This is a genomic window from Streptomyces sp. NPDC107500 (assembly GCF_055582785.1).
Map to the genome: position 1 here is coordinate 339,588 of NZ_JBVJPF010000004.1, position 221,294 is coordinate 560,881.

216 protein-coding genes, 1 pseudogene and 1 riboswitch are annotated in these 221,294 nt (G+C 73.3%); of the genes and pseudogenes, 97 read left to right on the plus strand and 120 right to left on the minus strand.

The window, feature by feature from the left end:
• Positions 1-56 precede the first annotated feature (56 nt).
• From ACZ67M_RS17985 to ACZ67M_RS18005, 5 genes are all read right to left on the minus strand, one after another.
• Positions 57-374 carry a hypothetical protein gene (locus ACZ67M_RS17985; RefSeq protein ID WP_361363388.1) on the minus strand — a complete coding sequence of 106 codons (318 nt, stop codon included), beginning with the start codon at positions 372-374 and terminating at the stop codon, positions 57-59.
• Positions 375-442: 68 nt separating this feature from the next.
• Positions 443-1,393 carry an ACP S-malonyltransferase gene (locus ACZ67M_RS17990; RefSeq protein WP_469851671.1) on the minus strand — a complete coding sequence of 317 codons (951 nt, stop codon included), beginning with the start codon at positions 1,391-1,393 and terminating at the stop codon, positions 443-445.
• Between the two features lie 47 nt (positions 1,394-1,440).
• A complete protein-coding gene (locus ACZ67M_RS17995) occupies positions 1,441-2,736 on the minus strand; it encodes a beta-ketoacyl-[acyl-carrier-protein] synthase family protein (RefSeq protein ID WP_392101511.1) in 1,296 nt (431 codons plus the stop codon).
• Positions 2,733-3,011 (minus strand): acyl carrier protein, encoded by a 279-nt coding sequence (locus ACZ67M_RS18000; protein ID WP_361363379.1) that lies wholly within the window; start codon positions 3,009-3,011, stop codon positions 2,733-2,735. The genes ACZ67M_RS17995 and ACZ67M_RS18000 overlap by 4 nt, the downstream gene beginning before the upstream one ends.
• A gap of 603 nt (positions 3,012-3,614) precedes the next feature.
• Positions 3,615-3,932 carry a hypothetical protein gene (locus tag ACZ67M_RS18005; RefSeq protein ID WP_469851673.1) on the minus strand — a complete coding sequence of 106 codons (318 nt, stop codon included), beginning with the start codon at positions 3,930-3,932 and terminating at the stop codon, positions 3,615-3,617.
• On the opposite strand from ACZ67M_RS18005, the gene ACZ67M_RS18010 reads away from it, so the two are divergent.
• Positions 3,925-4,278 carry a CAP domain-containing protein gene (locus tag ACZ67M_RS18010; RefSeq protein ID WP_451855781.1) on the plus strand — a complete coding sequence of 118 codons (354 nt, stop codon included), beginning with the start codon at positions 3,925-3,927 and terminating at the stop codon, positions 4,276-4,278. The genes ACZ67M_RS18005 and ACZ67M_RS18010 overlap by 8 nt on opposite strands.
• A gap of 6 nt (positions 4,279-4,284) precedes the next feature.
• Here the strand turns inward: ACZ67M_RS18010 and ACZ67M_RS18015 are convergent, their stop codons facing one another.
• The 5 genes from ACZ67M_RS18015 to ACZ67M_RS18035 form a co-directional block, all read right to left on the minus strand.
• Positions 4,285-5,604, minus strand: a complete 1,320-nt coding sequence (locus ACZ67M_RS18015) for a sensor histidine kinase (protein ID WP_469851675.1) — start codon at positions 5,602-5,604, stop codon at positions 4,285-4,287.
• Positions 5,601-6,290 carry a response regulator transcription factor gene (locus tag ACZ67M_RS18020; protein ID WP_361363371.1) on the minus strand — a complete coding sequence of 230 codons (690 nt, stop codon included), beginning with the start codon at positions 6,288-6,290 and terminating at the stop codon, positions 5,601-5,603. Before ACZ67M_RS18020 ends, ACZ67M_RS18015 begins: the two co-directional genes overlap by 4 nt.
• 53 nt (positions 6,291-6,343) lie before the next feature.
• Positions 6,344-6,874, minus strand: coding sequence for a hypothetical protein (locus tag ACZ67M_RS18025; RefSeq protein ID WP_469851677.1), 531 nt, complete (start codon positions 6,872-6,874; stop codon positions 6,344-6,346).
• A gap of 28 nt (positions 6,875-6,902) precedes the next feature.
• Positions 6,903-8,516, minus strand: coding sequence for a cellulase family glycosylhydrolase (locus ACZ67M_RS18030; RefSeq protein ID WP_469852051.1), 1,614 nt, complete (start codon positions 8,514-8,516; stop codon positions 6,903-6,905).
• A gap of 225 nt (positions 8,517-8,741) precedes the next feature.
• Positions 8,742-9,965: a saccharopine dehydrogenase family protein gene (locus tag ACZ67M_RS18035; protein WP_392238602.1), complete on the minus strand. Its 1,224-nt coding sequence runs from the start codon at positions 9,963-9,965 to the stop codon at positions 8,742-8,744.
• 144 nt (positions 9,966-10,109) lie between these two features.
• Here ACZ67M_RS18035 and ACZ67M_RS18040 point away from each other — a divergent pair, with 144 nt between their 5' ends.
• Complete coding sequence (locus ACZ67M_RS18040; RefSeq protein WP_361363359.1) at positions 10,110-10,808, plus strand: TetR/AcrR family transcriptional regulator; 699 nt, start codon at positions 10,110-10,112, stop codon at positions 10,806-10,808.
• A gap of 39 nt (positions 10,809-10,847) precedes the next feature.
• On the opposite strand, the gene ACZ67M_RS18045 is transcribed toward ACZ67M_RS18040, so the two are convergent.
• Positions 10,848-12,446, minus strand: coding sequence for a molybdopterin-dependent oxidoreductase (locus ACZ67M_RS18045; RefSeq protein WP_469851679.1), 1,599 nt, complete (start codon positions 12,444-12,446; stop codon positions 10,848-10,850).
• Positions 12,439-14,007 carry an alpha/beta fold hydrolase gene (locus ACZ67M_RS18050; RefSeq protein ID WP_469851681.1) on the minus strand — a complete coding sequence of 523 codons (1,569 nt, stop codon included), beginning with the start codon at positions 14,005-14,007 and terminating at the stop codon, positions 12,439-12,441. Before ACZ67M_RS18050 ends, ACZ67M_RS18045 begins: the two co-directional genes overlap by 8 nt.
• 121 nt (positions 14,008-14,128) lie before the next feature.
• Here ACZ67M_RS18050 and ACZ67M_RS18055 point away from each other — a divergent pair, with 121 nt between their 5' ends.
• Entirely contained in the window at positions 14,129-15,190 is a 1,062-nt protein-coding gene (locus ACZ67M_RS18055) for a helix-turn-helix domain-containing protein (RefSeq protein ID WP_469851682.1), read from the plus strand.
• Here the strand turns inward: ACZ67M_RS18055 and ACZ67M_RS18060 are convergent.
• From ACZ67M_RS18060 to ACZ67M_RS18075, 4 genes are all read right to left on the minus strand, one after another.
• On the minus strand, positions 15,109-15,375 hold the full coding sequence (locus ACZ67M_RS18060; RefSeq protein WP_361363345.1) for a hypothetical protein: 267 nt from the start codon (positions 15,373-15,375) through the stop codon (positions 15,109-15,111). The genes ACZ67M_RS18055 and ACZ67M_RS18060 overlap by 82 nt on opposite strands.
• 54 nt (positions 15,376-15,429) lie before the next feature.
• Positions 15,430-16,431: an aminoglycoside phosphotransferase family protein gene (locus ACZ67M_RS18065; protein WP_469851684.1), complete on the minus strand. Its 1,002-nt coding sequence runs from the start codon at positions 16,429-16,431 to the stop codon at positions 15,430-15,432.
• A gap of 95 nt (positions 16,432-16,526) precedes the next feature.
• Positions 16,527-18,743, minus strand: coding sequence for a catalase/peroxidase HPI (katG, locus tag ACZ67M_RS18070; RefSeq protein WP_361363343.1), 2,217 nt, complete (start codon positions 18,741-18,743; stop codon positions 16,527-16,529).
• Between the two features lie 29 nt (positions 18,744-18,772).
• On the minus strand, positions 18,773-19,228 hold the full coding sequence (locus ACZ67M_RS18075) for a Fur family transcriptional regulator (RefSeq protein WP_361363340.1): 456 nt from the start codon (positions 19,226-19,228) through the stop codon (positions 18,773-18,775).
• Positions 19,229-19,427: 199 nt separating this feature from the next.
• Between ACZ67M_RS18075 and ACZ67M_RS18080 the strand changes: the two genes are divergently transcribed.
• Together ACZ67M_RS18080 and ACZ67M_RS18085 are read left to right on the plus strand one after the other, a co-directional pair.
• Positions 19,428-20,528 carry a DUF475 domain-containing protein gene (locus ACZ67M_RS18080; RefSeq protein ID WP_392013183.1) on the plus strand — a complete coding sequence of 367 codons (1,101 nt, stop codon included), beginning with the start codon at positions 19,428-19,430 and terminating at the stop codon, positions 20,526-20,528.
• Positions 20,529-20,611: 83 nt separating this feature from the next.
• On the plus strand, positions 20,612-21,034 hold the full coding sequence (locus tag ACZ67M_RS18085; RefSeq protein WP_161326543.1) for a DUF350 domain-containing protein: 423 nt from the start codon (positions 20,612-20,614) through the stop codon (positions 21,032-21,034).
• A 13-nt stretch (positions 21,035-21,047) separates the two neighbouring features.
• Here ACZ67M_RS18085 and ACZ67M_RS18090 read toward each other — a convergent pair whose 3' ends face one another.
• Positions 21,048-22,481: a WGR domain-containing protein gene (locus ACZ67M_RS18090; RefSeq protein WP_385796047.1), complete on the minus strand. Its 1,434-nt coding sequence runs from the start codon at positions 22,479-22,481 to the stop codon at positions 21,048-21,050.
• A 293-nt stretch (positions 22,482-22,774) separates the two neighbouring features.
• Here ACZ67M_RS18090 and ACZ67M_RS18095 point away from each other — a divergent pair, with 293 nt between their 5' ends.
• Positions 22,775-23,983, plus strand: coding sequence for a S8 family peptidase (locus ACZ67M_RS18095; protein WP_469851687.1), 1,209 nt, complete (start codon positions 22,775-22,777; stop codon positions 23,981-23,983).
• A gap of 66 nt (positions 23,984-24,049) precedes the next feature.
• Here ACZ67M_RS18095 and ACZ67M_RS18100 read toward each other — a convergent pair whose 3' ends face one another.
• The 6 genes from ACZ67M_RS18100 to ACZ67M_RS18125 form a co-directional block, all read right to left on the minus strand.
• Positions 24,050-25,123, minus strand: coding sequence for a polyprenyl synthetase family protein (locus ACZ67M_RS18100; RefSeq protein ID WP_469851689.1), 1,074 nt, complete (start codon positions 25,121-25,123; stop codon positions 24,050-24,052).
• Between the two features lie 168 nt (positions 25,124-25,291).
• Entirely contained in the window at positions 25,292-25,414 is a 123-nt protein-coding gene (gene ykgO / locus ACZ67M_RS18105) for a type B 50S ribosomal protein L36 (RefSeq protein WP_114533933.1), read from the minus strand.
• 31 nt (positions 25,415-25,445) lie between these two features.
• Complete coding sequence (rpmG, locus tag ACZ67M_RS18110; protein WP_114533934.1) at positions 25,446-25,610, minus strand: 50S ribosomal protein L33; 165 nt, start codon at positions 25,608-25,610, stop codon at positions 25,446-25,448.
• Between the two features lie 123 nt (positions 25,611-25,733).
• Positions 25,734-27,062, minus strand: a complete 1,329-nt coding sequence (locus ACZ67M_RS18115) for a M20/M25/M40 family metallo-hydrolase (protein ID WP_469851691.1) — start codon at positions 27,060-27,062, stop codon at positions 25,734-25,736.
• Positions 27,059-28,474, minus strand: a complete 1,416-nt coding sequence (locus ACZ67M_RS18120) for a cytosine permease (protein ID WP_469851693.1) — start codon at positions 28,472-28,474, stop codon at positions 27,059-27,061. Before ACZ67M_RS18120 ends, ACZ67M_RS18115 begins: the two co-directional genes overlap by 4 nt.
• A 2-nt stretch (positions 28,475-28,476) precedes the next feature.
• Complete coding sequence (locus ACZ67M_RS18125; RefSeq protein ID WP_361367522.1) at positions 28,477-29,430, minus strand: DUF1177 domain-containing protein; 954 nt, start codon at positions 29,428-29,430, stop codon at positions 28,477-28,479.
• Positions 29,431-29,556: 126 nt separating this feature from the next.
• On the opposite strand from ACZ67M_RS18125, the gene ACZ67M_RS18130 reads away from it, so the two are divergent.
• Together ACZ67M_RS18130 and pepE are read left to right on the plus strand one after the other, a co-directional pair.
• Complete coding sequence (locus ACZ67M_RS18130; protein ID WP_469851694.1) at positions 29,557-30,390, plus strand: IclR family transcriptional regulator; 834 nt, start codon at positions 29,557-29,559, stop codon at positions 30,388-30,390.
• Positions 30,391-30,430: 40 nt separating this feature from the next.
• Positions 30,431-31,156, plus strand: a complete 726-nt coding sequence (gene pepE, locus ACZ67M_RS18135; RefSeq protein ID WP_385796064.1) for a dipeptidase PepE — start codon at positions 30,431-30,433, stop codon at positions 31,154-31,156.
• A 34-nt stretch (positions 31,157-31,190) separates the two neighbouring features.
• Here pepE and ACZ67M_RS18140 read toward each other — a convergent pair whose 3' ends face one another.
• The 6 genes from ACZ67M_RS18140 to ACZ67M_RS18165 are packed head-to-tail and all read right to left on the minus strand — an operon-like array spanning position 31,191 to position 37,248.
• A complete protein-coding gene (locus ACZ67M_RS18140; protein ID WP_361367530.1) occupies positions 31,191-32,066 on the minus strand; it encodes a phosphogluconate dehydrogenase C-terminal domain-containing protein in 876 nt (291 codons plus the stop codon).
• Entirely contained in the window at positions 32,066-32,866 is an 801-nt protein-coding gene (locus ACZ67M_RS18145) for a sugar phosphate isomerase/epimerase family protein (RefSeq protein WP_469851696.1), read from the minus strand. Before ACZ67M_RS18145 ends, ACZ67M_RS18140 begins: the two co-directional genes overlap by 1 nt.
• Entirely contained in the window at positions 32,866-33,645 is a 780-nt protein-coding gene (locus ACZ67M_RS18150) for a triose-phosphate isomerase (protein ID WP_361367536.1), read from the minus strand. Before ACZ67M_RS18150 ends, ACZ67M_RS18145 begins: the two co-directional genes overlap by 1 nt.
• Positions 33,645-34,127: a ribose-5-phosphate isomerase gene (locus ACZ67M_RS18155; RefSeq protein ID WP_361367539.1), complete on the minus strand. Its 483-nt coding sequence runs from the start codon at positions 34,125-34,127 to the stop codon at positions 33,645-33,647. Before ACZ67M_RS18155 ends, ACZ67M_RS18150 begins: the two co-directional genes overlap by 1 nt.
• Before the next feature lie 11 nt (positions 34,128-34,138).
• Entirely contained in the window at positions 34,139-35,884 is a 1,746-nt protein-coding gene (locus ACZ67M_RS18160) for a dihydroxyacetone kinase family protein (protein ID WP_469851698.1), read from the minus strand.
• The gene (locus ACZ67M_RS18165; RefSeq protein WP_469851700.1) at positions 35,881-37,248 is read right to left on the minus strand and encodes an MFS transporter; all 1,368 of its coding nucleotides are present in this window, start codon (positions 37,246-37,248) and stop codon (positions 35,881-35,883) included. The genes ACZ67M_RS18160 and ACZ67M_RS18165 overlap by 4 nt, the downstream gene beginning before the upstream one ends.
• 236 nt (positions 37,249-37,484) lie before the next feature.
• Between ACZ67M_RS18165 and ACZ67M_RS18170 the strand changes: the two genes are divergently transcribed.
• Both ACZ67M_RS18170 and ACZ67M_RS18175 read left to right on the plus strand, forming a co-directional pair.
• Entirely contained in the window at positions 37,485-38,246 is a 762-nt protein-coding gene (locus ACZ67M_RS18170) for a FadR/GntR family transcriptional regulator (protein WP_469851701.1), read from the plus strand.
• Positions 38,247-38,334: 88 nt separating this feature from the next.
• Entirely contained in the window at positions 38,335-39,561 is a 1,227-nt protein-coding gene (locus ACZ67M_RS18175) for a cytochrome P450 (protein WP_392101482.1), read from the plus strand.
• A 15-nt stretch (positions 39,562-39,576) separates the two neighbouring features.
• Here ACZ67M_RS18175 and ACZ67M_RS18180 read toward each other — a convergent pair whose 3' ends face one another.
• The 5 genes from ACZ67M_RS18180 to ACZ67M_RS18200 form a co-directional block, all read right to left on the minus strand.
• On the minus strand, positions 39,577-40,839 hold the full coding sequence (locus ACZ67M_RS18180) for a cytochrome P450 (RefSeq protein WP_361367554.1): 1,263 nt from the start codon (positions 40,837-40,839) through the stop codon (positions 39,577-39,579).
• Positions 40,836-41,474: a GTP-binding protein gene (locus ACZ67M_RS18185; protein WP_392013201.1), complete on the minus strand. Its 639-nt coding sequence runs from the start codon at positions 41,472-41,474 to the stop codon at positions 40,836-40,838. Before ACZ67M_RS18185 ends, ACZ67M_RS18180 begins: the two co-directional genes overlap by 4 nt.
• Complete coding sequence (locus ACZ67M_RS18190; RefSeq protein ID WP_469851704.1) at positions 41,455-41,814, minus strand: DUF742 domain-containing protein; 360 nt, start codon at positions 41,812-41,814, stop codon at positions 41,455-41,457. The genes ACZ67M_RS18185 and ACZ67M_RS18190 overlap by 20 nt, the downstream gene beginning before the upstream one ends.
• On the minus strand, positions 41,811-42,230 hold the full coding sequence (locus ACZ67M_RS18195) for a roadblock/LC7 domain-containing protein (protein WP_122619181.1): 420 nt from the start codon (positions 42,228-42,230) through the stop codon (positions 41,811-41,813). Before ACZ67M_RS18195 ends, ACZ67M_RS18190 begins: the two co-directional genes overlap by 4 nt.
• Positions 42,231-42,343: 113 nt before the next feature.
• Positions 42,344-44,074: an ATP-binding protein gene (locus ACZ67M_RS18200; RefSeq protein ID WP_469851705.1), complete on the minus strand. Its 1,731-nt coding sequence runs from the start codon at positions 44,072-44,074 to the stop codon at positions 42,344-42,346.
• A 340-nt stretch (positions 44,075-44,414) separates the two neighbouring features.
• Here ACZ67M_RS18200 and ACZ67M_RS18205 point away from each other — a divergent pair, with 340 nt between their 5' ends.
• Positions 44,415-45,248, plus strand: a complete 834-nt coding sequence (locus ACZ67M_RS18205) for a lysozyme (RefSeq protein WP_361367566.1) — start codon at positions 44,415-44,417, stop codon at positions 45,246-45,248.
• Positions 45,249-45,280: 32 nt separating this feature from the next.
• Here the strand turns inward: ACZ67M_RS18205 and ACZ67M_RS18210 are convergent, their stop codons facing one another.
• Positions 45,281-46,003 carry an FAD binding domain-containing protein gene (locus tag ACZ67M_RS18210; protein WP_469851707.1) on the minus strand — a complete coding sequence of 241 codons (723 nt, stop codon included), beginning with the start codon at positions 46,001-46,003 and terminating at the stop codon, positions 45,281-45,283.
• A gap of 164 nt (positions 46,004-46,167) precedes the next feature.
• On the minus strand, positions 46,168-46,893 hold the full coding sequence (locus ACZ67M_RS18215) for a class I SAM-dependent methyltransferase (RefSeq protein WP_469851708.1): 726 nt from the start codon (positions 46,891-46,893) through the stop codon (positions 46,168-46,170).
• 266 nt (positions 46,894-47,159) lie between these two features.
• Here ACZ67M_RS18215 and ACZ67M_RS18220 point away from each other — a divergent pair, with 266 nt between their 5' ends.
• From ACZ67M_RS18220 to ACZ67M_RS18230, 3 genes are all read left to right on the plus strand, one after another.
• Positions 47,160-47,375: a hypothetical protein gene (locus tag ACZ67M_RS18220; RefSeq protein WP_122619179.1), complete on the plus strand. Its 216-nt coding sequence runs from the start codon at positions 47,160-47,162 to the stop codon at positions 47,373-47,375.
• 88 nt (positions 47,376-47,463) lie between these two features.
• Entirely contained in the window at positions 47,464-48,069 is a 606-nt protein-coding gene (locus ACZ67M_RS18225; RefSeq protein WP_360893540.1) for a flavodoxin family protein, read from the plus strand.
• Between the two features lie 124 nt (positions 48,070-48,193).
• A complete protein-coding gene (locus tag ACZ67M_RS18230; RefSeq protein ID WP_361367575.1) occupies positions 48,194-48,757 on the plus strand; it encodes a Dps family protein in 564 nt (187 codons plus the stop codon).
• Positions 48,758-48,842: 85 nt separating this feature from the next.
• Here the strand turns inward: ACZ67M_RS18230 and ACZ67M_RS18235 are convergent, their stop codons facing one another.
• Positions 48,843-49,199, minus strand: a complete 357-nt coding sequence (locus tag ACZ67M_RS18235) for a PRC-barrel domain-containing protein (RefSeq protein ID WP_361367578.1) — start codon at positions 49,197-49,199, stop codon at positions 48,843-48,845.
• 203 nt (positions 49,200-49,402) lie between these two features.
• On the opposite strand from ACZ67M_RS18235, the gene ACZ67M_RS18240 reads away from it, so the two are divergent.
• Positions 49,403-50,245, plus strand: a complete 843-nt coding sequence (locus tag ACZ67M_RS18240; RefSeq protein WP_122619175.1) for an RNA polymerase sigma factor SigF — start codon at positions 49,403-49,405, stop codon at positions 50,243-50,245.
• Positions 50,246-50,286: 41 nt separating this feature from the next.
• On the opposite strand, the gene ku is transcribed toward ACZ67M_RS18240, so the two are convergent.
• Positions 50,287-51,285, minus strand: a complete 999-nt coding sequence (ku, locus tag ACZ67M_RS18245; protein ID WP_392101475.1) for a non-homologous end joining protein Ku — start codon at positions 51,283-51,285, stop codon at positions 50,287-50,289.
• A 265-nt stretch (positions 51,286-51,550) separates the two neighbouring features.
• Here ku and ACZ67M_RS18250 point away from each other — a divergent pair, with 265 nt between their 5' ends.
• Together ACZ67M_RS18250 and ACZ67M_RS18255 are read left to right on the plus strand one after the other, a co-directional pair.
• Positions 51,551-52,672, plus strand: coding sequence for a lipid II:glycine glycyltransferase FemX (locus ACZ67M_RS18250; RefSeq protein ID WP_392101474.1), 1,122 nt, complete (start codon positions 51,551-51,553; stop codon positions 52,670-52,672).
• Between the two features lie 24 nt (positions 52,673-52,696).
• Positions 52,697-53,392, plus strand: coding sequence for a type 1 glutamine amidotransferase (locus ACZ67M_RS18255; RefSeq protein WP_469851711.1), 696 nt, complete (start codon positions 52,697-52,699; stop codon positions 53,390-53,392).
• Between the two features lie 10 nt (positions 53,393-53,402).
• Here the strand turns inward: ACZ67M_RS18255 and ACZ67M_RS18260 are convergent, their stop codons facing one another.
• On the minus strand, positions 53,403-54,578 hold the full coding sequence (locus tag ACZ67M_RS18260; RefSeq protein WP_392101470.1) for a GDSL-type esterase/lipase family protein: 1,176 nt from the start codon (positions 54,576-54,578) through the stop codon (positions 53,403-53,405).
• Between the two features lie 160 nt (positions 54,579-54,738).
• Here ACZ67M_RS18260 and ACZ67M_RS18265 point away from each other — a divergent pair, with 160 nt between their 5' ends.
• The 7 genes from ACZ67M_RS18265 to ACZ67M_RS18295 all read left to right on the plus strand — a co-directional run bounded on the left by ACZ67M_RS18265 (position 54,739) and on the right by ACZ67M_RS18295 (position 61,345).
• Entirely contained in the window at positions 54,739-55,692 is a 954-nt protein-coding gene (locus ACZ67M_RS18265) for a hypothetical protein (protein WP_469851713.1), read from the plus strand.
• A 71-nt stretch (positions 55,693-55,763) separates the two neighbouring features.
• On the plus strand, positions 55,764-56,054 hold the full coding sequence (locus ACZ67M_RS18270; protein ID WP_392013220.1) for an SCO0607 family lipoprotein: 291 nt from the start codon (positions 55,764-55,766) through the stop codon (positions 56,052-56,054).
• Between the two features lie 187 nt (positions 56,055-56,241).
• Positions 56,242-57,021: a hypothetical protein gene (locus ACZ67M_RS18275; RefSeq protein ID WP_469851714.1), complete on the plus strand. Its 780-nt coding sequence runs from the start codon at positions 56,242-56,244 to the stop codon at positions 57,019-57,021.
• 63 nt (positions 57,022-57,084) lie between these two features.
• Positions 57,085-57,948, plus strand: coding sequence for a DMT family transporter (locus ACZ67M_RS18280; RefSeq protein ID WP_385796125.1), 864 nt, complete (start codon positions 57,085-57,087; stop codon positions 57,946-57,948).
• 78 nt (positions 57,949-58,026) lie between these two features.
• The gene (locus ACZ67M_RS18285) at positions 58,027-59,481 is read left to right on the plus strand and encodes a basic amino acid/polyamine antiporter (RefSeq protein WP_361367603.1); all 1,455 of its coding nucleotides are present in this window, start codon (positions 58,027-58,029) and stop codon (positions 59,479-59,481) included.
• Between the two features lie 20 nt (positions 59,482-59,501).
• Positions 59,502-60,764, plus strand: a complete 1,263-nt coding sequence (locus tag ACZ67M_RS18290) for an arginine deiminase (protein ID WP_469851715.1) — start codon at positions 59,502-59,504, stop codon at positions 60,762-60,764.
• A 134-nt stretch (positions 60,765-60,898) separates the two neighbouring features.
• The gene (locus ACZ67M_RS18295) at positions 60,899-61,345 is read left to right on the plus strand and encodes a hypothetical protein (RefSeq protein WP_385796132.1); all 447 of its coding nucleotides are present in this window, start codon (positions 60,899-60,901) and stop codon (positions 61,343-61,345) included.
• A gap of 12 nt (positions 61,346-61,357) precedes the next feature.
• Here ACZ67M_RS18295 and ACZ67M_RS18300 read toward each other — a convergent pair whose 3' ends face one another.
• Both ACZ67M_RS18300 and ACZ67M_RS18305 read right to left on the minus strand, forming a co-directional pair.
• A complete protein-coding gene (locus ACZ67M_RS18300) occupies positions 61,358-63,733 on the minus strand; it encodes a glycoside hydrolase family 65 protein (protein ID WP_469851716.1) in 2,376 nt (791 codons plus the stop codon).
• The gene (locus tag ACZ67M_RS18305) at positions 63,730-66,120 is read right to left on the minus strand and encodes a phosphoketolase family protein (RefSeq protein ID WP_469851718.1); all 2,391 of its coding nucleotides are present in this window, start codon (positions 66,118-66,120) and stop codon (positions 63,730-63,732) included. Before ACZ67M_RS18305 ends, ACZ67M_RS18300 begins: the two co-directional genes overlap by 4 nt.
• 318 nt (positions 66,121-66,438) lie before the next feature.
• Between ACZ67M_RS18305 and ACZ67M_RS18310 the strand changes: the two genes are divergently transcribed.
• The gene (locus ACZ67M_RS18310; protein ID WP_469851719.1) at positions 66,439-67,077 is read left to right on the plus strand and encodes a TetR/AcrR family transcriptional regulator; all 639 of its coding nucleotides are present in this window, start codon (positions 66,439-66,441) and stop codon (positions 67,075-67,077) included.
• Positions 67,078-67,166: 89 nt separating this feature from the next.
• A complete protein-coding gene (locus ACZ67M_RS18315; RefSeq protein ID WP_385796273.1) occupies positions 67,167-68,741 on the plus strand; it encodes an MDR family MFS transporter in 1,575 nt (524 codons plus the stop codon).
• 69 nt (positions 68,742-68,810) lie between these two features.
• Here the strand turns inward: ACZ67M_RS18315 and ACZ67M_RS18320 are convergent, their stop codons facing one another.
• From ACZ67M_RS18320 to ACZ67M_RS18350, 7 genes are all read right to left on the minus strand, one after another.
• A complete protein-coding gene (locus ACZ67M_RS18320; protein WP_469851720.1) occupies positions 68,811-69,815 on the minus strand; it encodes a twin-arginine translocation signal domain-containing protein in 1,005 nt (334 codons plus the stop codon).
• Positions 69,816-69,840: 25 nt separating this feature from the next.
• Positions 69,841-71,121, minus strand: coding sequence for a TRAP transporter large permease (locus ACZ67M_RS18325; RefSeq protein WP_392013228.1), 1,281 nt, complete (start codon positions 71,119-71,121; stop codon positions 69,841-69,843).
• Positions 71,122-71,124: 3 nt separating this feature from the next.
• Positions 71,125-71,739, minus strand: coding sequence for a hypothetical protein (locus tag ACZ67M_RS18330; RefSeq protein ID WP_385796147.1), 615 nt, complete (start codon positions 71,737-71,739; stop codon positions 71,125-71,127).
• Positions 71,736-73,865, minus strand: a complete 2,130-nt coding sequence (locus tag ACZ67M_RS18335) for a hydantoinase/oxoprolinase family protein (protein ID WP_469851721.1) — start codon at positions 73,863-73,865, stop codon at positions 71,736-71,738. The genes ACZ67M_RS18330 and ACZ67M_RS18335 overlap by 4 nt, the downstream gene beginning before the upstream one ends.
• Positions 73,866-73,966: 101 nt before the next feature.
• Complete coding sequence (locus tag ACZ67M_RS18340) at positions 73,967-75,565, minus strand: FAD-dependent oxidoreductase (RefSeq protein WP_469851723.1); 1,599 nt, start codon at positions 75,563-75,565, stop codon at positions 73,967-73,969.
• Positions 75,566-75,617: 52 nt separating this feature from the next.
• Entirely contained in the window at positions 75,618-76,727 is a 1,110-nt protein-coding gene (locus ACZ67M_RS18345; RefSeq protein WP_392013233.1) for a LacI family DNA-binding transcriptional regulator, read from the minus strand.
• A gap of 169 nt (positions 76,728-76,896) precedes the next feature.
• On the minus strand, positions 76,897-77,409 hold the full coding sequence (locus ACZ67M_RS18350) for a GNAT family N-acetyltransferase (protein WP_385796155.1): 513 nt from the start codon (positions 77,407-77,409) through the stop codon (positions 76,897-76,899).
• Positions 77,410-77,715: 306 nt separating this feature from the next.
• Here ACZ67M_RS18350 and ACZ67M_RS18355 point away from each other — a divergent pair, with 306 nt between their 5' ends.
• Both ACZ67M_RS18355 and ACZ67M_RS18360 read left to right on the plus strand, forming a co-directional pair.
• Positions 77,716-78,300 (plus strand): sigma-70 family RNA polymerase sigma factor, encoded by a 585-nt coding sequence (locus ACZ67M_RS18355; protein ID WP_114531742.1) that lies wholly within the window; start codon positions 77,716-77,718, stop codon positions 78,298-78,300.
• Positions 78,300-79,052 (plus strand): anti-sigma factor, encoded by a 753-nt coding sequence (locus ACZ67M_RS18360; RefSeq protein ID WP_469851726.1) that lies wholly within the window; start codon positions 78,300-78,302, stop codon positions 79,050-79,052. Before ACZ67M_RS18355 ends, ACZ67M_RS18360 begins: the two co-directional genes overlap by 1 nt.
• Positions 79,053-79,104: 52 nt before the next feature.
• On the opposite strand, the gene ACZ67M_RS18365 is transcribed toward ACZ67M_RS18360, so the two are convergent.
• The 5 genes from ACZ67M_RS18365 to ACZ67M_RS18385 are packed head-to-tail and all read right to left on the minus strand — an operon-like array spanning position 79,105 to position 84,518.
• Positions 79,105-79,920, minus strand: coding sequence for a DUF1295 domain-containing protein (locus ACZ67M_RS18365; RefSeq protein WP_469851727.1), 816 nt, complete (start codon positions 79,918-79,920; stop codon positions 79,105-79,107).
• Positions 79,917-81,218: a class I SAM-dependent methyltransferase gene (locus tag ACZ67M_RS18370; RefSeq protein ID WP_469851729.1), complete on the minus strand. Its 1,302-nt coding sequence runs from the start codon at positions 81,216-81,218 to the stop codon at positions 79,917-79,919. Before ACZ67M_RS18370 ends, ACZ67M_RS18365 begins: the two co-directional genes overlap by 4 nt.
• The gene (locus ACZ67M_RS18375; protein ID WP_469851731.1) at positions 81,215-82,501 is read right to left on the minus strand and encodes a class I SAM-dependent methyltransferase; all 1,287 of its coding nucleotides are present in this window, start codon (positions 82,499-82,501) and stop codon (positions 81,215-81,217) included. The genes ACZ67M_RS18370 and ACZ67M_RS18375 overlap by 4 nt, the downstream gene beginning before the upstream one ends.
• Positions 82,498-83,241, minus strand: coding sequence for a DUF1365 domain-containing protein (locus ACZ67M_RS18380; RefSeq protein ID WP_453438475.1), 744 nt, complete (start codon positions 83,239-83,241; stop codon positions 82,498-82,500). The genes ACZ67M_RS18375 and ACZ67M_RS18380 overlap by 4 nt, the downstream gene beginning before the upstream one ends.
• Positions 83,238-84,518: an NAD(P)/FAD-dependent oxidoreductase gene (locus ACZ67M_RS18385; protein WP_469851733.1), complete on the minus strand. Its 1,281-nt coding sequence runs from the start codon at positions 84,516-84,518 to the stop codon at positions 83,238-83,240. Before ACZ67M_RS18385 ends, ACZ67M_RS18380 begins: the two co-directional genes overlap by 4 nt.
• A 179-nt stretch (positions 84,519-84,697) precedes the next feature.
• Between ACZ67M_RS18385 and ACZ67M_RS18390 the strand changes: the two genes are divergently transcribed.
• A complete protein-coding gene (locus ACZ67M_RS18390; RefSeq protein WP_392101443.1) occupies positions 84,698-85,102 on the plus strand; it encodes an ATP-binding protein in 405 nt (134 codons plus the stop codon).
• 70 nt (positions 85,103-85,172) lie between these two features.
• On the plus strand, positions 85,173-85,856 hold the full coding sequence (locus ACZ67M_RS18395; protein WP_392013247.1) for an alpha/beta hydrolase: 684 nt from the start codon (positions 85,173-85,175) through the stop codon (positions 85,854-85,856).
• Positions 85,857-86,006: 150 nt separating this feature from the next.
• Here the strand turns inward: ACZ67M_RS18395 and ACZ67M_RS18400 are convergent, their stop codons facing one another.
• The 6 genes from ACZ67M_RS18400 to ACZ67M_RS18425 form a co-directional block, all read right to left on the minus strand.
• Positions 86,007-86,780: an ABC transporter ATP-binding protein gene (locus tag ACZ67M_RS18400; RefSeq protein ID WP_392238666.1), complete on the minus strand. Its 774-nt coding sequence runs from the start codon at positions 86,778-86,780 to the stop codon at positions 86,007-86,009.
• Positions 86,777-87,874, minus strand: coding sequence for a FecCD family ABC transporter permease (locus ACZ67M_RS18405; protein ID WP_392013251.1), 1,098 nt, complete (start codon positions 87,872-87,874; stop codon positions 86,777-86,779). Before ACZ67M_RS18405 ends, ACZ67M_RS18400 begins: the two co-directional genes overlap by 4 nt.
• Positions 87,871-88,959: an ABC transporter substrate-binding protein gene (locus tag ACZ67M_RS18410; protein WP_392013253.1), complete on the minus strand. Its 1,089-nt coding sequence runs from the start codon at positions 88,957-88,959 to the stop codon at positions 87,871-87,873. The genes ACZ67M_RS18405 and ACZ67M_RS18410 overlap by 4 nt, the downstream gene beginning before the upstream one ends.
• 63 nt (positions 88,960-89,022) lie before the next feature.
• Positions 89,023-89,208: riboswitch (cobalamin riboswitch) on the minus strand.
• 69 nt (positions 89,209-89,277) lie between these two features.
• Positions 89,278-89,937: a fasciclin domain-containing protein gene (locus ACZ67M_RS18415; RefSeq protein WP_122619147.1), complete on the minus strand. Its 660-nt coding sequence runs from the start codon at positions 89,935-89,937 to the stop codon at positions 89,278-89,280.
• 352 nt (positions 89,938-90,289) lie between these two features.
• Positions 90,290-91,222: a M56 family metallopeptidase gene (locus ACZ67M_RS18420; protein ID WP_392101438.1), complete on the minus strand. Its 933-nt coding sequence runs from the start codon at positions 91,220-91,222 to the stop codon at positions 90,290-90,292.
• 7 nt (positions 91,223-91,229) lie between these two features.
• A complete protein-coding gene (locus tag ACZ67M_RS18425) occupies positions 91,230-91,613 on the minus strand; it encodes a BlaI/MecI/CopY family transcriptional regulator (protein ID WP_392101437.1) in 384 nt (127 codons plus the stop codon).
• A gap of 117 nt (positions 91,614-91,730) precedes the next feature.
• Between ACZ67M_RS18425 and ACZ67M_RS18430 the strand changes: the two genes are divergently transcribed.
• On the plus strand, positions 91,731-92,306 hold the full coding sequence (locus tag ACZ67M_RS18430; protein WP_392013257.1) for a TerD family protein: 576 nt from the start codon (positions 91,731-91,733) through the stop codon (positions 92,304-92,306).
• A 16-nt stretch (positions 92,307-92,322) separates the two neighbouring features.
• Here ACZ67M_RS18430 and ACZ67M_RS18435 read toward each other — a convergent pair whose 3' ends face one another.
• The 3 genes from ACZ67M_RS18435 to ACZ67M_RS18445 all read right to left on the minus strand — a co-directional run bounded on the left by ACZ67M_RS18435 (position 92,323) and on the right by ACZ67M_RS18445 (position 97,197).
• A complete protein-coding gene (locus ACZ67M_RS18435; RefSeq protein ID WP_469851736.1) occupies positions 92,323-94,011 on the minus strand; it encodes a hypothetical protein in 1,689 nt (562 codons plus the stop codon).
• A 129-nt stretch (positions 94,012-94,140) separates the two neighbouring features.
• Positions 94,141-94,848: a lytic polysaccharide monooxygenase auxiliary activity family 9 protein gene (locus tag ACZ67M_RS18440; protein ID WP_469851738.1), complete on the minus strand. Its 708-nt coding sequence runs from the start codon at positions 94,846-94,848 to the stop codon at positions 94,141-94,143.
• Positions 94,849-95,037: 189 nt separating this feature from the next.
• Positions 95,038-97,197, minus strand: a complete 2,160-nt coding sequence (locus ACZ67M_RS18445; protein ID WP_469851739.1) for a DUF1996 domain-containing protein — start codon at positions 97,195-97,197, stop codon at positions 95,038-95,040.
• Between the two features lie 204 nt (positions 97,198-97,401).
• Here ACZ67M_RS18445 and ACZ67M_RS18450 point away from each other — a divergent pair, with 204 nt between their 5' ends.
• The 18 genes from ACZ67M_RS18450 (at position 97,402) to ACZ67M_RS18535 (ending at position 111,816) form a co-directional block, all read left to right on the plus strand.
• Positions 97,402-98,235, plus strand: a complete 834-nt coding sequence (locus tag ACZ67M_RS18450; protein ID WP_469851741.1) for a DUF899 family protein — start codon at positions 97,402-97,404, stop codon at positions 98,233-98,235.
• A 145-nt stretch (positions 98,236-98,380) separates the two neighbouring features.
• Positions 98,381-99,037 (plus strand): class I SAM-dependent methyltransferase, encoded by a 657-nt coding sequence (locus tag ACZ67M_RS18455; protein WP_392013265.1) that lies wholly within the window; start codon positions 98,381-98,383, stop codon positions 99,035-99,037.
• 95 nt (positions 99,038-99,132) lie between these two features.
• On the plus strand, positions 99,133-99,450 hold the full coding sequence (locus ACZ67M_RS18460) for a gas vesicle protein GvpO (RefSeq protein ID WP_469851743.1): 318 nt from the start codon (positions 99,133-99,135) through the stop codon (positions 99,448-99,450).
• A gap of 36 nt (positions 99,451-99,486) precedes the next feature.
• Positions 99,487-99,960, plus strand: coding sequence for a gas vesicle structural protein GvpA (locus ACZ67M_RS18465; RefSeq protein WP_361367260.1), 474 nt, complete (start codon positions 99,487-99,489; stop codon positions 99,958-99,960).
• Positions 99,957-100,721, plus strand: a complete 765-nt coding sequence (locus tag ACZ67M_RS18470) for a GvpL/GvpF family gas vesicle protein (RefSeq protein ID WP_469851745.1) — start codon at positions 99,957-99,959, stop codon at positions 100,719-100,721. Before ACZ67M_RS18465 ends, ACZ67M_RS18470 begins: the two co-directional genes overlap by 4 nt.
• 4 nt (positions 100,722-100,725) lie before the next feature.
• Positions 100,726-101,013 carry a gas vesicle protein GvpG gene (locus ACZ67M_RS18475; protein ID WP_361367255.1) on the plus strand — a complete coding sequence of 96 codons (288 nt, stop codon included), beginning with the start codon at positions 100,726-100,728 and terminating at the stop codon, positions 101,011-101,013.
• Positions 101,010-101,624, plus strand: a complete 615-nt coding sequence (locus ACZ67M_RS18480; protein WP_469851747.1) for a hypothetical protein — start codon at positions 101,010-101,012, stop codon at positions 101,622-101,624. The genes ACZ67M_RS18475 and ACZ67M_RS18480 overlap by 4 nt, the downstream gene beginning before the upstream one ends.
• Positions 101,621-102,541 carry an SRPBCC family protein gene (locus ACZ67M_RS18485; RefSeq protein ID WP_469851748.1) on the plus strand — a complete coding sequence of 307 codons (921 nt, stop codon included), beginning with the start codon at positions 101,621-101,623 and terminating at the stop codon, positions 102,539-102,541. Before ACZ67M_RS18480 ends, ACZ67M_RS18485 begins: the two co-directional genes overlap by 4 nt.
• Before the next feature lie 27 nt (positions 102,542-102,568).
• The gene (locus ACZ67M_RS18490; RefSeq protein ID WP_361367246.1) at positions 102,569-102,949 is read left to right on the plus strand and encodes a gas vesicle protein; all 381 of its coding nucleotides are present in this window, start codon (positions 102,569-102,571) and stop codon (positions 102,947-102,949) included.
• Positions 102,946-103,809 (plus strand): GvpL/GvpF family gas vesicle protein, encoded by an 864-nt coding sequence (locus tag ACZ67M_RS18495; RefSeq protein WP_469851751.1) that lies wholly within the window; start codon positions 102,946-102,948, stop codon positions 103,807-103,809. The genes ACZ67M_RS18490 and ACZ67M_RS18495 overlap by 4 nt, the downstream gene beginning before the upstream one ends.
• Positions 103,806-104,054 (plus strand): gas vesicle protein, encoded by a 249-nt coding sequence (locus ACZ67M_RS18500; protein ID WP_392013274.1) that lies wholly within the window; start codon positions 103,806-103,808, stop codon positions 104,052-104,054. Before ACZ67M_RS18495 ends, ACZ67M_RS18500 begins: the two co-directional genes overlap by 4 nt.
• Positions 104,051-104,344 carry a gas vesicle protein K gene (locus ACZ67M_RS18505; RefSeq protein WP_122619131.1) on the plus strand — a complete coding sequence of 98 codons (294 nt, stop codon included), beginning with the start codon at positions 104,051-104,053 and terminating at the stop codon, positions 104,342-104,344. Before ACZ67M_RS18500 ends, ACZ67M_RS18505 begins: the two co-directional genes overlap by 4 nt.
• Before the next feature lie 89 nt (positions 104,345-104,433).
• Positions 104,434-105,561 carry a substrate-binding domain-containing protein gene (locus ACZ67M_RS18510; RefSeq protein ID WP_385796206.1) on the plus strand — a complete coding sequence of 376 codons (1,128 nt, stop codon included), beginning with the start codon at positions 104,434-104,436 and terminating at the stop codon, positions 105,559-105,561.
• A gap of 126 nt (positions 105,562-105,687) precedes the next feature.
• Positions 105,688-107,019 carry an ABC transporter substrate-binding protein gene (locus ACZ67M_RS18515; RefSeq protein ID WP_469851753.1) on the plus strand — a complete coding sequence of 444 codons (1,332 nt, stop codon included), beginning with the start codon at positions 105,688-105,690 and terminating at the stop codon, positions 107,017-107,019.
• Positions 107,020-107,043: 24 nt separating this feature from the next.
• Positions 107,044-108,030, plus strand: coding sequence for a carbohydrate ABC transporter permease (locus ACZ67M_RS18520; protein ID WP_361367235.1), 987 nt, complete (start codon positions 107,044-107,046; stop codon positions 108,028-108,030).
• Positions 108,027-108,890 carry a carbohydrate ABC transporter permease gene (locus ACZ67M_RS18525; protein WP_361367232.1) on the plus strand — a complete coding sequence of 288 codons (864 nt, stop codon included), beginning with the start codon at positions 108,027-108,029 and terminating at the stop codon, positions 108,888-108,890. Before ACZ67M_RS18520 ends, ACZ67M_RS18525 begins: the two co-directional genes overlap by 4 nt.
• Positions 108,887-109,918, plus strand: coding sequence for a hydroxyacid dehydrogenase (locus tag ACZ67M_RS18530; protein WP_392013276.1), 1,032 nt, complete (start codon positions 108,887-108,889; stop codon positions 109,916-109,918). Before ACZ67M_RS18525 ends, ACZ67M_RS18530 begins: the two co-directional genes overlap by 4 nt.
• Positions 109,915-111,816: a DUF2264 domain-containing protein gene (locus tag ACZ67M_RS18535; RefSeq protein ID WP_469851755.1), complete on the plus strand. Its 1,902-nt coding sequence runs from the start codon at positions 109,915-109,917 to the stop codon at positions 111,814-111,816. The genes ACZ67M_RS18530 and ACZ67M_RS18535 overlap by 4 nt, the downstream gene beginning before the upstream one ends.
• On the opposite strand, the gene ACZ67M_RS18540 is transcribed toward ACZ67M_RS18535, so the two are convergent.
• Positions 111,813-112,712, minus strand: coding sequence for a diacylglycerol kinase family protein (locus ACZ67M_RS18540; protein ID WP_365641481.1), 900 nt, complete (start codon positions 112,710-112,712; stop codon positions 111,813-111,815). The two genes, ACZ67M_RS18535 and ACZ67M_RS18540, sit on opposite strands and share 4 nt — an antisense overlap.
• A gap of 72 nt (positions 112,713-112,784) precedes the next feature.
• Positions 112,785-114,383, minus strand: a complete 1,599-nt coding sequence (locus tag ACZ67M_RS18545) for an FAD-binding oxidoreductase (protein ID WP_469851757.1) — start codon at positions 114,381-114,383, stop codon at positions 112,785-112,787.
• A gap of 71 nt (positions 114,384-114,454) precedes the next feature.
• Here ACZ67M_RS18545 and ACZ67M_RS18550 point away from each other — a divergent pair, with 71 nt between their 5' ends.
• Positions 114,455-115,072, plus strand: coding sequence for a TetR/AcrR family transcriptional regulator (locus ACZ67M_RS18550; RefSeq protein ID WP_329473629.1), 618 nt, complete (start codon positions 114,455-114,457; stop codon positions 115,070-115,072).
• Positions 115,069-116,655, plus strand: a complete 1,587-nt coding sequence (locus ACZ67M_RS18555) for a glycerol-3-phosphate dehydrogenase/oxidase (protein WP_469851759.1) — start codon at positions 115,069-115,071, stop codon at positions 116,653-116,655. The genes ACZ67M_RS18550 and ACZ67M_RS18555 overlap by 4 nt, the downstream gene beginning before the upstream one ends.
• A 26-nt stretch (positions 116,656-116,681) precedes the next feature.
• Here ACZ67M_RS18555 and ACZ67M_RS18560 read toward each other — a convergent pair whose 3' ends face one another.
• Positions 116,682-116,960, minus strand: a complete 279-nt coding sequence (locus ACZ67M_RS18560; protein ID WP_392101897.1) for a hypothetical protein — start codon at positions 116,958-116,960, stop codon at positions 116,682-116,684.
• A 161-nt stretch (positions 116,961-117,121) separates the two neighbouring features.
• On the opposite strand from ACZ67M_RS18560, the gene ACZ67M_RS18565 reads away from it, so the two are divergent.
• Positions 117,122-117,487: an STAS domain-containing protein gene (locus ACZ67M_RS18565; protein ID WP_361367213.1), complete on the plus strand. Its 366-nt coding sequence runs from the start codon at positions 117,122-117,124 to the stop codon at positions 117,485-117,487.
• Positions 117,488-117,493: 6 nt separating this feature from the next.
• Here the strand turns inward: ACZ67M_RS18565 and ACZ67M_RS18570 are convergent, their stop codons facing one another.
• Positions 117,494-117,922 (minus strand): ATP-binding protein, encoded by a 429-nt coding sequence (locus ACZ67M_RS18570; RefSeq protein WP_163016160.1) that lies wholly within the window; start codon positions 117,920-117,922, stop codon positions 117,494-117,496.
• A 194-nt stretch (positions 117,923-118,116) separates the two neighbouring features.
• The gene (locus ACZ67M_RS18575; protein WP_361367210.1) at positions 118,117-119,469 is read right to left on the minus strand and encodes a glycoside hydrolase family 10 protein; all 1,353 of its coding nucleotides are present in this window, start codon (positions 119,467-119,469) and stop codon (positions 118,117-118,119) included.
• Positions 119,470-119,710: 241 nt separating this feature from the next.
• On the opposite strand from ACZ67M_RS18575, the gene ACZ67M_RS18580 reads away from it, so the two are divergent.
• The 3 genes from ACZ67M_RS18580 to ACZ67M_RS18590 all read left to right on the plus strand — a co-directional run bounded on the left by ACZ67M_RS18580 (position 119,711) and on the right by ACZ67M_RS18590 (position 126,076).
• Positions 119,711-122,266 (plus strand): SpoIIE family protein phosphatase, encoded by a 2,556-nt coding sequence (locus ACZ67M_RS18580; protein WP_469851762.1) that lies wholly within the window; start codon positions 119,711-119,713, stop codon positions 122,264-122,266.
• An 88-nt stretch (positions 122,267-122,354) separates the two neighbouring features.
• Complete coding sequence (locus ACZ67M_RS18585; protein ID WP_392238698.1) at positions 122,355-125,099, plus strand: SpoIIE family protein phosphatase; 2,745 nt, start codon at positions 122,355-122,357, stop codon at positions 125,097-125,099.
• 134 nt (positions 125,100-125,233) lie between these two features.
• The gene (locus tag ACZ67M_RS18590; protein ID WP_469851764.1) at positions 125,234-126,076 is read left to right on the plus strand and encodes a chitosanase; all 843 of its coding nucleotides are present in this window, start codon (positions 125,234-125,236) and stop codon (positions 126,074-126,076) included.
• A gap of 95 nt (positions 126,077-126,171) precedes the next feature.
• On the opposite strand, the gene ACZ67M_RS18595 is transcribed toward ACZ67M_RS18590, so the two are convergent.
• A complete protein-coding gene (locus ACZ67M_RS18595; protein ID WP_122619119.1) occupies positions 126,172-126,345 on the minus strand; it encodes a CsbD family protein in 174 nt (57 codons plus the stop codon).
• 154 nt (positions 126,346-126,499) lie between these two features.
• Here ACZ67M_RS18595 and ACZ67M_RS18600 point away from each other — a divergent pair, with 154 nt between their 5' ends.
• On the plus strand, positions 126,500-126,649 hold the full coding sequence (locus ACZ67M_RS18600) for a hypothetical protein (protein ID WP_361367199.1): 150 nt from the start codon (positions 126,500-126,502) through the stop codon (positions 126,647-126,649).
• 26 nt (positions 126,650-126,675) lie between these two features.
• Here the strand turns inward: ACZ67M_RS18600 and ACZ67M_RS18605 are convergent, their stop codons facing one another.
• Entirely contained in the window at positions 126,676-128,145 is a 1,470-nt protein-coding gene (locus tag ACZ67M_RS18605) for an MFS transporter (RefSeq protein WP_469851767.1), read from the minus strand.
• A gap of 219 nt (positions 128,146-128,364) precedes the next feature.
• Between ACZ67M_RS18605 and ACZ67M_RS18610 the strand changes: the two genes are divergently transcribed.
• Positions 128,365-129,729 carry an FAD-dependent oxidoreductase gene (locus tag ACZ67M_RS18610; protein ID WP_122619117.1) on the plus strand — a complete coding sequence of 455 codons (1,365 nt, stop codon included), beginning with the start codon at positions 128,365-128,367 and terminating at the stop codon, positions 129,727-129,729.
• A gap of 73 nt (positions 129,730-129,802) precedes the next feature.
• Here ACZ67M_RS18610 and ACZ67M_RS18615 read toward each other — a convergent pair whose 3' ends face one another.
• From ACZ67M_RS18615 to ACZ67M_RS18630, 4 genes are read right to left on the minus strand one after another with little or no spacing between them, the layout of a single operon-like run.
• Positions 129,803-130,177: a roadblock/LC7 domain-containing protein gene (locus ACZ67M_RS18615; RefSeq protein WP_161341383.1), complete on the minus strand. Its 375-nt coding sequence runs from the start codon at positions 130,175-130,177 to the stop codon at positions 129,803-129,805.
• Positions 130,178-130,217: 40 nt separating this feature from the next.
• Positions 130,218-130,745 carry a roadblock/LC7 domain-containing protein gene (locus ACZ67M_RS18620; RefSeq protein ID WP_469851769.1) on the minus strand — a complete coding sequence of 176 codons (528 nt, stop codon included), beginning with the start codon at positions 130,743-130,745 and terminating at the stop codon, positions 130,218-130,220.
• Positions 130,746-130,783: 38 nt separating this feature from the next.
• Positions 130,784-131,569 (minus strand): hypothetical protein, encoded by a 786-nt coding sequence (locus ACZ67M_RS18625; RefSeq protein WP_392101405.1) that lies wholly within the window; start codon positions 131,567-131,569, stop codon positions 130,784-130,786.
• Entirely contained in the window at positions 131,566-131,970 is a 405-nt protein-coding gene (locus ACZ67M_RS18630) for a hypothetical protein (protein ID WP_125495756.1), read from the minus strand. The genes ACZ67M_RS18625 and ACZ67M_RS18630 overlap by 4 nt, the downstream gene beginning before the upstream one ends.
• Positions 131,971-132,328: 358 nt before the next feature.
• On the opposite strand from ACZ67M_RS18630, the gene ACZ67M_RS18635 reads away from it, so the two are divergent.
• Positions 132,329-133,411 carry a YihY/virulence factor BrkB family protein gene (locus tag ACZ67M_RS18635; RefSeq protein WP_392013294.1) on the plus strand — a complete coding sequence of 361 codons (1,083 nt, stop codon included), beginning with the start codon at positions 132,329-132,331 and terminating at the stop codon, positions 133,409-133,411.
• Positions 133,412-133,425: 14 nt separating this feature from the next.
• Here ACZ67M_RS18635 and ACZ67M_RS18640 read toward each other — a convergent pair whose 3' ends face one another.
• Entirely contained in the window at positions 133,426-134,220 is a 795-nt protein-coding gene (locus tag ACZ67M_RS18640) for an SDR family NAD(P)-dependent oxidoreductase (RefSeq protein ID WP_361367184.1), read from the minus strand.
• 173 nt (positions 134,221-134,393) lie between these two features.
• On the opposite strand from ACZ67M_RS18640, the gene ACZ67M_RS18645 reads away from it, so the two are divergent.
• From ACZ67M_RS18645 to ACZ67M_RS18660, 4 genes are all read left to right on the plus strand, one after another.
• Positions 134,394-135,584: a hypothetical protein gene (locus tag ACZ67M_RS18645; protein WP_361367181.1), complete on the plus strand. Its 1,191-nt coding sequence runs from the start codon at positions 134,394-134,396 to the stop codon at positions 135,582-135,584.
• 84 nt (positions 135,585-135,668) lie between these two features.
• Positions 135,669-136,232: a 2Fe-2S iron-sulfur cluster-binding protein gene (locus ACZ67M_RS18650; RefSeq protein WP_392013300.1), complete on the plus strand. Its 564-nt coding sequence runs from the start codon at positions 135,669-135,671 to the stop codon at positions 136,230-136,232.
• Positions 136,229-137,221, plus strand: coding sequence for an FAD binding domain-containing protein (locus ACZ67M_RS18655; protein ID WP_469851771.1), 993 nt, complete (start codon positions 136,229-136,231; stop codon positions 137,219-137,221). The genes ACZ67M_RS18650 and ACZ67M_RS18655 overlap by 4 nt, the downstream gene beginning before the upstream one ends.
• 25 nt (positions 137,222-137,246) lie before the next feature.
• Complete coding sequence (locus ACZ67M_RS18660) at positions 137,247-139,376, plus strand: xanthine dehydrogenase family protein molybdopterin-binding subunit (RefSeq protein WP_469851773.1); 2,130 nt, start codon at positions 137,247-137,249, stop codon at positions 139,374-139,376.
• Between the two features lie 58 nt (positions 139,377-139,434).
• Here the strand turns inward: ACZ67M_RS18660 and ACZ67M_RS18665 are convergent, their stop codons facing one another.
• Complete coding sequence (locus ACZ67M_RS18665; RefSeq protein ID WP_467324543.1) at positions 139,435-140,883, minus strand: hypothetical protein; 1,449 nt, start codon at positions 140,881-140,883, stop codon at positions 139,435-139,437.
• Positions 140,884-141,089: 206 nt separating this feature from the next.
• On the opposite strand from ACZ67M_RS18665, the gene ACZ67M_RS18670 reads away from it, so the two are divergent.
• The 3 genes from ACZ67M_RS18670 (at position 141,090) to tgmB (ending at position 142,727) form a co-directional block, all read left to right on the plus strand.
• Complete coding sequence (locus ACZ67M_RS18670; RefSeq protein ID WP_361367167.1) at positions 141,090-141,413, plus strand: YkvA family protein; 324 nt, start codon at positions 141,090-141,092, stop codon at positions 141,411-141,413.
• A gap of 119 nt (positions 141,414-141,532) precedes the next feature.
• Complete coding sequence (tgmA, locus tag ACZ67M_RS18675) at positions 141,533-141,724, plus strand: putative ATP-grasp-modified RiPP (RefSeq protein ID WP_003978169.1); 192 nt, start codon at positions 141,533-141,535, stop codon at positions 141,722-141,724.
• A 16-nt stretch (positions 141,725-141,740) separates the two neighbouring features.
• A complete protein-coding gene (gene tgmB, locus ACZ67M_RS18680; RefSeq protein WP_469851775.1) occupies positions 141,741-142,727 on the plus strand; it encodes an ATP-grasp ribosomal peptide maturase in 987 nt (328 codons plus the stop codon).
• A gap of 30 nt (positions 142,728-142,757) precedes the next feature.
• Here tgmB and ACZ67M_RS18685 read toward each other — a convergent pair whose 3' ends face one another.
• Positions 142,758-142,991, minus strand: a complete 234-nt coding sequence (locus ACZ67M_RS18685; RefSeq protein WP_361367161.1) for a hypothetical protein — start codon at positions 142,989-142,991, stop codon at positions 142,758-142,760.
• Positions 142,992-143,099: 108 nt separating this feature from the next.
• Positions 143,100-143,597, minus strand: a complete 498-nt coding sequence (locus ACZ67M_RS18690) for a hypothetical protein (RefSeq protein ID WP_361367158.1) — start codon at positions 143,595-143,597, stop codon at positions 143,100-143,102.
• Positions 143,598-143,803: 206 nt separating this feature from the next.
• Between ACZ67M_RS18690 and ACZ67M_RS18695 the strand changes: the two genes are divergently transcribed.
• On the plus strand, positions 143,804-144,772 hold the full coding sequence (locus ACZ67M_RS18695; protein ID WP_385796246.1) for a GlxA family transcriptional regulator: 969 nt from the start codon (positions 143,804-143,806) through the stop codon (positions 144,770-144,772).
• A gap of 73 nt (positions 144,773-144,845) precedes the next feature.
• Here ACZ67M_RS18695 and ACZ67M_RS18700 read toward each other — a convergent pair whose 3' ends face one another.
• From ACZ67M_RS18700 to ACZ67M_RS18715, 4 genes are all read right to left on the minus strand, one after another.
• Positions 144,846-145,109 (minus strand): DUF5133 domain-containing protein, encoded by a 264-nt coding sequence (locus ACZ67M_RS18700; protein ID WP_392013306.1) that lies wholly within the window; start codon positions 145,107-145,109, stop codon positions 144,846-144,848.
• Positions 145,110-145,264: 155 nt separating this feature from the next.
• On the minus strand, positions 145,265-147,034 hold the full coding sequence (locus ACZ67M_RS18705; RefSeq protein ID WP_469851778.1) for an ABC transporter ATP-binding protein: 1,770 nt from the start codon (positions 147,032-147,034) through the stop codon (positions 145,265-145,267).
• Between the two features lie 181 nt (positions 147,035-147,215).
• Positions 147,216-147,758 carry a hypothetical protein gene (locus ACZ67M_RS18710; RefSeq protein ID WP_469851780.1) on the minus strand — a complete coding sequence of 181 codons (543 nt, stop codon included), beginning with the start codon at positions 147,756-147,758 and terminating at the stop codon, positions 147,216-147,218.
• A gap of 29 nt (positions 147,759-147,787) precedes the next feature.
• Positions 147,788-148,300, minus strand: coding sequence for an ATP-binding protein (locus ACZ67M_RS18715; protein WP_361367144.1), 513 nt, complete (start codon positions 148,298-148,300; stop codon positions 147,788-147,790).
• Positions 148,301-148,479: 179 nt separating this feature from the next.
• Between ACZ67M_RS18715 and ACZ67M_RS18720 the strand changes: the two genes are divergently transcribed.
• Positions 148,480-148,707, plus strand: coding sequence for a DUF397 domain-containing protein (locus ACZ67M_RS18720; protein WP_361367141.1), 228 nt, complete (start codon positions 148,480-148,482; stop codon positions 148,705-148,707).
• A gap of 117 nt (positions 148,708-148,824) precedes the next feature.
• On the plus strand, positions 148,825-149,745 hold the full coding sequence (locus ACZ67M_RS18725; protein ID WP_361367138.1) for a helix-turn-helix domain-containing protein: 921 nt from the start codon (positions 148,825-148,827) through the stop codon (positions 149,743-149,745).
• An 82-nt stretch (positions 149,746-149,827) separates the two neighbouring features.
• On the opposite strand, the gene ACZ67M_RS18730 is transcribed toward ACZ67M_RS18725, so the two are convergent.
• From ACZ67M_RS18730 to bdeA, 9 genes are all read right to left on the minus strand, one after another.
• The gene (locus tag ACZ67M_RS18730) at positions 149,828-150,646 is read right to left on the minus strand and encodes an SAM-dependent methyltransferase (protein WP_361367135.1); all 819 of its coding nucleotides are present in this window, start codon (positions 150,644-150,646) and stop codon (positions 149,828-149,830) included.
• Between the two features lie 146 nt (positions 150,647-150,792).
• A complete protein-coding gene (locus ACZ67M_RS18735; RefSeq protein ID WP_392101396.1) occupies positions 150,793-152,073 on the minus strand; it encodes an ABC transporter substrate-binding protein in 1,281 nt (426 codons plus the stop codon).
• Positions 152,070-153,215 carry a branched-chain amino acid ABC transporter permease gene (locus tag ACZ67M_RS18740; RefSeq protein ID WP_469851783.1) on the minus strand — a complete coding sequence of 382 codons (1,146 nt, stop codon included), beginning with the start codon at positions 153,213-153,215 and terminating at the stop codon, positions 152,070-152,072. Before ACZ67M_RS18740 ends, ACZ67M_RS18735 begins: the two co-directional genes overlap by 4 nt.
• Complete coding sequence (locus ACZ67M_RS18745; RefSeq protein WP_122615493.1) at positions 153,208-154,107, minus strand: branched-chain amino acid ABC transporter permease; 900 nt, start codon at positions 154,105-154,107, stop codon at positions 153,208-153,210. Before ACZ67M_RS18745 ends, ACZ67M_RS18740 begins: the two co-directional genes overlap by 8 nt.
• Positions 154,104-154,892, minus strand: coding sequence for an ABC transporter ATP-binding protein (locus ACZ67M_RS18750; RefSeq protein WP_469851785.1), 789 nt, complete (start codon positions 154,890-154,892; stop codon positions 154,104-154,106). Before ACZ67M_RS18750 ends, ACZ67M_RS18745 begins: the two co-directional genes overlap by 4 nt.
• Positions 154,889-155,671 carry an ABC transporter ATP-binding protein gene (locus ACZ67M_RS18755; protein ID WP_469851787.1) on the minus strand — a complete coding sequence of 261 codons (783 nt, stop codon included), beginning with the start codon at positions 155,669-155,671 and terminating at the stop codon, positions 154,889-154,891. Before ACZ67M_RS18755 ends, ACZ67M_RS18750 begins: the two co-directional genes overlap by 4 nt.
• A gap of 675 nt (positions 155,672-156,346) precedes the next feature.
• Entirely contained in the window at positions 156,347-157,609 is a 1,263-nt protein-coding gene (locus ACZ67M_RS18760; RefSeq protein ID WP_385796986.1) for a PucR family transcriptional regulator, read from the minus strand.
• Positions 157,610-157,727: 118 nt separating this feature from the next.
• The gene (locus tag ACZ67M_RS18765) at positions 157,728-160,463 is read right to left on the minus strand and encodes a LuxR C-terminal-related transcriptional regulator (RefSeq protein ID WP_469851789.1); all 2,736 of its coding nucleotides are present in this window, start codon (positions 160,461-160,463) and stop codon (positions 157,728-157,730) included.
• Positions 160,464-160,657: 194 nt separating this feature from the next.
• Positions 160,658-161,575 carry a bis(hydroxyethyl) terephthalate hydrolase gene (gene bdeA / locus ACZ67M_RS18770; RefSeq protein WP_469851791.1) on the minus strand — a complete coding sequence of 306 codons (918 nt, stop codon included), beginning with the start codon at positions 161,573-161,575 and terminating at the stop codon, positions 160,658-160,660.
• A gap of 380 nt (positions 161,576-161,955) precedes the next feature.
• Between bdeA and ACZ67M_RS18775 the strand changes: the two genes are divergently transcribed.
• Positions 161,956-162,843 carry a Gfo/Idh/MocA family protein gene (locus ACZ67M_RS18775; RefSeq protein ID WP_469851793.1) on the plus strand — a complete coding sequence of 296 codons (888 nt, stop codon included), beginning with the start codon at positions 161,956-161,958 and terminating at the stop codon, positions 162,841-162,843.
• Positions 162,844-162,944: 101 nt separating this feature from the next.
• Here the strand turns inward: ACZ67M_RS18775 and ACZ67M_RS18780 are convergent, their stop codons facing one another.
• Positions 162,945-163,844 (minus strand): GNAT family N-acetyltransferase, encoded by a 900-nt coding sequence (locus tag ACZ67M_RS18780; protein ID WP_392101386.1) that lies wholly within the window; start codon positions 163,842-163,844, stop codon positions 162,945-162,947.
• A gap of 317 nt (positions 163,845-164,161) precedes the next feature.
• On the opposite strand from ACZ67M_RS18780, the gene ACZ67M_RS18785 reads away from it, so the two are divergent.
• A complete protein-coding gene (locus ACZ67M_RS18785) occupies positions 164,162-165,376 on the plus strand; it encodes a glycoside hydrolase family 64 protein (RefSeq protein WP_467324655.1) in 1,215 nt (404 codons plus the stop codon).
• A 75-nt stretch (positions 165,377-165,451) separates the two neighbouring features.
• The gene (locus ACZ67M_RS18790) at positions 165,452-166,555 is read left to right on the plus strand and encodes a PP2C family protein-serine/threonine phosphatase (protein WP_469852053.1); all 1,104 of its coding nucleotides are present in this window, start codon (positions 165,452-165,454) and stop codon (positions 166,553-166,555) included.
• Here the strand turns inward: ACZ67M_RS18790 and ACZ67M_RS18795 are convergent.
• Complete coding sequence (locus ACZ67M_RS18795; protein ID WP_392013378.1) at positions 166,527-167,492, minus strand: MMPL family transporter; 966 nt, start codon at positions 167,490-167,492, stop codon at positions 166,527-166,529. The genes ACZ67M_RS18790 and ACZ67M_RS18795 overlap by 29 nt on opposite strands.
• Before the next feature lie 141 nt (positions 167,493-167,633).
• Positions 167,634-168,920: pseudogene (locus ACZ67M_RS18800) on the minus strand (MMPL family transporter); the annotation flags it as partial.
• A 78-nt stretch (positions 168,921-168,998) separates the two neighbouring features.
• On the opposite strand from ACZ67M_RS18800, the gene ACZ67M_RS18805 reads away from it, so the two are divergent.
• Positions 168,999-169,220 (plus strand): hypothetical protein, encoded by a 222-nt coding sequence (locus ACZ67M_RS18805; RefSeq protein ID WP_307016840.1) that lies wholly within the window; start codon positions 168,999-169,001, stop codon positions 169,218-169,220.
• 34 nt (positions 169,221-169,254) lie between these two features.
• Here ACZ67M_RS18805 and ACZ67M_RS18810 read toward each other — a convergent pair whose 3' ends face one another.
• The 4 genes from ACZ67M_RS18810 to ACZ67M_RS18825 form a co-directional block, all read right to left on the minus strand.
• Positions 169,255-169,764: a DUF5709 domain-containing protein gene (locus ACZ67M_RS18810; protein WP_361367101.1), complete on the minus strand. Its 510-nt coding sequence runs from the start codon at positions 169,762-169,764 to the stop codon at positions 169,255-169,257.
• A gap of 67 nt (positions 169,765-169,831) precedes the next feature.
• On the minus strand, positions 169,832-171,307 hold the full coding sequence (locus ACZ67M_RS18815; protein ID WP_469851795.1) for a hypothetical protein: 1,476 nt from the start codon (positions 171,305-171,307) through the stop codon (positions 169,832-169,834).
• A gap of 186 nt (positions 171,308-171,493) precedes the next feature.
• On the minus strand, positions 171,494-173,848 hold the full coding sequence (locus ACZ67M_RS18820; RefSeq protein ID WP_469851796.1) for a glycoside hydrolase family 65 protein: 2,355 nt from the start codon (positions 173,846-173,848) through the stop codon (positions 171,494-171,496).
• On the minus strand, positions 173,845-174,585 hold the full coding sequence (locus tag ACZ67M_RS18825) for a beta-phosphoglucomutase family hydrolase (RefSeq protein WP_392101382.1): 741 nt from the start codon (positions 174,583-174,585) through the stop codon (positions 173,845-173,847). The genes ACZ67M_RS18820 and ACZ67M_RS18825 overlap by 4 nt, the downstream gene beginning before the upstream one ends.
• Before the next feature lie 54 nt (positions 174,586-174,639).
• Here ACZ67M_RS18825 and ACZ67M_RS18830 point away from each other — a divergent pair, with 54 nt between their 5' ends.
• Positions 174,640-175,287: a nucleoside/nucleotide kinase family protein gene (locus ACZ67M_RS18830; RefSeq protein WP_469851798.1), complete on the plus strand. Its 648-nt coding sequence runs from the start codon at positions 174,640-174,642 to the stop codon at positions 175,285-175,287.
• Positions 175,288-175,339: 52 nt separating this feature from the next.
• Here the strand turns inward: ACZ67M_RS18830 and ACZ67M_RS18835 are convergent, their stop codons facing one another.
• The gene (locus tag ACZ67M_RS18835; protein WP_163015713.1) at positions 175,340-175,501 is read right to left on the minus strand and encodes a hypothetical protein; all 162 of its coding nucleotides are present in this window, start codon (positions 175,499-175,501) and stop codon (positions 175,340-175,342) included.
• Positions 175,502-175,693: 192 nt separating this feature from the next.
• On the opposite strand from ACZ67M_RS18835, the gene ACZ67M_RS18840 reads away from it, so the two are divergent.
• Together ACZ67M_RS18840 and ACZ67M_RS18845 are read left to right on the plus strand one after the other, a co-directional pair.
• A complete protein-coding gene (locus ACZ67M_RS18840) occupies positions 175,694-176,611 on the plus strand; it encodes a MurR/RpiR family transcriptional regulator (RefSeq protein ID WP_385796751.1) in 918 nt (305 codons plus the stop codon).
• 339 nt (positions 176,612-176,950) lie between these two features.
• Positions 176,951-177,334 carry a hypothetical protein gene (locus ACZ67M_RS18845; protein ID WP_361367086.1) on the plus strand — a complete coding sequence of 128 codons (384 nt, stop codon included), beginning with the start codon at positions 176,951-176,953 and terminating at the stop codon, positions 177,332-177,334.
• Between the two features lie 13 nt (positions 177,335-177,347).
• Here ACZ67M_RS18845 and ACZ67M_RS18850 read toward each other — a convergent pair whose 3' ends face one another.
• Positions 177,348-177,836 carry a flavin reductase family protein gene (locus ACZ67M_RS18850; RefSeq protein WP_361367083.1) on the minus strand — a complete coding sequence of 163 codons (489 nt, stop codon included), beginning with the start codon at positions 177,834-177,836 and terminating at the stop codon, positions 177,348-177,350.
• Between the two features lie 10 nt (positions 177,837-177,846).
• The gene (locus ACZ67M_RS18855; RefSeq protein WP_469851801.1) at positions 177,847-178,707 is read right to left on the minus strand and encodes an ATP-grasp domain-containing protein; all 861 of its coding nucleotides are present in this window, start codon (positions 178,705-178,707) and stop codon (positions 177,847-177,849) included.
• A 128-nt stretch (positions 178,708-178,835) separates the two neighbouring features.
• Between ACZ67M_RS18855 and ACZ67M_RS18860 the strand changes: the two genes are divergently transcribed.
• Both ACZ67M_RS18860 and ACZ67M_RS18865 read left to right on the plus strand, forming a co-directional pair.
• Positions 178,836-179,582, plus strand: a complete 747-nt coding sequence (locus ACZ67M_RS18860) for a TetR family transcriptional regulator (protein WP_385796744.1) — start codon at positions 178,836-178,838, stop codon at positions 179,580-179,582.
• A gap of 137 nt (positions 179,583-179,719) precedes the next feature.
• Entirely contained in the window at positions 179,720-180,133 is a 414-nt protein-coding gene (locus ACZ67M_RS18865; protein ID WP_392013335.1) for a Zn-ribbon domain-containing OB-fold protein, read from the plus strand.
• A 7-nt stretch (positions 180,134-180,140) separates the two neighbouring features.
• Here ACZ67M_RS18865 and ACZ67M_RS18870 read toward each other — a convergent pair whose 3' ends face one another.
• Together ACZ67M_RS18870 and ACZ67M_RS18875 are read right to left on the minus strand one after the other, a co-directional pair.
• Positions 180,141-180,536 carry a PPOX class F420-dependent oxidoreductase gene (locus ACZ67M_RS18870; RefSeq protein ID WP_361367072.1) on the minus strand — a complete coding sequence of 132 codons (396 nt, stop codon included), beginning with the start codon at positions 180,534-180,536 and terminating at the stop codon, positions 180,141-180,143.
• Between the two features lie 59 nt (positions 180,537-180,595).
• The gene (locus ACZ67M_RS18875) at positions 180,596-181,774 is read right to left on the minus strand and encodes a MalY/PatB family protein (RefSeq protein ID WP_469851803.1); all 1,179 of its coding nucleotides are present in this window, start codon (positions 181,772-181,774) and stop codon (positions 180,596-180,598) included.
• 153 nt (positions 181,775-181,927) lie between these two features.
• Here ACZ67M_RS18875 and ACZ67M_RS18880 point away from each other — a divergent pair, with 153 nt between their 5' ends.
• The gene (locus ACZ67M_RS18880; RefSeq protein WP_469851805.1) at positions 181,928-183,289 is read left to right on the plus strand and encodes a S1 family peptidase; all 1,362 of its coding nucleotides are present in this window, start codon (positions 181,928-181,930) and stop codon (positions 183,287-183,289) included.
• An 85-nt stretch (positions 183,290-183,374) separates the two neighbouring features.
• On the opposite strand, the gene ACZ67M_RS18885 is transcribed toward ACZ67M_RS18880, so the two are convergent.
• Both ACZ67M_RS18885 and ACZ67M_RS18890 read right to left on the minus strand, forming a co-directional pair.
• On the minus strand, positions 183,375-183,560 hold the full coding sequence (locus ACZ67M_RS18885) for a hypothetical protein (protein WP_361367064.1): 186 nt from the start codon (positions 183,558-183,560) through the stop codon (positions 183,375-183,377).
• 150 nt (positions 183,561-183,710) lie between these two features.
• Positions 183,711-184,874: an ROK family protein gene (locus ACZ67M_RS18890; RefSeq protein WP_469851807.1), complete on the minus strand. Its 1,164-nt coding sequence runs from the start codon at positions 184,872-184,874 to the stop codon at positions 183,711-183,713.
• A 164-nt stretch (positions 184,875-185,038) separates the two neighbouring features.
• Here ACZ67M_RS18890 and ACZ67M_RS18895 point away from each other — a divergent pair, with 164 nt between their 5' ends.
• Genes ACZ67M_RS18895 through ACZ67M_RS18910 form a run of 4 tightly spaced genes read left to right on the plus strand, consistent with a single transcriptional unit; the run spans position 185,039 to position 189,512 of the window.
• Complete coding sequence (locus ACZ67M_RS18895) at positions 185,039-185,938, plus strand: carbohydrate ABC transporter permease (RefSeq protein ID WP_122615464.1); 900 nt, start codon at positions 185,039-185,041, stop codon at positions 185,936-185,938.
• A 16-nt stretch (positions 185,939-185,954) separates the two neighbouring features.
• Complete coding sequence (locus ACZ67M_RS18900; protein ID WP_469851808.1) at positions 185,955-186,917, plus strand: carbohydrate ABC transporter permease; 963 nt, start codon at positions 185,955-185,957, stop codon at positions 186,915-186,917.
• A gap of 10 nt (positions 186,918-186,927) precedes the next feature.
• A complete protein-coding gene (locus ACZ67M_RS18905; protein ID WP_469851809.1) occupies positions 186,928-188,271 on the plus strand; it encodes an ABC transporter substrate-binding protein in 1,344 nt (447 codons plus the stop codon).
• A 38-nt stretch (positions 188,272-188,309) separates the two neighbouring features.
• On the plus strand, positions 188,310-189,512 hold the full coding sequence (locus ACZ67M_RS18910) for a Gfo/Idh/MocA family protein (protein WP_361367050.1): 1,203 nt from the start codon (positions 188,310-188,312) through the stop codon (positions 189,510-189,512).
• A gap of 31 nt (positions 189,513-189,543) precedes the next feature.
• On the opposite strand, the gene ACZ67M_RS18915 is transcribed toward ACZ67M_RS18910, so the two are convergent.
• Both ACZ67M_RS18915 and ACZ67M_RS18920 read right to left on the minus strand, forming a co-directional pair.
• The gene (locus ACZ67M_RS18915; protein WP_361367046.1) at positions 189,544-190,239 is read right to left on the minus strand and encodes a L,D-transpeptidase family protein; all 696 of its coding nucleotides are present in this window, start codon (positions 190,237-190,239) and stop codon (positions 189,544-189,546) included.
• A 147-nt stretch (positions 190,240-190,386) separates the two neighbouring features.
• Complete coding sequence (locus ACZ67M_RS18920) at positions 190,387-191,187, minus strand: SDR family NAD(P)-dependent oxidoreductase (protein ID WP_469851812.1); 801 nt, start codon at positions 191,185-191,187, stop codon at positions 190,387-190,389.
• A gap of 49 nt (positions 191,188-191,236) precedes the next feature.
• On the opposite strand from ACZ67M_RS18920, the gene ACZ67M_RS18925 reads away from it, so the two are divergent.
• Positions 191,237-191,776, plus strand: coding sequence for a hypothetical protein (locus ACZ67M_RS18925; RefSeq protein WP_392013346.1), 540 nt, complete (start codon positions 191,237-191,239; stop codon positions 191,774-191,776).
• On the opposite strand, the gene ACZ67M_RS18930 is transcribed toward ACZ67M_RS18925, so the two are convergent.
• The 4 genes from ACZ67M_RS18930 to ACZ67M_RS18945 form a co-directional block, all read right to left on the minus strand.
• Positions 191,760-192,686 carry an SDR family oxidoreductase gene (locus ACZ67M_RS18930; RefSeq protein ID WP_361367037.1) on the minus strand — a complete coding sequence of 309 codons (927 nt, stop codon included), beginning with the start codon at positions 192,684-192,686 and terminating at the stop codon, positions 191,760-191,762. The two genes, ACZ67M_RS18925 and ACZ67M_RS18930, sit on opposite strands and share 17 nt — an antisense overlap.
• Before the next feature lie 102 nt (positions 192,687-192,788).
• Positions 192,789-193,418, minus strand: coding sequence for an MBL fold metallo-hydrolase (locus tag ACZ67M_RS18935; protein WP_392013349.1), 630 nt, complete (start codon positions 193,416-193,418; stop codon positions 192,789-192,791).
• A complete protein-coding gene (locus tag ACZ67M_RS18940) occupies positions 193,418-194,506 on the minus strand; it encodes an S-(hydroxymethyl)mycothiol dehydrogenase (RefSeq protein ID WP_361367035.1) in 1,089 nt (362 codons plus the stop codon). The genes ACZ67M_RS18935 and ACZ67M_RS18940 overlap by 1 nt, the downstream gene beginning before the upstream one ends.
• A gap of 204 nt (positions 194,507-194,710) precedes the next feature.
• Positions 194,711-194,995, minus strand: a complete 285-nt coding sequence (locus tag ACZ67M_RS18945) for a hypothetical protein (RefSeq protein WP_125491762.1) — start codon at positions 194,993-194,995, stop codon at positions 194,711-194,713.
• A 174-nt stretch (positions 194,996-195,169) separates the two neighbouring features.
• Between ACZ67M_RS18945 and ACZ67M_RS18950 the strand changes: the two genes are divergently transcribed.
• Positions 195,170-195,535 carry a nuclear transport factor 2 family protein gene (locus ACZ67M_RS18950; protein WP_361367032.1) on the plus strand — a complete coding sequence of 122 codons (366 nt, stop codon included), beginning with the start codon at positions 195,170-195,172 and terminating at the stop codon, positions 195,533-195,535.
• Between the two features lie 14 nt (positions 195,536-195,549).
• Here the strand turns inward: ACZ67M_RS18950 and ACZ67M_RS18955 are convergent, their stop codons facing one another.
• Both ACZ67M_RS18955 and ACZ67M_RS18960 read right to left on the minus strand, forming a co-directional pair.
• Complete coding sequence (locus ACZ67M_RS18955) at positions 195,550-196,557, minus strand: CU044_5270 family protein (RefSeq protein ID WP_469851814.1); 1,008 nt, start codon at positions 196,555-196,557, stop codon at positions 195,550-195,552.
• Positions 196,550-197,143 carry an RNA polymerase sigma factor gene (locus tag ACZ67M_RS18960; RefSeq protein ID WP_352158329.1) on the minus strand — a complete coding sequence of 198 codons (594 nt, stop codon included), beginning with the start codon at positions 197,141-197,143 and terminating at the stop codon, positions 196,550-196,552. Before ACZ67M_RS18960 ends, ACZ67M_RS18955 begins: the two co-directional genes overlap by 8 nt.
• 105 nt (positions 197,144-197,248) lie before the next feature.
• Here ACZ67M_RS18960 and ctaD point away from each other — a divergent pair, with 105 nt between their 5' ends.
• On the plus strand, positions 197,249-198,865 hold the full coding sequence (gene ctaD / locus ACZ67M_RS18965; RefSeq protein ID WP_469851815.1) for an aa3-type cytochrome oxidase subunit I: 1,617 nt from the start codon (positions 197,249-197,251) through the stop codon (positions 198,863-198,865).
• Positions 198,862-199,215 carry a hypothetical protein gene (locus ACZ67M_RS18970; RefSeq protein WP_469851817.1) on the plus strand — a complete coding sequence of 118 codons (354 nt, stop codon included), beginning with the start codon at positions 198,862-198,864 and terminating at the stop codon, positions 199,213-199,215. The genes ctaD and ACZ67M_RS18970 overlap by 4 nt, the downstream gene beginning before the upstream one ends.
• A 17-nt stretch (positions 199,216-199,232) precedes the next feature.
• Here the strand turns inward: ACZ67M_RS18970 and ACZ67M_RS18975 are convergent, their stop codons facing one another.
• Positions 199,233-199,733, minus strand: a complete 501-nt coding sequence (locus ACZ67M_RS18975; protein WP_469851819.1) for a metallophosphoesterase family protein — start codon at positions 199,731-199,733, stop codon at positions 199,233-199,235.
• A 131-nt stretch (positions 199,734-199,864) separates the two neighbouring features.
• Between ACZ67M_RS18975 and ACZ67M_RS18980 the strand changes: the two genes are divergently transcribed.
• Positions 199,865-200,443 carry a hydrolase gene (locus ACZ67M_RS18980; RefSeq protein WP_392104133.1) on the plus strand — a complete coding sequence of 193 codons (579 nt, stop codon included), beginning with the start codon at positions 199,865-199,867 and terminating at the stop codon, positions 200,441-200,443.
• A 24-nt stretch (positions 200,444-200,467) separates the two neighbouring features.
• On the opposite strand, the gene rfbB is transcribed toward ACZ67M_RS18980, so the two are convergent.
• From rfbB to ACZ67M_RS18995, 3 genes are all read right to left on the minus strand, one after another.
• Entirely contained in the window at positions 200,468-201,442 is a 975-nt protein-coding gene (gene rfbB / locus ACZ67M_RS18985) for a dTDP-glucose 4,6-dehydratase (protein ID WP_469851821.1), read from the minus strand.
• 86 nt (positions 201,443-201,528) lie between these two features.
• On the minus strand, positions 201,529-201,708 hold the full coding sequence (locus tag ACZ67M_RS18990) for a hypothetical protein (protein ID WP_392017189.1): 180 nt from the start codon (positions 201,706-201,708) through the stop codon (positions 201,529-201,531).
• Positions 201,709-201,822: 114 nt separating this feature from the next.
• A complete protein-coding gene (locus tag ACZ67M_RS18995) occupies positions 201,823-202,773 on the minus strand; it encodes a LysR family transcriptional regulator (RefSeq protein ID WP_361359639.1) in 951 nt (316 codons plus the stop codon).
• A gap of 155 nt (positions 202,774-202,928) precedes the next feature.
• Here ACZ67M_RS18995 and ACZ67M_RS19000 point away from each other — a divergent pair, with 155 nt between their 5' ends.
• Positions 202,929-203,624 carry a type 1 glutamine amidotransferase domain-containing protein gene (locus ACZ67M_RS19000; RefSeq protein WP_469851824.1) on the plus strand — a complete coding sequence of 232 codons (696 nt, stop codon included), beginning with the start codon at positions 202,929-202,931 and terminating at the stop codon, positions 203,622-203,624.
• 15 nt (positions 203,625-203,639) lie between these two features.
• Here the strand turns inward: ACZ67M_RS19000 and ACZ67M_RS19005 are convergent, their stop codons facing one another.
• Together ACZ67M_RS19005 and ACZ67M_RS19010 are read right to left on the minus strand one after the other, a co-directional pair.
• A complete protein-coding gene (locus tag ACZ67M_RS19005; protein ID WP_469851826.1) occupies positions 203,640-206,114 on the minus strand; it encodes a SpoIIE family protein phosphatase in 2,475 nt (824 codons plus the stop codon).
• Positions 206,115-206,220: 106 nt separating this feature from the next.
• Positions 206,221-207,558, minus strand: a complete 1,338-nt coding sequence (locus ACZ67M_RS19010) for a S1 family peptidase (protein ID WP_469851828.1) — start codon at positions 207,556-207,558, stop codon at positions 206,221-206,223.
• 581 nt (positions 207,559-208,139) lie between these two features.
• Between ACZ67M_RS19010 and ACZ67M_RS19015 the strand changes: the two genes are divergently transcribed.
• The 8 genes from ACZ67M_RS19015 to ACZ67M_RS19050 all read left to right on the plus strand — a co-directional run bounded on the left by ACZ67M_RS19015 (position 208,140) and on the right by ACZ67M_RS19050 (position 217,413).
• A complete protein-coding gene (locus ACZ67M_RS19015; RefSeq protein ID WP_003978108.1) occupies positions 208,140-208,355 on the plus strand; it encodes a hypothetical protein in 216 nt (71 codons plus the stop codon).
• Positions 208,356-208,487: 132 nt separating this feature from the next.
• The gene (locus ACZ67M_RS19020; RefSeq protein WP_361359628.1) at positions 208,488-209,294 is read left to right on the plus strand and encodes an HlyD family efflux transporter periplasmic adaptor subunit; all 807 of its coding nucleotides are present in this window, start codon (positions 208,488-208,490) and stop codon (positions 209,292-209,294) included.
• Positions 209,291-211,513, plus strand: coding sequence for an NHLP family bacteriocin export ABC transporter peptidase/permease/ATPase subunit (locus ACZ67M_RS19025; RefSeq protein WP_361359626.1), 2,223 nt, complete (start codon positions 209,291-209,293; stop codon positions 211,511-211,513). The genes ACZ67M_RS19020 and ACZ67M_RS19025 overlap by 4 nt, the downstream gene beginning before the upstream one ends.
• 1 nt (position 211,514) lies before the next feature.
• The gene (locus tag ACZ67M_RS19030; protein WP_469851830.1) at positions 211,515-214,337 is read left to right on the plus strand and encodes an NHLP bacteriocin export ABC transporter permease/ATPase subunit; all 2,823 of its coding nucleotides are present in this window, start codon (positions 211,515-211,517) and stop codon (positions 214,335-214,337) included.
• An 87-nt stretch (positions 214,338-214,424) separates the two neighbouring features.
• Positions 214,425-215,435, plus strand: a complete 1,011-nt coding sequence (locus tag ACZ67M_RS19035) for a Ppx/GppA family phosphatase (RefSeq protein ID WP_361359698.1) — start codon at positions 214,425-214,427, stop codon at positions 215,433-215,435.
• 45 nt (positions 215,436-215,480) lie between these two features.
• Positions 215,481-216,512, plus strand: a complete 1,032-nt coding sequence (locus ACZ67M_RS19040; protein WP_385796684.1) for an iron-containing redox enzyme family protein — start codon at positions 215,481-215,483, stop codon at positions 216,510-216,512.
• 30 nt (positions 216,513-216,542) lie between these two features.
• Positions 216,543-217,187 carry a HemK2/MTQ2 family protein methyltransferase gene (locus tag ACZ67M_RS19045; protein ID WP_392239767.1) on the plus strand — a complete coding sequence of 215 codons (645 nt, stop codon included), beginning with the start codon at positions 216,543-216,545 and terminating at the stop codon, positions 217,185-217,187.
• Entirely contained in the window at positions 217,168-217,413 is a 246-nt protein-coding gene (locus ACZ67M_RS19050) for a CDGSH iron-sulfur domain-containing protein (RefSeq protein ID WP_361359614.1), read from the plus strand. The genes ACZ67M_RS19045 and ACZ67M_RS19050 overlap by 20 nt, the downstream gene beginning before the upstream one ends.
• Positions 217,414-217,568: 155 nt before the next feature.
• On the opposite strand, the gene ACZ67M_RS19055 is transcribed toward ACZ67M_RS19050, so the two are convergent.
• Complete coding sequence (locus ACZ67M_RS19055; protein ID WP_385796677.1) at positions 217,569-218,003, minus strand: protease inhibitor; 435 nt, start codon at positions 218,001-218,003, stop codon at positions 217,569-217,571.
• A gap of 359 nt (positions 218,004-218,362) precedes the next feature.
• Here ACZ67M_RS19055 and ACZ67M_RS19060 point away from each other — a divergent pair, with 359 nt between their 5' ends.
• Positions 218,363-219,532: a lactate 2-monooxygenase gene (locus ACZ67M_RS19060; RefSeq protein WP_392017167.1), complete on the plus strand. Its 1,170-nt coding sequence runs from the start codon at positions 218,363-218,365 to the stop codon at positions 219,530-219,532.
• A gap of 43 nt (positions 219,533-219,575) precedes the next feature.
• On the opposite strand, the gene ACZ67M_RS19065 is transcribed toward ACZ67M_RS19060, so the two are convergent.
• A complete protein-coding gene (locus tag ACZ67M_RS19065; protein WP_361359606.1) occupies positions 219,576-221,183 on the minus strand; it encodes an RICIN domain-containing protein in 1,608 nt (535 codons plus the stop codon).
• Positions 221,184-221,294 lie beyond the last annotated feature (111 nt).

The window sequence follows — 221,294 nt, forward strand, 5'->3', positions numbered from 1 at the left end:
CTCCGGTACGCCATGTGAGCCGGGCCACTCAAGGCCCGCGATTCCCGCGGGCCGGTTCACACGTCGGAGTCGATCCCGGTGACGACCGAGGGTCCGAGCGGTGTGCTGTCGCGGTCCAGGCCGGCGGCGCGCAGGGCGGAGTCCGCGACCTCCTGGGCCCGCCCCTCCGCGTCGGCGCGGGTGTCGGCCTCGACCGTGAGGCGCATCGTGAAGGTGCCGTCGTCGTTGATCGAGAGGGCGTCGAGGTCCTCCTCGTCCCCCAGGTGAGTGCGGTGCGGGTCGTCGGGGCGCAACGCGCGGGCGAGCGCGTCCGTCGTGGCCTCCTGGACCGCACCGGTGAACGTCCCCGGCACCGAGATGACGTATGTCGTCATGGCACTCCTCCTTCTGATCCCCACCGCATACCCGGATACGGCCGCGGGATCCGGCCGGGGGCGTTCTGTCACCCCAGGGCGGCGGTGAGGCGGCGGCGCAGGCGCTCCACGCCGACCGGGGTGCGGAAGGGGGCGGCGACGGCGCAGCCCGGGAGTCCCGCCCTGGCCAGGGTGGACAGCAGGGCCCGGGGGCCGCTGTCGAGGTAGGTGGTGACGCCCGCCCGGCGCAGCGCGTGCAGCGTGCGGTGGAAGGCCATGGGCTCGGTGAGGTGGGCGGCGGCCATGGCGCGCAGCTGAGCCGGGGTGTCCAAGGGGCGGTTCGTGACAGTCGTGTACACGGCGAGCGCGGGTGGTGCGACGGGCTGCGCGCGCAGGAGGCGGCGGAAGGAGCGGTGGACGTCGGTGAGCAGGGGGTGGTGGTAGGCGGTGCGGCTGGTCAGCGGCGTGGCGCGGTGGCCGAGTGCGCGGGCCGCGCACTCGGCGGCGGCCAGCTGGTCGTCGGGGCCGGCCAGGACCGTCTGGGTGGGCGCGTTGCGGGCGGCGATCCGCACCCGGGCCAGCGCCCGGGTGCGCAGCAGCTCCGCTGCCCGGTCGGCGGTCAGGTCGGTGGCCAGCAGGCCCGCCGCCGGCAACGCGGCCTCGCGCAGCAGCCGGTCGCGCAGGTGCAGCAGCCGGACGCCTTGTTCCAGGGTGAGCACCCCGGCGGCGGTGAGAGCCGCGAGGTCGCCCATGCTGTGGCCGAGCACCGCGTGGACGGGCCGGGCGGCGAGGTCGAGCACGACGGCGGCCAGAGCGGTCACCGCGGTGTAGGTGGCCAGGTCGAAGGCGAGGGGGTCGGTGCGCAGGAGCTGGTCGGGGTCGGGCGCGCCGGGGTCGGTGAGGAGACGGGCGACGGGTGGCCCGGCGGCGCCGAGGGAGGCGCTGTGGGCGTCCACCCTCCGCAGTACTTCCGCCACCGTCGGCAGGTCCCGCAGGTGGCGCAGCGCGCCGGGGAGGTAGGCCCCCTGGCCGGGGCACATCAGCACAGTGCGCGGTGTGCCTCCGGTGGGGGCCGGGCCACCGTGGCTCATGGGGCGCCGGTGAAGGCGAGTGCGACGTTGTGGCCGCCGAATCCCATGCTCGTGGAGACGGCCGCGAGGGGTCCGGGAGGCAGTGCGGCGGGGCTGGGTCCCACGACGTTCAGGTCGATCTCGTCGATCTCGGGGTCGAGGCGTTCGAGACTGCACGCGGGCGGTGCGGTCCGCTCGCGCAGGGCGAGCACGGTGAGGACGGCCTCGATGGCGCCGGCCGCCCCGAGGGTGTGCCCGAAGGCGGCCTTGGTGGCGCTGACCGCCACGTCCTTGATGCCCTCGGCGAAGATCCGGCGCAGAGCCTGTGCCTCGCCGAGGTCGCCGAGCGGTGTCGACGTGGCGTGGGCGTTGACGTGCCGTACCTGTCCCGGACGGAGACCGGCGTCGCTGAGGGCCTCGTCGACGGCGGCGGCGCAGCCCGTTCCGCCGGGCGCGGGCTGGGCGACGTGGTGGCTGTCGTTGGTGATGCCGGCTCCGGTCAGCCGGCCGTGGACGCGGGCGCCGCGGGCGGCGGCGTGCGCGGCGCTCTCCACGACGAGCAGCCCGGCGCCCTCGCCCATCACGAAGCCGTCCCGTTCGGCGTCGAAGGGTCTGGACGCGCCCTTGGGGTCGTCCAGGCGCCGGGAGAGTGCCCGCAGCCGGGCGAACCCGGCGAGGGCGAGCGGATGCAGCGCGGCTTCGGCACCGCCGGCGACGACGATGTCGGCACGGTCGTCGCGGATCAGGCCGAGGGCCTGGGCGAGGGCCTCGGCGCCGGAGGCGCAGGCGCTGACCGGGGCGTGCACCCCGGCCTTGGCGCCCACCATCAGTCCCACCTCGGCCGCCGGGTGGTTGGGCAGCATGACGGGGATGGCGCGCGGGCTCACCCGCCCGGGGCCCCGGGTCCGGAGGCGGTGGTCGTGCTCCAGGATGCTGGTGAAGCCGCCCAGTCCCACCCCTACGACCACGGCCACCCGCGAACCGTCCGCGGAGAGGGACGACGGGTCCTCGAATCCGGCGTCGCGGGTGGCCTCACGCGCGGCGACCAGGGCGAACTGCGCCGAGCGGTCGCAGTGCGCCGCCTTGGCGGAGGGCAGGACCGCGGCGGGATCGACCGCGGCGGGCGCCGCGAGGTAGGTCTGCGCGGGGCCGTCCGGCGTCGCGAAGTCGACTCGCTCGATGCCGCACACGCCGTCCAGCAGGGCCCGCCAGGTGGTGGGGACGTCGCCGCCCAGCGCGGTCGTCATGCCCAGTCCGGTGACGACGGCGTCCCGCCCGTGGCCGTCCGGGCCGGCCGCGTGTCGTGGGCTCACGCGGTACCGCCCGTGGGAGCGGCGGCGCTCTTGGCCAGGTGGGCGGCGATCTGCCGGACCGTCGTGAGCTGTTCCGCCTGTTCCTGGGACACCTCGATCTGCCAGCGGTCCTCGATCGCGGCGATCAGCTCCAGCATGGCCAGGGAGTCGACGCCCAGATCGTCCTTCAGGGAGGAGTCCGGTACGACTTCCTCAACGGACAGGTCCTCGACCGTGGCGGCCAGCAGTTCCCGCAGTTCGTCGACCAGTTCTCGTTCCTCGGCGGTGGATGTCATGCCGGTTCCTCCTTCTCGTCCGGCGACCTGCCGGACGCGTGCCGACAGGCTGTCCGGCCCTCCGGCACGGCAAGCGCCGCGGCGGGAGTGACGGCGGGGTGTCGGGAGCACATGAGGGGCGTCGGCGGACGCCCCTCGTCCTCCCTTCACGTTGAGGCGCCCCGCCGCGGGGCGAGGGCGGCGGGCGGTGAGCGCGTAAAAGGGACCGCGTAGACCGGCCGATCCGAGGCCGCCGGTTCCTCAGCGGACTTTGGCGGCTCTTTTAAGGCTTTCTGAAGATGACCTTCGAACGGCCGTTTCCCGCCGTTCGGGTCCTAGGCTCTCGAACACCCCCCACAGTCCCGGTGGGCGCGGTCGCGTCCACCGGGTCCGGGTACGGGGTTCCGACAGCCGACAGACAAGCCGAGGTGTCCTGCGTATGGGTTCCCGCCGAGCCGCTCGCCCGTCCCGCTCCCACGCCCGCCCCCGCGGCGGGTTCCGGACCCGCGGTACCGCGCTGGTCCTCGGCGCGGTCACCCTGACGGCGGGCGTCGGGATCACCCTGGCGGTCGCGGACGGTGACGACGGCGGGGCCTCGGACCAGGTGAGCGCGAACGCAGCCGGTCAGACGCCGGACGCCGAGGACGCGGCGGGCGGCGCGTCGCCCCTGACGTCCCCGTCGGCGAGCCCGAGCGCCACAGCGAGCGGTTCACCGAGCGCGAGCGCGGAGCCGACGAAGAAGCCGAAGAAGACGACGAGCCCGTCCACCAGCGCCGCGAAGGCGGACCCTCCCGCGTCCCGCACGCCCGAGAAGGCGACGGCGAAGAGCGGCGGCGGCCGCTCGGAGGGCGGCGGCACGGGGTCGGACAGCGGGTCGGGTTCGGGTTCGGGGTCCAGTGGGTCGAGCGGGCCCGAGGCCCAGGTCCTCGCACTGGTGAACAAGGAGCGGGCCGCGGCCGGCTGCTCGCCCGTCACCGCCAACGACAAGCTGACCCGGGCCGCGGACGACTACAGCGACGTCATGGCGAGCAGCGGCGTGATGTCCCACACCGGCCCGGACGGCTCCACCATGGCGAGCCGCGTCGAGGCCGCGGGTTACCAGTGGTCCACGCTCGGTGAGAACATAGCCCGCGGTCAGGCGGACGCGGCGGCGGTGATGGACTCGTGGATGAACAGCGAGGGCCACCGCGCGAACATACTCAACTGCTCCTTCAAGGAGCTGGGCGTCGGCGTCCACGTCGGCGACGGCGGCCCCTGGTGGACCCAGGACTTCGGCGCGAGCCGCTGACCCGCGTCACCGCTGAGCGCCCTCGCGGGCGCCGGCCAGCACGAACGACACCCGCACCCGCGCGCCGCCCATCGGCGCGCGGGTGATCGTCAGTTCACCGTCCGCCGCGCGGGCCGCCCGGGCCACGATGTCGAGGCCGAGCCCGGTCGAGCCCCCGACGCTGACGCCCCGGGTGAGCGCCGCCTCTGGATCCGCCACGCCCGGCCCGGCGTCGTCGACGGTGAGGAAGACGTACCGCTCCTGCCGCTCCACGAGCACCGTGAAGGCGGTGCCCTGCGGGGTGTGCCGGAAGACGTTGCCGATCAGGGCGTCGACGACCGCCGCGAGGTCGTCCTCGGGGAACGCCACCGGTGCCGGGCGCGGAGTCAGGGAGCGCTGGTACGCACGGCCCTGCTGGCCCGCGAGGACGGACCAGAACTCCAGGCGCATGGCGACCACCTCGGCGACGTCGCACGGCTTCCCCGTGCCCGCCGCCCCGCCGAGCTGCGCCGCGGCCAGGGGCGTGCGCGCCGCCGCGATGATCGCGTCCAGCTCGCTCTCCAGCTGCCCGGCCGCCTCCGTGACCCGCCGGGCGCTCGGGGTCGCGCCCATCCGGTCGGCCTCCAGGTAGAGGGCGGTCAGCGGGGTGCGCAGCCGGTGGGAGAGGTCGGCGACCAGCTCGCGTTCGACGGCCAGCAGGTCCACGACCCGGTCGGCCATGCTGTTGAACGCCACTCCGGCCTCCTGGAGTTCGGGCGGCCCGTCCGGTTCCACCCGTACGTCGAGGTCGCCGGAGCCGAGGGCGAGCGAGGCGCGCTTGAGGCCGCGCGAGGAGCGGACGACGCGGGCGCCGAGCCGGTCGGCGACCAGCACCGAGCCACCGACCAGGCCGAGGGCGAGCAGGGCCATGACGCCCCACGAGGCGGCGACGCCCCGGGTGAGGTCGGCGGCGGGGACGTACGCCTCGACGACCGCGACCCGCTCGCCGCGCAGGACGACGGGCTGGAGGTAGACCCAGCCGTCGTCGGTGTCGACGGCGAGCGTCTCGCGCCCCCGTACGGCCCGGTCGAGCGCGCTCTCGGGGGCGTGCGGGGTGCCGACGAAGCCGCCGTCGGGGAGCCGGACCACGAGCTGGTCGGACGAGCCCAGCTCGGCGACGGCCTGCTGCACGTCGGCGCGCCGGGTGGTGAGGGCGAGCACCGGCGACAGGGCGGAGGCGCGCTGCTCGGCCGCGGTGGTGACCCGGTCCCGGGCCTGTTCGCGCACGAGCAGGGCGAGCGGGATGAGGAACGACAGCGCCACCATCGAGGTGACGGCCAGGGCGATCCCGGCGAGGGCACGTCTCATGGCGAGCTGACCAGTTTGATTCCGATGCCGCGCACGGTGTGGAGATAGCGGGGCTTGCGCGCCTTCTCCCCCAGTTTGCGGCGGAGTGCGGAGAGGTGGACGTCCACCGTCTGGTCCTCCACGTACGGCTGCTGCCACACCTCGGCGAGTATCCGCTGCCGGGACATGACCTGGTCGGCGTTGGCCGCGAGGTAGGCGAGCAGGTCGAACTCGCGGCGGGTGAGGGGCAGTTCCCGGCCGGCGAGGTGCGCGGTGCGGGCGGTGGCGTCGATGCGCAGGTCGCCGACCTGGAGGACGGGCCGGCGCGCCGCGCGGACGTCGGCGGGCACCGAGCGGCGCAGCACGGCGGCGAGGCGGGCGGCGAGCTGGCCGCCGGAGAAGGGCTTGACCATGTAGTCGTCGGCTCCCGCGTTGAGCAGCCGGATCACCTCGGTGTCGTCGTCGCGCGCGGTGGCGACCAGCACCGGGACGCGGGAGATGCCCCGGATCATCCGCAGCACGTCGAGCCCGTCGAGGTCGGGCAGCCCGAGGTCGAGCACGACGATGTCCGGCGGGCTCTGGGTGATCTCGCGCAACGCCTCGAAACCCTGGTGCGCGGTCTTCACGGCGTAGCCGTGCCCGGTCAGGACCTCGATCAGCGCGGCCCGGATCACGGGGTCGTCCTCGACGACAAGTACGGAGGCCATGGGCAGGCACGTTAGCCGGTCCGTCACTATGGTGTCGTGTCCCGCCTTCTGCGCTACCTGATCATCTGGCTGTCGTGCACGGCGGCCAGTGTCACGGCCGTCATCATCACGATCCACTTCGTGGTGGGCTCGACCCGGCCGACGGCACCGGTCGCGCAGTCGGCGCCGAAGGAGCCGCCCGCCTCCCCCGCGGCCAGGCCGTCCAGGAGCGCGAAGCCCTCCCCCAGCGCCTCGCCCACCAGCCGGAAGCCCAGCCCGACGCCGTCCCCTACGAGCACGAATCCGCCGAGCCCGACCGCGAAGCCCACGCCGACCGCGCCCGCCACCTCCCCGCGACCGCCGGGCGGAGGAGGCGACCCGGGGTGCGAGGAGGGCGGCGCGGGCGTGTACACGGTGCCTTCGGAGGGCGGCAAGGCGACCGTGCGGTTCGGCGGTTCCGGGGTGTGTCTGATCTCGGCGGTGCCGAGCCAGGGCTTCACGGTGAGCACGGAGCAGAGCGAGCCGGAGAAGCTGACGGTGACGTTCTCGGCGAGCCGCCACCGCTCGGAGGTCACCGCGACGACGCGGCCGCAGAGCCAGGCCAACGTCCGTGAGGTTTCGTGGTGACGTCGGTCACGCCCTGGCGCAGTCGGACCCGTTCAGGCGGAACCCGGCCGGGGCGGTGTTGGCGGCGCCCTTCCCGGCCGTGAAGCCGAGGGTGACCGTGGCGCCGGCCGGGATGGTGGCGGTGTAGGAGGCGGGGACGACGCTCACCGCGCCGGCGTTCTGGGTGGCGGTGCCTCCCCACATGTTGGTGATGGTCTGGCCGTCCGCGAAGGCGAACGCCAGCGTCCAGGGGGCGATGGCGGCGGTGCCGGTGTTGCGGACGGCGATCTCGCCCTGGAAGCCGCCCGGCCACTCGCCGACGACCCGGTATCCGACGGAGCAGGCCGCGCCCGGGGAGCCGCCCTCGTCGGTGGTGACGTCGACGGTGGCCGAGCGGGCGGAGCGGTTGCCCGCCGCGTCCCGGGCGTAGACGGCGAAGGTGTAGGCGGTGCCCGCGGTGAGGCCGGTCACCGTGGCTGAGGTGCTCGTGGACGCGGCGACCCCGGTCTCGGCGCCGCCGGCGACGCGGACGACGTCGTAGCCTCTCACGCCGGTGTCGTCGGTGGACGCGGCCCAGGTGAGCGTGACCGACGTGTCCGTGACCGCGGAGGCGGCGGGCGCTCCGGGTGCCGTCGGGGCCCGGGTGTCGCCCGGGTCGCCGCCGTAGACGGTGGCCTCCTCGGCGGTCTGGGCGATGCCGTCGACTCCGTGGAAGATGCGCTCGCCCCAGGAGCTGAGCCGGCTGGGGTCGAAGTCGAGGGCGAGGTCGAGGACCGGGTCGGTGTTGCCGCTCCAGGACCAGGCCAGGTAGCCGAGGTCGAGCTGCTCGGCGGTGGCCATCATGGTGTCCTCGTCCGGGTCGCCCCACTGGTCGGCGGGGCCGCCGAACTCGCCGATGAGGATGGGCAGTTTGGCGTCGACGAAGGCGTTCAGGTAGTCGGTGATCTCCTGGGCCGTGTCGTAGACGCTGTACATGTGGATCGAGAAGATCAGGTTGCCGGTGGGGTCGGCGTCGTACACGGACCGCGCGTTGGCCCGCATGACGCCCTGCCAGTCCTGGCCCCAGTTGGGCGCGTCCACCATGATCGTGTGCTGGAAGCCCGCGTCGCGCAGCTTCTCGACCGCCGCGATGGTGGGCCCGGTCCAGCCTGCGGGGTCGGTGTTGCCCCAGGGCTCGTTGCCGATGTTGACGACGACGTAGTCCTCCTGACCGGCCAGCACGTCCTTGAGGCCGATCCAGTAGTCGGCCGCGTGGTCGAGGGTGCCGGCCGCGGCGTCCTCGCCGTAGCCGGTGGTGTCGTGCACCTCCAGCACGCAGATCAGCCGGTTGGCCTTGCACTGCCCGACGACGGCGGCGACGTCCTCGGGGCTGTTCTCGCTCCAGCGGTGCCCGTCGGACAGGACGACGCGGACGGTGTTGGCGCCCAGCGCCTTCACGTCGGCGAGGGACTGCGTCTCGCCGGGGTACCAGGTGTGGGCGTGGTTGACCCCGCGCATGACGAAGTCGTTGCCGTTGCCCTCCAGTAACCGGCCGTCGCTGATGTGCAGGCCGGTCGCCTGCGCGCCGACCGCCGCCCCTGCCATGGAGGGGCAGAGAGCGCCGGAGAGGACCAGCCCGAGCAGGGCGGCCAGCCCTGCCATGAGCCGGGCCAGGGGGCGCTTCGACCTGTCTCGTCTTGCTGTGCGCACGGCGACTCCAGGAATAGTGCGGATACGGGAATCGAGGGTGTGGGAGCGCTCCCACACCAAGCACCATCCACTCACTGCGCCGCGTACACGTCAAGACGTCGCACAGAAAACGCTTGCCCCGCCCTCCGGTGGCATTCGGAGGGCGGGGCAGGCGGGAGCGGCGGCCGCGTCCGTGGGTCAGCCCTCTTCGCGCAGGCCCCAGGGGGACCCGTACTCGGTGAGGAGGTCGAGGAAGGGGCGCGGCGGGAACGCCTCGGGGCCGAGGACCCCGGTGCCCTGCCAGGCGCCGGTGGCGAGGAGTTCGAGGGCGACGACCGGGTTGACTGCGGTCTGCCAGACGACGGCCTGGGAACCGTACTCGCGCATCGACCACTCGTTGTCGACGACGTGGTACAGGTACACCTCGCGCGCCGCGCCGCCCCGGGTGCCCCTGACCCAGGTGCCGGCGCAGGTCTTGCCGGTCATCCGGTCGCCCAGGCCGGCCGGGTCGGGCAGGCAGGCGGCGACCACGTCGCGCGGGGACACGCCGACCGGGCCGTCCGCGCCGGGCACGGTCACCTTGGCGGTGGAGTCGAGGCCGAGTTCGTGGAGGGTCCGCAGCTTGGCGATGAAGTCCTCACCGAGGCCGTACTTGAACGTCACGCGGCGGGCGTCCACCCAGCGCGGGATGAGCAGGACCTCCTCGTGCTCGACGTTCACGCACTCCACGGGGCCGATGCCCTCGGGGAAGTCGAAGGTCTCCGGCTCGCTGAACGGCGCGGTGGTGAACCAGCCGCGGTCCTTCTCGAAGACGACCGGCGGGTTGAGGCACTCCTCGATGGTGGTCCAGATGCTGAAGGACGGCGCGAAGTCGTAGCCCTCGACGGTCAGGTTCGCGCCGTCGCGGACCCCGATCTCCTCGATGTCGTCGAAGAGTTCGTCGGCGGCGTACCGCGCGAAGACGTCGGACAGGCCGGGCTCCACGCCCATGCCGACCAGAGCGACCCGGCCGGACTCGTCCCAGCGGCCGGTCAGGGCGAACTGGTCGTCGCCGAGCTTCACACCGCACTCCTCGTGCGGGCGGGAGGGGTGCGGCACGGACAGCGACATCGCCATGTCGAGGTAGTGCGTCCCGGCCGCCAGCGCCGCCTCGAACAGGGGCATCACGAAGCGCGGGTCCGTCGCGTTGAGCAGGACGTCGCAGCGCTGCTCGGTGAGCAACCGGCGTACGGACTCGCCGTCCGAGGCGTCCAGCCGGCGGGCGCTGAAACGGTCGCCGTCCTCGCCGAGCGCGGCGACCGCGGCCTCGGCACGGGCGAGGTCGTAGTCGGCCACGACCATGTGGGTCAGGAACCGCCTGCGGGCCGCGATCCTGGTGACGGCGGTACCGACACCGCCCGCGCCGACGAGAAGTACACGCATGTCGGACACCTTTCTGGCTCGTCACGGAAGACGGGCGCCTCCCGGGTACCCCCGATGGAACGGGAGCCCGAACGGTAAGGTCAACCGTGTTGGCATAAGGCCGCCGCGGTGGCGGTGGCGGTCGCGGTGACGAGGAGGAGTGCGATGCCGAAGCCGGTGGTACGGGACGAGGCGCGGCGCAGGCGGCGGCCGACCCGGCAGGGCACGGTGCTGTCCGAGACGCTCATCGTGGACACCGCGCTGCGGCTGCTGCGCGAGCACGGCGGCAGCGGACTGACCGCGCGGCGCCTGGGTCTGGCGCTGGGCGCGGACCCGAGCACCCTCTACCGGTACTTCGCGGGGATGGACGACCTCACGCGGGCCATCGGCGACGAACTGATGGGCCGGGCCCTGGGCAACTGGACGGCGACCGGTCGGTGGCGTGCCGACCTGCGGGCCCTGGGCCTCGCCATCCACTCGGCCTATCTGGCCCACCCGCAGGCCGCCGTGCTCACCGCGAGCCGGGTCACCGGGCGCCCCCGGGAGATCGCGGTGGACGAGACCATCCTCGGCATCCTGCGCGGCGCCGGTCTGCCGGACGAGGACGCGGCCCGGATCTACCACACCTTCATCGACCAGAGCCTGGCCTTCGCGGCGCTCGACGCCGGTGCGCTCGCGCTGACTGAGGAGAGCCGGACGGCGGACGAGGACATGTGGGCCACCACGTACGCACGGCTGCCGGCGACGTCGCACCCCCACATCGCCGCCACGGCCCCTCTCCTGGCCCGGCGGATGCCGCACAGCGCCTACCCGGTCGCCCTGGAGATGCTGCTGGACCACATGGCGGCGCGCCTGGGGCGGTGAGGGACGCGCCTTCACGGCGGGAGGACGGCCCGGCCCCGCTCAGTCCACCGTCACCACCACGGAGTGCCACCCGCTCGCGCCGTCCGGCACGGTCCTGGTGCGCTTCTCGGTCTGCACCTCGCCGGTGCGGTCGGTGGCTCGGACGGTCAGGGTGTGGCCGCCCTTCGTGGCCTTCCAGGCGTAGGACCACTGGCGCCAGGTGTCGCGGGAGTCCTCGGCCGCGAGGGTGGCCTCCCGCCAGGGGCCGTCGTCGACGCGGATCTCGACCTTGTCGATGCCGCGGTGCTGGGCCCAGGCGACGCCCGCGACCATCACCGTGCCCGCCTCGGGCCGGCCGAAGGGCTTCGGCGTGTCGATCCGGGACTGGGTCTTGATCGGGGCCTCGCGGGCCCAGTCGCGCTTGACCCAGTACGAGTCGTAGTCGTCGAACGTCGTCAGCTCGATGTCCTTGATCCACTTGCAGGCCGAGACATAGCCGTAGAGGCCGGGCACGAGCATGCGGACCGGGAACCCGTGGTCGAAGGGCAGGGGCCGGCCGTTCATCCCGACGACGAGCATCGCGTCGCGGCCGTCCATGACGTCCTCCACCGGGCTGCCGATGGTCATGCCGTCCGTGGAGCGGGCGACGAGCTGATCGGCGGGGCCGCCCGCCGACGGCGGCCGCACGCCGCACTCCTGAAGGAGGTCGGCCAGCCGTACGCCGATCCAGCGGGCGTTGCCCACGTACGGGCCGCCGACCTCGTTGGAGACACAGGTGAGGGTGATGTCGCGTTCGATCAGCTCGCGCCGCAGCAGGTCGTCGAAGGTCAGGGTCTTCTCGCGGGTGACTCCCTTGCCGTGGACGCGCAGCTTCCAGGCCGTCGCGTCCACCTTGGGGACCACCAGCGCGGTGTCGACCCGGTAGAAGTCGCTGTTGGGGGTGAAGAAGGAGCTGACCCCGTCCACCCGTACCTGGGCCAGGCGGGGCACGGCGGGGGCGCCCGAGGCGGGCCGCGGGAGGGTGATGTCGTCGCGGGACGCGACGGCTTCGCGGCCGTCCGCGCCGCTCAGGGCCCGGCCCAGGACACCGGCCCCGGCCGAGGCTGCGGCAGCGGCGGTCGCCGCGATCACGAACCGGCGCCGGTCCCAGTCCTCGCCCTGTCCCTCCGGGACGTCCCGGCCCGGTGCCGGCAGGCGGCCGACGAGGAAGTACAGGAGCAGCGCCCCGGCGGCCGCCCCCAGCACGGAGGGCAAGGCGTCCGCGACGCCCGTGGAGTCGGGCCGGCCGAGGGCGGCGGCGGCGCCGACGACGCCGAAGACCAGGACGCCCGCGGCGCCCGTCCGCCGGTGGCGGAGGGCGAGCACGCCGAGGGCCAGGGCGAACAGCGTCAGGACGGCGAGGATGCCGAGCTGGAGGACCAGCTTGTCGTCGGTGCCGAAGGAGCGGATCGCCCAGTCCTTGACGGCGGCCGGCGTCCGGTCGATGGCGGCCCCGCCGACCGCGACGACCGGACCTGCCTGCGGTCGCACGGCCACCGCCGCCAACTCGGCGACGGCGAGCGCCGCGCCGCCCGCCAGCAGACCGCTCAGCGCCCCCAGTCCGAGTCGCGCCCATGCCGGTGCCTGATGATTCCGCGGGGTCCTGTCGTCGTCACTCACGTCGGTAATCCGGGGCGGGACGGCGGGCGGATTGGTGACCGCCCGTGTCCGGCCCGAAGGCGAGACGCAGGACCGAACGCATGGCGTGCCGTATCGCCGCGCGTGCCTCGTCGGTCCGGTCGATGGTCTCGAAGCCGTGGTGGCCGTGCGGCACGTCGACCACCTCCACGTCCGCGCCGTGGTCCTTCGCCGCCGACAGGAACTCCTCGACGGTGGCGGCGATCTCGGGCATCTCCCGTCCCACCCGGGTGAGTACGAGGGGCAGCGATCCGGCGTTCGCCAGCGCCCGCGCCGGGTGGAAGCGGGTGCCGGACAGTCCCCAGTTGGGCAGCGGGGCGAGGACCGGGTACGTGGCGGCGAGGCAGCGCAGCCACGCCGGGGGCGCGGCCAGCCAGTCGACGGTGAGCAGCCCGCCGCCGGAGAAGAACCACAGCGCGATCCGGTCGGCGTCCACCCTGGGGTCGGCCCGGACCAGTTCGACGGCGGCGGCCACGTCGGCGGCGGCCCGCTCGTAGTCGCCGAGGTCGTGCAGCCGGTGGTCGAGGAGCACGCCCACCGCGCCTTCCCCGGCCGCGTACCGGGCGTACCCGGTCAGTCCCGGCCAGCCGCGCGGGGTCGGGGTCGCGTCGGCGGGTACCGGGCCGCCGTGCACGAACACCACGGCGGGGCGCGGCTCCTCGGCGTCGGGCAGGTACAGGTCGACGTTGCCGTGCCGCTCCCGGGGGACTTCGGGGACGTCCAGCAGGAACGGCCGCAGGTGCGCGGGCGGTTCGGCGGCGTCGACGGGCGTCAGGCGGTGTCCCTCGCCGGCCGCGGCCCGCAGCAGTACGTCGCCGAGTTCGGCCGGGCGGGAGAGCATCGGCCAGTGTCCGGTGGGGAGTTCGAAGAACGTCACGCGCGGGTCGGTCAGGGCGCGCAGCGCGGGGTCGCCGAGGCCCACCAGCATCTGGATCAGTTCGATGCTGGTGCCGTTGCCGGTGCAGAGCACTCCGGTGGAGGGCACCGTGTCGACGGCGCCGGCCAGCCGCAGCGGCTGGAGCAGGGTGCCGAGCGGCTGCGGGGCGGCGAGCGCGGTGAGCCGGTCCAGGGCCGCGTCCGGGACGCCCTCGGTGCTGCCCCAGCGCTGCCACGCGTCGTGGGCCGGCGGCGGCAGCAGTCCGTCGTGGCTCTCCTCCCCGCCCAGCCGCTCGCGCAGGGACTGGTCGGGCACCGCGGCCAGCGCCGGGACGCCGTCCCGCGGCAGGCCCGAGTCGAGGTGCACGACCCGGGCGACGCGGTCGGGGCGCCGGTCGGCGGCGCCGACGGCCGGGTGGATGCCGTAGTCGTGCCCGACCAGGACGACCTCGCTGTCCGGCCCGGTCTCCACCGAGTCAATCACCGCGAGTACGTCCGCGATGTGGGTCTCCAGGTCGACGCCGGTGCCCGGCGCGGCGCGCGGCCCGTCGAGCCCGGTGAGGGCGACGGTGTGCGCCCGCGCGCCGGCGGCGGTGAGGCGCGCGGCGGTGTCCTGCCAGATGTGGGTGCCGGTGAACATGCCCGATACCAGGATGAACGTGGTCATGGTCGCTCCCTCGTCGCGGAGTCCGGTACGGCGTCGTCGCGATGCCGTACGTCCGCGGACCGGGCCGATCACCGGTCCGCGTTCGCCGGTACGGTAGGAACTCCCCCTGAGGGAGGTTCAAGTGGTCACGTCGTACGACGGTCTCTGCGGCATCGGCGAACTCGCCGAGCGGGCGGGTGTCACCGTCAAGACCGTCCGCTTCTACTCCGATCGCGATCTGCTGCCGGAGGCCTCCCGCAGCGCGGGCGGGCACCGGCGGTACGGCCCCGAGGCGCTCGACCGGCTGCGGCTGATCCGGTCGCTGCGCGCGCTGGGTCTGTCCGTGCCCGAGGTGCGCCGGGTTCTCGAGGAGGAGGACGAGACCGGGGGGCGGGGCGGCGAGGGCGGGACGCTGGAGGCCGCGGTCGCCGGACGGCTGAGTGAACTCGGCTCGGAGCTGCGGGCGATGCGCTGGCGGGAGGCGGCGCTGCGGCTGGTGCAGGAGTGCCCGCCCGGGGAACGGGCCGGCCGGCTGCGGCTGATCGGCGCCGTGTCCCTGCCGCCCAGCACGGCGCCGCTGGTCCGCTTCTGGCGCGGCTGGCTGCCCGCGCGGATGCCGGCGCCCGCGGCCGGGGCGTTCCTGGACGTGGCGGTTCCGCAGCCGCCCGACGACCCGGCCCCGGGTCAGCTGCTGGCCTTCGCCCGTCTCAACGCCCTCACGCTCGCCCCGTGCCCGGGCACCGCGCAGCCGCAGCCCGAGGCGCACCGGGTCTCCGGGGCCCGCGGTGCGGCCGTGCTGTACACGGGGCTGGCGGAGGCGTACGAGCTGGCCGGTGTGCATCTGCGCCGGGACCGGGAGCCCCGTCCCGGCGAGGCGCTGGACGGTTTCGTCGCCGCGTACACGAGCGCGTACGGGGTCCGCGACACGCCGGGCTTCCGGCACCGGCTGGCCGGGCAACTCGCCGCCGACCCGCGGCTCGACACCTACTGGGAACTGGTCTCCGAGGTGCGTACGCCGCCGGGCGGCAGGCCGGAGCCGACCCCCGGGGCCGCGCACGACTGGCTGCTCGCGGCGCTGGCCGCGGAGACCGGGGCGTTCGGGGAGGCCAGGGAGGCCGTGGGTCAGGGCACGTCGCCGCGCCAGTCGAAGCGGCGTGGGTCCCCCGGCCTGGGGGCGTACGCGGAGCGGCCGCCCGCGCCGTAGTGGCCGATCTCGGTGGCCAGGGACACGCCCCGGCCGCGCTCCCGGTCGGTGAGGTCCGTGACGTCCAGCAGCAGGCCGTCCAGGGGACCGCCCACCAGTTGCGCGTACACGCGTCCGGCGCGTGGTCCGGGGCTGTCGTGGTCGGCGCCGTAGACCCTGCCCCGCATGAACTCCACTTCATCCATGACGCGCAGCCTCGCATCCGCCACTGACAACGGCCGCGTTCCCGGGGGCGGGACCTAGAGCGGCGGGTCGTCGAGGAGTTCCAGGAGGCAGCGGGCGGCCGCCTCGGCGGTGGCGGTGCCGGTGGCGCCGGACGCGGTGGGGAACAGCCTGCCGTAGGCGGCCGCGCGGCCCAGTGCGCTGAGCCGCCAGGCGAGGCTCACCGCCCGCCGCAGGTCCGCCGTGCTCCGGCCGGCGCCGGTCCAGGGCTCCAGGTAGGCGTCGCGCAGGCGGGGCAGTACCCGCGGCCCGTGCTCCTCGAGGGCCCGGCGGGCGGGGACGGCCAGGCTGGCGAAGGGGTGGGAGACGATGGCGTCGCCCCAGTCGAAGAACGTGAACCTGCCGGGCCCGGGGCGGAACACCTGGCCGTCGTGCAGGTCGGCGTGGTCGAGGGAGTCCGGGACGCCCAGGGCCGTGAGCTCCGCGCACCAGTCCGGCAGGCGGGGGCGCAGCTTCCGCAGGCTCTCGCGTTCGTGCGGTGGCAGCGGGGTGTCGTCGATCCGGTCGAAGACGCCGGGCAGCGCGGTGACGGGGACGCCGGGCACGCCCAGCCGCGTGATCCCGGGAGTGTGCCGGGTGAGCGCGTGCTGCATGGCCGCGTACTGGCGCACCAGTTCCTCCCACGCACCGGGGCCGGTCGTCCCCCGCGCGAGGACGTCCCGGAAGAGCGGTCCTCCGTCGGGGAGCAGCGACCAGCCGCGGCGGGCGTCCACGGCCAGCGGCTCCAGTACCCGCCCGGGCACCCAGCGGGCCAGTGCCCCGGTCAGCGGGCCTTCGAAGGCACTGGCCGGCGGGTTGGCCTTGAACCAGACCGGGTCACGGCCCTCGACGGGCACGCGTACCAGGACGGACCACGGGCGCAGCCGCACCCGCCACTCCCCCGCCGGTCGCAGCCCCCGCGCGGCCAGCGCGCCCGCCGTCCAGGCGAGCGCGCCGGTCCGCCAGGACCGTTGCTCCCAGGGGGTCACGGCATCCTGGTACCGACCCCGGTCCAACACGACGGGCACATCACCGAGCATCACGCCATCCCAGCACCGTGTGCCGGGGGCGGCCACCGCTTTTCGCACCCGTCCGGGCCGGCCGGTACGGACCGGCCGGCCCGGACGCCGGTGGATCAGGCCAGGTCGAAGCGGTCCAGCTCCATGACCTTGACCCAGGCTGCGACGAAGTCCTGCACGAACTTCTCCTTGGCGTCGTCGCTCGCGTAGACCTCGGCCAGCGCCCGCAGCTCGGAGTTCGAGCCGAAGACCAGGTCGGCGCGGCTGCCCGCCCACTTGACCTCGCCCGTGTCGGCGTCGCGGCCCTCGAACGTGGTCTGGTCCGCGGACGTCGACTTCCACGTGGTGCCCAGGTCGAGCAGGTTGACGAAGAAGTCGTTGGTCAGCACGCCGGGCGTCCGGGTGAGGGCACCGAGCTGGGACTGCTGGTGGTTGGCGCCCAGGACGCGCAGTCCGCCGACCAGTACGGTCATCTCGGGGGCGCTCAGGGTCAGCAGGTTCGCCCGGTCGAGCAGCAGGTACTCGGCCGGCAGGCGGTTGCCCTTGCCGTGGTAGTTGCGGAAGCCGTCGGCGACCGGCTCCAGCGCCTCGAACGACTCGGCGTCGGTGTGCTCCTCCGTCGCGTCGACGCGGCCCGCGGTGAAGGGGACCTGCACCTGGAAGCCGGCCTCCTTGGCCGCCTTCTCCACGGCGGCGGAGCCGCCCAGGACGATCAGGTCGGCGAGGGAGACCTTCTTGCCGCCGGAGTTGAACTCCTGCTGGACGCCCTCCAGGACCCGCAGCACCTGCGCCAGCTCGTCGGGCTCGTTGACCTCCCAGCCGCGCTGCGGCTGGAGGCGGATGCGGGCGCCGTTGGCGCCGCCGCGCTTGTCGCTGCCGCGGAAGGTGGACGCCGAGGCCCACGCGGTGGACACCAGCTGCGCGACGGACAGGCCCGACTCGAGGAGCTTGGTCTTGAGCGTCGCGACGTCTTCGGCGCCGATGGCCTCACCGTCGGGCTCCGGCAGCGGGTCCTGCCAGAGCAGGGTCTCGTCGGGAACCTCCGGGCCGAGGTACAGGGACTTCGGGCCCATGTCGCGGTGGGTCAGCTTGTACCAGGCGCGGGCGAACGCGTCCGCGAACTCCTCCGGGTTCTCGTAGAACCGGCGGGAGATCGGCTCGTAGATGGGGTCGAGGCGAAGCGACAGGTCGGTGGTGAGCATCTTCGGGCGGTGCTTCTTCGACGAGTCGTGCGCGTCCGGGACGATCTCCGGGGCGTCCTTCGCCACCCACTGGTTGGCGCCGGCCGGGCTCTGCTCCAGCTCGTACTCGTACTCGAAGAGGTTCTTGAAGAACCCGTTGCTCCACTGGGTGGGGGTCGTGGTCCAGGTGACCTCCAGGCCGGAGGTGATGGCGTCCCCGCCCTTGCCCGTGCCGTGGGTGCTCTTCCAGCCCAGGCCCTGCTGCTCCATGGAGGCGGCCTCGGGGTCGTCGCCGACGGCGTCGGCGGGGCCGGCGCCGTGGGTCTTGCCGAAGGTGTGACCGCCGGCGATCAGGGCGACGGTCTCCTCGTCGTTCATCGCCATGCGGCGGAACGTCTCACGGATGTCGCGGGCGGCGGCGATCGGGTCCGGGTTGCCGTTCGGGCCCTCGGGGTTGACGTAGATCAGGCCCATCTGGACGGCGCCGAGCGGGTTCTCCAGCTCGCGGTCGCCGGTGTAGCGCCGGTCGTCGAGCCAGGTGGTCTCCGGGCCCCAGTAGACGTCCTCCTCGGCCTCCCAGACGTCGGCGCGGCCACCGGCGAAGCCGAAGGTCTCGAAGCCCATCTGCTCCAGGGCGACGTTGCCGGTGAGGACCAGCAGGTCGGCCCAGGAGATGCTCTGGCCGTACTTCTTCTTGACCGGCCACAGCAGGCGGCGGGCCTTGTCGAGGTTGCCGTTGTCCGGCCAGCTGTTGAGCGGGGCGAAGCGCTGCTGGCCGGCGCCGGCGCCGCCGCGGCCGTCGCTGATGCGGTAGGTGCCCGCGCTGTGCCAGGCCATGCGGATCATCAGGGGGCCGTAGTGGCCGAAGTCGGCGGGCCACCAGTCCTGGGAGGTGGTGAGCACCTCGGCGATGTCCTGCTTCACGGCGGACAGGTCGAGGTTCCCGAAGGCCTCGGCGTAGTCGAACTCCTCACCGAGCGGGTTGGCCACGGCGGGGTTCTTGGCGAGGATCTTCAGGTTGAGCCGCTCCGGCCACCACTGACGGTTGCCGCCGCCCTGCGTGGGGTGCGGGGCGCGTCCGTGGGCGACCGGGCAGCCCCCCGTCTCCTCGGTTTTCGCGTCGGTGACGATGGCGTCGTGGTTCTCGGACATGGGAGGGAAATCCTTCCGAACGGGGCGGATCAAGGTGCTGGGGAACTGCCGGGGGTGGAGCAGTCGGGGCACAGGCCCCGGTAGATGACCTCGGCCTCGTCTATCGCGAAGCCGTGGTCGTCGGAGGCGGTCAGACAGGGCGCGTCGCCGACGGCGCAGTCGACGTCGGCGAGGGCTCCGCAGGACCGGCACAGGACGTGGTGGTGGTTGTCGCCGACCCGTCCCTCGAACCGCGCCGGGCTCCCGGGCGGCTCGATACGGCGCACGAGGCGTACCGCGGTGAGCGCGTGCAGCGCCTCGTACACGGCCTGGAGGGAGACCTGCCCGACGCGTCGGCGCACCCCGGACGCGACCGCCTCGGCGTCGAGGTGGCCACCCTCCCGGACCGTCTCCAGCAGCGCGACGCGGGCGGCGGTCGCCCGCAGACCCACCGCGCGCAGCTCGGCGGCGGTGGCCTGGTTCCGGGAGTGCCGGGATGCCGTCATGGCCGTGAACCTACTCCCTGGAACACGAATGACTCAAGGAAACGAACGATTCCATTCTTGGTTGTCGTCCAGGTCATCGTCCACCCCCGGCCGTCCGGGTCCTGTCCGGCCGGGGCCGGATGATCGTGGTAGACAACCTGCGTGGCGGGCACTGGCACGGGATGCCCCACCCGCACGTGACGACAGGAATGAGTGGCCGGTGCTTCTGAAGACGTTCCGCTGGGCTTTCGCCGTCACCGCCCTCGGCCTGGCCGTGGGCGTGCTCTACGACGGCTGGACGGCGCTCGGCATCGTGGCGATCCTCTCCGTCCTGGAGGTCTCGCTGTCCTTCGACAACGCGGTGATCAACGCCGGGATCCTGAAGAAGATGAATGCCTTCTGGCAGAAGATCTTCCTCACCGTGGGCATCGTGATCGCCGTGTTCGGTATGCGGCTGGTCTTCCCGGTGGTGATCGTGGCGATCAGCGCGCGGCTGAGCCCCTGGAGCGCGGTGCATCTGGCGCTCACGGACAAGGAGCGGTATCAGGAGCTGGTGACGGACGCCCATCCGTCGATCGCCGCCTTCGGTGGCATGTTCCTCCTGATGATCTTCCTCGACTTCATCCTCGAGGACCGGGAGATCAAGTGGCTGGGCCGACTGGAGCGCCCGCTGGCCAAGCTCGGCAAGGTCGACATGCTGTCGGTCTGCGTCGCCCTGGTCGTGCTGCTGGTCTCCGCGATCACCTTCGGCGCCCACGCCCACCAGCACGGCGGCATCCACGCCGACAAGACGGAGACCGTCCTGCTCGCCGGTGTCGGCGGTCTGATCACCTACATGGTCGTCGGCGGGCTCTCCGGCTTCTTCGAGCAGAAGCTGGAGGACGAGGAGGAGCGCGAGCACGAGGCGGAGCGGCGGGCGGAGCGCGGCGGAGGCTCCGGTTCACCGGTCAAGCTGGCCGGCAAGGCCGCGTTCTTCATGTTCCTCTACCTGGAGGTCCTGGACGCGTCGTTCTCATTCGACGGTGTCATCGGCGCCTTCGCCATCACCAACGACATCGTGCTGATGGCCCTCGGCCTCGGCATCGGCGCCATGTACGTCCGGTCGCTGACCGTCTACCTGGTCCGCCAGGGCACCCTTGACGACTACGTCTACCTGGAGCACGGCGCCCACTACGCCATCGGCGCCCTGTCGGTCATCCTGCTGGTGACCATCCAGCACGAGATCAACGAGATCATCACCGGCCTCATCGGCGTGGTCCTGATCGGCGCCTCCTTCTGGTCCTCGGTACGCCGCAACCGCGCGCTGCGGACCGCCTCCTGACGCTCCGAACGGGTGCGCTACATTTTGCAGCGCCTTGACCACGATCATTCGCGATCCCTCAACCCAACGGAGCCGGCTACCCCATGAGCGACATCGTCAACGGACTCGGCCGGGCCGCCGCTTACGGCGGCCTGGGTCTGGTCCTCCTGGTGCTCGGGATCGTCCTCGTCGATCTGCTGACCCCCGGAAAGCTCGGCCGGCAGATCTGGGAGCAGCGCAACCGCAACGCCGCCCTGGTGCTCAGCTCCGCACTGCTCGGCATCGGGGGCATCGTCTTCACCTCCATCTGGACCACGTACGAGGACTTCGGCAAGGGCCTGGTGTCGACGGCGGTCTTCGGGCTGCTGGGGCTCGTCATGATGGCGGTGGCCTTCCTGGTGGTCGACCTGATCACCCCGGGGCGGCTGGGCGCGACGCTGGTCGAGCAGGAGCCGCACCCCGCGGTGTGGGTGACGGCGTCCTGCAACATCGCGGTCTCCGCGGTCATAGCGGCGTCGATAGCCTGACGCCGGCGCCCGGTCACTGGAGGCGCCTGATGTCCCCGCGCACCCGGTAGAAGCCGCCCGAGGCGGCGTGCAGCGCGTCGACCACGTACCGCGCGCCGGGCTCCCGTATCGCCCTCGGGAACTGGACGTTCCAGGAATGGTCGTACCCCTCCGACACCACGTGGATGCGGGTCCGGCCGTTCTCCTGGACGCACTCCACGACGACGGAGCCGGTGGGCGCCACGGCCACGGTCGTGACGGCTGCGGCGGCGGTGGCGGGCGCGTACGTCGGCAGGGTGGCGGCGAGCTTGACGTCGCGGGCGACGGGCACCGAGCCCCGCTCCGCCGCCCTCACCGCGGTCTCGCTCGCGTCCACGCAGGCCAGGGAGCCGTCCGTGGTGACCAGGAACAGCCGCTCGTCGCGGTACTGCATCGAGAGCGCGGAGCCGCCGCCGGTGCCCAGCTTCCACAGCCGCGTGCCGTCCCGGTCGAAGCAGTAGACCGAGGAGGCGGAGTCGCCCGCGAACACGTACCGGCCGCCGGGCGAGGTGGCGCAGGAGTAGACCGGGCTGTCGCAGCGGTAGGTCGCCTCGATGGTGCCGGTCGCCTTCGACAGCCGCTGGACCGCGTGCCGCGCCGTGCCCGCGTACACCGCGTCGTCCTCCTGCCAGCCGAAGAGCACGGCCCCCTGGGTGGGCGTGTGCCACAACTCGGTGCGGCCGTCCGGGGCGTGGGCCGTCACACCGCGCGTGTGCCCGTGGTAGACGGCCCGGTCGTCGGCGCGCACCATCCAGGCGTGCTCACCGCGCCCGCCGCGCGCCCACTGGTGCTCGTCCTCGTGGTCGATGACGGTGAGGCGCCCGGCGCGGTCCGCGACGTTCAGCACGCCCTCGTGGATGTCGAGCCAGAAGATGTCGACGTCGGCGGCGATGTCGTAGGCGGCGAACGGGAGTTTGGACGACAGGTCGTACACCCGGCCGTCGTCGCAGCCGGCGTAGATCCAGAAGTCGTCGGCGACCAGGCACTTCACGCCGTCCGGCAGCTGGTAGTGGGCGAGGACCTCGCCGCCGTGCGCCAGGGTGTAGACGTCGCCCGACTGGTTGCCCACCCAGCAGCGCTCCTCGTCGATGTGGATGCCGAACGCGGCGGAGCCGGTACGGAAGCGCCACAGGACCGGGGCGACCGCGCGAGCCGTGGAGGGCGCGGAGGCCACCTGCCGGCGGGTGACGGCGCGCGGCGCGCGCTGTCCCTGGACGGCCGGGGCGTATCCCTTGCGGACCTTCTCGCCTATCTTCTTCGCGGCGGCGGCCGCGGCCTTCTCGGCGGTGGGGAAGGTCGACGTCTGGGTCTGTCCGGCGGCACCGATCCTGCCGTAGCGCACCGACACGACCTGTCCCTGGACGGTGACTTCGTAGAACTTGTGCGCGCTCCCGTCGTCCTGTGACAGCTCCAGGTACGTCTTCGACATGTCAGACCTCTCCCCGCCCGGTCCCGCGGCGTGTTCCGCGGGTCCCACTGCCTGAACAGTAGGGGCGACCACTGACAACGGCCCGCGGAGGGACACCCGCCCACCGTTGCGCGTACATGTCATGTTTGTTGACGGATCGTCAACACCCTTGTCCGGCCCGTTCGGACACCCGAGGCTGATCAACGGCCGAGGGCGGAACGCGACGCTCCCGGCCGGGTGCGCGATCCCGCGCACACCCCCACAGACGCGCGCCCGACCCGGGCGCGCGCCGCCTGGAGGAGGACTCCCTCGTCATGGCACGACTGCGTAGCAAGAGACTCCGGTTCGCCGCACTGACCGGTGCGGCGACCCTCGCCCTCACCGGCGGACTCACCGCCCTGCCCGCCCAGGCCGCCCCGGCCGAGGGCACCGTCCTGGCCGCCGGTTCACCCACGGCCGTCAAGGACAGCTACATCGTCACGCTCCGGAAGGACGCCGGGCTCAAGGCGTCCTCGGGCGCGGGCAAGGACCTCGTCGAGGAGTACGGCGGGACGGTGCGCAGGACGTTCACCGGCGCGCTGAACGGCTACACCGCCACGCTCTCCGCACCGGAGGCCAGGCGGCTCGCCGCCGATCCGTCCGTGGCCTCCGTCGAGCAGGACCAGCTGGTCCGCGTCGCCGACACCACCCAGTCCAATGCTCCCTGGGGCCTGGACCGCGTCGACCAGACCTCCCTGCCCCTGTCCGGCACCTACACCTACCCGGACAGCGCGGGCGGCGGCGTCACGGCGTACGTCATCGACACCGGCGTCCGCATCACCCACCAGCAGCTCGCCGGCCGTGCCTCCTACGGCTACGACGCCGTCGACGGCGACACCACGGCCGCCGACGGCAACGGCCACGGCACCCATGTGGCCACCACGATCGCGGGCACGACCTACGGAGTCGCCAAGAAGGCGAAGGTCGTGGCCGTGCGGGTGCTGGACAACAACGGGTCCGGCACCACCGCCGGCGTCATCGCCGGCATCGACTGGGTGACCACCAACCACTCGGGCCCCTCGGTCGCCAACCTCTCCCTCGGCGGCGGCGCCTCCAGCACCCTGGACACCGCCGTGCGCAACTCCATAGCGAGCGGTGTGACCTACGCCGTCGCCGCGGGCAACAACAACGCCAACGCCTCCTCGTACTCCCCCGCCCGGGTGACCCAGGCCCTCACCGTCGGCGCCACCACCAGCACCGACGCCAGGGCGAGTTACTCCAATTACGGTTCGGTGCTCGACCTGTTCGCCCCCGGCTCCGCCATCACGGCGGGCTGGCACACCGGCGACACCGCGACCAACACCATCTCCGGTACGTCGATGGCGACCCCGCACGTGGCAGGGGCGGCTGCGGTCTACCTGGCCGGCCACACCTCGGCCACCCCGGCCCAGGTGGCCACCGCCCTGGTGAACGGCGCAACCACCGGCAAGGTGACCGGCCCGGGCAGCGGCTCGCCCAACCGGCTGCTCAAGCTCGTACCGTGACCCGGTGACGACGTGACGCCGCGCCCCGGACGGACCCTTCCGTCCGGGGCGCAGTGGTATGTCCGGTCAGCCGGCCCGCTCGACGCTCCAGGACGGCAGCCCCGCGAAGAAGTCGACCGCCTCGGCCCGCCACCGCGACCGCCAGCCCTCCGCCACCAGCCGGGCCTGCTCCGCGTACCGCCGCATGTCCGCCCGCATCAGCGCGTCCACCCCGTGCCGTTCGCCGATCCCACGGATCTCGTCGATGGTGCCGGAGCCGCAGGAGGGATTACCGAGAACCGCCTCCACTGTCGCCCGCTCGGCGCCGGTCACGGCGGACAGGAGCCGGACGACGGTGTAACTGCGTCTTCCCTCGCGGATGTCCGTCCCCGTCGGCTTTCCCATCGTGACCGCGTCGCCGAACAGGTCCAGGTAGTCGTCGCGCATCTGCCCGCAGATGCCGACCAGCCGCGCGTACCGGCGCAACTCGTCGTCGTGGGCGTCGGGTTGCAGGCCGGCCGCGAGGAGGCCGAGGCGCATCGGCGCGAGCACGGAGTACCGGGCCGACTTCCGGTCGGCGACGTCGTGCAGCACCTCGTCGTCCAAGACGGTGGCGGCGAAGTCGCGTTCCAGGTCGACGATCTGCCCCACGAACGTGTCGGCCGCGGCCCGCGTCTGCACCTCGACCATCGCCTGACGCACCTCGACCGGCAACTCGGCGTCCAGGAGCGCGCGCAGCGAGAGGGCGAGCGCGAGGTCACCGGCGAGGACGGTGAGGGCGAGCGCCGCCCGCGGCTGCCCGGGGAACCTCTCCCGATAGGCGTAGTACGTCGTCGGGCCGCCCCTGCGGGTCGCGCTGTCGTCGATGAGGTCGTCATGGACGAGGCCGTGGGTCTGGAGCAGTTCGACGCTCAGCGCGGCGGCGTCCAGCCCCGCGACCGGCTCGTCGGTGACCAGCCGGGCGGCCTCGTACAGCAGCACCACCCGCATCCGCTTGCCACCGCGCAGGGACAGGTCGCGCAGCAGCTGCACGCACTCAGGGGTGAAGCGGCTGAAGGACGGGGCGTCCAGCGTCCGGGAGAGGTCGTCGAAGTACTCCGTGAAGAGCCTGTCGAACCGGCGCCCGTGGCGGGCGAGGCGGGCCGGCGGCTGCTCGGTCATGACGAAGTCCTCCTGAGGGCGGGCGAATGACGCGCTCAGCAGTGTGTCAGCCGACGCTCGCGGCTCCGCCCCGCGGGCTGCCGCCCGGCACCGGCGACCGGTCCGCACCCGGAAGCACAAGGGGCCCGGCCCCGCGACAGCGGGGCCGGGCCGGGGACACGGGGCCGCTCAGCCCTGGCGGGCCTTGAAGCGCGGGTCCTTCTTGTTGATCACGTAGGTCACGCCCCGGCGGCGCACCACCTGCGCGCCGGGCCGGGCCTTGAGCGAGCGGAGGGAATTGCGCACCTTCATGGGGTCCTCCTCGTTCCGTGGCGGCGCGGGGTCAGCGTTCCTCGCGGAACGCCACGTGCGCCCCCGCGACCGGGTCGTACTTGCGCAGCACGAGACGGTCGGGGTCGTTGAGCCGGTTCTTGCGCGTCACGTAGGTGACGCCGGTGCCCGCCGTCGACTTCAGCCTGACGACCGGGCGTGCGGTACTGCGTGCCATGGGTGCTCCTTCCGACCGAGCCCGCGGTGTCGTTCCTGTACTGACCCGCGCATGTCAGTCGCACCTCTCAACACCGTCCCCCGCCGGCGCATTCCCGCGGTCGGGAGGGCCCGCCGGGCGGGATCAGCACCCCTGCCACAACCGCGTCATCACCCGCACCCCGAACCGCAGCCCCTCCAGCGGCACCCGCTCGTCCACGCCGTGGAAGAGGCGGCCGTAGTCGAGGTCGTGGGGCAGCTTCAGGCCCTTGAAGCCGAAGCAGCGGATGTCCAGCTTGGTGAAGGCCTTCGCGTCGGTGCCGCCCGGGTTGCAGTACGGCACCGGGTGGCCGTCGGGGTCCTCGGCGCGCACCGCGGCGCACATGGCGTCGACGAGGGGGCCGTCGAAGGACGTCTCCATCGCGATGTCGTGGTTGACCCACTCGCGGGACACCGAGGGCAGGAGCAGCGCGTCGATCGCGTCGACCAGTTCCTGTTCGTGGCCCGGCAGGAAGCGGCCGTCGACGCGGGCGGTGGCCCGGCCGGGGATGACGTTGGTCTGGTACCCGGCGGTGAACATGGTGGGGTTCGCCGAGTTGCGCAGCACGACCTGCATGAAGTCGGCCACGTGACCGAGCTTGGCCAGTTCGGCGTCCAGGTCCTCGGCGTCGAGGTCGAGGTCGACGCCCTGGAGGCGCGCGGCCTCGGCGAGCAGGGCGCGTACCGGCTCGATCAGCCGGACGGGGAAGGTGTGCCGGCCGATGCGAGTCAAGGATTCGGCGAGGTCGGTGACGGCGTTCTCGTCGTTCGGGGAGGAGCCGTGGCCGGCGCGGCCGTTGGCCGTCAGTTCCATCCAGGCCATGCCGCGCTGGGCGTTCTCGATCGGGTAGAGGCGCCGGGTGTCGTCCAGGGCGTAGCTGAAGCCGCCGCCCTCGCCGATCGCCTCGGTCACCCCGGCGAACAGGTCGGGCCGGTGCTCGACCAGCCAGTGGGCACCGAACCTGCCGCCCGCCTCCTCGTCGGCGAGGAAGGCGAGGACGATCTCGCGGGCGGGCCGGGTGCCGGTGCGCGCGAAGTGCCGGGCGGTGGCCAGCATGACGGCCACCGTGTCCTTCATGTCGATGGCGCCCCGGCCCCACAGGTAGCCGTCGCGGATCTCCCCGGAGAACGGCGGCACCCGCCATTCGGCCGGGTCGGCGGGTACGACGTCCAGGTGGCCGTGGACCAGCAGGGCGCCGCGTGCCGGTTCGGCGCCCGGGATGCGGGCGACGACGTTGGCGCGGCCGGGGGCGCTCTCGACCAGTTCGGAGGCGATGCCGGCCTCGGCGAGGAGTTCGACGACCCGGTCGGCGCAGGCGCGCTCGTCGCTGGTGGGGTTGGAGGTGTCGAAGCGGATCAGTTCCGCGCACAGCTCGACGACTTCCCGCTGCGCCTCCTCGGAGGCCGGGACGAGGGCGGGGACGGTGGTGCTCACGGTGCTCCTACGGGGGCCGTGCCGGAGGCGGCCGGGGTGGGTTCGGTGGTGTCGTCGAGGGCGGTGGTGCCGTACGTCCGGATCCAGCCGGCCAGGCCGAGGGCGCAGTAGAGGACGAACGCGGTCAGCAGCGAGTTCAGGGCGGGGATGCCGCCGTCGTAGAACTTGCCGACGCAGAACGCGACCGCCCAGATGACCAGGGACATCGGCACCCAGGTCGGTGAGGTGGCGGGCAGGGTCCCGGCCTCGCGGGTGGCGTCCAGGGGTGCCCGCATGCGGCGCACGACCCAGTACTCGGCGACGATGATGCCGCCCACCGGCGGGATGGCGACGCCCAGCACGGACAGGAAGTCGGTGAAGTGGGTCATCATGCCGACGGCGGACAGCAGGGTGCCGGCGATGCCGAGGGCGATGGTGACCGCGCCCCGGTGCAGGCGCTTGCCGAAGACGACCTGGAAGAAGTTGACGACGCCGAGGGAGGAGCCGTACAGGTTCCAGTCGTTGATCTTCGCGGTGGACATCAGGACGACGAGCACGCCGAAGACGCCGGAGGTGGAGAGCACGATCTGGGAGACCTGGCCGCTGCCGACCATGTGGCCGAGGAGGACGCCGGTCAGGCCGACGATGTACTCGGAGAGGATCATCGACGACGCGCTCTGGAGGAAGACGTGGCTGCCCTTGCGGTTGTAGCGGGTCATCTCAGGGGAGACGATCGCGCCGGTCATGAAGCCGCCCGCGATGGCGGTCGCCGCGACGGCGAGCGGGATGGTCTCGCCGGGCGCCGGCGAGTTGATCAGCTCGGAGAGCGAGTGGTCGCTCAGCGCGTCGGTCACCGACCAGGCGACCATCGCGAAGAACAGCGGGGTGACGATCTTCGCGAAGACGGCCATGTACTTGAAGCCGAAGATCACCAGGACGGTGATGCCGACCCCGGCCGCCACGCACCACAGCCAGGAGGGGCCGCCGACCAGCGCGGAGACGCTGTCCCCGAAGATCGTGTTCTGGACGCCGAACCAGCCGACGAGGCTGACCGAGATGACCAGGCTGACCAGGGCCGAGCCGTTGCGGCCGAAGCCGGCCCAGCGGGTGAGCAGCGGGGTGGCCAGGCCCTCGCGCATGCCGGCCAGGCCGATCGCGAAGATGACCACTTCCAGGATCACCGCGCCGAGGGTGAAGGCGAGGAAGGCGTCGCCGAAGGTCATGCCGACGCCGATGGTGGCGCCGAGGGTGAACTGGGAGATGGAGCCGGACTGGGCGAGCCACTGGAGCAGCATCGTCCAGAAGCCGAGCCGCTTGTCCCGCGGGACGCGGGAGAGGGCGTAGTCGTCGCTGCCGACGGCGCGGGCGGCGCCCGTGGCCGGCTCGGTGCCGGCGCTCCCGGGCGCGGTGCCGGTGTTCTTGTGCGTGGCCATGATCACGACTCCCCGGGTTCGCGGCCGAGGGTCTGCAGCCGGGTCAGCGAGCCGTAGCGGGACACGAGCGCGTCGAACTCCTGGTCGTCGTGGAAGTCGATCCGTCCTCCGCCGTAGGACTTCGCGGTCTCGACGGCGAACCGGGCCGCCGCCGCGATGTCGGTCTCGTGGCTGGCGCCCGTCTGGCAGCCGGGCACGGCCGCCGCGGAGGTGATCGCGAGGCCGACGACCGGAGCGGCCGTCGCCGTGGCCGGCTGAAGAATCGAATTGATGTGGTGTACACCGTTACCGTACGGGGTGATGTCCTGGGTGGTCACCGGGTACGTGACCAACGGCTCACCGGTCACCACGGCCAGCAGCTCGCCGAGCTGCTCGCTGACCTTGAGCACCCAGCCCTCCTTGACGGTGGGCGACAGGGCGAGGCCCTTGTGGTTGATGATCCGGTTGCCCTTGGTGGTGTCGACGGAGAGCACGGCCTCCATCTCGCCGGTGACCTCGTGCCGGTTCATGGTCGCGATGTCGACGGGCGAGTCCATGAAGGGCACCGGGTCGTGCGGCGCGGTAGGGGCGTCCGGGCAGATGTGCGTGGCGATGATCACGTCGCCGTCGAGCACGTCGCCGCGGCGGCGCATGTCGAGGAGCTTGGCGGCGGTGGCGAGCGCGGCGACCGCGCCGTCGGCGTCGGAGACCAGGCCGGTCGTCTCCGGGCGGGCCCCGATGCCGCCGAGCCGCCCCACCACGCCCAGGGTGCGCGCCTGGCCGCCGCGGGTGCGGCCGTCCCGGCCGGGGATCCGCACGAGCACGAAGTCCGTCGAGCCGCGCTCGCCGGTGACGGTGGTGACCTCGGCGCCGGAGCCCTCGGGCCCCGCCACGGAGTCGAGGTGGGCGGCGACGCGCTTGCCGTCGACGTCGGGATCGTCCAGCAGATCCACGAGGTCCAGGACGTACTTCAACATGGGCAGTTCTCCTGATCCGCACCGGGAGCGGTGCTGACAGCAGGTTCGGGATCGACTAACGTTCTCCGCAACTGTTTCCCGTTATCTGCAATACGCGTCTGAATGGCGAGATGGAGAGGAGTCACCGTGGCCGACCCGCCGGTACAGCCCGCGGACCGGAAGACCCCGGCCGGGGCCCTCCAGACCGTCGACCGGGCCCTGCTGGTGCTGCTGGCCTTCGAGCGCACCCGGCCGGACTGGGGCGTCACCGAGATCGCCGCCGAGTTCGGCTGGGACACCTCCGTCGCCCAGCGCCTGCTCGCCACGCTCGCGGGCCGCGGCTTCCTGGTCTCCGACCCGGCGACCCGCCGCTACCGCATCGGTCCGGCCGCCCTGCGCCTGGGCCGTCTCTGGGAGCGCTCGGGCTCCCTGGAACTGCTCGCCGAGCCCGTCCTCCAGGAGCTGCGGGCGGCGACCGGCGACACGGTGCTCTTCTGCCTGCCCGACAACTTCCACATGCGCTGCGTCGCGGCCGTCGAGGGCGAGGAGGGGCCGCTGCGCTACTACCCGCTGGTCGGTGAGCTGTACCCGGCGCACGCCGGGGCCACCAGCAAGTCGTTCTACGCCTTCCTGCCCGACGACCAGCGCCACCGGCTCTTCCGCGGACGCCCCATGGCCCGCTTCACCGAGCGCACCGTCACCGACGCCGACCAGCTGGAGCGCGAGTTCCGCCAGGTCCGCGCGCGGGGCTACGCCTGGACGGTCGGCGAGTACGACGCCGGCATCGGCACCGTCGCCCTGCCCGTGTTCCTCGGCGCGGAGCCCTACGGCAGCCTCAGTCTCGGCGCCGCCAAGGAGCGCTTCCCCGAGGGCCCCCAGGACCGTCTTGAGGTGCTGCGCCGGGCCGCCCGGCTGCTGGAGCAGCGCCTGACGCATCCGCCCCAGCACCACCGGCGCCCGCGCCCACCGCGCACCGCCTGACCCGCACCACCGATCCACCCCCGTCGACGAGGACCACCCCGTGAATCTCCTGCTCCTGTCCAACTCCACCCAGCACGGCCGCGGTTACCTGGAACACGCCATGGACACCGTGACCGGCTTCCTGCCCGCGGGCGGGCGACTGGTCTTCGTGCCGTACGCACTCGCCGACCACGACGGCTACACCGCGAAGGTGCGCGGCGCGCTCGCCGGGGCGGGGATCGACGTGCGGGGCGTGCACGAGGGCGGCGACCCGCTCGCGCGGCTCGGCGAGGCGGACGCCGTGTTCGTGGGCGGCGGCAACTCGTTCCGGCTGCTCTCCGCGCTGTACCGCACGGGGCTGCGGGAGGCGCTGATCAAGGCCGTCGGCGCGGGACTGCCGTACATGGGGGCCAGCGCCGGCACCAACATGGCGGCGCCCTCGCTGCGCACCACCAACGACATGCCGATCGTCGAGCCGCCCTCCTTCGAGGCGCTCGGCCTGGTCCCGTTCCAGATCAACCCGCACTACCTCGACCCGGACCCGGCGTCCACGCACAAGGGCGAGACCCGCGAGGAACGGCTGACGGAGTTCCTGGAGGAGAACGACGTGCCGGTCCTCGGCCTGCGGGAGGGGTCCTGGCTCCGCGTCGACGGCGGGCGCGCGACCCTCGGCGGCGCGCGCGACGCCCGTCTCTTCCGCCGCTCCACCGCTGCTCGCGAGATCGCGGTGGGCGCCGACCTGTCCGAACTGCTCGACACCACCCCGGCGTTCGACTCGCGGGCGTAGACAGGCGCGCCCGCCCACGTCCCGGGCGGACGTCCTAGCGGCGGATCTCCTTGATCTTCAGCATGCGGGTGATGACCTTGTCCAGCTCCTCGTCGTCGAAGACCTTCTTCCAGTCCTCGCGGACGATGGACTCACGGCCGTAGTCCATGGCGATCAGGCAGGCGTCCGAGAAGGGGTTGGAGCCCTTGAGGGTGTTCGCCAGCGCGACCTGGGTGTGGCCGAGCAGCATCGCGCGGGCGGCCTTCTCCGGGACTCCGACCGTGTGGACGGTCTCGTGCAGCGCCTCGGTCAGCAGGGCGCCGACCATGCAGGCGATGGTCTCCACCAGGGTCGGCTCCAGCACGGCGAGCTGCTTGACGGTGACCCAGTGGACGTCGACGACCGGGGCGTACATGACCCGGACGACGGCGTCGGCGAGCCGCTGCTTGGCCTCGTCCCCGCCCTCGTAGGCGGCGACGACCTCCTGGGGCGCGGCGATGCCGCCGAAGGTGTCCTGCCACTCCTCCTTGGTGGTCCGCTCCAGGAACACCGAGGGGTGGCAGGGGTGCGCGCAGGCGTAGTGGACGTCCTCGCGGGCGTGCAGCAGGCCGGCGTAGGCGGCGGCCGGGTCGAGGGTGAGGACGACGGTGCCGGGCTTCATCAGCGGCACGAGTTCCTCGGAGACCTTGCCGAGAACCACGTCGGGCACCGCGAGGATGACGACGTCGGCCTCGGCGACCGCGTCGGCCGACCCGGTCAGTTCGCGGCCGAGGCCGCGGATCAGCTCCTGGCCCGCCGGGGACGCCTCGCTGAAGAGCACCCGGAAGTCGCTCTCGACCAGGTTGTCGGAGACGCGGCGGCCCATCTTGCCGGCGGCCCCGATGACGGCGACGGTCGTGACGTCGGCCCGGGTGTGGATCTCGGTGGGCATTACTCGCTCCTCAGGAGGGTGTCGATGCTGTGCTGCGTCCACTGGTGTTCGAGCCGGGCGGTGGCGTCGAAGCCGCCGTCCTGCCACGGGAGCCAGTGCTCCACGATCTGGTTGATGCCGCGCTCCCCGGGGCGTACGGCGGCGACCATGCCGGCGTGGTCCAGGAGGCCCTCGCCGAGCGGGCAGCCGGCGTAGGTGAAGCCGACCCAGCCGTCGCGGCGGGTGAAGGCGAAGTCCTTGACGTGGATGTTGACCACGTACGGCGCGGTGGCGGCCACGACATCGGCGGGGCGTTCCAGCCGGGCGACGCTGTTGCCCGGGTCCAGGACGATGCCGAGACGCGGACTGTCGACCGCGCGTACGACGCTCACCAGGTCGTCGGTGGCGACCTGCTCGTAGGTCTCCAGGCCGAGGGTCACGCCCGCGTCGGCGTAGCGGGGCACCGCCTCCTTCAGCAGGGCGACCGCCTCGGCGGTGGCCGGCCGGTGGTCGGCGGTGTTCAGCATGGAGCGGACCAGGGTGACCCCGAGTTCGCCCGCCATGTCGAGGTACGTGAGCAGGTGGCCGGGGCGGATGCCGCGGGTGCCGAGTTCCAGGGTCAGGCCGAGGTCGTCGGCGGTGGCGCGGAGGTCGGCGAGCCGCGCGCGGTCGTAGGTCTCGACGGGCGCGTAGTCGCAGATCTGGAAGACCCGGCCGCCGAGTTCCGCGGTGTCGCGCAGCATCGCGGACAGGGTCATCGGCTCGGGGGCGAGGGTGGAGTGGCGCCAGAAGTACGCGTAGGTGCTGATGCCGTACGCCATCACGCCACCGCCGCCGGGGCCGTGGAGCGGATCTCGTCGAGGACCGCCTCCACGTTCGCGGGGTCGTGGGCGAAGCGGCCGAGGAACAGGCCCTCGGCGGTGCCGGCCAGCCGGGTCAGCAGCCCCGGGCCCGCGCTGCCGCCGTAGATGACGGTGGAACCGGCGTGCCGCGGACGGCGGCCGAGCCAGTCGCGCAGGGCGGTGCAGACGGTCGCGATGTGCTCGGCGGAGGCGGGTTCGGGGGCGCCGATGGCCCACTGCGGTTCGTAGGCGAGGACGACCGCGCCGTCCAGGCCGTGCAGCAGGCGTTCCGCCTCGGCGACCGTGCGGGCCGCCGCGTCGGCCGGGTCGGCCTCGTCGCGTTCGCCGACGCACAGGACGGGCGTGAGGCCGTTGCGCAGGGCGGCGGCGGTCTTGGCGGCGACGACCGTGTCGCCCTCGCCGTAGAGGCGGCGGCGTTCGGCGTGGCCCACCTCGGCGTAGCGGCAGCCGATCTCCTTGAGGACGGGGCCGCCGACCTCGCCGGTGTAGGGGCCGCTGTCCTCGGTGGCGATGTCCTGGGCGCCGAGGGCGACGCCGTAGGGGGCGAGGATGCCGGTGGCGGGCACGAGGGCCGGGAAGGCGGGGAGCACGAAGAGGCGGGCGGCGCCGGAGGTGACGGCGGGGTGCCGCTCGGCGAGGGCGGCGATCCGGCGGGCCCAGTTCAGCGTCTGGTGGTGGCCGAAGTACATCTTCAGGCTCACCCCCAGCAGTACGGGGGAGGGTGCGGGGGCGGGCATCAGGCGGCCGCCCCGTCGCCCGGGGCGGTCTCGTAGTCGCACATCAGCTGGACCTTGGCGGCCGACGCCGAGCTTTCGTCGAAGCGATAGGTGAGCCATTCGGCGGCCAGGCGGCGGGCGAGTTCGAGGCCTACGACGCGCTGCCCGAAGGTCAGGATCTGCGCGTTGTTGGAGAGGACCGCCCGCTCGACGGAGAAGGAGTCGTGGGCGGTGACGGCGCGGATGCCCCTGACCTTGTTGGCGGCGATGGCGACGCCGAGCCCGGTGCCGCACACCAGCAGGGCGCGGTCGGCATCGCCGCGGGCGACCATCTCGGCGGCGGCGATGGCGACCTTGGGGTAGGCGGTGTGACCGTCGGCGTCGACACCCACGTCCGTGACGGCGGCGACCAGGCCGCTGCTCTCCAGGTCCTGCTTGAGGGCTTCCTTGTACTGGTAACCGGCGTCGTCGGACCCGACGACGATGCGGAGCTTGTCGGTCATCTCGGCTTTCCTCAGTGGTGGTCGTGGGGGTGGTCGAGCAGGGCGCCGTGGACGGCGCGGGTGATCAGGGCGAGGGAGTGGGCGCCCGCGTCGGGCGTGCCGAGGGACTTCTCGGCGTGCGGTCGGGCCCGGCCCATGCGGGGCAGCAGGCGGGCGGTGGCGGCGGCCGCGTCGGTGGCCGTGGTGGCGGCGCGGTCCCAGGCTTCGGCGAGGGGCAGGCCCTCGGCCGTGGCGGCGGCCAGCGCGTCGGCGAAGGGCACGAGGACGTCGACCATGGTCTTGTCGCCGACTTCCGCGCCGCCGAGCCTGCGCACGGCCGCGGAGGCGTCCGTGACCCCGCCGCTGACGCGGACGGCGTCCGGGGTGTCCCGGTCGCCGAGGGCGGTGCCGAGGGAGCGCAGGACGGTGCCCCACAGGGCGCCGGAGGTGCCGCCCGCCCGGTCGGCCCAGGCGTCGCCGGCGCGGGTCAGGACGGTGCCGGCGCCCGCGCCGCGCTCGTGGGCGCCGGCGGCGGCCTCGCGGGCGGCGGTGGAGCCGCGCAGCATTCCGATGCCGTGGTCTCCGTCGCCGGCGACGGCGTCGATCCGGCCGAGTTCGTCGGCGTGCGCCTCGACCACGGCGGCCACCGCGTCCAGGGCGGCCAGGACGGTACGGGCGGCGTGCTGTGAGGCGTCCGCGGCCGGGGGCGGGTCGGCGTCCGGGAGCGGGGCGGTCTCCGGGCGTACGGCGGTGTCGGGCTCGGCGGCGTCGAGGGCGCCCTTGCGGTAGGCGGGCGTGTCGGCGGGCGCCCGCCACAGCTCCTCCAGGCCCTCGTCCAGCCAGGTCAGGGTGAGGGAGACACCGGCCATGTCGAAGCTGGTGACGAGTTCGCCGACCTCGGGGTCGACGATCTCGACGCCCGCCTCGCCGAGCAGGGCCGCGACCCTGCGGTAGACGACGAACAGTTCCTCGTACTTGACCGAGCCGAGCCCGTTGAGGACGACGGCGGCGCGCTGTCCCGCCGGGCCGGGGACGTCCTCGGGGAGTTCCTTCAGCAGCGTGACGACCAGGAGCCGGGCCGCCTCGTCGGCGGTGGGCAGGTCCTCCTCGCCGATGCCGGGCTCCCCGTGGATGCCGAGGCCGACCGCCATGCGGGCCTCGGGGACGGTGAACAGGGGGTGGTCGGCGCCGGGCAGGGTGCAGCCGGAGAAGGCGATGCCGAAGGACCGGGTGCGGGCGCCCGCCCGTTCGGCGGCGCGCACCACCTCGTCCAGGGGGCGGCCCTGCTCGGCCGCGGCGGCGGCGGCCTTGAAGACGGGCAGGTCACCGGCGATGCCGCGCCGCTTGGCCGACTCCTCCGGACCCGCGCTGGAGATGTCGTCGGCGACGGCGAAGGTACGGGCATCGATGCCGTCGGCGGCCAGCCGCTCGGCGGCCTGGCCGAAGTGCAGGACGTCACCGGCGTAGTTGCCGTACATCAGCAGGACTCCGGCGCCGCCGTGCGCCGCCCGCGCCACGGAGCGGATCTGCTGGGCGGAGGGCGAGGCGAAGACGTTGCCTACGGCCGCGCCGTGCGCCAGCCCGCGGCCGACCAGGCCGGAGAAGGCCGGGTAGTGGCCCGATCCGCCGCCGATCACCACGGCCACCTGGCCGGCCGGGGTGGCGGTGGCCCGGACGACTCCGCCGGTGACCGGCCGGACCCAGCGACGGTGCGCGGCGGCGAAGCCCTCCAGCGCCTCGTCGGCGAAGGCGGCGGGGTCGTTGAACAGGCGGGTCATCGCAGGGCCTCCTCGGCCTGGTGTTCGGGCACGGGGACCGGTTCGTCGGTGCGGTGGCGGGCGGCGAGCCACACCATCAGCGCGGCGGACAGCAGCATGAAGAAACCGACGAGGTAGAGCGGTACGTAGTACGCGCCCGTCAGGTCCTTGAGCCAGCCGGTGATGTAGCTGGAGGCGAAGCCCGCCACGTTTCCGGCGGTGTTGATCAGGGCGATGCCGGCCGCGGCGGCGGCTCCGGTCAGGAAGCGGGAGGGCACCGACCAGAAGACCGGCAGGGCGGCGAAGATGGCGCAGGCGGTGACGGTGATCACGGCGACCGTGGCGGCCGGGGAGCCCATGTAGAGGGCGAGCGGGATGGAGACACCGCCGACGACGGCCGGTCCCGCCACGTGCCAGGTGCGGGTGCCGTGGCGGGTGGCGTGCCGGGTCCAGAAGAAGAGGACGACGGCGGCCGGCAGGTACGGGATGGCGGTGATCCAGGCCTTGTCCATCACGCTGAACGTGGTGTCGTACTGGTCCTGGAAGCCGTTGATGATCGTCGGCAGGAAGAAGGCGAGGGCGTACAGGCCGTACACGAAGCCGAAGTAGACGACCGCGAGGGTCCAGACCCGGCCGCTGCTGAAGGCCGTCTTCAGGTCGCCCTTGGCGTGCTTGCTCTCGTGCCCGGTCTTCTGGGCGTTCTCGGCGGCGAGTTCGGCCGTCAGCCAGTCGCGTTCGGCCGGCGTGAGCCACTTGGCGTCGGCGGGCCTGTCGATCAGGTAGAACCAGGCGACGACGCCCAGGATGATCGCGGGCAGCGACACGAACAGGAACATCACGCGCCAGCCCTCCAGGCCGAACAGGCCGTGGCGGCCGATCAGCCAGCCCGCGAGCGGGGCGCCGAACACGGTGGTCAGCGGCTGGGCGAGGTAGAACAGGCCGAGGATCTTGGTGCGGTGGCGGGACGGCACCCACTGGCTGAGGAAGAGGATCGCGCCCGGGAAGAAGCCCGCTTCGGCGACACCGAGCAGAAAACGCAGCGTGTACAGCTGCCCGCTGCTGCTGACCCAGGTGAACAGCAGCGAGACGACACCCCAGGTCACCATGATCCTGGCCAGCCACCGGCGGGCGCCGAAGCGGTGCAGGGCCATGTTGCTGGGGACCTCGAGCACGATGTAGCCGAGGAAGAAGATCCCGGACGCGAAACCGAACTGGGCGGCGGTCAGGGCGAGATCCTGTCCCATGCCGTTGGGTTCGGCGAACGAGACGGCCGTGCGGTCCAGGTAGTTCACGAAGAACATCAGCGCCACGAACGGGACGAGGCGGACTGAGACCTTCTTGATGGCAGTTCTCTCGACTGCCTCGGATGGCGCTTGGGCACCCATGGGCGACTCCTCGGCTCGCCCGGACAGCTCCGTCCGGGGTCGGTCACACCGGATGTCCGCCGCGGAAGGCGGCCGACCGGTTCGCCCTCACGCTATGCCTCGGATCAAAATTGGTCACCAATTTACCAGTGTGGTGAGCGTCATAGATCCACTACCGGCCCAACTCTTGACAAACCGCACCCATGGTCGGGGTGAACTGCCTGGTCAGCCCGGTCGGCGCCGCATCTGGTTGACTGGTGACCGTGACCAGTCAGCCTGATCAGCACAGCTCCGCGGCCGCTCCGGACCTCGCGCGGCTGCTGCGGCCCGTCGTGCGCGAGTCGTCCGTCAGCGAGGTCGCCAAACGGCTCCTCGACCACCTCTCGGCCGGTGACATCCGGCCCGGCACGCGGCTGCCCGCCGAGCGTCAGCTGGCCGAGGCGCTGGGTGTCGCCCGGTCCAGCGTGCGCGGCGCGCTCTCCGCCCTGGACGTCCTCGGGATCATCGAGATCCGGCCGGGTTCCGGCTCCTACGTGCGCGAGGGCACCTCGGAGTTCCTGCCCCGCGCGATCAACTGGGGGCTGATGCTGGGCCAGCGCCGCACCCAGGACCTGGTCGAGGTGCGCACGTACATGGAAGGGGTGTCGGCCCGGCTGGCGGCGGAGCGGGCCGGCGACGAGGACGTGGCACGACTGGAGGAGCACCTCCAGCACATGCGCGACGCGGGCGACGACGTCACGGCGTTCATCGACGCCGACATCGCCTTCCACCTGGAGACGGCCCGCATCGCGCGCAACACCGTCCTCAGCGACATCCTGCACAGCATCCGGGCGCTGCTCCAGGTCTGGATGGAGCGCGTCAGCGACATCGAGGGCACCGTCAGCGGCACGCTCTGCGAGCACGACGCGGTGCTCCGGGCGATCCGCGCGCGTGATCCGGAGGCCGCGGACCGGGCGATGGCCGAACACATGCGGATGGCCAGCGCCCGGCTGCGCGCCTCGGTGGACGGCCCCGCCTGACCGGGACCTCGTCCCGTCCGCGGTCTGTCGGCGTCGTCGCGTCGTCAATAGCCTGGTGCCGTAAGGCCGTTGTCGACCGAGGAGCCCCATGTCCACCGCGCAGCAGGTCCCCGACATCCTCTCCCCCGAGTTCGCGGCGAACCCGTATCCGGTCTACCGGGCGATGCGGGAGAGCGCGCCCCTCGTCTGGCACGAGGCCACGCGGAGCTGGATCGTCTCGCGCTACGAGGACGTGGAACGCGTCTTCAAGGACCGGAACGGGCAGTTCACGACCGAGAACTACGACTGGCAGCTGGAGCCCGTGCACGGCAGGACGATCCTCCAGCTGAGCGGCCGGGAGCACGCGGTCCGGCGCGCGCTGGTCGCGCCGGCGTTCCGCGGGGCCGATCTCCAGGACCGGTTCCTTCCGGTGATCGAGCGCAACTCCCGCGAGCTGATAGACGCGTTCCGGCACACCGGACGCGCCGACCTGGTCGCCGACTACGCGACCCGCTTCCCGGTCGACGTCATCGCGGACATGCTGGGTCTGGACAAGGCGGACCACGACCGGTTCCACGGCTGGTACACGTCGGTCATCGCCTTCCTGGGCAACCTCTCGGGGGACCAGGAGGTGGCGGCCGCCGGTGCGCGCACCCGCGTGGAGTTCGCCGAGTACATGATCCCGATCATCCGGGAGCGCCGCGAGAATCCGGGCGACGACCTGCTGTCCTCCCTGTGCGCGGCGGAGGTCGACGGGGTCCGGATGAGCGACGAGGACATCAAGGCGTTCTGCAGCCTGCTGCTCGCGGCGGGCGGCGAGACCACGGACAAGGCGATCGCCAGCATCTTCGCCAACCTGCTCGCCCACCCCGAGCAGTTGGCCGCCGTGCGCGAGGACCGGTCCCTGATACCGCGCGCCTTCGCGGAGACGCTGCGCTACACCCCGCCGGTGCACATGATCATGCGGCAGTCGGCGTCCGAGGTGGAGCTGAGCGGCGGCACCGTACCGGCGGGCGACACCGTCACGTGTCTCATCGGCGCGGCCAACCGGGACGGGAGCCGCTACCGCGACCCGGACCGCTTCGACCTGCACCGCGAGGACCTGACCACGACGACCGCCTTCTCGGCCGCCGCCGACCATCTCGCCTTCGCGCTGGGCCGGCACTTCTGTGTCGGAGCGCTGCTGGCGAAGGCGGAGGTCGAGATCGGCGTGGGGCAGCTGCTGGACGCCATGCCGGATCTGCGGCCGGACGACGGCTTCGACCCGGTGGAGCGCGGGGTGTTCACCCGGGGCCCGCAGTCCCTGCCGGTGCGGTTCACACCGCGCGCGGGCTGACGCGGGCACGCCCTGTCAGACCACCACGGGGGTGAACAGGGCGGGCAGGGCGGTGAGTCCGCGCATCCAGATCGACGGACGCCAGGTCAGTTCCCCGGGCTCCACCGCGAGGACGAGGTCGGGGAGGCGTTCCAGCAGGGTCTCGACCGCGGTGCGGGCGACGACGTCGGCGAGCAGCGGTGCCGGGTACGGGCACCGGTGCTCGCCGTTGCTGAAGGACAGGTGCGCGGAGTTCTCGGCGCCGACGTGGGCCTCGGGCCAGAGCTGCGGGTCGGTGTTGGCCGCGGCCAGGCCGAGGACGAGGCAGTCGCCGGCGCGGATCTGCCGGCCGCCCAACTGGGTGTCGTTCACGGCCCAGCGGCCGATGAAGTTCTGTGTCGGCGTGTCCAGCCACAGCACCTCGTTGAGCGCCTCCCCCACGCTGAGCCGCCCGCCCGACACGTTGACGGCGAAGCGTTCGTCGGTGAGCAGCAGCCGGAGCGTGTTCCCGATCCAGTTGGCGGTGGGCTGCTGGGCGGCGGCGATGACCGAGATGAGGTCCTGCACCGTCTCCTCGTCGGTCAGGCCCGCCGGGTGGGTCAGCATCCGCGAGGTGACGTCGGGGCCGGGCCGCGCGCGCTTGTGCCGGACCAGGCCGTGGATGCGCTCGCCCACCCGCGTGTACGCCGCGACCGGGTCGTCGCCCTCCGCCGCGTCGAGGGAGATGCGCAGGTCCTCGACGAGGTGCCGGGTCTCGGCACCGCTGTGCGGCATCCCGCACATGCGTACCGCGGCGCGCATGGGAAGGGCGTGCGCGTAGCCGCTCATCAGCTCGGCCCGGCCGCTGCCGGCGAAGCCCGCGATGAGCCGGTCGGCGAGCTGCCGGCAGTCCCGGGCCAGCTCGAACTGGTCGACGCCGGCCAGGGCCTGGGTGATCACGTCGGCCCGGCGCCGGTGTTCCTCGCCCTCGGTGAAGAGCACTGAGGGCTGGTGTCCGACGTAGGGCATGAGCGGCCAGTCGGGCGGGATGCGGTCCCACTGGTTCCAGCGCCGGGAGTCCCTGGCGAACAGCTCGTCGTGGCTGGTCACGTAGCTGACCTCGGGGTAGCCGAGGACCAGCCAGGCGGGCACCCCGCCGTCGAGGAGCACCGGTGCGACGGCGCCGTGCTCGCCCCGCAGTCCGCGGTACAGCTCCGACGGGGTCTGCTGGTAGGCGAGACCGGCCAGCGGGACGGCGTCCGGGTGGGCGGGGCAACCCGGTGCGGCGAGGGGGTGCGGAGCGGGGTCGACGTCGGTCACGGTGCGCCCTCCTGGGCCAGGGCCAGTTGGTAGAGGTGGTCCACGAGGGTGACCAGCACGTGCTTGCCGGAGGCGCGTACCCGGGCGTCGCAGTCGACCAGCGGTACGCGCTCCGGCAGCGCGAGGGCCAGGCGGATCTCGTCCAGGGAGTGCCGGGCGGTGTCGTCGTCGAAGCGGTTGACGGCCACGACGAACGGGGTGCCGTGGTGTTCCAGCCGGTCTATCGCGTACCAGGAGTCGTCCATGCGTCGGGTGTCGACGAGGACGACGGCGCCGAGGGTGCCGGAGAAGAGGCGGTCCCACAGGAACCAGAAACGTTCCTGGCCGGGGGCGCCGAACAGGTACAGCACCATGCGGTCGTTGAGGCTGATCCGGCCGAAGTCGAAGGCCACCGTGGTGGTGGTCTTCGCGGTGACGTCGCCGGTCTCGTCGACGCCCACGCCGGCCTGGGTCATCACCTCCTCCGTGTTGAGGGGCCTGATCTCGCTGACGGAGCGGACCAGGGTGGTCTTGCCTACGCCGAACCCGCCCACGACGACGATCTTCAGGCCGGTCTCCGCGGCGTCGGTCAGGGGTGTGCGCCCGGAGGCGGCGAGGTGCGCGGGGGCCGGTGTGTCAGAGGTTGCGGAGCCCATGGAGCACCTCCTGTAGCAGGGCGGTATCGGGGCGGTGCGACGCGGCGGACCGCCCCAGGCGCGGATGGCGGGCGGTGATGCTCCCGGTGGCGAGCAGGTCGCCGAGCAGGATGCGGACCACCGTGATGGGCAGTGCCAGTTCGGCGGCGAGTTCCACCACGGCCGTGGGGTGCCGGCACAGTTCCAGGATCCGGATGTGTTCCGACTGCATGCCGGCCGACGGTTCGCGCTCGCCGACCACCAGGGTGACGAGGTCGAAGGAGTCGTCGGCGCGGCTGCGTCCGCCCGTGACCGTGTAGAGCCGGTCGGGTGCGCCGGTGTCCACGGGCCTGCGCGTCACGACGAGCCGCTCCCGCGGAGGGCGTGGCGCGGGGCGGCCCGCAGGTGCTCGCCGATCTGCTCGACCAACTCGGTCATCTGGTGGCCCACCACCCCGGGGTCGGCGTCCTCCACCGCGACGACGGCCAGGTGTGCGCCCTCGCCCGCCTCGACGATGAACAGCAGCCCTCCGTGGAACTCGGTCATGGAGTGCCGTACGCCACCGGTTCCGTTGCCGAACTCGACGGAGGCGCCCTGGGCGAGGGCCTGGATGCCGGAGCAGATCGCGGCGAGCTGGTCGGCCCGGTCCAGGGTGAGGTGTTCGGTCCAGCAGAGCCGGAGGCCGTCCCTGGACAGGACGAGGGCGTGGCGGGTGCCGGGGGTGCTGTCCAGGAGGTTCTGGAGGAGCCAGGTGAGGCTGTTGTCGGTGGTCTGCATGATGAGTGAGGGGACGGTGGGTGCTGCTGCTCCGGTCACCGGCCCGTTCCTCCAATCTCACGAACTCGGGGGCGAGGGGGCGCCGTTGTGCGCCGTGCGGTGGGGCGCGCGGTCTACCCCGACGCGGGCGGTTCCGGCGTGGACGCCCCGCCGGCCGCTCCGGACCGGCGCCCGCGGTGGAAGGCACCGAAGCTGGACCCGGCGTCGCGGGGCGCCGTCGCCGGCCGGTCGGTGGGCCGCGGGGGCGGGTCGCGCCGTTCACGCTCGGCCTCGGCCTCGGCCATGGTCCGGCCCGGGGAGCGCACGGGCAGTGCGCCGGGCGTCGCGGACTGCGGGCGGGTTCGCGGCGCCTGAACGGGAGGTTCGGTCAGCTCGGCGTCCCGGACGTCCGGCAGACGCGTGGCGGCCAAGGGCGCCTCCGCGGCGGGCGCGGGTCCGGGGACGGGGACGCGGGACGCGCCGCCGAAGGTGCGGCCGGTCAGGGCGGGCACCGGGTCCCGCTGCTGGGCCAGCAGTTGCGGCGGCACCAGGACCACGACGCCCGTGCCCCCGCGGGACGAGGGGCGGTAGCTCACGCCGACGCCGTACTTGGCGGCGAGCCGTCCGACCACGGCCAGGCCCAGCCGGGTGCCTTGGAGCGAGGCCAGGTCGGTCGCCCGTCCCGACACGGCCTCCTCGGCGTGGCGCATGGCGGCGTCGGCCATCTTGAGTCCGCTGTCCTCGATGGTGATGACGATCCCGGCGGTACGTTCCTCCACGTACACGTGGACCTCGTCGATGGGCGGCGAGAAGTTGGCGGCGTTGTCCATCAGTTCGGCCAGCAGGTGCATGACGCCCTCGGCCGCGTGGCCGGAGATCGCGGCGGTGGTGGAGCAGTGCATGCGGACGCGCTGGTAGGCGGCGATGCGGCCGACGGCACCGCGCAGGATGCTCTCCATCACGATGGGCTTGTTCCAGGCGCGGCTGGAGCGGCCGCCCATCAACAGGGCCAGGCGGTCGGTGATGAGGCCGAGCTGGGAGGTGCTGTGGTCGAGCCGCAGGAGGTCGCCGAGGACCTCCTCGCCGTGACGGTCCTGCATGTCCCGCAGGTCGGCCAGCATGCGTACGGCCTTGGCCTGGACACGGCCGAGGGACTTGGCGGAGGCGGCCTCGGCGGCGGCGGTGCGCCGTTCGCTGTGGGCCAGTTCCCGCACGAACAGTTCGGCGCAGGCGCGCGCGTGCGGACGCCGGGGCCAGTCCAGCTCGGCGAGGACGACCTCCGCCGAGGTGCCGTCGCGCAGTCTGCGCACCGCGGCGGGCAGGGTGCTGCTCGTCAGGTGTTCCAGCTCCCCGGTGGCGCTGCGCGTCTCACGGAGCGCCTCCTGGTGCCGGGTCTCGGCCTCCGTGGTGTGCCGTACGGCGTCGGCCGTCAGGGAGGCGAAGCTCTGGACGACCTGCCGCAGGTGCGGCCCGGGGGCGGGGGCGGTGCGGGTGACGGCCTCGTCGGCGCCGGCACCCTCGCGCACCTGCTGGGCGACGCCCGGCAGCGTGACGTTGACGAGGTGCACCAGGCCGGCGTTCTCCTGGGCGAGCCGGGCCTTGAGGGTGCCGATCTCGGCTCTGCGGTCGTCCGCGGTACGGCGGGCCCGTGCGACCAGGTGGGAGGCGAGGACCACGGTGGCGGCGACGCAGAGCCAGGACGTCACGGCGAGGGTCGCGGTCCAGCCCCGGGCGGCATCGGGCGCCGCGGCCCAGGCGGCACCGGCGCCCGCGGCGGTGGCGGGCAGCACGACCAGGGCGACGGCGGGGGTGCGGTGGGGGGCTTTCTGCGTCCGGGGCGGGGTGGGGGGTGCAGACACTGACATTCCGCGGTCCCTCTGGTCCTTGAGAGCGGGGAAGGGCCGATCGACATGGGTCGGCCCGCGGGGCGGAGCCGTGCCACCGGGTTCTTGTTGATCACTCCGGTCGGCTTCCGGCTCATGCTAGTCAGCGTCACGGACACGTATGCCCGACCCGCCGGGAACCCCACCGAGGAGCGAACTTCCCGGGCATCCCGACGATCGAAAGCACCGATGTGATACGGGCGTTCGCACCCGGTCAGTGGCCCGCTCGCGCGGTGGCCGGACGGGCCGGGCACGGACGCGGCGACACCATCTGGGTGACTGTGGGATGCGGTGGGGCGCGACAGCGGATCGTATGGGTGCCATGCGCAGACCCATAGCCGTGGCTTCAAGCCACTCACGCCTGCTCACGACAGGCGTGCTCCTCGCCTCCCAGTCACTCCTGCTGACCCTGTCGGCGGTCCCCGCGACCGCCGGAGACTCCGGGTCGCCCGTCCGCGGTACCGCCTACATGGGCCGGGGTGTCCTCGCCCACGAAGGTGTCCAGGGGCGGCCCGCCGAAACCCGCGCCAGTCAGATCGAGGGCGTGGACGTCTCCAGCCACCAGGGCAACGTCGCCTGGTCGACCCTGTGGAAGAGCGGGGTCAAGTGGGCCTATGTGAAGGCCACCGAGGGAACCTCCTACCGCAACCCGTACTTCGCCCAGCAGTACGGCGGCTCCTACGACACCGGCATGATCCGCGGCGCGTACCACTTCGCGACCCCGGACACCTCCGGCGGCAAGGCCCAGGCCGACTACTTCGTCGACCACGGCGGCGCCTGGTCGAAGGACGGCAAGACCCTGCCGGGCGTCCTCGACATCGAGTACAACCCGTACGGGGCCACCTGTTACGGAAAGACGAAGACCCAGATGGTGAGCTGGATCAAGAGCTTCGTGGACCGGTACGAGGCGCGCACCGGGCGCGAGGCCGCCATCTACACCTCCACCAACTGGTGGACGCAGTGCACCGGCAACTCCAGCGCCTTCGGCGCGAAGAACCCACTGTGGGTCGCCCGGTACGCCTCGTCCGTGGGGGCCCTGCCGGCCGGCTGGGACTTCCACACGATGTGGCAGTACACCTCGACCGGAAAGACCGTCGGGGACCACAACAAGTTCAACGGATCGCTGGACCGCGTCAAGGCCCTGGCCAAGGGCTGACGGGGACCGACCGCCGGGCGCCGGTCGCGGTCTCAGCGGCCGGCGAGGGGTTCCAGGATGTTGGTGACCTGCTCGCGCATCACGTCCCGCGCAGCGGGCGGCAGTCCGCCGAGATCCGTACCCTCCAGGGCGTCGACGGCCTCGTCGGCGCCCCCGTCGCACGCGGTGCTGCCGCCGGCCACCTCGTAGCCGTCCCGGACGGCGACCCGCAGCCGGGGCCGGCCGTCGTCGTCGGTGTGCACGGCCGTGGCGACGACCAGGGGCGGCGGCCCGCCCGCCGCGGCGGGCTCCTTGCGGTATCCGCTGGCCGCCGGGGTGCGCCAGCGCAGGCCGAGCAGCAGGTGGCGCTTGGCCACCACCTCGGCCAGGTCGGTCTCGTAGGGCCCGTCGGAGCCCAGTACGGTGGCGCGGGCGTCCAGCACGAGGGCCGCGGGGAGCAGGCAACGCAGGGTGCTGCCAACGAGGTTGCCGCCGACCGTCGCCGCGCGGCGCACGGCTCCGGTGCCCACCGAGCACGCCGCGCGGCGCAGCACCTCCGGTACCCGCTCGTCGATGCGGTGCAGCAGTACGGCCGCGCCCAGGGCCTCGGGTTCGAGGACGGTCGCCTCCGGCAGCTCGCGCAGGGACATGGCCAGTTCGGGGAAGCCGTCGCGTTGCCAGGCGGCCCACACGAGAGTGGCGCCGCCGACGGGCACCGCTCCCTCCGCCAGGCACTCCTGTGCCTCGGACACGGACGTGGGCAGACGCAAGTGCATGCTGATCGACCTGCTTTCCCGGCAGTCGGCGGTGGGCGCCGAGGCGCCCCACCACCGCGTGATCACGGCCAGTGTGATTGTCCGTACCGTCGACGGGGCGCGTACAGGGCTCACTCGGTTCCGATGTGCGCCCCCCGCGCGCCGGTGCACCTCCTACGGGTGCCCTACGGGCGTCGTGCCACGAAGACGAGTTCGCGGCCCGGGCGGTCGGGGGCGTCGCGCACCTCCCGGACCTCGAAGCCCCGTCCGGTCAGGTCGGCCTCCACCTCGGCCCGGTCGCGGAAGCGCAACGTCGAGTCCGAGGTCAGCACTTCGCCGCCCGCGGCGAAGACGTAGGTCCAGCGGAAGGTGACCAGCGGGCCGCTCACGTCCAGCAGGTCGCACCAGCTCTCCACCGCCCCCGCGCCGGGGATCTCCACGACCCGGTGCGTGTGCTCGCGGTCCCACTCCTCCCAGGCACGCCGGGCCGGGTCCCGGGTCTCGAACACCAGGTGCCCGCCGGGCCGCAGGGCCTCGTACGCCCCGCGGAGTGTCCCCTGCCACGCCCGCGGCCCGGTGATCGCCTGGGCGACGTTCGCCGTCATGGTCGCCAGGTCCGTGCGCAGCGGGGGCAGCGAGGCCGCGTTCCCCTCGATCCAGCGCACCCGAGCGGCGCCCGGCTTGCCCCGGGCCACGTCGAGGGAGGACGCGGCGGGGTCCACGCCGACCACCTCGATGCCCCGGTCGGCCAGCAGCAGGGCGAACACCCCCGTACCGCAGCCGATGTCCAGCACGCGCCGGGCCCCGAACTCGCCGGCCATGCGCAGGTACGCGTCCAGGTCGCCGCGATCGGTGTCCAGCGCGTCGTAGACGGCGGCGAGCCGCGGATGCCGGAAGCACTCGTCAGCCATACGGCCGACGATAACCGCCACTCGCGCGCGTGCGGTCGGCTCGCGCGCGTGCGGTCGGACCGAATCCCCGCCGGGTTCCCGCCGAGCCGGTGCGGCGGGAGCGGACGCGGGGAGCACCGGCGCACCGGGAGCCCTCCGGCGTGCCTCCGCGCGGGGCGCCGGCGCGCGTTCGCGGGGATCGCACGGGGTATCACCCAGGCGGGCCCCCGAGACCGCCGCCCCGGACACCCACGCGGTCACCCGTCTCCCACGGAAGGCGCACCGACATGACCGAGCCTCACGGCCTGGAGCCCGTCGCGACGTTCTGCGGCAACTGCGACTGCGGCTGTCCCCAGTTGTTCGTCGACCCCCAGGCACCGGCGGAGCGGCGGATCGTCCTGACCGACGACTTCGGCCAGCGCGTGCAGATGAGCGCCGACCAGTTCTCGTCGCTGGTCGACGACGCCAAGCAGGGCAAGCTGGACGGCGTCGCCCTGCCCTGACCGGTCCGCCGGACAGCCGCGGGGCCTTCCGGGTGAACGGCCCCGCGCTACCCCGGTCGGCCTCCGTCGACCGGGGAACAAGGCGTGCATGCGCGCACTCGTCATCAACTGCACCCTGAAGCCCTCCCCCGCGCCGTCCAACACCGAGGCCCTCGCCTCCACGGTCATCGCGGCCCTGAAGGGCCACGGAGCCGAGGTGGACGTCGTCCGGGCCGTCGACCTGAACCTGAGACCGGGCGTCGAGACCGACATGGGCGACGGCGACGACTGGCCCCAGGTGCACGAGAAGCTCCTGGCCTCCCAGATCCTGATCATCGGGTCGCCCACCTGGCTCGGCCGTCCGTCCTCCGTGGCCCAGCGGGTCCTCGAACGGATGGGCGCCATGATGAGCGAGACCGACGACGAGGACCGCCCCGTCGCCTACAACCGCGTCGCCGGTGTCCTGGTGACCGGCAACGAGGACGGCGCGCACCACGTCATCAGCGAGATCAGCGGCGGTCTCGCGGACATCGGCTACACCGTCCCCGGACAGGCCTGGACCTACTGGCACCTCGGTCCCGGGCCCGGACCCGACTTCCTCGACGACGAGCGCGGCCACGACTGGGCGCTCTCCACCGGCCGGGCCATGGCGTCCAACCTCGTGCACGCCGCGCGCGCCCTCGCCGCGCTGCCCGTGCCCGCCCCGCCGTCCTGACCTCGCAGGCCCGCGTACGGCGTCCATGGTCACCGACCTGGCCCGCGGATGTCTGAGGGTCCCGATACGGGGCATTCGTGCACGAGCAACGACGTACGACAGAGATGAGGAGCTGAGGTCCGCCATGACGCACGACCTGACCCCGAAGTACACGGTCCCCGGCATCGAGCGCGAGGCCGCCGGACGGCTGATCGGTGTGCTGCGACTGCGCCTGCACGCCCTCAACGATCTGCACCTGACCCTCAAGCACGTGCACTGGAACGTCGTCGGGCCGCATTTCATCGCCGTGCACGAGATGATCGACCCCCAGGTCGACCAGGTACGTGACATGGCCGACGACGTCGCGGAGCGCATCGCCGCGCTCGGCGGTGTGGCACAGGGCACGCCCGGGGCCCTGGTGGCGGAGCGGAAGTGGGACGACTACTCCATCGGCCGGGCCGACGCGATCGCCCACCTCGGCGCGCTCGACCTGGTCTACACCGGCGTGGTGGAGGGCATGCGGGCGGCCGTCGAGGAGGCCGGCAAGATCGACACCGCCACGGAGGACCTCCTGATCGGCCAGCTCCGGGACCTGGAGCAGTTCCAGTGGTTCGTGCGGGCCCACCTGGAGAGCGCCGGGGGCACCCTGGCGACGGGCAGCGCGGAGTCCGAGAAGGAGGCGGCGGCCCGCGGCGCCGAGATCGGCTGACGGCCGGCCCCGCCGGACGCGGGGCGCGCCGGGCCCGCCGTCGTCGGCGCCCGGCCGCCCCCTCGGACGGCTCGGCCCGGACGGTTCAGCGCCGGCCGAGCCGCCGTTCGCCGCGGCTGCCCTGCTCGTACGGCAGCTTGTAGTGCTCGAAGACCGCGCCCTCCTCCTCGGCCGCGAGCTCACCGTCCGGATCGATCCCCGGAGCGTCCTTGACCAGCGACTTGTCGTAGGTCACCTTCACGTAGCCCGGTCCGACGACGGCCTTCTCCACCGGTACGAAGACGAGACGACGCCGGGTCGGAAGGCCGACCGTGACCGTCGCGAAAGCGGGGCGGTCGGTCAGCGTGTCGAAGTAGACGGACTCCAGAGTCCCGATCTTGCGGCCTTCCTGGTCGACGACGTCCTGGCCGCGCCAGTCACGAATGTTTTCGGCTTCAAACATGCCCACTCTCCCCTTCCGAGAACGCGCTCCCTCTCTAGTTCCCCGCTTCACGCGTCTGTCGCGCCTCTGTCGCCCCACCGGCCCAGGGCCCGTCCGGCACCGGCGGAAATCGGTGGGTGTGCGGCGCGTGACCCGGGGTAGGCGGTCCTTCGTCGGCCTACAAGGTGACGACGACGGGGGCCGATCGACAGGGAGGGCACATCATGGCGACGACGACCGCACAGGCGACGCACACCACCACGGACATGCCGGAGATCACGGATCCGTCCAAGGTGGCGCCCAAGGACGCGCGGGAGTTGTCGAAGCTGTTCTTCGAGCAGCTCACGGTGCTGGAAGAGGGCACGCCCGAATACCAGTACGCCCGTAACACCCTGATCGAGATGAACATGTCCCTGGTCCGCTTCGCGGCCGGCCGGTTCCGCTCCCGCGGTCCGGAGGAGATGGAGGACATCGTCCAGGTCGGCATGATCGGCCTGATCAAGGCGATCGACCGGTTCGAACTCACCCGTGAGGTCGAGTTCACCTCGTTCGCCGTGCCGTACATCGTCGGGGAGATCAAGCGGTTCTTCCGGGACACCTCCTGGGCCGTGCACGTCCCGCGGCGCCTCCAGGAGGCCCGCGTCCAGCTGGCCCGCGCCACCGAGGAGCTGCGCAGCCGGCTGGGCCGCAACCCCACCACGCAGGAGCTGTCCGAGCTGATGAGCCTGCCGGAGGACGAGGTCGTCGAGGCCCGCCTGGCGGCCAACGGCTACAACTCCGCCTCCCTGGACGCGGCCATCAACGGCAGCGAGGACGGCGAGTCGGCGCTCGCGGACTTCATCGGCACCGACGACGCAGCGCTGGCCCTCGTGGACGACTTCCACGCCCTCGCCCCGATGATCGCCCAGCTGGACGAGCGCGACCGGCAGATCATCCACTGGCGGTTCGTCGAGGAGCTGACCCAGAAGGACATCGGCGAGCGGCTCGGCGTCTCGCAGATGCACGTGTCCCGGCTGATCTCGCGCCTGCTGGGCCGCCTGCGGGAGGGCATGCTCAGCACCACCTGAGCAGCTGATCGGCGGAGCGCCGCCCGAGCCGGATCTCCGGTTCAGGCGGCGCTCTTCTTCTTGCGGCGGCCGCCGGTACCGGTGAGTGCGTCGACGAGCTGGCCGCGGCTCATCTTCGAGCGTCCGGCGATGTCCTGTTCGGTGGCCCGCTGGTACAGCTCGGCCTTGCTCAGCTCCCGCAGTTCGGACCGCTTGGGCCGCGCCCCGCGGGAGGGGGCGGCGGCCTTCTTCCGCGGTGCGGACGGCCGCTTGCCGCCCTCGCCCCGCGCCTGTTCCAGGCTGCCCCGCAGTACGTCCATCAGGTCGACGACGTCGGTGGCCCGCGGTGCCTCCTCGGCGACGGCGATCTCCTCGCCCTCGGCCTTGGCCCGGACCAGCTCGCGGACCTTCTCCTGGTACGTGTCGTGGTAGCGGGCCGGGTCCCAGGGGCCGCTGAGGGCGTCGACCAGCCGCAGCGCCATGTCCAGTTCCTTGCCGCGGCCCACCCGCCCCGTCGGCAGCTCGGGCAGTTCCTCGACCGGGTCGCGGACCTCGTCGGCCCAGTGCAGCGTCTGGAGCAGCAGGACCCGGTCCTCGGCCCGGAGCGCGGTGAGGTACTGCCGGTTGCGCATCACGAAGGTGGCGACGCCGGCCTTGCCCGTCTCGGCGAGGGCGGTGCGCAGCAACTCGTAGACCTTGAGGTACTCCTCGCCGCGCGGGGCGACGTAGTAGGTGCGGCCGAAGTACACCGGCTCGATCCGGTCCAGGTCGACGAAGTCGGTGATCTCCAGGGTGCGGGAGCGGCCCGGCGCGATCTCGTCGAGTTCGCCGGGCTCCACGACGACGTACTCGCCGTCACCCACCTCGTATCCCTTGACGATGTCGGCGGCGTCGACCTCGTCGCCGGTGCGCTGGTTGACCCGCCGGTTGCGGATCCGGTCCGAGGTGCCGCGCTGCAACTGGTGGAAGTGGACCGTGTGGTCCTCGGTCGCGGTGAACAGGCCGACGGGCACGGAGACCAGCCCGAACGTGATCACACCGGTCCAGATCGCCCGTGCCATGACCGTCCGCTCCGTCCTGTCCCGCACCGTCCCGGCCACCCACGCTCGCACCGGATCCGTGCCCTCGCGCGCCGGGCGGAGCACTCGGGTGTGCGTTGCTGGTGCCCGGCGGGTGTGCCGGTGCCGGGGCGGCCCGAACGGCCGGTAGCCCGCGCGGATCGGGCGCCGCCGGTATTTCCTGTGAGGAGGGACGGCGGCCCCATCGACCCCGTCGGCCGTCTCCCCCACCCCCCATTCAACGACGTCGAACAAAGGGGCGCCGCCCATGAGCCGGCACGTGAAGGCGATCAGCCGCGAGGACCACCTGCGCTTCGTCGCGGCCCGGCCGTCCGTGAGCCATCTCCAGACCCCCGCGTGGGGCGACGTGAAACCCGACTGGCGTGCCGAGAGCCTGGGCTGGTTCGACGAGGACGGCGCGCTCGTGGGCGCCGGGCTGGTGCTGATGCGGCCGCTGCCGAGGCTGCGTCGCTGCCTGGCGTACCTGCCCGAGGGTCCGGTCATCGACTGGGGCGCCGCGGACCTGGAGGGTCTGCTGGAGCCGATGCTCGGGTATCTGCGCTCGCGGGGCGCCTTCTCGGTGAAGATGGGTCCCCCGGTGGTGGCCCGGCGCTGGAGCGCGGACGCGGTGAAGGCCGCGATCGCCGACCCGGGAGCCCGGCGGCTCGGTGACGTGGAGGCCACGGTGCGGGAGGCCGGGGCGGACGAGATCGCGGAACGGCTGCGCGGGATGGGCTGGCGGCGCGCCGAGGCGGGCACCGAGGACGCCTTCGCGGTGGGCCAGCCGCGCTACGTCTGCCAGGTGCCGCTCGCGGGGCGGTCGCTGGAGGATGTCCACAACGGCCTCAACCAGCAGTGGCGCCGCAACATCAAGAAGGCGGAGAAGGCGGGCGTGAAGGTGGTCCGGGGCGACCAGGAGGACCTCGGCGCGTTCCACGAGCTGTACGTCGAGACCGCGGAACGGGACCGGTTCGTCCCCCGGCCGCTCGGCTACTTCCGGCGCATGTGGACCGCGCTGACGGCGGAGGACCCCGACCGTATGCGTCTCTACCTCGCCCATCACGACGGGGAGGTGCTGGCCGCGGCCACCATGCTGACCGTCGGGGAACACGTCTGGTACTCCTACGGCGCGTCCACCGCCCGCCGGCGCGAGGTGCAGCCCAGCAGCGCCCTGCAATGGCGGATGATGTGCGACGCCCACGAAGGGGGCGCGGCCGTCTACGACTTCCGCGGCATCACCGACACCCTGGACGAGGACAACCACCTGCTGGGACTGGTGCGGTTCAAGGTCGGCGCGGGCGGGCAGGCGGTCGAGTACCTCGGCGAGTGGGACTACCCGCTCAACAGGGTGCTGCACAAGGCTCTGGGTCTGTACATGTCGCGCAGGTGAGGCGCGGGAGCGTGGGGGTGGTCGATGCCGCGGGTGCTCGTGGTGCAGAACCATGCCGGTGGCGGGCCGGGCCGGTTCGGTGACTGGCTGGTCGCGGAAGGGCTGTCGCTGGACGTGGTGCACGCGTACGCCGGTGCGCCACTCCCCCGGCGTGCGGAGCACGAGGGCGTGGTGGTGCTCGGCGGCGGCTACCTGCCCGACGACGAGCGCGCGCCCTGGCTCGCGCCGACCCGCGCGCTGGTCGCGGGGGCGGTGGAGCGGGGTGCCGCCGTGTTCGGGATCTGTCTCGGCGGGCAGCTCCTCGCCCAGGTGACGGGTGGGACGGTGCGCGGCGACCACGGCGAACCCGAGTTCGGGAGCACGCCGCTGAGCCTGCGGTCCGAGGCCGCGGACGATCCGCTTCTGCGGGGGCTGCCGTCGCGGGTGACGGCGGTCGAGCACCACAAGGACGCCGTCACCGCCCTGCCGCCCGGCGCCACCTGGCTGATGGAGAGCGAGCGGTGCCCGTACCAGGCGTTCCGCGTCGGTGAGCGGGCGTGGGGCGTGCAGTTCCATCCCGAGGCCGGGGCGGACCGGGTCCGGGCGTGGGACGCCGGGCGGCTCCGGGCGAGCGGGCTGGACCCGGTGGAGCTGTCCCGCCGGGCGGAGCGCGACGAGCCCGCGGCCGAGGCGGTCTGGCACGAGGTCGCCCGGCGCTTCGCCGCGGTCGTCGGGGCGTGAGCGGCCGGGGTCAGCCGCCGAACGGGCCGTGGTCGGCGAAGGCCAGCGCGGCGAAGCGTTCGCCCATGCGGCGGTGGGTGGCCGCGTCCGGGTGGAGGCCGTCGGGCAGGGGCAGTTCGGCGGTGTCGGCCTCGCCGTAGAGGTCGCGGCCGTCCAGGTGGTGCAGGTGCGGGTCGGTGGCGGACCGCTGCGCCACGATCCTGGCCAGCTCGTCCCGGATGACGTTCAGGGTCAGCTTCCCGCTCGCGCGCTCCGCCGGATCGCCAGTGGCCACCCACCTCATCCGTCCCTCGGCGACGCCGGAGAAGTCGGGGGCGAGGGGGCCGGGGGTGTCCTCGTGGACGGGGCACAGGATGGGCGAGACGACCAGCAGCGGGGTGGTGGGATGGCCGTCGCGGATGGTGTCGAGGAAGCCGTGCACGGCCGGGCCGAAGGCACGCAGGCGCATGAGGTCGGCGTTGACCACGTTGATGCCGATCTTCACGCTGATCAGGTCGGCCGGGGTGTCGCGCATGGCGCGCGCGGTGAACGGGTCGAGCAGGGCGCTGCCGGCCAGTCCGAGGTTGACGAGTTCGACGCCGCCGAGGGTGGCGGCGAGCGCCGGCCACGTGGTGGTGGGGCCCGCGGCGTCGGAGCCGTGGCTGATCGAGCTGCCGTGGTGCAGCCAGACCCTGCGGCCGTGGTCCGGGGCGGGCTCGACGGGGGCGTCGGTGCGCAGGGCGACGAGTTCGGTGGTCTCGTTGTGCGGCAGCCAGATCTCGATGTCCTTGTCGCCCTCGGGCAGGTCGGCGAAGCGCAGGGTGCCGACCGGGCCGCGCTCGACGTCCGTCGTGCCGGTGGTCATGTCGATGGTCAGGGTGTTGCCGCCCGCGACGGTGCCCCGGCCCGACGGGCGGCCGTCGACGAGCAGTTCGTAGACCCCCTCCGGGCGTGGCGGGGCGCCGACGTAGGACCGCTTGGTGGGCAGGGTGTCCAGTTCGAGCGCGGTGGCACGGGTGCGCAGCACCAGGCGTACGCCGGAGGGCTGGGACTCGGCCATGGCCAGCTGTCCGTCGGTGTTCTGGGCGCGGGCCGCGGCGGGGAGCCGGTGGGGCAACAGGCCGTGCTCCGTGCGCTCCAGGTCGAGGGCGCCCCGCAGGAGGTCCCCGGTGAGGGGCGTGGTGATCCAGCCGTCCGTGGTGTGCATGTCGCCTCCGGCGATGGTGGTGCGTCGCGCTTTCCTACATTGATTATGCGCTTACCTAATTCAATTAGGCAAACGGGGTGCCGCTCCGGTCGCGGGGCGTGCGGGGTGACCGTAGACAGGAGGTGTGAGCGCGGGCCCCGGAGGAGGAGGCGGAAAGGGCATGCGGCGCAGGAGCGGGCAGGGCGGGAAGACCGGCACCCCCGGCACGGACTCGGTCGAGGCGGTCCTCGACGAGCTGTACACGACACCGCCGTCCGACTTCGTCTCCCGCCGCGAGGAACGCGCCGCCGCCGCCAGGACGGACGGCCGCAAGGAGGACGCGCGGCTGATCCACGCCGCCCGCAGGCCCACGCTCGCGGCCTGGGCGGCGAACCTGCTGGCCCGCTCCGAGCCGGAGGAGAGCCGGCGGTTCCTGGAACTGGGGCAGTCACTTCGGGAGGCGCACCGCACCCTGGACGCCGCCGGGCTCAGGGAGCTGTCGGCGCAGCGGCGGCGCATCGTCACCGCCCTGTCCCGGCAGGCCGCGCACCTCGCCGACGAGGCCGGGCACCGGTTGTCCCAGGGAGCGCAGCGGGAGGTCGAGTCGACCCTGCGCGCCGTCCTCGCCGACCGGGACGCGGCCGACCGGTGGTCCGGCGGTCGCCTGGAGGCCGCGCTCGCCCCGCCGTCGGAGTTCCCCTCGGACACCTCCCCGGCCGCACCCGCGACACCCGCACCGGCGCCCCGCGAGGAACCGGCCGGCACCGGGGCCAAGGACGAACTCGCCGAGCGGCGCCGCAAACGGCAGGAGGATCTCGCCCGCGCCGAACAGGAGGCGGAGCGGGCCGCGGAACGACTGCGGGACGCACAGGCGCGGCAGGCGGACGCCGAGACGCTGCTCCGGCGGACGGACGGTGAACACGACCGTGCCCGCCAGGCGGTGGCGTCCGCGGAGGACGAACTGCGCACGGCACGCGAGGACCTCGACCGGACCGGGCGGAAACGGCGGGACGCCGAGGAAGCGGCCCGTACGGCCCGGAAGGCGGCGACCGGGGCGGAGCGGGAGGCACGCACGGCGGCGCGCCGGGTGGACCGTCTGGTCACGCGCGCCGGGCAGCGTGGCACGGCCGATTGAGTATCCGTACTCATGATGTGTCCCACCCGTCGCGGGAGGCTTGGGTCATCAGTCACCCGAGGGAGCCAATCGTGCGTACCGGCAAGCGAGTTCATCTGGTCCTGGCCTGTGTGGCCGCCGCGGCGGTCATGACCGGCTGCTCCATCGAGGAGGCGACCTGCGGCGGCGGCGAGTACCCGGTCCTGTCCGTCGGCGGCACCGGCAGCGCCTGTGTGCCCAACGACGAGGAGCCGCCCAAGGGTTACACCCGGTACCCCGAGGGCAAGGTGCCCGAGCACGTCGGCGACGAGTGGGACACCTACTGGCAGACACACACCGTCGACGAGGACGGAAAGACCGTGGAGGTACCCCAGGGCGGGTGAGCGCCGCGGCCATGTGTTCCGAACACACACACGAGATTGCGGCGGCACATACCACGTCGGCGGCCATACGTGGTATACCGGCCCGGCAGCAAACAGGGGAACAACAGACGCTGTTCGTCCGTACTATCTGTGTGTCCCGCCGTTCCTCACGAGCCTTCACGGCCGCGAATCGAGGAGAGTCACCCTCATGTCCGAGAGCACGACGCAGTCCGCCACCCAACTGGCGTCGCAGTACAGCGTCCAGGTCACCGACGACCTGGAGCGCAACGTCAAGGAGCAGGAACGTGTCAGCGCGGAGCTCACCGCGCTCCAGCAGCAGTTGGCCGCGTTGCAGCACGACCACGCCCTGCTGGTGAGCGTGCAGCAGGCGCTCGGCATCGCCGCGCCCGAGCCCGCGACCGGTGCGGCCACCGTGCCCGCGCCGCGCGACAGCGCCCCCGCCGAGCCGGCCGCCCGCGGGCGTTCGCGTGGCAAGAAGGCCGCCACCGCGCCCAAGCGGGCCGCCGCACCCAAGCCGGGCGCCAAGCAGGCCACCAAGCCGTCGGCGACGAAGCCCGCCGCCAAGCCGGCCGCGAAGTCCGCCGCCAAGCAGGCCCCGAAGGCCGGCACCAAGCAGGCCGGCAAGGCCATCACCAAGGCGGCCACGAAGGCCGCCACCAAGCCCGCGGCGAAGAAGGCACCCGCGTCGGCCACCACCCAGCCCACGCTGGTCGAACTGGTGCGGACCCACCTCGTCGAGGCGAGCGAGCCGCGGTCCGCCGCGGAGGTCACCACGGCGCTGGGCAAGGCCCACGCCGAGCGCAACGTCAAGACCACGGTCGTGCGCACCACCCTCGAAGGGCTCGTCGCCAAGAACCTGGCCCAGCGCACCAAGCAGGGTTCCTCGGTCTACTACACCGCCACCGACGCCGCCGCGCCGAAGCAGGAGACCGCGAGCGCGGAGCCGTCCGCGCAGAGCGGCAGCTGAGCACACCGTCCCCGGGGCGCGGTGCGGCGCGCGGCCGGAAGGAATCGGGGTGAGTATCGGTGGATGGGCTTTGTGCTGCCGGTGCTCTTCGCACTCGTCGCCGCGTTCAGCAACGCGCTGGCCACCGTACTCCAGCGGCGTGCCGCGCTGAGCGTGCCGCAGTCACAGGGTTTCCGCCCGGGGCTCGTCCTCGACCTGCTCCGGCGGCCCGTGTGGCTCGGCGGCATGCTGGCCGTCGTGGTGGCCGGTGTCGGTCAGGCGGTGGCACTGGCGACGGGGCCCCTGTCACTCGTACAGCCCCTGTTCGTGCTGGAGCTTCCGCTGGCCCTGCTGCTCGCCTCGCTGATGACCGGCGGCAAGCTGCCCCAGGTCATGTGGCTCGCCGTGGGCGCGGTGGTCGTCGGGCTGGGTGTCGCGCTGGTCTCGGCGGCACCGGACCACGGCAGCGAGGACGTGCCGCTGGACCGCTGGGTGCCCGCGCTGGCGGCATGTGCCGGGGCGGCCGTGCTGCTCGCGGCGGCCGGACTGAAGCGGCCCGTCGGCAAGGCCCGCGCCGGATGCCTCGGCGCGGCCACCGCGGTGTGCTACGCGCTGACGGCCGGTCTGATGAAGGACTCCATGCGCGTCCTGGACTCCGACGGCGTGACCGGCTTCCTGACCACCTGGCAGACCTACGGGTTCGCCGTGGCCGGGGTGTGTGCCGTGCTGCTCCTGGAGCACGCCATGCAGGGCGGCCCACTCGTCGCCTCCCAGCCCGCCCTGACCCTGGGCGACGCGACGGTCAGCCTGCTGCTCGGCGTGATCCTCTACCGCGAGGACGTGCGCGGTGACTGGTGGGTCGTGCCGCAGCTGCTCGGCGTCGGCCTGATCGTCATGGGTGTCCTCAGCCTGGCCCGGCGCGGCACCGACCTGCGCACCGCGCAGTGACCGGCGCCCCGGCCGGGATGCCCGCCCCCATCAACTGAGGCACAGTGGTCCCAGTCGCCAGCCACCCGGAGGGACGGCATGTCGCAGGCCGCTGCTTCCGACGCCGAAGACGCATCCCCGCCCACCGCCAAACTGCCGTTGTTCACCCTGACCGCCATGGTGGTCGGGTCGATGGTGGGCGCGGGTGTGTTCTCACTGCCGGGACGGTTCGCCGAGGAGACCGGCGTCGCCGGGGCACTCATCGCATGGGCGATCGCCGGCACCGGCATGCTGATGCTGGCCTTCGTCTTCCAGTCGCTGGCCGTACGCCGGCCCGACCTCGACGCGGGTGTCTACGCGTACGCCAAGGCGGGCTTCGGCGAGTACCTGGGCTTCTTCGCCGCCTTCGGCTACTGGGCCAGCACCTGTGTCGGCAACGTGACCTACTGGGTCCTCATCATGTCGACCGTGGGCTCCGTCTGGCCGGCCCTCGGCGACGGGGACACGGCCCTCGCGGTCGTCCTTTCCTCCCTCGGGCTGTGGGCCTTCTTCTGGATCATCCGGCGCGGTGTGAAGGAGGCGACCGCCATCAACAAGGTCGTCACCGTCGCCAAGCTCGTCCCCATCGTCTTCTTCGTCATCCTGGCGCTGGTGTACTTCGAACCGGGTGTGTTCGCCGACAACTTCGGCGGCGCCGACTACGCCGGTTCCCTGTTCACACAGGTGCGCGGCACCATGCTGGCCACCGTCTTCGTCTTCCTCGGCGTCGAGGGCGCCAGTGTCTACTCCCGGCACGCCAGACGCCGCTCCGACGTGGGCCGGGCGACGGTGCTGGGCTTCCTCAGCGTCTTCGCCGTCTTCGCGTCGGTCACCATCGTGTCGTACGGCATCATGCCGATGGACGAGATCGCCGGCCTGCGCCAGCCGTCCATGGCGGGCGTGCTGGAGTCGGCCGTCGGCACCTGGGGCCGCGTGTTCATCAGCGTCGGCCTGATCGTGTCGGTGCTGGGCGCCTACCTGGCCTGGACGCTGATGGCGGCGGAGGTGCTCTTCGTCGCGGCCAAGGACGACGACATGCCGCGCTTCCTGCGCCGTGCCAACGCCGTGGACGTGCCCGTGCCGGCGCTGCTGATGACCTCGCTGCTCACCCAGGTGGTGCTGATCGCCACCAGTTTCTCGGACGACGCGTTCAACTTCGCGCTCAACCTGACCAGCGCCCTCTCCCTGGTCCCGTACCTGCTGGCGGCGGCGTTCGCGGTGCGGATCGGCAGCCGGGACGATCCGCGCACCGAGGGCGGCCGCACCTCCCGGCGGGAACTGACCTGCGCGGTCGTCGCGACCCTGTACACGGCGTTCCTGCTGTACGCGGCCGGTCTGAAGTTCCTGTTGGTGTCCTTCATCCTCTACGCCCCGGCGACCGCCCTGTTCGTGATGGCCCGCCGAGAACAGGGCCGGCGGCTGTTCTCGCCCGGGGAACTGGTCGTCCTGGCCGTTTCCGTGGTGGGTGCCGTACTCGGTCTCGTCGCCCTGGCGGCCGGGTGGATCAGCCTGTGAATCCTTCTCAAGGAGGCAGTGTGACCAGCAACGAGAGCGCCGCGCAGCCCGCGCTCGGCGTCCACTCCGAGGTCGGCCGACTGCGCAAGGTCCTGGTGTGTTCGCCGGGTCTCGCGCACCGGCGGCTCACCCCCACCAACTCCGACGACCTGCTCTTCGACGACGTGATGTGGGTGGAGAACGCCCAGCGCGACCACGCCGCGTTCGTCGGCGAACTGCGCAAGCGCGGGGTGGAGGTGGTGGAACTGCACGACCTGCTGGCGCAGATCATGGCGATCCCCGAGGCGAAGGCATGGCTCCTGGACCGGAAGATCGTCGCCAACCGGGTCGGCGTCGGCCTCGTCGACGCGACCCGCGCCTACCTGGAGACCCTGTCGCCCCGGGAACTCGCGGAGTACCTGGTCGGCGGTCTCGCCACCGGTGACCTGACCGAGGACTTCCGCTCGCCGTACCTCGCGCTCGCCCGGGAGTCGACCGGTGCGCGCGAGTACCTGATGCCGCCGCTGCCCAACACCCTGTACACCCGCGACACCACCTGCTGGCTGTACGGCGGACTCACCCTGAACCCGCTCTACTGGCCCGCGCGGCACGACGAGACACTGCTCATGAAGGCGATCTACACCTTCCACCCCGACTTCAGGGACTCGACGGTGTGGTGGGGCGACCCCGAACGCGACTGGGGGCAGGCCACCTTCGAGGGCGGGGACGTCATGCCGGTGGGCAACGGGGTCGTCCTCATGGGCATGAGCGAGCGCACCTCGCGCCAGGCGATCACCCAGGTCGCGGGCGCGCTGTTCCGCAACGGCGCGGCCGAGCACGTCGTGGTCGCCGGGATGCCGAAGCTGCGGTCCGCCATGCACCTGGACACGGTGTTCACCTTCGCCGACCGCGACGTGGTCACCCTCTATCCGCGCATCATGGACGGGGTCCACACCTTCTCGCTGCGCCCCGCCGACCGGGCACCGGGCTTCGACGTCGTCGACGAAGGCACGACCCCCTTCGTCGACGTCGTCGCCAAGGCGCTCGGCCTGTCCGCGCTGCGCGTGGTGGAGACGGGCGGCGACGCCTACGCCTCCGAACGCCAGCAGTGGGACAGCGGCAACAACGCCGTGGCGGTGGAACCGGGCGTGGTCTTCACCTACGACCGCAACACCGCCACCAACGCCCAGCTCCGCGAGGCCCGCGTCGAGGTCGTCCCCATCGTGGGCGCGGAACTGGGCCGCGGCCGGGGCGGGGGCCACTGCATGACGTGTCCGCTGGTACGTGATCCGGTGGACTTCTGACCCCGGGCGCGACGGTCGTCCGCCGCCGGGCGGCCCGGTACTCCGTACGAGTGGTGCGATCCATGGCCCGGCCGTACGGTCGTACGGGGAAAGGAGAGCGGAGACAAGCGATCCCGAGACGGCTGGGAGCAGACATGGGCAGGAACCCGATGAGGGCCGCGGTCACGCTGTGTGCCGCCGCCGCGCTCGCAGTACCCCTGGGCACGGCCACCGCCGCACCGACGGCGCCGGCCCGGCAGACGACGGACCCGGTACTGGTGGACTGCGCCGGGCAGCCGGAGGTCCGGCCGGGGACGTTCATCCTGGCCTGCGGGGACGGCAACAGCCGCCTGGTGTCGATGCACTGGTACCGCTGGGACGCCGAGGCCGCGGTGGGCCGGGGCAGCAACGCGGTCAACGACTGCGACCCCTACTGCGCCGCGGGCGCGTTCCGCTCCTACCCGGTGACCGTCCGGCTCGACCGGCCCACGGCCTCGGCCGGGGACCCGGGTGAGCGGCACTTCAGCCGGATCACCCTGACCTACACCGACGGCAGGCCGGACGGGTCGCCGCGCACGGTGACCCAGCCGCTGCCGGGCTGACGGCCCCAGGCGTCAGTCGGGGAGCGCGAGCCGGCAGGTGTCGCCCGGCTGGAGTCGCACCTCGCGGTCCGGCAGCCGTACGTCGATCGGCAGCGGTCCGGACTCGGGTACCGCGATCTCCAGCCGGCCGTGCTCCAGCCGGAGCCGGACGCCCCAGTGGCCCTGGTAGCGGATGGAGAACCCGTACGAGGACAGCTCCGGCAGCGGCACCGGGTTCAGCCACAGGGCGCCCCCGCGGGTCTCCAGGCCGGTCAGGCCGCGCTGGACGAGGTCGAGGGTGCCGGCCATGGCGCCGAGGTGGATGCCTTCGCCGGTGGTGCCGCCCTGGAGGTCGGCGACGTCGCCCTTGAGCGCCTCCTGGCAGAAGGCCCAGGCTTCGGCGCGCCGGGCGCGGGCCAGGATCCAGCCGTGGACCAGTCCGCTGAGGGTGGAGCCGTGGCTGGTGCGGGCCAGGTAGTAGTCGACGGTGCGCTGCCAGGTCTCCTCGTCCAGGTGGTAGCCCAGCCGGCCGAAGAGGGCCAGGAGTTCGACCGGCGAGAACAGGTAGCCCAGCATCAGCACGTCGGCCTGTTTGGACGCCTGGTAGTTGTTCACGCTGTCGTTCTCGGCCTCCAGGACGCGGTCGAGGCGCCGGATGTCGCCGTAGCGCTCGCGGTACCCGTCCCAGTCGAGTTCGGCGAGGTCGCCGTAGCCCTCGAACTGGCTGACGACGCCTTTGTGGAAGGGGACGTGGAGGGTGCGCGAGACGCTGTCCCACTGTTCGAGTTCGCCGTCGCCCAGGGCGGTGCGTTCGACGAGTTCGCGGCGGCGGGGTTCGGGGAGGTCGGCCAGGACCTCCAGGGTGCGGGTGAGGACCCACGCGGCGGTGACGTTGGTGTAGGCGTTGTCGTCGAGGCCGGGGAGACGGGCGCCGGGGTAGGCCTCGTGGTACTCGTCGGGGCCGACGACGCCCCGGATGCGGTGGCGTCCGAGCCCGTCGTCCCAGACGGCGGAGTCGGCCCAGAAGCGGGCGATCTGGAGCAGTGTCTCGGCCCCCTTGGTGTGCAGGAACTCGGCGTCGCCGCTGGCCTCGCAGTACTGCCACACGTTGTACGCGATCGCCGAGCCCACATGGTGCTGGAGGTGGGAGTGGTCCGGCAGCCAGCGGCCGGAGCGCGGGTTGAGGTGCAGTTGCTGCGTCTCCTCCCGGCCGTCGCTGCCGCTCTGCCAGGGGTAGAGCGCGCCGCGCCGGCCGATGGCGCGGGCTGCGGCGCGGGCCCGTTCCAGGCGGCGGTGCCGGTAGTGGAGCAGGGCCCGGGACACCTCGGGGAAGTGGAGGTTGAGGTAGGGCAGGACGAACAGCTCGTCCCAGAAGACGTGCCCGCGGTAGGCCTCGCCGTGCAGTCCGCGCGCGGGTACGCCCACGTCGAGGTCGGCGGTGTGCGGGGAGAGGGTCTGGAGTACGTGGAAGAGGTGGAGACGCAGGATGCTGCCCGCCTCACCGGGAACGTCGAGTTCGGCCCGGCGCCACAGCTGGCCCCAGGCGGTCCGGTGCGTGAGCAGCAGTTCGTCGAAGCCTGGGGCGGCGGCCACCCGGTCGATCGCGGCCTGGAGCGGGTCGCTGATCGCCGGGTCGCGCGAGGTGTGCAGGGCCACGATCTTGTCGACGGTGACGGTGCGGCCGGGTTCCGTACGCGGGTTCGTGCGCTGGGTGACGCACAGGTGCTCGCGCGCCGGGGTGACGGGTCCCTCGGCGGTGGTGCGGGCCGCCATGCCCACCCGGATGTCCGAGGTGCGGGTGCGGCAGCGCAGCCACACGGTGCCGTCGTCGGCGCTTCCGGTGTGCACGTGGATCAGGTGGCTGCCGTCCAGGTCCCGGTAGCGCGGTACCCCGGAGTTGGTGACGCCGCCGTCGAGGGCCGACTCCACCTCCAGGTCGACCGGGCCGCCCTCGGCCGTGAACTCCGTGCGCAGGGCGGCTAGATGAGGGTCGGCCATGTGGACCAGACGCAGCTGCCGCACCGACAGCACGCGGCCCCCGCCGAGGCCGAAGCGGGTGCGGCGCTCCAGCACGCCCGAGTCAAGGTGCACGGTCTGGCGGTGGTCGAGGACCTCGGCGGTGTCCGGCGTGAGCCACTCCTCCCCGGCGGGCCTGAACCGCAGGGGCAGCCAGTTGGGCAGGTTGACGATGTCCTCGTTCTCCACCTCGCGCTCGGCGACGGTGGACGTGAGCCGGTTGTAGCAGCCGGCGACGTAGGTGCCCGGGTAGTGCGTGTCGTCCGCGGCGCACTCGGGCAGCGCGCCGCGCGTGGCGAAGTAGCCGTTGCCGAGCGTGCACAGCGACTCGCGCAACCGCTCCTCGGCGGCGTCGTAGTGGTCGTAGTCCCAGGTCGACGGGGTGGCGGTCACCGCGGGCCCGCCCAGCTCCAGTCGGCGACCTCGGGCAGGTCCACCCCGTGTTCGCGGATCCAGTCGTGGTGCCGCTGCCGTACGTCCGCCATCCGCTGCCGTACGTCCGCGGCGCGCACCGCGAGGCCGGGTACCCGGTCGATGACGTCCATGACGAGGCGGTAGCGGTCCATGTCGTTGCCGACCACCATGTCGAACGGCGTGGTGGTGGTGCCGATCTCCTTGTAGCCGCGCACATGCAGGTGCGGGTGGCCGGTGCGCCGGTAGGCGAGCCGGTGGATCAGCCAGGGGTACCCGTGGTAGGCGAAGATCACCGGCTTGTCGGCGGTGAACAGGCCGTCGTACTCGAAGTCGCTCATGCCGTGCGGGTGTTCGCCGCTGGGCAGCAGGCGGGCGATGTCCACGACGTTGACCACGCGCACGGCGAGCGAGGGCAGGTCGCGGCGGAGGAGCTGGGCGGCGGCCAGCACCTCCTGGGTCGGGACGTCACCGGCGCAGGCGAGCACCACGTCGGGTTCGCGGCCGCCGTCCTCGGTGCCGGCCCAGTCCCAGACGCCGGCGCCGCGCGCGCAGTGCGCCTTCGCCTCGTCCATGGACAGCCAGTCGAAGCAGGGCTGCTTGCCGGCGACGATCACGTTGACGTAGTCGCGGCTGCGCAGCACGTGGTCGGCGACGGAGAGCAGGGTGTTGGCGTCCGGCGGGAGGTAGACCCGTACGGCCTCGGGGCTCTTGTTGAGGATGTGGTCGACGAAGCCGGGGTCCTGGTGGGAGAAGCCGTTGTGGTCCTGGCGCCAGACGTGGGAGGTGAGCAGGTAGTTGAGCGAGGCGATCGGTGCCCGCCAGGGCAGGCGGCGGGTCACGCGCAGCCATTTGACGTGCTGGTTGACCATCGAGTCGACGATGTGGACGAAGGCCTCGTAGCAGGAGAAGAGGCCGTGCCGTCCGGTGAGGAGGTAGCCCTCCAGCCAGCCCTGGCAGGTGTGCTCGGACAGGATCTCCATGACGCGCCCGTGCCGGTCCAGGTCCTCGTCGACGGGCAGTGTCCGTTCCTGCCATGCCTTGCCGCTGGCGGCGTAGACGGCCTGGAGGCGGTTGGAGGCGGTCTCGTCGGGGCCGACGAGCCGGAAGTCGCGCCGGTCGGCGGTGGCGTCCATGACGTCCCGGAGCAGGTCGCCGAGGACGGCGGTGGGTTCGTGCGTGGCGGCGCCCGGCGCGTCCACGGTCACGGCGTACTTCTCCAGCGGGGGCAGGGGAAGTTCCCGCAGGAGCAGGCCGCCGTTGGCGTACGGGGTGGCGCCCAGCCGGCGGGAGCCCTCCGGGACGGCGGCGAGGACGGCGGGCCGCGGGGCCCCGGTGTCGTCGAACAGTTCCTCGGGCCGGTAGGAGCGCAGCCACCGCTCCAGTTGCGCGAGGTGGTCCGGGTCGGTCCTGACGCCGGACAGGGGGACCTGGTGGGCGCGCCAGGTGTTCTCCACCGGCAGTCCGTCGACCTCGGCCGGTCCGGTCCAGCCCTTGGGTGTGCGCAGCACGATCATCGGCCAGCGGGGGCGGTCGGTGGCCCCGTCCTCCCGGGCGGCGCGCTGGATGGCGGCGATGCGGTCCAGGGCGGTGTCCATGGCCCGTGCCGTGGCGCGGTGGACGGCGGCGGGGTCGTCGCCGGTGACGTGGAGCGGGTCGTGGCCGTAGCCGCGCAGCAGCGTGTCGAGTTCGTCCTCGGGGAGCCGGGCCAGGACCGTCGGGTTGGCGATCTTGTAGCCGTTGAGGTGCAGGATGGGCAGGACCGCGCCGTCGTGCACCGGGTCGAGGAACTTGTTGGAGTGCCAGGAGGTGGCCAGCGGGCCCGTCTCCGCCTCGCCGTCGCCGATGACGCAGGCGACCAGCAGGTCCGGGTGGTCGAAGGCGGCGCCGTAGGCGTGCGAGAGGGAGTAGCCCAGCTCGCCGCCCTCGTGGATCGAGCCCGGCGTCTCGGGCGCCACGTGGCTCGGCACGCCGCCGGGGAACGAGAACTGCCGGAACAGCCGGGCCATGCCCGCCGCGTCCCTGCCGACGTCCGGGTAGGTCTCGCCGTACGACCCCTCCAGCCACGCGTTGGCCAGCACGGCGGGCCCTCCGTGGCCGGGACCCCAGACGCACAGCGCGTCGAGGTCGCGCGCCTTGATCACGCGGTTGAGGTGGGTGTGGACCAGGTTGAGTCCCGGTGAGGTGCCCCAGTGGCCGAGCAGCCGGGGCTTCACGTGCTCGGGGCGGAGCGGTTCGGCCAGCAGGGGGTTGGCCATCAGATAGATCTGACCGACGGAGAGGTAGTTCGCGGCGCGCCAGTGGGCGTCCAGGCCCGCGAGTTCCTCGTCGGTGGGCCCGGGGGGCGCCTGCTGCGTGTCGGCGGACATCGGGGGTCCTTTCCGGGTCGGGACGGCGGTCGGGCGGCGAGGGCGCGGGGTCCCGTGCACATCCCAACCCCGCGCCGACCGGCCGGGTACCCGAGCGGGCCGTTCGGGTCACGTCGCGTTCCGGACGGAGTGCCGGGAGGGCGCGCGGACGCGAACAGCGCGGCCGTCACCGGCGCCGACCCCGGTGACGGCCGCACTGCTGCCCGGTGTACCCCAACTTCGCCTCCGGACACAGAAGTTGTTCATGGTCTGTGACAAAGAGCGGCGGCGCGGGCTGAACCACGAGTCAATTTTGCATACCGTGCATCTTTGCATATCATGCAACTTATGTCGGAGAAGAGTGCCGCGGGAGGCGGTCTGCGGGAGCGGAAGAAGCGGGCGACGCGTGCCGCCCTCGCCGAGGCCGCCGTACGTCTCGCAGCCGAGCACGGGGCGGAGAAGGTCACCGTCGAGGCGATCAGCGCCGCGGCCGGGGTGTCGGTGCGCACGTTCTTCAACTACTTCGACACGCGTGACGACGCCTTCGTCGTGATCGACGCGGACGCTGGGGCGCGCATGCGGCGCGCCGTGCTGGACGCGCCGCCCGCGCTCTCCCCGCTGGAGGCCCTGCGCGAGGCCATGGCGGCGGAGCTGGCCGAGGCGGAGCAGCAGCACGAGCTGTGGCGACTGCACGCCGAGGTGCTGCACGCCTCGCCGCACCTCCTGGCCCGCGGCGTCGGCGCACACATGGCGGCCGAGGCCGATCTGGCCGACGCGATCGCCGAACGCCTGCGCGGCACCGACGCCGAGGGGGCCGCGCCCGGTCTCTACCCGCGGCTGCTGGCCGCGGTGGCGGGCGCCGCGGTGCGGACCAGCGTGGAGCACTGGTCCACCCATCAGGAGGAAGCCGCCTTCATCGACGTCTTCCACGAGGTGTTCACCCTCCTCGCCGCCGGCCTGCCGGCACCCACCGCGTAGCCTCCGCGCCGGGCTCGCGACCCACCAACACCACCGAAAGAGATGTCGTGACCACACCCCAGGCGCCCGCCGACGCGCCTCCCACCTCGATGACCCACCGGCAGATACTCCAGGCCATGTCCGGCCTGATGGCCGGTATGTTCGTCGCGATCCTGGCCGGCACGGTCGTGGCCAACGCGCTGCCCACGATCATCGCCGACCTGGGCGCCAGCCAGTCCTCCTACACCTGGGTCGTCACCTCCGAACTGCTCGCGATGACCGCGACGGTCCCGCTGTGGGGCAAGCTGTCCGACCTCTTCAACAAGAAGCTGCTGCTCCAGCTGTCGCTCGGCATGTTCGTCGTCGGCTCGCTGCTGGCCGGCTTCTCGCACGGTGTCGGCCTGCTGATCTTCAGCCGGGTCGTGCAGGGCATCGGCGCGGGCGGTCTGACCGCCCTCGCGCAGGTCGTGATGGCCTCCGTCATCCCGCCCCGCCAGCTGGGCAAGTACGCCGGCATCTTCGGTGCCGTCTTCGCCGTGGGCACGGTGGCCGGACCGCTGGTCGGCGGTGTCCTGGTGGACACCTCGTGGCTGGGCTGGCGCTGGTGCTTCTTCATCGGTGTCCCCTTCGCGCTGCTCGCCATCGCCCTGCTCCAGCGCACCCTGAGCCTGCCGACCACGCGGCGCGAGGTGCGCATCGACTGGCTCGGCGCCTTCCTGATCGTCGCCGGTGTCTGCGCGCTGCTCATCTGGGTGTCCCTGGCCGGCAACGAGTTCGACTGGGCCTCCTGGCAGACCGCCGCGCTGGCCGGTGGCGGTGTGCTGCTGCTGGTCGCCGCGGTCTTCGTCGAGGCCCGCACGCCCGAGCCGGTCATCCCGCTCGACATCTTCAAGAACCGCACCGTCACCCTGACCACGGTCGCCAGCCTCCTGGTCGGCGTCGCCATGTTCGGCGGGACCGTCTTCCTCTCGCAGTACTTCCAGGTCTCGCTGGGCAAGTCGCCGACGGTCGCGGGTCTGATGAGCCTGCCGATGATCCTCGGCCTGCTGGTGTCGTCCACCGTCGCCGGACAGGTGATCAGCCGGACCGGCAAGTGGAAGCGGTACCTGGTGGCGGGTGCGGTCACCATGGCCGTCGGCCTCGCGCTGCTGGCCACCATCGACGCCAAGACGCACTTCGGGCTGCTCAGCCTCTACATGGCGGTGCTCGGCGTCGGCGTCGGCATGCTGATGCAGAACCTGGTGCTGGCCGCCCAGAACGACGTGCCCGCCGCCGACCTGGGCGCCGCGACCTCCGTGCTGTCCTTCTTCCGCAGCATGGGCGGCACCATCGGGGTCAGCGTCCTCGGCGCGATCCTCGCCAACCGGGTCGCCAGTGAGATGACCAAGGGACTCAGCGGCGCGGGCATCACCGTGCCCGGCGGTGAGGCCTCGGGCGAGAGCAGCGTCCCGGACATGTCCACGCTGCCCGCACCGATGCGGACGATCGTCGAGCACGCCTACGCCGTCGCCACGGCCGACCTGTTCCTCATCGCCACGCCGTTCGCGGTGCTCGCGCTGGTCGCCGTCGTGTTCATCAAGGAGAAGCCGCTGAAGACCACCAGCGGCATGGAGCGCCTGGCCGAGGAGGCCGGCGAGACGGCCGCCGTCCCGGCCGGCAAGGACCCGGCGGCGCCCGTCGCCTGACCCGGCCGACCCCACGGGGGCCGTCCGTCCGCTTCGGACGGGCGGCCCCTTCGTCGTGGAGCGGGTGGGTCAGCCGCGGGCCATCGCGATCGATCCCGCCAGCCGCTCCCCCGCCTCGTAGATCATGTACGGCACCCCGCCGTCCGTGCCGAAGGAGGGCGCCGCGGCACGGCCGTTCTCCGGCGCGGAGCCACGGGAGTCGTAGAAGACGCCGAGGTGCCTGCGGAGCGAGAAGTCGTTGCCGACCTCGGTGATCATCAGGTCGCCGCCGCTCTCCTTGTCCTTGTTGTAGACGACGTAGGTGTTGTTGTTCCGGTGCAGCAGGTGCGGTCCGCCCACGTTGACCGCGCCGACGTCGCCGTGGCGCACCAGGGGCTGCTGGGCGAACGTCCAGGTGCGGCCGTCGGCGGACCAGCCCCAGCCGATGTCGCGGTGGTTGGTCGTGTTGTTCAGCATGAACACCATGACGTAGCGGGCGCCGCGCGAGGGCAGGTCGTGCCGGAAGACCCGCGCGTACGAGGTCTCCGTGGTGCCGGACGGCAGCATCGAGGTGGTCAGCACCACCTTGTCGTAGGTGAAGTTCACCCCGTCCTTGGAGCGGGCGAGGCGGGTGGTGGTGTTCTCCCCGTGGAAGTACAGCCACATCTCCCGCTCCTCCGCGTTCCACATGACGTGCGGCGAGGAGACGTGGCTGACGGAGTAGTGCGGCGACCACTTGTTGGAGACGATCGGGTTGTCCGGGTACTCCGTGAACGGTCCCTCCAGCGAGTCGCCGTAGGCCAGGCAGATGCCGCCGGGGGCGTCGTGCGGGGCGTAGTACAGGTAGTAGCGGCCCAGCCGACCACTCGCGGGCAGCCGGTCGTAGACACCCCGGACGGTCGGGAAGATGATCTCGCCGGTGGGGTTGTAGGCGAGCTGGGACGGCGTCAGCAGGGTGCGGATATGGGTGTAGTCGGGGAAGCCGCCGGGCGCGGCGGAGGCGGCGGGTACGGCGGTGGCGCCCAGCGCGAGGGCGGCACCGGTGACGGCCGTGCCCTTCAGGAACAGACGGCGGTCGAGGTGCGGCTCGTGCATGTCGACTCCTGGGGAGAGGGAGGGGTCAGAGGTACAGGGCGGCGGTGACGCACATGCCGCCCAGGGCGACCAGCCACACGTAGGGCAGGGTGCGGACCATCACCTGCTGCGGGCTGACACCCGCGTACTGGGCGGCCCACACCGTCTGCGTGCTGGTCGGGTCGGCGACGCCGAAGACCTGGTTGTACGAGGTGGCCATGCCGAGGACGGCGACGGCCGGGTAGATACCGGTGGCGATGAGGACGCCCGCGATGCCCGCGCCGAGACCGAAGACGTTCAGCGGGCCGCGGTACAGGCAGAGCGGCACCAGCAGGGTGAAGACGAGGACGAACAGCACCGGGTTCTGCGGGCTGACCGCCTTCATCAGCGGCTCCAGCGCGTCGACGGCGCCGGGGAGTTTGACGGCGGCGAGCAGGATGCCGATCGCGACGAACAGGGCGAGCGGGGGCGCCGCCACCTCGAAGCCGCCGTAAAGAGTGCGCAGCAGCCGCTTGTTCATCTCGCCGGGCCGGGTGGTGGTGACCAGCGCGTAGAGCACGCCGGCCAGCAGGGAGGGGATGATGGCCACCTCCAGGCCGAGGGCCAGCACCAGCGGGACGGCGGGGGCGAGCAGCGCGTACCAGGGCGCGTCGCCGAGGCGTTCGCGGCGCGACGGCGGCCGGGAAGTCACCGACTTGAGGGACCAGGCGTGCTCGGTGCCGCGCCGCCGGTTCTCGATCACCACGTAGGCGACGGCGGCGACCAGCGCGAACGGGAACAGCTTCACCATGAAGCCGCGCACCGTGTCGACCGGCAGGTCCAGCGCGGTGGAGAAGAACTGCCAGACGGGCAGTTCGAAGGGCACCCCGACCGCGATGCCCATCAGCACGGTCCCCGCCGCCGTCACCTTGGGCACGCCGACGGCGACCATGGCGGGGATGCCGATGATGCCGGCCAGCATCGCCGCGGGCGCCGATCCGGTGACCGTGCCGACGAGCGCGGAGACGGCGAGGACACCGAGGGCGACGACGGTGGGCCGGTCGCCGCCGAACTCCACGATCTTGCGGACGAGGGTGCCGGCGATGCCGGTCTCGTCGAGCAGTCTGCCCAGCCAGGAGCCGAGGATGATGGCGACCATGGTGGCCGCGAGCGCCGGGGCGCCTTCCTGGAGGACCGTGTCCAGGACGCTGTTCTCACCGGTCAGGGGCGCGCCGGAGAGGAAGGCGATGACCACGGCCAGCAGCACCAGGGCGAAGGCGGTGGGGAGTTTGCGGGTGAGCATCGCGGCGACGCCGGCCGCCATGACGAGGAGGATGACGACACCCATGGGTCAGTTCTCTCTTCTTGCGTCACGTGCAGGTGAGGGGAGGTTTCCGGTCCCGGCCTCGGCGGCCAGGGCGGCGGTCAGCAGCAGGGGGCTGCGGCCGAGTCCGCAGACGGTGCGGGCGTAGGCGTGCGCGGCCACCTCCTCGGCGCCGGCGACGTGGCCGGGCACGCGCAGGCGGCCCAGGCGCAGGGCGTGGTGGCCGAGGGCGTGCTTCAGGGCGGCGCGGGCGGGGCCGTGGTGGAGGTGGGCGTGCACCGCCTCGTGGGCGAGGGCGGCGGCCCGTACGGATCCCGCCGGGTACCAGGCGCGCCAGCCGCGGGCGTCGACGACGCGTTCGGCGAGCGCGATGGTGTCGGTGTACAGCTCGACCGTGGGCGGTCTGGAGGTGTAGCGGGCCAGCAGGCCGTGCGCGAGGCCGCCGTCGCTCTCCACGACTCTCGCCGCGCACGGAACGGGCGCGAGGGCGGAGCCGAACGCGTCGGCGGTGCGGGCCCAGTGGCGCAGCAGCTCCGGGTCGCGGTGCTCGTGGGTGGGGGTGGCCGCCAGCAGCCGTACCGCCCACCCGATGTCGTCGGTGGCGGCGGGGTCCGCCGTCGCGAGGGCGTCCTGGGCGGTCATTCCCGCACCTCCAGGACGGCGACGACTGGTTCGTCGGCGGCGCGGGAGCGCAGCTCGCTCCGGGCGAGGGCGAGCAGCGGCGCCGGGTCGAGGACGCCGGAGAGGTCGGCGATGCGGGAGCCGACCAGCAGCCGCACGGCGGGGGCGCGGACGCCTCCGTCGCCGTAGGAGGTGGCCTCGGTCACCAGCTTGGCCAGCACCTCGGGGGCGCTCGCGACGGTGGTCGCCTCGACCCGGGCGTCGGCCGCGTGGTGGCGTACGACGCCGTCGGCGTCCACGACCCGCACCGGGTGGCGGACGGGGCGGAAGCGGCGCTGCACCTCGGTGCCGTAGACGGTGTGCGCGGGGGTGCCCGCGAGCACCTCCACCTTCGACGGCTCGGTCCTGAGGCTGGTGGCGGCCAGGCGCAGCCGCTCGTCGTCGTCGGCGCGGTGGGCCCGGTCCTGGGTGCGCAGTTCGGTCGCGCCGGTGGCGATGGCGCGTACGACGTTGGTCTGCGGGTCGACGGTGACCTCGACCTCGACGCCGTCGGCGGCGGCGCCCTGTTCGACCACGGCGCGTTCGGCCTCGGCGCGGACGGCGAGGATCTGCTCCTGGGTCGCGCCGGGCACGATCCGCTCGACCTGTTCGCGGACCAGGGCGAGGGCGACGCCGATGGGGCTGATGACCTCGTTGTTCCGGGCGATGCGGCCGGTCATGCCGGTGCGGTCGGCCAGGTGCGGGGTGACGGAGGCCGCGCCGCCGCCTCCCCCGACCAGGACGGCGGTGTCGGTGTCGAGGCGGTACTCGCGGACCAGGTCGTCCACGACGGCCTTCACCTGGCCGGTGCCGGCGTCCAGGAGCCGGGCGGCGGCGGTGGGCACGTCGGTGCCGAGGGCGGCGGCGAGCGGGGCCAGCGCGGCACGGGCGGTACCGGGGTCGGCGTGCGCGAAGTCGCCCTCGGGGACCCGGCCGAGCGCGTTGGCGGCGCAGGTCATGGTGAGCGCGAACCGGCCGCCCGCGGCGTCGAGCACCGCGTAGTCGGCGGGGTCGCCGGGCAGCGGGCTGATCGTGGTGAGCGTCGCGTCCCGCAGGTCGGCCGGGTCGGCGAAACAGGCGTACGGCAGGCCCGCGATGTGCGCGCTGCGGGGTCCGGTGCCGGTGACCCGGCCGCCGGAGACGCGCACCATGGAGCCGCCGCCGACGCCGACCGTGCGCACGTCGAGGGCGTTGAGGTACGAGGTGCGGCCGAGGATGGTGGCGTGGCGGACCGCGACCTTGCCGCGCTTGACGACGCTGATGTCGGTGGAGGTGCCGCCCGTCTCCAGGAACACGCCCTCGCTCACGCGCTCCTGCATGAGCGCTCCGGCCACCCCGGCCGCGGGACCCGACAGCACGGTCAGCAGGGGCCTGCGCCGCATCTCGTCGAGGGACATCACTCCCCCGTCACAGCGCATCACCATCAGCGGCGCGGTGACGCCCGCCTTGGTGATGGAGGCGTCGACGAGGTCGGCGGTGGCCAGCATGCGGGGCAGGATCGCCGCGTTGACGACGGCGGTGCGGGTGCGCTTGCGCAGTCCGTACAGCGAGGTGATCTCGTGGGCCGCGGTGGTCGGCAGGCCGGTCGCGCGGGCCGCCTCGGCGACCGCCGTCTCGCCCTCGGGCCGGTCGACGCCGAACGGTTCGCTGGCCACCAGCGCCTCCGCGCCGGCCGCGGTGAGCCGCTCGACGGCGGTCCGTACGGCGGTGGTGTCGTCGGGGTCGGGCACGTGCGCGTAGTGCAGCGGCAGCCTCTTGCCGGGGGTGAGTTCGAGCTTGGCGAGCGAGGCCAGGCGGCGGGTGAAGTACGTCCCGCCGCCGGTGCCGATGCCGAGCAGGCCGACGGTGGCGACGTCGCCCTCCAGCAGGGCGTTGGTAGCCTGGGTCGTGCCATGTGCCAGGAAGGCGACGTCGGCGGGTGCGTGTCCGGTCTGCGTCAGCAGCCGGTCGAGCGCTTCGACGATGCCGTGGGCGACGCCGTCCTCGTGATGGTGGCTCGTGGGGACCTTCACCTGGCCCACGAGCCTGAGCGTCGTGGCGTCGACCGCCACGGCGTCGGTGAAGGTTCCGCCCACGTCGATGCCGACGCGGATGCGGTGGGTGGTCATGTCCGGGCACCTCCTTGTGCTGGGTCGGTCCGCGCGCGGGCGGTCACCGGGCGGGGCAGGTGGAGCTGCCCCGCCCGAACTCCCCCCGCGCACGGGGTCGTTCAGTAGCCCCTGACGTCGGGCCAGTGACGCTGCACGCCGCCGCGGTCGAGCACCTTGGCGAACTCGTCGTACCTCTTGTCCTCGGCCTGCACCTGGTGCGGCTCGACGTTCTCGGCGAGGCAGTGGGCGGCGAGGGCTCCGGCGACCTCGCCGATGTTCCACTCCACCGGGTGCAGCCGGTAGCAGCCGTTGGTGATGTGCGTGGTGCCGAGGTTCTTGCCGGCCGGCAGCAGGTTGCGCACCCGGCGCGGCACGAGCGCCCCGAGCGGGATCTCGAAGGGCACCGACCCGATGTCGACGTAGTTGTCACCGCCGGTGGACGGGTGCAGGTCGATGCGGTAGTTGCCGACGCCCACGGAGTCCCGGTGGCGGGTGCCGCCGTAGGGGCCGACCAGGTCGATGGCGACGTCGTGCTCGGTGACGATGGTGACCGCCTTGATCCGGCGGGACTCGCGGACGTACGCCGCCTTGGCGAGCCCGTCGGGGGTGCCGGTCACGTCGGGTCGCGGACGCAGCCCGGGGAATCCGGTGCCGCCGTCGGGGCGGGGCGCCTCGGTCTGGAGCCAGTACAGCACCGACAGGGACAACTGCCGCGCCTCGTGCAGGGCTTCGGCCTCCTGGCCGATGTAGGGCTTCAGCCAGTAGTCGTTGAGCGGCCAGTTGACGAGGGTGATGTCGGAGTCGAAGGCGCCCTCGGTGTGCAGCTTGCGGGCGAGGATGCGGCGGAAGCCCCACAGCTCCTTGTCGCCCGCGTCGGCGCTCTGGTCGGCGCTGACGGCCAGCGGGTCGAGGTCGGGGTTGGGTTCGAAGGTGCGCGGCACCGGTTCCAGGGTGCGCGGGTCGGGGGCCTCGAAGCCGAGCAGCGGGCCGGGCCAGAAGCCGGGCCGGTAGGAGCGCCAGAAGTCGTAGTCGGCGGGGCGGTCGACGGTGTGGTCCTCACCCTCGTGGTGGGAGAGGGCGAAGCAGACGGTGATGCCCTGCTGGTTGTCCGGCTGGGCGTGCTCTGGGGCGTGGGGTTCGTCGAACTCGGCCCTGGACTCGGCCCCGTTGGCGTGTTCGACGCCCGCGAGGTGGAGGAGTTCGCCGGTCTCGGTGGCGTCCAGGACGTAGCGGGCGGGGACCGTGCGGCGGGTGCCGTCGCGCAGGTCCTCCAGGGTGACGGCGCGCACGACATCGTTGTCCGACTCGGCGGCCACGGGGCGGTGCTCGGTCAGGACGGTGAGCCGTCCGGCCGCCAGGTGCGGCGCGAGCATGCCCTCCAGGACGGCGAGGGCGACCTTCGGCTCGTGGCACAGCTTGCTGACCCGCCCGGCACCGGGGTTGAGGTCGGTGAGCGCCAGAGCCTCGGCGCGCAGGGGGTACCACTGGCGGTAGTACTGGCGGATGCCCTCGCGCAGTCGCCGGTAGGTGGCGGTGGTGCCGAACTGCTCGACCCACGGGTGTTCGTCGGGCGGGACGGCCTGGCTGGTGAGCTGGCCGCCGATCCAGTCCGTCTCCTCGGTCAGGACGACACTGCGGCCGGCCCGGCAGGCGGCGAGGGCCGCGGCGACGCCGCCCAGGCCGCCGCCGACGACGAGGATGTCGGGTTCCGGTATCACGCTGCTCCTCTGGTGGTGCGGTTCGTACAAGGGGGGGGTGGGTGACGGGGGTTCAGGGGCCGGCCGGCGGGCCGGCGGTGGTGCCCGGCCGGAAGGCGCAGGCGACGAGCGTGGCCCTGGCGGGTTCGCCCGCGACACGGGCGGCGAGCAGCCGCACCGCCTCGGCGCCCAGCGTGGGGCGGGGGATGTCGAAGCCCATGGGGGCCGGTTCGTCGGCGAGGTCGGCGGGCGGGCTGCCGAGCAGGGCCAGCGAGACCTGGCCGGGGCAGTCCAGGCCGGCCGCGTCGACGGCCGCGCGCAGCGCCCGCCAGGCGGTTCCGGTGTCGGTCTCCTCGGCGACGAACGCGGTCACACCGTCGGCCAGCCAGGCGCTCACGCGGTCCGCGGTGAGGTCGCGGCGCAGGTCGCCGGAGCGGAACACGGCGTCGGGGCCGGCGGGCAGTCCGCTCGCCGACAGGCCGTCCAAGAAGCCTCGTTCGCGGTCGCTGGAGGCGGGCGCCTCGTCGTCCTCGCGGACCAGCATGACCCGCCGGTGGCCGAGCCCGGCGAGCGTGGTGACGACCTCGCGGCTCGCGCTGACGTAGTCGGCGCCGACCCAGGCCAGCCCCTCCGCCTCGTCGGGCCGGCCGACGTGCACGACCGGGAAGTCGTCGGCCACCAGCCGGCGCAGCTCGTCCGCGGGGGCGTGGCGGCCCAGGAAGAGGCAACCGTCCGCCAGCCGCACCCGGTTGAGCGCGCCGGCCCCGGACGCGCCCGCTCCCCCGCTGCTGGAGCCGGTGAACAGCACCAGGTCGTAGCCCTGCGCCGCGGCCTCCTGCTCGACGCCGACGAGGAAGGGGTAGTAGGAGTGCCGGACGTCGGTCGGGAAGGTCGCGGTGAAGCTGAAGACGCCGAGCAGGTTGTTGCGGGCGGCGGCGAGGCGGCTGGCGGCCGGGTCGGGGACGTAGCCGAGGCTGCGGGCGGCGTCGAGGACCTTGCCGCGGGTCTCCGCCGAGATCGGCCGGCCGGTCGCGATGTCGCGTCCGGAGAGCACCAGGGACACCGTCGCCTGCGACACACCCGCGAGCCGGGCGACCTCCGCCTGCCTCGGCCGGCCCCGTCGGCCGGGCGGCGCGGGGGCCCGCCCCGGCTTCGCCCGCCCTGTGGCTTCCTTCGCCACCACTGCTCCCCTCGGTCGCGTTAATGCGCATTACCTAATGCGCATTAACCAGTAATGTGAAGGAGCCCGGGCACGGGGTCAAGGGTTTGGACCGAGGAAAATGCCGGGTGCCGGCGGGAGGGAGTCCCGCCGGCACCCGGTGTGCCGGATCAGTGCCGGATCGGTCGCGGGATCAGATACCGAAGGGCGCCGCGTACCGGACGGTGCCGGACGGCAGCGGGTGGGCGGCGTCCAGGGTGAGGGCCATGAGGGCCTCGTCCGGGACGTCGATGGTCAGGCCGATGCCATGGGCCGAGGCCCGGGTGAAGCCGAACCGGGGGTAGTACTCGGGGTGCCCGAGGACGACGACATGGTGCTCGCCGAGCCGCTCGGCCGCCGCCAGCGCGGCCCGGACGGCTGCCGCACCGGCGCCGCTCCGCTGCGACCCGGGCCGGACGGCGACGGGTGCGAGGCAGAGCGCCGGGTGCTCACCGATGTGGCAGCGGGTCAGCAGGGCGTGGCCCACGGGGCGGTCGGCGTCGTCGACCGCGACCACGGACAGGCCCTCGATCCAGGCCCCGGGGTCGGCGCGCAGCGCGTCGACCAGGGCGGCCTCCTCCGGGGTGGGGAAGGCGGCGCGGACGATGTCGCGGACGACGGGGATGTCGGCGCCGGTCTCGGCGCGGGTGTGCCAGGTGTGAGGCATGACGGGACAGGGATCCGTTTCTGGTGTCTGCGTTCGTGGGATGCGGGGTCAGGCCGCCGCTCGGGACGCGAGGGAGATCCGGGCGCAGCGAGGGGCGGCGTCGAGCACGGTCATCAACCTCACCTCCCTTTCCTCCCGCTCCGGGGAGCCGATCGAACGCGAACGGGGGCCAGTGTACCCGTGGGAGGGTGGGCGTCGGGCGAGGTCACCGCGTCCTTCGGCGGTCCGGCGACCAATCCGCGGGCCGTCCGGCCCCGGATTACGCGGGGACATGCCCGCCCGTCGCGTTCTTTTGGAGAAACCGTCGTGAAGGAAGCCGTACACATCGGCCGAAATCCATCGTCACAGCCCGACCTGCAACAGCTGATCCGCGAGGTGGCCCTCGGCGATCAGGACTCCTTCGCCGCGGTGTACGACGCGATGGCGGGATCCGTGCTCGGGGTCGCCCGGGCGGTGCTGCGCGACCAGGCGCAGTCCGAGGAGGTCGCGCAGGAGGTGCTGGTCGAGGTGTGGCGCACGGCGCCGCGCTACCGGCCCGAGCGGGGCACGGTGGTGAACTGGATCCTGACCCTGGCCCACCGGCGGGCGGTGGACCGGGTGCGGTCGGTGGAGGCCGCCGCGGCCCGCGACCACAGGGCCGCCCTGCTCGACCGTACGCCCGAGTTCGACGAGGTGACGGAGCAGGTGGAGGCCCGGCTGGAAAGGGAGCAGGTGCGGCGCTGTCTGCGCACCCTGACCGAGATCCAGCGCCAGTCCGTCACCCTGGCCTACTACCGCGGCCTGACCTACCGGCAGGTGGCCGAGGCGCTCGCGCTGCCGCTGGGCACGGTCAAGACGCGGCTCCGCGACGGCCTCATCCGACTCCGCGACTGCCTGGGGGTGAGTGCGTGATGCGCACCGAGGACCTGCACAGCCTGACGGGCGCCTACGCCCTGCACGCGCTGCCCGACGACGAGCGGACCGCCTTCGAACGGCATCTGGCGCGCTGCGCGCCCTGTGAGCGGGAGACCAGTGAGTTCGCCGCCGCCACGGCCCGGCTGGGGCTGGCCGCGACGCTCGTGCCGGGCCCCGCGATGAGGGACCGGGTGCTGCACCGGATCACGACCGTGCGCCAGGTCCCACCGGGTGGCGGCACGGCCGGCAGGGCACGCCGCCTCGCACCCCGGGGGCGTGGTCTGGGCCGTTGGGCGCTGGCCGCCTGCCTGGCCGCCGCGGCAGGGCTGGGTGGCACGGCGGTGTGGCAGTACGAGCGGGCGCAGGACGCCGGGGAGCGGGCGGCACAGGCCGAGCGGCGGGCCGAGACCCTGGCCGGGGTGCTGGCCGCGCCGGACGCCGAGTCGCGTACCGCGCGCCTGGCCGGCGGGGCCACCGGGACCGTCGTGGTCTCCGGGGACCAGGACCGGGCCGTGTTCCTGGCCTCGGGCATGGCCGAGCCGCCGCGGGGCAAGGTCTACCAGCTCTGGTTCGACGATCACGGGACGATGCGGTCGGCGGGTCTGATGGATCCGGGCCGGTCCAGTCAGGCGGTGCTGATGGAGGGCGCCGTCGACGGTGCGGGCGGCGTCGGCATCACCGTGGAACCGGCGGGCGGTTCCCCGCAGCCGACCTCGGACCCGGTCGCCCTGATGAGCATGCCGGCCTGAACGGGGGTGAGGGCCCGCGCGCGAGCCCTCACCCCGCCCGACCGCGTCCGCGCTACGCCCGTCGGCTCGGCGGGCGCGGGAAGAAGCCGCTGGTGCGTGCCGCGTACCCGGACCACCCCGGCCGGTCGGCCATGTGCCGTTCCAGCAGCCGCTTCCCGCTGCCGCCGATCAGCAGGTACGTCATGACCAGCGGGGAGATCACCGAGACCGCGGCGGCCGCGGGGCCCGCGTCGCAGGCGATCAGGAACAGGCCCCACCAGACGAGGAAGTCGCCGAAGTAGTTGGGGTGCCGGGTCCAGCTCCACAGGCCGCGGTCCATGATGCGGCCCTTGTGGGCCGGGTCCGCCTTGAAGCGGGCCAGTTGGGCGTCTCCGACCGCCTCGAAGACCAGGCCGACGGCCCAGACGGCCGCGCCGGTCCAGGCCAGGGCCGTGACCGGGCCGGAACCGTAGGAGGCCGCCTGGACGGGCAGTGACACCAGCCATACGAGGGCCCCCTGGAGCAGGTAGACCATGCGCAGGGCGTAGAGGTTCCGGTTGCCGGGCGCCTTGGCGAGCATGGCGTCGTAGCGCGGGTCCTCGCCGTGACCCCGGCCGCGCCGGCCGATGTGCACCGCCAGCCGCAGCCCCCAGACGGCGGTCACGGCGGCGACCAGGACCTGCCGGACCGGGTCGCCCTCCCCGGCCGCTGCCGCCGTCCCGCAGGTCACGGCCGCGACGGCGGCGAAGCCCAGGCCCCACGCCACGTCCACGACCCGGTGCACGCCCTTGCGCACGGCGACGGCGAAGGTGGCCAGCATGACGGCGAGCGCGGCGGCCGCCGCCCAGCCGAGGCCGGCGGCGAACGCGCCCCACGGAAGGCCGCTCACGACGCGTCCAGCCGCTCGTACCACTCCCCCGGCACGGCGGGCATCCCGCTGACGCCCTCGGCGGTCGGCCGTACGCCCAGGATCTGGTCCACGCCCATCCGCCGCTGCTCGAAGGCGAGCGCGCCGCCCACCAGGTACAGCCGCCACACCCGCGCGGTCTCCTCGCCGACGAGGGCGGTGAAGTCGTCCCAGCGCTGCTCCAGGGTGCGTTCCCACGCGGCGACGGTGCGGACGTAGTGCTCGCGCAGGGACTCGGTGTGGCGCACTTCGAGTCCGGCGTCCTCCAGGAGCTGGACGGTCTCGCCCAGTGGCCGCATGTGCATGTCGGGGGCGATGTAGGCCTCGATGAAGGCACCGCCGCCGGGGGCGTTGCGGCCCCGCGACATCTGCTGCACGAGGACGCGGCCCTGGGGCCGTACCAGTCGGTGCAGGGCGGCGGCGAACGCCGGATACTCGGCGTCGCCGACGTGTTCGCCCATCTCGACGCTGGAGACGGCGTCGTAGTCGCCGCCGGTGATGTCGCGGTAGTCCTGGCAGACGACCTCCACCCGGTCCTCCAGGCCGCGCTCGCGCACCTGTTCGCGGACGTGGGCGGCCTGCTCCCGCGCCAGCGTGACCGCGGTGACCCGCGCCTTGTGCCGTTCGGCCGCGTGCAGGGTGAGCGAGCCCCAGCCGCAGCCGATGTCGAGCAGGCGGGCGCCCTCGGTGAGGCCCAGCTTGCGGCAGATCAGTTCCAGCTTGGCCCGCTGGGCGTCGGCGGCGTCGGCGTCGGTGTGCTCGTCCGCCCACAACCCGCAGGAGTAGGCCATGGTGTCGTCGAGGAGGAGGCGGTAGAAGTCGTTGGAGAGGTCGTAGTGGTGGCTGATGGCGGCGCGGTCGCGGGACTTGGTGTGCAGGCCGCCGCGCAGCCGGGCCTGGGAGGCGGGCACCGGCGGGCGGGGCCCCACGGCGCCGAGGCGGACGGCGGTCGTGGCGGCGCGGGCCCGGTCGGCGAGACCCGGGCGGGGCGGGTGCGGGCTGCGTTCGCGGGCGGCCGCCCACATCCGGCGCAGGCCGTCGGCCAGGTCGCCGTCCACGTCGAGTTCGCCGGTGACATAGGCCTGGGCCAGGCCGAGTTCGCCGGGCTGCCAGAGCAGGCGGCGCAGGGCGCGCCGGGAGCGGACGACGACCACGGGGCCGTCTGCGGGGCCGGTCTCCGTGCCGTCCCAGGCACGCAGCCGGACGGGGAGCGGACCGCCGAGCGCGTCCTCGACGAGCGCGGCGAGCCGGTGGGCGGCGCCGGTGCGGGCGGGGGTCATCGGGCGGTGGCCTCCTTGGTGAGCAGGTACTGCTGGACGTCGAGGTAGGCGGCGCGGAAGCCGGCCTCGGAGTAGGCGAGGTAGAAGGTCCACAGGCGCCGGAAGGTCTCGTCGAAGCCGAGGGCGTCGACCTCGGCGGCGCGTTCGGTGAACCGTTCCCGCCACAGCCGCAGCGTCTCGGCGTAGTGCGCGCCGAATCCGTCGCGGCGGGCGACGCGCAGCCCGGTGTGGTCGCGGACCGTCGTCTCGATCGCCTCCGCGGAGGGGATCAGGCCGCCCGGGAAGACGTACTTCTGGATCCAGGTGTGGGTGGAGCGGGAGGCCGTCATGCGGTCGTGCGGCAGGGTGATGGCCTGGAGTGCGGCCCGGCCGCCCGGGGCGAGGCGGTCGTCGAGGGCACGGAAGTAGACCGGCCAGAACTCGGCGCCGACGGCCTCTATCATCTCGACGCTGACGACGGCGTCGTAGGTGCCCTTCTCCTCGCGGTAGTCCCGCAGTTCGACCCGGACGCGGTCGGTGAGTCCGGCCTCGCGGGCGCGTTCCAGGGCGCGGTCGCGCTGTTCGCGGGAGAGGGTGAGGGAGGTGACGCGCGCGCCGCGCGCGGCGGCGCGCAGGGCGAGTTCGCCCCAGCCGGTGCCGATCTCCAGGAGCCGGGTGCCGTCGCCGACCTCGGCGAGGTCCAGCAGCCGGTCGATCTTGCGCTGCTGGGCGGTGGCGAGCGACTCGCGGCGGGCCGGGAAGCCGAGGAAGACGGCCGAGGAGTAGCTGAGGGTCTCGTCCAGGAAGAGGGCGAAAAGGTCGTTGGACAGGTCGTAGTGGCTGCTGATGTTGGACCGGGCGCCCTCGGGTGTGTTGCGCAGGGCGGCGGGCTGCCGTTGGTGCCACAGCCGGCGCAGCCGCTGGAGCGGGGCGGGTACCAGGTGGGCGGCGTCGGCGGCGAGCACGCCGAGGGCGCCGACCAGGTCCGGGGCGTCCCACTCGCCGGCCATGTAGGACTCGCCGAAGCCGATGAGTCCCTGGGCGCCGATCCGGCCGTGGAAGGCGTCGGGGTCGTGGACCTCCACCAGCGGTCCGCCCAGGCCCACGGTGTCGCCGTCGGCGAACCGCACGCGCAGCGGCAGCCGTTCCAGGGCCCGGCGGACGACGGCCGCGGCGACGGCACGGCGTGCCCGGGAGGTCCGGGGCAAAGTGGCCACGTCGGGCCAGCGGTGGGGGTCGACCGGGGTGCTGCGGACCGGGGGGACGCGGGGCGCGGTGGCGGGACGGGGGTGGGTCGCGGTCATGTCGCTTTCTCCGTGGTGCGGTTGTCCGGGCGCGGCTGGACGGGGAGGCCGCGCAGGTAGAGACGGATGCCGTGCCTTCGGATCCCGACGGACACCGCGAGCGTCGACAGCGGGTGCCGCAGCGCGAGCCGCAGGAGGGCGGTGGGGGTGGCCTCCCGCCGGGTGCCCCGGACGGTCGCGGTGAACGGGCGGCTGCCGGGCCGGTCCAGTCGTACGGTCAGGTCGAGGCGGTCCGCGGGCAGCGGCAGCCGCATGCGGTAGGCGCCGTCGACGGGGAAGAACGGCGAGACGTAGAAGTCCTTGTCGGCGTGGGCGACGCCCGCCTCGTCGGGGTGGAGCAGGTAGGCGTGGCGTTCGCCGTAGGTGTTGTGCACCTCGGCGACGACGCAGCGCGGGGTGCCGTCGGGTCCGTGGCACCAGTAGAGGGTCAGTGGGTTGAAGACGTGGCCGAGGACGCGGGCGTGCGCGAGCATGAGGACCCGGCCGCCCGCGAGGTCGATGCCCCGGCCGGCGAGGAAGCGGTCGAGGCCGGCCCGCAGGGAGGGGGCGTCGCCGGTGAAGTGGTCGCGGGCGCGGAAGCCGGCGAGGGGGCGCAGCGGGCGGGGCAGTTCGGGGAGGCGGTCGAGGTCGACGAGCCACATGTAGGTGCGGTGGCGCAGGGTGTGGCGGGTGGGGTCGGTGCGTACGTGGACGGTCTCGCAGGGGTACAGGCCGGGGCGGGCCGTGGGGGTGCGGGTCACCAGGTCACCCCGAGGGCTTCGGCGGCCTCCACGCCGGAGCGGCAGCCGTCCTCGTGGAAGCCCCAGCCGTGGTAGGCGCCGGCGTAGGCGGTGACCGGGGTGCGCAGGCCGGGCAGCCGGCGCTGGGCGGCGACCGACTCGGGTGTGTAGACGGGGTGTTCGTAGGTCATGCGGGCCAGCACCCGGCCCGGGTCGACGCGGTCCTCGCCGCCGAGGCTGACGACGTAGGTGTCGCTCGCGTCGAGGCGTTGCAGGCGGTTCATGTCGTAGCTGACGCGGACCCGGTCGGCGCCGGTGTCGCAGGACGGCATGAGGTGGTTCCAGGAGGAGCGGGCTCCCCGGGCACGGGGCAGCAGGGTGGTGTCGGTGTGCAGGAGGGTGGCGTTGCGGGAGTAGCGGAAGGCGCCGAGGACGTCCTTCTCCTCCGGCGTCGGGTCGGCCAGCAACTCCAGGGCCTGGTCGGGGTGGACGGCGACGACGAGGTGGTCGTAGGTGTCGGTGGTGCCGTCGGCGGCGGTCACGTCCACGCCGTCGGCGTGCCGGGTCACCGAGCGGACCGGGGTGGCGGTGCGTACGTCGGGCAGGCGCTCGGCGATCCGGTCGACGTAGGTGCGGGACCCGCCGGTGACCGTGCGCCACACCGGTGAGCCGCCGACCGCGAGCATGCCGTGGTGGTGCAGGAAGCGGAACAGGTGGGCGGCCGGGTGGCGCAGGGCGGTGAGCGCGTCGCAGGACCACACGGCGGAGACCACGGGCGTCATGAAGTGGGCGCGGAAGTAGGCCGAGAAGCCCTCGCGGTCGAGGAACTCGCCGAGGGTCAGCGACTGGTCGGCGTCGGCGGTGAGCAGCCGGCGGGCGGCGCGGTGGAAGCGGGGCACCTGGGCGAGCATCCGCAGGTAGCGGCCGTTCAGGGCGTTGCGCGGACGGGCGAGGAGACCGGCTGGGCCGCGGGCGCCGGCGTATTCGAGTCCACAGCCCTCGCACCGCACCGACATGCTCATCTCCGACTCCTGCGTGGCGACGTCCAGTTCGTCGAAGAGGCGCAGCAGGTTCGGGTAGGTGCGGCGGTTGTGCACGATGAACCCGGAGTCGACCCGGTGGATCCGGCCGTCGGCTGCGGTCAGTTCGTGGGTGTGGGCGTGGCCGCCGAGGCGGTCGTCGGCCTCGTAGAGCGTGACGTGGTGCGCGTGGCGCAGTACGTACGCGGCGGTCAGACCGGCCACTCCGCTGCCTATGACGGCGGTGCGGCGTGCGGTCTCCCCTGACGCTCGCGGCATTTCGCTACTCCTCCACCCCGTGGTGATCAACGCTGGCGTGGGTAATCCGGAGCCGGGTCCGGTGCGGATTGGGCCAGGCTGCGGACGGTTTCCGGGAGAGGCATCCGGAGGGCGCGCGGCAACGAATCAAGAGTGGGGAGGTAAGCGCAGGACAGGGCGGCAAGGAGTTCCGAGGGACCATGAACGACACCTACGAGCCGGTGGCCCAGGGGCCCGCGTACGCCGTGCACGTCGTACGCCGCGAGGTCCGGGACCGGCTCACGTCCTGGGGCACGGGCGCGCTTGCCGCGGACGCCGAGCTGGTCGTCGCGGAGCTTCTGTCCAACGCCGAGCGGCACGGCAGGCCGCCGGTGCGGATCGCCCTGGGCCTGCGGCGCGGGGCGCAGGGTGGGTGCACGGTGCGGGTGGAGGTCACCGACTCGGGCGACGCCTTCGACGTCGGACGGGTACGGGCCCGGTGGCGGCACCCGGCCTTCGACTGGGGCGAGGACGGCCGGGGGCTCTTCCTGGTCGACGCCCTCAGCGCCCGCTGGGGGGACCGGCCCGCGCCGGGAGGGCACACTGTCTGGGCCGACCTGTGCTGAGGGGGCACCCATCCGCGGGCGGTGCGGCAACGGATCACCGATGACCGGCGAGGGCAGGGGAAGGGACCGGATGAGCGTGCGGGACGAACCGTCGGCGGGGGCGCTGTGGGTGCGGCGGAGGCCGCGGCGGGCGGGAGCGGCGGTGCTGGTCCTGCACGGCGGCCGCGCGGACAGCCGGCGGGCCGCGCGGCCCTGGCAGCTCGCGGCGTTGCGGATGCACCCGTTCCTGCGGTCGCTGGACGCGGCCACCGACCGCGACGACGTGCTGCTCGGCCAGGTGCGCTACCGCTCCCGCGGCTGGAACGGCGCGGCGGAGGATCCACTGCGGGACACGCGGCGCGCGCTCGCCGAGCTGCACCGCCTCGTCGGTGACGTGCCGGTGGTCCTGCTGGGGCACTCCATGGGCGGCCGGGCCGCCCTGCGCGCCGCGGAGGACGCCCGGGTACGGGGTGTGGTGGCCCTGGCCCCGTGGGTGCCGCCCGGCGAGCCGGTCGCCCAGCTGCGGGACCGGCGGGTCTTCGTCATGCACGGCAGCCGCGACCGGATCACCGACCCGGCCGAGTCCGCCGCCTACGTCTCCCGCGCCCGGACGGCCGGCGCCCGAGCCGACCTCCTGCTCGTCCCGGGCGGCGACCACGCGATGCTCCGCCACCGCACCCACTGGCACCGCAGGGCGACGACGGCGGTCGCCGACCTGCTCACCCAGCGCGACCCGGACGACGCTCCGGGGCCGTCCCCGGCGGCCGGACGCTGAGCGTCAGATCCTCCCGCGGGGTGTCTCGGCCGCGAAGCGCCGGGTGAGCCAGGGGGGCGGTGATGGCGGTGCCGACGACGCGGCGATGTTGGTTCGCACCACAGGAGTCTCGAACCACAGGAGTCCGCACGAGGACCGGCGGCGCCGCCGCTACCCCTTCAGCGTGCCCAGGAAGCGGACGTGCGGGCGGGCGTCGGGGCCGGTGCGGGTGACCTCGGCGTGGACGCCGTAGACCTCCGCGACCAGGGTGGCGGTGAGGACCTCGGCCGGTTCGCCGTGGGCCACGACGCGTCCCTCGGACAGCACGACGAGGTGGTCGCAGTACATCGCGGCGAGGTTGAGGTCGTGCAGGGCGACGACGCTGGTGACGGGCAGCGCGACGACGAGGGCCAGCACGTCCAGCTGGTGCTGGATGTCGAGGTGGTTGGTGGGTTCGTCCAGCAGGAGTTCGCGTGGCTGCTGGGCCAGGGCGCGGGCGATCTGGACGCGTTGGCGTTCGCCGCCGGAGAGGGTGTGCCAGAGCCGGTCGGCCTGCCCGGTGAGACCGGTGCGCGCGAGGGCGTCCGCGACCACCTCCTCGTCGGCCGCCGACGCCGGTGTCCAGGCGCGGCGGTGCGGGATCCGGCCGAGCCGGACGACGTCGCGGACCGACACCTCCACCAGCGTGTCCGCCTGCTGTTCCACGACGGCCACGCGCCGGGCGACGTCGCGGCGGCCCATCCGGTCCAGCGTGCGGCCGTCCAGGGTGACGACGCCGGAGGTGGGGGCGAGCACGCCGGCCAGCAGCCGCAACAGGGTGGACTTGCCCGATCCGTTGGGGCCGAGCAGGCCGGTCATGGCGCCGGGCCGCGGGCTGAGGTCGACGCCGTCCAGGATCAGCCGCCCCCCGGCGGCGCGGGAGACCCGCTCGGCGTTCAGCGTCACCGTGCCCTCCGGGTGCGGTACAGGACGAGGACGAAGGCGGGTACGCCGATCAGCGAGGTCACCACGCCCACCGGGACCTCCTTGGGGGCCAGGACGGTTCGGGCCAGGGTGTCGACCCACACCAGGAACACGGCCCCGGCGAGGGCGCAGACCGGCAGGAGGCGGGCATGCCCGGGGCCGGTGAGCGCCCGCACGGCGTGCGGCAGCACCAGTCCGACGAAGCCGATGGCACCGGCCGAGGCGACCAGGGCGGCGGTGAGCAGGGCGGTGGCGCACAGCAGGATTAGCCGGGTGCGGGCCACGTGGACGCCGAGGGTGGCCGCGGCGTCCTGGCCGAAGGCGAAGGCGTCCAGCGTCCTGCCGTGGCCGAGGCACACGGCGAGGACCAGCAGCAGGACCGCCGTACCGGTCCACACGTCCGTCCAGCCGGCCCCGCCGAGCGAGCCGAGCAGCCAGAAGAGCACCCCGCGGGTGGTCTCGGAGTCGGCCGCGGTCATCACCACGAAGGAGGTGAGCGAGGAGAACAGCTGCATCGCCGCCACTCCCGCGAGGACCACGCGGTCGGGGGTGCCGCCGAGGCTGTGGCTGAGCAGCATCACCAGCGCGAAGGAGCACACCGCGCCGAGGAACGCCCCGCCGGGGACGGACAGTGCGCCGCCGCCCACGCCGAGCACGACGACCAGGACGGCGCCGGTCGAGGCACCGGAGGAGACGCCGAGCACGAAGGGGTCGGCGAGCGGGTTGCGCAGCAGGGACTGGAGGACGGCGCCGCACACGGCGAGTCCGGCGCCGCACACCGCGGCGAGCAGGGTCCGGGGCAGCCGCAGGTCCCAGACGATGCCGTCGCGGATGGGGGTGACGTCGGCGGCGGGGCCCGCGCCGAGGTGGGCGACGATGACGGACCACACGTCGGCCACGCCGATGTCCGCCGGGCCGATGGTCACGGCGACGGCCACGGAGGCGCACAGGGCGACGACGCCGGTCAGCGCCCACAGGGGGTAGGCACGGCGGCCGGTTGCCGTGCGTATGCCCGGGGCCGGCCGCTCCTCGGACGCGGCCCGCTTCTCGGATGCCGCCCGGCTCGCGGACGTCACTTGGTGAGGCCGTACTCGCGCAGCGCGGCCGCCACCTGTTCGACGCCCTCGACGGTGCGGATGGTGGGGTTCATGGCCTGTCCGCTGAGCAGGACGTACCGCTTCTCGCGGACGGCCGTCATGTTCCGGGTGACGGGGTCGGACTCCAGGAACTCGATCTTCTTCGCGGCGGTCTCGGCCGTCTGCGACTTGCGGGTGAGGTCGCCGAGGACGAGGACGTCGGGGTCGCGGTCGGCGACGGTCTCCCAACCGACCTGCGGCCATTCGTCGTGGGTGTCGTCCATGGCGTTCTTCGCCCCGACCGCGCGGGTCATGACGCCGGGGGCGCCGCAGCAGCCGCCCATGTAGGGCGACGTGGAGTTGGCGAACCAGTACATGAGGGTGGCGTCGGACGCGTCGACGCCGGACGTCGCCTTCTTCACCCGGGCCTTCAGGTCGGCGACCAGCTTCTCGCCGCGTTCCTCGACGTCGAACAGCCGGGCCAGGTCGCGGACCTCGCGGTAGACGGTGTCCATGGTGAAGGGCTCGCTGCGGACGCCGTCGCCGTCGCCGCTGTTGTCCTTGCCGACGCAGTCGGACGGGGAGAGGTAGGCCGGCACGCCGAGTTCGCCGAACTGCTCGGGGGTGGCCACTCCCCCGGTACCCAGGGTGGAGGCGAAGGAGGCGGCGACGAAGTCGGGTTCGGCGTCCAGGACCGTCTCGAAGGACGGCATGTCGTCGGCGATGCGGGGCACACCCGCGTTCGCCTTCCCCAGCCCCTTCATCACCGGGTCGGTCCACGTGGCGGTGCCCGCCATGCGGTCGGCCAGGCCGAGGGAGAGCAGGATCTCGGTGGTGCCCTGGTTGAGGGAGACCGCTCGCTGCGGAGGTGCGGCGACCTCGACCTCGCGGCCGCAGTCACGGACGGTGCGCGGGTAGCCGGCCGCGTCCTGCGCCGCGGAGTCGTCGCCGGTGTCCGTCCCGGAACCGCAGCCGGCGGCCAGCAGGGCGCCGGCCAGGAGCGGCACCAGGCCGCGGAGGGCGCGTCGGGAGGCGGGGAGGCGTCGGAGGCCGACGGGGCGCGTTGCGCGCGAGGAGGCGGGCAAGGGGAATCCTCTGGCGTCGAGGGCTCGTACGCGAAGCCCGTTCGTACGGTGCGTCCCGCGCCGTACGCGGCGCGGGTGCCAGCAGGTCTTCGGACTCGGGATCGACCGGGCGGGACGCCTTCCCGGGCGGCCTCCGCCGCCCAGTGGCCCGTGTCCCGCCCGTCACCCTCACCGCTGCGCGTCAGCTCCGGATTCGCACCGGATTCCCTGACCCACCAGGTGGGTTCGACTGGCTTCCGCAAGCTACCACAGGGCCCTCACGCCGCCGGGGGCGGGCGGCCTCCTCACCCGCCCCCGGCGCCAAGGCGCCGGACCGCGTCAGCTCTTGGGCATCAGGACGCTGTCGATGATGTAGACGTTGGCGTTGGCGGTCTTGACGTTGCCGCAGACCACGTTGGCGGAGTCGTTGACCTTGTAGGCCTCGTCCGAGCCGGAGGTGGTGAGCTTGGACTTCTGCAGGGTGTCGAAGGAGCCGTTCTCCAGGTCCTTGGGGGCGAGCTTCTGGCCCACGACGTGGTAGGTCAGGATGTCGGTGAGCATCGCCTTGTCGTTGAGGACCTTGTCCAGGTCGGCCTTCGGAATCTTGGCGAAGGCGTCGTTGGTCGGCGCGAACACCGTGATGTTCTCGGCGTTGTTGAGGGTGTCGACCAGACCGGCCTTCTTCACCGCCGACACCAGCGTGGACAGGGCCGGGTTGTTCGAGGCGGCGGTGGCGACCGGGTCCTTCGCCATGCCGTCGAACGAACCGGCGCCCTCCTTCGGCACGGTGGAGCAGGCCGGGCCGAAGGGCTCGTCGGCGCCGGACATGCCGCCCGAGGTGTCCTCGGACTTGTCGTCGGTGGCCGCGGGGGCCGAGGACTCGGCCTGCGCGGAGTCCGAGGAGCCGCTGTCGCCGTCGTCGGAACAGGCGGCCAGCGACAGGGGCAGGACGGCGGCCGCGACGACGGCGACGGCGGAACGACGGATACGGGCGTTCATGGATATCTCCCTGCAAATCGGCAGCACTGAGGCAGCGCTGATGTAGTGATGTGGAGCGATGGTGTGATCTGAAGCGTGGTGCGCGTCGAGGTGGAGCGATGGTCCGCTCGGTGAGCTGTCCGCCCGGTGGGCGGTTCCTATATGCGTGGAGGCCGAGCCGCCCTGCGTATCGCAGGCAGGGAGCGCAGGCGGGCGGTCCGCTGTCGGTGTGGTCCCGGTTCTTCCCTCACACGGGGAATCCGGAGCAGGGCGGCTTCCGGATTGGCCGGTCACCCGATCGAGTGGGGAAGTTTCTCGGGCACCTCTGTGAACAGGGGTTTTCCCTGGAGGGTGCCGTCGACGTGACGGGGACTCAGAGCGGGGTGGCGGCCCGCAGGATGAGGAACATGGTGACGGCGGAGTTCGCCGACGACATCGCCGACACGGCCGTTCCGGCGGCCGCGGCCCACGCGGCCAGCCCCACCGAGGTGAACAGCGAGGGCCAGGTGCGGACGGCGGGCGCTGGACCCAGCAGGGCCGCCACCCGGCGCGGCACGGGCCCGGGCGCCGCGAGGCCGGCCAGGGTCGCGACCGGGGTGCCCCGGGAGACGAGGGCCGCCTTGCCGATCGCGGTCGCCACCGCGCGACGGTCGCCGACAGCCTTCGCGGCCTCCTCGTCGGCCCAGCGTTCCGCCGTGTAGGAGACGGCGGTGCGCAGGGGGCGCAGGAACGGGTTGGCCAGCCCGGCGAGCCGGACGGCCAGCAGGAAGCGGTGGTGGCGGGCGGCGAGGTGGGCCCGCTCGTGGGCGAACAGCGCCCGCCGCTCGGCCGGTTCGAGGCAGTCGAGCAGTGCGGTGGTGACCACCACCCGGTCCCGGTCTCCGCCGGGCAGCGCGTACGCGTAGGGCACGTCGTCCGGCAGTACGGCCACGCCGGTGCCCCGCAGTCCGGCGAGGGCGCGGTGGGCCCGGCGACGCACCCGGCCGTGCCGCCACAGCGCCCGGGCCGAGACCAGGAGAACGGCGCACAGTGCGGGAATCGCCGCCTTGCCGACGACCTCGTCGTAGGGCACCGCCGCCCGCACCTCGGGGTCCGACCAGCCGTCGGGCAGCGGGTTGCCGGGCAGTTGCGCGGTGCCGACCACCATCACCAGCGCCAGGCACACGGTGCTGCACAGCGCCATGACGGCGGCGACGGCGGTGAGCAGCCTGGTCGCGGTGCGCGGGTGCAGACGCTGCTCGGCCAGCCGGGCGACGGGCCATGCCGTCAGCGGCAGGACCAGTGGCAGGAAGACGAAGACCCCCATGGCGGTGTCAGCCGTCCTCCGCGCCGTGCGCGTGCCCGAGCAGGTCGCGCAGCAGCCGCTCGTCGTCCGGGTCGAGGCCGGTGACGAAGCTGGCCAGCACCGCCTCCCGGTCGCTCTCGCCGTCCAGGACCTTGCGCATCCTGCGCGCGGCCAGCCCCGCCTGGTCGGCGGGCGTCCAGGCGAAGGACCGGCCCGCCCGCTCGCGGCTGACGGCGCCCTTCTCCAGGAGCCGGGTCAGGATCGTGATCACCGTGGTGTAGGCGAGGTCGCCGCCCAGGCGCTCCTGCACCCAGCCGGCCGTCGCGGGCCCCTCCGCCTCGCGCAGCGCCGTCAGCACCAGGGCCTCCAGCTCGCCCTGACCCCGCCGCCGCGATCGCCGGTGATCCGTCACGGGCCGCCTCCTTCCGATGCTGTCGCGCTCTGCGACGGCCATCGTATAGAAACCGAATTTCTACAGTGTTGTAGATTGAACGGCGGACACGCAGTCGGCACGACGAAGGAGAACGCAGTGGGAGTTTCCCTGGCCAAGGGCGGCAACGTCTCGCTCAGCAAGGAGGCGCCCGGCCTGACCGCCGTCCTGGTCGGTCTGGGCTGGGACGTGCGCACCACGACCGGCACCGACTACGACCTCGACGCCTCGGCGCTGCTCCTGGACGCCGCCGGCAAGGTGCTCTCGGACGGGCACTTCGTCTTCTACAACAACCTCACCAGCCCGGACGGCTCGGTCGAGCACACCGGCGACAACCTGACCGGTGAGGGCGAGGGGGACGACGAGGCGGTCAAGGTGAACCTGGCCGCCGTCCCGGCGGAGGTGGACCGGATCGTCTTCCCGGTCTCCATCCACGACGCGGAGAACCGCGGCCAGAGCTTCGGCCAGGTCCGCAACGCCTTCATCCGGGTCGTCAACCAGGCGGGCGGCCAGGAGATCGCCCGCTACGACCTGTCCGAGGACGCGTCGACCGAGACCGCCATGGTCTTCGGCGAGCTGTACCGGCACGGCGCCGAGTGGAAGTTCCGTGCGGTCGGGCAGGGTTACGCCTCCGGTCTCGCCGGCATCGCCGCGGACTTCGGCGTCAACGTCTGACCCGTTCCGGGCCCGGTCACCGGTCCGTGGCGCAGCAGCCGTCCGCCGCACCGGGGGCGGGCGCGGTGTCGAGGCGGCAGAAGCAGGACGCCGCGACCGGCACGTCCACGAGGGCGGCGGCGAGCCGCAGCTGCTGCGCCACGATCCGCGCCTCCCCCGCCCGGTCCAGCCGCACCAGGCACTCGTGGAGGCCGTGCAGCGCCCAAACGTTGCCCGGGTGCTGGAGGGCGCGGGGCAGGGTGTCGTCGAGGCCCAGGTCGGCCCGGTAGACCGCCTCGGCCTCGGCGACCCGGTCCTGTTCCAGGAGCAGGGCGCCGTACGCGTGCCGGGTGGGCTGCATCCAGCCCCACGGCTCGTCGTAGGGGAGGTTGTCGTCCAGGCCGATCGAGCGTTCCAGGGCGGCGAAGGCGGCGGCGTGGTCGCCCTTGCGGTACTCCAGTTCGCCGTCGAGCATGGCGGAGGCGATGGCGAGGATGTCGGCGCAGGTGTTGTTGAACAGCATGCGGGAGTCGGGCACCCGAGCGACCGCGTCGCGGAACAGGACGCGTTCGGCCTCCGCCTCGGCGACCCGGCCGGTGGCCGAGAGGGCGACGCCGCGGGCGTAGTGCAGCATCGCGGTGGTCACGCAGTACAGGCCCGGGTCGGCCGGCATCGGCAGGGCCAGGATGTCGGCCCAGCGGCCGAAGCGGATCAGGACGTGCACCCGCATGGCCAGGAAACCCTCCAGCCAGTCGGCCATGGGCGGGCTCTGCACGCGCAGCAGCTCCTCGGGAACGGACGCCTCCAGTCGGGCGGCGGTGTCGAGGGCGATGTCGTACCGGCCCAGGAACATCGCGCCGTAGATCCTGAAGTGGTAGTTGTGCGTCCGGTAGAGGGTGTAGAAGTTCATCGCCCCGGCCCGCGCGCGGTACTTCTCGTCGGCCGCGATGGCGGCGCTGTTGTCCGACACCACGCGCCGGTAGTCGCCGCACAGCACTTCGAGGTGGGACGGCATGTGCAGCAGGTGTCCCGCGTCGGGGACCAGGCCGCGCAGCCGGTCGGCGACGGAGAGGGCCGCCTCGGGGGTCGGTGACATCTCCATCAGATGGATGTAGAGGTGTACGACACCGGGGTGTTCGAGTCCCCCTTCGGCGGCCAGGGCCCGGTCGAGGACCTCCTTCGCGGCGAGGGTGCGGGCCCCCTCGGCGGGCAGTCCCGTGCGCAGGTCCCACAGCTGCCAGGGCGTCAGCATCATCAGCGCGTCGGCGTAGAGGGTGGCCACGTCGAGGTCGTCCGGAGCCAGCTCGTGGACGGCGCGCATGCTGTCGGCGTACGGCGCGTTCCAGACCGAGCAGTCCTCGACGGCGCGCTCCTGCGGGTAGCGGGCGCGCAGGGCGCCGATGAGGGCGCGTTCGACGGGGGTGGCCCGGCCCGCCTTGGCATGGGCGAGTTCGACGGCGGCGTGGGTGCGGTCGACGGTCCGGGTCAGCTCCTCGGCGTCGAAGGCCTCCCAGGGCTTGTTGTAGTTGGGGCCCAGCGCGTAGGCGATGCCCCAGTGGGCCATCGCGCAGTCCGGGTCGGCCGCCACCGCCCGCTCGAAGCACGCGACGGCCTCCTCGTGGTGGAAGGCGTACGTCCACACCAGCCCGCGGTCGAACCACCGCTGGGCCTCGGGCGACGAGGTGGTCACGGGTCGGCCGTGGACGCCGAGGTCGTAGTAGTCCATGTACGGACGTATACCGCACTCCGGGACGGCCGCGGAGCACTGCGCGGAAGGCCGCGGCGCGCGGTGTCCCCGCCGGACGGGGCGCGCGCCACGTCCGGCGGGGGTGGGGGGACCGGCGGGGGGGCGTGATCAGCCGAAGTCCACGTCGCTGCAGAGGAAGTACGTCTGGTCCATGTGCGACGCCTGCCAGATCGTGTAGACGACGTGCCGGCCGCTCAGGCCCGACGTACTGACCGGGATCTCGTAGTTCTGACTGGGTGCGTAGCTGCCCGTACGCGCCACCTGCTGGAGGTCTCCCCAGGTCAGGGCCTGCGTGGCGGGGTCGAAGCCCTCCCGGGTGACGTAGACCAGGAAGTAGTCGGCGCCGTGGCTGGCCTGGTCGTACAGCTTGACGGTGAAGTCGTCGGCGACGTCCGTGGTCCGCCAGGCGCCCACGGTGTCCAGGGAGTCGTAGCGTCCGCTCTCGGTCCGGCCCCCGCTGCACAGCTGACCGTCGGGGACGACGGCCTGGAAGTCACCGGCGGAGCCGTTGCGGTAGAGGCCGTTCCAGTTCCACATGGCGTTGGGGTCGTCCTGCCAGGCCTGCCAGCACATGGGGTCTTCCTGCGCCATGGCGGGGTTCTGGAAGTCGTCGCCCCAGCGGTCCCAGCAGCCGTAGTTGCGGGACGCGGGGTCGACGACCGAGCCGTGGGCGAAGGCGGTGCCGCTCCACGGGACCAGGGTGAGAAGGACCGCGGCCAGGGCGCTGAGGGCGAGGGTCGTCGTGCGGCGGGCCCGGTTCACCGGACTCGCCGGACTCGCCGGCTTCATTGGATTGCCGTGATCATGACAAGTCATGGTGCCTTCCTCCGTGGGGGGACAGTGTCCAGGCGGGAGACGCGCGAGTGGGAGCGCTCCCAAAGCCTCGCGGAGTCCAGGCTGCGCCCGCGTGAACCCCTTGGCAACATCCGAAACGAGACAGTTCGCGCGACGGGCGGGCGGGAGAAGTCCCGCCCGCCCGTCGTCGTACCGGTGCCGGAGTTCGTGTCAGAGCGCGCGCCGCCTGGAACGGATCAGCAGCACGCAGCCGCCCGCGAAGAGGACGCCGCCGACCGCGGCGGGCCACAGTCCGAGGCCGGAGCCGGTCTCGGCGAGTCCGCCCTGCGCCTGCGGCTGCGGTGCGGCGCCGCCGCCATCGCCCTGTGTGGCCTCGGGGGCCGGTACGGCGCTACCCGCCTCGTCCGGGGCGTCGGCCGGTGTCGTGGCTGCCTTGGGCGCGGCGCTCGCGGAGGCGTCGGCGTCCTGCCCGGCGGCCGGGGGTGCGGACTGCTCCGCGTCGTTCTGCCCCTCGTCGCGCCCCTCGTCCTGTCCGCCGTTCTGCCCCTGGTTCTGCTCGTCCTTCTGCCCGTCGTCCCGGCCGTCGTCCTGCCCGGGGGCCTGCCCGCCGTTTCCGCCGCCGTCCTGCTCGTCGCGGCCGTCCTGACCGTCCTGGCCGCCGTCCTGGCCGGATTCGGCGGGTGCGGAGGCCGTGGCGGTCTGCTCGGCCGGGGGCGCGGTGGGCTGCTCGCCGCCGTCGCCGCCGGGCTGCTCCTCGCCCTTGCCGTCGTCCGGCGCCTCGGAGGCGCCGGGGTCCTCCCCCTGGCCCGGGTCGGAGCCCGGCGGAGGCGCGTCCGCACCGCACTCGCGGCCGGAGTTGATGCAGTCGGCCATCTCCCGCATCAGGCCCTCGTCGAAGACGTTGATGAAGTCGCTGTGGTCGGTGACCGGCTTGTGCAGCTGCTCGGGGAAGGAGTCCACGGCGAACAACGGGACCGTCCGGCCGCCGTCCTGGAGGCTGGGCGCGTCCACGTCGTACACGACCCGCTGGACCAGCCGCGGAACGGCCTTGAAGCCCTCCGGGCAGCCGCCGTCGGCGGTGGCGAAGGCCATGTGGGTGCGGTGGTTGGCGCTGTCGATGTTGCGGCCGTCCCAGCAGCTCTGGAAGGTGAAGGTGCGCACCACGTCGCTGCCGGAGGGGCAGAGCGGGTACTTGTCCTTCAGCTGCCGGTCCTCGAAGCCGGTGCAGCTCCAGGAGGCGTTCGCGTTGGCGTTGCCGTTGACGAACGCCTTCGCGTCACCGGTGATGATGCGCAGCAGGCGCGGCATCTCCGTGACCTTGCCGCGCTCGTTGCCCTCGAAGGTGAGCGTGACCTCGGCCGGTGTGACGATCTCGCCCGCGTTGCCCTCGATGCCGCCCCCGGGCGACTGGGCGTCCTGCTCGGCGGTGCCGTTCTGGAGGCGGACCACGGGCCAGTAGTACGAGGACTTGTCGCCCTGGTCCGCGCAGCTGGTCTCGGCGGCGGCCAGGTCCTCGTCGCTGGAGAAGGCGTTGCTGTCCTGATTGCCGACGTAGTCGTGGAAGTGGTGCGCGCCGTTGCCGACGCCGGGGGCGGCGATCAGGTTGTCCGAGTTGAACAGGCCCTCGGCGTTGACACCGCAGCTGGTGGTGAAGGAGCCGTTCGAGGCGTTCTTCTGGCGGGGCGCCTTCACCACGTTCGGCTGGACGGACTTGATGTCGGCGTAGTCGGCCGCCACCGGGCCGTTGCCCGCCTGGCCGCCGTTCCCGGCCGCGCCGCCGTCACCCTCGCCCTGCTGCTGCTCCTGTCCCTGACCCTGCTCCTGCCCCTGCTGCTCCTGCTGGTCCGGGCTGCCGCTCTGCGCCGGCTCCGGCACGACCTCGGTGCGGCGCAGCGTGCACTCCGCGAGCGTGTCCAGTCCCTCGGGGCGGTCCCCGGCCTTGGCGACGGCGGCGGCGATGCGCTCGATGGTCGCCGCCCGGTCCTCCTTCAGGGGGTCCAGGATGGCGGCCTCGTCGAGGGAGCCGTCGTCCGCGGTGCGGGCGGCCTCCTGAAGTTGGCGGTACGCGGTGGCGATCTGCTCGTCGAGCTGGGCCAGTTCGGTGTCGACCTCCTGCCTGGCAGGTTCCGGCACGGTGGTCAGCCGCTCGGTCAGGTCGGGGCAGTCGACGGTCGCCGCGACTCCGGAACTGCCCAGGGGAACGGCGTTGTTGCCGGATTCGGTCGCGGAGGCGAAGACGTTCACGGCCACCAGGCCGCCGCCCCCCAGTATCAGCGCGACCGCTCCGAAGGTCGCGCGTCGCGCCCCGGTCGGGCGTCTGCGCCTGTTGTGTCCCAAGGCGTGCTCCTGTGTCGTGACGGACTCGGGCATGGAATGCCCCCGGCTCCATACGGAGGAGCGGGCCGGAGCGTTCAGCCGTCCCCGGGATTCTCAGGAATCCCTCACCTCCCGCCGACGTGCGCCCGGTGGTCCGATCGAGGGGCTTGGGCGCCGGACGGCAGCGGCGGGAGGATGGAAGGGGCAGGGACAGCGAGGCATGAACGGAACGCCCACGAGTGATCCCAGGAGCCGCTGATGTCCGACAAGCCGAATGACACACATCCGCCGGTGGTCGACCGCGCGACCTTCGAGCAGCGGCTGGAGGGGCTGCGGTCCAGGGAGAAGGCCCATACCCGCGAAGGGGACGCGATCGCCGCCGCGCGCCGCAGGCTCCCGATGGTCGAGGTGGCCGCGGACAGCCCTCTGCTGGGACCCGACGGCCCCGTGACGCTCCTGGACGCGTTCGAGGGGCGGCGCCAGATGATCGCCTACTACTTCATGTGGTGGCCCGGGCGGCCCGCTGCCGACCAGTGCGAAGGCTGCACCTGGGTGATGAGCCACGTGGGTGAGCTGGCCTACCTCCACTCCCGCGGCATCACCTTCGCCGTGTTCTCCCAGGGGCGGAACGTCACTTACGGATTCGCCGACGCGCAGACCTCGTACGAGGAGAGCCTGCGCTACCGCGACTTCATGGGCTGGACGATGCCGTGGTACTCAGCGCAGCCCTCGCTCGAGACGCTCCTGGTCGGCCGGGAGCGGGGCCTGTTCCACCTGGTGTGCTACCTGCGCGAAGGCGACCGTGTCTTCGAGACGTACTGGACCAGACGCCGTGGGGCGGAGGCGGTGGACTACAGCTACGCGCTCATGGACCTCACGGCGTTCGGGCGTCAGGAGGCGTGGGAGGACTCCCCGGCGGGCCGGCCGCGCCTCGGGCAGGCCACGCGGACTCTCAGCGGGGCCCCGGACTGGCGGCCGCTGCGGGACGGGCAGGGTGGACGTCCCACCGCGCACTGGCCACGCGTCGACGCCGGCCGCTCCGACGACCTGGGCGCCACCGGCACCGGCCGGCCGGCCGATCCCGGGCACTGAGCCGCGCTGCGGGGCGGGAAGGGCAGGAGCGGGCGCGGGGCCCGCGCGATCGGGGCGCCGTTCGCCCGCAGGGGTCCTTGTCGGCGGCTCGGTCCCGGTGGAACGATGCGGACGGCACCGCATCGGCGCAGCGAAGGGACCCGTCGTGACCGACGACCACAACCGGCCGCACCCCGCCGCCGCGTTCGACGCGCTGGGCGCCGAGTACGAGAAGGCGTTCGCCGGGTCGAAGGCGCACCGGCGCTCGCTGGAGTGGCTGCTCGGACGGCTCGCGCCGGGCAGCCGGGTGCTGGACGTGGGCAGCGGCACCGGCCGCCCCACCGCCGAGACCCTCGCGGCCGCCGGCCACGACGTGCTGGGCGTCGACGTCTCGCCGGTCATGGTCGAGCTGGCGGCCCGGCAGGTGCCGGAGGCCACGTTCCGGTGCGCAGACATCCACGACGTACCGCTCGACGACGCTTCGTTCGACGCCGTCTGCGTGTACTTCTCGCTGCTCCAGCTGGACCGGCGGGAGCAGGCGGCGCTCATCGGGCGTCTGACTCGGGTGCTGAAGCCGGGGGGTTACCTGGTGCTGGCGACCGTGCCGCTGGACGTGGAGGGCGTCGACGCCGTCTTCATGGGACAGCCGGTGCGCGTGACCAGCTTCACCGCTCAGGCCCTCGCCACCGTGGCCGAGGAGGCCGGTCTGGAGGTGGTGGCGGAGGAGGCGGCGCTGTTCACCCCCGCCCACCCGGACGCCCGGCCCGAACCGCACCTCTTCCTGCACTGCCGCCGCCCGGCCGCCACTACGCCCGAGGCCTGACCCACCGGTCCCGCGGCGGGCGGCCGGCTCCGGCACCGCCCCGGATGGGGTAACCCCGCACGCGCGCACCGGGCCCCGCGGCCAGAGTGGGCAGCATGACAGAGCCTGGCGAGCGACGGCGCCGCACGACCTCCACCGCCACCCGCGAACGTCCCGTGCGCGATGCCCGGGACGCGGCCCGGCGCGCCGCGGACGCCCTCTCCGAGCTGATCCGGCACCACCTGGAGGGCGTCTCCGCGGTGTGCCGCAGCGAGGACGACGGCTGGATCGTCAACGTGGACGTGCTCGAAGTGGCCCGCATCCCGGACACCACCAGTCTGCTCGCCACCTACGAGGTCGAACTGGACTCCGCGGGCGGCCTCGTGCAGTACCGCAGGACCGCGCGCTACCGGCGCGGCGCCCAGGACCAGTGAGCAGACGGTGAGGCGCGTACCCGGAAGGACGACAGCATGATCACGTACGACGACGAGGTCATCTGCGCGCCCCGCGCAGGAACCCTCTACGACGTCCTCGAACTCATCCTCGACCGCGGCATGGTGATCGACGTCTTCGTGCGCGTCTCCCTGGTCGGCATCGAGATCCTCAAGGTGGACGCGCGCATCGTGGTCGCGAGCGTCGACACCTACCTGCGGTTCGCCGAGGCCTGCAACCGGCTGGACCTGGAGCACGACGCGCGCTCCAAGACCGTGCCCGAGTTGTTCGGCGGCCCGGTCGCCAAGTCCGTCGGCAGGGCGGGCGCGAAGCGGACGGCACGCTCGCTGACCGACAAGGTGCGCGACGTCCTCGCGCCGGACGAGGACACGGACGAGGAGACGGACGAGGAGGAAGCACTCCCCCGCGGGCGCTCCTCGGCACGGCGCCGTACCGAGGAGGACCGCCCGCGCGACCGACCCCGCCGCCGCACCCGTAGGGAGGACGCATGACCGCGCCCGTCACCACCACCGCCCCCGGCACCGAGCTGAAGTCGCTCTACGTCTACGGCATCACGCCCGCCGGGATCCGCGCCCCCCGCTCCCCCGGCGTCGACGGCGCCCCGGTGCGGCTGCTGACCGGCTCCGGCCTGTGCGCCGCGGTGTCGGACGCGCCGGCGCGGCTGCTGCCCCGGCGCCGCGACCTCCATGCCCACCAGGCCGTCCTGGACGAACTGGCGGCGCAGGGACCGCTGCTGCCCATGCGGTTCGCGGTGCTCAGTCCCCGGACCGACACCCTGCTCGCCCAACTGCGCGCCGACTCGGCCCACTTGACGCAGCAGCTCGAAGAGGTGCGGGGATGCGTCGAACTCAACGTCAAGGGCACGGTGGTGCCGGGCCACTTCGCCGATCTGGTACGCCGCGACGAGAGCCTGCGGTCCATGGCGCTGCGCACCCGGCGCCGTCCCGACTACGAGGCCAACGTCCGGCTGGGAGAGGCGCTCGCGCTCGGCGTACGCCGGGAGGCACGGCGCGCCGCGCGGGAGGTCCTGGACCGTCTGACGCCGCTGGCGGTGCGCGCGGCCGGGGGCACGACCGACGGCGATCAGGTGCTCAGCGCGTCGTTCCTGCTGCGCGCGGGCGACGAGCGCCGGTTCCGGGAGGCGGTGGACGCGGTGGCCCGTGCCTGCGGGGGCCGGCTGGCGCTCAGCGTGACAGGCCCCCTGCCCTGCTACAGCTTCGTCGAGCCGCGTCCCGCGACGGCGGGGCGGTGACGGGGTGGGCATCGTGAGCGGGCTCCTCCTGCTGCCCCTCGCGCCGGTGCGCGGCACGGCGTGGATCGCCGACCACCTGCTCCAGGAGGCCCGGCGCCAGGTCCACGACCCGCGCGCCGTGCAGGCGAGGCTGGCCGCGCTGAACCGGGCCCTGGACGAGGGCGCCATCGACGAGGCGGCCTTCGAACGGGAGGAGGAGCGGCTCCTCGCTCTCCTCGAACGCCCGGCCCGTCCGGGCCGCCCGGGCGGCCGTACGACCACCATGGACCGAGCGCAGGGAAGGCACGCATGAGCGACAGCAAGACGGCCCTGGCGGCAGCCATGGCAGGCGGATACCTCCTGGGGCGCACGAAGAAGGCCAAGCTCGCCTTCGCGGTCGGCTCCTACCTCGCGGGGCGGCGCATCGGCCTGTCGCCGGGCGACCTGCTCTCCCAGGGACTGGGCGGGCTCCAGCAGGCGCCGCAGATCCGCGAACTCACCGAGCAGCTGCGCGGGGAACTGCTGACCGCCGGGCGCGCGGCCGCCACCGCCGCGGCGAACCGACGGCTCACCGGTCTGGCGGACTCCCTCCGCGACCGCACCGACGCGCTCACCGGCGAGGGCCGGAGGGACGACAGGGACGACGAGGGCCCGGACGAGGACGCGGAGGACGAGGACGCCTACTTCGACGAGGAGGACGAGGAGGAGGACCGCGAGCCCGAGCCCGAGTCCGAACCCGCCCCGCGTCGGCGTACGGCGAAGAAGGCTCCGCCGCGCAAGGCCGCGCCCCCTGCGAAGAAGACGGCCAAGAAGGCCGCGAAGAAGACCGCGAAGAGCCCGTCGAAGAAGGACGCGCCCGCGAAGAAGGCGGCTCCCGCGAAGAAGACCACCGGTTCGCGCCGGCGGGGAGGGGGACGCGGATGACCCCCGACCGGCAGGACAAGGACACGCCGTCCCCTCTCGGCGGCCTCAAGGACGCCCTCGGCGGATACCTCTCCGCCCGGGGGCACAGCCTCGTCGGCAAGGCGGGGGAACGGATCGGCGGCCTCACCGATCGCCTCACCGCCTCCGCAAACGGCAACGGCAACGGCAACGGCAACGGCAACGGCGGAGACAAGGGCAGCGGGGGCGGTGGCAAGACCGGCGCCGGCAGTATCAAGGCGACGCACATCATGGAGGTCGTCGACATCGGCGTCCCCCTGCGCGTCGTCTACGACCAGTGGACTCAGCTCCAGGAGTTCAGCGACTTCACCAAGGGCGTCCGCAGCGTCAGCGCCGAGGACGAGGTGACCAGCAACTGGAACCTCAAGGTCGGCCCGTCCAGCCGTAGCTGGAAGGCGACCGTCCAGGAACAGGTCCCCGACGAGCGGATCGTGTGGACCTCCGAGGGCGCCAAGGGCAGCACGCGCGGCGCGGTCACCTTCCACGAGCTGGCGCCCCGGCTGACCCGGGTGGTGGTGGTCTGCGAGTACTACCCGTCGGGCTTCTTCGAGAAGACCGGCAACCTCTGGCGCGCCCAGGGGCGCCGGCTGCGGCTGGACCTGAAGCACTTCGCGCGGCACGTGACGCTGGTGGACGAGGAGGAGGTCGAGGGCTGGCGCGGCGAGATCCGTGACGGCGAGGTCGTCCGGACCCACGAGGAGGCCCTGGAGGAGGAGAACGGCGACGAGGAGGACGAGTACGCGGACGACGAGGAAGAGGACGACGAGGAAGACGAAGACGAGGACGGTGACTACGAGGACGAGGACGGTGAGTACGAAGACGATGAGGACGAAGGGGACGAAGGGGACGGGTACGAGGACGAGTACGAGGACGACGACCGTGCCCGCCGACGCCGTTGACGGGGCTGACGGGGCGAGGAGCGTCCGGTGACCGACCTCGACCACCGGTACGCGGACTCGGACCCCCTGGCCTGTCCGCCCGCCACCGGCAGCCTCGCCGACCTCCTCGAACGGGTCCTCGACAAGGGCATCGTCATCGCCGGCGACATCAAGATCGACCTCCTCGACATCGAACTCCTCACCATCCGGCTGCGGCTGTTCATCGCCTCGGTGGACACCGCGAAGAAGGCGGGCATCGACTGGTGGGAGACCGACCCGGCCCTGTCGTCCCGGGCCGCGCGGGACGCTCTCGTCGAGGAGAACGCGCGCCTGCGGGCCCGGCTCGACGCCCTGGACGACGGCCTGGAGCACGACGAGGGGGACGGCGCGGCGGCCGCGGTCGAGGAGACGTCGGGAGCCGCCCGGTGAGCGCGGACCCGGGAGTGGAGCCCGGCATCGTCTGCGCCTTCGCCGTCACCGGCACCCCGCCGGACCCCGCCGCGCTCGCCTCGGCGACCGGTCACGAGGAGGGCGGTCCGCTGCGCGTGCTCGACGCGGGCGGCGGTCTGTGCCTGGTCGTCCAGGACGTCCCCGCGGCCCTGTTCGACGAGGAGGCCCTGGCGGAACGCCTCAACCGGCCCACCGACCTGGAACGCTGCGCCCGCGCCCACCACCGGGCCGTCGAGGCGGCGGCGGGGCGGGGTGCGGTCGTACCCCTGCCGATGGCGACGCTGTACCGCGGCGACCGGTCGGCGGTACGGGCCGTCTGCGACCGGCGGCCGGTACTGGAGGCGCTACTCGACCGTCTCCGGAACCGCACCGAGTGGGCGGTGAAGGTGCACGCCGCCGAGGGAGCGCCGGACGACCTCCCGACGGCCCCCGCCGACCCGGGCACCGGGTCCGGGTCCGGCTCCGGCTCCGGCTCCGGTGGCCGTGCCTACCTGAGCCGGGCCAGCGCACGGCGGCGGGATCGGCAGCAGGCGCACGGAAGGGCGCGGGCCGAGGCGGAGGCCGTCGACGCGGAGCTGCGGCGGTACGCCGTCGCCGCGACCCGGCACCGGCCGCAGAGCGAGCGGCTGACGGGCCGCCGCACCCCGCAACTCCTCAACGCCGCCTACCTGGTGGAGGACGCCGACCGCGCCGCCTTCACCCGCGCCCTGGCCGGGCTCACCGCCGAGGGGCGGCATCCTGCCGTACGGGCCGACGCGTCGGGGCCGTGGATCCCGTACTCCTTCGCGCGCTTGGATGAGGAACCGGACGCCCGCCCCGGCCAGGAGGTCCCCGTATGACGGTCGCGGACACCCGAACGCCGGGCCCGGCGCCCGTCCCCTGGGGCGGCCCGGAGCAGTACGCGCCGGTCGGGGTGCCCCTCGTGGACCTGCTGGACCGGGTGCTGGCGACCGGGGTCGTGGTCAGCGGCGACCTGGTCCTGGCCGTCGCGGACGTGCCGCTGGTGCGGATCTCCCTGCACGCGCTGCTGGCGTCGGTGAGCGAGCGGATGCCCGCACCCTGGCCGGACAGCGGTCCGCTGTGACCGGGCGCCGGGAGCACTCCCTCGACCTGGACCCCGAGCGGGTCACGAACGACCTGGCCGCCCTGGTGCTCACGGTCGTCGAGCTGCTGCGCCAGCTCATGGAGCGCCAGGCCGTGCGCCGCTTCGACGAGGGCACCCTCAGCGCGGCGCAGGAGGACCGGCTCGGCACGGCGCTCATGCTGCTCGACGAGCGGATGGACGACCTGTGCGCCCAGCACGGCCTGAGCCGTGCCGACCTCAACCTCGACCTTGGTCCGCTGGGCCCCCTCCTCGCCGATCCCGAGCCCTAGACCCCAGGGAACGCAAGGGCACCCCGCACGAGCGATCGCTATGATGGCGACGAATCGCTCAAACGAACATTCACGGGTGGGGAGACCTGATGCGGGAGCCGGTCGATCTCAGGCGCCAGAGGATCCTGGCGGCGGTGCAGGCGCGCGGTACCGCGCGGGTGCGGGACCTCGCCGACGAGTTGCAGGTCTCGGTGGTCACCGTGCGCCGGGACGTGGAGGAGCTGACGCGTGAGGGCCGGCTGGCGCGCGGGCACGGGGTCGTCCGGTCCACGCTGCCGGACCGGGAGGCGCCCGCGGAGACCGGCGGGGCGGCCGGGGACCGGGTGGCGGTGGTGGTTCCGGTGCGGCACTCGTACCTCACCGAGACCCTGCACGGCGCACGCACGGTCCTGGAGGAGTCGGGGCTGCGGATCGCCCTGCACCTCGCGCCCCAGGCCTCCGGCGCCGAACGGCCCCTGGTGGAGCGGGCGCTGGCGGACGGCGCGCAGGGGCTGCTGATCGCCCCGCGCTGGCGCGGCCGGGCCGAGGAGGCCGCCGACCACGAGTGGCTCGCCGGTACCGGGGTGCCGACGGTGCTGATGGAGCGCCGCCCTTGGCGGGGCAGCGCGCTGCACGCCCTCGACTCGGTGTGCTCGGACCACTGGTACGGCGCGCACCTGGCGGTGGAGCACCTGGTGGGCCTAGGTCACCGGCGCATCGTGTTCGCCACGCGGCACGACAGTCCGACCGCCCGTTCGCTGCGCGCCGCGTTCACCGAGATCGCCGAGGCGCATCCCCTGGTGGAGCGGTGGGCGTGGACCCTCGTCTCGCCGGAGGCCGGGGTGGACGGGCCGTACACGGCGGACGAGACGGCCGAGCCGCCCGCGCTGACGCGCAAGCTGGGGGCGACCGCCATGGTGCTGCACGGCGACGTGGACGCGCTGATGATCGTCCAGCGGCTGGCGGAGGAGGGGGTGCGGGTGCCGGAGGACTGCTCGGTCGTGGCGTACGACGACGTGGTGGCCGGGCTGGGCTCGCCGCCGCTGACGGCCGTGGCGCCGCCGAAGGCCGAGGTCGGGCGCATGGCGGCGGAGCTGCTGCTCCAGCGGCTGTCCGAGCCGCCCGGGACCCGGCCGGGCCGGCGCGTCGAGCTGCTGCCGCGGCTGATGGTGCGCGGATCGACCGAGTACCTTTCCGGGCTGCCGACCGAGGTGCCGGCCGGGCAGTCGACCGAGTGAGCGTTTGAGCGTTTCATTTTCTTCTGATCGATCTCTTGACCGTTTGAGTCGGGGCGTTCAGGATTCCCGTGTCCCGAACAGTCGTGGCCGCACCCCCGCGGACACGCAGGAGCCGCGGGAGGCGCCATGCCCGGACGACAGAGCCGTCGGTCCGTGCTCGCCGCGATGGCCGCCGTACCCCTGACAGGAGCCGTGAGCGCCTGCAGCGGGGGGAACGGGGCATCGTCGGCCCGCACCGGAACCACCACGCGCGTCACCTTCTGGTCCGCCCTGCGCGGCAGCCAGGAGGTGGTCGACGCCTTCAACCGCACCCACCGCACCATCCAGGTCGACTTCCAGCAGATCCCCTCCGGCGGGCAGGGCGGTTACGCCAAGCTCAGCAACGCCGCCCGGGCGGGCAACGCGCCCGACGTCGCCACCATCGAGTATCCGCAGGTCCCCGGGTACGCCATCGACGGAGTCGCCCGCGACATCACCGACCTGGTGAGCGAGCGCCTGCGCCGCAAGCTGCTGCCGCAGGCGCTCGGACTGACCACGTTCGAGGACCGCGTGTTCGCCGTGCCGCTGGACGTCGAACCCATGGTCATGCACTACCGCGCCGACCTGTTCGACCGCTTCGGCCTGGACGTCGCGCGCACCTGGGACGAGTTCGCCGAGCAGGCCGCGACCGTACGCCGCAAGGCACCGGACCGGCGGCTGGTGCTCTTCCCCACCGACGGGATGACGCAGATGGCCTGCTACGCCTGGCAGGCGGGCGCCCAGTGGTTCGACACCTCCGAGGGCGCCTGGAACGTGTCCCTGGCCGACGCGCCGTCCCGGCGGGTCGCGGACTACTGGCAGCGGCTCATCGACCGCGACCACGTCTTCATGAACGCGGTCGAGAGCCGGCAGTCCGACGCGCAGATCGGCAACGGGCTGGTCCTCACCCGGCTCAGCGGCGCGTGGGACGCCGGCGCGCAGATGAACGCGCGGCCCGGGCAGAAGGGCCAGTGGCGGATCGCGCCGCTGCCGCAGTGGGACACCGGCAGCCCGTCCGCCGGCACGCACGGCGGGTCGACCTTCGCGGTCACCAAGGACAGCCGGCACCCCGAGGCCGCCATGGAGTTCATCGAGTGGCAGGTTTCCCACCCCGACGCGCTGCGCGCCCGCCTCTCCAGCGGCACCAGCAGCCAGTACCCGGCCGCACCCGACCTGGTGCCGGTGGGACGGGACGCCTTCGACCGCTCGTACTACGGGGGGCAGGACATCTACACCCTGTTCGAGCAGGAGGCCGAGAAGATCGGCGAGCAGTGGCTGTGGGGGCCGCGGATGAGCGCGACCCAGAAGGTCATGCAGGACTCGTTCGCCCGCGTCGGCGGCGGCCAGGGCAGCCTCGTCGAATCGCTGCGCACCGCGCAGGAGGGCACCATGCCCGACCTGAAGGCCCTCGGCCTGTCCACCACCCAGCGCAGCACCTGAGCCGACGAAAGGCAGGTGACACCCATGACCACGACGACCCACTCACGGGTGCCGGCCGGCGCGACCCGCGCCGCCGCCCCGGAGCCCTCCGCCTCCGGCATCCGCGCCCGCAGAGCCGCCAAGCGGCGCCAACTGGCCGCCTGCGGCGTCCTGATGACGCCGTTCTTCGCCCTGCTGGTCACCGTCTTCCTGATCCCCGTCGGCACCGCCGTCTACCTCAGCTTCTACAGCGACGACCAGCCCGGACTCGGCTTCGGCCCCGAGCGCACGGTCTTCGTCGGACTGCGCTCCTACGCCGCCGTGCTCACCGACCCCACCTTCCTCGGCGGGCTCGGCACAGTCGCCCTGTACTGCCTGATCTACATCCCGCTGATGGTGGCCGGCGCGCTCGTCCTCGCCCTGCTGCTGGACTCCGGCGTGGTCCGGCTGCGCGCCTTCGCCCAGCTCGGCCTGTTCCTGCCGCACGCGGTGCCCGGCATCATCGCCGCGCTGATCTGGCTGTACCTGTACACGCCCGGCATCAGTCCGGTCATCGAGCTGTTCGCGAAGGGCGACATCACGATCGACTTCCTGGGCGTGCACACGGTGATCCCGTCCATCGTGAACATCGCGCTGTGGAGCAACCTCGGCTACAACATGGTGGTCTTCTATGCCGCTCTCCAGGCCGTGCCGCGCGAGGTGATCGAGGCGTCCGTCGTGGACGGCGCGGGGCCGGTGCGCACCGCGCTCCAGGTCAAGACGCCACTGGTGCGAGCCTCCATCGTGATGGTGGCGATCTTCACGCTGATCTGGGCGCTCCAGCTGTTCACCGAGCCGATGCTGCTCAGCCAGTCCTCCCCGATGATCAGCTCCCGTTTCTCGCCCAGCATGTACATCTACGACGCGGCCTTCACCCGCAACAACTACAGTCTCGCGGCGGCCGCCTCGGTCGTCCTGCTGGTGTGCACCATCGCCCTGTCCTACGGCGTCACCCGCTTCACCAGCCGCGCCGACGCCGAGGAGGCCCGATGAGCGCCACCGACAGTTCGCTGCTCCGCCCGAGACTGCTGGGCCGCCTCACGGTCAACGTGGTCGTCGCCGTCTCCGTCCTCTACACGCTGCTGCCCGTGCTGTGGCTGGTGCTCGCCTCCAGCAAGACGCGGGACGCCCTGTTCAGCAGCGACCTGCTCTCCCTGAGCGACTTCTCGTTCTTCCAGAACCTCGGCGACCTGTTCGCCATGGACGGCGGGCTGTACGGCCGCTGGTACGTCAACAGCCTGCTGTACGCCGTCCTCGGGGCGGCCCTGGGCGCGCTGGTGAGCGTGGCCTGCGGCTACGCCTTCGACAAGTACCGCTTCCGGCACAAGGAGAAGCTGTTCGGGCTGGTGCTGGCGGCGGTCATGGTGCCGCAGACGGTCCTCGCGCTGCCCCTGTACCTGATGGCGTCCGAGGCCGGCCTGGTGAACACCTTCTGGGCGGTGTTCATCCCGGTGCTGTTCAACCCGTTCGGCGTCTACCTGGGCCGGATCTTCGCGCGCGGCTACGTGCCCGACGAGGTGCTGGAGGCGGCGCGCGTGGACGGGGCGGGCGAGCTGACCACGTACGTCCGGGTGGCGCTGAGGATGCTGGGGCCGGGCCTGATCACCGTCTTCCTCTTCCAGCTGACCGCGATCTGGAACAACTTCTTCCTGCCCATGGTGATGCTGTCCGACCAGGACCTGTATCCCGTCAGTCTCGGCCTGTACCAGTGGAACAGTTCGGCGTCCGTGTCGCCGGAGTACTACCCCGTGGTGATCATGGGTTCACTGCTCGCCGTACTGCCGCTCATCCTCGCCTTCGTGCTGCTCCAGCGATTCTGGCGCAGCGGCCTGACCGCCGGAGCCGTCAAGTGACCCCGTACGCCCCCGGACCCGGCTTCCGGCCCCGTGCCGCCGTGGCCATGTCCCCGGACGCCGCCTCGGCCGTCCTCGACCCCCAGTCGCTCGGCGCGTTCCGCCGGGTCTGCGAACTCGCGCCGTTCCCGGTGCTGGACGACCTGTCCACCTCGCGGGCCCGGTCGGTGCTGGCCGACGTGGACCTGCTGATCACCGGCTGGGGCTGTCCGCCGCTGGACGCGGAGGTGCTGCGGGCGGCTCCGGCGCTGCGGGCCGTGGTGCACACGGCGGGCAGTGTCCGCGGGCATGTCACCGACGCGTGCTGGGAGCGGGGCGTCGAGGTCTCCTCGGCCGCCGCGGCCAATGCCCTGCCGGTCGCGGAGTACACCCTGGGCATGATCCTGCTCAGCGGCAAGCGGGTGCTGGAGCGGGCCCGCGACTACCGGGCCACCCGGACCCGGGGCAACTGGCTGCGCACCTCGCGCGGCGTAGGCAACTACCGGCGCACGGTCGGCATCCTGTCGGCCTCGCTGATCGGCCGCCGGGTCGTGGAGCTGCTGCGGCCGCACGACATCGGGGTACTGCTGCACGACCCGTACGTCAGCGACGCGGAGGCCGCCGAACTGGGCGTGGAACGCGTCGAGTTGCCGGAGCTGTTCGCGCGCTGCGACACCGTCAGCGTGCACACCCCGCTGCTGCCCACCACCCGCGGGCTGGTCGGGCGCGCGCTGATCGAGTCGATGCCGGCCGACGCGGTGCTGATCAACACCTCCCGCGGGGCGGTCGTCGACCAGGAGGCGCTCACCGACGCCGTCGTGGCCGGCCGGATCCGGGCCGTGCTGGACGTCACCGACCCCGAGGCGCTGCCGCCGGACCATCCGCTGTGGGAATGCGAGCACGCCCTGATCACCCCGCACCTCGCCGGCTCCGAGGGCAACGAGTGGCGCCGCCTGGCCGACCTCGCGCTCGCCGAGACGACCCGCTGGGCGTCCGGCGCCGGCTTCCTCCATCCCGTACGACGCGAAAGGCTGGCGTTCCTGGCATGAGCATCCCCTTCGAACTGCCCACCGAGGACCGTGCGTCGAGCCCGTACACCGGCTGGACCCGGGCTCACTGGGAGGCCGTCGCCGACGGGCTGCTGTGGGCCGCGTGGCGCTGGAGCACCCCGGGCGGCGCCCTGCTCGACCTGCCGGGACGCCCGTCGCGTTCCGGTGTGCGCTCCGACGGCCTGGAAGGCTTCGCGCGGACGTTCCTCGCGGCCGCCTTCCGGGTCGCGGGCGCCGACGGCGCGGACCCGCACGACTGGCTGGGCCGCTACGCGCGCGGCCTCGCCTCGGGCACCCTCACCCCCGGCCGCGACGACACCGAGTCCTGGCCGCTGATCCTCGACCACGACGTGCAGGGCCAGCCGATGGTCGAGTCGGCGTCGGTCGCGCTCGGGCTGCGGCTGACCGCGCCGTGGCTGTGGAAGAACCTCGACGCCGGGGTCCAGGACCGGGTCGAGGAGTGGCTGCGCGGCGCGCTGCGGCACGTGCCGGCGCCGAACAACTGGTACCTGTTCCCGTACACGGTCGCCGGGTTCCTGGAGTCGGTCGGCCGCGGCGACGCGGAGACGGCCGCGGCACGGGAGCGGGCGCTGGAGCTGATGGAGGGCTGGTACCGGGGCGGGGGCTGGTACGCCGACGGCGACGGTCGCGCCTTCGACCACTACAACGGCTGGGCGCTGCACCTGTACCCGGTGCTCGACGCCCACCTCGGCGGCGACGCCGGCGCCCTCGGCCGGTACGGGGAGCGGCTGCGGGCCCACCTGGAGGGGTTCGCCCTGATGTTCGGCGCCGACGGCGCGCCGCTGCACTACGGCCGCTCGCTCACCTACCGCTTCGCGGCGTCGTCCGCCGTGGGCCTGGGCGCGCTGACCGGGCACACCCCGCTGTCGCCCGGTGCCTCGCGGCGGCTGGTGAGCGGCAGCCTGCGGTACTTCATGGACCGCGGGGCGCTGAGCGACGAGGGGCTGCTGAGCCTGGGGTGGTTCGGCCCGCACGAGGCGACCCTCCAGCCGTACTCGGGACCGGCCTCCCCGTACTGGGCGTCGAAGGCGTTCGTGTCGCTCCTCGCCCCGGCCGGCCACCCGCTGTGGACGGCGCCCGAGGAGCCGGCGCCGGTGGAGGAGGCGGACCGCGTGCTCGCCCTCGCCGCGCCGGGGCTGCTGGTGCAGTCGACGCGCGAGGACGGGATCGTCCGGCTGCACAACCACGGCAGCGACCATGTCCGGCCGCACGAGGGCGAGTCGGCGGACCAGGACGACCCGCACTACGGCCGGCAGGCCTACTCGACCCGGACCGGCCCCACGGCCGGGGAGAACGCCGCGGACAACCACCTGTCGGTCGAGGTGGGCGGCCGGGGCAGCGTCCGCCGCCGCATCCACCCGCTCGGCGCCGGGCAGGGCGACGGCTGGGGCTGGGCGGCGTCCTGGCACCGGCCCGTCTTCACCGGCGGCGCCCCGATGGTGCCGGGGCTGCGGGTGGAGAGCGTGACGGTGGCCCGGGGCCCGTACGAACTGCGGGTGCACCGGGTCGTCGGGGCGCCGCGGGGGGCCCGGGTGACGCACACCGGGTGGGCCACCGGCCCCGAGGAGCCCCTGGTCTCCGCGCTGCACGGACTGCACGGCTGGCTGTCCGGGACCGAGACGGTGCGCGCCCCGCAGGGCACGGCGTACGTGCCGTGGGCCGAGCTGCCCCGGCTGTCCGGCGAGGCGGGCGGGACCACCCTGCACGTCTGCCTGGCGGCACTCACCGGTGAGCCGGTGACCATGTCGATCGCCGAGGCCGTCACGGAGGTCGTGCCGGGTGAGAGCCACGTCGACGTGGTCTGGGCGGACGACGGCGGCCGCACCCGGGTCTCGTTCGGTCCGGTGGCGGTGACGCACTCGGCGGACACGGCCTAGGACGTCCGCGCGGGTTCTGACAGCACGCGCAGGGCGCCGGGCAGTACCCGGGCGGTGACGGGGACGGCGGCCTCGACCTCTCCGTCGGCGCCGTAGGGTATCGCCCGGTCCGCCTCGATGCGGATCTCCCTGCCGCGCAGGACGCGGACCTGGGGGCGGTGGACGTGGGCGCCCGTCTCGAGTTCGTTCATCAGCTTGAAGAACAGCCACCGCGGCGCGTCGTGGATCATCACCACCTCCAGCAGGCCGTCGTCCACCTCGGCGGCGGGCGCGATGAGCCGGTTGAAGCCGTAGTAGCCGGAGTTGGCGGCCACCACGGTGTAGCCGGTGAAGGCGTGCTCCTCGCCGTCGACCGTGACCCGGTAGCGGGTCGGGCGCCAGCCGGCGACGGCGCGCAGCGCGCCCGCGTAGTAGGAGGCCGTGCCGCGCAGCAGGCGCGCGCTGTTGGCGTGGTGGTTGGCGAGCGCGTCGACCCCGGCGTAGACGCTGCCGAGCACGACGGCGCGGTCGTGGACGGCCGAGGTGACCTCGATGGTGTCGACGGAGCGGGGTTCGCCGTCGAGCAGTACCCGGGCGAGCCCGGCCGGGTCGGTGGGCAGCTTCAGCGCGCGGGCGAAGTCGTTGCCGCGCCCGGCCGGGACGAGCCCGAGCAGGGCCCCGGTGCCGCTGAGCGCGCCGCCGATCCCGCCCGCCATCCCGTCGCCGCCGACGGCGAGCACCACCCGGCCGCGGTCACCGGCGCGCCGGGCGAGTTCCCGGGCGTGCGCGAGGCTGTGGCTGTACTCGGTCTCCAGCCCGGCGCCCGCCTCCCGCAGCAGCCGGGCCACCCCGAGCAGCGCGGCGGCCGAGGTGGCGCCGCCCGCGGTGGGGTTGACGACGGCGGTGAACTGTCGCATCGATGTGCCTCCGGGCTGACGGATGGTGCCGGACTGTTGTCTCACGGGTGCGCGGGGTGCCGGTCGGCGGGGTCAGTCCGCCGGCAGCAGGACGCCCGGACTGAGCACGCCGGCGGGGTCCAGGCTGTGCTTGACCGCGCGCAGGGCCGCGATGCCGAGGGGGCCGGCCTCCTGGACGTACCAGTCGCGGTGGTCGGTGCCGACGCCGTGGTGGTGGGTGATGGTGCCGCCCGCGGCGAGGATCGCCTCGTTGGCCGCGTGCTTGGCGCGGGTCCAGTGCGCCACGGCGTCGTCGCCCTGGGCGGAGACGACGGTGAAGTAGAGCGAGGCGCCGTTCTCGTAGACGTGCGAGATGTGGCACATGACCAGCGGCGGGGTGCCGGCGTCGGTGAGGGTGCCGGTGAGCGCGTCGCGGACGGCGGCGTAGAGGGCGGGGACGCGGGACCAGTAGGTCGCGGTCTCCAGGGTCTCGGCCAGCGCCCCGGCGTCGAGCAGGGAGTCCCGCAGGTACGGCGCCGAGTAGCGGCCGTGGGCCCAGCGCTCACCCGGCTCCTCGCCCGCGAAGGTGCCCCCGCTCTCACCCAGGACGGCGGCGGCCTCCTCGCGGCGGTGCGCGGTGTCCGCCCCGGTGCCCTCGAAGCCGACGACGGCCACGCATCCGGCGTCCTGCCGGTCGAGGGAGGAGCCGAGGGCGTCGGGCTGGGCGAGGCCGATCAGGGTCTCGGTCTCGTCGGAGAGCCGCAGCACCGTGGGGCGCGGGCCGTCCTGGGCGAGCCTGCGCAGGGCGGCGGCGCCCGCGTCGAAGGAGGCGAAGCGCCAGCCCTCGTAGCGGCGGACCTCGGGCACGGGCCGCACGCGGACGGTGACGGAGGTGATGACGCCGAAGGCGCCCTCCGAGCCCAGCACGAGCTGGCGCAGGTCGGGTCCGGCGGCCGAGCGCGGGGCGCGGCCGGTGACGAGGGTGCCTTCGGGGGTGGCGAGGGTGAGGCCGAGGACCATCTCGTCGAAGCGGCCGTAGCCGGCGGAGGCCTGTCCGCTGGAGCGGGTGGCGGCGAAGCCGCCGATGGTGGCCCACTCGTAGGACTGCGGGAAGTGGCCGAGGGTGTACCCGTGCGCGGCGAGCAGCGCCTCGGCCTCGGGGGCGCGCAGGCCGGGTTGCAGGCGGGCGGTGCGGGAGACCTCGTCGAGTTCGAGCAGGCGGTTCATGCGGCGCAGGTCGAGGGCGACGAAGGCGCCGCGGTGCCCGGGGGCGAGGCCGCCGACCACGGAGGTGCCGCCGCCGAAGGGGACGACGGACAGCCGGTGCTCGGCGCAGGCCTCCAGCACGGCCAGCACCTCGTCGTGGCCGTCGGGCAGGATCACGGCGGCCGGGGTGTCGGTGACGTCGCCGGTCCGCATCAGCAGCAGGTCGGGGGTGGACTTGCCGCGGGTGTGCCGCACGCGGGTCTCCGCGTCGGTGCGCACGTCGTCCGCACGGCCGCCGACCGCGGCCGTGAGGGCCCGGCGGGCGGTCTCGTCCAGGGGCGAGGCGGGGACGTCGATCTCCGCCAGCGGGAGCGGGGCGGCGTCGCGGGGCTTGACGCCGAGCAGTTCGCGCAGCAGCCCGGTCACCGTGTCCGGCAGCGGTGTCGCCCTGGCCGGGTCGCCCCAGCCGTTCCACAGCATGTCCATGGCCTGTCGTCCTCACGGTCGCTTCGGGGGATGCCTGCCGCACCACCCGGCGGGGCATTACACTGTTACACATGACGCCTAACCGTCACAACCACTCGGGCCGGCCGAACCCCTCGGACAACGACACGGTGCTCGACGCCGTGCGCGACTGCGTGATGGCCGTCGGGGTCCGCCGGACGACGATGACCGACGTCGCCCGCCGCGCCGGCGTCTCCCGGATGACCCTGTACCGGCGCTGGCCGGACGTGCGGTCCCTGGTCGGCGACCTGATGACCCGAGAGTGGATCTCGGTGGCGACCGGGGCGATCCCGGAGCCCCGGCCGGGCACCGGGACGCGCCCGCGCGTCGTCGAGGGGCTGGTGGCCGGGGTGGAGAGGTTCCGCGCGCACCCGCTCTTCCGCAAGATCGTCGACGTCGATCCCGAGCTGCTCCTGCCCTACGTCCTGGACCGGCGCGGAGCGAGCCAGGAGGCCCTGCTGGAGTTGCTGGAGGACGCGCTGGGACAGGGCCACGCCGACGGTTCGGTGCGCCGGACGCACCCCGAGCGGCAGGCGCGGTCGGTCCTGCTGGTCGTCCAGTCCTTCGCCCTGTCGCTGCGGACCATGACCGACGAGGACGACGACGAGCTGACCTCCGCGGCCTTCCTCGCGGAGCTGCGGACCATCCTGGAAAGGACCCTCACGCCATGAGCCCCACCAGCAGCCCCGCCGCCGGGGCGGCCTCCCTGTCCGCGGCGCGGCGCGCCCGCGAGCTGGCCGACACCGTGGGCGGGCCCGTAGTGGACGTCCTGGTCGTCGGCCTCGGCGCCACCGGCGCGGGGGCCGCCCTGGACGCGGCGGCCCGCGGGCTGAGCGTCGTCGCCGTGGACGCCCACGACCTGGCCTTCGGCACCTCCCGCTGGAGCTCCAAACTGATCCACGGCGGCCTGCGCTACCTCGCCTCCGCCCAGCTCGACGTCGCCCACGAGAGCGCGGTGGAGCGCGGGGTGCTGATGGAGCGCACCGCTCCCCATCTGGTGGGCGCCCAGCCCTTCGTGCTGCCGCTGACGCCGCTGGTCTCCCGCGGCCAGGCCGCGCTGGCATGGGCCGGCTTCCGGGCCGGCGACACCCTGCGGCTCGCGGCGCGCACGGCCCGGGCCACGCTGCCCGCGCCGCGCCGGCTGTCCGCCGTGGAGACCCGGCACCTCGCGCCGGCCCTGCGCTCCGACCGGCTGCGCGGCGGCCTGCTGTCCTGGGACGGCCGGCTCACCGACGACGCCCGGCTGGTGACCGCGCTCGCCCGCACCGCCGCCGCCCGCGGCGCCCGGATCCTGACCCGGACCAGGGCGCTGGAACTGACCTCGTACGGCGCCCGGATACGCGACGAGCTGACCGGCGAGGAGGGTGTGGTGCGGGCCCGCGCGGTGATCAACGCCTCCGGGGTGTGGGCCGGCGGCCTGGTGGACGGCATCCGGGTCCGCCCCTCCCGCGGCACCCACCTCGTCCTGCGCTCCGAACACCTCGGCCCGCTCCCCGCGGGCCTGCACGTGCCGGTCCCCGGGGAGACCAACCGCTTCGTGCTGGTCCTGCCCCAGGAGGACGGCCGGGTCTACGTCGGCCTGACCGACGAACCCGTGGAGGGCGACGTCCCGGACGTGCCGGAGGTGCCCGAGACCGACGTCGGCTTCCTGCTCGACGTGCTCGGTTCGGTCCTGGACGTCCCGGTGCACCGCGAGGACGTGGTGGGCGCCTTCGCCGGTCTGCGCCCCCTGCTGGACACCACCTCGCCGGACCGCGCGGGCGGCGGGCCCCGCACGGCGGACATCTCACGCAGGCACGCCGTGCTCACCTCGTCGGAGGGCGTGATCACCGTGGTCGGCGGCAAGCTCACCACGTACCGGCGCATGGCCGAGGACGCCGTCGACGCCGCCGTCGCCGCCCGCGGCCTGGCCGCGGGCCCCTCCCCCACCGCCGCCCTGCCCCTGGTCGGCGCCGCCGCCCCGCACACCCTGGCAACGGTCCGGGCGCCGGACCGTCTGGTGCGGCGCTACGGCACCGAGGCGCCCGACGTGCAGGCCCTCGCCGCCCGGGACCCCCGGCTTGCCGAGCGGGTACTGCCGGGCCACCCCGTCACCGGCGCCGAACTGCTGTGGGCGCTGCGTCACGAGGGCGCCCTCGACGAGGCGGACCTCCTCGACCGGCGCACCCGCATCGGCGTGGTGCCGGAGGACCGCGCGGCGGCCCTGGACGCCGTACGGGACCTGGTCGGCGAGACCGTGGCGCGGCGGGACTGACGGCCGCCGCAACCGCGTCTATCCCGTCAGGGGCCCTGCGGACCGTCCTGGACGGCCTTGCGGACGTTCGCCTCGATCTTGTGCCGGGACCGGCCTCCCTCCTTGACGTACTCCGACATCGCGGTCCGCGCGTCCCGGTCCAGGTCGCGCCAGGCCCGCACGGCGGTCTCGTAGGTGTGGGACTGCCGGGGGGTCCACCGATGCTGCGTGGGAGGCCCGTACGAGTCGCGCAGTTCCTCGACCCGGTGCTGCGCCAGGTCCGCCGCGCGACGCTTGTGCACGAGCTCCTCGAATGTATGAGCCACCACACCTCGACGGTAGTCAGAGGAACGCCGTCGCGCGCGTCGAAACCGGGGGCCGGCGATCCCGTCGGCCCGGGTCCGCGCAAGTGGGCCCCGCGGACCGCGAAGACCCTTACCATCAAGCCACCAATGACGGCCGGGCATATGCGAGAAGTGAGGGCAGCGTGGCGGAGACCGAGGGACCGGCAGTACCCGAGCGGCTGCTGATCACCCGTACCACCACGGGCGACGGCGTCAGCATCGTCATCCTCGCCGGCGAGGTCGATCTCGACGGCAGCGGCCAGTTGCGCGACGTCCTGCTGTCCTCGGTGCAGTCGGCACCGGGCACGGTCGTCGACTTCGGCGAGGTGGGCTTCCTGGACTCCAGCGGCATCAACGTGCTCATATCCGCCCACCAGGAGGCCGAGTCCCGCGGGGTGTGGCTCCGGCTCGCGGCACCGCGGGACGCCGTCGAGCGGGTGCTGCGGCTGGTCGGAGTCGACGGGCTCATCGCCTGCTTCCCTAGCGTCGAGCAGGCGCTGACCGACTGAGGGCGGTCAGGTCAGCGGCAGGCGCGCGTACACCGTCTTCCCCTTGGCGTGCGGCTTGGTGATCACCTCGCCGCACAGGCGGGTCACGATCTCCAGGCCGTGCCGGCCGACCCGCAGGGGGTCGCGGGGCAGGAACGTGGGAAAGGCGTCCCCGGTGTCGGAGACCGCGATCTCCACCCGGTCGTCCACCAGGGTCAGCCGGAGCCGGCAGGGTCCCGGCGCGTGCCGCAGCGCGTTCGTGACCAGTTCGCTGGCGACCAGGCGGGCGGTGTCCAGGAAGGTGTCGGCCAGGTCGACGCCCAGCTCGACGAGCCGGGTGACGAAGCGGTGCACGACGTCCCGGGCGGCCGGGATCATCGCCGAACCGCCCCTGAACTCCACCACCGTGGACACGTCGGAGGTGCCCGCGGCATCGGGTCCGTGCGCCGGAGTCATACAGAGCCTCACCGTCCGGTCGGGGCCGTGTGGGGGAGCGGGGTCCCGGCCCCTCACGATACGCACCGGCGAGGCTTTCACGGTCCCTCTGTCCCAACTTCCCCCGGACACTCCGTTTTTCGGACAGGCACGGCCCGGTGCGCCGGACCGCCGGGGCCCTCTCGGGCGGTGGGCGGTCCGGCGCGCGGGAGCGGTCAGGAGGCGGTGCAGCCGCCGACCGTGGGCGCGGCGCCGCTGCCGTTCTTCGCCACGGTGAATCCGAAGCTGGTCGACGCCCCGGCCGCCAGGGTGCCGTTCCAACTCGGGCGGACCGTCATGACGTTGCCCGTCCAGGTGGGAGTGCCGTTCCAGAGGGACGACACGGACTGTGGCGAGGGCACGGTGACCGTCGCGGTCCAGGAGCTGATGGGCGCGTCGCCGGCCGTGATGGTGACCTGGCCGTTGTAGCCGCTGCTCCAGTCCGCGGTCCGGGTGTAGGCGGCCGTACAACTCGCCGTGGGGTCGCCCGGGTCACCGGGGTCACCCGGGTCGCCCGAGCCGCCGAGGGCGGTCAGGACGGCGTCGTAGGCGGGCTTCTTCCGGTAGTCGCCGTCGAAGAGCAGCGGGGTGCCGCCGCTGCGCCACGAGTACTTGTCGGTGACGCCCCACACGGTGATGCCGGTGCAGCGGTCGACGGCGAGGCAGGCATCGACCACCTTGGTGTAGTTGGCGGCCTGGGCCGATCCGGAGCCCTCGATGTCGAGTTCCGTGATCTGCACGTCGACGCCGAGGTCGGCGAAGCGCTGGAGGTTCTGCCGGTAGTCGGCGGGGACCGGGGAGGCGCTGTTGAAGTGGGACTGGAAGCCGACGCAGTCGATGGGCACGCCGCGGGACTTGAAGTCCTTCACCATGGCGTAGACGGCATTGCTCTTCGCGTTGACGCCGTCGGTGTTGTAGTCGTTGTAGCAGAGCTTGGCGGCCGGGTCGGCGGCGCGGGCGGTGCGGAACGCCTCCTCGATGAAGCCGTCGCCGAGCCTGTCCTGGAAGGGCGAGCTGCGCCGGGCGCCGCTGCCGCCGTCCTGGAAGGCCTCGTTGACGACGTCCCAGCTGTGGATCTCGCCCTTGTAGTGGCCCATCAGGCCGTTGATGTGGCCGTTCATCGCGGTGCGCAGGTCGGCGGCGCCCAGCGTGCCCACCCAGGACGGCAGCTGGGAGTGCCAGACGAGGGTGTGGCCGCGCACGTCCATGCCACGGCTCTGCGCGTGGTCCACGACCCGGTCGGCGGCGGCGAAGGTGAAGGAGCCGCGGCTGGGTTCGGTGGCGTCCCACTTCATCTCGTTCTCGGGCGTCGCCGAGGTGAACTCGCGGTCCAGCGTGGCGGCGTAGTCGGCCTCGCCGAGGTGGTTCGCGGCAACGGCGGCGCCGAAGTAGCGGCCCTGGCCGGCCGCGGCGGACCCGAGCGTGTCGGCGGCCTCGGCTTCGGCGGTGTGGCCCGCGGCCGTCAGCGCGGCCACGGCCACGAGTCCGGCGGCGGCCGTCCTCGCCAGGCATCTCAAAGGCATGGTCATGTCATCCCGTTCCTTGAATCGGTGTGCGGGGGCCGTTCGGAAGGGCGGAGATCATGGATCACGGAGCGTCGAAACTTTCGGAATGATTTCCGAATGTCGCGGAGGAGGTTACGGATTCCCGTCCGCGGGGTCAACGCCCGGCACGCTCACCCGTGCGGACCGACCACGTGCGCGACCCGGGTGCGGTGGCGCATTCTTGCTGTGTCGCCCCGCGCGGCGGCGCACGGACGAGGTGGGGCCGATGAGTGCAGGCGCCGAGGAAGCGGACCGGACGCCCGGACGGCTGACGGCGCTGCTGATCGACGCCTGCGTCCGGGCGGTCGACGCGGCCGGCGGCCGGGTGAGCGGGGTCTACCTGCCCTCCGCAACGCCCGGCCTCCTGCGGCTCGCCGTGCTCGCCGGACTGCCCGGACGGTTGTTCCGGCCCTGGTGGCGCCTGCACACCGACAGCCCGTTCCCGGTCGCCGACGCCTACCGGCTGGGTGTCCGCGTCGTGCTGCCCAACGCCGCGGAGACCATGCGCCGCTACCCGCAGTTCGCGGCCGGCCTGCCGTTCCCGTTCGGATCGCTGTACGTGCCCGTCGCCGGGGCGAGGCGGACGTACGGGGTCCTGACCGTCCTGCGCCCCGCCGCCTCGGACGCCGCCGAGGTGCTGGAGGGCGCCGACCGGATGGCGGGGCTCGCACAGGACCTGGGCGCGGCCCTGGAGCGCCTGGACGAGGACAGCGACGCGCCGCCGGTCCTCTGGGAGAGCGAACCGCTGTGCGTCCGGCCGCCCCCCGCCGGACGGCACCCGCAGCACGCCGGAAGCTTCGCCTGGGATCCGGTCACCGGCGCCGTCACCCTCGACGAACCGCTGTGCGTCCTGCTCGGCATGCCCGCGGGCACCGCCGGACCCACCACAGCGCTCGGGTCGCTCACCGCCGTCCTGGCGCCCGACGACGGGCACCGGCTCGCCGCCGCCCTGCGGGAGACCGCCGCCGGCCGGCCGCCACGGCTCCCCCTGTACGTGCGCGCGGCGGACGGGGCGCTGCGCCTGGTCGAGCTGTGGCGGCCGCGGGCGGCCCGCGCCGACGGCGTGACCGTACGGGGAGCGGTCCGCGACCCCTTCGCCGGCACCGTGGCCGACGCCGCCGCCGACCTGCTGCCGGACGGCGTGTTCTGCGTGGACCGGCTGGGCACGGTCGTCTACGCCAACCCGCGCGCCGCCCAGCTGCTGGGCCGGCCCCGCGCCGGGCTGCTCGGCCGCTCGCTGTGGGAGGCCGTTCCCTGGCTGGACCAGGCCGCCTACGAGGACCATCTGCGCGGTGCGCTGCTCTCCCCCGACCCGGTCCGCTTCCATGTCCGGCGCCCGCCCGACGGCAGCCGCCGCAGCGCCCCGCAGCCCTTCGAGGGCGACTGGCTGGCCGTCTCCGTCTACCCCGGCCCCGACCTCCTGACGGGCACCCTCCGGCCCGCCAACCGGGTGGCCGACGCTTCTGCCGGCCTCACCCCCGAGCACGGAGTGCCGGAGGCGGAGCCCGAGGCCGGCGTCCCCCCCGCCCCGCCGATCGCCTCGACGGCGGCCGAGTACCGCCCGATCGTGCTGGCCGTCGCCCTGACCGAGGCGGTCACCGCACGCCAGGTGTCCGCCGTGGTCGTACGGGAGCTGCTGTCCGCCTTCGGCGGCCGCCGGCTCGCCATCTACCTGCTCCAGGACCGCCACCTCCACCTGGCCTGGGAGACGGGTTTCCCGCCGGGCTTCCTCGCGCCCTTCGAGGGCGTCGCGCTGGACGCCCGGCTGCCCGGAGTCGAGACGCTGACCAGCGGCCGGCCGCTCTTCTTCGACTCCATTCACGACCTGGCCGCCGCGTACCCGGGCATCCCGCTGGACGCCACGGAGGGCGCCCGCGCCTTCCTGCCGCTGATCGCCTCCGGACGCCCGGTCGGCTCCTGCATCCTCGGCTTCGACCGCGCGCGCGGCTTCAGCACCGAGGAACGCGCGGTGCTCACCGCGCTGGCCGGGCTGATCGCCCACGCCATGGAGAAGGCCCGGCGCTACGAGTCCGAGACCGCGCTGGCCCGGGGCCTCCAGGGAGTGCTGCTGCCCCGCCGGCTGCCCGCCCATCCCCTGCTGGAGACCGCCGGACGCTATCTGCCGGGCACCCAGGGCATGGAGGTGGGCGGCGACTGGTACGACGTCGTCGCCTCCGGGGACGGCATGGCCCTGGTCATCGGCGACGTGCAGGGGCACGGCGTGCAGGCCGCGGCCACGATGGGGCAACTGCGCAGCGCGGTGCGCGCCTTCGCCCTCGGCGACCGGCCGCCCGACGAGGTGATGAGCGGCGTCAACCACCTGCTGGCCGACCTGGACCCGGGCCTGTTCGCGAGCTGCTGCTACATCCGGCTCGACCCCGCCACCGGACGGGCCCTCGCCTCCCGCGCTGGCCATCCGCCCCCGCTCCTGCGCCACCCGGACGGACGCACCGAGGCCCTGGACCTCCCCGGTGGGGTGGTGCTCGGCGTCGACCCCGGGGCGCCCTATCCGCTGACCGAGTTCCGCGTCGAGCCGGGTGCCGTCCTCGCCCTCTACACGGACGGGCTGGTGGAGCGGCCCGGCAGCGACATCGACGACGGCATCACCGCCCTGCGGCTGGCCCTGGCCAGGGCGGGAGCGCCCGCCGCGCGACCCGGCAGGCGTGCGCTGGCCGGCGTCGCGGACCGGCTCATCGTGACCTCCCGCCACGCGACGGACCGCGCCGACGACATCGCCCTGCTGCTCGCCACCCGCCGTCCCCGCCCCGGGAGCTCCCGATGACCGCGCCCACGGCCCGCCGTCCGGCGGACCCCGTGGGCACAGGGGGTGCCCCTCGCCTCACGGAGCCCGGCAGTGTAGACATGGGCACATGGTCCGACTGAGGGGTCGATCGGGAGAACGGTCACCCCGTCGTCCCAGCGGCCCGCTCGCCCGACACCAAAGGGACGCGGACCCGACACGGCGGGGGACGGACGCGGGGCGGCGTCACTCGGCACTGCGCCGGGCGCTGTCCGGACGCAGCGTGGCCGCCCAGGTCTTCGTCATGAACGTGGTCATCGTGCTGCTGCTGGTGGTGGCCGCGGCGGTGGCGCTGGTGCTCCAGGTCCGGCACGACAGCACCGTCGAGGCCCGCAACCGGTCCGTCGCGGTGGCCGAGACGTTCGCCAACTCCCCCGGCATCCTGGCGGCGCTGCGCTCCCCCGACCCCACGGCTGTGCTCCAGCCCCGGGCCGAGGCGGCGCGCAAGGCGACCGGCGTGGACTTCGTGGTCGTCACGAACACCGACGGCATCCGCTACACCCATCCCAAGCCCGACCGCATCGGCCGGGAGTTCGTGGGGAACATCGCCCCCGCCCTGGCCGGGGAGACGGTGACCGAGGAGGTCGACGGGACGCTCGGACCGCTGGTCCAGGCCATCGTGCCGGTCGAGGAACCCGACGGCACGGTCGTGGGCCTGGTCTCGGCCGGCATCACCACGGAGAACGTCGGCGGCGCCGCCGAACGGCAGCTGCCGCTGGTGCTGATCGTGGCGGCGGTCGGCCTGGTCGTGGCGACGGCGGGCACCGCGCTCGTCGGCCGGCGGCTGCTGCGCCAGACGCACGGCCTGGGACCGCGCGAGATGACCCGGATGTACGAACATCACGACGCGGTCCTGCACAGCGTCCGCGAGGGCGTGCTCATCGTCGGCCCGAAGGGCCGGCTGCTGCTCGCCAACGACGAGGCCGAGCGCCTGCTCAACCTGCCCCCCGACGCCGAGGGACGCAACGTCCTCGACCTCGGTCTGCCGGCCGACACCGCGGAGCTGCTGGCCTCCGGCCGGGTCGCCACCGACGAGGTGCACCGGGTCAAGGACCGGCTGCTGGCGGTCAACCAGCGGCCCACGGACGTCCGGGGCGGCCCCGCGGGCAGCGTCGCCACCCTCCGCGACTCCACGGAGCTGCGGGCCCTGTCCGGACGCGCCGAGACCGCGCGGGAACGCCTGGACATGCTGTACGACGCGGGCGTGGGCATCGGCACCAGCCTGGACGTCACGCGCACCGCCGAGGAGCTGGCGGAGCTGGCCGTGCCCCGGTTCGCGGACCACGTCAGCGTGGACCTGTTCGACGCGGTGCTGGCGGGCGGCCAGCCGGAGGGCGTCACGGCGCTGCGCCGCACCGCGGTCAGCGGGACACCGGAGGCCCCGCTGTACCCGGTGGGCCGGCAGCTGCACTACGTGGACTCCTCCCCGCAGGGCCGGACCCTGCGGACCGGCACGCCGCTCCTGGAGCCCCGCCTCGACGTGGCGTCCGGCTGGCAGGCGCAGGACCTCGAACGCACCGCGCAGATCCTGGAGTACGGCATCCACTCGCTGATCACGGTGCCGCTGCGCGCGGGCACACTGGTGCTCGGGGTGGTCAGCTTCTGGCGTTCCGGGACGCCCGAGCCGTTCGACGAGGACGAACTGGCCCTCGCCGAGGAACTGGTCGCGCGGGCCGCGGTCTCCATCGACAACGCCCGGCGCTACACGCGCGAGCACAGCATGGCGGTGACCCTCCAGCGCAGTCTGCTGCCGCGCCGGATGCCGGACCAGAACGCCCTGGACGTCGCCTACCGGTACCTGCCCGCGCAGGCCGGGGTGGGCGGCGACTGGTTCGACGTACTGCCCCTGTCGGGCGCCCGGGTCGCGCTGGTGGTCGGCGACGTCGTCGGGCACGGGCTGCACGCGGCGGCCACCATGGGCCGGCTGCGGACGGCGGTGCACAACTTCAGCGCCCTCGACCTGCCGCCCGACGAACTGCTCGGCCTGCTGGACGAGCTGGTCGGCCGCATCGACCAGGACGAGCAGACCGACGACGGCACCGCCCCGGTCACCGGCGCGACCTGCCTCTACGCGATCTACGACCCGGTCGCCGGCACCTGTGTGATGGCCCGGGCGGGCCACCCGCCCCCCGCGCTGATCCGGCCCGACGGCGGTGTGGAGTTCCCCGAGGTGCCCGCCGGTCCCCCGCTGGGGCTGGGCGGCCTGCCGTTCGAGACGGCCGAGCTGAGGCTGGCGGAGGGCAGCCGGCTGGTGCTGTACACCGACGGTCTGGTGGAGGACCGGGGGCACGACATCGACGTCGGTCTGGCGCACCTGCGCCAGGCGCTGGAGACGGCCGGCGAGTCGCCCGAGGAGACCTGCCGGACCGTCCTGGACGCCCGGCTACCGGACCGGCCGGGCGACGACATCGCCCTGCTCGTGGCCCGTACCCGCACCCTCGGGCCCGACCACGTCGCCGAGTGGCAGGTGCCGTCCGACCCGGCGGCCGTCGGCGAGGTGCGCTCCCAGGTCACCCGGCAGCTCACCGAGTGGGGCCTTGACGACCTGGCGTTCTCCACGGAGCTGATCCTGAGCGAGCTGGTCACCAACGCGATCCGGTACGGCGGTGAGACCGTCCACGTCCGGATGCTGCGCGACCGCAGCCTGGTCTGCGAGGTGTTCGACAGCAGCAGCACCTCGCCCCACCTGCGGTACGCGGCCATGACGGACGAGGGCGGGCGCGGACTCTTCCTGGTCGCGCAGCTCGCCGAGCGCTGGGGCACCCGCTACACGCCGGCCGGCAAGGTCATCTGGGCGGAGCAGCCGATGCCGTGACCGCGGCGGGCGCCACCGCCCTCGGTCCGTACCAATTTCGTGCCCGACGGGTGCCCAGCACGCCCCGCATCTGGTAGGAAACTTTCCTATCAGTGCCCGGCACTCCCAACCCCCCACCACCGACTGGAGATTCCGTGAGGCACCCCTTCAGCGACCCCGCGCCCCGCGCGGGCCTCTCGCGCCGTACCGTGCTCGCCATGGCATGCGCGTCCCTGGCAACCGTCCCCCTGCTCACCCCCTCGCGGGCCACGGCCGCGTCCGTGCGCGCGGCGGGGCTCGACGACCCGGCGAAGAAGGAGATCGCCATGCAACTCGTGTCGAGCGCGGAAAACTCCTCGCTCGACTGGAAGGCGCAGTACCAGTACATCGAGGACATCGGCGACGGCCGCGGCTACACCGCGGGCATCATCGGCTTCTGCTCCGGCACCGGCGACATGCTCGACCTGGTGGAGCTGTACAGCGACCGCAGCCCCGGCAACGTGCTCGCCCGCTACCTGCCGGCGCTGCGCCGGGTCGACGGTTCCGACTCGCACGAGGGTCTGGACCCCGGTTATCCCGACGACTGGCGCCGGGCGGCGGGCGATCCCGCGTTCCGCGGCGCGCAGGACGACGAGCGCGACCGCGTCTACTTCGACCCGGCCGTGCGCCAGGGCAAGGCGGACGGGCTGCGCGCGCTGGGTCAGTTCGCGTACTACGACGCGATCGTCATGCACGGCGGCGGCGGTGACCCGCTGAGCTTCGGCAGCATCCGCGAGCGCGCCCTGGGCCGGGCCCGGCCGCCGGCTCAGGGCGGCGACGAGGTCACCTACCTGCACGCCTTCCTCGACGAGCGGGTGTGGGCGATGAGGCAGGAGGAGGCGCACAGCGACACCAGCCGGATCGACACGGCGCAGCGCGTCTTCCTCGACGACGGCAACCTGGACCTCGACCCGCCGCTGGACTGGCAGGTGTACGGGGACAGTTACCACATCGGCTGAGGGCGGCCCGTCCCCGGGCCACTGGCACGGCGCGGGCCGCGGAGCCGGCCGTGTGCCGGACTCCGCGGCCCGCGCCGCGGGGTTGCGCCCCGATGTCAGTGCCGGAAGGCGTCCTTGCCCTTCTCCTTGGCCTGCCGGGCGTCACCCTTGGACTGCTCGGCGCGGCCTTCGGCCGTCATCCTCTCGTTGCCGACGGCCCGGCCGACCGCTTCCTTGGCCTTTCCCTTGGCCTGCTCCATCTTGGCCTTCGACTTCTGGTTGCCGGCCACAGTGCCTCACCTCTCGGCGTTCGTGTGCGATGGTCTGCCCTGCGGGTGCCCACTGGGACGGCGTCAAACGTGCGCGGTTGCGGCAGGGGTGTTCGCGGGTCCCGGGGGTAGAGGACGGTCAGAGCAGGGACCGTCGTCGACTCGGAGGAACGTCATGGCCGGAATCCTGGACCGGATCAAGCGGTTCGCGCGCAGCCCGCAGGGGCGCAGGGCGACCGAGCAGGTGCGCCGCGCGGCCGCGGACCCGCGCCGCCGCGCGCAGGCCCAGCAGATGCTGCGGAAGTTCGGCAGCAAGCGGCGCTGACCGCGTCCGCACGTGGGGCGGTCGGGTCAGCCCTGACCGGCGTGGGTGTGGCTGTGGGACGTCTCCGGCGGGCAGCCCCGCTCGTCGCCCGGGCGGTCCCGGCGCCAGTCGCGGACCGCGACGGTCAGCGCGCACAGCATCGCGGCGACACCGCACCCCACGGACAGGGCCACCGCCTCCTGGTAGTCCTCGTGGGTGGCGTTCAGCGTCAGGTAGAAGAGGCCGGGAAGCGCGGCGGTCCCCACGGCGCCGCCGAGCCGCTGCCCCGTCTGGAGGGCGCCTCCCGCGGCGCCCGCCATCCGCACGGGGACGTCGCGCAGGGTCATCGTGATGTTCGGGGAGATCACACAGCCGCTGCCGAGACCGCCGAGCAGCAGGGCCGGCACCGCGAACCATGCGGCCCGGTCCGGCGGCGCGAGCCAGAGCAGCAGGGCGGTGGTGCCCAGGCCGGCCATCACGGCGACGAGTCCCCAGACCGTCAGCAGCCTGCCCAGCCGCTCGACCAGGCGGCCCGCCACCGCCGCGGCGACGGCCGATCCGACGGCGAACGGGGTGACCGCCAGGCCGGACGCAAGAGGCGAGTAGCCCAGGCCGTTCTGGAAGAAGAGCGCGAAGACCAGCCACACCCCGCTGAACCCGACGAAGTACAGCGCGGCCAGGCCCGCGCCGGTGGCGTAGCCGCGGGTCTCGGTGAGCAGGCCCGGTTCCAGGAGCGGCTGCCCGCCGCGACGGGCGATCCGGCGCTCCCACCGCGCGAAGGCGACCAGGACGGCGGCGCCCGCCGGGAACATCCACCACACCCGGGTCAGGCCGCCGGACTCGGCGAGGACCAGCGGCAGCATCAGGGCGAGGATCCCGGTACCGAGGAGCGCCACGCCCACCGGGTCCAGCCGTCCGGGGCCGCCGGGGGCCACCCGGGGCAGCAGGCGGAAGCCGAGCACCAGCGCGACCACGCCGACCGGCACGTTCACGTAGAAGATCCACCGCCAGCCCTCTGGGCCGGCCAGGGCCAGGATCGCCCCGCCGACGACCGGTCCCACGGCGCTGGAGACGCCGACGGTGGCACCGAAGAGCCCGAAGGCGCGTCCGCGTTCCGCGCCCCGGAAGAGCTGCTGGATCAGCGCCGAGTTCTGCGGTGCGAGGCTCCCCGCGGCGACCCCCTGGAAGATGCGGGCGAGCACCAGCAGCCCGATGCCCGGCGCGGCGCCGGCGGCGGCGCTGAAGAGCACGAAGGCGGCGAGGGCGGCGAGGAAGACGCGGCGCCTGCCGAACGCGTCGCCGATCCGGCCGGCCGTCACCAGGGTCAGGGCGAAGGCGAGCGCGTAGCCGGAGACGACCCACTGCACGGTCGCCGCCGACGCGTGCAGCCCCTGCTGCATGGACGGCAGGGCGACGGCGACGATCGTCACGTCCAGGAGGGTCATGAAACCGGCGACCAGCGTGACCCAGAGGGCCCGCCACCGGTTCGGATCCGAGCTGTCGTCCGGACGCTGCACGCGGGCTCCCCTCGTGTCGCGGCACGGGGCGCGATCACCCGGCGCTCCACGCATGCGTCACCCGTGACGAGGGGTTCAAACCCGACGGCAAAGCCCAACCATGAGATCCCATAAGCCGCTCTTATGGGCTCATAGACCGGACCCGCGTACCGACTTAGGCTTGCCTTAGCTTAGGCTTCCCCGAGAGTCGATCTGTTACCGCTCGAAGGGAACCTGAACATGCCCCGCCCTCTGCGGGTAGCCATCGTCGGATCCGGCCCCGCCGGGATCTACGCGGCCGACGCCCTGCTCAAGTCCGAAGTGGCCGCCGACCCCGGCGTTTCCATCGACATCTTCGAGCGCATGCCCGCCCCGTTCGGACTCATCCGTTACGGCGTCGCGCCCGACCACCCGCGGATCAAGGGCATCATCACCGCCCTCCACCAGGTGCTCGACAAGCCGCAGATCCGTCTCTTCGGCAACGTGAACTACCCGACCGACGTCAGCCTGGACGACCTGCGCGCCTTCTACGACGGTGTGATCTTCGCCACGGGCGCCACGGCCGACCGCGATCTCAAGGTCCCCGGCTTCGAGCTGGACGGCTCCTACGGCGCCGCCGACTTCGTCGCCTGGTACGACGGCCACCCCGACTACCCGCGCACCTGGCCGCTGGAGGCCGAGAAGGTCGCCGTCCTCGGCGTCGGCAACGTGGCCCTGGACATCGCGCGCGTCCTGGCGAAGACCGCGGACGAGCTGCTGCCGACCGAGATCCCGCCGAACGTCTACGAGGGCCTCAAGGCCAACAAGGCGCTGGAGGTCCACGTCTTCGGCCGCCGCGGCCCGGCGCAGGCGAAGTTCAGCCCGATGGAGCTGCGGGAGCTGGACCACTCCCCCAACATCGAGGTCATCGTCGACCCCGAGGACATCGACTACGACGACGGCTCGATCGCGACCCGGCGCGGCAACAAGCAGGCCGACATGGTCGCCAAGACCCTGGAGAACTGGGCGATCCGCGACGTCGGCGACCGGCCGCACAAGCTGTTCCTGCACTTCTTCGAGTCGCCCTCCGAGATCCTCGGCGAGGACGGCAAGGTGGTCGGCCTGCGCACCGAGCGCACCGCGCTGGACGGCACCGGCAACGTCAAGGGCACCGGCGAGTTCAAGGACTGGGACGTCCAGGCCGTCTACCGGGCGGTCGGCTACCTGTCCGACCAGCTGCCCAAGCTGCCCTGGGACATCGACTCGGGCACGGTCCCGGACCAGGGCGGCCGGGTCGTCCAGGAGTCCGGCGAGCACCTTCAGTCGACGTACGTCACCGGCTGGATCCGGCGCGGCCCGGTCGGCCTGATCGGCCACACCAAGGGCGACGCCAACGAGACGGTGTCCAACCTGCTGGACGACTACAGGAACGGCCGTCTCCAGACGCCCGCCTCGCCCGCTCCGGAGGCCGTGGACGCCTTCCTGGCCGAGCGGAACGTCCGCTTCACCACCTGGGACGGCTGGTACCGCCTCGACGCCGCGGAGAAGGCGCAGGGCGTGCCGTTCGGGCGGGAGCGCATCAAGCTCGTCGAGCGTGAGGACATGCTCCGCGAGAGCGGCGCCTGATCCGTCGTACCCGGGCCGCTTCGGCCCGGTGCGGCCGGGCCCGGCGGGGAGTCCCCCGCCGGGCCCGCGGCCGTCAGACCTCCAGCTCGGCCTCGATGCGGCGCAGTTGGTGGCGGGCCATCGCGAGGTTCGCGCGGCTCGCGTCCAGCACCAGGTAGAGGAACAGCCCGTTGCCGCCGCGCCCCCTGAGCAGGCGGATCATGTGGTACTGCGTGTTCAGGGTGATCAGGATGTCCTCGATCTCCTCCTTCAGGCCGAGGTGTTCCATGGTGCGCAGCTTGGCCCGTACGACGTCGGTGTTGCCCGCGGCTGCGACCTCCAGGTTGAACTCCTTGGTCCCGCCCAGCGTGCCGAGCGCCATGCCGCTGGTGTAGTCGACCAGCGCGGCGGCGGACGCTCCGTCGATGGAGCTGAGACATTCCTTGAGCGAGGTCTCCAGGTTGGCCATGGTGGTTCCTTTCCGGACGTGATCGGTACGCGATCGGTGGTCAGGTCGGCCGGCGGTGGCCGCCGGCCTGGGGGGTCGGTCGGTGTGCGGGGCGCTGCGGGGTGCGCACCGGCAGGGTGCCGATGGGCCGGGCGGTGTCCGCGGCGGGGGTCGGGGCGGGTTCCAAGGCGGCCGGGGCGCGGCCCCGGTCGTGGCCGATCTGGGCGGCGACCAGCTCCCCGATGCGGGCGCCGCTGCGCCGGCCCTCCAGGTGCAGCCGGCCCACGTTGACCCGCCCGTCGGCGAGCAGGGTGAGCACGGCGGCGGGACCGGCCGCGTAGGTGGCGACGTAGCCGTCCGCCCCGCGCAGCAGCAGCTCGCGGAAGCCGCCGCGCGAGGTGGCCTCGGCCATGCGGTGCGCGACGCCGAGGGCGGCGGCGGTGAGCGCGGCGAGGCCCTCGGGTTCGGTGCCGGGCGCGTCGTGGGCGAGGACCAGTCCGTCCACGGTGGCCGCGAGTGACCCGGTCAACTGGGGCACGCGGTTGCGCAGTCGGTGCAGTTCGTCCAGGACGTCGCTCTCGACGGCCATGAGCAGTCTCCTTTCGGCACGCTGACGGCGCGCGCGGATCACAGGGCCTCCAGGGCGTGTCGGAGCCGTCGCAGCAGGGCGGTGTCCGGGTCGTCCCACACGGTGCCGCCCGGGTCGGGTTCCGGTGCGGAGGGCGGGGCGACGGGCGGCGCGGCGACGACGAGGCCGTCGGCGGCCAGGCGGCGCAGTTCGACGAGGGTGTGGTACGTGCGGCAGGCGAGCGACGAGGCGATCTGCGCGGCGGTGCGCACACCGTCGACCTGCGTCAGGGTCCGGCCGCGCCGCACCGGCAGTCCGGCCCGGCCGGCGCCCGGCACCCGGGTCAGCGGGACGGTGTCGATGGCGGGGTCCGGCCAGATGCGGTCCAGCAGGGCGCGCCGGCGTCCGGACTCGCGGACGACCGCGTCGACCGGCACGGAGCGGACCGCGCCGAGCCAGTGCACCGCGCCGGGCCGGAACCGGTGCGCGCGCGTGTCGTGGGCGAGGACGAAGTACGCGGCGTCGAACAGCGCGCCCAGGTGGCAGACCTCCAGCGCGCCGGCCGTGAGCCGCCCGCTGTCCACGAGCCGGTGCCCCACCCGGTGCTGGGCTCCGCCCCGGTCGACGGCGTCCCACCAGCCGTCGGAGGGGACCGCGCCGCTGCGGGTGAGCAGCGCGCCGAGGTCGGGAGTGAAGGCCGACTCGACGTGCACGATCCGGCCGGCCGAGAGGTAGACGATGCCCCGCTCGCCCGAGAGCGCGCCGGTCGCCCCCTCGGCGGCGAGCGCGCCGAGGGCGGCCGACGTCGTCTCCTGCGTGGCCCAGGTGGTGGTCACTCTGGTCATCCGAGCACCAGGCGGTCCGCCATCTCCGCCAGCCGGATGCGGGCCAGGGCGAGGTTTCCGTCGTCCCGGCCCAGCCACAGGTGGAGGAAGACCGTGCTGTCGAAGGGGGTGCTGACGAACCGGAGCAGGTGGTAGGCGTCGCCGGTGGTGGCGATCAGGTCCTCCACCGGGGGCGCCTTGCCCGGGTCGACGGCGGTACCGGTCTCGCCGGCCGCCAGGGAGCCGCTCTCGGCGACGTGCCGGGCCAGTTCGGCGGTCTCGGCCGCCGTGGCCTCCCAGTCGCCGCCCGGTGCCTCGCCGACGGCGCCCAGGGCGAGTCCGCTGATCCAGTCGACCAGCGACGCGCCCCGCGCGCCGGGCAGTCGCATGGCTTCCAGCAGACTCTCGTCGATTCCGGGCACGCCGGATCCCCTCCCCCTGCACGGCTGTACCGCGAACGTGACGCCGAGACTACGGAAAGTGCACGCGTCTGGTGAGCGCTTTGGCATTTTCCAGAGGAACGTGCACGCGCTCCGGCATACTGCGGTATTTCGGCCCCGGCAGCGGACGTTCGGTGCGGGCCGGCGAGGGGTCGGTGCGGACAGGCCCGCCCCGATGCGGATGGTGGGCGGACCCGCCCGCGGGACCCATTGTGCGGACGCCGGAGCCGCGCCGGCCACGGGTGAACCACCGCCGTCCCGGGTGCCCGCCGCACACCCGGCGCGCGTCGGTCCGCACCCGAGGGGCGTGCTCCGGCCGGGACGGGCAACCCGAACCCCCATGGCCCGACTGCACCTTCCCCACATCCGTAAGCACCCCAAGGACGACCGAGCGGACGAGGCGCCGGACGAGACCCCGGACGAGGCGGCGCCCGAGGACTACGGTCCGGAGGCCTCCACCGAGCGCGCCGCCCCCGACTCCCCGGTCGAACTGCCGGGCCGCTCCTGGACCGCGCTGGTGAAGCGCGTGGTCGCCGAGTTCCAGGAGGACGAACTCACCGACCGGGCCGCGGCCCTGACCTACTACGGCGTGCTGTCCATGTTCCCGGCCCTGCTGGTGCTGGTCTCCCTGCTCGGCGTCGCCGGGCCCTCCGCCACCCAGGAGGTGCTGGAGAACATCCAGCAGCTCACGCCCGGTTCCGTGCGGGACATCGTCACCGACGCGGTGGAGCAGTTGCAGGCCAGGGCGGGGCTCGGCTCCGTGCTGGCGGTGGCCGGTCTGGCGGGCGCCGTCTGGTCGGCGTCCGGCTACGTGGCCGCGTTCATCCGCGCGGCGAACGCGGTCTACGACGTGCCCGAGGGGCGCCCGATGTGGAAGGTGCTGCCGCTGCGGGTGGCCCTGACCGTGGTGCTGCTGGTGCTGGCCGTGGTCAGCGCGCTCATCGTCGTGTTCACCGGCGGTCTGGCCCAGCAGGCGGGCACCGCGCTCGGCATCGGCGACACCGCGCTGACGGTGTGGTCCCTCGCCAAGTGGCCGGTGCTGGTCGTGCTCGTCACCTTCATGATCGCGATCCTGTACTGGGCCACGCCGAACGCCCGGGTCAAGGGCTTCAAGTGGGTCTCCCTCGGCAGTGTGGTCGCGCTGCTGATCTGGCTGGCCGCCTCCGCCGGGTTCGCCTTCTACGTGGCCAACTTCGGTTCGTACAACAAGACGTACGGGACTCTGGCCGGTGTCATCGTCTTCCTGGTCTGGCTGTGGGTGACGAACCTGGCCATCCTGCTGGGCCTGGAGTTCGACGCCGAACTGGCCCGGCAGCGGGTCATCGAGGGCGGCCACCCGCCCGAGGAGGAGCCCTACGTGGAGCCGCGCGACACCAGGGCCTGGGACGACGCGGACCACCGGGAGGCGGCCCCGGGCAGGTGAGCCGGAGTGAATCGCTAGGGCAGGATCGAGTCGACGTAGCCGCCGTCCACGCGGACGGCGGCTCCCGTCGTGGCGGAGGCGAGGGGCGAGCTGAGGTACACCACGAGGTTGGCGATCTCCTCCGGTTCGATCAGCCGCTGGAGCAGGGACTGCGGGCGGTGCTCGCGCATGAAGACGCGCTGTGCCTCGTCCCAGGGCAGCTCCCGGTCGACCAGCTGGTAGACGAAGTCCTCGACGCCCTCCGTGTGGGTGGGGCCCGCGATGACGCAGTTCACCGTGACGCCGCTGCCCGCGGCCTCCTTGGCGAAGCCGCGGCCGACCCCGAGCAGGGCCGTCTTGGAGACGCCGTAGTGGATCATCTCGGCGGGGACGACGACGGCCGAGTCACTCGCGATGTACAGCACCCGGCCCCAGCCCCTTTCCCTCATCCGGGGGAGATGCGCCCGCGTCAGCCTGACACCCGCGAGGACGTTGATCTCGAAGTACCGCCGCCACTCGTCGTCGCTGATCTCCAGCGCCGGCACCGCGCCGAAGACACCGAGGTTGTTCACCAGGATGTCGACGTCCGGCATCGCCTCCATGGCCAGTGCGGCGCCCTCCTCGGTGCCGAGGTCGGCCACGACCGGCACGAACACGCCGTCCGGCACCTCGGCCCGCAGTTTCGCGACGCCCTCCTCCAGACGGCCCGCGTCGCGCCCGTTGACGCCTACGGTGGCCCCGGCCCGGGCCAGGCCGGCGGCGATCGCCGCACCGATGCCCTGCGAGGATCCGGTCACCAGTGCGGTTCGTCCGTGGAGGTCGAGGTTCATCGGGTCGCTCCTTGTCGTGCCGTACGGTCGGTCGCGGTACTCCTGCCCGCCCTCGCCCACCACCCACCCCCGCCACGTCGCGGCCCGCCCGGTCGGCGGACCCCCGGATGCTCTCCGCCGACCTGCGGCGTCGATACTTGCCTACGTCCGTGTCCCTGCTGCCCGATGGACCCATGCCACCCTCTCCCAGCGCCCGCCCCACGACTCCGCCCACACTGTGGGCCGCCCGCGGCCGCCACGTCGGCTCCGCGGCCGAGGACACCGTCCGGCACACGCTGGAGCGGCTGAAGAAGGACCTCGTCCTCGACGACTTCCTGGAGCCCCCCGACGAGACGCCGGACGACGGGCTCCCCGGCCGCCGCGTCTTCGAGGCCCGCTGGAAGGTTCCCGAGGCGGTGACCGTACGGGCCAGGCTGATCCTGGAGCCCGGCTCGGCGGGCGGCCAGGAGTGGACGCTGCTGGCCGAGGCGGAGGAAGCGTGGGATCCGGAGTGGCCCTCCCCCGCCACCATGTTCTGGCCCGACGACCCGGACGTCACCTGGGACCGGGACGCCGCTACGGGACTGCGGCTGCGGGGCATCAACGCGCTGCCGGACGACGACAAGGCCGTACGCCGGCTGATCAAGGAGGCCGGCCGCAGCCCCTGGAACATCCACGTCGTGGTGCACGAGGCGATGACCACCGACCACCGCGGCCGGGTGCCGCTGGCCCGGCGGCTGCCGCCCGGTCTGCGGCACCGGGTGGTCGAGCACCGTGCCGCGCCCCAGCAGCTGCGGGTCGTGAACTGGGCGCTGGAGGACTTCGGCGTCCAGGTGCCGCGCGGCGGCGCCGTGGTGCTGCCCGGCACCCCGGCCCCGGCCGACTACGACGCCGACGCGTTCTCCGTCCGCACGGTCTTCCTTGACGGCTCCGAGCCGACCGGGCTGATCAAGGCGGTGACGTCCTTCGACGCCCTGGACCGGCCGCTGCCCGGCGACGCGGTGGCGGACCTCGCCTCGCTGCGGGAGGAGTGGCGGCTGCTGACCCTCCAGGAGGAGCTGGAGCGCGAGCGCAGGCTGGTGGCCATGTACGCCGAGGCGCTGGAGGCCATGACGCAGTCCCGGGACCTGTACCGGGAGGCGGCCGAACGCGCGGCCGAGGCGCTGGCCGGGTACCGGGAGTCGGCCGGCGCGGTTCCGGCCGCGCCGCCGCCCGCCGAGGCGTCCCCGGCGTCCCCGCTGCGGGGACTCACCCGCACGCTGGAGCGGTTCAGGGGCGCCGCCCGTCCGCCGCGGCAGCAATCGCGGCCGGAGACGCCGCCGGACGCGCCTCCCGGGACGGAGAGCCGGGAGACGTCCCGTCCACCGGGCGGGACCACCGACTGAGGGCACCCTCACGTGTCATCCGGCGTCAGATGGATACGCGGACGGCCACAGCACCAGGGCCCGTCCCGGAAGGTCATCGACACCATGGACAGCCAGCACGAGAGCGACCCCGCCTCCCGCCCCCCGGAGTCCGCCCGGTCGCAGACCACGCTCCGGGTCAACGGGAAGCCGCACACCCTCACCGTCGACCACCGCCGGGTCCTGCTGGACCTCCTGCGGGAGGATCTCGGGCTCGCGGGCGCCAAGAAGGGCTGCGACCACGGGCAGTGCGGCGCCTGCACGGTCCTGGTGGACGGCCGGCGCATGAACGGCTGCCTGCTCCTCGCGGTCGCCCTGGACGGCTGCGAGATCACCACCATCGAGGGCCTCGCGGGGGACGGCGAGGAACTGCACCCGATGCAGCGGGCCTTCCTGGACCGCGACGCCTACCAGTGCGGGTACTGCACCCCGGGCCAGATCTGCTCGGCGGTCGGCGTGCTCGCCGAGGCCGCGGCCGGCCACCCGTCCCACGTCACCGACCCGGCGACGCCCTCCGGGCAGCCCGTCGCGCTGGCCCGGGAGGAGATCCGGGAGCGGATGAGCGGCAACCTGTGCCGCTGCGGCGCGTATCCGCGGATCGCCGACGCCGTCGAGGACGTGATCCCGTGAAGCCCTTCGCGTACGTACGCGCCGACAGCGTCGACGAGGCCGCCGAAGCCTTCGCGGCCCACCCCGGCGCCCGCTACCTCGGCGGCGGCACCAACCTCGTGGACCTGATGAAGCTCGGTGTGGAGACGCCGACCGCCCTGGTCGACGTCACCCGGCTGCCGCTGGACACGGTGGAGGAGCTGCCCGACGGGGCGCTGCGGGTCGGCGCGACGGTCCGCAACAGCGACCTCGCCGCCCACCCCGTGGTCCGCGACCGCTACCCCGCGCTGTCCCAGGCGCTGCTGGCGGGCGCCTCGGGGCAGTTGCGCAACGCCGCCACCACGGGCGGCAACCTGCTCCAGCGCACCCGCTGCCCCTACTTCCAGGACCCCTCCAAGCCCTGCAACAAGCGGGAGCCCGGCACCGGGTGCGGCGCCCTGGAGGGGGTGCACCGCGACCACGCGGTGCTGGGCCACTCCGACCAGTGCATCGCCACCAACCCGTCGGACATGGCGGTGGCGCTGGCCGCCCTCGACGCGCGCGTGGAGCTGGCCGGCGCCGAGGGCACCCGGAGCGTGCCCGCCGCCGACTTCCACCGGCTGCCGGGCGTGCACCCGGAGCGGGACACGGAGATCCGCCCCGGCGAGCTGATCACCGGCGTGGTCCTGCCCGCCGCCACGGCCGGTCTGCCCTCGGCGTACCGCAAGGCCCGCGACCGGGCGTCGTACGCCTTCGCGCTGGCCTCCGTCGCCGCCGTGCTGCACATCGACGACGGGGTGGTGGTGCGGGCCGGGATCGCCTTCGGGGCGCTGGCCCACCGGCCCTGGCGCGCGCGGCGGGCCGAGGACGCGCTGACCGGCGCCGCGCCCACGACGGCGGCCTTCGAGCACGCCGTCGACCTGGAGCTGGCCGCCGCCGAACCGCTGCGGGACAACGCGTACAAGGTGCCCCTGGCCCGCCGTCTCGCCCTCGACGTACTGGGCCGGCTCGCCCCGCCGGCCACGACCTGAACCCGGCGTCCCCGAGGAGAACCCCATGACCGCCACCGAGACCGTCCTGGGCGCTCCCGCCGAGCGCCGGGAGGGGCGGGAGAAGGTCACCGGCACCGCCCGGTACGCCGCCGAGTACGACGCCCCCGACCACGCCCAGGCCTGGCCCGTACCGGCGACGGTCGCCCGGGGCCGGGTGACCGCCGTCGACACCGCCGCCGCGCTCGCGCTGCCCGGCGTGCTCGCGGTGCTCACCCACGAGAACGCGCCCCGCCTCGGGGACCCCGACGACCCCGTGCTGGCCGTGCTCCAGAGCCCGCGGGTGCCGCACCGGGGCTGGTTCGTGGGCCTCGTGGTGGCCGAGACGCTGGAGGCGGCCCGTGCGGGTGCCGCGGCCGTACGCGTCACGTACGCGACGGAGGGCCACGACGTGACGCTCACCGACTCGCACCCGGAGGCGTACGTCCCCGAGACGGCCAACGGCGGATTCCCGGCCGTCACCGAACTGGGCGATCCGGACGGCGCCTTCACGTCCGCGGCGACCCGGCTCGACGTCGGGTACCGGGTGCCGCCGCTGCACAACCACCCGATGGAACCGCACGCCAGTACGGCGCGGTGGGACGGCGACCGGCTGACGGTGCACTCCTCCAGCCAGGGCACCTCGTCCGTCCGCGCCGAACTCGCCCGGATGTTCGCCGTGCCGGAGGACCGGATCACGGTGCGCTCGGAGCACGTGGGCGGCGGCTTCGGGTCGAAGGGCACGCCGCGCCCCGACGTGGTGCTCGCCGCGATGGCGGCGCGGGAGACCGGCCGTGCGGTGACCGTCGCGCTGCCGCGCCGCTACCTGCCCGCGGTCGTCGGGCACCGCGCGCCGACCCTGCACCGGCTGCGGATCGGGGCCGGCGCCGACGGCCGGCTCACCTCCCTGACGCACGAGGTGACCACGTACACCTCGCGGGTGAAGGAGTTCGTGGAGCAGGCGGCGGTGCCCGCGCGCGTGATGTACGCGGCTCCGGCGATGCGCACGCTCCACCGGGTGGCGCCGCTGGACGTGCCCACGCCGTCGTGGATGCGCGCGCCCGGCGAGTGTCCCGGCATGTACGCCCTCGAGTCGGCCATGGACGAGCTGGCCGTCGAACTCGGCGTCGACCCGGTGGAGCTGAGGATCCGCAACGAACCGGAGACCGAGCCCGAGAGCGGGAAGCCCTTCAGCAGCAGGCATCTGGTGGAGTGCCTGCGCGACGGCGCCCGCCGCTTCGGCTGGGAGGGCCGGGATCCGCGCCCGCGTTCCCGCGCGGACGGTCCCCTGCTGATCGGCAGCGGGGTGGCCTCGGCCACCTATCCCGTCCTGGTGGGACCCGGCGTGGCGTCGGCGCGGGCGCTGCCCGGAGGCGGCTTCCTGGTCCGGGTCAACGCCACCGACATCGGCACGGGTGCCCGGACGGTGCTCGCGCAGATCGCCGCCGACGCCCTCGGCGCCCCGCTGGACGCGGTCCGGATGGAGATCGCCGACAGCGACATCGGCTTCGGCTCGGTGGCCGGCGGTTCCTCGGGCACCGCGTCCTGGGGTTCGGCGGTGCACGCGGCGTGCGTCCGGCTGACCGGTCTGCTGGCCGGGCGCTCGGAGCCGCTGCCCGAGGAGGGCCTGGTGGCCGAGGCCGACACCTCGGGCACGGTCGACGCCGAGAGTGCGTACGCCCGGCACGCGTTCGGCGCCCACTTCGCCGAGGTCGCCGTCGACACGGTCTCCGGCGAGGTACGGGTGACGCGGCTGCTGGGCGTCTTCGCCGCGGGGCGCATCCTCAACGCCCGTACGGCCCGCTCCCAGTTCATCGGGGGCATGACGATGGGCCTGGGCATGGCGCTGACCGAGGACAGCACGATGGACCCGGCGTTCGGCGACTTCACCCAGTCCGACCTGGCCTCGTACCACGTGCCCGCGCACGCGGACGTCGTGGCCCCGGAGGCGTACTGGGTCGACGAGGCCGACGACCACCTCAACCCCATGGGCAGCAAGGGGATCGGCGAGATCGGCATCGTCGGCACGGCCGCGGCCATCGGCAACGCCGTCCACCACGCCACCGGCATCCGCATCCGCGAACTCCCCCTCACACCGGACCGGGTACTCACCGCCCTCCTCGAACACGAGCATCCGGCGGGCATGCTGGGGGTGTGAGGACGGCACAGGTCCGCGCCGGAAGCTCCTCCCGGCGCGGACCACGAGATGGACGGGGTCAGTCCGCGGCGCGCGCCGCGGTCATCCGGCGGGGCGGCCGGTGCCGTCGGGTGGTGTCCTGTGAGGCCACCCGCACGCACAGGGCGGTGAGAGCGACGAGTGCGGCCGTCACGGCGACCGCCACCGCGACCCAGGTGGGGGCCAGCGTCAGGTCCGCGGCCCGGGAGACCGGGGACGACGGGGTCACGCCGCCGTAGAGCTTGGCCGCGGCCAGCGCCGCCGGTCCCACGACCGCCGCGGCGAGCAGTGCCACGGCCGGCCGCACGGTCAGCAACAGGGCCAGCACCAGGCAGAGCGCCGACAGACCGAGGGCGACGCCGTAGACGGGGGCCGAGGCATCGGCGCGGTGGAGGGGGAAGAAGGCCACGCCGCAGCCGGCCAGGACGGCGACGGTGAGCCACGCGGGCCAGGCCGGGCCGCGGGCGGACCGGCGGGCGGCGCGGCCGTCGCGGTGGGCGCGGCCTTCGGACCCGCGGTCGCGGTCCCGGCGGGACGGGCGCGGTGTCCTGCGGCGCTCTCGGCCGCGGCGGTCCGCCCCGCCGAAGACGCGGGAGCGTCGTGCCGGTCGGTCGGCGGGCGCCCGCCCGTGGCTCTCGCGGCCGTCCTCCTCGTCGTTCGCGTCCTGGGCTGCCCGCAGCTGCCGTGCGTCGGGCCGCTCCGGGCGTTCGTGTCCGTTCTCGGCGAGCCGGCCGATCAGGTCGACCAGTTCCTCGACGGGCCGGCCGGTGGCGGCGGCCCGTACGGCCTCCCGGCCGCAGTGCGGCTCCAGGGGCGTGCGGTGCAGCAGTGCCATCAGCCGGGTCACGTCCTCCACCGAGCGGCATTCGGCGGCGGCCCTGATCGCCTCGTCGGCGCTGTCCGGGTGGCGTGGCGGCCGGGTCAGCAGGCCGACCAGCCGGGTGACGTCCTCCACCGACCGGTTGACGCCGACCGCGCGGAGCGCGTCGACGGTGGCCTGCGCGTACTGGGGGGACCGCTCCAGCGTGGTGATCAGGTCGACGACCTCGTCCAGCGGGCGGTCGGCCACGGCGGCGCGCACGAGGTCTCCGACGGGGTCCCCGTAGGAGCGCTCCTGCGTGCCGTCGGCGGCGTGTTCGAGGCGGCCGGCCTCGCGGGGGCCGGACTCCTGGCGGCCGGCGCCGTGGTGGTCGGGGTCGAGGAGGTCGTCGTCGAGGAGGTCGTCGTCGAGGAGGTCGTCGTCGGGGAACTCGGAGTCGGGGAAGTCGGGCTCAGGGCGGTCGGTGCCGTCGGCGCGCCGGTCGTCGAGGTCGGACTCCCAGATGTCCGCGTACCGGGCGTCCGCTTCCCGGGCGGAGGAGTGCCGGGCGCCGGGAGCCCCGCCGGGTGGACGCGTCGTGCCCGTGCCCGTCGTCGTCTCCCCGGTGGGCAGGTCCAGGGCGGATATGGCGTACTCGGGCGAACGGGGTGATGAAGAGCCGGTGGTCATGGTCCCTCCGTGTACTGGGGGTGCGGCCGCCCTGCGTCCCCGACATGCGACTCGCGCTGTGTTGCCCATTACTAGGCACGTCCGGCGCGCGCTGCCACTCCGGGTGGGCCACAGGGATGAGAGACGTCACACACCGGTCTTGCCGTCGCCCCGAACGGGCATCCGGGAAAGTGGGTGCGTGCCGCGCAGCCCGAAGGAGGGGACCGGTGGACACGACGACAGTGGTGATCTTGGTGGCGGCGCTGCTCGCCGCTCTGGTCCTCGCGGGGGCGGTGGCCGTCCTGGTGCGGCTGGTCCGCACCCGACGGGACCTCAGGCGAGCCGGGCTCCCCACGGGCCCGCGCTGGGTCTTCTGGGGCGCCGTCCTCTATCTGGTGCTCCCCGCGGACCTGGTGCCCGACCCGGTCTACCTGGACGACATCGGCGTACTGCTCCTCGCACTGCGTTCCGCACGCGGCTCTCTCGGCGGCCGGCGGGACGGCACGGACCCGCGACAGGGCACCGGCCCGCCCGGTGACTACGCAGCGTAAGGAAACCAATCACCCGTTCGATTCGTATAAGTCTCTGGAAGCCGAAGGAAGTCGGCGGACCGGAAGACGGCGCGATGGGGTCGTCAACTGATCGGCACAGCACCGACTAGGGAGAGACGATGCAACCGTTCGCGCTCAACTACGCACGGCCGGCAGTGGAGTTGGAAGCCACCACTCCGTACGTCTACGACTCCGGGCTGCAGTTGAACGTGCTGCTGGACGGGCGGGTCGCCGCCTGCGACCACGCACTGCTGAGGGAGCTGGGGACCACGACCTCCACCGCGGGGTCGAAGACCCACTTCGACGACTGAACACGGACCGCTGAGAATGACCGTGTTGATCCTGACCAGTGAAGAGGACGTCACCGCGGACATGGTGGTGGTGCACCTGAACGCGTCGGGAGTACCGGTGGTCCGCCTGGACCCCGCGGATCTGCCCGATTCCGTCGCGCTCTCCGGCGAGTTCGTGCACGGTGCCTTCCGGGGCCATCTGTCCTCGGGCGGCCGTCTGGTGAGCATCGGCGGGCTGCGGTCCGTCTGGGTGCGCAGGCCGGGCGGTGCGGCCACCCGGGCCGCCCAGCCGTCCGCGTGGCTGACCGAGGAGGCCGGTCAGGCGCTGTACGGCATGCTCCGCGGCAGCGGGGCGCGCTGGATGAACCAGCCGGACGCGGCGCACCGGGCGCGCTACAAGCCCTGGCAGCTGCGTCTGGCCCAGCGGTGCGGGCTGCCCGTGCCGGCCACGCTGATCACGACCTTTCCGCGGGCGGCGCGCGAATTCGCCGAGCGGTACCCGGATCTGGTGGTCAAGCCCGTCTCGGGCGCGCACCCCCAGGATCCGCCCCTGGCGGTGCCGACCAGCCGGGTTCCGCCCGAGGCCGACTTCGCCGCCGTGGCACACGGTCCGACGCTGCTGCAACGCCGGGTCGCCAAGCGTGCCGACATCCGGCTGACCGCGGTCGGCGACGAGTTGCTGGCGGCCCGGAAGAGCGCCCTGACGGAACCGGACACGGCCGAGGTGGACGTCCGCTTCGCGGAGTCCGGCGAGCCCTGGCGGCCGGTGGAGGTGCCGCCACGGGTGGCCGAGACGGTCCGCGCCTATCTCCGCGCGGCGGGACTCGCCTACGGGGCCCTCGACTTCGCCGAGGACGGCGACGGCACCTGGTGGTTCCTGGAGTGCAACCAGTCGGGGCAGTTCGGCTTCGTGGAGGTGGACACGGGCCAGCCGATCGCACGCACCATCGCCGAGTGGCTGGCGCGGCCGGGCGCGGAGGACGCGACGGACGCGGACGGCCCGGGTACGACGGCCGCGGGGTGAGGTCCGGGCGTGCCGCCGCGGCGCCGCCCGTCAGTGCGGGCGCGGGCCGGGCAGCAGGGCGGTGCGCTGCCAGCCGGCGCCCGGGGACGGCTGCCGCCCGGGGCCGGGCAGGTGACCGGGGCCGGGGAGGTGACCGGGCGCGTGCAGCGGGCGCATGACCACCTCCAGCTCCCTGCTCACGCGCTCGGCATCCCGTCGCACCTGCTCGGGAACGTCACCGCGTTCGGCGACAAGTCGGTCGTAGATGGGGGAATCCTGGAACACCCGTCAACGTGCCTTTCGTGTCGTCCGCCCCCGTACGGGGGCGCGACTGAGCATTCTAGGCGCCCCTCCACCCCGGGGTGCGCATTCCACCCAGGAGGTGACAGCGGCTCAGGCGCCGGTCGTCGAACCGGGCCGGACGATCATGAGGACCGTCACCGTGGCCCACAGCAGGTTGAACAGGCCGGTGAACATGGCGAGCCGCGCCGTGCGGGCGTGCTCCACGGGCCGCCGGCCGGCCAGGTCCTCGAGCAGTTCCTCCTGGCGGGGCAGCACGAAGGCGATCAGGAGGCCGGCGGCGGCCGCGGTGAGGGCGATGGACGCGATGAGCCACGCGTCACCGAGGACGCCCATCGCGGCCGCGGTGGCGAGGCCGAGGACCGGCACCGCGATGCCGAGTCCGGCGTAGACCCGGCAGATGCGGTGCAGCAGCCGGACGGTGCTCACGTCACCGGGCCCGTCCGCCTCCCCCTCCCCCGCTCCCGCCCCCGAGGGCAGGGCCACCGGCACCTTCCGGACGGCGGCCGGGTACATGCTGGCCGCGACGGTGACGGGCCCGACGGCGAGGATGGCGGCCAGGACGTGGAGGGACAGCAGGATCTTGGTCACGGTCGGGGCTCCGGTGGCGGGATCGGTCGATGCGGTACTGGAAGGCCACGCTAGGAAGCGGCCGATTGATCGCACAGAGGCTGAAACGACAGCTTCCAACGGATTCTCGCCAACGCCCCCAGCAGGCCGTTTCCGGCGCCGCGAGCGGACGGACGGGGCCCGACGCGGGGTTCTGTGCGCGGCGGGAATCCGCCTAGGGTGGCGGTATGCACACCGTGGCGATCCTGGTCCTCGACGACGTGGTGCCGTTCGACATGGCGGCACCCATGCAGACGTTCGACTGGACGCGGCTGCCCGACGGGCGCAGTCCGTACCGGGTGATCCTGTGCGCGGAGTCGCCTGAGGTACGCACCGACGGGCTCACGCTGCGGATCGAACGCGGCCTGGACGCGCTGGAGAGCGCGGACACGATCATCGTGCCGGGTCGCTCCGAGGAGTCCGGCCCGCCCTCCGAGCGCGTCCTGTCGGCGCTGCGGCAGGCCGCGGCCGCCGGTACGCGGATCGCGTCCGTGTGCGTGGGCGCCTTCGTGCTCGCGGAGGCAGGACTGCTGGACGGGCTGCGCGCCACCACCCACTGGATCGCCGCGGCGGAACTGGCCCGGCGTCACCCCCGCGTCGACGTGCGGCCGGACGTCCTCTATGTCGACAACGGGCAGATCCTCACGTCGGCCGGGGCCGCGGCCGGGCTGGACATGTGCCTGCACATGATCCGCCGGGATCTGGGCTCGGCGGTCGCCGCGCACGCCGCCCGGATGTGTGTCGTACCGCTGGAACGGGAGGGCGGTCAGGCCCAGTTCATCGTCCACGAGCATCCGCCCGTGCCGCGCGGCTCGGACCTGGAGCCGCTGCTGGAGTGGATCGAGGACAACCTGGCCGGGGAGGTCACCCTCGCCGCGATGGCGGCGCGCTCGGGCATGAGCGAGCGCACCTTCAGCCGCCGGTTCCGTGAGCAGACGGGGACCACTCCGTTGCAGTGGCTGCTACGGGCACGGGTGCGGCGGGCCCAGTACCTGCTGGAGAACGGCGACCACTCGGTCGAACGGATCGCCCGGCAGGCGGGGTTCGGCTCGCCGACGGCCTTCCGGGAGCGGTTCCGCCGGGTGGTCGGCACCACCCCGTACGCCTATCGCGCGGCGTTCCACGGGCGGCCGCCCGCCGGGGCCGGGCGCCCGTAGGGGCACGCGCCACGGCCCGGACCGGGACGGTGCCTCCGGTCCGGGCCGCGGCGTGGGCCCCAGGTGCGGCGGATCAGACGGCCAGCGACAGGCCGCGCTCCTCGTCGGGGTCCACCGCGGGAACCTCCGCCGCCGTCCGCCCCTTTGCGAGCAGCAGTGCGTCCGCCTTCGCCACCGCGTCGTGGACTCCGGTCGTCGCCATCATCACGCACAGCGTGTAGCTGACGTCCGCCAGCTCCCGCGCCGTCGCCGGGCTCTCCCTCTCCGCGTGAGCGATCCGCAGCGACGCGTACCGCGTCAGCAATTCCCTGACGACCTTCGGGTCGGGTTCGAGCACGAAGCGCCCCTCTCTCGATTTTCGCTCCGTATGCCCGAACCCGGTCGAAACAATCACATCACGGGTACTGCTGCTCGCAATTGACGAGATTCTGTCGTCGGCTGTCCGGCCGCGGCCCTGAAGTGTTCGACGAGTTGAGGGAAAGCAGTCACTGGTCAGGCGACCTGGCCGCCGTGCAGTGCCGTGTACGCCCCTCCCCTGGCCAGCAGGTCCTCGTGGGTGCCGGCCTCCTGGATGCGGCCCTCGCCCATCACCACGATCCGGTCCGCGCCCCGCACGGTCGACAGCCGGTGCGCCACGACGAACGTGGTGCGCCCGCGCAGCAGCCGGGCCAGCGCCTCCTGCACGAGCGCCTCCGAGCGGGTGTCCAGCGCGGAGGTGGCCTCGTCGAGGATCAGCACCCGGGGGTCCCGGATCAGGGCCCGGGCGATGGCGAGGCGCTGGCGCTGCCCGCCGGACAGCCGTGCCCCGTGTTCGCCGACCAGGGTGTCCAGGCCCCGGGGCAGCCGGTCGACGAACTCCAGGGCGTTGGCGTCGCGCAGGGCCGTCCGCACCGACTCCTCGTCGGCGTCGTCCATGCCGTAGGCGACGTTGTCCCGGATCGTGCCGTCGAACAGGATGGACTCCTGCGGCACCACCGAGACGAACCGCCGGTAGGTGCGAAGGTCGAGGGTGCTCATGTCGGTGCCGTCGAGCAGCAGCCGGCCCGAGGTGGGCCGCAGGAAGCCGATGACCAGGTTGAGCACGGTGGACTTGCCGGCGCCGGACGCGCCGACCAGGGCGACCGTCTCGCCCGGTTCGACCGCGAGCGTGAAGTCCTCCACCGCGGGCCGGCCGTCGCCCTCGTAGTAGTGCGCGACCCCCTCGAAGGTGACGGCGCCGCGCAGTCCGGTCAGCTCGTCCTTGCCCTCGTTGTCCTCCAGTTCGGGGGCCTGGAGCACCTCGCCGACCGAACGGACGGACTCCAGGCCCTTGGTGATGACCGGGGCGAGTGACGCCAGCGTGGTCGTGGAGGTGGTGAGGGTGGTCAGGAAGGCGCTGAGCATCACGACGTCGCCGGCGGTGACTCCCCAGACGTCGTAGTAGGAGATCAGCGCGGCGCCCGCGAGCACCAGGACGCCGACCACGTTGAGCACGACCCAGGAGAGCGAGCCGAAGCGGCCGTTGACCAGGTCCAGGCGCAGGCCGGAGGTCAGCAGGCGGTCCAGCGTGCCGTCCATGCGGCGCAGCGCCTTGCCCTCCAGGCCGTGGGCGCGGGTCACCGGGATGAGCCGGGTCATCTCCGTGACCCGGGAGGACAGGGTCTCGACCTCGTGCCGGAAGTGCTCGTTGTGGGTGCGCAGCCGGGCCCGGAGCCGGGCGACGAGGAGGGAGGCGGCGGGTACGACGACGAGGAAGAGGGGCAGGAACTCCGGGGTGCGCACGGCGATGATGACCAGGCCGCCGGTGAGCACGGTGAGCGCGCCGAGTCCGGTCTCGGCGGTCTGCTGCACCATCTGCTCCACCGTCTCCACGTCCCGGACGACCTTGGCCTGCAGAACGCCCGCGCTGACCCGGGAGTGGTAGCCGATGGAGAGCTGCTGCATCCGCGTGCACAGCGCGGAGCGCAGACCGGTGCCCATGCGGCGGACGCTGCCGTACAGGAGGCGGACGTACAGCAGGTGCAGCGGGTAGTTGACCAGCAGGATGAACATGATGATCCCGGTGCTGGTCCACAGGTCGCCGATCGGACCGTGCTGGACGACGGTGTCGATGATGGTCGCGGTGATGAGGGGCAGCAGCCAGATGGGGCTGTGCTTGACGGTGAACACGACGACCGCGCCGGCCAGTGGGCGGCGGTCGGCACTGAGCAGGTAGACGAGCGTGCGTATCGGGTGTTCGCCCCGGTAGCGGTGATCGAGCGGCTTTGCGGGTGGCGACGCCATCGGCGTGGTCCTCCAGGTGACCGAGTGGGGCAAGCGCTTACTCCGCGCGCTTTCCTACCCCGTCGGCAAGGAGGGCGCCACACCGTCCCGCGCCTTGGATACCGCCTCTTGGCTCCCGTGGCTCGGATCCCGCGCCCTGGAGGGGAGACCCGCGCCCTCTCCCCCGTGGAGGGCGCGGGTCTCAGTCTCCGAGTGTGCGGGCGAGTTCGGTCGTGGCGCGCGTGATCTCGCTGTCGTTATCGGCCAGCAGCCGCTCCAGCCCGTCCCGCCGGGCCCGGACCGCCTGCCGCGCCGCACGCTCCCACGCCACCGGGTTCTCACGGTGGTTGAGCAGTTTGGGGTAGGCGGTGGCGGTGGTCTCCCACTGCCGGGCGTCCGCGATGCTCTTGAGCAGCTGGATGATCTGCGCCCGGCAGCTCACCTGGGGCCGCTGTGCCAGCTCCCAGAGGAAGGGCACGGTCGCCGCGGTGGCCTGCTCCACGACGAAGCCGTACTGGCAGATGCGTTTCCGCAGGTCCTTGAGAGCGGCTCGGGCGGTCTCGGCATCGCCCCAGGCGACCTTGCGCAGCAGCCGGGGAATGGCGGCGGCCGAGCCGCTGGAGTCCTGGATCTCGCCCCAGGGCACGCCGTCGAGCCCGGCGAGGAGGGCGGCGGTGCGGTGCGAGCCGTGCGGCTGTCGGTCGGTGCGCCGGGTGCTCGGCTCGGGTGTCGGAGCGCTGCGCATGGTGGGGGGCCCTTCCGCGGCAGTCGGGGTCAGGTGAGGGGGCGGGTCGGCAACTTGGCCCAGACCGTCTTGCCCGCCGGAGGTCTCGGGGTCCAGCCCCACTCCTCCGCGAGCGCGTCGACGATGTACAGGCCGCGTCCGTGCTCCCGGAGTGCGGAGTCGTCGATCGGCTGGAACACGGGAGCGTCGTCCCCGGGGTCGGAGACGGTCAGCGTCAGGTGGCCGGGGTCCAGGGCGAGTCCCAGCCGGACTTCGGGCGCGCTGTCCGCCGCCGAGGGCACGGCGTGCGCCACGGCGTTGGAGACGAGTTCGGTGATCACCAGGACCGCGTCGTCACCGCAGTGGTCGACGGACCACGCGCGCAGCGTGTCCCGGGTGAAGACCCGGGCCCGGGCGAAGCCCTCCCCGCTGCACGCGACGCGCAGCACCGCGGAGGCCGGCCGGTCACCGCCCGGGGCGGGGCACTTGGCGTACGGAGCGGCGAACGGCCGCTCGGCCCGTTCGCCGGGCGACCGGAGCCCTGGATGCGCAGGTGACGGCACTGCATCTCCCTGATGCGACATCAGAATCAGGCGTCCACCGAGGGGTTGACGCCACGGCTATTATCCACGCTGAGAGCGCTCGCGTGCAATTGCACGAGAAATTGCGCGAAAAAAATCGGATGGGAACACTCAGGACCGGAACCACTCGGTCCGCTCCCCCGAACGGCAAGGAGACCGCGGTGCCACCAGTGCGCAACGGAGTGCGGGCCAGCCTGTTGGACGCCTCCTGGAAGAAGAGCCGGCACAGCAACGCGGAGGGCAACTGCGTCGAAGTGGCCCTCGTGGACGGGGGCATCGCGATGCGCAACTCCCGCGATCCGGACGGCCCCGCGCTCGTCTACACCTCCGCCGAGGTGGCCGCCTTCCTGGCCGGGGCGAAGGAGGGCGAGTTCGACCACCTGCTGTGAGGCGGGGCGGCGGCGGGAAGCGGAGCCCAACTACCCTTTTTCCGCGGGTGGATGCGTCCGGACACGATGGGATGAGATAGTCTTTCCCTCAAGTCTGCCGGTCTGCTGGGAGTCAGGATGTCCGCCGCGTCGCATCGCATCTCCCGTCTCGAACCCTATCTGGACCGGGCCGAGCCTGCTCCGACTCTGCTGAAGATGCTCGTCGGCGTTCAGCTGGCGGGCTTCCGCGAGGACGCCGGCCTCTCCCAGGACCAGGCGGCCCGCACCCTCGGATTCAGCCCGGCGAAGCTCTCGCGCATCGAGTCCGGCAAGGGCCGCAGGCCTCCGGCGGAGACCGACGTCCGCGCGCTGCTGGAGAAGTACGGCACCGACCCCTACGAGGCCTCGGTCCTGCTCAAGCTGTTGCAGCGCGCCGGTGAACCGGGCTGGTGGCAGCGGTACGACAAGCGGCTGATGCCCGAGTGGTTCGACCGCCTGGTCGGCCTCCAGGAGGCCGCGGCCACCATCCGTACCTTCGAGATCCAGTACGTCCCCGGCCTGCTCCAGACCGCGGCCTACACCCGGGCCGTGGTCGAGCGCGGTCTGCCGAACGCGCCCGCCGGCGAGGTCGGCCGCCGCGTCGAGCTGCGCATGCGCCGTGCGGAGCTACTGGAGCGCAAGGACGCGCCACAACTGTGGGCGATCATCGACGAGTCGGTGCTGCTGCGCGTACTGGGCAGCCGCGAGGTCATGCGCGAGCAGCTCGCGCACCTCGTCGACATGGCCCAGCGGCCCCATGTGACGCTCCAGGTCGTGCCGCTGGACGTGACCAACGCGTCGGCGCCCGCGATACCCATCACCTATCTGCGCTTCGGCGGCGCCGACCTGCCCGACGTCGTCTACCTGGAGCACATCAGGAGCGCCAACTTCCTGGAGGACCGGGACGAGACCGAGGAGTACCGGGTCGCACTGGACCGGCTCGCCGACGAGGCGCTGACCCCGCGCGAGACCCTGGACCTGCTGCGCCGGACGATGACGGAGCGCTACGCGGCGAAGTAGCGCCGCCCGCCAGGACGGTAGGCACGGAGGAGGGGCCCCGCACCCGAGGTGCGGGGCCCCTCCTCCGTGTCGTTCGACTGGGTCAGCGCAGGCGGCCCAGGCCGCCGAACTCGATCCACTCGTCGGTGAGCTGACGGGGCGCGACCTCAGTGTCCGGACGCCAGGTGGAGACCTCGACCAGTCCGGGGTCCAGGATCTCCATGCCTTCGAAGTACGCCTCGACGTCCTTCGGTTCGCGGACCCGCCCCCAGTGCCCCTGCGTCGCCTGGTTCATGAAGTCCGTGACGAACTTCCGCACCTCGGCGTCCTCGCTGACCAGCTGGCACATCACCGCGTAGCTGCCGGGCGCGAGCCGCTCGGTGACACGGCGAACCACCGCCTGGGGACCATCGGTGTCGCTGTCCGGGATGCAGTGGAAGACCGAGTTGAACAGCACGGCGACCGGCTGCGAGAAGTCGATCAGGCGCTGGGTCTCCGGGTGGGAGAAGATCTCCTCGGTCGACCGCATGTCGGCGTGGATGACGGCGGTCTGTTCGTTCTGGTCGAGCAGCGCCCGGCCGTGGACCAGAACCATCGGGTCGTTGTCGACGTAGACGACGCGGGAGTCCGGAGCGACACGCTGGGCGACCTGGTGCACGTTGTCCTGCGTGGGCAGGCCGGATCCGTGGTCGAGGAACTGTCGGACGCCGTACTCCTGCGCGAGGACCCTGACCACCCGCTGGAGGAAGCGCCGGTTGTTCAGCGCGAGACGGCGGGTGCTGGGCACGACCTTGTCGAGCTCGCCGACCGCGGCCCGGTCGGCCGCGTAGTTGTCCTTGCCGCCCAGGTAGTAGTCGTACATCCGTGCGGCCGTGGGCACGTTGGAGTCGATCTCCGTGGACAACCGCTTGTCGGCTTGCATCGTTCCCCCAGCTCCGTACGGGCGCCAACTGGACTGGCATGACAGAGAGTACATCCTAGGGACCGGGTGGTCAGCCGAACCAGAGGGCTGATCAAGTGGCCGCCAAACCCGCTGCCTCGCAGCGGAGTTGACGGCCACCCGTTCCGTCAGCCGCGGGCGGCCAGGTACGCGTCCGCGCCGGGGGCCTTGTGGGCCTCCTCCACTCCGACCAGTGCGCCGACGGCCTTCGCGTCGGGCTTCAGGACGTACGTCTCCCGACTGGCGGGCGCCGTCACGAGGGTGAAGTCCTGCGGGGTGCCGAGACCGGTGTCGGCGTTCTTCTGCGAGCGGTGCGCCTTGACGACGTCCTCGCGGGCGAGGCTGCCGCCCTCACACGCCTTCTTCAGGTCGGCGCCCATGAGTTTGGCGGCGTTGTAGCCGGAGAGCACGCCGGAGTCGACCAGCTCCCCGGGGTACTTCTTTCCGTAGTCGGCGACCATCTTCTGCACACCCGGCAGGTCGGAGCTGACCGCCGGTGCCGCGCTGACCACGTGGACCATGGCCGCCAGGGCCGCCGCCGCGGGTGTCTTCATCAGCTGCGGGGCGTAGCCGGGGGCACTGCTGACGATCGGCACCTTCAGGCCGCGGGCGGCCGCCACGCCGGCCAGCGAGGCGGTCTGCGCGGGGCCCGCGCTGATCAGCACCGCCTTCACGCCGGCCTTGCTCAGCGCGGAGACCTGCGCGGACAGATCGGTGTCCGTGGCCTTGATCTTCTGCCCGACCACCTTCATCCCCGCCTCCTCGGCGGCCCACTCGGAGCCCTCCAGGGCGTTGGTGCCGTAGTCGCCCTCGAAGTACACGTGGCCGATGGTGTCGCCCTTGGCGAGCTTCTTGGTGCGGGTCAGGAAGTCGACGGCGGCGATCATGTCGAGGTCGTAGGTGGTGCCCAGGACCTGGACGGAGTCCCGGCCCAGCAGGGAGGCGGCCCAGGCCTGCGGGAAGGTCAGCATGTGGTCCCGCTCGATGTCGTCCAGCAGGGCCGCGACCACCGGGGAGCCGATGACCTGGGGCAGGGCGACGACGTCCGGCGCGATGTCGGCGTAGGCGGTGACCGCCTTCTGCACGTCGTAGCCGTGGTCCTTGACGACGATCTCGACCTGTCTGCCGCAGATGCCGCCCGCGGCGTTGGTCTGGTCGGCCCACATCTGCTGGGCCTGCACGATGCTCTTGCCGAGGGTGGCGTAGGGGCCGGTGAGGTCGGTGAGCGCCCCCAGCTTGATGGTCTTCTCGCTGACGCCGGGGCCGGCCTTGACGCCGTCCGCGGCGTCGTCGGTGCTCCCGCCGTCCGCCTTGGAGCTGCATGCGGTGCCCGCGAGCAGCACGGCGGCCAGTGCCGCCGCCAGGGCGGCGGTGCGGGCGGTGCGGGGCCTGGGGTGCGTGACGTTCACGGGGTGTGCTCCTTGGCTCGTGCGGCGTTGGCGGTGGTGGTCGGGGAGGAGGGCGGGGACCCGCCGTCGGTCGGGGCGGTGGCGGACGGCCTGCGGCGCAGGCGGGCGCGGGTGCGGCGGGCCAGTCCGTGCAGGCCGTCGGGGGCGTAGAGGAGGATCACGACGATCGCGGCGCCGTAGAGGTAGCGGGACGCCTCGGTCGGGCCGATCGATCCGCCGCCGGAGCCCGGGGTCGCGACCAGCGGCAACTGGTCGGCGTAGCGGGTCATCAGCAGGGGCAGCGCGGTGACGAAGACGGCTCCCGCGGTGGCTCCGGCGACCGAGCCCAGTCCGCCGATCACGATCATGGCGAGGTAGTCGACGGAGAGGGCGAGGGAGAAGTAGTCGGGGACGACGCGGCGGAAGGAGAGCGCGAGCAGGACGCCCGCCAGGCCGGCGTACATGGAGGAGACGACGAACGCCGCCGAGCGGTACCGCGCGACGTGCACGCCCATCACCGACGCCGCGGTCTCGCTGTCGCGCAGGGCGACCAGGGCGCGGCCCGGACGTCCGCGCAGCAGTCCGCGGGCGGTGAACCAGGTGACGGCGAACAGGACCAGGCCCAGGTACCAGAGCCGTTCCTCGGCGCCGAACGGCACGCCCAGGACCGTCAGTTCGGGGTCGGTCTCGGCGAAGGTGAAGCCGCCCAGCTCCAGCGGCGGCACCGAGCGCCCGTTGAAGCCGCCGGTGACGGAGTCCGCGGTGAGCAGGACGTGGTGGCCGAGGAAGACCAGGGCGAGGGTGGCCACGCCCAGGTAGATGCCCTTGACCCGGCCGGCGACGGGGCTGAACAGGCCGCCGGCCGCCCCGGCCAGGAGTACGGCGAGCAGCGCGGCGAGGGAGGGCGGCAGCCCGGGGCCGGGCTCGCCCGCCAGCCACACGTAGCCGTACGCGCCGACCGCGAGGAAGAAGGCGTGCCCGAGGGAGAGCTGGCCGGCGGTGCCGCTGAGCAGGCCGAGACCGACCGCTCCGATGGCGGCGGCCATCGAGAACAGGCCGATGCGCAGCCAGAAGGCGTCCAGGTAGAACGGCAGGACGCAAAGGAGGAGGCCGGGCAGGAGGAGGCCGCCGCGTCGCAGCAGACCGGAGAGTCGGTCAGACACGGGCCGCTCCCTTCGCCGCGAAGAGTCCGGCGGGGCGCACCAGCAGGACCAGCACCATCACGGCGTACGGCGCGACGTCGCCGAAGCCCTCGCCGAGGACGTGCAGGTCGGACTGGTAGCCGGCGACGAACGCCTCGGTGAGGCCGATCAGCATGCTGCCGACGAGGGCGCCGACCGGGGAGGCCATGCCGCCGAGGATGGCGGCCGGGAAGGCCTTCAGGGCGATCTGGCCGGTGGTGCGTTCGAGACCGGGTGCCGGGAAGGCGACCAGGAAGACCGCGGCGAGCGCGGCGAGGCCGCCGGCCAGGCACCAGGCCGCGGTGCGCACCCGGGTCAGCCGTACGCCCATCAGCGCGGCGGCCTCCGAGTCCTCGGCGGCGGCGCGCAGCGAGAGGCCCCACGAGGTGAACCGGAAGAGGGCGAAGGCGCCGCCGATGGCGAGGGCGGAGACCAGGATCGCGGCGACGCGGCTGTCGGCCACGGTCACCGGGCCCAGGTCGGTCACGGCGTCGCCCCAGGGGTCGCCGAGCGGCAGCAGGTCGCCGCCGATGCGCCGGGCCAGGTCGGTGACCAGGACGATGTCGATGCCGATGGTGACGATGGTCTGGACGTGCGCGGCGTGCGGGTCGCCGCCGCCGACCGGCTGGAGCAGCAGCCGGTCCAGCGCCCCCGCCACGGCCGCCGTCACGAGGACCGCGACGGCCAGCGCTCCGGCGAAGCCGAGGTCGTCGTGGAGGACGGCGACGAGGTAGCCGCCGAGCAGCAGCAGGGAGCCGTGGGCGAAGTTCAGTACGCCGGACGCCTTGAAGATGGTGACGAAGCCGAGCGCGATCAGGGCGTAGACGGAGCCGAGGGCGAGTCCGTTGAGGAGGTTGTCGAGGAAGCCGCTCATGCCGCGTCCTCCCCGGTGGTGCCGGTGCCGAGGTAGGCGCGCAGCACCTCGGGGTCGCGCCGGACCTCGTCGGGGGTGCCGTGGGCGATGGCCTTGCCGAAGTCGAGGACGGTGACCTCGTCGGCGAGCCGCATCACCAGTCCCATGTCGTGTTCGACCAGGACGACGGAGAGGCCGAGTTCGGCACGGATCTCCCGGACGACCTCGGTCATGCGGGCGCGTTCGGCGGCGTTCATGCCGGCCACGGGTTCGTCGAGCAGCAGGACACGGGGCTCCAGACAGAGGGCGCGGGCTAGTTCGACGCGCTTGCGGTCGCCGTAGGAGAGCAGGGCGACGGGCGAGGTGAAGTGGGCTCCGAGGCCGACGAGTTCGGCCATCTCCCGGGCCTTGGCGAGGTGATCGCGCTGTTCGCGCACGGCACGCGGCAGCCGCAGGGCGCTGGCGGCGAAACCGGCGCGGGACAGGGCGTGGCGGCCGAGCATCAGGTTGTCGGCGACGGTGCCCTGGGTGGTGACGATGTTCTGGAAGGTGCGGGCCACGCCGAGCGCCGCGATCCGGTGCGGGGCGAGGCGCGTCAGCTCGGCGCCGCCGAGCCGTACGGTGCCGGTGGTGGGGCGGTACAGGCCCGACAGGACGTTGAAGCAGGTGGACTTGCCGGCGCCGTTGGGGCCGATGACGGCGTGCAGGGTGCCGGGGGCGACGGTGAAGGAGACGTCGTCGAGGGCCACGAGTCCGGCGAAGCGCACGGTCACGCCCCGGACGTGGAGCGCGTCGGGGGCGGTCACGCGGCCCCCTGACCGTCGGTGGCCTCGCCCAGGTAGAGGCGGCGCACGGCGTCGGTCCGGGCGAGTTCCGCGGCGGGGCCCGAGAGCCGGACCTCGCCGACCTCCAGGACGTACGCCTCTTCGGCGAGGGACAGGGCCATGCCGGCGTTCTGTTCGACGAGCAGGACGGCGGTGCCCTGGGCGTTGATCTCGCGGACGACGTCGGCGATGCGGTCCACCATCATCGGGGCGAGGCCGAGGGAGGGTTCGTCCAGGAGGAGCAGGCGGGGCGCGGCCATCAGGGCGCGGCCGATGGCCAGCATCTGCTGCTCCCCGCCGGACAGCAGGCCGGCGGCCTGGCGGGTGCGTTCGGCGAGCCGGGGGAAGAGCGCGAAGACGCGGTCCCTGCCCTCGCGGACCTGGGCCGGGGCGCGCCGGCCGAGGCCGAGGCCGCCGGCCCGCAGGTTCTCGTCGACGGTGAGTCCGGCGAACACCCGCCTGCCCTCGGGCACCTGTACGACTCCGGCGCGTACGGCGGCGACCGGGTCCCGGCCGTCGAGTTCCGTGTCGCCGTAGCGGACACGGCCGGCCGTGATCGCCCCTCGGTGCAGACGCAGAGTGCCCGAGACGGCCCGCAGCAGCGTCGTCTTGCCGGCGCCGTTGGCACCGAGGAGCGCGACGACGGCGCCGTGCGGGACGGTCAGGGACACGGAGCGGAGGGCGGACAGTGCGCGCCCGTACGTCACGTCGAGGCTCTCGACGTGCAGCGCGGGCGCACCGTCCGGTGGTGCTGCGGGCATCGCGGCTCCTTGGGACCGGCCGAATCGGCACGGCGACGGGTGAATGGGGGGAGCTCACGACAGCACGGACACGGGGGCCGGTACAGGGCACCCGGGCCGGGTCGCTGCGGCGTCCCAGTCCGGGGGCGGAGAGTCTGTGCGGATGCCCAGGCGGGGGGCGGCAGTGGGTGCCCGGTGGTGGGGCGGGTGGGGCTGTGGGAGCGGGCGGGAGTTGGGAGTGCGGCGGGCGGCGCGGCTCGGCCGTCCGTGCGGCGGGAGCCGGGCGGCCCGCGGAGGCGCGGCAGCGGGCGGAAGTGCGGTGGCGGCGGCGAGCCCTGGCCGACCGCGCGGCGGAAGCCCGGCGGACCGCCGGCCCGCGGGAGCGGGCGGGTCCGCGGCGGCGGGGCGGCTGGGCCCACCCGTGGGCGATAGCAGGTCGGACCGCCGGAGCGCTGAGCGGGACAGGCCTGCCGCGAGGCGGCGGCACACCCGTTCGCGCGGCGGGAGCGGGTTGTCGCTCCACACGGCGCGCGGCGGCCGCGGGGCGCCGGACCGAGCGGGGCGGCCGGACCGCCGTGCGGACGGCGGTCGGGGTCCGCCGCGGTGGAACGGTGAGGGCGGGGCGCGTGGGACGCGGGTGGACGCTCGACGCCGCCGCCACGCCCACCGTCCGTGAGGGGTTCGGGCTCGCCCGGCTCAGTCGTGGAGTACCTGGCGTGCCGTCAGCGCGAGGCTGATCTCGACGACGTCGGCCGGGCGGGCCAGGGAGCGGCCGGTCAGTTGTTCGCAGCGGCGGAGGCGGTTGAGGACCGTGTTGCGGTGGCAATAGAGGCGTTCACCGGCCCGCTGGGCCGAACCGTCGCAGTCCAGCCACGTGGTGAGGGTGTCGAGCAGCACCTCCCGGTCGGCGGCCTCCAGGCGGAGCAGCGGGCCGAGCACCCGGTCCGCGAGGGCCCGGCCCAGCTCGGGGCTGGAGACGACCAGGGCGGCGGGCAGCTCGTCGGCCAGCCGCACCGTGCCGCCGGCCGGCGGGCAGATCTCCAGGGCGGTGTCCGCGAGCCTTCGGGCGTCGCCGACGGCGGCGAGCCCGTCGACCGGGCTGCCGACTCCGATACGCACGCCGGGGAAGGGGCTGTGCGGTTCGGGGAGTCCGCCGCCGGCGTCCGTGAGGACGATGCCGTAGTCGACCTCCGCCCCCGCGTGCCAGTGGACGCGGGTGCCCGGCGGCAGGGCGGCGGCGCGGGCCGCGTCGGGACGGGCGGACGGTCCTCCGGCGACCGCGACCACGACGTACCGACCCTGCTCCGGCAGGTCCAGCACCTGGGCGGCCTCCGGCAGGTCGGCTATGCGGCTGGTGCCGTCGAGCAGGCCGGCCGCCAGCAGCCGGGCCCGGTTCTCCCGGCGCCGGCCGAGCTGCCACTCGGTCTGCCGGTAGGCGTCCGCGACGAGCGTGCAGTGCTCGTCGACGAAGTTCCACACGTCGGCGGCCACGTGCACGAGCAGGCGGACGTCCTCCGGCGCGGTCCTGGACGTCTCCTCCACCAGCCGCTGCCACACCAGGGAGCCGCCGAGGCGGAAGGCGTGCAGCAGGGCGTCCAGCGGAAGGCCCTGTTCCGCGCGGGCGGCGCCGATCCGCCAGGAGCAGCGCCGGGCGGCGTCCCGCGCGCCGCGCGGGTCGAGCAGTGAGGCGACGCTGTGCCGCAGCGAACGGTGGGCCTCCTGCCAGGTCGCCGAGGGATCCTTGGTGAGGGCCGTGCGGTACGCCGGTTCCTGCTCCTCCAGCAGGGCCACCAGCCGGTCGGTGAGATCGGGCAGGTCGTCGAGCAGGGCGCGGGCGGCCCGGTGCAGGACGCGTACGGCGTCGGCGTCCATCAACGACGCGACGCTCGGCGTCCGCGGGCGTGGAACGGGCGTCAGCCCGATGCGGATCGCTGCTCGTGACCGTACGGCGTGCTGCATCGCGGTCCTCCCCAGGGCAGGGCTCGCGGAGGTGCCCCGCGGCGGACCGTCCCGCCCGCGCCGGGCCTGCCCCCTGACTCGTCCTGCCCCGAAGGATGGCATACCGTCCGGTCGGTCCCTAGGGGCGTGCACCGGTCTTTTCGACGGGTTCGGCCTGTTCGGCCTGCTCGACCATGCGGGCCAGCTCCAGGCGGGAGCGTACGCCGAGCGCGGCGAAGACCTTGCGGAGGTGGTAGTCGACGGTGCGGGTGCTGACCGCCAGGGTCAGGGCGACCTCCCGGTTGGTGGCGCCCTCGGCGACGTGCCGCGCGATGCGCCGTTGCTGGGGCGTGAGACGGGTGAGGGTCCCGGTGTCCTGGCCGTCCGACAGCGCCCCCAGCGCGCGCAGCTCGCCGCGCGCCTGCGCCGCCCAGACGCCGGCGCCGCAGCGGTCGAAGCCGGCCAGCGCGGTGCCGAGCCGGCCGCGGGCCTCGCGGGGTCTGCGGCGGCGCCGCAGCCACTTGCCGTGGAGCAGCGCGGTGCGGGCCCGTTCGAAGTCGCCGCCCGCCTCGTCGTGCCGGGCGAGGGCGTGCCGGAAGAGGCCGTCCGCGCGGTCCGGCGGGGCGAGGAGGGCGTGGCAGCGGGCGAGTTGGGCGGCAGCCTGCGGGTCGGCGCCGAACGCCGCCCAGCCCGCGAAGTCCGTGAGCACCTCGCGGGTCTCCTCGTGGCGTCCGGCGAGGACCGCGGCCTCCACGAAGCACGGCACCGCGAGCCGCCACACCGCGAAGTGACCGCGTCCGGGTCCGGGCAGGACGAGGAGGCCGAGCCGGTCGGCGGCGTCGAAGGGGCGTCCCCGCCCGAGGTCGGCCCGGGCCGTCGCCCACTCCGCGAGGGTGGCCACCTGGGCCAGTCCGTGGCGCCGGGCGGTGCCCAGCGCTGCGGTGACGTGCCGGGCGACGACGTCCGGCTCCTCCTCGATCGACGCGGCGAGGGCGAGGATCGCGCGGTGGTGGGCGGCGGTGTTGCGCTGTCCGGTGCGCAGGGCGGTGCGCAGCCCCTCCTCCGCGTGGGTGCGGGCCTGCGGGTGCCGCCCGGCGCGCAGTTCGGCGTAGGCGAGGTACTCCAGCGCCTGCGGCACCAGCGCGTCCGACCCGAGCCGGCGGGCGGCGGCCAGCGCCCTGGCCCCGCCCCGGCGGGCGGCGTCCACGTCCCCGAGCAGCAGCGCGGCCGCCGCCGATCGCAGCAGCCCCTCGGGACGGTCGTCGGTCCTCCCCCGCTCCACCACCTGCCCGAGCGGCGCGACGGCCCGGTCGATCCGCCCTTCGAGCATCGCCCGCATCCCGACCCGGTGCTCACGCACGACGGCGGCGAGGTGTCCCGCGGCGCGCGGCGGCGCGGGGTTCAGGTGGACGGGGAGGTCGTGCGGCGGCTCCGGCGCGAGTGCCGCCAGGCACGCCGGCAGGTCGCCCGCCGCCCAGGCCGCGTCGGCGGCGGCCAGGGTGGCGGTGTCGGCGGCGGTGGGTGCCTCGGGGGCGAGGAGGGACGCGGCGAGCAGCAGGGACTGGTGGGCGTCGCCGACGGGGCCGTCCCGCAGTTCCGTCAGTCCCCGCACCAGTTCGGCGCGGCCCCGGACCGCGGCGGGGGCGGCGCTGTCGCGGGCGGCGGTGAGCAGCGGGCGGGCCCGCTCGGGGCGGCCGGCGAGCAGGGCCTGTTCGGCGGCGGCCGTGTACCGTTCGGCACGCGTGGCCGCGTCGGCCGTCAGCTCGGCGGCACGCGCGTACGCCGTCGCGCGCAGCCCGTACGGCGCGGACACCGTGCGGTCGGCCGCCGCCGCCAACCGGTCCGCGAGCCGGGGCGCCGGTGCGGGTCCGGCCAGTGACCAGGTCCGGTGCAGCAGCGCCGGGAGCGGGTCGCCGCCCGTCTCCAGTGCGTCGGCCAGGGCGCGGTGCGCGGCGCGGCGCCGGTCCGGCGCGGCGGTGACGAGGACCGCGCGGCGGACCAGCGTGCCGTGGAAGCGCAGCCGGTCGCCGGTCAGGGCGAGTTGGGCGGGCAGCGGTGCCGGACGGGGGCCGGGGCCGGGCTCCGGACGCAGGCGGCGTACGGCGTCGAGGACCAGCCCGGCGTCGGCGTCCGGCCCGTCCGAGGCCCGCACGGCGGCCGCCACCGTCAGCAGCAGGTCCCGCGCGTCGCCGCACGGGCCGGCCGGCGCGTCGCCCGCCACCTCGGCGAGGGTCGCCGCGTCGGCCAGGGGGCCGGGCAGCGGCAGGTGCCCGCGCAGTTCGGCGGGTGACAGCCGGCGGACCAGGGCGTGCAGCAGACCCGGGTTGCCCTCGGCCTCGGCCAGAAGCCGCTCGCGGACGGCCGGCGCCACGGCGCCGTCGGTCAGGTCGTCGAGCAGGTCGGCGGCCACCGGCGGGCTCAGCGGGTCCAGGCGGACGAGGGGCAGGTGGGCGAACTCCGGGTCGACGGCCCGGTGTCCGGCGACGGCGAGGAGGACTGCGGTCGGGCCGGCGGGTCGCAGGCGCCGCGTCGCGCGGCTCAGCGCGATCCGGGCCGGGGCGTCCCACAGGTGGGCGTCGTCCACGCACACGAGCGCCGGGGCCGGGCCGGGCACCTCCCGCAGGGTGTCGAGCAGGTGCTCGGCGGTGGCGGGGGCGTCCGGTCCGAGTCCGGGCCCGAGGCGGAGTACGGGACCGGCCCGGAAGGAGCGGGCGGCCCACTGGAGCAGGGTGGTCCGGCCCAGCCCGGGTTCGCCGGTCACCACGAGGTGGCCGCCCCGGGCGGGCACGCCGTCCAACAGCGCGCGCACCGCGTCCTGTTGTGCGCCGCGGCCGTGGATCCGCACGGCCGTACGTACGGTCGTCTCTCCGGTCATCCCCGGGAGGTTACGCGCGCGTAACCTGGTGCGGAAGGCATCGGTCCGCAGTCGTCGGACGGCCCGTCGGCCCTGCCACCTGCACCGGTGTGCCGGCGCCCAACCGGCGGGGGCCCGGGCCGTGCCCCGGCACAGCGGACCGGCGGCGGCCGCGACGTCCCCGCGACCACCGCCGGCCGGTACCGGACGGACCGTCAGGAACCGTGCGGGCAGTTGCCCCGGTACTCCTCGATGGTCAGGCTCGGGCGGGGCAGCGGGCACAGGAACTGCTCGTAGCGGGTGTCGTTGTCGATGAACCGCTTGAGCCAGGAAATGCTGTACTTCGCGATCGTCGTGTTCGACGTGTTCGGCGAGAAGTGCGTGGCGTTGTTCAGCTCCAGGTAGGCGCGGTCCGTCCCGGACGGCAGGCCGGAGTAGAACGGCTCGGCGTGCGAGGCGACCGGCGCGACCGTGTCCCCGTCGGCGCCGAAGATCAGCGTGGGTGTGCTGACCTCGGGCCAGCTCTTGTCCGTGTTCCAGGGGGTGAGCGGGATCGCCGCCTGGAGCGACGGCCGGGACTTGGCGGCCTCCAGGCTGCCGCCGCCGCCCATCGAGTGGCCCATGACGCCGAGCCGGCTGCTGTCGATCCGGCTGCGCACGGAGCTGCGTTCGGTCAGGTAGTCCAGGGCGGCGAGCAGTTGCCGGCCGCGGGAGTCGGGCTGGTCGAGGGTGGTGTTGGTGTCGATGGTGAACACGACGAAGCCCTGCGAGGCCAGCCGCGCGCCGAGCCAGGAGATGGAGGACTGGTACGCGGTGAAGCCCGGCGAGATCACGACGGCGCCGAACGTGCCGTCGCTGGTGCTGGTCGGGTAGTAGATGGTGCCGCCGCCGAAGCCGGTGACCGCGAGGGAGGAGACGCTGGTGTCCGCCACGGAGTACGGCCCGCGCAGTGCCTCGATGCTGGACACGGTGGGGGCCGGGCCGCGCTCGTAGGGGTTGTCGGCGGCCTGGGCGCCGGGCCCGGTGAGAGTGCCGAGCGCGAGGGCGGCGGTCACGGCCGCCGCGAGTCCGGCGAGCCGCCGCCGGGTGCTCCGGGACCCGGGCGCGGCGTGGGTGTGGGGGTTCTGCTGCACGAGGGGTGGTCCTCTCTGTCGTGGCGAGGGGCCCGGCCGGTGGTCGCACACGTTCCGGAACACGTGGGGTCGCGTCCCGGGACATCCGCCGGAGGGTGTCGCCGGTGAGCTGGCGATGCCACTGTCGGGGGGTGGTGCGGCCGGGGGGATCGGCAGGATTACCGGCCTCGTGAGACGCGACTGGCGACGTGCGGGCGATGCGGTGGGGCGGGCCGGGCCTCCAGGGGCCCGGCGGCGAGCCCGCGTCGGACTCGGTCGGCGCGCTGTCCGCGGGCGTTCCGGTGTGACACGCTCGGCGTCGGCCGGGCCGTGACACGCCGGCCGTCATGTGGAACGTCGGCGGGCCCCGAGCGGGTCCGGCACCGTGGAGAGGCGACGGCATGCGTATCGGACTGCTCGGCACCGGCCCCTGGGCCGGCATGGCACACGCCCCGGCCCTGGGCGGGCACGACGGCCTGGACTTCGTCGGGGTGTGGGGGCGGCGTCCGGACGCCGCCAAGGAGCTGGCGGAGCGGCACGGCACCCGCGCCTACGACGACGTCGACACCCTGCTCGCCGACGTGGAGGCCGTCGCCGTGGCGCTGCCCCCGGGCGTGCAGGCCGAGCTGGCCGTGCGCGCGGCACGGGCCGGGCGCCACCTCCTGCTCGACAAGCCGCTCGCGCCGACGGTGGCTCAGGGGCGGGCGGTGGCGGAGGCGGTGCGTGCGGCGGGCGTGGCCTCGGTCGTCTTCTTCACCGCCCGGTTCCAGCCCGAGACCGAGGCGTGGATCACCGAACAGGCCGAGGAGGACGGCTGGTTCACCGCGCGGGCGCAGTGGCTCGGCTCCGTCTTCGGCGGCGACGACAGTCCCTTCGCGCACTCTCCGTGGCGCCGGGAGAAGGGCGCCCTGTGGGACGTGGGTCCGCACGCCCTGTCCGTGCTGCTGCCGGTCCTCGGGGACGCCCGGCGCGTGTCGGCGGCGGTGCCGGGTCCCGGGGACACCGTCCATCTGGTCCTGGAGCACTCCGGCGGGGCGTCGAGCACCCTCACGCTGAGCCTGACGGCGCCGCCCGCCGCCGCCGGGGCGACGGTGGAGCTGCGCGGGCGGGCCGGTGTGACGCTTCTTCCGGAAGCGGCGGAGGGGCCGGTGCCCGCGCTGCGGCGGGCCGCGGACGCGCTGCTCGGAGCGGCGCGCGGTGGGCGGCCGTCGCCGTGCGACGCCGCGTTCGGGCTGCGGGTCACGGAGATCCTCGCCGAGGCGGAGGCCCTGCTGACCGACCGCCGGTGACCCGGCTCAGCCGTCGCCACCCGTCGGTGTGTCGCGCCACCGGAACCACGCCCGGCCGCCCTCGACGTGCAGCGGGAACCCGGCGACCGGGCCGCCGGTGATCACCGGCCCGCCACCGGCGGACGGAAGTTGATCCGCTCGCGCACCACGGGGTAGCCGGCCTTGGCGAAGTTGGCGGCCATCGGATGGTTCCCCCGGTCCGTCGCGGCGGACACGAACTCGGCGCCCCGCTCGACCAGGACGTGGGTGCACTCGACGAGCAGGTCGTAGGCGTACCCCCGGCCGCGGTGCTCCGGCAGGACGCCGATGAAGGCGACGCACGGGCCGGACGGGTTGTGCGCGGGGATGTGGATGCCCGCCAGCTCGCCCTCCGCCGTGTACGCCACTTGCCACCACGCGCGCGGCGAGGGGCACCAGTGGAAGAAGTCCAGCTCGGCCTGGGCGGCCCGGTCGAGGCCGTGCTCCTCGATCTCCCTCAGCGCGTGGGCGTCGAGCGTGGCGCAGTGGATGCGGCGCAGCGCGTCGAGGAACACCGCGTCGTCCGGTTCGGGCCGGAAGTCCAGGCGTCCGGGCCGGGCGGGGAGCCCGCACTCCGGGGTCCAGCGGTACAGGAAGCGTTCGACCAGGGGGACGTGACCGGCCGCCTTGGCCGCGGTGAGGCGGGCCTCGACGGCGGCCCGCAGGGCGGGGTCCTCGCGCCAGGTGCCGGGGGCGTTCAGTTCGAGTTCGACCTGCCAGGGGGCGGTGCGCAGGAGTTCGGCTCCCGCTTCCTCCTCGCCCTCGGCCACGTCGAACCAGTTGACGTTGACGGGCTCGGTGTCGTCGGGGCCGCCCCACCAGGCGGCGCGGGCGACCACGGTGCCGTCGCGCAGGGCCACCCGCTTCCAGTCGGGGCGGTGCCGGGTGAGCCGGTGGCCCTCACGGGCACCCAGCGGGTCGGGCATGGCGTCGAAGAGAGCGACGTCGCTGGCGTCGAGCGTGCGGATGACCGGCTCGGTCACGGAACCTCCGGAGTGCGACGGGCGCTCGCGTGACCCGGACGGTCTCGCGTGGGCCGAACGGTACGGGAGCCGTACGCGAATGGGCCACCGGATTCGAGGCGGGATTAAGCGGGCCTTAAGCACCGGTTAAGCGTTCCTCCCTCGCGAGGCGGACACCAAGTCCCATCAGGAACAACGCACTTGAGGGCGGATGGAGCCGGTTGGCCGGCCCCTCCCCCGTGCGTACCATCGGCGCACCGCGTGAGAGCGCTCTCAGAAGCGCTGCCGGATCCCCACTCCCACGCCGTCATGTCCCGATCACTCTGGAGACCCCCCACATGACTCCTCGTCACCAGCGTCCGCTCGCCCGCCGCAAGCTGCTCGTCGCCCTCGGCGGAGCCGTCGTGGCCGCGCCCGTCGCGGCGGCCGTCGCCCCGCACGCCCTCGCCGGCGTCGGCTCGGACGGCGCAGCGGACTCCGCCGCGGCCAAGGCCGCCGGTGCCCTGCCGCTGACGATCGTCAACAGCACCGGCACCTTCGGCAACGCGGACGTCCACGTCTACATCGTCGGCAACCTGGACGGCCGTCAGGTGCGCGTCACCCCCGACGGGACCGTCGCCCCGGTGGCGCTGTCGGACAACGGCGCCGACGGATACACCGACTACGCCATCGGCCTCGCCGGCAGCGGTGAGACGAAGCTGAACCTGCCCTACCTCTCCGGGCGGATCTACGTGTCCCTCGGCGAGAAGCTGAAGTTCAAGGTGGTCGCGGACGGCGCCGGAAACCCCGCCCTGCAGTACCCGGCGGGCTGGGTGGAGTCCGACCCCAACCACGGCGTGCTGCACGACTGCGCCGAGTTCACGTACAACTCCTCCGGCATGTTCTGCAACACCACGATGGTCGACATGTTCAGCGTGCCGCTCGCCATCCGGCTGACCGGCGCCAAGGACCAGACCACCGGGACCGTGCGGCCGGGCGGACGGGCGGCGGTGTTCGACGCGCTGCGCCGGGTGGAGGAGTTCGCGCCGCTCGTCGTGGACGACACCCGGGTGATCGCCCCGGGGCACGGGCTGGACGCCGGTCTGTTCGCGAAGGACTACCTCGCCCCGTACATCGACGAGGTCTGGAGCACCTACACCGGCAAGGACCTGCGGATCACCACCAACGCGGGCACCTTCACCGGCCGGGTGCGCGGTGGGCGGCTGGCCTTCGACGGTCCCGCCCAGGTGTCCTTCGCCAAGCCGTCCACCCGGGACGTGCTGTTCTGCGACGGTGCCCTCGCCGCGCCCAACGACGGCACGACCGGCCCCGTCGCCGCGGTCCTCGGCGCCGGTTTCAACCGCTCCACGCTGGTGTCCTCCGCCGAGCAGCCCACGACCGACCCGGCGACGTTCTACGGGACCGGCCTGACCAACCACTACTCCAAGGCGGTGCACGCGGCCACCGAGGACGGCAGGGCGTACGGCTTCGCCTTCGACGACGTGGCCGACTTCGCCTCGTACATCCAGGACACGGCGCCGACCGGCTTCCGGCTCACGCTGACCGCGTTCTAGCCGCGCGCCGCGGGCGCGGCCCGCGCGGTTCGGCGTGCGGGCGGCGGGGCGGCGTAGGAGCGTGGTGGTGTGCGAATGGTGTCCGGCCCGCCGCTGCGCCCGGGCGAGGACCGGCGGAGCTGGCTCAGCGGGGCCCCGCCGCCCCGCTGGGTGCGGCTGCTGCCGCCGGCCCTCATCCTGCTGATCTGCCTGGCGACGCTGCTCAGTGACGACCGTCTGGACATCGGTTTCCTGCTGGGCGCCATCCCGCCGCTGGCCGTGCTGTCGTACGGTCCGCTGGCGACGGCCGCGCTGTGCGGCGCCGTGATCACGCTGCTGACCGTGCCGGTCTTCCAGCTCGACCGGCCGGGCGACGCGGACCTGCTGACCGTCGTCTTCGTCGGGGTGCTGAGCGTGTTCGTGTCCTTCGTGCGCAGCCGGCGCGACGCCCAGCTGGGGCTGGAGCGCGCGGTCGCCGAGGCCGCGCAGCGTGCGGTGGTGCCCCCGCTGCCGGAGCGGGTGGGGGCGGTGCGCTGCGCCGGGCTGTACCGGGCGGCGCAGCGCGGGACGCTGGTCGGGGGCGACTTCTTCGACGTGCGGGACGGCCCGTTCGGCGTGCGGGTGGTGACGGGGGACGTGCAGGGGCACGGGCTGTCGGCGGTGTCGACGGTCGCCTCGCTGCTGGGCGCGTTCCGGGAGGCGGTGCTGGACCGGCCGGACCTCGCGTCGGTGGCGGGGCGGATGGACCGCAGGCTGCTGGTGGACTCGGCGGACGCGCGGCACGCGGAGCTGTTCGCGACGGCCGCGCTGCTGGAGTTCTCCGCGGACGGGCTGGAGGTGCGCGTCGTGGTCTGCGGCAACCCGCCGCCGCTGCTGCTGCGGGACGGGCGGGCCACGGAGCTGGAGGTCGTCCCCTGGACGCCGCTCGGGCTCGGGCTGGCGGACGCGGGAGCCATGGAGGTGTCCACGGTGCGGCTGCGTCCCGGTGACCTTCTCTTCCTCGCCTCCGACGGCGTGGTCGAGGCCCGCGACGACGGCGGCACCTTCTACCCGCTGGCCGAACGCCTGGCAGCGCTCGCGGGCGCCGATCCGTCCGCGCTCCCCGGGCTGGTCTGGGCCGACCTGCTGCGGTTCTGCCCGGACGTGCAGGACGACGTCACGATGCTCGTCCTCACCCCCGCGCCGCCCGCCCTGGGCTGACGCCCCCTTCGTGCTCGCCCTCCGCGTCGATGTGCGGGAGGATCCGGTCGAGCCACCGGGGCGTCCACCAGGCGTGCCGTCCGAGCAGCGTCATCACGGCGGGCACCAGGAGCAGGCGGACGATCGTCGCGTCGATGAGCACGCTCACGGCGAGGCCCAGGCCGAGCATCTTGACCACGATGTTGTCGCTGATGATGAACGCGGCGAAGACGCTCACCATGATCAGGGCCGCACAGGTGATGACCCGCGCGGTGATCTCCAGGGCGTGGGCCACCGAGTCCTTCGCGTTCCCCGTGCGCAGCCAGGCCTCGTGGACCCGGGAGAGCAGGAAGATCTCGTAGTCCATGCTGAGTCCGAAGATGATCGCGAACATCATCATCGGGACGTAGCTCTCGATGGGCACCGTGCCGGAGACACCGAGCGCGGGTCCGCCCCAGCCCCACTGGAAGACGGCCACCACGACGCCGTAGGAGGCGGCGATCGACAGCACGTTGAGGACGGCGGCCTTGAGGGCGACCAGCGGGCCGCGGAAGACCGCCAGGATGATCAGGAAGGCCAGCGCGACCACCACACCGATGATCAGCGGCAGGCGTTCGGCGACGATGTCCCGGAAGTCCACCTGCGAGGCGGTGGCCCCGGTGACGTAGCCCTCGGCGTCCGTGCCGGCGACGGCGCCGGGCAGGGTGCTGTCGACCAGCCGGTTGGCCAGGTCGGTGGTGGCGGCGCTCTGCGGGTCCTCCTTCGGGTACACCGTGGCGAGCAGCACGTCGCCGTCCTGGGTGGGGGTCACCGGTGTCACCGCGGCCGTCCCGGAGACGCCGTCGAGGCTCTTGGTGACCTGCGAGGAGAGGTCCGAGCGCTGCGACTGGGGTACGCCGCTCTGGTCGACGACGACGGTCAGCGGGCCGTTGGAGCCGGGCCCGAAGGCGTCGGACATCAGGTCGTAGGCCCGCCGGTCGGTGAAGGACGTGGGGTCGGCGCCGTCGTCGATGTGGCCGAGCTGGAGGGAGAACAGCGGGACGGCCAGTACGGCGAGGACGGCCACGCCCGCGGCCAGGAACTGCCACGGCCGCCGCTCCACCCGCCGTGCGTAGCGGTGCCAGGTGCCGTGCGGCTCGGCCCCCGGCTCGGCGTCGGTCTCGGCGACCGGGCGCCGCACGCGCAGCCGGTCGATGTGCCGGCCTACGAGCCCGAGCAGGGCGGGCACCAGGGTCAGGGCGCCCAGGACCGCCGAGACGACGGTGACGGCGGCGGCGATGCCCAGCTTGCCGATGAAGGACACCCCGGACGCGTACAGGCCGAGGAGCGCGACGATCACCGTGCAGCCGGAGACGAGGACCGCCCGGCCGCTGGTGCCGGTGGCGTGACCGGCGGCGCGCACCGGGTCGGCACCGTTCATGAGGTTCTGCCGGTGCCGGGTGATCAGGAACAGGGCGTAGTCGATGCCGACGCCCAGGCCGATCATGGTCGCCAGGGTCGGGGAGACGGTCGCGAAGGTGAAGGCCGCCGCGAGCAGGCCGAGGCAGGCCAGCCCGCCGACCACCCCGATCAGCGCGGTGACCAGGGGCGCGACCGCGGCGATCACGCTGCCGAAGCCGATCAGCAGGACGACGATGGCGACGCCGAAGCCGATGAGTTCACTCACCCGGTCGTCGGCCGCCGGCCGGGCCAGCTCACCGAGCGATCCGCCGTACTCGACCTCGGCGCCCGCCGAGCGCAGCGGGTCGACGGCGTCGTCCACGCCGTCGAGGTAGCCGTCGCCCAGCTGGGCGGGCTGGATGTCGAACCGGACGGTGATGTAGCCGGTGCGGCCGTCCGTCGAGACGGGGCCCACGTTCTGCTGGGAGGAACCGGACTGCGGGGTGGCGGTGAGCGGGTTCTGGGCGGACAGGACGTGCGGGAGCTCGCTCAGATCGCTCACGGTGGCGGACATCCGGGAGCCGAGCGAGGTCAGCCCCTTGTCGTCGTGCACGACGATCTGGCTGCTGTAGCCGCCGGCCGCCGGATCGTGCCGCTCCAGGACGTCCAGGCCCTGCTGGGACTGGGAGGAGGGCAGGTTGAAGTCGTCGGCGTAGTCGCCGCCGAAGGAGCGGTTCGTCAGGGTCAGCGCGACCAGTGCGGCCAGCCAGGCGACGACCACGATCGCCCCGTGCCGGGCGCACCACTCGCCCCAGCGCCGCAGTCCTCCCCCGCCGCCTGTCCCCCGTCCCGCGGCGCCGGTGCGCCTTCGTGCCATGGCCGTGGTCCTTCTGCCGGGCGACAGGTTCGATCGGTCCGATGTCGCGTGCCCCCCATTACACGCCGGGGCGCCCTCGGCGGCACGTCGGACCGTCCGGCACTCCGGATGCGCGGGCGGAATCCGCATTGAATGGTGTTATCGGGATATTCGGGACCGACAACAGCACGGCACCGAAGCAGCGATCCGGATCCGAGGAGCACCGATATGTCGACGTCACAGCCCGACGCCTCCCGACCGTCCGAAGCCCGTACCGGCGACGACCGCGCCACGCCGGACGACCTGCTCCACGCGCGCACCGGCACGGAGGTGTCCCCGGAGGACGTCGTCCTGGCGGCCGGCCGGGACGTCACGCCGGAGAACCTGGAATGGGCCAGGCGGAAGCTGGCCGACGAGGGCCCCGCTGCCCTCGACAAGCTGCTGCCCTGACCCTGCGGGCCCGGTTCTGCCCGGCCCCGGCGGGTCAGCCCGTCCGGCCGGGTCCCGCCCCGTCGTCCTCGGGGTCCACGAGCTCCGTCTCGTCCGGTACGACATGCATGGCGGCCTCCTCGGCGCCGGCGGCTCCGCCGTCGATGCCCACGTCCTCGGCGACCGTCTCCTTGGTGGTGTCCGCGCGTACGCCCTCGTCGGGGGCGACCAGGCGCCCCGAGCGCTCCGCGCCCGCCTCCGCGTCGACCGGTTCCCCCTCGCCGCCGGGTTGGTCGCCCACGCCGTCGCCGTCCGGCACCGCGACGTCGGGCACCTCCTCGGCGAGCCGCTCGTCGAGGCTCTCGCCGTCGTGCTGCTCGGCGGCCGTGGTGCCGTGCCGGTTGACGCCGAGGGGCTTCTCGGGCGGGGAGTAGCCCTCGTCGAGCGTGTCGTCGTAGGTCCGCTCGTCGACGGCGTCCTGGAGGTCGAGGGGCGCGGCGTCGGCCTGCTCCTCGTTGGTTCCGGTGGGCTGGTAGGCGTCGTCGGCCATGGGGTCGGTGCCCATCACTGCCTCCCTCTCGCGCTGCGTCGGGCGTCTCGTTGCCCGGTTCGCGTTTCCCGATACGCGATCTCTAACCCGGGGGTGCGACGCGGACGCTCAGGTCGGTGACGCGGTGCGGGGTCCAGTCGCGGGCGTAGCCGGGCGTGGTCCCGCCCGGGCCGGTGATCGCGGCGACCGGGATCCTGGACGCCGTGTCCACGATCTCGGCAGCGGTGGTGTTCCCGTTGTTGCCGCTGGTCTCGCCGGACGAACAGCCGGTGTAGTACCCGATGGGGATCGACTCGTGACCGGTGACCAGGCAGGGCGGGCGCACCCCGAGCCGGTGCAGCTCGTCGGCGACGCGGGTCCAGTCCCGGCGGCTGTCGACGTTGCGGTTCACGGTGCCCACGAGGACAGCCGTCTGGGCCGCGAGATGCCCGGCCAGGGCGAGTGCCACCAGCGGCGCGAGCACCGGCCGCCACCGGCCGCGCCCGTTCCTGACCAGGCGCCACAGCGCGTCGGCGACGGGGACGGCCAGCAGGGCGTAGGCGGGCTGGAGGAAGCGGGGCGCCGCATACCCGATCATGAACAGGTACGGCAGCGCGGACGTCACGGCGCAGGCGAAGGGGACCAGGGCCGTCGCGGTCCGCCGGGCCCGGACCGCGACGGCGACGCCGAGGGCGGCGACCAGCGGGAGCACCACCCACCACAGGGTGACCAGCGGGTTCGGCATCGCTCCGGTGCAGGGGCGGCAGAGTCCGCGTCCGCCCAGGCTGCGCATCTGGTCGTCGACGGCGAAGTTCCAGCCGAGGCCGCCCTGGATCTCGGAGGCCCTCGACAGCCGCTCGCCGAGGCCGCCGTACCAGGCGTACGCCTCGATCACCCATTCCAGTCCCCCGGCGGCCAGGCCTCCCGCCAGCGCGAGCAGCAGCGTCCAGTGGCGGCGTAAGAGGACGAGCAGCAGCAGGGGTACGGCCACCCAGACGGCGTCGGTCGGCCGCATCAGGGCCATCAGGAGGGCGCCGGCGGCCACGCCCCAGAGCGCACGCCTGCCGGACTCGCCCCGCAGGACCCGGAGGAAGCAGCCCACGCAGATCAGGGCGCCGAGGGCGACCCAGTAGTTGGGCATGGCCTGCGGACCGTAGAAGAGGGTCACCCACAGCGTGGCGAAGAAGGCTCCGGCCGTGGCCAGGACGTGGGACGGGAACAGGCCGCGCCAGGCGCGGAACGCCAGATACAGGCCCAGGCCGGAGAGGACGGCCAGGTAGACGCGCAGCAGTTCGGTGGAGGCCGACCAGGAGGCGACGGGCGCCACCAGCAGGGGGACGCCCCGGGAACGCGGTGCGCTGAAGAAGGCGGCGGGGTGATGGGTGGTGACCTGGCTGACGTAGACCGTCTCGTCCCAGCCGAGGCCCATCGAGGGGTGGACCAGGACCAGTTGGGCGACGGTGAAGACGGCGGCCACCGCCGCGAGCGGGAGGTCCACGGGCAGGCGCCGGGGAGTGCCGGACGTCGCCGTCTCGCCCCGCCGTCCGCCGACGAGAATGGCGTTCGCGCCGCCGGCCATCGTGCACCCCTCACCCCCGCACCTCGCGGGGCCGCTCGGTCCTCACCTCCTGCCGCCCGTGGCGGGAGCCCGGAAAACCCGGAAATCAAGGTCAAACTAACCTGAGGCCCGGCGAAGTGCTCGATAGAACTCGGCCAGTCGGGCAGTGTCGTGCGTCACGGTGTCCGAGGGCTCGCCGCCATCCGGTCAGGGCTCGTTGGGGCGCCGGTGCAGGGGCTGTTCGGGTGTCGGGCGCCGCTTCGGCGCGGGGACGGGGAGGGTGACGGGGCCGTCCCCGTTCACATGGACCTCCGTCTCGAGGTGACGGATGGTCAGGGGATCACCGGTCAGCAGCCTGTACGTGGCCCGGCCGGAGTCGATCTCCACGCTCAGGCACCGGCCGCGGAACTGGAGCCGGAAGGCGAGGCGGCTGAACTTCTCGGGCAGGCGCGGGGTGAACCGGAGGCTGTCACCTTCCCTGCGGGTGCCGCCGAACCCCGCGACCAGGGCCATCCACGTGCCGGCCAGCGAGGCGATGTGGAGTCCGTCGCGGGTGTTGTGCTCCAGGTCCGCCAGGTCCATCAGGGCGGCCTCGGCGGCGTAGTCGTAGGCCAGGCGCAGGTGTCCCGTCTGGGCGGCGACGATGGCCTGGCAGCACGCGGACAGCGAGGAGTCCCGCACGGTCAGCGGCTCGTAGTAGGCGAAGTTCGCGGCGATCTGGTCCTCGTCGCAGTGGGCGTCGAACCAGCTGCCGCAGGTGTACATCGCCAGCACCAGGTCGGACTGCTTGATCACCTGCTTGCGGTACAGGTCGAAGTAGGGGAAGTGCAGCATCAGCGGGTACTGGTCGGCGGCCGTCGAGGCGAAGTCCCAGCGCTGGTAGCGGGTGAAGCCCGCGTGCTGCTCGTGGACGCCGATCTCGTCGTTGTACGAGATGTGCACCGACTCGGCGGCGTCCCGCCAGGCAGCGCTCTCCTCGTCGTCGACGCCGAGGTGGGTCGCCTCGTCCGGGTGGCGTTCGCAGGCGTCGGCCGCGGCGAGGAGGTTCGAGCGGGCCATGAGGTTGGTGTAGGTGTTGTCGTCGGCGATGGCGCTGTACTCGTCCGGGCCGGTGACGCCGTCGATGTGGAAGACGCCGTGGTGGTCGTGGTGGCCCAGGGAGCGCCACAGGCGTGCCGTCTCCACCAGCAGTTCCAGGGCGGTGTCGCGTTCGAAGTCGGTGTCGCCGGTCGCCGCCGTGTAGCGGACCGCGGCGTGCGCGATGTCGGCGGCCACGTGGAACGCGGCGGTGCCGGCCGGCCAGTACGCGGAGCCCTCCGACCCGTCGATCGTGCGCCACGGGAAGGCGGCGCCGCTCAGCCCGAGTTGAGTGGCGCGGTCCCGGGCGGCGGGCAAGGTGTCCTGGCGCCAGCGCAGCGCCTCGGCGACGGCCTTGGGGGCGGTGTAGGTGAGGACGGGCAGCACGAACATCTCGGTGTCCCAGAACGCGTGCCCGTCATATCCGGAACCGGTGAGTCCCTTGGCCGGAATCGCCCGCTTCTCGGCGCGGGCCCCGGCCTGGAGCACGTGGAACAGCGCGAAGCGCACGGCCTGCTGGATCTCCTCGTCGCCGTGCACCTCGACGTCCGCGCTGGCCCAGAAGTCGTCGAGGTAGGCGCGCTGTTCGGCGACCAGGCCGTCCCAGCCGCCGTGCGCGGCGGCGGCCAGCGCCGCGTCGACCTGGTCGCTCATGGCGGGCCGCGACCGGGCGCCCGACCAGCCGTGGGCGACCGTCTTCTGCACCCGCAGCCGCTGTCCCGGCTCCAGTACCGAGGTGATGGTCAGCCGGGCGACGTCGTCGACGCTCTCCGCACTGGTGCCGGTCCCACCGGGGCCGTCCACCACGTGGTCGGCGGCCACGGCGACCCTGAGCCCGCTGCTCCGAGTGCGGTGGACCAGCAGCAACCGCGTCCCCAGGGCGAGGTGCTCCTCCGGCTCCAGCGGGGACTGGAGGGCCTTGGCCGCCCTGGGGTCGCCGTCGGGGTCGGGCAGGCTCTCGTTGGTGACGAGTTCGGACTGGATGACCACCCGGGTGCGGCTGTCGAGGGGCTCGACCTCGTACTCCACGGCGGCGATGGCGCGCTGGGTGAGGGAGACCAGCCGGGTGGAGCGCACCCGGATGGTCGTACCGGCCGGGGAGGTCCACTCGCAGGTCCGCTCCAGGACGCCGCGCCTGAGGTCCAGGGTGCGTTCGTGTTTGCGGAGCCGTCCGTAGCGCAGGTCGAAGGGCTCGTCGTCGACGAGGAGCCGCAGCAGTTTGCCGTTGGTGACGTTGATGACGGTCTGGCCGGCCTCGGGGTAGCCGTAGCCCGCCTCGGCGTACGGCAGCGGGTGGAGTTCGTACACGCCGTTGAGGTAGCTGCCGGGCAGGCCGTTGGGTTCGCCCTCGTCGAGGTTGCCGCGCCAGCCGACGTGCCCGTTGGACAGGGCGAAGACGGACTCGCTCTGGGCCAGGAGGTCGAGGTTGAGGGAGGTCTCGCGCACCCGCCACGGTTCCACGGTGTACGTCCGGTTGGTGATCACGCGCGGCCTCCCAGCTCGGCGAGGTCCTTGACGACGCGGTCGGCGCCGTGGGCGTAGAGGGCGTCGGTCTGGCCGACGCGGTCGACGCCGACGACGAAGCCGAAGTGTCCGGAGCGGCCCGCGTCCATGCCGGCCAGCGCGTCCTCGAAGACGGCGGCGCGGGAGGGGTCGACGCCGAGGTCGCGGGCGGCGGCGAGGAAGGTGTCGGGGTTAGGTTTGCCCGGCAGCTTCCGTTCCCGGGCGACCACGCCGTCGATCCGCACGTCGAACAGGCCCTCTGCGTCGATGGAGTGGAGCACGTCCCGGGTGTTGGCGCTGGAGGAGACGATCGCGGTGGCGAGGCCGGCGGCGCGGACCGCGTCGATGTAGCGCAGGGTGCCCTCGTACGGCTCCACGCCGTCGGTGCGGATCTTCGCCAGGAGCAGTTCGTTCTTGCGGTTGCCGACGCCGTTGACGGTGGGCGCGTCCGGTGGGTCGTCGGGTCCGCCCTCGGGCAGTTCGACGCCCCGGGAGGCGAGGAAGGAGCGGACGCCGTCGGCGCGGGGGCGGCCGTCGACGTACTCGTCGTAGTCGGAGTCGGTGAAGGGGCGGAAGTCCGCGCCGTCGCGCTCTCGCAGGAAGGCGTCGAACGTCTCCTTCCAGGCGGCGGCGTGCACCACCGCCGTCCTGGTGACGACCCCGTCGAGGTCGAAGAGACAGGCCTGGATGGCGTCGGGAAGTCCCAGCTGCGTACTCATACACCCCACAGTTCCCCGCCGGGGCACGTCCCATCGGGTGACACACTGTGCGGTGTGCCGCTGACCTTCGACGACCTCCTCGCCCGTGCCCGCGCCCTCCCCCCGGACGGGCGACGCGCCGTCCTCGGCATCGCGGGCGCTCCCGGCGCCGGGAAGTCGACGCTGGCCGAGCGTCTGGTGCGGGAGCTGAACGGCGCGGGCGAGCCCTGGGCGGCGCACGTCCCCATGGACGGCTTCCACCTCGCGGACGCCGAACTGGACCGGCTGGGCCTGCGGCACCGCAAGGGCGCGCCGGACACCTTCGACGCGGCCGGGTACGCGGCGCTTCTGGGCCGGCTGCGCGAGGAGGACGGCGACGGCATCGTGTACGCGCCCGGCTTCGAGCGGGTGCTGGAGCAGCCCCTCGCCGGGGCCGTGCCCGTGCCGCCGTCGGCGCGGCTGGTGGTGACGGAGGGCAACTACCTGCTCCTCGGGACCGGCGCGTGGCGGCGGGTGCGGCCCCGGCTCGACGAGGTGTGGTTCTGCGGGCTCACCGAGGCGGAGCGGATCCGCCGGCTGGTCGCCCGGCACGAGCGGTTCGGCAAGACCCCCGAGCAGGCGCGCGCCTGGGCCCTCGGCACCGACCAGGCCAACGCGGACCTGGTCGCCGCGAGCAGGCACCGGGCCGACCTGGTGGTACCGGCGGAGGTGCTGGGCGGCTAGGGGGTGTCCGGCGTTCCCGTCGTCGCCCGCCCCGCTCACCCCGGCGGGCGGTTCACTCCTCGGCGTAGTCGTCCGGGCGGACGTGCGCCTCCTCCAGGGCCTCGCGCAGGGTCCGGCCGGTGCCGCCCGGCGGGCGCGGCGGTTCGTCCTCGCGCCGGTCCGGGGCGGCTTCGGTGGTGTCGGTCTTCGGCCGGTTCTCTTCCGGGACGGTCATGACCGGGGCTCCTCGTCCGTGTCCGCGTGCTGTTCCGTGTCCGCGGGCCGCAGGGGCCGGCGGGACCTTCCGTCGCGGCGGGTTCCCGTACGGCGCGCCGCTATCCCCCGCCGGGCGGCCTCGTCGGACCGCCGTGCCCACCACGGGGGGTGAGCTATGTTGACCTTCGTGGGAGACAAAGGAGGCGCACCCGTGCCATCGCCGCAGCAGGCACGCGCACAGGCATCGGCGATCACCTCGGGGCGGGCGGCCCCGGAGACGGCGGCCTCCCCCACCTCCCGGCTCCGGACGCTGTTCGACCGGCCCCGCCTCTCCCCGGGACAGCGGCGCATCGCCCAGTACCTGATCGAGCACCTGCACGAGGCGGCGTTCCTGTCGATCACCGACCTCGCCGACCGGGTCGGGGTGAGCCAGCCCTCGGTGACGCGGTTCGCGTCGGCGGTCGGCTTCAGCGGTTACCCGGCGCTGCGCGAGCGCCTCCAGTCGATCGCGCTGGGCAGCCGGGGCACGGTGGCGGCCGAGGAGAACCGGGGCAACGAACTCCAGGCGGCCGTGGACGCCGAGATCGAGAACCTGGAGAACCTGCGGCGCGACTTCGCCGACGCGGACCGGGTGATCGACGTCGGCCGCAAGCTGGCCGCCTCGGCGCCGCTGACCGTCCTCGGGCTGCGCATCTCCGTCTCCCTGGCCGAGTACTTCGCCTACGCGGCCCGCCGGGTCCATCCCGACGTACGCCTGGTGACCCGGGGCGGCACCGTCGCCTACGACGCCCTGCTCCAGTCCCGGGAGGCGGGCGGCACCTGGGTGCTGGCCTTCTCCATGCCCCGGCACGCCCACGAGACCCTGGGCGCCGTGCGCGTGGCACGCGGTGCCGGCCTCAAGGTGGCGCTGATCACCGACCTGGCGCTCGGCCCGGTGGTGGACGAGGCCGACGTCACCTTCGCCACCGGCACCGGTTCGCGGCTGGTCTTCGACTCCTACGCGGCGCCGGGCGTGATGTGCGCGGCGCTGCTCCAGGCCATGACCGACGCCGATCCGGAACGGACGCAGGCGCGGCTTGAGGAGTACGAGCAGGTCGCCGACCAGCACCACTTCTTCCTGCGGGACTGAGCCGCGGGGAGAAGTCGCCTCCCCGACGCGGGGGCGGCGTGGAGATTGGTCGGCGCATATGAGGGCCATCCACGGCAAAGCAGGCATGAATGTTTTCATACGTCTTGCAAAGCGGATGGCATATATAAATACTGCTCACGGATCGCGACCCGGCCGTCCCGGACCGCGTCCACACCTGCCGCGAACATCTCCGGACGCCGATTCCTACCCGCTCCGGCGCACCGGGATGTTCCGGTCGGGCATCGCCTGCGCGAGCGCCCGCGGCGGTCCCGGTCGTCCCCTGGACCGGGACCGCCCCCACCCGTCGCCCACCCCGTCGACGCCGCACACCCGGAAGCGATGATCATGCCCCTGACGACCACGCGCATCAGCCCGGACTGGCCCTGCCAGGTCAAGGCCCCCGGCAGCTACGACTGGGAACGCTCGGCGGCCAAGTGGCTGCGCGAACTGGTGCCGGCCCGGTACGCCGGTTATCCGGCGCTGATCCGGCACCCCGTGCTGCTCGCCCGCCACGCGCAGATCCAGGTGGAGCACGAGATCCGGGTGGCGCGCACCGCGCTCCAGACCGCGCGGGCGGACCTGCCGCGGCTCGGCCTGCACGAGGGGGTCATCGAGCACACCATCAAGCTGTACGCGGCGGAGGTGCTCCAGTTGCAGCACATCGCGCGCAGCGTGCGGGCCGTCACCGAGGCCCTGGTCGAACGGGGCTCCGCCGGACGCTGACCCCGCGCCCCGGTCAGTCCACCGGGTGGCCGGGGCGGATGGCGCGGGCGTCGCCGAGGCGCAGCAGCGGTCCGGCGGACGTCTCGCGCCCGCCCCACTCGACCGGTTCGAGGACGAAACCCACGTGGTCGCCCCCGGGTGCCCGCGCCACCACCCGCCCGACGAACCACGCCTCCGCGTCCTCCAGGACGACGGCCCCGCCGTACCCCTCGCGCCGGCGGACCCCGTGGAACTTGTCGACGTCGTCGCCGGTCCGCCCGCCGAACAACTCGGCCATCCCGCGCTGGTCGCGGGCGAGGAGGTGCACGGCCAGGACGTCGGCGGACGACGCCACCCGGTAGGTCCGGTTGACCTCGGAGAGCCACACGGCGTACCGGACGGGCTCGATGGAGCACTGAGAGGAGAACCCGACCAGGCAACCGGCCCGCTCCCCGCCCGCCGCGGCCGTCACCACGCACATGTCGGGGTCGAGCCGGTGCAGGAAGACGTCCATGGCGGCCATGACCGCCATGCTAGGTCCTGTCGGCCTCGGCGGGCCGGGTCGCCAGGAGGCGCCGCAGGGCGGTGCGCAGCGCGCCGACGAACGCGTCGCGGCCCGGTTCGTCCAGGGCGTCGAGCGACAGGTACGGGTTGAGGTCCTCCAGTTCGACCAGCAGCAGCTCACCGCCGGGTGCCCGGCAGGCGTCCACGCGCTGGACGCCGTGGTCGACGCCGTTCCACTCGATGAACCGCCGCGCGAAGTCCAGGTCGGCCACGGTGGCGTCGTACGGCTCCAGTTGCCAGCGCCGATCGGGACGCGGCGCGTACAGGGCGTACTGGAAGTCGTGGTCGACGAAGTAGAAGGACACCTCGTACGCGAAGTCCACGCGCGGCTGGACGAGCAGTTCCCCGGCGCCGGTGCCCAGCGCCTCGCGCACCCGGTCCGCGGGCACGATCCGCAGGCCCGCCGAGTCCGCGCCGAGCATGGGCTTGACGACGTACTCGTCGGCAACGGGCAGCAGGTGCAGGTCCTCGGCCCGGCCGGCGGTGGGGATGACCGGGAATCCGGCGGCGGTGAGGTCGAGCAGGTACTGCTTGCCGGCCATGTCGGCCCGGCCGGTGAGCTGGTTGTAGACGAGGGTTCCGCGCTCGGCGGCCCGCTCGCGGAAGGCGTCGTACGCGTCCTTGTGGCCCAGCACCGGGCCGCTGTTGCGGACGACGACGGCGTCGAAGGCGTCCAGCAGCGCGGCGGCGTCCCGCGGATGGCACAGGGCCAGGTCGAACTCCTCGCGCAGCCGCGAGGTCAGGAAGATGTCCTCGTCGCAGTAGCGCCGTCCGCGTGCCTCGTAGGCCAGGTCGGTGACGTACAGGAGGCGGGGGCGGGCGGACGGCATGCGGACTCCTCGTTGCTGATCGGAAGTGATCGTATGCGACCGGGGCTGCCCGGTGACGAGCGCACTCAGTTCCCTCTCTCGGCTGCACTCAGTGCCATGCACGTCGGTGAGCTGCTACGTTCCCCCTCATGAGCACCAGCAGTGCGGCGCCCCGCCGCGGGGACGGGACGGACGCGGCGGGTGCCCGGCCGCCGATGCGGGAGGCGCTGGTCGCGGCGGCCTTCCGGCTGTTCCTGGAGCGCGGCTACGAACAGACCACCGTCGACGACATCGTCGCCCTGGCCGGCGTCGGACGGCGGTCCTTCTTCCGCTACTTCCCGTCCAAGGAGGACGTGGTATTCCCGGACCACGAGCGGTGCCTGGCCGACATGACGGCCTTCCTGGCGGCCTCGCCCGAGGACGCCGACCCGGTGCGGCGGGTCTGCGACGCGGCCCGTCTGGTCCTGCGCATGTACGCCGAGAACCCGGACTTCTCCGTGCAGCGCTACCACCTCACCAAGCGGGTCGCCGGGTTGCGCGCCTACGAGCTGTCGGTGGTGTGGCGCTACGAACGCGCCCTCGCCGAGTACCTGCGCGGGCGCCTGGGCGGACGGCCGGACGGCCGACTGCGCGCCGACGTGATCGCGGCCGCGGTGGTCGCGGCGCACAACAACGCCCTGCGCAGCTGGCTCCGTTCGGACGGGCGGGACGACGCGGGCGCCGCGGTGGACCACGCGCTGGGCTACGCCCAGTCCACGTTCGGCGACGTCCCGGTGGCACCCCGGGGCGGGACGCCCGAGGACCTGGTGGTCGTGGCCGCGCGGCGCGGGACGCCCCTGTGGCAGGTCCTCCGGGAGATCGAGACGGCCTTCACGGACGACCGAACGCCCAATTGAGGGTACGGAGTGCCTTTACGTGTGACACTGAGTGCCATACGCTCATCGCGTGCACGGTGGCACGGACCAGCCGCGCACACGCGTGCCCGGCGACCGCGCACGCGGGATTCCGGCCCGAGTGCAGGGAGTTGACCAGCGTGTACCACCACTCAGGAAACGTCGCTCAGCGGACAGCCGGCTCCCCGACGGGCGTCCTCGACCCCCAGGCGCCCGACACCGAGGCCGTCTTCTTCCAGCGCTGCACCTGGTGCGGCACCGCGATGTACCACCGGGTGCTGTGCCCGGTCTGCCGCGGCAGCGAGCTGCGCACCGAACGCAGCGAGGGCGCCGGCACGGTGCGCCACGCCACGGTGGTGCACCGCAACAGCCCCGCCGCGCGCAACGTGTCCCTGATAGAGATGGCCGAGGGCTTCGTGCTGCGCGGCCGTGTCATGGGTCCGCTCATCGGCATCCACAGCGGCGACCGGGTGCGCCTGTCCACGGCCAAGGACCCGGTGCGGGGCGAGCCGGTCTTCCAGCTGGTCGACGAGCCGTACCGGGCCTGGACCTGAGGGCCGGTCAGGGCCCGGGCGGCGTCGGCGTGATGCGGATGCCCAGGGTGCCGTCCAGCCCCCGGCGCAGCCGGCTGCCGAAGAGGGTGAGCCTGCCGAGGACGCCGTACTTGCGGGCGAGCAGCTTCCGGTAGCGGGCGGTGGTGGCCGCGTCGCAGATCTCCGCCGTCCCCGGCACCTGGTCGCCGGTCGGCCGGCCGCGCACGTCGCAGGGGCCGATCAGCACGTCGGCGCGGTTGCGCACGCGCTTGACCTTCCAGGAGTCGGCGGCGGTCCAGACGCCGAGCGCGTCGCCGTCCCGTACCACCCACACCGGGGTGGCCACCTGGGTGCCGTTCTTCCGGTAGGTCGTGACCAGCAGGTACTTGCCGGCGCCGAGCCGGTCCAGTGACGCGTCGTCCATGGTCCCGAAGTCTAGGCCCAGGCCCCCGGTTCACACCCGTCCGCCCGGCACCCCGTCCTTCACTCCAGGGCCGCCCGCATCCGCCGCACCGCATCCGTGATCACCTCCGGCGAGGTCGCCAGGTTGAGCCGCAGGTGCCCCGCCCCGCCGGTGCCGAAGGGGATGCCGGAGCTGAGGGCCACCCGCCCCCGGTCGAGGAAGACCCGCGCCGGGTCGTCGCCGAGACCGAGCGCCCGGCAGTCGAGCCACGCCAGGTAGGTGGCCTCCCCGGCCCGGTGGACGACCCCGGGCAGCTGCTCGGCGAGCAGGCCGGTGAGCAGCCGCCGGTTCTCGTCGAGCCCCGCGAGTACCGCGTCCAGCCAGTCCGTGCCGTCGCGCAGGGCGGCGGTGTGGGCGAGTACGCCCACGTGGCTCGGTCCGTGGCCGACCTCCTCCGGCATCCGCGCCAGGTCGTCGGCGGCGCCGGGTCCGGCGAGGGCGAGTGCCGCCTTCAGCCCGGCCAGGTTCCAGCCCTTGGACGCGGACATCAGCGCGAGCCCGCGTCCGGCGCCGGGGACGCTCAGGTAGGGCACGAACCGCGCGTCCCCGGTGACGACCGGCGCGTGGATCTCGTCGGCGACGACCCGGACGCCGTGGCGCTCCGCGAGGGCGGCGACGGCGGCCAGCTCGTCGGCGGTGTGCACGGTGCCGGTCGGGTTGTGCGGGCTGCACAGCAGGTAGGCGGCCCGCCCACCGCCGGCCACGGCCCGCCGGAACGCCTCCTCCAGCGCCCCGAGGTCGATCCGCAGGCCGGGGCCGAGCGGCGCCTCGACGATCCGCCGGTCCATGTGGCCCACGAACTGGAAGAACGGCGGGTACACGGGCGGGTTGACGATCACGGGGTCGCCGGGCCCCGTGACGAGCTTGAGCATCTCGACGACGCCCAGCATCACGTCGGGCACGATCGCCGTGCGCTCCACGGCCAGGCCGTCCCAGCCCCACCTCTTGCCGGCGAAGTCCGCGAGGGCCTCGGCGTAGGCGGTGCCGGCGGGGTAGCCGGTGTCGCCGAGTTCCATCGCCTCGGTGACCGCGCGCACGACGGCGGGGGCGAGCGGCACGTCCATCTCGGCCACCCACAGCGGCAGCACGTCGGCGGGGTAGGTGCGCCACTTCATGCTCGTACGGCGGCGCAGCCGGTCCAGGGTGAGGGCGCGCAGGGGGTCGGGGTCTCCGGGCCGGTCGTGCGGGATGCGGGTCATGGGGCACAAGATAGGCCGCCCCGCCGGAGCGGCGAAACAAGGCCGCCGGCCCGGTGAACACCCGCGTGTCCGTCCCCGTATGGGAGGAGGGCGCTCGACGTCCGGAGGCCCCCGCGGTGGTGACACCGCGTGTCGGGGTTCGGGAGCGCACGCATGAGGCACGCACGACGACGCATGGTCCGGCGAGTGGCACGGCTGGCGGCCGTCGGCGGACTGCTGGTCGGGGGGACGATGGTCACCCGGGCCGTGGCGAGCGAGCCGCCCGACGTGTCGGCTACACCGCGCACCCTGGCGCAGACGGCGTCCGGCACCGGTGCCGGCCTGGTGTCGGAGCTGGGCGACGAGCACACGGCGGGCCACTGGGTCGGTGCCGACGGACGGCCGGTCGTCGCGGTCACCGACGAGCGCACGGCGGAGACGGTGCGGCGGGCGGGTGCCGAGGCGAAGGTCGTGCGGCACAGCATGTCGGAGCTGAGGTCGGCGACCTCGACGCTGCGGTCGGCGCCCCGGGTGCCGGGCACGGCGTGGGCGCTCGACTACCGGTCGAACGAGGTGGTGGTCCGCGGTGACCGCACCGTCTCCACGTCGGACTGGTCGCGCCTGACGGGGGTGGCGGAGGGGATCGGCGGTTTCGTCCGCATGGAGCGCACCGAGGGGGCGTTCACCACGCGTCTGAACGGCGCGGTGCCGATCCTGTCCACCGCGGGGCGCTGTTCGGCGGGGTTCAACGTGACCGACGGGCGCAGCGAGTTCATCCTGACCGCCGGTCACTGCGGGCCGACGGGGTCGGTCTGGTTCGGTGACGGCGGGGGTGACCGGCAGGTCGGCAAGACGGTCGCGGGCAGCTTCCCCGGGGACGACTTCTCCCTGGTGGAGTACGCCAACGGCAAGGCGGGCGACGGCGCCGACGTGGTGGCGGTGGGCGACGGCAAGGGGGTGCGGATCACGGGCGTCGGCGAACCGGCCGTCGGGCAGCGGGTGTTCCGCAGCGGCAGCACCAGCGGGCTGCGGGACGGGCAGGTCACGGCGCTGGACGCGACGGTCAACTACCCGGAGGGCACCGTCTCCGGGCTGATCGAGACCGACGTGTGCGCCGAACCCGGGGACAGCGGTGGGCCGATGTTCTCCGAGGGCGTCGCGCTGGGAGTGACCTCGGGCGGCAACGGCGACTGCGCGAAGGGCGGTACGACGTTCTTCCAGCCGCTGCCGGAGGCCATGGAGTCGCTCGGCGTCCGCCTGATCGTCGCCGGGCAGCAGGGGTCCGGACCGGGCGCCGCGCCCTCGGCGCCGGCCGCCGGTGGCGGCGCTCCCGGCGCCGCGGCACCGGGGGCGGCGGCTCCCGTGACGGGCGTCGACGGCTCGACGCTGCTCGCCCGGCTGACGGACCGACGCAACGTGGGCCCGGGTCTGCTGGTCGTGGCGGGCAGTCTCATGGCCCTGGTGGCCACGCGGTGGATCCGCGCCGAGGCGGACCGCAAGGCGTACCGGCGGCACTACTCGGCGACGTGGGGCTGAGCCGGGGGCGACGAGAAGGGCGTCCGCGTGGGGCGGACGCCGCGGGCCGGGGGCGCCGATGCGCCGAGGAGGGCTCGGACGGAGGTCAGGCGGCCTTCGCCGTCTCCGGGGCCGCGTTGGCCCACTCCATGACGAGCCGCTGGTACTCCGCGCGCTGCTCGACGCTCAGTGTCCCGCCCGACCGGAGCCAGAGGGCCCGGATCTCCTCGTTGACCTCGGCAGCCGATCGCTCGGAGGAGGGTTCAACAGTGGTGGACATGCTGTGAAGCATACGGCGACGGGCGTGAAGACGATGTGAGTAATCGCGAGCCAAACGGACATATCGGACCGTGTTGCTGGTCACGTCGCACGACCCATCTGTCAAGGCCCACCTGCGAGTTCGTCACCGCCGCATGTGTTCCACCGCACACGGGAGCCGACTTCAGGCCTGCGCCGCCCCCAGCACCAGTACCTGGATGGCCAGTACGGCCGCGCCGCGCGCCCAGTCGTGGAAGTCGGACACCTTGGTCTCCAGGGCGACCGGCGCGGCCTGCGGGTGCCGGTTGTCGCGGACGGCGCTCTCGACCACCTTTCCGGCCACGTCCATCAGCCCCACCCCCTCCCCCGCGAGCAGGATCTTCTGCGGCATCACGAAGTTGGCGATCTGGGCCACCAAGATGCCCAGGGCGCGTCCGGCCTCCTCGATCACCCGGGCGGCCATGGGCTCCTCGGCGGCGGCGGCCGCGAGGATCTCCTCCCAGGTCAGGTCATGTCCGGTGGCGGCACGGACCTGGTAGCGGATGTTGGGGATGGTCAGCAGCGACACCGCGCTGCCGCGCCGCCCGTCGGGGGTGAGCGGGCCGTGCGGGTCGACGATCCAGTGACGCCCGAACCCCCGGTCCTCGTCCCCCGCGTACGGCACCCGCCTGCCGCCGAGCACGAGCCCGTAGCCGATGCCGGCGCCGATGGTGAGGACGACGAACCGGTCCAGACCGCGCCCCGCCCCGAACCAGGTCTCGGCCTCCACGAAGGCGGCCGTGTCGTTCTCCACGACGACCGGCAGCCCGGTCCGCTCCTCGACGAGCGCGGCGAGCGGCACGCCCCGCCAGCCCAGGAAGGGTGACTCGCCGACCACGGCACGGTCCTCGACGAGTCCGCCGACACCGATACCGATCCCGGCGACCCCGGGGCGGCCGCGCGACAGCTCGCCGGTCATCCGGGCCAGCAGCGCGGCCACCTCGGCGGGATCGCGGGTGGTCAGCGGCCTGTCGTGCCGGGCGACGATCTCACTGCGGAGGGTGGTCGCGACGCCGTACACCATGTCCTGGGTGATCTTGAAGCCGACGAAGTAGCGGGAGTCCGCGACCACGTCGAGCGGCTGGGACGGGCGCCCCTGCCGCACTTCGGCCACCGCGCCCGCCTCGGGGACCTCCACCAGCAGTCGCGACTCGATGAGCGGCTTCGTCAGCCGGGTGAGGCTGCCGGGGGACAGACCCAGCCGCCGGGCGATCTCGGTCCGGGACAGCGGGCCGTGCACGAGCACCTCGATCGCCACGGAACGCTCACCGGGGCTCAGCGGGGGCCAGCTGGAAGCGGCTGCGGCCATGAAGATCGAACCCCTTTTTTTCCGCACCGGAAACAACATGGCCAGACTACGACCGAACTCATGGCCCGGAAAAGATGTTCGCACGCCTCTTGACGGCTTAATTGTTCCGCCCCAAAAGTATGTGACGCCAGGACGAGCCGCCGCCCCTGCGAGGGAGTCCCACGATGACCGTCGTCTCCAACAGTCCGCCGTCCCGCCCACGGGGTGACGGACGCCTCGCCGCCCTGTTCGTCGCACCGGCGCTCCTGGGCTTCGTGGTCTTCCTCCTGTGGCCGACCCTGCGCGGCGTCTACCTGAGCTTCACCAGCTTCAACCTGCTGACCCCCGCTCAGTGGGTGGGCCTGGACAACTACGTGCGAATGGTCCACGACCCCATCTTCTGGGACTCGCTGCGGGTGACCGTCGTCTACGTGGTCGTCAACATCGGGGTGCAGACGGTCTCGGCCCTGGCCATCGCCGTCCTGCTCCAGCGGCTGACGCAGTCCCCGGTGCTGCGCGGGATCGTGCTCACGCCGTACCTCATGTCCAACGTGGTGGCCGGCGTCGTCTGGCTGTGGATCCTGGACACCCAGCTCGGCATCGGCAACGAGATCGTCGCGGGCCTGGGTCTCGACCGCATCCCGTTCCTGGCCGACGAGACCTGGGCGGTCCCGGTCATCGCCCTGATCAACGTGTGGCGGCACGTGGGTTACACGGCACTGCTGCTGTTCGCGGGGCTCCAGGCCATCCCCAACGACATGTACGAGGCCGCGAAGGTGGACGGCGCGAGCGAGTGGCGGATGTTCCGGCGGATCACGATGCCGCTGCTGCGGCCGGTCCTCGCGGTCGTCCTGATCATGACGGTGATCGGCTCGTTCCAGGTCTTCGACACGGTCGCCGTGACCACCGCCGGCGGCCCGGCGAACGCCACCAACGTGCTCCAGTACTACATCTACGGCGCCGCCTTCGGCCGCTTCCAGTTCGGCTACGCCTCGGCCATGTCCGTAGCGCTGCTCGTCGTGCTGAGCGCCATCACCTTCGTCCAGTACCGGCTCACCCGGGCCGGACAGACCGACCTCGGCTGACCGGGAGGAGACCGAGATGACCGAGACGACCTCCGTGGCCGGCCCGCCCCCGGTGACCCGGACGGCCCCCGCGGCCGGCCCCGCGAAGGCACGGGGCGACCGGCGCCGCCTCTCCCCCGGGCGGATCGCGGCCTGGACGGTGATGGCCGCGATCGTGCTCATCACCGTGCTGCCGTTCTACTGGATCCTGCGCACCGCGCTGTCCACCAACACGGGCCTTGCCGCGCACCCGGCCGACCCGCTGCCGGTCGACCCGACCGCCGGCGGCTTCGAACGCGCCCTGGGCATGCAGTCCGCCGAGCAGGCGATCGCGCAGGGCGGCGCGGGCGGCGGGCTGAAGTTCTGGCGGTACCTGCTCAACTCGGTACTCGTCTCGACCCTGGTCACCGTCTGCCAGATCCTCTTCTCGGCGATGGCCGCCTACGCCTTCGCCCGGCTGCGCTGGCGGGGCCGGGACGCGGTGTTCGCCCTGTTCCTGGCCGGCCTGATGGTGCCGGCCATCTTCACCCTGCTGCCGAACTTCGTGCTCATCAAGGAACTCGGCCTGGTGGACTCGCTGCTGGGCATCGCCCTGCCGACGATGTTCATGACGCCCTTCGCGGTGTTCTTCCTGCGGCAGTTCTTCATGAACGTCCCCCGGGAGATCGAGGAGGCGGCCCTGCTGGACGGCGCGGGCAAGGTGCGGATCTTCTTCCGGGTCCTGCTGCCGATGGCGTCGACACCCGTCCTCACACTGTCCGTACTGACGTACATCACGTCCTGGAACGACTACTTCTGGCCGCTGATGGTCTCCTACAGCGACAGCTCACGGGTGCTGACCGTGGCGCTGGCCGTCTTCCGCGCCCAGAACCCGCAGAGCGGCACCGACTGGTCGGGGCTGATGGCGGCCACGCTCATCGCGGCACTGCCGATGCTGCTGCTCTTCGGCGTCTTCGCGCGCCGCATCGTCAGCACCATCGGCTTCACCGGCATCAAGTGAGGGGACGGGCATGCGATTTCGTACGGCCGCGGCGGTGACCGGGGCGCTGGCACTCACCCTGGTGAGCGGCTGCGCGCAGGGCGGCTCCACCGGGGACTCCGGGAACACCGTCACGTACTGGCTGTGGGACGCCAACCAGCTGCCCGCGTACCAGGCGTGCGCGAAGGGCTTCGAGCGGCGCAACCCTGGCCTGGACGTGAAGATCACCCAGATGGGCTGGGACGACTACTGGACCAAACTCACCGCGAGCCTGATCGCCGGCACCCAGCCGGACGTCTTCACCGACCACGTCCAGAAGTTCGGCCAGTTCGCCGACCTGGAGGTGCTGGAACCGCTGGACGGCCTCGGCATCGAGGACGCCGACTACCAGCCGGGCCTGGCCGCCGGCTGGCTCGGCCGGGACGGTCACCGCTACGGCACCCCGAAGGACTGGGACACCGTCGCCCTCTTCTACAACGAGGGGATGGCGAAGGACGCCGGACTGAGCGCCGACGAACTGAACGGCCTCTCCTGGAACCCCGAGGACGGCGGCACCTTCGAGAAGGCCGTCGCGCACCTGACCGTGGACGAGCGGGGCAGGCGGGGCGACGAACCCGGTTTCGACAAGGACAACGTCAAGGTCTACGGCCTCGCCTCGGGCGGCGGCGGGGACGGCGACGGCCAGACCACCTGGAGCCACTTCGCCGCGTCCGCGGGCTGGACCTACACCGACAAGGAGCGGTGGGGCACCGAGTACCGGTACGACGACGCCACCTTCCAGTCGGTCGTGGACTGGTACTTCGGACTGGCGGACAAGGGCTACATGGCCCCGCTCAGCGACTACAGCTCCAAGTCCAACCCGGCCAACGCGCAGATGGCCTCCGGCCGGGCGGCGACGGCCTTCGACGGGGCGTGGATGATCTCGACCTACGCCGGTCTCCAGGACATGGACATCGCGACCGCGGTCAACCCGGCCGGCCCCACCGGCGAGCGGGCGACGATGATGAACGGCCTCGCGGACTCCGTCACCAAGAACGCCCGCAACAAGCCGGGCGCCCTGAAGTGGGTGAAGTACCTGGCCTCCGAGGAGTGCCAGCGCACCGTGGGCCGGTACGGCATCGTCTTCCCGGCCACGCCGGAGGGCACCGACGCGGCCGTCGCGGCGTACGAGAAGAAGGGCGTCGACGTGTCGGCCTTCACGCGGCCCGTCGACGACCCGGAGGACTTCCGGACCTTCACCTACCCGATCACGGACAACGCCGCGGACGTGCTGGCCCTCATGCAACCGGCCATGCAGGACGTCTACGGCGGCGGCAAGCCGGTCGGCAGCCTCGACGCGACCAACGACCAGATCAATCTCATCCTCGGCCAGTGACTCGGCCGGTGACTCGACCAGTGAAGGGCATCCCATCCATGACGTTCTCCCTCGGCATCGTCGGTGCCGGCCAGTTCTCCGGCCAGTTCGCCAGGCTGTTCCTGGCCCACCCGGGTGTGCGCGACGTGTACGTCACCGACCTGCTGCCGGAGCGGGCCGAGCGGCTCGCCGCCGACGAAGGCCTGGCCGGCACCTTCCCCAGTTACGAGGCGATGCTGGAGTCCCCGGCGGTCGACGCCGTCGCGGTCTTCACCCAGCGCTGGACCCACGGCCCGCTGGTCCTCCAGGGCCTGGCCGCCGGCAAGCACGTGTATTCGGCGGTCCCCATGGCGATCAGTACGCAGGAGATCGCGGAGATCATCGACGCGGTCAAGGCGACCGGGCTGACGTACATGATGGGTGAGACCAGCCAGTACAACCCGGCGACCGTGCACGCCCGCAACAAGATCGCCGAAGGGGCCTTCGGACGGCTCTTCTACGCCGAGGGCGACTACGTCCACGACATGGACCTGGGCTTCTACGAGGCGTACCAGTACAGCGGCGGCGAGGAGTGGAAGGCCACCGCCAGCTATCCGCCGCTGCTGTACCCGACGCACTCGGTGGGCGGGGTGCTGGGCGCGTGGGGGACGCACGCGGTGAGCGTCTCGGCGCTCGGCGTGGTGGACGAGCGCGGGGACGGCGTCTTCGACCGGTCGGTCAGCCGGTTCGACAACGACGTGTCCAACGCGACGGCGCTGTTCGAGGTGGCCGGCGGCGGGTCGTTCCGCACCAACGAGTTCCGCCGGGTCGGCTACCCCTCGCACATCCGGGAGTCCCGTTTCCGGTTCTTCGGCACGGAGGCGAGCATGGAGCAGCTGGCGACCGTGGCGCTGTGGCAGGACAAGACCGGGGTAGAGGACATCAGCGAACTGCTGGAGCCCAAGCCGACCATGGCGCCGGACGACCCCTCGCTCCAGCACATCGCACCGGAGCTGCGGGCCGCCTTCACCTCGGGTTCGGCGCCGGTGCACGACCGGGCGCGGCTGCCCCGGGCCTTCGACCACCTGCACAACGGCCACGAGGGCAGCCACCACTTCCTGGTGGACGACTTCGTGACCGCCGTGAACTCCCGGACCCTGCCGTCCGTGAACGCGTGGGTCGCCGCCCGCTACACCCTGCCGGGCATCGTCGCGCACGATTCCGCGCGGCAGGGCGGGGTCAGGCTGGAGATCCCGGACTTCGGGGACGCGCCCCGGCCGTGAGGCCGTCGCGCGAGCCGGGTGCCCGTCGGTCTCAGGTGCCCGGCTTGCGGCCGTACACGTAGACGTCGTCGTTCTTCTTCAGCAGCGACCAGTACTTCTTGGCGTCGGTCTTCGTCATGTTGACGCAGCCGTGCGAGCCGGGCGGGCTCCACACGCTGACGCCGACGGAGTGGAAGGCCTGGCCGCCGTCGAAGAACTGGCTGTAGGGCATCGGCACGTCGTAGATGGTCGAGTGGTGGTTGAGGTTGCGCCAGTAGACCTTCTTCAGGCCGGTGCGGGTCTCGTAGCCGTTGCGGCCGGTGCGGACCGGCACGGGGCCGTAGACCAGCTTCTTGCCGTCCTGGATCCAGCTGAGCTGGAGGGTGAGGTCGACGCAGGCGATACGGCCCTTGTTGACCGGGCATTTGCCGGATTTGTTCGGGTTCTTGCCGACGGCCTTCTGCTTCGTCATCAGGTCCATCACGCCCCACGTGATGGGTCCCGCGTAGCCGGCGTTCGGCGTGATGCCGTGCTTGGTCTGGAAGGCGCGGATGGCCTGGCAGTCGGCGGTGGACTGCTTGCCGTCGGCCGGGCGGCCGAGGAACTTCTCGACCTTCTTCTGGTACGGACCCGTCGTCGCGGTGCAGCTCGCGGCCTGGGCCGGCGCGGCCGTGAGCACGAGCGTGAGCGGTGCCACCAGCGCGGTGACCCCGAGTGCGACGACTCCTCGTCTGCGTATGTCCCCCATGGCCGGCCTTTCCCGAAGCGGTGAGGTGGTCGGAGGTCGCCGTGGTGCGCCCCCCGGCCTGATAGACAGCCGCCGGGGGGATTCGGTTGCCCTGCCGCGCCCACTGGCCACGAAAGCGTGACAAACGCCACCGGGTTCGCGCCACTCTCAGTCCGTCTCGCCCCACGCCCTCATGGCCTGCCGGAACCCCGTGTTGACCGCGGTCAGACCGCCGTCGACCGCCAGTGTGGTGCCGGTGATCCACGACGCGTCGCGCGAGGCCAGGAAGGCGACGGCCGCCGCGATGTCCTCCGGCTCGCCGACCCGGCCCAGCGGGTACAGGTCCCGTACCGCCGCCAGCTCCTCGTCCCGGCCCTCCCAGGCCGTGGTGCGCACCGTGCCCGGCGTCACGAGGTTGACGCGGACGCCGCGCGCGGCGGCGTGTCCGGCGAGGGTGCGGGTCAGCGAGCCGAGGCCGGCCTTGGCGGCGCTGTAGGCGTGGTTGCCGAAGTCCTGGACGCCGTTGACCGAGCCGACGCTCACGATCGCGCCCCGCCCGGTGGCCGCGAGGTGGGGCAGCGCGGCCCGGCAGCAGCGGTAGGCGCCGGTGAGGGTCACGTCGAGGTCGCGGGCCCAGACCTCGTCGGGTTCGTCCTCGAAGAGCGGGGCGTCGGGGGTGCAGGCGTAGGCGTTGTTGACCAGGACGTCGAGGGCGCCGAAGGTGTCCACGGCGTGCGCGACGGCCGCTTCGACGGACACCCGGTCGCCGACGTCGCAGGCGAACGCCTCGGCGGTCAGTCCCTGTTCGGTCAGCGCGTCCGCCGTGCGCCGGGCCGCGGGCAGGTCGATGTCGGTCAGCAGCACCTTCGCCCCCTCGGTGGCCAGCCGGCGTGCGGTGGCCGCTCCGATGCCCCGGGCGGCGCCGGTGACGAGTACTCCGTGGTCCGTGAAACGCCTGATGTCCGTCATGGGCCCGACCGTAGTGCCGGGGCGATCACCGGGCGGCTACCGTGCCGCCATGTCCGCATTTCTGCAGCAACTCCCCGCGCTCCTGGGTGTCGTGATCGGCGCGCTCGGTTCCTATCTCGCCGTGGTCCGCAGTGACCGGGCCCGGCTGCGGCGGGAGACCGAGGCCCGCTGGGAGGAGCGCAGGCTGGCGGTGTACGCCGACTACGCGCGGGTCCTGAAGACCTCGGTCACGCTGACCTACCGGATAGCCGCCCACCTCGGCAACGACCCGCACCCGCACCCCCTCGACCCGCGCGACGCCGCCGCCGCGCAGGCCGAGGCGGCGGTGTCGCGGGATCCCGCCGGGGAGGCGCTGCTGCTGCTGGGCAGCAGGCTGGTGGTGGAGAAGGCGCGGGTGTGGGTCGTCGCGGTGCTGGACATGGAGCGTTTCCTGCGCGAGGAGACGCGTGACCCCGCCGCCTGGCAGGCCCTGCTGGAGCGGCACCGGGCCGCGCGGGAGGGCTACTACGCGGCGGTGCGCGAGGATCTGGCCCTGCCGCCGGGGCACGGCGCCCGGTGGGCGCTGCCGCCCGTCAGCGATACCCGGTGACGTCGGCCGGACGGCCGGCGTCCTGCACCTCGACGAGGTAGCGCCAGGCGTCCGGGCGGCTGCCGTCGAGGTCGGTGAAGCCGTACTCCTGGGCGAGCCCCCCGCTGGAGAGGGAGCGGCCGTTGAATCGCGCCACGTCCGGGTCGGCGGCCAGCGCGGCCACGGCCCGGCCCACGTAGCGGGGCGTCTCGGAGATGGCGAAGTGCGGGACGCGGTCGAGGGCGTCGCGCCAGTTGTCCTCGCGTACGCCGTAGTGGTCGAGCATGATCTCGGAACGCAGCCAGCCCGGGGTCAGCGCCACGGCCGTGGCGCCGCGCGGTCCGAGTTCGTGGCCGAGGGCGAAGGCCATGCGTACGACGGACGTCTTGGCCAGGTCGTAGAAGAAGGAGTTGCGGTAGTGGTCGCGGTTGTAGTCGTCGGTGCCGTCGGTGACCTCGACGACCAGTCCGCCCGACCCGCGCAGCAGCAGCGGCAGGGCGTGGTGGCTGGTGACGGCGTGCGTCTCGACCGCGAGGCGCAGCAGCCGCAGCCCCTTGTCGAGGTCGTGCTCCCATACGGGCCTGTCCCACTCGAAGAGGTTCTCGCCGCCCCAGATGTCGTTGACCAGGATGTCCAGGCGGCCCTGCTCGCGGGCGATGCGGTCGACGAGCCGGGCGACCTGCTCCGGTTCGAGGTGGTCGGCGGGCACCGCGATACCGTGCCCGCCGGCCTCGGTGACCAGGTCGGCGGTGTCCTCGATGGCCTCGGGGCGGTCGTACTCCGAGCGCCGGGCGCGGGTGCTGCGGCCGGTGACGTAGACGGTCGCACCGGCCGCGCCCAGTTCGACGGCGATGCCCCGTCCGGCGCCCCGGGTGGCTCCCGCGACGAGTGCGACCCTGCCCGCCAACGGACTCTTCGGTTCCTGTGCCATGTCCGGCTTCCCGTTCCTCTCCCGCACGAATGCTGTCGGGTCCGAGGGTGCCCGGGAAGCCGGACATCTTCTGTCACCTTTTCCGCGTGTCCCGCACGGGGGTCAGTGCCCCCGGTCGATCCACTCCTTCAGGTGCGGGGCCTCGGTGCCGATGGTGGTCGCGTCGCCGTGTCCGGTGCGGACCTCGGTCTCCGGCGGGAGCACCAGCAGCCGGTCGCGGATCGAGTCGATGATGGTCGGGAAGTCGGAGTAGGACCGGCCGGTGGCGCCGGGTCCGCCCTGGAAGAGGGTGTCGCCGGTGAAGACGGTGCCGAGACCGGGGTCGTACAGGCAGACCGCGCCGGGGGCGTGCCCGGGGGTGTGCAGGACGGTCAGGTCGGCGCCGGCCGCCTCGATGACCTGGCCGTCCGTCAGCCAGGCGTCGGGGTCCCGGTCGGGGTGGGTCTGCCGCCACAGCGGCAGGTCGTCGCGGTGCAGCCAGATGGTGGCGCCGGTGCGGTCGGCGAGGGCGGGCGCCGCGCCCACGTGGTCGTTGTGTCCGTGGGTGCAGACGATGGCGGTCAGGCGCCGGTCGCCGACGGCCTCGGCGATCGCGTCGGCGTCGTGGGCGGCGTCGATGACGACGACCTCGTGGTCGTCGCCGACCAGCCAGACGTTGTTGTCGACGTCCCAGGTGCCGCCGTCGAGCTTGAACTGGCCGGAGGTGACGAGGCGTTCGATGCGCGCGGACATCAGAGCACCACCACCGAGCGGAGCACGTCGCCCGCGTGCATCCGGTCGAAGGCCTGCTCGACCTCGTCCAGCCGGATGGTCTCGGTGACGAACTTGTCCAGCGCGAGGCGGCCCTGGAGGTGCAGGTCGATGAGCATCGGGAAGTCCCGGGAGGGCAGGCAGTCGCCGTACCAGGAGGACTTCAGCGAACCGCCGCGCCCGAAGACGTCCAGCAGCGGCAGTTCCAGCTTCATCTCGGGCGTCGGCACGCCGACCAGGACGACGGTGCCGGCCAGGTCGCGGGCGTAGAAGGCCTGCCGGTAGGTCTCGGGACGGCCGACCGCCTCGATGACGACGTCGGCGCCGAAGCCGCCGGTCAGTTCGCGGACGGCCTCGACGGGGTCGGTCTCGCGGGAGTTGACGGTGTGGGTGGCGCCCATGGAGCGGGCGGTCTCCAGCTTGCGGTCGTCGATGTCCACGGCGATCACCTTCGCGGCCCCCGCCAGGTGGGAGCCGGCGATGGCCGCGTCGCCGACACCGCCGCAGCCGATGACGGCGACGGTGTCACCGCGCCCGACATTGCCGGTGTTGATGGCGGCGCCGATGCCGGCCATCACCCCGCAGCCCAGGAGACCGGCCACCTGTGGGGAGACGGCCGGGTCGACCTTGGTGCACTGCCCGGCGGCGACCAGGGTCTTCTCCGCGAAGGCGCCGATGCCGAGGGCCGGGGACAGCTCCTGCCCGGTCGAGGCGAGGGTCATCTTCTGCTCGGCGTTGTGGGTGTCGAAGCAGTACCAGGGGCGACCGCGCAGACAGGCCCGGCAGGTGCCGCACACGGCACGCCAGTTGAGGATCACGAAGTCGCCGGGGGCCACGTCGGTGACGCCCGCGCCGACCGACTCCACGACACCGGCGGCCTCGTGGCCGAGCAGGAAGGGGTAGTCGTCGCTGATGCCGCCCTGCTTGTAGTGCAGGTCGGTGTGGCACACCCCGCAGGCCTGGACCTTGACCACGGCCTCGCCGGGGCCGGGATCGGGCACGACGATCGTCTCGATCCGGACCGGCTCGTCCTTGCCCGGTGCGATCACGCCGCGTACTTCCTGCGCCATGCTTGTGACCCTTTCCTCGGCCGTTCAGCTTCCCTGACGACCCTACGCGCAACGGATCGTACGGTCCTCAGGACCACCCGCCTCGACGCTCTGGCCGCCGGACGGTCTGGAGGCGCTGGTGGGGCACCGCGGCACCAAGCCGGACGGAGCCGGCGGCGACCCGGTTCCTGGCGGCCGGCGGCTGAGCGCGCCGGCCGCCAGGGGTCAGCCCAGGGCGGGGACGGCACCGAACAGCGGCGACACCAGGTCGGTGACCTGCTGGAGCTGGTCGAGGTCGTTGAGCCGGTTCAGCTGCTGGGAGGGGAGCGGCACCTGGGCACGGTCCTCGGCGGGCATGTCGCCCACCGCGAGCGAGTCGAGGGTGTTGGTCACGCTGAGCTTCTCGGTGCCCAGCGGGCCCCCGCCTGCCGCGCTCGCCATCGGGGCGGCGAGAGCGGTGACACCGGCGGCGAGCCCGACAACGGCGACGATACGTCGTGTGGAGATCATGCCGTGCGCAACGCCGACGGGCCGCGGGCGGAAACGGGCGGCCCACTCCACTCACCCGTGAGGCGCAACGGCCCGGCCGCGATTGCCCCGGGAGCCCGGACGGAGGAAGCTCGGAGGAGAGGGCCAACGACGGCCCGTCACCCCTTCGGGCCCGGTCCCTCGAAGGAGGTCGTCATGAGTACCACCACAGGCCGGGGCTTCGACGCCGAAGCGCTGCGCCGGGGCATCGAGGGGGACTCGGCGGATCCACTCGTGTCGATGTACGCGCAGGACGCCCGGGTCCGCATCGTCGACCGGTACGACCAGCCGAGCCGTCCCAAGGTGCTGCACGGCCGGCAGCAGATCGCCGAGATGCTCGACGACGTCTACAGCCGTGACATGACCCACCGGATGGAACGCTGTGTCGTCCAGGGTGACAACGTCGCGTTCACCGAGGAGTGCACGTATCCGGACGGTGTGCGGGTCCTCGCCGAGTCGATGCTGTCGTTGCGGGACGGGGAAATCGTGGAGCAGACCACCATCCAGGCCTGGGACGAGTAGCCCGGGCGCCGCGGTCAGCGGGTCCAGGCGCGGTACTCCATGACGTCGCCGGCCCGCACGCCGTACTCGGGCTGGTCCTCGGTGAAGGTGGTCTCCAGGCCGAGGACGGCGCCGGTGGCCGGGTTCACGATCAGCATGCGGCGCACGCCGGTCCCCTCGTACACGTAGGCGTGGCCGGGCCGGCCGAGGCGGTCGGTGACCCGTCCGGCGGGACGCAGCCCGCCGTCGTCCGCCAGGAGCCGGGTGAGCGCCGCCGACTCGCGGGCGCCCAGGGTCCAGTTGTCGAGCAGGAGCGCGGTGGCGTCGAGCAGTTCGGGGGTGCCGAGGGACTCGCTGTGCTGTGCCTCCTCCAGATAGGCGCGCAGGCGTGCGGCGTCGTGCGGCGGCGGCGACTCGGGCGGGGCGTCGCTCCAGCTCGGCGGGTGGGTCCGGCGGCTGATGACGTGGCCGTCCTCCACCAGGCGGGGCGTGCCGTCCTCGTCCTCGCCGAGGACCGGGCGTCCCGGGTGGCGCGGGTCGGTCGCGACGACCAGCTCGGTGGAGCGGCCGTCGGCCGTCCAGCGCACGACGCGCTCCTCGGGGAGCGTGACCGGAGGTGCGTCGTCGGACATGCCCAGGCTCCAAGACCGCACGTGCGTGCCCTTGCGCAGTGCGGGTCCGCCGTCCGCCGCGGCCCGTTCGGCACGGTCGGCGAGCCGGTCCAGCGGCAGGGGCCTGGCGTCGGCGAGCACGGCCAGCGGCCGGGGCGCGGCGACGGCGGGCGCGGTGCTGGGACCGCCGAGCAGCAGCACCGCCACGGTCACGGCGACGACGGCGCCGGCGGCCAGCGCCCAGGCCGCGCGGACACGGCGCCGGGCGGGCCGCGCGCACCACCGGGACGGCCGGGACGGTGCAGCCGGCAGGCCGTGCAGCAGCCCTTCGAGGTGGCGTTCGGCGCGCGGGCCGAGGGGCCCGTCGCCCAGCCGCGGGGCGTCGGCGGGGACCGGGTTGGCGCGGCGCAGGAGGTCGAGTTCGTCAGCCATGGCCGTGTTCCTTCGCGGGGATGGCGTCGGCGGTGGTCGCCGGGTGCGGGGGCCGCCTTGCGGCGTGCGGGACGGCCGTCGAGGGCCGGCCCATGCGGTCGATCTCCGTTCTCAGCCGGGCGCGGGCGCGGTGCAGCCGCATCGACGCGGCCCGGCTGCCGCAGCCGAGGGCGACGGCCAGTTCGTCCACGCCGAGTTCCTCCCAGGCGGTCAGCCGCAGCACCTCCTGGTCCTTGTCGGAGAGCCTGGCCAGCGCCTCGTGCACCCAGCCGCCGGGCGGTTCCGCCTCGGGTCCGGAGGTGAGGTGCCGGCCGTGCGCGGCGTGGTCGTTGCCGAGCCGGTCCAGGAGCCGGCGTCGGCGGCCCCGGCCGCGCACCGCGTTGGCCAGGCAGTTGCGTGCCACCCCGTACAGCCAGGGCAGCGGGGTGTGCGGCAGCTCGGCGCGGCGGCGCCAGGCCACCGTGAACACCTCCGCCACCACTTCCTCGACCTCGCCGGTGCGCCCGTCCAGCCGTCGCGCCACATAGCGGCTGACCGCCCAGTAGTGCTCGCGGTAGGCAGCGGCGAAAATCTCGTCGTTGCTCATGTCGTGTTCGTGTCCGGCACCCTCGTGATCGTCACGGGTGATTTCGTGACGCTCGTCTCGTCGTACGAGTGTGACGTCCCCGCGGGGCTCGGACACAGGCGGGGCGTGAGGAACCTCAAGAGCATCAAGTGGCTGACGACCACTGACCACAAGACGATCGGCACGCTGTATCTGGTGACGTCGTTCGCCTTCTTCTGCATCGGCGGCGTGATGGCCCTCTTCATGCGCGCCGAGCTGGCCCGGCCGGGTCTGCAGATCATGTCGAACGAGCAGTTCAACCAGGCGTTCACGATGCACGGCACGATCATGCTGCTGATGTTCGCGACGCCGCTGTTCGCCGGCTTCACGAACTGGATCATGCCGCTGCAGATCGGCGCGCCGGACGTGGCGTTCCCGCGGCTGAACATGTTCGCCTACTGGCTGTACCTGTTCGGCTCGACCATCGCGGTGGGCGGGTTCCTGACCCCGCAGGGCGCGGCCGACTTCGGCTGGTTCGCGTACTCCCCGCTGTCCGACGCGGTGCACTCGCCCGGCATCGGCGGCGACCTGTGGATCATGGGTCTGGCCTTCTCCGGCTTCGGCACCATCCTCGGCGCGGTCAACTTCATCACCACGATCATCTGCATGCGCGCGCCCGGCATGACGATGTTCCGGATGCCGATCTTCACCTGGAACGTGCTGCTGACCGCGGTGCTGGTCCTGCTGGCCTTCCCGGTGCTGGCCGCGGCCCTGTTCGCGCTGGAGGCGGACCGCAAGTTCGGCGCGCACATCTTCGACTCGGCCAACGGCGGGGCGCTGCTGTGGCAGCACCTGTTCTGGTTCTTCGGCCATCCCGAGGTGTACATCATCGCGCTGCCGTTCTTCGGCATCGTCAGTGAGATCATCCCGGTCTTCTCCCGCAAGCCGATCTTCGGTTACACGGGTCTGGTCGCGGCGACGATCGCGATCGCGGGTCTGTCGGTGACGGTGTGGGCGCACCACATGTACGTCACGGGCGGCGTGCTGTTGCCGTTCTTCTCCTTCATGACCTTCCTGATCGCGGTCCCGACCGGTGTGAAGTTCTTCAACTGGATCGGCACCATGTGGAAGGGCTCGCTGTCCTTCGAGACACCGATGCTGTGGTGCACGGGGTTCCTCGTCACGTTCCTGTTCGGGGGCCTGACGGGGGTGATGCTGGCGTCGCCCCCCATCGACTTCCATGTCTCGGACTCGTACTTCGTGGTGGCGCACTTCCACTACGTGGTGTTCGGCACGGTGGTGTTCGCGATGTTCGCGGGCTTCCACTTCTGGTGGCCGAAGTTCACCGGCAAGATGCTGGACGAGCGCCTGGGTAAGATCACGTTCTGGACGCTGTTCGTCGGTTTCCACGGCACGTTCCTGGTCCAGCACTGGCTGGGCGCGAACGGCATGCAGCGCCGGATCCCGGACTATCTGGCGGTGGAGGGCCTGACGCCGCTGAACACCGTCTCCAGCGTCTTCTCCTTCCTGCTCGGCATGTCGCTCCTGCCGTTCTTCTACAACGTCTGGAAGACGGCCAAGTACGGCAAGCCGGTCGGTACGGACGACCCCTGGGGTTACGGCCGTTCGCTGGAGTGGGCGACCTCCTGCCCGCCGCCGCGGCACAACTTCCTCACCCTGCCGCGCGTCCGCAGCGAATCCCCGGCGTTCGACCTGCACCACTCCCCCGCCGCCGGCGCGGAGCGGGAGCTGACGCTCCGGTGACGGGCGAGGACGTCCGCCCGGCGGCCGCCCGGGCGCTGATCAACGAGATCGAGGGGCACCTGCTGGTGGCCGCCACCCGTGAGGAGGGGCGGACTGCCGCCGCCCGTTTCTCCGCCTCCCTCGACCTGCTGACGGGGCATCAGCTCCGGCAGGTGGAGGAGCGCTTCGAGGCCGAGTACCTCGCGCTCAGCCGTGCCTCCTGGCAGCGCACGGCCGAACGTGCCGGGCGGCTGCGCGGGGAGTACGAGGAGCGGTACCGGGCGCTGCGACGGCGGTTGCTGGCCGGGTGCCTGCTGGGATGGTGCGCGGCCCTCGGGTGCGTGGGCACGCTGCTCCTGGGACGGGCGTAGCCGCCCGGCGCCGCGGCTCAGCGCCGGGGCAGCCGGTGCAGTTCCACGTCCGCGAGCCGGCCGTCGGCGACCGTGGCCGTCATGTAGGTGCAGTACGGCTGACGGCGGCGGTCCGTCGGCGATCCCGGGTTCAGCAGGCGCGGGCCGCCGGGCGCGGTGCTGTCCCACGGGATGTGGCTGTGCCCGAAGACGAGGACGTCGAGGCCGGGGAAGCGGGCGGCGCACCGGGCCTCGCGCCCCTGGGCCGCGCCCGTCTCGTGGACGACTCCGAAGCGCAGGCCGCCGAGGTCGGCGTGCGCCACCTCGGGGAGGCGGGCGCGCAGCCCGGGGCCGTCGTTGTTGCCGTACACCGCGACGAGCCGTTGGCTGCGGCTCTCCAGCAGGTCGAGGGTGGCCGTGTCGACCCAGTCCCCCGCGTGCAGGACGACGTCGGCGCGCGGGATCTCCGCCAGCAGGGGCGCCGGCAGTTCCTTCGCCCGCTTGGGCAGGTGGGTGTCGGACATGAGGAGCAGACGCACATGTCCAGGGTAGCAATCAACAGGTAAAACTGTGCAGTCTTAACTGGACAGTCTTAGCTGTAGAAATTAGCGTGCCGGTATGGAGGCGAAAGGTCTCCGGCGTTCCCGAAGCATCCGAAAGGCACCCCCTGATGGCCGTCACCACCCTCGACCCCCGCACCGCCCTCGTCGTGATCGACCTCCAGGCGGGCATCGTCGCCGCACCGACCGAGCCCTTCGGCGGGGCCGAAGTCGTCGCCCGGAGCGCCGAGCTGGCGGACGCGTTCCGCGCCCGTGACCTGCCCGTGGTCCTGGTCCGGGTCTCCTTCGCCGCCGACGGCGCGGACGCCGTGCCCGGCCGCACGGAGGCCGGACCCGGCGGGGCCCGGCCCGAGGGCTGGGACGTCGTCGTCGACGAGCTGGCCGGCCACCCCGGCGACCTCACCGTCACCAAGCGCAACTGGGGCGCCTTCCACGGCACCGGCCTCGACGTCCAGCTGCGCCGCCGCGGGGTCACCCAGATCGTGCTGACCGGCATCGCCACCAGCATCGGCGTGGAGTCCACGGCCCGCGCCGCCCACGAGCACGGCTACCACGTCACGCTCGCCACCGACGCGATGAGCGACATGAACGCGGAGGCGCACCGCAACAGCGTCGAGCGGATCTTCCCGCGGCTCGGGGAGACGGGCACGACGGCGGAGATCCTGGAGCTGCTGGCCAAGAGCCACTGAGCGAGCCCACTCGCCCCTCGCCCCTCATTCCGCGCCGACGCGCAGCTTCAGCGGCTCCCACCAGGCCCGGTTCTCCCGGTACCAGGCGACGGTCCCGGCCAGCCCGGCCGCCAGGTCCCGGCGGGGACGGTAGCCCAGCTCGTCGCGGGCCTTGTCCCAGTCGACCGAGTAGCGCAGGTCGTGCCCCTTGCGGTCCTCGACGTGCACGACCCGGTCCCATCGGGCGCCGCAGGCGTCTAGGAGCAGGCCGGTGAGGTCGCGGTTGCTCAGCTCGGTGCCGCCGCCGATGTTGTAGACCTCGCCGGCCCGGCCCCGGGTCCGCGCCAGGTCGACGCCCCGGCAGTGGTCGTCCACGTGCAGCCAGTCGCGCACGTTGCGCCCGTCGCCGTAGAGCGGCACGGTCAGTCCGTCCAGGAGGCGGGTGACGAACAGCGGCACGATCTTCTCGGGGAACTGGTGCGGGCCGTAGTTGTTGGAGCAGCGGGTCACCCGTACGTCCAGGCCGTGGGTGCGGTGGTACGAGAGGGCCAGCAGATCGCCCGAGGCCTTCGAGGCGGAGTAGGGGGAACTGGGCCGCAGCGGGTGCTCCTCGGTCGCCGAACCGGTGTCCAGGGAGCCGTAGACCTCGTCGGTGGAGACGTGCACGAAGGGGCCCACACCGTGCCTCAGCGCCGCGTCCAGCAGGGTCTGGGTACCGACGACGTTGGTGAGGACGAAGTCCGCGGCGGCGTCGATCGAGCGGTCCACGTGCGACTCGGCGGCGAAGTGCACCACTTGGTCGGCGTCGGCCATCAGCTTGTCGACGAGTCCGGCGTCTCGGATGTCCCCGTGCACGAAGTGCAGCCGGGGGTGGCCCACTTCGAGGTTGGTGAGGGTGCCCGCGTAGGTGAGGCCGTCCAGCACCGTGATGTGCGGCGCTCCGGGGGCGTCGGAGGCTAGGAGCGTCCGGACGTACCGGGAGCCGATGAAGCCGGCTGCGCCGGTGACCAGGAGGTGCATGAACGGTGCCTTGCTGCGGTCGGGAGGAGTGGCGGGACGGTACCGACGTTACCCACGTGTCCCGTGTGGCCCGCTGCCGGGCGGTCTCAGTCCTCGCCCCGCACGATGTTCCACTCCTGGCCCGTGCGCGGTGCGCGGGGGACCCCGCGGTCCTCGACGGCGGGTATGCAGGTGCGCATGGCACCCCTGGCGCGCAGCCGACGGGCCTTCGACCAACCCGTCTCCGGCCTCCGGACGACGATGTGCTCGCTGGTGTCCGTTCTCACGGGTTTTCATCCTCCTTGTGTCCGTTGTCTACCTCCCTCGGGTCCCCGGGCACGACGCCGCGAAACACCGGGCGCACGGGCCACACCGCCACTACGGGCCCGGTGTGGCGCGGGTCACCACTCGCGTGCGGCGTGCAGGAGGTGGTCCCGGACGAGGGGCACGTGCGGGTTGTCGAAGGCGCCGGGGCGGTGCACCAGGTAGGCGGTGTTGATCGGCGCGTCCTCGGGTTCGTCGAGCAGGGCGAGCGCGCCGGAGTCCAGTTCGGCGGCGCACAGGTACCGCGGCAGGACGCTGAACCCGGACCCGGCGGCGACCATGGCGACGACCGCCCGCAGGTCGGGGACGGAGACGGCGGCCCGGCAGGTCAGACGCCGGCCGAAGACGTGCCGCCAGTAGCGGCGGACGATCGGGAGGTCCTCGGCATAGCTGATCAGGGGGACCTCGTGCAGGGCGCCGGGCCCCTCGGCGGCGAGGGCGGGCCGGAGCCGGCCGGCCAGGGCCGGGGCGGCGACCAGGACGAACTCCTCGTCCGCCAGGGGCACCGCGGACAGTCCGCGGCCGCGCGGGCGGCTCGTCGCGATCACCAGGTCGTGCCGCCCGGCCCGCAGCTCGTCGAGGAGCGGGTCGGTCAGACCCGGCCCCACCCGCAGCCGTACGCCGTCGGCGACCAGGCCGGAGAGCGCGGGCAGGGCGCGGGTGGAGAGCAGTTCGGCGGGTCCGGCCAAGTGGACCGGCCCGGGCCGGGTGCGGCCGGTCGGGTCGTGCCCGGCGGCCGCCGCGAGGGCGTCGAGGGGCGCGGCGACACGCGCGGCGAGTTCGTCGGCCACCGCGGTCGGGGCGACTCCGCGCGGCAGTCGCTCGAACAGTTCGCGGCCGGTCTGCCGCTCCAGGGCGCGCATCTGCGTGGTGACGGTCGGCTGGGACAGGCCGAGGAGCTGGGCCGCGGCCGTGAAGGACCCGGAGCGGTGGACCGCGAGGAAGGTCCGCAGCAGGTTGAGGTCGGGCGGCGCGGCGGCCGGGGTGGTGGCGCCGGCGTGGTCCGTCGCGGGGTCACTGTGTCGCACCCCTGAACCCTACGGCGGCACGGCGGGACGGTGCCATACGGATTCCTATGGCTGTCATCGGCCGTGGCATTGGCGATGCGCAGGGCTCGGGTCCTAGTTTCGGACGCAGCGCCGCGTACGACGGATCGCGGCCCGTCCTTACGGGAGACCCCTACATGTCGAAGATCCTCTTTGTTCTCACCGGCGCCGACCACTGGACGCTGGCCGACGGCACCCGGCACCCGACGGGCTTCTGGGCGGAGGAGGCCGTCGACCCGTACGAGGCGTTCAAGGCCGCCGGTCACGAGGTCGTCGTGGCCACGCCGGGCGGGGTCGTGCCGCCCGTCGACCGGGCGTCGCTGGCCCCGGAGGTCAACGGCGGCCAGGAGAACGCCGACCGGATCGCCCACGCGCTGGAGGGCTTCACGGAGCTGCGGCACCCGGTGAGCCTCTCCGAGGTCCGGCTGCGGGACTACGCGGCGGTCTTCTACCCCGGCGGCCACGGCCCCATGGAGGACCTCGCCGTCGACGCCGACTCCGGCCGGCTGCTGACCGAGGCGCTGCGTGCCGGGACAACGCTCGGAGTGGTCTGCCACGGTCCGGCCGCGCTGCTGGCCGCCGTGGACGCCGAGGGGGCCAACGCCTTCGCGGGCCTGGAGGTGGCCGCGTTCACCAACGAGGAGGAGACGCAGGGCGGTCTCGCGGAGCGGGCCTCGTGGCTGCTGGAGGACCGGCTCGGCCAGGCCGGGATCGTCGTCCGCGCGGCGCAGCCGTGGGCCCCGCACCTGGTCGCCGACCGGAACCTGGTCACCGGCCAGAACCCGGCGTCCGCCGCCCCGCTCGCCGAGGAGCTGCTGAAGCGGCTCGGCTGAACCGGCCGGGGACGCTCACGGGTTCAGCGGGACCTCGCTCCAGACCAGCTTGCCCCCGCCGACCGGCAGCGTCCCCCACGCCGCCGACATCGCCTCGACCAGGAGGATGCCGCGCCCGCCCGTGGCCTCCCAGCCGATGCTGGTCGGCTTGACCGGCGTACGCGGTGAGGCGTCGGCCACCGCGACCCGCATCCGGCCGCCGATCAGGGCGAGGTCGAGCCGGACCCGGCCGTCGGTGTGCACCAGGGCGTTGGTGACCAGCTCGGAGACGATGAGGAGTACCGCGTCGATGCCGTCGTCGGGCACGCCCCAGGAGCGCAGGGTGCGCCGGGTGAAGCGGCGGGCGTGCCTGACGGCCTCCGGCAGCCGCCACACGGACCAGCTCTCCCGCAGCGGGCGCGGTGCCATGCCGTCGTAGCGCACCAGGAGCAGGGCGACGTCGTCGCTGCGGCGGGCGTTGCCGAGCAGCGCGTCGGCGACGAGCCCGAGGTGCGCGGGGTCCGACGCGGCCAGCGCGTGCGCGAACCGGTCCATGCCCTCGTCGATGTCGGCGTCGGGGGACTCCACGAGACCGTCGGTGGTGAGGGCGATCAGCGTGCCGGGCCGCAGCCGCAGCGGGCTCATCGGAAAGGCGGCCTGCGTCACCACGCCGAGCGGTGGGCCGCCGGGCACCTCGGCGATGTCCGTGCTGCCGTCGGGGTGGCGCAGCACGGGCGGCAGATGTCCGGCCCGGACGCACCAGGCCGAGCCCTCCTCCATGTCGAGGTCGACGTAGACGCAGGTGGCGAAGAGGTCGGTCTCCATGCCGGTCAGCAGCCGGTTGGCGCGGGAGACCACGACGTCCGGCGGGTGGCCCTCGACGGCGTAGGCGCGCAGGGCGGTGCGCATCTGGCCCATCAGGGTGGCCGCGCCCGCGCTGTGGCCCTGGACGTCGCCGATCACGAGGGCGACGTGGTGGTCGGGCAGCGGGATGACGTCGTACCAGTCGCCGCCCAGCTCCAGTCCGGCCGTGCTCGGCAGGTACCGGGCGACGGCGACCGCGCCGGGCAGCTTCGGCAGCCGGCGCGGCAGCAACTGCCGCTGGAGCATGCCGACCAGTTCGTGCTCGGCGTCGAAGGCGCGGGCACGGGTCAGGGCCTGTCCGGCGAGGCCGGCGGAGGCGGTGAGCAGGGCCCGTTCGTCGGGGCCGAAGTCGTGCGGGGTGTCCCAGCCGATCAGACAGGCGCCGGCCATGCGGCCGGCGGCGGGCAGCGGCAGTACGGCGAGGCCGCCGGGGCCCACGTCGGCGAGGGCGGGTTCCAGGTCGCCGGTGCCGGCGGGCCAGATGCGGGCGCGTCCCTCGCGCAGCGCGGCGGCGAGGGTGGGCATGGCCCGGACCGGCGCGTCCGGCCACTCGGTACGCCACTCCAGCCGCCACAGCTCGGGCCAGGACTCCGGTTCGGGCGGGTCCAGGACGGTGACGACGAGCCGGTCGTTCTCCAGCTCGGCCAGGGCGATCCGGTCGGCGCGCAGCGGTCTGCGCAGGGCGGCGACCACGGCCTGGCCGACGTCGCGGACGGTACCGGCGGTGGCCAGCGCGGCGGCGAGCCGCTGCACGCGGGCCACGTCGGTCACGTCCGGGCGCAGGGTCGACGCGTCGGCGACGGTGCCGACCAGGCGGGTCGGACGCCCCTCGCCGCCGGGCAGCAGGCGTCCGCTCAGCCGGAGCCACTTCGGCGGGCCCGCCGGTTGCAGCACCCGGAACTCCAGCTCGCGGTCGCCGATGGTCATGTGGTCGGACTCGGTCACCGACATCAGGGACGGCAGGTCCTCCGGCACGGTGAGGCCGAGCAGCGTCTCCACCTTGCCGTCGAACTCGCCGGGGGCGAGCCCGAACAGCCGCAGGATGTCGTCGCCGACCTCGACGCGGCCGGTGTCCATCGCCAGGCTGAAGGAGTCCGGCAGCAACTCCCCGTCCTCCTCGGCCTGGGCCGGGGCGGGGCAGATCAGCGCCTCGGCGACCAGTTCGAGGCAGGCCCGGTCCTCCGCGTCGAACCCGTCGGGGCGCTCGGTCAGGGCGAGCAGGCAGCCGCCGCCGTCCCCGCGCACCGGCAGGGTGGCGAGGGAGAAGCCGCTGGAGGGCACGTGCCGCGACTCGGCCGATCCGGCGAACTCCTCGGGGCCGATCCAGACCGGCTCACCGCCGCGGTGTGCGTCCGCGACCGGGGAGCCGCCGGATGCCGGGTAGCTGTCGCGTACTCCGTACAGGGTCCGCGGCACACCGGCCGAGGCGGACAGGCAGAGCAGCTCGGCGTCGTCGCTCGGGGTGTAGAGGGCGGCGAGGGAGGCGCTCGCGAAGACCAGCGCCTGTTCGAGGATCCGGCGGGGCCGCTCCTCCTGCTCCGGGCCGGACGCGATCGCCTTCAGGGCACCCTCGGCACGCAGCGTCCTCGATCCGCGTTCCGCAGCGCCCTGTCCGACCACCTCGCCATTACAGCGCTTATAGGACATCCGCGCAGCCCCTGGGGCCCAGGTAGCGGTGCTCAGAGGTCCGAAGACGCGCGAAGGGGCGGTCCGGTCCTCCCGCCGGAGGTCCGGGCCGCCCGTCGGTGTGCGGTCAGCCGGTCGAGCCGTCGTGGGCGCCCGTTCCGTCGTCGGACCCGCCGACGCCGCTGCCGGTACCGTCGCCCGCGTCACCGGCACCCGCGTCACCGGCGCCCGCGTCGCCACCGGCCTGCTCGCCACCGGCCTCCTCACCGCCGGCGGCGTCGCCGCCCCCGGCCTCCTCACCGCCCGCCTCTTCGCCGCCGGCCTGGTCGCCCGCTCCTCCGGCCGCGTCGCCGCCGAGGGTGGCGCCGACCGCCTCCAGGGCGGTGGTGACCGGCTGGAAGAAGGTCTCGCCGCCGACCGTGCAGTCACCGCTGCCGCCGGAGGTCAGGCCGATCGCCTGTCCGTCCTGGGTGAACAGGGAGCCGCCGCTGTCGCCGGGCTCGGCGCAGACGTCGGTCTGTATGAGGCCCGTGACCGTGCCCTCGGGGTAGTTGACGGTGGCGTCCAGGCCGAGGACCTGACCGTCCGCCAGTCCGGTCGTGCTGCCCATGCGGAAGACCTGCTGACCGACCGTCGCCTCGGCGGCCTGGCCGATCGCGAGGGTCTGGTCGCCGAGATTGACCTCGCTCGGCGCCTCGGTCGCGGGGTCGTCGTACTTGACGAGAGCGAAGTCGCCCTCGCCCGGGAAGACCGCCTGGTCGACGGTGCCGACCGGCGCCCCGTCCTGCGCGTCCGACCACTGTTCGGCGGCGACCCCGCAGTGACCGGCCGTCAGGAAGGCCGGGGAGCCGTCGCCGGCGGTGACGTTGAAGCCGAGTGAGCAGCGCGCGCCGCCGCCGAAGATGGCGTCGCCGCCCGACACGAAGGTCCGGAAGGTGCCGGCGGACTTCTCCAGGGTGGCCATGCCGGAGCCGAGGCCCTGGACGGTGGACTCCAGCTTGTCCCACTTCTCGCCGGTGACGGTGGAGTCGGCGGTCACCAGGATCTTGTTGGTGCGGGGGTCGATCGCCCAGGAGGTGCCGGGGATGGTCGCCTCGGACTTCAGTGTGGACGCGCCGCCGCGCAGCTCGCCCATGCTGTTGTCGACCTCGCGGACCTCCGCGCCCGCCTTCTTCGCCTCCACGATGACCTGGTTGTTGTCACCGGGTACGACGTTCACCACGAGCTGCTGCTCGCCGGTGTCGTAGTACGAGCCGGCGAAGGCGTCGCCCAGCATCCCGGCGAGTTGCGAGGCGAGATCCGACGCGTCCGCCGCCTTGAGGGTCCTCGGCGCCGCCGCGGCGTCCGAAGACCCGCCGTCCTGGGAGGCGTTGGCGTTCGGGAGGAGGATGGCGGCCGCGCCGAGCGCCACCACACCGCCCGCCGCCATCGCGGCTTTGCGCTTCGGAATTCGCTTGTGACTCAACCTACTCGACCTCCTGGGACCGGGACGGTGCCGCGGTCCGGCAGCTGTTGGGGGGGGCGCCCGGACGGCAGTTGGTACGCACGAGCCCGGCGGGGCGTTCAGCCGGAGCGTCCGGTCCCGCCCAGTCGGCACCCTCCGCGCCCGAGCGGACACGCACGGTGCCGATCACGGAGCGGAATCCCTGCTTCAGCGAATCTGCACATCGAATGCCCAACCCGGTCACTCCGGCTGGGGGATCTGCACAACCACGCGGCGCCGCCCACGCCTTTGGGGCGGGAGTGTCCCAATCGGCCCGGTGCGGGCAAGGGGTCGGGCGGGGTGATGTCGCCCGCCGTGTGAAGAAGTGGCCGCGAAGCCGTGCGCGCGCCTGCACCTTTGGGTGCCCCTTGGTCGCAAGAGCCCTGGTGGGAGGGGGTGAGTGATTGGAAGCCCGGACCGGGCGCGTGCTTTGATCCATCGCACCGCGGGAGCCGCGGAGGCTCCGGAAACGGGCTTCCGGCACCTGCGGTCGCGGCCGTCATCTGTCCCCAGAGGGGGCCGCTCCCCCCTTGTGAAATGGCTATACGAAGGGAAGTTCCATCATGAACTCCACCCCCCAGGTTGAGACCGTCGAGATCTCGGACGCGGACCTCGACAACGTCTCCGGCGGCCTGAACGTGAACGCCGTCGGCACCGTCACCGGCCTGGTGGACGGCATTGCCCCGGTTTCCGGTCTGCTCAACACGGCCGTCGGCACCGTCGAGGGTGTCACCGGCCTGAACACCGCGCCGGTCACCGGCCTGGTCGCCGGTCTCTGATCGGGCCCCTGTGCCGCTGAGTCCCGGAGCCACCCAGGCTCCGGGACTTTTCGGCCGTTCCGCACAAGCATCTCCAGCCTCCGGGGCGTCCCCTCGCAGGCTTTCTCCGGGAATCACTGGGATACGTCCGACGTGCAGTTCCGCCAGCAGGCCCTCTCCAAGCTCCAGTCACCGGAGGAACTAGACCTCCCGGTGCGTTTCGCCCGCCCGCAGGGCTGGCTGGTGCTGTCCGTGACCGTGGTCGCGATGGCCGCCGCGTCCGTGTGGGCGGTGGGCGGCTCGGTGACCTCCACCGTCGGCGCACCCGCCATCCTCACCCACGGGCAGGGCAGTTACCTCCTGCAAAGTCCCGTCTCCGGGCAGGTCACGGCGGTCCTCGCGCGCCCGGGCCAGCGGCTGGCCGCCGACTCCCCCGTGCTGAAGGTGCGTACCGCCGACGGCGAGAGCGTGGTCCGCGCCGTCGACGCCGGACGGGTCAGCGCCCTCGCGGCGACCGTCGGGCAGATCATCCGGACCGGCGCGAACGTCGCCTCCGTCGAGAAGGTCGCCGACCCCGGCGATCCGCTCTACGCCACCGTCTACGTACCCGCCGAGAAGGCCGCCGCGATCCCCGCGCACGCCTCCGTCGACCTGACCGTCCAGTCGGTGCCCACCCAGCAGTACGGCGTCCTGCACGGAAAGGTGCAGACGGTGGACCGCTCCGCGCAGTCGGCGCAGACCATCTCCGCGTTCCTCGGGGACAGCCAGCTCGGCGAGCAGTTCACCGAGGACGGCAGGCCGGTGGCCGTGACGGTCCGGCTGGACACCTCCAGGTCCACGAAGAGCGGCTACGCGTGGTCGTCCGCCGACGGGCCGCCGTTCGAGCTGACCTCCATGACCATGGCCACCGGTTCCATCCGGCTCGCCGACCAGCGTCCCGTCGATTGGCTGCTGCCGTGAGCACCGCACAGGAGACCCGCGGCCGACGCCGGGCCGCCCCGCCGGCCCGCCGCACGCCCAGGAGCAGCGCGAAGACCGTCCGCACGCCCACCGTGCTCCAGATGGAGGCCGTCGAGTGCGGCGCCGCCTCCCTCGCGATGGTGCTCGGCCACTACGGCCGGCACGTCCCGCTGGAGGAGCTGCGCATCGCCTGCGGTGTCTCCCGCGACGGCTCGCGCGCCAGCAACCTGCTGAAGGCGGCGCGCGGCTACGGTCTGACGGCCAAGGGCATGCAGATGGACGTGGCCGCCCTCGCCGAGGTGACGACGCCGGCCATCCTGTTCTGGGAGTTCAACCACTACGTCGTCTACGACGGCATCGGGCGCCGCTTCGGCCGGCGCGGGGTGTTCATCAACGACCCGGGCAAGGGCCGCCGCTTCGTGACCCTGGAGGACTTCGACGGGTCCTTCACCGGCGTCGTGCTGACCATGGAGCCCGGCGAGGACTTCACCCGGGGCGGCCGCAAGCCCGGCGTGCTCGGCGCGATGCCCGCCCGCCTGCGCGGCACCGCGGGCACGCTGCCCGCCGCCGTGCTGGCGAGCCTGCTGCTGGTGGCGGTCGGGGCGGCGGTGCCCGCGCTCAGCCGCACCTACATCGACATGTTCCTGATCGGGAGACAGACCTCGCTGCTCGGTGTGCTGTTCGCCTCGATGGGGGCCTGCGTGCTGCTCACGGTGGTGCTGACCTGGCTCCAGCAGGCCAACCTGCTGCACGGCCGGATCATCTCCTCCACCCTCTCCAGCGCCCGCTTCCTGCGCCACCTGCTGCGGCTGCCGGTGACGTTCTTCTCCCAGCGCAGCCCGGCCGACCTGGTGCAGCGGCTCCAGTCCAACGACGCCGTCGCCGAGACGCTGGCCCGCGACCTCGCCGCCGCGGGCGTGGACGCGATCGTCGTCGTCCTGTACGCCGTGCTGCTGTACACGTACGACCCCCAGCTCACCTTCGTGGGCATCGGGGTGGCGCTGCTCAACATCCTCGCGATGCGGATCGTCATCCGGCTGCGCGCGACGCGTACGGCGAAGCTGCGGGCGGACACCGCACGGCTGACCAACACCGCGTACACCGGCCTCCAGCTGATCGAGACGATGAAGGCGACCGGCGGCGAGGACGGCTACTTCCGCAAGTGGGCGGGGCAGCACGCCACCACGCTGGAGGAACAGCAGCGGCTCGGGGTGCCGAGCGCCTGGCTGGGTGTGGTCGCGCCGACACTGGCGACGCTCAACAGCGGTCTGATCCTGTGGATCGGCGGCATGCGGGCGGTCGAGGGGCACATCTCGGTCGGTCTGCTGGTCGCGTTCCAGGCGCTGGTGGTCCGCTTCACGGCCCCGCTGACCCGGCTGAACGGCGTCGCGGGCCGGATCCAGGACTTCGCTGCGGACGTGGCCCGGCTGAAGGACGTGGAGAACTTCCGGGCCGACCCGCTCTACGACCGTCCCGGCGGCGCCGACTCCACCCGGCGGCTGCGCGGGCAGGTCGAGTTGCAGAACGTCTCCTTCGGCTACAACCCGCTCGACAAGCCCCTGCTCACCGGCTTCGACCTCACCGTCGGGCCCGGCCAGCAGGTGGCCCTGGTGGGCGGCTCGGGCAGCGGCAAGTCCACGGTGTCCCGGCTGATCTCGGGCCTCTACGCCCCCTGGGACGGTGTGATCCGCATCGACGGGCAGCGGCTGGAGGACATCCCGCGCGGGGCGCTGGCCTCCTCCGTCTCCTTCGTCGACCAGGACGTGTTCCTCTTCGAGGGCTCCGTGCGCGACAACATCGCCCTGTGGGATCCGTCGGTCCCCGACAGCGCGGTGGTGGACGCGCTCAAGGACGCCGCGCTGTACGACGTCGTGATGCGCCGCCCGGGCGGCATCCACAGCCCGGTCGAGCAGGACGGCCGCAACTTCTCCGGCGGGCAGCGCCAGCGGCTGGAGATCGCGCGGGCGCTGGTGCGCCGGCCGAGCATCCTCGTCCTGGACGAGGTGACCAGCGCGCTGGACGCGGAGACCGAGCAGGTCGTCATGGACAACCTGCGGCGGCGCGGCTGCGCCTGCGTGGTGATCGCGCACCGGCTCAGCACCGTGCGGGACAGCGACGAGATCGTCGTGCTGGCGCACGGCACGGTCGTGGAGCGCGGCCGGCACGAGGAACTGGTGGCGCACGGCGGCGCCTACGCGGCACTGGTCAGGGAGCGCTGAGATGACGACCGTGCACGAAGGACAGGGCGACCTCGTCCTCGGGGCGCTCGGCTCGCTGGGCACCCGCGTGGACTGCGCCGGGTTCAACCGCCTCGACCTGGAGGGCCCCCAGGTGCTGTGGCTGGTGGTGTCCGGCGCGGTCGACCTGTTCGCGGTCGACGCCGGGGAGCAGGGCCACTGGCACCACCTCGGGCGTCTGGAGGCGGGCTCGGTGCTGCTCGGGCCGGTCGCCGGGCCGCGGCACACGCTGGTCGCGCGCCCGCTGCGGGACTGCGTGGTGCACCGCATCGGGCTGCGCGAGCTGTACCAGCCGGCGAATACGCAGACCTGGTCGTACGACGAGTACGGCAACCCCCAGTACGTGCCGCCGACGACGAGCCCGCTGGAGTACGGGCTCGCCCTGGGTGTGGGCCGGGGGCTGACCGTGCTCTTCCAGGCGCCGATGGCCACCGAGCGGTCGGCGGCGCCCACCGACGACGACGTGTTCTGGATGCAGGTGCCGCCGGGCAGCGTGCAGTACGGGGCGCTGTACGGCGAGGAGGCCGCCGCCGACCTGCTGATGGACCCGGCGCTGTGGCAGAGCCTGGTCGACCAGCAGCACCGGCTGCTGACCACGCTCGACCGCTGGATCGAGCAACTGGAACGCACCCACGAGACCCGGGCGGCGGCCGGCATCAAGGCCGGTGAGGCGGTGCGCGCGCAGGCCGACCGGACGCTGCTGGCGTCGATCGGCAAGCGGTCGGCCGGGCGCACCACGGCCGCCGACGCGGACGCCACGTACGCGGCGTGCCGGCTGGTCGCCGGCGCCGCCGGCATCGCGCTGGCCGAGCCCGCCCAGAACGGCACCGAGAGCGAGCGGCTCGATCCGGTGGAGCGCGTCGCCCTGGCCTCGCGGGTACGCACCCGCGGCGTGCGGCTGGAGGACGGCTGGTGGCGGGACGACGTGGGGCCGCTGATCGGGCACCGCACCCTGTCGGGGGCACCGGTGGCGCTGCTGTGGCGGCGCGGCGGCTACGTGGCCGTGCATCCGGGGACCGGCCGGGAGACCCCGGTGGAGAAGGCGAACGCCGAGGAGTTCGAGCCGCGCGCGGTGATGTTCTACCGGCCGCTGCCCGAACGCCGGCTCAGTCCGCTGCGGCTGCTGCGGTTCTGTCTCCAGGGCACCCGCCGTGATCTGACCGGCCTGCTGCTCGCCGGTCTGGTGACGGTGGCGCTCGGCGCGCTGGTGCCGGTCGCGACCGGCAAGGTGCTCGGTGAGTTCGTGCCGAAGGCGCAGACCGGGCTGATCGTGCAGGTGTGTCTCGCGGTGATGCTGAGCAGCGTCGTCGCGGCGGCCTTCATGCTGATGCAGAACCTCACCATCCTGCGCCTGGAGGGCCGGATCGAGGCGACCCTCCAGCCCGCCGTGTGGGACCGGCTGCTGCGGCTGCCGACGAAGTTCTTCACCGAGCGGTCCACCGGCGAGCTGGCGAGCGCCGCCATGGGCATCAGCGCGATCCGCAGAATGCTGGCGGGCGTCGGCCCGACGGTGGCGCAGTCGGTGACCGTCGGGGCGATGAACCTGGGGCTGCTGCTCTGGTACAGCGTGCCGATGGCGCTCGCGGCGATCGGCATGCTGGTGGTCGTCGCCGGTGTCTTCCTGGCGCTCGGGCTGTGGCAGGTGCGCTGGCAGCGGCGGCTGGTCAAGCTCACCAACAAGCTGAACAACCAGGCGTTCCAGACCCTGCGCGGGCTGCCGAAGCTGCGGGTGGCCGCCGCCGAGAACTACGCCTACGCGGCCTGGGCGGAACGCTTCGCGCACAGCCGCGAGCTCCAGCAGCGGGCCGGACGGATCAAGAACCTCAACGCGGTGCTGGGCGCGGTGTACCTGCCGCTGTGCACGCTGTTGATGTTCATGCTGCTCGCGGGTCCGGCGCACGGTTCGATGTCGGCGGCGGAGTTCCTGACCTTCAACGCCTCGGTGACGATGCTGCTGACCTCGGTCACGCAGCTGACCGGCTCCTTCGTGTCGGCGGTGGCCGCGCTGCCGCTGTTCGAGGAGATCCGTCCGGTGCTGGACGCGGCACCCGAGGTGCGCACCGCCAGCACCCGGCCGGGTCCGCTGTCCGGCGGGATCGAGGCGCGGCGGCTGTCGTTCCGGTACACCGACGACGGGCCGCTGGTCCTGGACGACGTGTCCTTCGAGGTGCGGCCGGGCGAGTTCGTGGCGGTCGTCGGCCCCAGCGGATGCGGCAAGTCGACCCTGCTGCGGCTGCTCATCGGCTTCGACCGGCCGCTGTCGGGCAGTGTCCTGTACGACGGACAGGACCTGGCCGCGCTGGACCAGTCCGCGGTGCGGCGTCAGTGCGGGGTGGTGCTCCAGCACGCGCAGCCGTTCACCGGATCGATCCTGGACGTCATCTGCGGTACCGAGCCGTACACGCCGGAGGAGGCGATGGCGGCGGCCGGGATGGCGGGGCTGGCGGAGGACATCAAGCGGATGCCGATGGGCCTGCACACCATCGTGTCGGGCAGCGGCGCCGTCTCCGGGGGCCAGCGGCAGCGGCTGATGATCGCGCAGGCGCTGATCCGCCGGCCCCGCATCCTCTTCTTCGACGAGGCCACCAGCGCCCTGGACAACGAGACGCAGCGCACCGTGATCGAGTCCACCAAGGCGCTCAACGCGACCCGGATCGTCATCGCGCACCGGCTCTCCACGGTGCTGGACGCCGACCGCGTGATCGTGATGGAGGACGGGAAGGTCGCCCAGCAGGGGCCGCCCGCCCAGTTGCTCGCGGACACCGGCGGCCGGCTGCACGAGCTGGTGCGGCGCCAGCTGGCCTGACCGGCCCGGGCCGGCGGGCCACGCGGATTCCGGTCGTACCGTCCCGTAGCGCGTTGGACCGGTGCTCGGATGGGTACGTGGCCCCTCATGCGGATCAGCGTGGTGGATGTGGGGTCGAACACGGTCCGGCTCATGGTGGCGGACGCGGAGGGCGGGGTGCCGCTGCCGGTGCACACCGAGAAGTGGCGACTGCGGCTGTCGGAGCAGGTCAAGCCGGGTGCCCCGGTCCCGGAGGAGGCTGTGGAGCGGCTCGTGGCGGCGGTGGCCGACGCCAACCGGACCGCGGACCGGTGGGGGGCGCCGAACCCGCCGGCCTTCGCGACCGCCGTGGTGCGCGCCGCGCCGAACCGCCAGGAGGTGCTGCGCGCCGTGCGCGCCCGCACCGGGGTGGCCCTGTGCACGCTGCCCGGCGAGGTGGAGGCGGAGCTGACGTTCCTCGGGGCCCGGCGCTGGATGGGCTGGCGGGCCGGGCCGCTCGCGCTGCTGGACATCGGCGGCGGATCGCTGGAGGTCGCCTTCGGGCGCGGTCGGCTGCCCGGCTTCGTGGCCTCGCTGCCCCTGGGCGCGGCGCGCCTCACCCACGAGTTCCTCGCGGGCGGCCAGGACCCGGCGTCGCCGGAGCAGATCAGGGCGCTGCGCCGCAAGGTACGGCATCAGCTGCGGGACGTCGCGGCGCGGATCCGCTGGGAGGGCCCGCGTACCGCGGTGGCCACCTCCCGGACGTTTCAGCAGTTGGGGCGGCTGTGCGGGGCCTCGCCGGGCCGGCACGGGCCGTTCGTGGAGCGGCGGATGCGCTGCGCGGACCTCGGGGACGCCGTCGGGCGGCTGGCCGTCCTGTCCGCCGCGGAGCGGTCCCGGCTGCCCGGCATCTCCGCACCGCGGGCCGCGCAGAGCGTGGCCGGGGCGGTGGTCGGGCACACCGCCATGAAGCTCACCGGAGTGGACGCGGTCACGCTCTGTCCCTGGGCGATCCGCGAGGGCATCCTGCTGCGCCACATAGAGGAGGGCCCGTCCTGGTGGAAGGAGGTCGTCCGGCTCAGCGACGAGGCCGCGGCGCTGCCACCGGCGCCGCTGCGCCTCGCGTCCACGCCGGGCTGAGCGCGGTCCAGGTGCCACGGAGGTGTCCGGGGGTACTCGCCGCGCATGGACTACGACGGCGAGGGACCAACGCTTCCGGCAGCCCGGGGCCCGCTCTCCGCGGCCGTCGGTGCGTGTCTGCTCGGGACCGGGCCGCCGCCCGGCCCGGAGGAGGCCGCCGGTGCCGACGCGTACGGTGACGATCTCCAGCTCGCGCTGTACCAGTGCTACGAGCTGCACTACCGGGGTTTCGCCGGTGTCTCCCCCGACCTGGAGTGGGATCCCGGACTGTTGCGCCTCCGGGCCGCGCTGGAGCGGCGCTTCCTGGCCGCGCTGCGGGCCGGCACACCGGTCCACGACAGCGTGGAGGACGCGATCGGGGCGCTCCTCGTCGAGCCCGTGCACGGGGAGGGCGTCAGCCATTTCCTGCGCGACGAGGGAGAGTTGTGGCAGCTGCGGGAGTACGCGGCCCAGCGCTCCCTGTACCACCTCAAGGAGGCCGACCCGCACGCCTGGGTGCTGCCGCGGCTGTGGGGGCGCGCGAAGGCGGCGATGGCGGCGGTCGAGTTCGACGAGTACGGCGGCGGCCGCGCCGACCGGGTGCACGCCCGGCTGTTCGCCCGCCTGATGACGGACCTGGGGCTGGACGCGACGTACGGACGGCATCTCGACGCGGCCTCGGCCGAGTGCCTGGTGACGGTGAACATGATGTCGCTGTTCGGCCTGCACCGGGCGCTGCGCGGCGCCCTGGTGGGTCATTTCGCGGCGGTGGAGATCACGTCCTCGCCCGGCTCCCGGCGGCTCGCGGAGGCGATGCGCCGCACCGGCGCCGGGCCGGCCGCCGAGCACTTCTACGACGAGCACGTCGAGGCGGACGCGGTGCACGAGCAGATCGTGCGGCACGAGGTGATCGACGGCCTGCTGGAACAGGAACCGCACCTCGCGGCGGACGTCGTGTTCGGTGTCGACGCCACCGGCCACGTCGAGGACCTCTTCGGCGCCCGGCTGCTGGCCGACTGGCGGGCCGGACGGTCGTCACTGCGCGTCCCGCTCCCGGGACCGGCTCACCAGGATTCCGGCATTTCCTTTATTTCATGACCTTCTGGGTACCTGGCTGACGTGAATTTCATGGTGCTCCCGGGCGTCTACGCCCCCCAGGAGGACACCGCCCTGCTCGCCGGGGCGCTGTCCAGCGAGTCGCTGCCCCCGGACGCGGCGGTCCTCGACGTCGGCACCGGCACCGGCGCCCTCGCGCTGGCCGCGGCGGTGCGGGGCGGCCGGGTGACCGCGGTCGACGTCTCGTGGCGCGCGGTGTGGGCGGCGCGGCTCAACGCCGCCCGTGCGGGGCTGCGGATCCGCGTCCTGCACGGCAATCTCTTCACCCCGGTGCGCGGCGCGTCGTTCGACCTCGTGCTGGCCAATCCCCCGTACGTACCCTCTCCGGCCGGCGGGTGCCGCCCGCGCGGCGCGGCCCGGGCCTGGGACGCGGGCCGCGACGGGAGGCTGGTGCTGGACCGGATCTGCCGTGAGGCGCCCGCCCTGCTGCGGCCCGGCGGAGTGCTGCTGCTCGTGCAGTCGGGGCTCAGCGATCCCGGCCGCACCGTCGCTCTGCTGCGCGAGGCGGGACTGAAGGCCGCGGTGGTCCGGCGGCGGCGTATCGCGTTCGGTCCGGTGGTGCGCGGCAGGGAGCGCTGGCTGCGGCAGCGCGGGCTGCTGTCCCTGGCCGAGAACGAGGAGGAGTTGGTGGTCGTCCGTGCCGAACTCCCCGTCTGACGACGCCCGTACGCCCGGTGCCGCCCGCCGGGTCAAGGTCCAGCGGCGGGGGCCGCTCCTGGTGGAGGGCCCGGTGGAGGTGGAACTGGAGGACGGGACCACGGTGTTCTCCGACCGCTTCCGGGTCGCGCTGTGCACCTGCCGGCGCAGCCGGCGCTTCCCCTGGTGCGACACCAGCCACCGCGCCCGATCCGCCGGGTCCGGTGACGGGCCGACCGGGGACTGAGTCCCGTTGCGGCGCTCGCTCGTACCGGGAGGACGGCGGACGGCCCCACTCCGTCCGCCGTCCCCGGTGCGGGACCGCGGGCCCGTACGGTGGCGCTCGCACTCCCCAGTAGCGAGCAACCGGTCACGCCGCACGGGCCGGGCGGCCCCGGTCCCTCAGAACGTGAAGACGCTAGCGCTGCCCGCGTTCTTCACGCACTCGTTGGCGAAGGTCCGCTCGTAGGAGAGGCGCCGGCCCTGCCAGACTCCGTCGACGGTGACGGTCACGGGGGCGTACTCCCGCGTGCACATCACCCCGTCGGCGGCGGACAGGGCGTCGAAGTCGCCACCGGCGTGGCGGAGTTCGGCGCAGGCCGAGCCGGCCGCGGGGTGGGTCCCGGAGGCCGTCGGGGCGCAGGTGAGAGTGACCGCGCGGAGCGGTGAAGTGGTGGCAGCGCTCTCTCCGTGACCCACCGTCAGCACCAGGGCCGAGGGGGCGTAGAGCGACGCGGGGGCGGGGGCCGGGGAGGCGAGTGACGCCCCGGCGAGGGGCCCGCAGACGGCGGTGGCCGTCAGGCCCAGAGTCGCTGCCCAGCGCGCGGTGTTCCGCATTGTGTGCATCCTTCCGCTCTTTCGAGGGTGTTGATGCCGACCCGGCTCGGTTGGTGCCGGAACGGCGAGCGCGAGTCTGCCGAGTCCGGCACCGAAACTCATCTCGACCCCCTGGATTTCGGTAACCTTGCGTATTGAATCAGTGGCTCGAAGTCACAGAATTCGAACGTTCCAAGTCCGGAACAGAGCGGTTCTTGATCGGTTCTTGAGGCTTGAACTGGCCGGATGGCGTGATCCAAGCGTTCGCCAATCGGCCTGAAACACCCCCGAAACATGCCCGTTCACCCTGGCGGACGGCCCCGGCATACCAGCGAGTACGGTGCTGGCGACGCGAACTCGACGACGAGAGGCGACGTGGGATGGCGAAGCACTGGGCGGACTTCCAGTACGAGATCTACCTGAACGGCATGACGGGGGCCGTGCCGAGGCTCCCCACCGACCTGACCCGGCTGGAGGAGCTGGCCGAGCACCGGCTGGGCCCCGGCCCCGTCGGGTACGTCGCCGGCAGCGCGGGGGACGGCAGCACCGCACGCGCCAACCGGGCCGCGCTGGACCGGCGGCGGATCGTCCCGCGCATGCTGCGGGACGTGCACGAGCGCGACCTCTCGGTCGAGGTGCTGGGGCGGCCGCTGCCGGCGCCGCTGGCGCTGGCCCCGGTGGGCGTCCTGTCGATCATGCACCCGGACGCGGAGCCGGCGGCGGCCCGGGCCGCCGCCGCCCAGGGCGTGCCGTACATCCTGTCCTCGGCGTCCAGCACGCCCATGGAGCAGGTGGCCGAGGCGATGGGCGACGCCGAGCGCTGGTTCCAGCTGTACTGGCCCAAGGACCGTGAGGTGGCCCGCAGTTTCCTGGACCGGGCGAAGGCGGCCGGGTACGGCGCGCTGTTCGTCACGCTGGACACACCGCTGCTGTCCTGGCGCCCGCGCGACCTCGACCGGGCGTATCTGCCGTTCCTGCACGGCGTGGGCACCGCCAACTACTTCTCCGACCCCGCGTTCCGGGCGGGTCTGGCCAAGCCGGTGCACGAGGATCCGAACGCGGCGGTGATGCATTTCGTCGGCATGTTCTCCGATCCCGCCAAGTCCTGGCCCGACCTGGCGTTCCTGCGGGAGAACTGGGACGGGCCGATCGTCCTCAAGGGCGTCCTGCACCCGGACGACGCCCGGCTCGCCGCCGACGCCGGAATGGACGGCGTGGTGGTGTCCAACCACGGTGGCCGGCAGGTGGCCGGCGCGGTCGCGGCGGCCGACGCGCTGCCCCGGGTGGCGGAGGCGGTCGGCGACCGGCTCACGGTGCTCTTCGACAGCGGCGTCCGCACCGGCGACGACGTCTTCAAGGCGCTCGCGCTCGGCGCCCGCGCGGTGCTCCTCGGCCGCCCCTACGTCTACGGTCTGGGCCTGGACGGACAGGCGGGGGTCGAGCACGTCGTCCGCTGCCTGCTCGCCGAACTCGACCTCACCCTGGCCCTGTCCGGCCACGCCTCCCCGGCCACCCCGGGCCCCGCCGACCTCGTCGAGGACCCGGTGTAGTCCGGCGGCGACGGCGCCCGGCCCCGCCGGCCGCCCGGCGGGCTCAGTCGCCGGGCAGCTCCACCGAACGGGCGGCCGGACCGTCGGTGCGGGCGATCGACAGGGAACCCTCCGCAGTCGGCAGCGGGTCGCTGCGCCAGCGCTGGACGTCCGAGTCGTCGTGCAGCTTGACCACGACGTCGGCACCGGGTGCGACGGTGGTGGCCGCGAGGGCGAGCTGCCGCTCCCGGCGCGGGATCAGCCGCCCCCGCTCGGTCAGGTCGTACCGCACGTCGTCGCCCCGCTCGGTGCCCTCGTCGGCGCAGGTACCGAGAATGACGACTCCGGCGTCCGCCTGCGAGTCCAGGCACAGCCCCGGGTCGGCGACGCTGCGCAGCAGCCCGTCGTCCTCGTAGGTCCACTGCTGGGTCCACGCCTCGGAGCACGCCGCCAGGCGGGCGCCCGTCCCGGCCTTCGGCTCGCCCCGGACGTCCAGGCACAGGTCGGCGCCCACGTTCCGCAGCCGGGTCCGGTCGGCGCCCGTGGGCAGCCCGGCCGCGCCGGGCGGCTTGGGGCGGCTGGTGGCGGACGTGTCGCCGTCGCCGCCGACGGCACTGGTGGAGGCGGCCGGATCGGCGCCGCCGCCGTCGTACGACCACACACTGACCACCAGCACGATGGCCAGCACTCCGGCGGAGGCGGCACCCAGCTGTCGCAGCGGCGACCGGCCGGAACCGGGGCGGCCCGGGACCCGGCGCACGGGAACGGGGATGCGGGCCAGCAGCCCGGTGCGTCCGCCCCGGTGCCGGTTGGCGCCCTTGGTGAGGCCGCCCAGCGCGGCCCGGCCGGGACGGGAGTCGAGATAGCGCCGGGCTCCCCAGCCGAGCACCGCTTCGGCGATCAGCGTGCCCAGTTCCCGCTCGAAGTGGCCGAGTTGATCGGCAGCGTGACGGCAGTGGCGGCAGTCGACCAGGTGCTTGCGGACATCCGGCAGCAGGGCGCCGCCCCGGCGGATCGGCACGTCGAGGAGGCGGCTGTGGAAGCGGCAGTCCTGGCTCGGCGCGAGCTGCCTGTGGGCGTGCAGACAACCCTCGCGGAATTTCTCCCGCGCTTGTTCGAGGGTGGCCGACGCGGTGTCGGTATCCATGCCGAGCAGACCGGCCGGGACACTTATGGACTCGCCTTCGACCTCCGTGTGCCACAGCAAACAACGGGCCGGTCCGGGAAGGGCGGAGAATGCCCGCGCGGCCAGGGTCCGGTTTTCCGGGGTCAGCGACTTGGCCGCCAGCATGCCGCGTCCGCCGGCGGGCTTGAGCAACTGCGGCAGCACACCGGAGGTGTCCGGGTCGGCGGCCCACTGGCGGACCGTGTCGCGTACGGCGACCAGCAGGCGCGGACGCAGCGCGGTGGCCGGCTCGCCCTCGGCGAGACGGTCCAGTACCCGGTGCCAGGCGGCGGCCGTGACCATGGCGGTGACCTGGGCCGACGTGGCGAGGCAGATGGTCGCGTAGTCGTGCGCGGGCTGCCAGTGGCGTGCCATCAGCAGCGCGGCTACCCGGGCGGCCTCGTTCTCCGGACCGTCCCGGAGCCGCGCGGCCAGCAACTCGTCGGACTCCCCGGGATCCCCGCCCGGGGGCGGGTACGCGGGACGAGGGGGGTGGGGGGTGGGCACTGAGATGTTCCTTCCCACGCGCTGCGGCTCAGACGTTCCGATCGCCGAAAAGGGACCCCGGATTGGTGTGTACCTCTTGGGCTCGGTGTGGGGAGCGTGAATTCGCCATGG

What these genes read in the sequence shown, in the direction of transcription:
- ACZ67M_RS18285 (WP_361367603.1), top strand. Translation starts at nt 58,027, where the DNA reads ATGTCGCAGGCCGCTGCTTCCGACGCCGAAGACGCATCCCCGCCCACC.
- ykgO (WP_114533933.1), bottom strand. Translation starts at nt 25,414, where the DNA reads ATGAAGGTGCGCAATTCCCTCCGCTCGCTCAAGGCCCGGCCCGGCGCG.
- ACZ67M_RS19030 (WP_469851830.1), top strand. Translation starts at nt 211,515, where the DNA reads ATGACGACCGTGCACGAAGGACAGGGCGACCTCGTCCTCGGGGCGCTC.
- ACZ67M_RS19000 (WP_469851824.1), top strand. Translation starts at nt 202,929, where the DNA reads ATGTCGAAGATCCTCTTTGTTCTCACCGGCGCCGACCACTGGACGCTG.
- ACZ67M_RS18580 (WP_469851762.1), top strand. Translation starts at nt 119,711, where the DNA reads ATGAGTGCAGGCGCCGAGGAAGCGGACCGGACGCCCGGACGGCTGACG.
- ACZ67M_RS18930 (WP_361367037.1), bottom strand. Translation starts at nt 192,686, where the DNA reads ATGGCACAGGAACCGAAGAGTCCGTTGGCGGGCAGGGTCGCACTCGTC.
- ACZ67M_RS18660 (WP_469851773.1), top strand. Translation starts at nt 137,247, where the DNA reads ATGACCGCCACCGAGACCGTCCTGGGCGCTCCCGCCGAGCGCCGGGAG.
- ACZ67M_RS18940 (WP_361367035.1), bottom strand. Translation starts at nt 194,506, where the DNA reads ATGGCGCAGGAAGTACGCGGCGTGATCGCACCGGGCAAGGACGAGCCG.
- ACZ67M_RS18920 (WP_469851812.1), bottom strand. Translation starts at nt 191,187, where the DNA reads ATGACGGACATCAGGCGTTTCACGGACCACGGAGTACTCGTCACCGGC.
- ACZ67M_RS18635 (WP_392013294.1), top strand. Translation starts at nt 132,329, where the DNA reads ATGGCCCGACTGCACCTTCCCCACATCCGTAAGCACCCCAAGGACGAC.
- ACZ67M_RS18090 (WP_385796047.1), bottom strand. Translation starts at nt 22,481, where the DNA reads ATGTCGAAGACGTACCTGGAGCTGTCACAGGACGACGGGAGCGCGCAC.
- ACZ67M_RS18125 (WP_361367522.1), bottom strand. Translation starts at nt 29,430, where the DNA reads ATGTTGAAGTACGTCCTGGACCTCGTGGATCTGCTGGACGATCCCGAC.
- ACZ67M_RS19035 (WP_361359698.1), top strand. Translation starts at nt 214,425, where the DNA reads ATGCGGATCAGCGTGGTGGATGTGGGGTCGAACACGGTCCGGCTCATG.
- ACZ67M_RS18335 (WP_469851721.1), bottom strand. Translation starts at nt 73,865, where the DNA reads ATGACCACCCACCGCATCCGCGTCGGCATCGACGTGGGCGGAACCTTC.
- ACZ67M_RS18890 (WP_469851807.1), bottom strand. Translation starts at nt 184,874, where the DNA reads ATGGCCGCAGCCGCTTCCAGCTGGCCCCCGCTGAGCCCCGGTGAGCGT.
- ACZ67M_RS18895 (WP_122615464.1), top strand. Translation starts at nt 185,039, where the DNA reads ATGACCGTCGTCTCCAACAGTCCGCCGTCCCGCCCACGGGGTGACGGA.
- ACZ67M_RS18765 (WP_469851789.1), bottom strand. Translation starts at nt 160,463, where the DNA reads ATGACCGGAGAGACGACCGTACGTACGGCCGTGCGGATCCACGGCCGC.
- ACZ67M_RS18545 (WP_469851757.1), bottom strand. Translation starts at nt 114,383, where the DNA reads ATGGACATGCTGTGGAACGGCTGGGGCGACCCGGCCAGGGCGACACCG.
- ACZ67M_RS18600 (WP_361367199.1), top strand. Translation starts at nt 126,500, where the DNA reads ATGGCCGGAATCCTGGACCGGATCAAGCGGTTCGCGCGCAGCCCGCAG.
- ACZ67M_RS18710 (WP_469851780.1), bottom strand. Translation starts at nt 147,758, where the DNA reads ATGCGCAGCGCTCCGACACCCGAGCCGAGCACCCGGCGCACCGACCGA.
- ACZ67M_RS18160 (WP_469851698.1), bottom strand. Translation starts at nt 35,884, where the DNA reads ATGACCCGCCTGTTCAACGACCCCGCCGCCTTCGCCGACGAGGCGCTG.
- ACZ67M_RS18280 (WP_385796125.1), top strand. Translation starts at nt 57,085, where the DNA reads ATGGGCTTTGTGCTGCCGGTGCTCTTCGCACTCGTCGCCGCGTTCAGC.
- ACZ67M_RS18625 (WP_392101405.1), bottom strand. Translation starts at nt 131,569, where the DNA reads ATGACCAGAGTGACCACCACCTGGGCCACGCAGGAGACGACGTCGGCC.
- ACZ67M_RS18295 (WP_385796132.1), top strand. Translation starts at nt 60,899, where the DNA reads ATGGGCAGGAACCCGATGAGGGCCGCGGTCACGCTGTGTGCCGCCGCC.
- ACZ67M_RS18000 (WP_361363379.1), bottom strand. Translation starts at nt 3,011, where the DNA reads ATGACATCCACCGCCGAGGAACGAGAACTGGTCGACGAACTGCGGGAA.
- ACZ67M_RS17985 (WP_361363388.1), bottom strand. Translation starts at nt 374, where the DNA reads ATGACGACATACGTCATCTCGGTGCCGGGGACGTTCACCGGTGCGGTC.
- ACZ67M_RS18325 (WP_392013228.1), bottom strand. Translation starts at nt 71,121, where the DNA reads ATGGGTGTCGTCATCCTCCTCGTCATGGCGGCCGGCGTCGCCGCGATG.
- ACZ67M_RS18760 (WP_385796986.1), bottom strand. Translation starts at nt 157,609, where the DNA reads ATGCAGCACGCCGTACGGTCACGAGCAGCGATCCGCATCGGGCTGACG.
- ACZ67M_RS18540 (WP_365641481.1), bottom strand. Translation starts at nt 112,712, where the DNA reads ATGCGACAGTTCACCGCCGTCGTCAACCCCACCGCGGGCGGCGCCACC.
- ACZ67M_RS18900 (WP_469851808.1), top strand. Translation starts at nt 185,955, where the DNA reads ATGACCGAGACGACCTCCGTGGCCGGCCCGCCCCCGGTGACCCGGACG.
- ACZ67M_RS18200 (WP_469851705.1), bottom strand. Translation starts at nt 44,074, where the DNA reads ATGTCAGTGTCTGCACCCCCCACCCCGCCCCGGACGCAGAAAGCCCCC.
- ACZ67M_RS18460 (WP_469851743.1), top strand. Translation starts at nt 99,133, where the DNA reads ATGACAGAGCCTGGCGAGCGACGGCGCCGCACGACCTCCACCGCCACC.
- ACZ67M_RS18375 (WP_469851731.1), bottom strand. Translation starts at nt 82,501, where the DNA reads ATGACCGCGACCCACCCCCGTCCCGCCACCGCGCCCCGCGTCCCCCCG.
- ACZ67M_RS18960 (WP_352158329.1), bottom strand. Translation starts at nt 197,143, where the DNA reads ATGAGCAACGACGAGATTTTCGCCGCTGCCTACCGCGAGCACTACTGG.
- ACZ67M_RS18085 (WP_161326543.1), top strand. Translation starts at nt 20,612, where the DNA reads ATGAGCGACATCGTCAACGGACTCGGCCGGGCCGCCGCTTACGGCGGC.
- ACZ67M_RS19005 (WP_469851826.1), bottom strand. Translation starts at nt 206,114, where the DNA reads ATGTCCTATAAGCGCTGTAATGGCGAGGTGGTCGGACAGGGCGCTGCG.
- ACZ67M_RS18925 (WP_392013346.1), top strand. Translation starts at nt 191,237, where the DNA reads ATGTCCGCATTTCTGCAGCAACTCCCCGCGCTCCTGGGTGTCGTGATC.
- ACZ67M_RS18050 (WP_469851681.1), bottom strand. Translation starts at nt 14,007, where the DNA reads ATGACCACGTTCATCCTGGTATCGGGCATGTTCACCGGCACCCACATC.
- ACZ67M_RS18465 (WP_361367260.1), top strand. Translation starts at nt 99,487, where the DNA reads ATGATCACGTACGACGACGAGGTCATCTGCGCGCCCCGCGCAGGAACC.
- ACZ67M_RS18215 (WP_469851708.1), bottom strand. Translation starts at nt 46,893, where the DNA reads ATGGCTGACGAGTGCTTCCGGCATCCGCGGCTCGCCGCCGTCTACGAC.
- tgmB (WP_469851775.1), top strand. Translation starts at nt 141,741, where the DNA reads ATGACCGTGTTGATCCTGACCAGTGAAGAGGACGTCACCGCGGACATG.
- ACZ67M_RS18870 (WP_361367072.1), bottom strand. Translation starts at nt 180,536, where the DNA reads ATGGACGACGCGTCACTGGACCGGCTCGGCGCCGGCAAGTACCTGCTG.
- ACZ67M_RS18825 (WP_392101382.1), bottom strand. Translation starts at nt 174,585, where the DNA reads ATGAGTACGCAGCTGGGACTTCCCGACGCCATCCAGGCCTGTCTCTTC.
- ACZ67M_RS18860 (WP_385796744.1), top strand. Translation starts at nt 178,836, where the DNA reads ATGAGCACCAGCAGTGCGGCGCCCCGCCGCGGGGACGGGACGGACGCG.
- ACZ67M_RS18945 (WP_125491762.1), bottom strand. Translation starts at nt 194,995, where the DNA reads ATGATCTCCACACGACGTATCGTCGCCGTTGTCGGGCTCGCCGCCGGT.
- ACZ67M_RS18520 (WP_361367235.1), top strand. Translation starts at nt 107,044, where the DNA reads ATGACCACGACGACCCACTCACGGGTGCCGGCCGGCGCGACCCGCGCC.
- ACZ67M_RS18880 (WP_469851805.1), top strand. Translation starts at nt 181,928, where the DNA reads ATGAGGCACGCACGACGACGCATGGTCCGGCGAGTGGCACGGCTGGCG.
- ACZ67M_RS18315 (WP_385796273.1), top strand. Translation starts at nt 67,167, where the DNA reads ATGACCCACCGGCAGATACTCCAGGCCATGTCCGGCCTGATGGCCGGT.
- ACZ67M_RS18570 (WP_163016160.1), bottom strand. Translation starts at nt 117,922, where the DNA reads ATGACTCCGGCGCACGGACCCGATGCCGCGGGCACCTCCGACGTGTCC.
- ACZ67M_RS19040 (WP_385796684.1), top strand. Translation starts at nt 215,481, where the DNA reads ATGGACTACGACGGCGAGGGACCAACGCTTCCGGCAGCCCGGGGCCCG.
- ACZ67M_RS18020 (WP_361363371.1), bottom strand. Translation starts at nt 6,290, where the DNA reads ATGGCCTCCGTACTTGTCGTCGAGGACGACCCCGTGATCCGGGCCGCG.
- ACZ67M_RS18755 (WP_469851787.1), bottom strand. Translation starts at nt 155,671, where the DNA reads ATGCCCGCAGCACCACCGGACGGTGCGCCCGCGCTGCACGTCGAGAGC.
- ACZ67M_RS18805 (WP_307016840.1), top strand. Translation starts at nt 168,999, where the DNA reads ATGTCGACGTCACAGCCCGACGCCTCCCGACCGTCCGAAGCCCGTACC.
- ACZ67M_RS18640 (WP_361367184.1), bottom strand. Translation starts at nt 134,220, where the DNA reads ATGAACCTCGACCTCCACGGACGAACCGCACTGGTGACCGGATCCTCG.
- ACZ67M_RS18440 (WP_469851738.1), bottom strand. Translation starts at nt 94,848, where the DNA reads ATGACTTGTCATGATCACGGCAATCCAATGAAGCCGGCGAGTCCGGCG.
- ACZ67M_RS18255 (WP_469851711.1), top strand. Translation starts at nt 52,697, where the DNA reads ATGCCGCGGGTGCTCGTGGTGCAGAACCATGCCGGTGGCGGGCCGGGC.
- ACZ67M_RS18480 (WP_469851747.1), top strand. Translation starts at nt 101,010, where the DNA reads ATGAGCGACAGCAAGACGGCCCTGGCGGCAGCCATGGCAGGCGGATAC.
- ACZ67M_RS18885 (WP_361367064.1), bottom strand. Translation starts at nt 183,560, where the DNA reads ATGCTTCACAGCATGTCCACCACTGTTGAACCCTCCTCCGAGCGATCG.
- ACZ67M_RS18915 (WP_361367046.1), bottom strand. Translation starts at nt 190,239, where the DNA reads ATGGGGGACATACGCAGACGAGGAGTCGTCGCACTCGGGGTCACCGCG.
- ACZ67M_RS18210 (WP_469851707.1), bottom strand. Translation starts at nt 46,003, where the DNA reads ATGCACTTGCGTCTGCCCACGTCCGTGTCCGAGGCACAGGAGTGCCTG.
- ACZ67M_RS18555 (WP_469851759.1), top strand. Translation starts at nt 115,069, where the DNA reads ATGAGCCCCACCAGCAGCCCCGCCGCCGGGGCGGCCTCCCTGTCCGCG.
- ku (WP_392101475.1), bottom strand. Translation starts at nt 51,285, where the DNA reads ATGGCACGGGCGATCTGGACCGGTGTGATCACGTTCGGGCTGGTCTCC.
- ACZ67M_RS18955 (WP_469851814.1), bottom strand. Translation starts at nt 196,557, where the DNA reads ATGGCTGACGAACTCGACCTCCTGCGCCGCGCCAACCCGGTCCCCGCC.
- ACZ67M_RS18525 (WP_361367232.1), top strand. Translation starts at nt 108,027, where the DNA reads ATGAGCGCCACCGACAGTTCGCTGCTCCGCCCGAGACTGCTGGGCCGC.
- ACZ67M_RS18785 (WP_467324655.1), top strand. Translation starts at nt 164,162, where the DNA reads ATGACTCCTCGTCACCAGCGTCCGCTCGCCCGCCGCAAGCTGCTCGTC.
- ACZ67M_RS18350 (WP_385796155.1), bottom strand. Translation starts at nt 77,409, where the DNA reads ATGCCTCACACCTGGCACACCCGCGCCGAGACCGGCGCCGACATCCCC.
- ACZ67M_RS19045 (WP_392239767.1), top strand. Translation starts at nt 216,543, where the DNA reads ATGGTGCTCCCGGGCGTCTACGCCCCCCAGGAGGACACCGCCCTGCTC.
- ACZ67M_RS18725 (WP_361367138.1), top strand. Translation starts at nt 148,825, where the DNA reads ATGTCCGCCGCGTCGCATCGCATCTCCCGTCTCGAACCCTATCTGGAC.
- ACZ67M_RS18250 (WP_392101474.1), top strand. Translation starts at nt 51,551, where the DNA reads ATGAGCCGGCACGTGAAGGCGATCAGCCGCGAGGACCACCTGCGCTTC.
- ACZ67M_RS18450 (WP_469851741.1), top strand. Translation starts at nt 97,402, where the DNA reads ATGTCCGACAAGCCGAATGACACACATCCGCCGGTGGTCGACCGCGCG.
- ACZ67M_RS18835 (WP_163015713.1), bottom strand. Translation starts at nt 175,501, where the DNA reads ATGACCGTCCCGGAAGAGAACCGGCCGAAGACCGACACCACCGAAGCC.
- ACZ67M_RS19060 (WP_392017167.1), top strand. Translation starts at nt 218,363, where the DNA reads ATGGCGAAGCACTGGGCGGACTTCCAGTACGAGATCTACCTGAACGGC.
- ACZ67M_RS18510 (WP_385796206.1), top strand. Translation starts at nt 104,434, where the DNA reads ATGCGGGAGCCGGTCGATCTCAGGCGCCAGAGGATCCTGGCGGCGGTG.
- ACZ67M_RS18390 (WP_392101443.1), top strand. Translation starts at nt 84,698, where the DNA reads ATGAACGACACCTACGAGCCGGTGGCCCAGGGGCCCGCGTACGCCGTG.
- ACZ67M_RS18265 (WP_469851713.1), top strand. Translation starts at nt 54,739, where the DNA reads ATGCGGCGCAGGAGCGGGCAGGGCGGGAAGACCGGCACCCCCGGCACG.
- ACZ67M_RS18030 (WP_469852051.1), bottom strand. Translation starts at nt 8,516, where the DNA reads ATGGCAGGGCTGGCCGCCCTGCTCGGGCTGGTCCTCTCCGGCGCTCTC.
- ACZ67M_RS18645 (WP_361367181.1), top strand. Translation starts at nt 134,394, where the DNA reads ATGCCACCCTCTCCCAGCGCCCGCCCCACGACTCCGCCCACACTGTGG.
- ACZ67M_RS18980 (WP_392104133.1), top strand. Translation starts at nt 199,865, where the DNA reads ATGGCCGTCACCACCCTCGACCCCCGCACCGCCCTCGTCGTGATCGAC.
- ACZ67M_RS18035 (WP_392238602.1), bottom strand. Translation starts at nt 9,965, where the DNA reads ATGCGTGTACTTCTCGTCGGCGCGGGCGGTGTCGGTACCGCCGTCACC.
- ACZ67M_RS18235 (WP_361367578.1), bottom strand. Translation starts at nt 49,199, where the DNA reads ATGTTTGAAGCCGAAAACATTCGTGACTGGCGCGGCCAGGACGTCGTC.
- ACZ67M_RS19055 (WP_385796677.1), bottom strand. Translation starts at nt 218,003, where the DNA reads ATGCGGAACACCGCGCGCTGGGCAGCGACTCTGGGCCTGACGGCCACC.
- ACZ67M_RS18705 (WP_469851778.1), bottom strand. Translation starts at nt 147,034, where the DNA reads ATGGCGTCGCCACCCGCAAAGCCGCTCGATCACCGCTACCGGGGCGAA.
- ACZ67M_RS18230 (WP_361367575.1), top strand. Translation starts at nt 48,194, where the DNA reads ATGACGCACGACCTGACCCCGAAGTACACGGTCCCCGGCATCGAGCGC.
- ACZ67M_RS18435 (WP_469851736.1), bottom strand. Translation starts at nt 94,011, where the DNA reads ATGGACTACTACGACCTCGGCGTCCACGGCCGACCCGTGACCACCTCG.
- ACZ67M_RS18145 (WP_469851696.1), bottom strand. Translation starts at nt 32,866, where the DNA reads ATGGCGTACGGCATCAGCACCTACGCGTACTTCTGGCGCCACTCCACC.
- ACZ67M_RS18855 (WP_469851801.1), bottom strand. Translation starts at nt 178,707, where the DNA reads ATGCCGTCCGCCCGCCCCCGCCTCCTGTACGTCACCGACCTGGCCTAC.
- ACZ67M_RS18155 (WP_361367539.1), bottom strand. Translation starts at nt 34,127, where the DNA reads ATGACCGACAAGCTCCGCATCGTCGTCGGGTCCGACGACGCCGGTTAC.
- ACZ67M_RS18610 (WP_122619117.1), top strand. Translation starts at nt 128,365, where the DNA reads ATGCCCCGCCCTCTGCGGGTAGCCATCGTCGGATCCGGCCCCGCCGGG.
- ACZ67M_RS18875 (WP_469851803.1), bottom strand. Translation starts at nt 181,774, where the DNA reads ATGACCCGCATCCCGCACGACCGGCCCGGAGACCCCGACCCCCTGCGC.
- ACZ67M_RS18695 (WP_385796246.1), top strand. Translation starts at nt 143,804, where the DNA reads ATGCACACCGTGGCGATCCTGGTCCTCGACGACGTGGTGCCGTTCGAC.
- ACZ67M_RS18360 (WP_469851726.1), top strand. Translation starts at nt 78,300, where the DNA reads ATGCGCACCGAGGACCTGCACAGCCTGACGGGCGCCTACGCCCTGCAC.
- ACZ67M_RS18790 (WP_469852053.1), top strand. Translation starts at nt 165,452, where the DNA reads ATGGTGTCCGGCCCGCCGCTGCGCCCGGGCGAGGACCGGCGGAGCTGG.
- ACZ67M_RS18205 (WP_361367566.1), top strand. Translation starts at nt 44,415, where the DNA reads ATGCGCAGACCCATAGCCGTGGCTTCAAGCCACTCACGCCTGCTCACG.
- ACZ67M_RS18095 (WP_469851687.1), top strand. Translation starts at nt 22,775, where the DNA reads ATGGCACGACTGCGTAGCAAGAGACTCCGGTTCGCCGCACTGACCGGT.
- ACZ67M_RS18330 (WP_385796147.1), bottom strand. Translation starts at nt 71,739, where the DNA reads ATGACCGCCCAGGACGCCCTCGCGACGGCGGACCCCGCCGCCACCGAC.
- ACZ67M_RS18550 (WP_329473629.1), top strand. Translation starts at nt 114,455, where the DNA reads ATGACGCCTAACCGTCACAACCACTCGGGCCGGCCGAACCCCTCGGAC.
- ACZ67M_RS18225 (WP_360893540.1), top strand. Translation starts at nt 47,464, where the DNA reads ATGCGCGCACTCGTCATCAACTGCACCCTGAAGCCCTCCCCCGCGCCG.
- ACZ67M_RS18260 (WP_392101470.1), bottom strand. Translation starts at nt 54,578, where the DNA reads ATGCACACCACGGACGGCTGGATCACCACGCCCCTCACCGGGGACCTC.
- ACZ67M_RS18420 (WP_392101438.1), bottom strand. Translation starts at nt 91,222, where the DNA reads ATGGGGGTCTTCGTCTTCCTGCCACTGGTCCTGCCGCTGACGGCATGG.
- ACZ67M_RS18040 (WP_361363359.1), top strand. Translation starts at nt 10,110, where the DNA reads ATGCCGAAGCCGGTGGTACGGGACGAGGCGCGGCGCAGGCGGCGGCCG.
- ACZ67M_RS18185 (WP_392013201.1), bottom strand. Translation starts at nt 41,474, where the DNA reads ATGGGCTCCGCAACCTCTGACACACCGGCCCCCGCGCACCTCGCCGCC.
- ACZ67M_RS18120 (WP_469851693.1), bottom strand. Translation starts at nt 28,474, where the DNA reads ATGGCCACGCACAAGAACACCGGCACCGCGCCCGGGAGCGCCGGCACC.
- ACZ67M_RS18935 (WP_392013349.1), bottom strand. Translation starts at nt 193,418, where the DNA reads ATGTCCGCGCGCATCGAACGCCTCGTCACCTCCGGCCAGTTCAAGCTC.
- ACZ67M_RS18665 (WP_467324543.1), bottom strand. Translation starts at nt 140,883, where the DNA reads ATGACCACCGGCTCTTCATCACCCCGTTCGCCCGAGTACGCCATATCC.
- ACZ67M_RS18395 (WP_392013247.1), top strand. Translation starts at nt 85,173, where the DNA reads ATGAGCGTGCGGGACGAACCGTCGGCGGGGGCGCTGTGGGTGCGGCGG.
- ACZ67M_RS18310 (WP_469851719.1), top strand. Translation starts at nt 66,439, where the DNA reads ATGCAACTTATGTCGGAGAAGAGTGCCGCGGGAGGCGGTCTGCGGGAG.
- ACZ67M_RS18730 (WP_361367135.1), bottom strand. Translation starts at nt 150,646, where the DNA reads ATGCAAGCCGACAAGCGGTTGTCCACGGAGATCGACTCCAACGTGCCC.
- ACZ67M_RS18850 (WP_361367083.1), bottom strand. Translation starts at nt 177,836, where the DNA reads ATGGCCGCCATGGACGTCTTCCTGCACCGGCTCGACCCCGACATGTGC.
- ACZ67M_RS18370 (WP_469851729.1), bottom strand. Translation starts at nt 81,218, where the DNA reads ATGACCCCCGCCCGCACCGGCGCCGCCCACCGGCTCGCCGCGCTCGTC.
- ACZ67M_RS18150 (WP_361367536.1), bottom strand. Translation starts at nt 33,645, where the DNA reads ATGCCCGCCCCCGCACCCTCCCCCGTACTGCTGGGGGTGAGCCTGAAG.
- ACZ67M_RS18445 (WP_469851739.1), bottom strand. Translation starts at nt 97,197, where the DNA reads ATGCCCGAGTCCGTCACGACACAGGAGCACGCCTTGGGACACAACAGG.
- ACZ67M_RS18910 (WP_361367050.1), top strand. Translation starts at nt 188,310, where the DNA reads ATGACGTTCTCCCTCGGCATCGTCGGTGCCGGCCAGTTCTCCGGCCAG.
- ACZ67M_RS18905 (WP_469851809.1), top strand. Translation starts at nt 186,928, where the DNA reads ATGCGATTTCGTACGGCCGCGGCGGTGACCGGGGCGCTGGCACTCACC.
- ACZ67M_RS18950 (WP_361367032.1), top strand. Translation starts at nt 195,170, where the DNA reads ATGAGTACCACCACAGGCCGGGGCTTCGACGCCGAAGCGCTGCGCCGG.
- ACZ67M_RS18535 (WP_469851755.1), top strand. Translation starts at nt 109,915, where the DNA reads ATGAGCATCCCCTTCGAACTGCCCACCGAGGACCGTGCGTCGAGCCCG.
- ACZ67M_RS18175 (WP_392101482.1), top strand. Translation starts at nt 38,335, where the DNA reads ATGTCCACCGCGCAGCAGGTCCCCGACATCCTCTCCCCCGAGTTCGCG.
- ACZ67M_RS18500 (WP_392013274.1), top strand. Translation starts at nt 103,806, where the DNA reads ATGACGGTCGCGGACACCCGAACGCCGGGCCCGGCGCCCGTCCCCTGG.
- rpmG (WP_114533934.1), bottom strand. Translation starts at nt 25,610, where the DNA reads ATGGCACGCAGTACCGCACGCCCGGTCGTCAGGCTGAAGTCGACGGCG.
- ACZ67M_RS18470 (WP_469851745.1), top strand. Translation starts at nt 99,957, where the DNA reads ATGACCGCGCCCGTCACCACCACCGCCCCCGGCACCGAGCTGAAGTCG.
- tgmA (WP_003978169.1), top strand. Translation starts at nt 141,533, where the DNA reads ATGCAACCGTTCGCGCTCAACTACGCACGGCCGGCAGTGGAGTTGGAA.
- ACZ67M_RS18075 (WP_361363340.1), bottom strand. Translation starts at nt 19,228, where the DNA reads ATGACGGCATCCCGGCACTCCCGGAACCAGGCCACCGCCGCCGAGCTG.
- ACZ67M_RS18810 (WP_361367101.1), bottom strand. Translation starts at nt 169,764, where the DNA reads ATGGGCACCGACCCCATGGCCGACGACGCCTACCAGCCCACCGGAACC.
- ACZ67M_RS18305 (WP_469851718.1), bottom strand. Translation starts at nt 66,120, where the DNA reads ATGTCCGCCGACACGCAGCAGGCGCCCCCCGGGCCCACCGACGAGGAA.
- ACZ67M_RS18060 (WP_361363345.1), bottom strand. Translation starts at nt 15,375, where the DNA reads ATGGATGAAGTGGAGTTCATGCGGGGCAGGGTCTACGGCGCCGACCAC.
- ACZ67M_RS18795 (WP_392013378.1), bottom strand. Translation starts at nt 167,492, where the DNA reads ATGTCCGACGCCTTCGGGCCCGGCTCCAACGGCCCGCTGACCGTCGTC.
- ACZ67M_RS18195 (WP_122619181.1), bottom strand. Translation starts at nt 42,230, where the DNA reads ATGCAGACCACCGACAACAGCCTCACCTGGCTCCTCCAGAACCTCCTG.
- ACZ67M_RS18100 (WP_469851689.1), bottom strand. Translation starts at nt 25,123, where the DNA reads ATGACCGAGCAGCCGCCGGCCCGCCTCGCCCGCCACGGGCGCCGGTTC.
- ACZ67M_RS18615 (WP_161341383.1), bottom strand. Translation starts at nt 130,177, where the DNA reads ATGGCCAACCTGGAGACCTCGCTCAAGGAATGTCTCAGCTCCATCGAC.
- ACZ67M_RS18575 (WP_361367210.1), bottom strand. Translation starts at nt 119,469, where the DNA reads ATGACCATGCCTTTGAGATGCCTGGCGAGGACGGCCGCCGCCGGACTC.
- ACZ67M_RS18275 (WP_469851714.1), top strand. Translation starts at nt 56,242, where the DNA reads ATGTCCGAGAGCACGACGCAGTCCGCCACCCAACTGGCGTCGCAGTAC.
- ACZ67M_RS18485 (WP_469851748.1), top strand. Translation starts at nt 101,621, where the DNA reads ATGACCCCCGACCGGCAGGACAAGGACACGCCGTCCCCTCTCGGCGGC.
- ACZ67M_RS18385 (WP_469851733.1), bottom strand. Translation starts at nt 84,518, where the DNA reads ATGCCGCGAGCGTCAGGGGAGACCGCACGCCGCACCGCCGTCATAGGC.
- ACZ67M_RS18650 (WP_392013300.1), top strand. Translation starts at nt 135,669, where the DNA reads ATGGACAGCCAGCACGAGAGCGACCCCGCCTCCCGCCCCCCGGAGTCC.
- katG (WP_361363343.1), bottom strand. Translation starts at nt 18,743, where the DNA reads ATGTCCGAGAACCACGACGCCATCGTCACCGACGCGAAAACCGAGGAG.
- ACZ67M_RS18015 (WP_469851675.1), bottom strand. Translation starts at nt 5,604, where the DNA reads ATGAGACGTGCCCTCGCCGGGATCGCCCTGGCCGTCACCTCGATGGTG.
- rfbB (WP_469851821.1), bottom strand. Translation starts at nt 201,442, where the DNA reads ATGCACCTCCTGGTCACCGGCGCAGCCGGCTTCATCGGCTCCCGGTAC.
- ACZ67M_RS18815 (WP_469851795.1), bottom strand. Translation starts at nt 171,307, where the DNA reads ATGGCCGGCGGCGCGAACGCCATTCTCGTCGGCGGACGGCGGGGCGAG.
- ACZ67M_RS18065 (WP_469851684.1), bottom strand. Translation starts at nt 16,431, where the DNA reads ATGCTCGGTGATGTGCCCGTCGTGTTGGACCGGGGTCGGTACCAGGAT.
- ACZ67M_RS17990 (WP_469851671.1), bottom strand. Translation starts at nt 1,393, where the DNA reads ATGTGCCCCGGCCAGGGGGCCTACCTCCCCGGCGCGCTGCGCCACCTG.
- ACZ67M_RS18415 (WP_122619147.1), bottom strand. Translation starts at nt 89,937, where the DNA reads ATGAACGCCCGTATCCGTCGTTCCGCCGTCGCCGTCGTCGCGGCCGCC.
- ACZ67M_RS18140 (WP_361367530.1), bottom strand. Translation starts at nt 32,066, where the DNA reads ATGCCCACCGAGATCCACACCCGGGCCGACGTCACGACCGTCGCCGTC.
- ACZ67M_RS18220 (WP_122619179.1), top strand. Translation starts at nt 47,160, where the DNA reads ATGACCGAGCCTCACGGCCTGGAGCCCGTCGCGACGTTCTGCGGCAAC.
- ACZ67M_RS18775 (WP_469851793.1), top strand. Translation starts at nt 161,956, where the DNA reads ATGCGTATCGGACTGCTCGGCACCGGCCCCTGGGCCGGCATGGCACAC.
- ACZ67M_RS18515 (WP_469851753.1), top strand. Translation starts at nt 105,688, where the DNA reads ATGCCCGGACGACAGAGCCGTCGGTCCGTGCTCGCCGCGATGGCCGCC.
- ACZ67M_RS18320 (WP_469851720.1), bottom strand. Translation starts at nt 69,815, where the DNA reads ATGCACGAGCCGCACCTCGACCGCCGTCTGTTCCTGAAGGGCACGGCC.
- ACZ67M_RS18240 (WP_122619175.1), top strand. Translation starts at nt 49,403, where the DNA reads ATGGCGACGACGACCGCACAGGCGACGCACACCACCACGGACATGCCG.
- ACZ67M_RS18165 (WP_469851700.1), bottom strand. Translation starts at nt 37,248, where the DNA reads ATGGGTGCCCAAGCGCCATCCGAGGCAGTCGAGAGAACTGCCATCAAG.
- ACZ67M_RS18745 (WP_122615493.1), bottom strand. Translation starts at nt 154,107, where the DNA reads ATGAGCGGCTTCCTCGACAACCTCCTCAACGGACTCGCCCTCGGCTCC.
- ACZ67M_RS18620 (WP_469851769.1), bottom strand. Translation starts at nt 130,745, where the DNA reads ATGGCCGTCGAGAGCGACGTCCTGGACGAACTGCACCGACTGCGCAAC.
- ACZ67M_RS19015 (WP_003978108.1), top strand. Translation starts at nt 208,140, where the DNA reads ATGAACTCCACCCCCCAGGTTGAGACCGTCGAGATCTCGGACGCGGAC.
- ACZ67M_RS18585 (WP_392238698.1), top strand. Translation starts at nt 122,355, where the DNA reads ATGGTCCGACTGAGGGGTCGATCGGGAGAACGGTCACCCCGTCGTCCC.
- ACZ67M_RS18845 (WP_361367086.1), top strand. Translation starts at nt 176,951, where the DNA reads ATGATCATGCCCCTGACGACCACGCGCATCAGCCCGGACTGGCCCTGC.